Source organism: Spongiivirga citrea (assembly GCF_010671565.1).
GTDB lineage: Bacteria > Bacteroidota > Bacteroidia > Flavobacteriales > Flavobacteriaceae > Spongiivirga > Spongiivirga citrea.
The window spans coordinates 288,356-519,041 of the sequence record NZ_JAABOQ010000004.1; the positions used below are offsets into that span (position 1 = coordinate 288,356).

General features: G+C 36.6%; 171 protein-coding genes and 2 tRNA genes (2 of these 173 cut by a window edge). 57 read left to right on the forward strand and 116 right to left on the reverse strand.

Features of this window, described 5'->3' with window-relative positions; all coding sequences use genetic code 11:
* A protein-coding gene (locus tag GWK10_RS10780) for a DUF1572 family protein (protein WP_164032374.1) crosses the window boundary here: on the forward strand, window positions 1-130 show its end. It extends 422 nt beyond the left edge of the window; the window shows 130 of its 552 coding nt (coding positions 423-552); its start codon lies beyond the left edge, outside the window; its stop codon occupies window positions 128-130.
* A 33-nt stretch (window positions 131-163) separates the two neighbouring features.
* Here the strand turns inward: GWK10_RS10780 and GWK10_RS10785 are convergent, their stop codons facing one another.
* From GWK10_RS10785 to GWK10_RS10835, 11 genes are all read right to left on the reverse strand, one after another.
* Window positions 164-535, reverse strand: a complete 372-nt coding sequence (locus GWK10_RS10785) for a VOC family protein (RefSeq protein WP_164032375.1) — start codon at window positions 533-535, stop codon at window positions 164-166.
* Window positions 536-569: 34 nt separating this feature from the next.
* Window positions 570-896, reverse strand: coding sequence for a hypothetical protein (locus tag GWK10_RS10790; RefSeq protein WP_164032376.1), 327 nt, complete (start codon window positions 894-896; stop codon window positions 570-572).
* 8 nt (window positions 897-904) lie between these two features.
* Entirely contained in the window at window positions 905-1,273 is a 369-nt protein-coding gene (locus GWK10_RS10795) for a DoxX family protein (protein WP_164032377.1), read from the reverse strand.
* 95 nt (window positions 1,274-1,368) lie between these two features.
* Window positions 1,369-2,127 carry a LytR/AlgR family response regulator transcription factor gene (locus tag GWK10_RS10800; protein WP_164032378.1) on the reverse strand — a complete coding sequence of 253 codons (759 nt, stop codon included), beginning with the start codon at window positions 2,125-2,127 and terminating at the stop codon, window positions 1,369-1,371.
* A 70-nt stretch (window positions 2,128-2,197) separates the two neighbouring features.
* Complete coding sequence (locus GWK10_RS10805) at window positions 2,198-3,337, reverse strand: amidohydrolase family protein (RefSeq protein WP_239540745.1); 1,140 nt, start codon at window positions 3,335-3,337, stop codon at window positions 2,198-2,200.
* Between the two features lie 30 nt (window positions 3,338-3,367).
* Complete coding sequence (locus GWK10_RS10810) at window positions 3,368-3,700, reverse strand: 2TM domain-containing protein (protein WP_164032380.1); 333 nt, start codon at window positions 3,698-3,700, stop codon at window positions 3,368-3,370.
* 27 nt (window positions 3,701-3,727) lie between these two features.
* Window positions 3,728-4,036 carry a 2TM domain-containing protein gene (locus GWK10_RS10815; protein ID WP_164032381.1) on the reverse strand — a complete coding sequence of 103 codons (309 nt, stop codon included), beginning with the start codon at window positions 4,034-4,036 and terminating at the stop codon, window positions 3,728-3,730.
* Entirely contained in the window at window positions 4,036-4,407 is a 372-nt protein-coding gene (locus GWK10_RS10820; protein WP_164032382.1) for a 2TM domain-containing protein, read from the reverse strand. Before GWK10_RS10820 ends, GWK10_RS10815 begins: the two co-directional genes overlap by 1 nt.
* A gap of 113 nt (window positions 4,408-4,520) precedes the next feature.
* A complete protein-coding gene (locus tag GWK10_RS10825) occupies window positions 4,521-5,900 on the reverse strand; it encodes a 2TM domain-containing protein (protein ID WP_204263121.1) in 1,380 nt (459 codons plus the stop codon).
* A gap of 2 nt (window positions 5,901-5,902) precedes the next feature.
* Complete coding sequence (locus GWK10_RS10830; RefSeq protein ID WP_164032383.1) at window positions 5,903-6,532, reverse strand: hypothetical protein; 630 nt, start codon at window positions 6,530-6,532, stop codon at window positions 5,903-5,905.
* 125 nt (window positions 6,533-6,657) lie between these two features.
* Window positions 6,658-7,074, reverse strand: coding sequence for a DUF2141 domain-containing protein (locus tag GWK10_RS10835; protein ID WP_164032384.1), 417 nt, complete (start codon window positions 7,072-7,074; stop codon window positions 6,658-6,660).
* 113 nt (window positions 7,075-7,187) lie between these two features.
* Here GWK10_RS10835 and GWK10_RS10840 point away from each other — a divergent pair, with 113 nt between their 5' ends.
* Entirely contained in the window at window positions 7,188-7,688 is a 501-nt protein-coding gene (locus tag GWK10_RS10840; RefSeq protein ID WP_164032385.1) for a GNAT family N-acetyltransferase, read from the forward strand.
* Here GWK10_RS10840 and GWK10_RS10845 read toward each other — a convergent pair.
* Window positions 7,670-9,820 carry a TonB-dependent receptor gene (locus GWK10_RS10845; protein ID WP_164032386.1) on the reverse strand — a complete coding sequence of 717 codons (2,151 nt, stop codon included), beginning with the start codon at window positions 9,818-9,820 and terminating at the stop codon, window positions 7,670-7,672. The genes GWK10_RS10840 and GWK10_RS10845 overlap by 19 nt on opposite strands.
* 194 nt (window positions 9,821-10,014) lie before the next feature.
* On the opposite strand from GWK10_RS10845, the gene GWK10_RS10850 reads away from it, so the two are divergent.
* Window positions 10,015-10,686 carry a lysoplasmalogenase gene (locus GWK10_RS10850; RefSeq protein ID WP_164032387.1) on the forward strand — a complete coding sequence of 224 codons (672 nt, stop codon included), beginning with the start codon at window positions 10,015-10,017 and terminating at the stop codon, window positions 10,684-10,686.
* 107 nt (window positions 10,687-10,793) lie between these two features.
* Window positions 10,794-11,492, forward strand: coding sequence for a lysoplasmalogenase (locus tag GWK10_RS10855; RefSeq protein WP_164032388.1), 699 nt, complete (start codon window positions 10,794-10,796; stop codon window positions 11,490-11,492).
* A gap of 10 nt (window positions 11,493-11,502) precedes the next feature.
* Here GWK10_RS10855 and GWK10_RS10860 read toward each other — a convergent pair whose 3' ends face one another.
* Window positions 11,503-12,786, reverse strand: coding sequence for an NAD(P)/FAD-dependent oxidoreductase (locus tag GWK10_RS10860; protein WP_164032389.1), 1,284 nt, complete (start codon window positions 12,784-12,786; stop codon window positions 11,503-11,505).
* Window positions 12,787-12,920: 134 nt separating this feature from the next.
* Between GWK10_RS10860 and GWK10_RS10865 the strand changes: the two genes are divergently transcribed.
* Together GWK10_RS10865 and GWK10_RS10870 are read left to right on the forward strand one after the other, a co-directional pair.
* Window positions 12,921-13,415, forward strand: a complete 495-nt coding sequence (locus GWK10_RS10865; protein ID WP_164032390.1) for an RNA polymerase sigma factor — start codon at window positions 12,921-12,923, stop codon at window positions 13,413-13,415.
* Between the two features lie 4 nt (window positions 13,416-13,419).
* Entirely contained in the window at window positions 13,420-14,052 is a 633-nt protein-coding gene (locus GWK10_RS10870; protein ID WP_164032391.1) for a paraquat-inducible protein A, read from the forward strand.
* 69 nt (window positions 14,053-14,121) lie between these two features.
* On the opposite strand, the gene GWK10_RS10875 is transcribed toward GWK10_RS10870, so the two are convergent.
* Together GWK10_RS10875 and GWK10_RS10880 are read right to left on the reverse strand one after the other, a co-directional pair.
* Window positions 14,122-14,925 (reverse strand): lysophospholipid acyltransferase family protein, encoded by an 804-nt coding sequence (locus GWK10_RS10875; protein WP_164032392.1) that lies wholly within the window; start codon window positions 14,923-14,925, stop codon window positions 14,122-14,124.
* Between the two features lie 56 nt (window positions 14,926-14,981).
* Window positions 14,982-15,623: an NUDIX hydrolase gene (locus GWK10_RS10880; protein WP_164032393.1), complete on the reverse strand. Its 642-nt coding sequence runs from the start codon at window positions 15,621-15,623 to the stop codon at window positions 14,982-14,984.
* A gap of 3 nt (window positions 15,624-15,626) precedes the next feature.
* On the opposite strand from GWK10_RS10880, the gene GWK10_RS10885 reads away from it, so the two are divergent.
* A complete protein-coding gene (locus GWK10_RS10885; RefSeq protein ID WP_164032394.1) occupies window positions 15,627-16,334 on the forward strand; it encodes a peptidylprolyl isomerase in 708 nt (235 codons plus the stop codon).
* Window positions 16,335-16,432: 98 nt separating this feature from the next.
* Here GWK10_RS10885 and GWK10_RS10890 read toward each other — a convergent pair whose 3' ends face one another.
* Window positions 16,433-16,861: a DUF4293 domain-containing protein gene (locus GWK10_RS10890; RefSeq protein ID WP_164032395.1), complete on the reverse strand. Its 429-nt coding sequence runs from the start codon at window positions 16,859-16,861 to the stop codon at window positions 16,433-16,435.
* A 246-nt stretch (window positions 16,862-17,107) separates the two neighbouring features.
* Between GWK10_RS10890 and rho the strand changes: the two genes are divergently transcribed.
* Together rho and GWK10_RS10900 are read left to right on the forward strand one after the other, a co-directional pair.
* The gene (gene rho / locus GWK10_RS10895) at window positions 17,108-18,775 is read left to right on the forward strand and encodes a transcription termination factor Rho (RefSeq protein WP_164032396.1); all 1,668 of its coding nucleotides are present in this window, start codon (window positions 17,108-17,110) and stop codon (window positions 18,773-18,775) included.
* Window positions 18,776-19,049: 274 nt separating this feature from the next.
* Window positions 19,050-19,826, forward strand: a complete 777-nt coding sequence (locus tag GWK10_RS10900) for a DUF6090 family protein (protein WP_164032397.1) — start codon at window positions 19,050-19,052, stop codon at window positions 19,824-19,826.
* Between the two features lie 65 nt (window positions 19,827-19,891).
* Here the strand turns inward: GWK10_RS10900 and rpsT are convergent, their stop codons facing one another.
* From rpsT to proS, 4 genes are all read right to left on the reverse strand, one after another.
* Window positions 19,892-20,143: a 30S ribosomal protein S20 gene (gene rpsT / locus GWK10_RS10905; protein ID WP_164032398.1), complete on the reverse strand. Its 252-nt coding sequence runs from the start codon at window positions 20,141-20,143 to the stop codon at window positions 19,892-19,894.
* Window positions 20,144-20,207: 64 nt separating this feature from the next.
* Window positions 20,208-20,279, reverse strand: a tRNA-Glu gene (locus GWK10_RS10910).
* 80 nt (window positions 20,280-20,359) lie between these two features.
* Window positions 20,360-20,431: transfer RNA gene (locus GWK10_RS10915), tRNA-Glu, on the reverse strand.
* A 98-nt stretch (window positions 20,432-20,529) separates the two neighbouring features.
* A complete protein-coding gene (gene proS, locus GWK10_RS10920) occupies window positions 20,530-22,008 on the reverse strand; it encodes a proline--tRNA ligase (RefSeq protein WP_164032399.1) in 1,479 nt (492 codons plus the stop codon).
* Window positions 22,009-22,110: 102 nt separating this feature from the next.
* Here proS and GWK10_RS10925 point away from each other — a divergent pair, with 102 nt between their 5' ends.
* A complete protein-coding gene (locus GWK10_RS10925) occupies window positions 22,111-23,304 on the forward strand; it encodes a hypothetical protein (protein WP_164032400.1) in 1,194 nt (397 codons plus the stop codon).
* 31 nt (window positions 23,305-23,335) lie between these two features.
* Window positions 23,336-24,865, forward strand: coding sequence for an OmpP1/FadL family transporter (locus GWK10_RS10930; RefSeq protein WP_164032401.1), 1,530 nt, complete (start codon window positions 23,336-23,338; stop codon window positions 24,863-24,865).
* 16 nt (window positions 24,866-24,881) lie between these two features.
* On the opposite strand, the gene GWK10_RS10935 is transcribed toward GWK10_RS10930, so the two are convergent.
* Window positions 24,882-26,702 carry a T9SS type B sorting domain-containing protein gene (locus tag GWK10_RS10935; RefSeq protein WP_164032402.1) on the reverse strand — a complete coding sequence of 607 codons (1,821 nt, stop codon included), beginning with the start codon at window positions 26,700-26,702 and terminating at the stop codon, window positions 24,882-24,884.
* Between the two features lie 132 nt (window positions 26,703-26,834).
* Here GWK10_RS10935 and folE point away from each other — a divergent pair, with 132 nt between their 5' ends.
* From folE to yidD, 3 genes are all read left to right on the forward strand, one after another.
* On the forward strand, window positions 26,835-27,512 hold the full coding sequence (gene folE / locus GWK10_RS10940) for a GTP cyclohydrolase I FolE (RefSeq protein ID WP_164032403.1): 678 nt from the start codon (window positions 26,835-26,837) through the stop codon (window positions 27,510-27,512).
* 86 nt (window positions 27,513-27,598) lie between these two features.
* Window positions 27,599-29,080 carry a cysteine--tRNA ligase gene (gene cysS / locus GWK10_RS10945; RefSeq protein ID WP_164032404.1) on the forward strand — a complete coding sequence of 494 codons (1,482 nt, stop codon included), beginning with the start codon at window positions 27,599-27,601 and terminating at the stop codon, window positions 29,078-29,080.
* Between the two features lie 25 nt (window positions 29,081-29,105).
* Window positions 29,106-29,348, forward strand: coding sequence for a membrane protein insertion efficiency factor YidD (gene yidD / locus GWK10_RS10950; protein ID WP_164032405.1), 243 nt, complete (start codon window positions 29,106-29,108; stop codon window positions 29,346-29,348).
* A 180-nt stretch (window positions 29,349-29,528) separates the two neighbouring features.
* Here the strand turns inward: yidD and GWK10_RS10955 are convergent, their stop codons facing one another.
* Window positions 29,529-29,969: an Lrp/AsnC family transcriptional regulator gene (locus GWK10_RS10955; protein ID WP_164032406.1), complete on the reverse strand. Its 441-nt coding sequence runs from the start codon at window positions 29,967-29,969 to the stop codon at window positions 29,529-29,531.
* Window positions 29,970-30,082: 113 nt separating this feature from the next.
* On the opposite strand from GWK10_RS10955, the gene GWK10_RS10960 reads away from it, so the two are divergent.
* The gene (locus GWK10_RS10960) at window positions 30,083-30,478 is read left to right on the forward strand and encodes a hypothetical protein (protein ID WP_164032407.1); all 396 of its coding nucleotides are present in this window, start codon (window positions 30,083-30,085) and stop codon (window positions 30,476-30,478) included.
* A gap of 144 nt (window positions 30,479-30,622) precedes the next feature.
* Here GWK10_RS10960 and GWK10_RS10965 read toward each other — a convergent pair whose 3' ends face one another.
* Window positions 30,623-34,072, reverse strand: a complete 3,450-nt coding sequence (locus tag GWK10_RS10965; RefSeq protein WP_164032408.1) for a methylmalonyl-CoA mutase family protein — start codon at window positions 34,070-34,072, stop codon at window positions 30,623-30,625.
* Between the two features lie 143 nt (window positions 34,073-34,215).
* On the opposite strand from GWK10_RS10965, the gene purU reads away from it, so the two are divergent.
* Window positions 34,216-35,070, forward strand: coding sequence for a formyltetrahydrofolate deformylase (gene purU, locus GWK10_RS10970; RefSeq protein WP_164032409.1), 855 nt, complete (start codon window positions 34,216-34,218; stop codon window positions 35,068-35,070).
* On the opposite strand, the gene GWK10_RS10975 is transcribed toward purU, so the two are convergent.
* Entirely contained in the window at window positions 35,071-36,009 is a 939-nt protein-coding gene (locus GWK10_RS10975; RefSeq protein ID WP_164032410.1) for an MBL fold metallo-hydrolase, read from the reverse strand. It abuts the gene before it with no gap.
* Between the two features lie 34 nt (window positions 36,010-36,043).
* On the opposite strand from GWK10_RS10975, the gene GWK10_RS10980 reads away from it, so the two are divergent.
* Window positions 36,044-36,754 carry a DUF4197 domain-containing protein gene (locus GWK10_RS10980; protein WP_164032411.1) on the forward strand — a complete coding sequence of 237 codons (711 nt, stop codon included), beginning with the start codon at window positions 36,044-36,046 and terminating at the stop codon, window positions 36,752-36,754.
* Window positions 36,755-36,758: 4 nt separating this feature from the next.
* Here GWK10_RS10980 and GWK10_RS10985 read toward each other — a convergent pair whose 3' ends face one another.
* Entirely contained in the window at window positions 36,759-36,992 is a 234-nt protein-coding gene (locus GWK10_RS10985) for a DUF3820 family protein (RefSeq protein ID WP_164032412.1), read from the reverse strand.
* A 41-nt stretch (window positions 36,993-37,033) separates the two neighbouring features.
* On the opposite strand from GWK10_RS10985, the gene GWK10_RS10990 reads away from it, so the two are divergent.
* Both GWK10_RS10990 and GWK10_RS10995 read left to right on the forward strand, forming a co-directional pair.
* Window positions 37,034-37,675, forward strand: a complete 642-nt coding sequence (locus tag GWK10_RS10990) for a GDSL-type esterase/lipase family protein (RefSeq protein WP_164032413.1) — start codon at window positions 37,034-37,036, stop codon at window positions 37,673-37,675.
* A 58-nt stretch (window positions 37,676-37,733) separates the two neighbouring features.
* A complete protein-coding gene (locus tag GWK10_RS10995) occupies window positions 37,734-38,318 on the forward strand; it encodes a hypothetical protein (RefSeq protein ID WP_164032414.1) in 585 nt (194 codons plus the stop codon).
* A gap of 30 nt (window positions 38,319-38,348) precedes the next feature.
* Here GWK10_RS10995 and GWK10_RS11000 read toward each other — a convergent pair whose 3' ends face one another.
* From GWK10_RS11000 to GWK10_RS11040, 9 genes are all read right to left on the reverse strand, one after another.
* Window positions 38,349-38,903 carry a DUF922 domain-containing protein gene (locus GWK10_RS11000; protein ID WP_164032415.1) on the reverse strand — a complete coding sequence of 185 codons (555 nt, stop codon included), beginning with the start codon at window positions 38,901-38,903 and terminating at the stop codon, window positions 38,349-38,351.
* A gap of 19 nt (window positions 38,904-38,922) precedes the next feature.
* Window positions 38,923-39,333, reverse strand: coding sequence for an OsmC family protein (locus tag GWK10_RS11005; RefSeq protein WP_164032416.1), 411 nt, complete (start codon window positions 39,331-39,333; stop codon window positions 38,923-38,925).
* Window positions 39,330-41,543 carry a LysM peptidoglycan-binding domain-containing protein gene (locus GWK10_RS11010; protein ID WP_164032417.1) on the reverse strand — a complete coding sequence of 738 codons (2,214 nt, stop codon included), beginning with the start codon at window positions 41,541-41,543 and terminating at the stop codon, window positions 39,330-39,332. The genes GWK10_RS11005 and GWK10_RS11010 overlap by 4 nt, the downstream gene beginning before the upstream one ends.
* 5 nt (window positions 41,544-41,548) lie before the next feature.
* The gene (guaA, locus tag GWK10_RS11015; protein WP_164032418.1) at window positions 41,549-43,081 is read right to left on the reverse strand and encodes a glutamine-hydrolyzing GMP synthase; all 1,533 of its coding nucleotides are present in this window, start codon (window positions 43,079-43,081) and stop codon (window positions 41,549-41,551) included.
* A gap of 207 nt (window positions 43,082-43,288) precedes the next feature.
* The gene (locus GWK10_RS11020) at window positions 43,289-43,927 is read right to left on the reverse strand and encodes a response regulator (protein ID WP_164032419.1); all 639 of its coding nucleotides are present in this window, start codon (window positions 43,925-43,927) and stop codon (window positions 43,289-43,291) included.
* Window positions 43,917-45,794, reverse strand: a complete 1,878-nt coding sequence (locus tag GWK10_RS11025; protein ID WP_164032420.1) for a tetratricopeptide repeat-containing sensor histidine kinase — start codon at window positions 45,792-45,794, stop codon at window positions 43,917-43,919. Before GWK10_RS11025 ends, GWK10_RS11020 begins: the two co-directional genes overlap by 11 nt.
* A 96-nt stretch (window positions 45,795-45,890) precedes the next feature.
* Entirely contained in the window at window positions 45,891-46,568 is a 678-nt protein-coding gene (locus GWK10_RS11030; protein ID WP_164032421.1) for a hypothetical protein, read from the reverse strand.
* Between the two features lie 95 nt (window positions 46,569-46,663).
* On the reverse strand, window positions 46,664-47,398 hold the full coding sequence (locus tag GWK10_RS11035) for a S8 family serine peptidase (RefSeq protein WP_164032422.1): 735 nt from the start codon (window positions 47,396-47,398) through the stop codon (window positions 46,664-46,666).
* A 3-nt stretch (window positions 47,399-47,401) separates the two neighbouring features.
* On the reverse strand, window positions 47,402-48,064 hold the full coding sequence (locus tag GWK10_RS11040; protein ID WP_164032423.1) for a hypothetical protein: 663 nt from the start codon (window positions 48,062-48,064) through the stop codon (window positions 47,402-47,404).
* Between the two features lie 325 nt (window positions 48,065-48,389).
* On the opposite strand from GWK10_RS11040, the gene GWK10_RS11045 reads away from it, so the two are divergent.
* Both GWK10_RS11045 and GWK10_RS11050 read left to right on the forward strand, forming a co-directional pair.
* Window positions 48,390-50,255, forward strand: coding sequence for a transcriptional regulator (locus tag GWK10_RS11045; protein WP_164032424.1), 1,866 nt, complete (start codon window positions 48,390-48,392; stop codon window positions 50,253-50,255).
* Between the two features lie 365 nt (window positions 50,256-50,620).
* Entirely contained in the window at window positions 50,621-52,579 is a 1,959-nt protein-coding gene (locus GWK10_RS11050) for a thiol-activated cytolysin family protein (protein WP_164032425.1), read from the forward strand.
* 63 nt (window positions 52,580-52,642) lie between these two features.
* Here the strand turns inward: GWK10_RS11050 and GWK10_RS11055 are convergent, their stop codons facing one another.
* Window positions 52,643-54,016 carry a pyridoxal phosphate-dependent decarboxylase family protein gene (locus tag GWK10_RS11055; RefSeq protein ID WP_164032426.1) on the reverse strand — a complete coding sequence of 458 codons (1,374 nt, stop codon included), beginning with the start codon at window positions 54,014-54,016 and terminating at the stop codon, window positions 52,643-52,645.
* Between the two features lie 158 nt (window positions 54,017-54,174).
* On the opposite strand from GWK10_RS11055, the gene GWK10_RS11060 reads away from it, so the two are divergent.
* Window positions 54,175-54,720, forward strand: coding sequence for a pyridoxamine 5'-phosphate oxidase family protein (locus GWK10_RS11060; RefSeq protein ID WP_164032427.1), 546 nt, complete (start codon window positions 54,175-54,177; stop codon window positions 54,718-54,720).
* Between the two features lie 19 nt (window positions 54,721-54,739).
* Here the strand turns inward: GWK10_RS11060 and bshC are convergent, their stop codons facing one another.
* A complete protein-coding gene (gene bshC / locus GWK10_RS11065) occupies window positions 54,740-56,341 on the reverse strand; it encodes a bacillithiol biosynthesis cysteine-adding enzyme BshC (RefSeq protein WP_164032428.1) in 1,602 nt (533 codons plus the stop codon).
* 135 nt (window positions 56,342-56,476) lie between these two features.
* On the opposite strand from bshC, the gene GWK10_RS11070 reads away from it, so the two are divergent.
* From GWK10_RS11070 to hemN, 6 genes are all read left to right on the forward strand, one after another.
* Window positions 56,477-58,960 (forward strand): M14 metallopeptidase family protein, encoded by a 2,484-nt coding sequence (locus GWK10_RS11070; protein WP_164032429.1) that lies wholly within the window; start codon window positions 56,477-56,479, stop codon window positions 58,958-58,960.
* A 5-nt stretch (window positions 58,961-58,965) separates the two neighbouring features.
* The gene (locus GWK10_RS11075) at window positions 58,966-59,547 is read left to right on the forward strand and encodes a DUF1287 domain-containing protein (protein WP_164032430.1); all 582 of its coding nucleotides are present in this window, start codon (window positions 58,966-58,968) and stop codon (window positions 59,545-59,547) included.
* 94 nt (window positions 59,548-59,641) lie between these two features.
* A complete protein-coding gene (locus GWK10_RS11080; protein WP_164032431.1) occupies window positions 59,642-62,068 on the forward strand; it encodes a T9SS type B sorting domain-containing protein in 2,427 nt (808 codons plus the stop codon).
* A 146-nt stretch (window positions 62,069-62,214) separates the two neighbouring features.
* Window positions 62,215-64,803, forward strand: coding sequence for a zinc-dependent metalloprotease (locus tag GWK10_RS11085; RefSeq protein WP_164032432.1), 2,589 nt, complete (start codon window positions 62,215-62,217; stop codon window positions 64,801-64,803).
* A 283-nt stretch (window positions 64,804-65,086) separates the two neighbouring features.
* A complete protein-coding gene (locus GWK10_RS11090; RefSeq protein ID WP_164032433.1) occupies window positions 65,087-66,454 on the forward strand; it encodes a polysaccharide lyase family 7 protein in 1,368 nt (455 codons plus the stop codon).
* Between the two features lie 171 nt (window positions 66,455-66,625).
* Window positions 66,626-67,990 (forward strand): oxygen-independent coproporphyrinogen III oxidase, encoded by a 1,365-nt coding sequence (gene hemN, locus GWK10_RS11095; RefSeq protein WP_164032434.1) that lies wholly within the window; start codon window positions 66,626-66,628, stop codon window positions 67,988-67,990.
* A gap of 104 nt (window positions 67,991-68,094) precedes the next feature.
* Here hemN and GWK10_RS11100 read toward each other — a convergent pair whose 3' ends face one another.
* From GWK10_RS11100 to GWK10_RS11185, 18 genes are all read right to left on the reverse strand, one after another.
* On the reverse strand, window positions 68,095-68,514 hold the full coding sequence (locus tag GWK10_RS11100; protein WP_164032435.1) for a CBS domain-containing protein: 420 nt from the start codon (window positions 68,512-68,514) through the stop codon (window positions 68,095-68,097).
* A 96-nt stretch (window positions 68,515-68,610) separates the two neighbouring features.
* Complete coding sequence (locus GWK10_RS11105; protein WP_164032436.1) at window positions 68,611-68,940, reverse strand: HPF/RaiA family ribosome-associated protein; 330 nt, start codon at window positions 68,938-68,940, stop codon at window positions 68,611-68,613.
* A 90-nt stretch (window positions 68,941-69,030) separates the two neighbouring features.
* Window positions 69,031-69,738, reverse strand: coding sequence for a sulfite exporter TauE/SafE family protein (locus GWK10_RS11110; protein ID WP_164032437.1), 708 nt, complete (start codon window positions 69,736-69,738; stop codon window positions 69,031-69,033).
* Window positions 69,738-70,184 carry a FixH family protein gene (locus tag GWK10_RS11115; protein ID WP_164032438.1) on the reverse strand — a complete coding sequence of 149 codons (447 nt, stop codon included), beginning with the start codon at window positions 70,182-70,184 and terminating at the stop codon, window positions 69,738-69,740. Before GWK10_RS11115 ends, GWK10_RS11110 begins: the two co-directional genes overlap by 1 nt.
* 7 nt (window positions 70,185-70,191) lie before the next feature.
* Window positions 70,192-71,613 carry a cytochrome c oxidase accessory protein CcoG gene (gene ccoG, locus GWK10_RS11120; RefSeq protein WP_164032439.1) on the reverse strand — a complete coding sequence of 474 codons (1,422 nt, stop codon included), beginning with the start codon at window positions 71,611-71,613 and terminating at the stop codon, window positions 70,192-70,194.
* Between the two features lie 7 nt (window positions 71,614-71,620).
* A complete protein-coding gene (locus tag GWK10_RS11125) occupies window positions 71,621-72,511 on the reverse strand; it encodes a cbb3-type cytochrome c oxidase N-terminal domain-containing protein (protein WP_164032440.1) in 891 nt (296 codons plus the stop codon).
* Complete coding sequence (locus GWK10_RS11130) at window positions 72,508-72,705, reverse strand: CcoQ/FixQ family Cbb3-type cytochrome c oxidase assembly chaperone (protein WP_164032629.1); 198 nt, start codon at window positions 72,703-72,705, stop codon at window positions 72,508-72,510. Before GWK10_RS11130 ends, GWK10_RS11125 begins: the two co-directional genes overlap by 4 nt.
* 3 nt (window positions 72,706-72,708) lie before the next feature.
* A complete protein-coding gene (gene ccoN / locus GWK10_RS11135; protein WP_164032441.1) occupies window positions 72,709-74,913 on the reverse strand; it encodes a cytochrome-c oxidase, cbb3-type subunit I in 2,205 nt (734 codons plus the stop codon).
* Between the two features lie 12 nt (window positions 74,914-74,925).
* Window positions 74,926-75,129, reverse strand: coding sequence for a cbb3-type cytochrome oxidase assembly protein CcoS (gene ccoS, locus GWK10_RS11140; protein ID WP_164032442.1), 204 nt, complete (start codon window positions 75,127-75,129; stop codon window positions 74,926-74,928).
* A 147-nt stretch (window positions 75,130-75,276) separates the two neighbouring features.
* Window positions 75,277-77,685 (reverse strand): heavy metal translocating P-type ATPase, encoded by a 2,409-nt coding sequence (locus GWK10_RS11145; RefSeq protein WP_164032443.1) that lies wholly within the window; start codon window positions 77,683-77,685, stop codon window positions 75,277-75,279.
* 220 nt (window positions 77,686-77,905) lie between these two features.
* Window positions 77,906-78,736, reverse strand: a complete 831-nt coding sequence (locus GWK10_RS11150) for a universal stress protein (RefSeq protein WP_164032444.1) — start codon at window positions 78,734-78,736, stop codon at window positions 77,906-77,908.
* A gap of 174 nt (window positions 78,737-78,910) precedes the next feature.
* Window positions 78,911-79,654: a sulfite exporter TauE/SafE family protein gene (locus GWK10_RS11155; protein WP_164032445.1), complete on the reverse strand. Its 744-nt coding sequence runs from the start codon at window positions 79,652-79,654 to the stop codon at window positions 78,911-78,913.
* A gap of 108 nt (window positions 79,655-79,762) precedes the next feature.
* Window positions 79,763-81,892 carry a c-type cytochrome domain-containing protein gene (locus GWK10_RS11160; RefSeq protein WP_164032446.1) on the reverse strand — a complete coding sequence of 710 codons (2,130 nt, stop codon included), beginning with the start codon at window positions 81,890-81,892 and terminating at the stop codon, window positions 79,763-79,765.
* Window positions 81,892-82,683, reverse strand: a complete 792-nt coding sequence (locus GWK10_RS11165; protein ID WP_164032447.1) for a chitobiase/beta-hexosaminidase C-terminal domain-containing protein — start codon at window positions 82,681-82,683, stop codon at window positions 81,892-81,894. Before GWK10_RS11165 ends, GWK10_RS11160 begins: the two co-directional genes overlap by 1 nt.
* Window positions 82,680-83,729 (reverse strand): 6-bladed beta-propeller, encoded by a 1,050-nt coding sequence (locus GWK10_RS11170; protein ID WP_164032448.1) that lies wholly within the window; start codon window positions 83,727-83,729, stop codon window positions 82,680-82,682. The genes GWK10_RS11165 and GWK10_RS11170 overlap by 4 nt, the downstream gene beginning before the upstream one ends.
* 3 nt (window positions 83,730-83,732) lie before the next feature.
* Window positions 83,733-85,190, reverse strand: a complete 1,458-nt coding sequence (locus GWK10_RS11175; protein WP_164032449.1) for a DUF1501 domain-containing protein — start codon at window positions 85,188-85,190, stop codon at window positions 83,733-83,735.
* Between the two features lie 3 nt (window positions 85,191-85,193).
* Window positions 85,194-87,542: a PSD1 and planctomycete cytochrome C domain-containing protein gene (locus tag GWK10_RS11180; RefSeq protein ID WP_239540746.1), complete on the reverse strand. Its 2,349-nt coding sequence runs from the start codon at window positions 87,540-87,542 to the stop codon at window positions 85,194-85,196.
* A 132-nt stretch (window positions 87,543-87,674) separates the two neighbouring features.
* A complete protein-coding gene (locus GWK10_RS11185; RefSeq protein WP_164032450.1) occupies window positions 87,675-88,772 on the reverse strand; it encodes an adenylate/guanylate cyclase domain-containing protein in 1,098 nt (365 codons plus the stop codon).
* 58 nt (window positions 88,773-88,830) lie between these two features.
* Between GWK10_RS11185 and GWK10_RS11190 the strand changes: the two genes are divergently transcribed.
* Window positions 88,831-89,010 carry a hypothetical protein gene (locus tag GWK10_RS11190; protein WP_164032451.1) on the forward strand — a complete coding sequence of 60 codons (180 nt, stop codon included), beginning with the start codon at window positions 88,831-88,833 and terminating at the stop codon, window positions 89,008-89,010.
* Window positions 89,007-90,182 (forward strand): glycoside hydrolase family 5 protein, encoded by a 1,176-nt coding sequence (locus GWK10_RS11195; protein WP_164032452.1) that lies wholly within the window; start codon window positions 89,007-89,009, stop codon window positions 90,180-90,182. Before GWK10_RS11190 ends, GWK10_RS11195 begins: the two co-directional genes overlap by 4 nt.
* Window positions 90,183-90,246: 64 nt before the next feature.
* Here GWK10_RS11195 and GWK10_RS11200 read toward each other — a convergent pair whose 3' ends face one another.
* The 4 genes from GWK10_RS11200 to GWK10_RS11215 all read right to left on the reverse strand — a co-directional run bounded on the left by GWK10_RS11200 (window position 90,247) and on the right by GWK10_RS11215 (window position 102,598).
* On the reverse strand, window positions 90,247-93,570 hold the full coding sequence (locus tag GWK10_RS11200) for an FG-GAP-like repeat-containing protein (RefSeq protein ID WP_164032453.1): 3,324 nt from the start codon (window positions 93,568-93,570) through the stop codon (window positions 90,247-90,249).
* Window positions 93,571-93,684: 114 nt separating this feature from the next.
* Window positions 93,685-95,229, reverse strand: a complete 1,545-nt coding sequence (locus GWK10_RS11205; protein WP_164032454.1) for a RagB/SusD family nutrient uptake outer membrane protein — start codon at window positions 95,227-95,229, stop codon at window positions 93,685-93,687.
* Window positions 95,230-95,248: 19 nt separating this feature from the next.
* On the reverse strand, window positions 95,249-98,308 hold the full coding sequence (locus tag GWK10_RS11210; protein WP_164032455.1) for a SusC/RagA family TonB-linked outer membrane protein: 3,060 nt from the start codon (window positions 98,306-98,308) through the stop codon (window positions 95,249-95,251).
* Window positions 98,309-98,551: 243 nt separating this feature from the next.
* A complete protein-coding gene (locus GWK10_RS11215; protein ID WP_164032456.1) occupies window positions 98,552-102,598 on the reverse strand; it encodes a hybrid sensor histidine kinase/response regulator transcription factor in 4,047 nt (1,348 codons plus the stop codon).
* Between the two features lie 247 nt (window positions 102,599-102,845).
* Between GWK10_RS11215 and GWK10_RS11220 the strand changes: the two genes are divergently transcribed.
* The 6 genes from GWK10_RS11220 to GWK10_RS11245 all read left to right on the forward strand — a co-directional run bounded on the left by GWK10_RS11220 (window position 102,846) and on the right by GWK10_RS11245 (window position 111,800).
* Window positions 102,846-103,739, forward strand: coding sequence for a hypothetical protein (locus GWK10_RS11220; protein WP_164032457.1), 894 nt, complete (start codon window positions 102,846-102,848; stop codon window positions 103,737-103,739).
* A gap of 134 nt (window positions 103,740-103,873) precedes the next feature.
* A complete protein-coding gene (locus GWK10_RS11225) occupies window positions 103,874-106,528 on the forward strand; it encodes a glycoside hydrolase family 3 C-terminal domain-containing protein (RefSeq protein ID WP_204263123.1) in 2,655 nt (884 codons plus the stop codon).
* An 80-nt stretch (window positions 106,529-106,608) separates the two neighbouring features.
* Window positions 106,609-108,093 carry a xylulokinase gene (locus GWK10_RS11230; protein ID WP_164032459.1) on the forward strand — a complete coding sequence of 495 codons (1,485 nt, stop codon included), beginning with the start codon at window positions 106,609-106,611 and terminating at the stop codon, window positions 108,091-108,093.
* Between the two features lie 12 nt (window positions 108,094-108,105).
* A complete protein-coding gene (gene xylA, locus GWK10_RS11235; protein ID WP_164032460.1) occupies window positions 108,106-109,416 on the forward strand; it encodes a xylose isomerase in 1,311 nt (436 codons plus the stop codon).
* Window positions 109,417-109,421: 5 nt separating this feature from the next.
* The gene (locus tag GWK10_RS11240) at window positions 109,422-111,089 is read left to right on the forward strand and encodes a sodium:solute symporter (protein ID WP_164032461.1); all 1,668 of its coding nucleotides are present in this window, start codon (window positions 109,422-109,424) and stop codon (window positions 111,087-111,089) included.
* Between the two features lie 273 nt (window positions 111,090-111,362).
* The gene (locus tag GWK10_RS11245) at window positions 111,363-111,800 is read left to right on the forward strand and encodes a hypothetical protein (protein WP_164032462.1); all 438 of its coding nucleotides are present in this window, start codon (window positions 111,363-111,365) and stop codon (window positions 111,798-111,800) included.
* A gap of 73 nt (window positions 111,801-111,873) precedes the next feature.
* Here the strand turns inward: GWK10_RS11245 and GWK10_RS11250 are convergent, their stop codons facing one another.
* The 5 genes from GWK10_RS11250 to GWK10_RS11270 form a co-directional block, all read right to left on the reverse strand.
* A complete protein-coding gene (locus GWK10_RS11250) occupies window positions 111,874-112,296 on the reverse strand; it encodes a DUF5367 family protein (RefSeq protein WP_164032463.1) in 423 nt (140 codons plus the stop codon).
* A gap of 11 nt (window positions 112,297-112,307) precedes the next feature.
* Window positions 112,308-113,153, reverse strand: a complete 846-nt coding sequence (locus GWK10_RS11255) for an NmrA family NAD(P)-binding protein (RefSeq protein WP_164032464.1) — start codon at window positions 113,151-113,153, stop codon at window positions 112,308-112,310.
* 42 nt (window positions 113,154-113,195) lie between these two features.
* Window positions 113,196-113,690 carry an anthrone oxygenase family protein gene (locus GWK10_RS11260; protein WP_164032465.1) on the reverse strand — a complete coding sequence of 165 codons (495 nt, stop codon included), beginning with the start codon at window positions 113,688-113,690 and terminating at the stop codon, window positions 113,196-113,198.
* 2 nt (window positions 113,691-113,692) lie between these two features.
* Complete coding sequence (locus GWK10_RS11265; RefSeq protein ID WP_164032466.1) at window positions 113,693-114,049, reverse strand: hypothetical protein; 357 nt, start codon at window positions 114,047-114,049, stop codon at window positions 113,693-113,695.
* A gap of 105 nt (window positions 114,050-114,154) precedes the next feature.
* Complete coding sequence (locus GWK10_RS11270) at window positions 114,155-115,144, reverse strand: AraC family transcriptional regulator (RefSeq protein ID WP_164032467.1); 990 nt, start codon at window positions 115,142-115,144, stop codon at window positions 114,155-114,157.
* 354 nt (window positions 115,145-115,498) lie between these two features.
* Between GWK10_RS11270 and GWK10_RS11275 the strand changes: the two genes are divergently transcribed.
* Window positions 115,499-116,005 carry an ankyrin repeat domain-containing protein gene (locus GWK10_RS11275; protein ID WP_164032468.1) on the forward strand — a complete coding sequence of 169 codons (507 nt, stop codon included), beginning with the start codon at window positions 115,499-115,501 and terminating at the stop codon, window positions 116,003-116,005.
* A gap of 37 nt (window positions 116,006-116,042) precedes the next feature.
* Here the strand turns inward: GWK10_RS11275 and GWK10_RS11280 are convergent, their stop codons facing one another.
* On the reverse strand, window positions 116,043-116,564 hold the full coding sequence (locus GWK10_RS11280; protein ID WP_164032469.1) for a hypothetical protein: 522 nt from the start codon (window positions 116,562-116,564) through the stop codon (window positions 116,043-116,045).
* 140 nt (window positions 116,565-116,704) lie between these two features.
* Here GWK10_RS11280 and GWK10_RS11285 point away from each other — a divergent pair, with 140 nt between their 5' ends.
* Both GWK10_RS11285 and GWK10_RS11290 read left to right on the forward strand, forming a co-directional pair.
* On the forward strand, window positions 116,705-117,490 hold the full coding sequence (locus tag GWK10_RS11285) for a LytR/AlgR family response regulator transcription factor (RefSeq protein ID WP_164032470.1): 786 nt from the start codon (window positions 116,705-116,707) through the stop codon (window positions 117,488-117,490).
* Between the two features lie 158 nt (window positions 117,491-117,648).
* On the forward strand, window positions 117,649-118,821 hold the full coding sequence (locus GWK10_RS11290; RefSeq protein ID WP_164032471.1) for a lactonase family protein: 1,173 nt from the start codon (window positions 117,649-117,651) through the stop codon (window positions 118,819-118,821).
* Window positions 118,822-118,847: 26 nt separating this feature from the next.
* On the opposite strand, the gene GWK10_RS11295 is transcribed toward GWK10_RS11290, so the two are convergent.
* The 33 genes from GWK10_RS11295 to GWK10_RS11455 all read right to left on the reverse strand — a co-directional run bounded on the left by GWK10_RS11295 (window position 118,848) and on the right by GWK10_RS11455 (window position 173,173).
* A complete protein-coding gene (locus GWK10_RS11295) occupies window positions 118,848-119,867 on the reverse strand; it encodes a Gfo/Idh/MocA family protein (RefSeq protein WP_164032472.1) in 1,020 nt (339 codons plus the stop codon).
* Between the two features lie 3 nt (window positions 119,868-119,870).
* On the reverse strand, window positions 119,871-121,139 hold the full coding sequence (locus tag GWK10_RS11300) for an MFS transporter (RefSeq protein ID WP_164032473.1): 1,269 nt from the start codon (window positions 121,137-121,139) through the stop codon (window positions 119,871-119,873).
* A complete protein-coding gene (locus GWK10_RS11305) occupies window positions 121,136-122,524 on the reverse strand; it encodes a four-carbon acid sugar kinase family protein (RefSeq protein WP_164032474.1) in 1,389 nt (462 codons plus the stop codon). Before GWK10_RS11305 ends, GWK10_RS11300 begins: the two co-directional genes overlap by 4 nt.
* A gap of 5 nt (window positions 122,525-122,529) precedes the next feature.
* The gene (locus GWK10_RS11310; protein ID WP_164032475.1) at window positions 122,530-123,174 is read right to left on the reverse strand and encodes a cyclase family protein; all 645 of its coding nucleotides are present in this window, start codon (window positions 123,172-123,174) and stop codon (window positions 122,530-122,532) included.
* Window positions 123,175-123,180: 6 nt separating this feature from the next.
* Window positions 123,181-124,248 (reverse strand): tartrate dehydrogenase, encoded by a 1,068-nt coding sequence (locus tag GWK10_RS11315; protein ID WP_164032476.1) that lies wholly within the window; start codon window positions 124,246-124,248, stop codon window positions 123,181-123,183.
* 6 nt (window positions 124,249-124,254) lie between these two features.
* Window positions 124,255-125,676: a sulfatase gene (locus GWK10_RS11320; RefSeq protein ID WP_164032477.1), complete on the reverse strand. Its 1,422-nt coding sequence runs from the start codon at window positions 125,674-125,676 to the stop codon at window positions 124,255-124,257.
* Window positions 125,673-128,453: a family 78 glycoside hydrolase catalytic domain gene (locus tag GWK10_RS11325; RefSeq protein WP_317164682.1), complete on the reverse strand. Its 2,781-nt coding sequence runs from the start codon at window positions 128,451-128,453 to the stop codon at window positions 125,673-125,675. The genes GWK10_RS11320 and GWK10_RS11325 overlap by 4 nt, the downstream gene beginning before the upstream one ends.
* Before the next feature lie 31 nt (window positions 128,454-128,484).
* Entirely contained in the window at window positions 128,485-129,207 is a 723-nt protein-coding gene (locus GWK10_RS11330; RefSeq protein WP_164032478.1) for a polysaccharide lyase family 7 protein, read from the reverse strand.
* Window positions 129,208-129,353: 146 nt separating this feature from the next.
* Window positions 129,354-131,267: a hypothetical protein gene (locus tag GWK10_RS11335; RefSeq protein WP_164032479.1), complete on the reverse strand. Its 1,914-nt coding sequence runs from the start codon at window positions 131,265-131,267 to the stop codon at window positions 129,354-129,356.
* A gap of 45 nt (window positions 131,268-131,312) precedes the next feature.
* Window positions 131,313-133,799, reverse strand: coding sequence for a glycoside hydrolase family 2 TIM barrel-domain containing protein (locus GWK10_RS11340; protein WP_164032480.1), 2,487 nt, complete (start codon window positions 133,797-133,799; stop codon window positions 131,313-131,315).
* A 17-nt stretch (window positions 133,800-133,816) separates the two neighbouring features.
* The gene (gene rhaM, locus GWK10_RS11345; RefSeq protein ID WP_164032481.1) at window positions 133,817-134,131 is read right to left on the reverse strand and encodes an L-rhamnose mutarotase; all 315 of its coding nucleotides are present in this window, start codon (window positions 134,129-134,131) and stop codon (window positions 133,817-133,819) included.
* A gap of 39 nt (window positions 134,132-134,170) precedes the next feature.
* The gene (locus GWK10_RS11350; protein ID WP_164032482.1) at window positions 134,171-135,406 is read right to left on the reverse strand and encodes an alginate lyase family protein; all 1,236 of its coding nucleotides are present in this window, start codon (window positions 135,404-135,406) and stop codon (window positions 134,171-134,173) included.
* Between the two features lie 45 nt (window positions 135,407-135,451).
* Window positions 135,452-137,194 carry a sulfatase-like hydrolase/transferase gene (locus GWK10_RS11355; protein WP_164032483.1) on the reverse strand — a complete coding sequence of 581 codons (1,743 nt, stop codon included), beginning with the start codon at window positions 137,192-137,194 and terminating at the stop codon, window positions 135,452-135,454.
* A 190-nt stretch (window positions 137,195-137,384) separates the two neighbouring features.
* Entirely contained in the window at window positions 137,385-140,864 is a 3,480-nt protein-coding gene (locus tag GWK10_RS11360; protein ID WP_164032484.1) for a glycosyl hydrolase, read from the reverse strand.
* A 110-nt stretch (window positions 140,865-140,974) separates the two neighbouring features.
* Window positions 140,975-141,886: a heparin lyase I family protein gene (locus GWK10_RS11365; RefSeq protein WP_164032485.1), complete on the reverse strand. Its 912-nt coding sequence runs from the start codon at window positions 141,884-141,886 to the stop codon at window positions 140,975-140,977.
* A 20-nt stretch (window positions 141,887-141,906) separates the two neighbouring features.
* Window positions 141,907-143,046, reverse strand: coding sequence for a glycoside hydrolase family 88/105 protein (locus tag GWK10_RS11370; protein ID WP_164032486.1), 1,140 nt, complete (start codon window positions 143,044-143,046; stop codon window positions 141,907-141,909).
* Between the two features lie 11 nt (window positions 143,047-143,057).
* Entirely contained in the window at window positions 143,058-145,328 is a 2,271-nt protein-coding gene (locus GWK10_RS11375) for a glycoside hydrolase family 3 N-terminal domain-containing protein (protein WP_164032487.1), read from the reverse strand.
* A 21-nt stretch (window positions 145,329-145,349) separates the two neighbouring features.
* Entirely contained in the window at window positions 145,350-146,744 is a 1,395-nt protein-coding gene (locus tag GWK10_RS11380; RefSeq protein ID WP_164032488.1) for a family 43 glycosylhydrolase, read from the reverse strand.
* 15 nt (window positions 146,745-146,759) lie between these two features.
* Window positions 146,760-147,581: a 3-keto-disaccharide hydrolase gene (locus GWK10_RS11385; RefSeq protein WP_204263124.1), complete on the reverse strand. Its 822-nt coding sequence runs from the start codon at window positions 147,579-147,581 to the stop codon at window positions 146,760-146,762.
* A gap of 10 nt (window positions 147,582-147,591) precedes the next feature.
* A complete protein-coding gene (locus tag GWK10_RS11390) occupies window positions 147,592-148,308 on the reverse strand; it encodes a hypothetical protein (protein WP_164032490.1) in 717 nt (238 codons plus the stop codon).
* A gap of 34 nt (window positions 148,309-148,342) precedes the next feature.
* Window positions 148,343-148,708, reverse strand: a complete 366-nt coding sequence (locus tag GWK10_RS11395; protein ID WP_164032491.1) for a hypothetical protein — start codon at window positions 148,706-148,708, stop codon at window positions 148,343-148,345.
* A gap of 75 nt (window positions 148,709-148,783) precedes the next feature.
* Entirely contained in the window at window positions 148,784-151,345 is a 2,562-nt protein-coding gene (locus GWK10_RS11400) for a heparinase II/III domain-containing protein (RefSeq protein WP_164032492.1), read from the reverse strand.
* Window positions 151,346-151,354: 9 nt separating this feature from the next.
* Complete coding sequence (locus GWK10_RS11405; protein WP_164032493.1) at window positions 151,355-153,211, reverse strand: DUF5060 domain-containing protein; 1,857 nt, start codon at window positions 153,209-153,211, stop codon at window positions 151,355-151,357.
* A gap of 19 nt (window positions 153,212-153,230) precedes the next feature.
* On the reverse strand, window positions 153,231-156,779 hold the full coding sequence (locus tag GWK10_RS11410; protein ID WP_239540748.1) for a sulfatase-like hydrolase/transferase: 3,549 nt from the start codon (window positions 156,777-156,779) through the stop codon (window positions 153,231-153,233).
* Window positions 156,780-156,947: 168 nt separating this feature from the next.
* Window positions 156,948-158,720, reverse strand: a complete 1,773-nt coding sequence (locus GWK10_RS11415) for a RagB/SusD family nutrient uptake outer membrane protein (protein WP_164032494.1) — start codon at window positions 158,718-158,720, stop codon at window positions 156,948-156,950.
* 21 nt (window positions 158,721-158,741) lie between these two features.
* Window positions 158,742-161,897 (reverse strand): SusC/RagA family TonB-linked outer membrane protein, encoded by a 3,156-nt coding sequence (locus GWK10_RS11420; protein ID WP_164032495.1) that lies wholly within the window; start codon window positions 161,895-161,897, stop codon window positions 158,742-158,744.
* Between the two features lie 156 nt (window positions 161,898-162,053).
* On the reverse strand, window positions 162,054-163,499 hold the full coding sequence (locus GWK10_RS11425; protein ID WP_164032496.1) for a sialate O-acetylesterase: 1,446 nt from the start codon (window positions 163,497-163,499) through the stop codon (window positions 162,054-162,056).
* Window positions 163,500-163,504: 5 nt separating this feature from the next.
* Window positions 163,505-164,851: a Gfo/Idh/MocA family protein gene (locus GWK10_RS11430; protein WP_164032497.1), complete on the reverse strand. Its 1,347-nt coding sequence runs from the start codon at window positions 164,849-164,851 to the stop codon at window positions 163,505-163,507.
* A 12-nt stretch (window positions 164,852-164,863) separates the two neighbouring features.
* Window positions 164,864-166,255: a 3-keto-disaccharide hydrolase gene (locus tag GWK10_RS11435; RefSeq protein WP_164032498.1), complete on the reverse strand. Its 1,392-nt coding sequence runs from the start codon at window positions 166,253-166,255 to the stop codon at window positions 164,864-164,866.
* Window positions 166,256-166,406: 151 nt separating this feature from the next.
* Window positions 166,407-167,111 (reverse strand): hypothetical protein, encoded by a 705-nt coding sequence (locus tag GWK10_RS11440; RefSeq protein ID WP_164032499.1) that lies wholly within the window; start codon window positions 167,109-167,111, stop codon window positions 166,407-166,409.
* A gap of 23 nt (window positions 167,112-167,134) precedes the next feature.
* Complete coding sequence (locus tag GWK10_RS11445; protein WP_164032500.1) at window positions 167,135-168,697, reverse strand: RagB/SusD family nutrient uptake outer membrane protein; 1,563 nt, start codon at window positions 168,695-168,697, stop codon at window positions 167,135-167,137.
* Between the two features lie 30 nt (window positions 168,698-168,727).
* A complete protein-coding gene (locus GWK10_RS11450; protein ID WP_164032501.1) occupies window positions 168,728-171,826 on the reverse strand; it encodes a SusC/RagA family TonB-linked outer membrane protein in 3,099 nt (1,032 codons plus the stop codon).
* Between the two features lie 291 nt (window positions 171,827-172,117).
* Window positions 172,118-173,173 carry a GntR family transcriptional regulator gene (locus tag GWK10_RS11455; RefSeq protein WP_317164683.1) on the reverse strand — a complete coding sequence of 352 codons (1,056 nt, stop codon included), beginning with the start codon at window positions 173,171-173,173 and terminating at the stop codon, window positions 172,118-172,120.
* 161 nt (window positions 173,174-173,334) lie between these two features.
* Between GWK10_RS11455 and GWK10_RS11460 the strand changes: the two genes are divergently transcribed.
* The 8 genes from GWK10_RS11460 to GWK10_RS11495 all read left to right on the forward strand — a co-directional run bounded on the left by GWK10_RS11460 (window position 173,335) and on the right by GWK10_RS11495 (window position 185,098).
* A complete protein-coding gene (locus GWK10_RS11460) occupies window positions 173,335-175,431 on the forward strand; it encodes a bifunctional aldolase/short-chain dehydrogenase (protein ID WP_164032502.1) in 2,097 nt (698 codons plus the stop codon).
* Window positions 175,432-175,558: 127 nt separating this feature from the next.
* Complete coding sequence (locus tag GWK10_RS11465; protein WP_164032503.1) at window positions 175,559-176,836, forward strand: sugar isomerase; 1,278 nt, start codon at window positions 175,559-175,561, stop codon at window positions 176,834-176,836.
* Window positions 176,837-176,845: 9 nt separating this feature from the next.
* Entirely contained in the window at window positions 176,846-178,219 is a 1,374-nt protein-coding gene (locus GWK10_RS11470) for an FGGY-family carbohydrate kinase (protein WP_164032504.1), read from the forward strand.
* A 108-nt stretch (window positions 178,220-178,327) separates the two neighbouring features.
* Window positions 178,328-179,479, forward strand: coding sequence for an alpha-hydroxy acid oxidase (locus GWK10_RS11475; protein ID WP_164032505.1), 1,152 nt, complete (start codon window positions 178,328-178,330; stop codon window positions 179,477-179,479).
* A gap of 15 nt (window positions 179,480-179,494) precedes the next feature.
* Entirely contained in the window at window positions 179,495-180,901 is a 1,407-nt protein-coding gene (locus GWK10_RS11480) for a purine-cytosine permease family protein (protein WP_164032506.1), read from the forward strand.
* 140 nt (window positions 180,902-181,041) lie between these two features.
* Window positions 181,042-182,379 carry a Gfo/Idh/MocA family protein gene (locus tag GWK10_RS11485; RefSeq protein WP_164032507.1) on the forward strand — a complete coding sequence of 446 codons (1,338 nt, stop codon included), beginning with the start codon at window positions 181,042-181,044 and terminating at the stop codon, window positions 182,377-182,379.
* A gap of 325 nt (window positions 182,380-182,704) precedes the next feature.
* Window positions 182,705-184,108, forward strand: a complete 1,404-nt coding sequence (uxaC, locus tag GWK10_RS11490; RefSeq protein WP_164032508.1) for a glucuronate isomerase — start codon at window positions 182,705-182,707, stop codon at window positions 184,106-184,108.
* A 15-nt stretch (window positions 184,109-184,123) separates the two neighbouring features.
* Window positions 184,124-185,098 (forward strand): Gfo/Idh/MocA family protein, encoded by a 975-nt coding sequence (locus GWK10_RS11495; protein WP_164032509.1) that lies wholly within the window; start codon window positions 184,124-184,126, stop codon window positions 185,096-185,098.
* An 18-nt stretch (window positions 185,099-185,116) separates the two neighbouring features.
* Here the strand turns inward: GWK10_RS11495 and GWK10_RS11500 are convergent, their stop codons facing one another.
* The 8 genes from GWK10_RS11500 to GWK10_RS11535 are packed head-to-tail and all read right to left on the reverse strand — an operon-like array spanning window position 185,117 to window position 192,784.
* On the reverse strand, window positions 185,117-186,412 hold the full coding sequence (locus GWK10_RS11500; RefSeq protein ID WP_164032510.1) for a TRAP transporter large permease: 1,296 nt from the start codon (window positions 186,410-186,412) through the stop codon (window positions 185,117-185,119).
* Between the two features lie 3 nt (window positions 186,413-186,415).
* Window positions 186,416-186,877 carry a TRAP transporter small permease gene (locus GWK10_RS11505; RefSeq protein ID WP_164032511.1) on the reverse strand — a complete coding sequence of 154 codons (462 nt, stop codon included), beginning with the start codon at window positions 186,875-186,877 and terminating at the stop codon, window positions 186,416-186,418.
* A gap of 21 nt (window positions 186,878-186,898) precedes the next feature.
* Window positions 186,899-187,873 (reverse strand): TRAP transporter substrate-binding protein, encoded by a 975-nt coding sequence (locus GWK10_RS11510; protein WP_164032512.1) that lies wholly within the window; start codon window positions 187,871-187,873, stop codon window positions 186,899-186,901.
* 8 nt (window positions 187,874-187,881) lie between these two features.
* The gene (locus GWK10_RS11515) at window positions 187,882-189,054 is read right to left on the reverse strand and encodes a DUF4861 family protein (protein ID WP_164032513.1); all 1,173 of its coding nucleotides are present in this window, start codon (window positions 189,052-189,054) and stop codon (window positions 187,882-187,884) included.
* Window positions 189,055-189,090: 36 nt separating this feature from the next.
* Window positions 189,091-189,885 carry a gluconate 5-dehydrogenase gene (locus GWK10_RS11520; protein ID WP_164032514.1) on the reverse strand — a complete coding sequence of 265 codons (795 nt, stop codon included), beginning with the start codon at window positions 189,883-189,885 and terminating at the stop codon, window positions 189,091-189,093.
* 5 nt (window positions 189,886-189,890) lie between these two features.
* Window positions 189,891-190,730 carry a 5-dehydro-4-deoxy-D-glucuronate isomerase gene (kduI, locus tag GWK10_RS11525; protein WP_164032515.1) on the reverse strand — a complete coding sequence of 280 codons (840 nt, stop codon included), beginning with the start codon at window positions 190,728-190,730 and terminating at the stop codon, window positions 189,891-189,893.
* Between the two features lie 22 nt (window positions 190,731-190,752).
* Window positions 190,753-191,946, reverse strand: a complete 1,194-nt coding sequence (gene uxuA / locus GWK10_RS11530) for a mannonate dehydratase (protein WP_164032516.1) — start codon at window positions 191,944-191,946, stop codon at window positions 190,753-190,755.
* A gap of 10 nt (window positions 191,947-191,956) precedes the next feature.
* Window positions 191,957-192,784, reverse strand: coding sequence for an SDR family oxidoreductase (locus GWK10_RS11535; RefSeq protein WP_164032517.1), 828 nt, complete (start codon window positions 192,782-192,784; stop codon window positions 191,957-191,959).
* A gap of 284 nt (window positions 192,785-193,068) precedes the next feature.
* On the opposite strand from GWK10_RS11535, the gene GWK10_RS11540 reads away from it, so the two are divergent.
* From GWK10_RS11540 to GWK10_RS11585, 10 genes are all read left to right on the forward strand, one after another.
* Window positions 193,069-193,302: a hypothetical protein gene (locus tag GWK10_RS11540; RefSeq protein ID WP_164032518.1), complete on the forward strand. Its 234-nt coding sequence runs from the start codon at window positions 193,069-193,071 to the stop codon at window positions 193,300-193,302.
* An 88-nt stretch (window positions 193,303-193,390) separates the two neighbouring features.
* Window positions 193,391-197,482 carry a hybrid sensor histidine kinase/response regulator transcription factor gene (locus GWK10_RS11545; protein WP_164032519.1) on the forward strand — a complete coding sequence of 1,364 codons (4,092 nt, stop codon included), beginning with the start codon at window positions 193,391-193,393 and terminating at the stop codon, window positions 197,480-197,482.
* Between the two features lie 214 nt (window positions 197,483-197,696).
* A complete protein-coding gene (locus GWK10_RS11550; protein WP_164032520.1) occupies window positions 197,697-200,711 on the forward strand; it encodes a SusC/RagA family TonB-linked outer membrane protein in 3,015 nt (1,004 codons plus the stop codon).
* Window positions 200,712-200,723: 12 nt separating this feature from the next.
* Window positions 200,724-202,229: a RagB/SusD family nutrient uptake outer membrane protein gene (locus GWK10_RS11555; protein WP_164032521.1), complete on the forward strand. Its 1,506-nt coding sequence runs from the start codon at window positions 200,724-200,726 to the stop codon at window positions 202,227-202,229.
* A gap of 151 nt (window positions 202,230-202,380) precedes the next feature.
* Window positions 202,381-203,598: a glycoside hydrolase family 88 protein gene (locus tag GWK10_RS11560; protein ID WP_164032522.1), complete on the forward strand. Its 1,218-nt coding sequence runs from the start codon at window positions 202,381-202,383 to the stop codon at window positions 203,596-203,598.
* 3 nt (window positions 203,599-203,601) lie between these two features.
* The gene (locus GWK10_RS11565; RefSeq protein WP_164032523.1) at window positions 203,602-206,040 is read left to right on the forward strand and encodes a glycoside hydrolase family 2 protein; all 2,439 of its coding nucleotides are present in this window, start codon (window positions 203,602-203,604) and stop codon (window positions 206,038-206,040) included.
* Entirely contained in the window at window positions 206,033-207,232 is a 1,200-nt protein-coding gene (locus GWK10_RS11570; protein WP_164032524.1) for an alginate lyase family protein, read from the forward strand. Before GWK10_RS11565 ends, GWK10_RS11570 begins: the two co-directional genes overlap by 8 nt.
* A gap of 83 nt (window positions 207,233-207,315) precedes the next feature.
* Window positions 207,316-208,410 carry a formylglycine-generating enzyme family protein gene (locus GWK10_RS11575; protein WP_164032525.1) on the forward strand — a complete coding sequence of 365 codons (1,095 nt, stop codon included), beginning with the start codon at window positions 207,316-207,318 and terminating at the stop codon, window positions 208,408-208,410.
* A gap of 53 nt (window positions 208,411-208,463) precedes the next feature.
* Window positions 208,464-209,846 carry a DUF1800 domain-containing protein gene (locus tag GWK10_RS11580; RefSeq protein ID WP_164032526.1) on the forward strand — a complete coding sequence of 461 codons (1,383 nt, stop codon included), beginning with the start codon at window positions 208,464-208,466 and terminating at the stop codon, window positions 209,844-209,846.
* A gap of 15 nt (window positions 209,847-209,861) precedes the next feature.
* Window positions 209,862-211,028, forward strand: a complete 1,167-nt coding sequence (locus GWK10_RS11585; protein ID WP_164032527.1) for a DUF1501 domain-containing protein — start codon at window positions 209,862-209,864, stop codon at window positions 211,026-211,028.
* A 9-nt stretch (window positions 211,029-211,037) separates the two neighbouring features.
* On the opposite strand, the gene GWK10_RS11590 is transcribed toward GWK10_RS11585, so the two are convergent.
* The 11 genes in view from GWK10_RS11590 to GWK10_RS11640 are tightly spaced (at most 51 nt apart) and all read right to left on the reverse strand, a layout consistent with a single transcriptional unit that may run on beyond the window.
* Complete coding sequence (locus tag GWK10_RS11590; RefSeq protein WP_164032528.1) at window positions 211,038-213,872, reverse strand: sugar-binding domain-containing protein; 2,835 nt, start codon at window positions 213,870-213,872, stop codon at window positions 211,038-211,040.
* On the reverse strand, window positions 213,859-215,391 hold the full coding sequence (locus GWK10_RS11595; RefSeq protein WP_164032529.1) for a sulfatase family protein: 1,533 nt from the start codon (window positions 215,389-215,391) through the stop codon (window positions 213,859-213,861). The genes GWK10_RS11590 and GWK10_RS11595 overlap by 14 nt, the downstream gene beginning before the upstream one ends.
* A 12-nt stretch (window positions 215,392-215,403) precedes the next feature.
* Window positions 215,404-217,284, reverse strand: a complete 1,881-nt coding sequence (locus GWK10_RS11600; protein ID WP_164032530.1) for a sulfatase family protein — start codon at window positions 217,282-217,284, stop codon at window positions 215,404-215,406.
* A gap of 2 nt (window positions 217,285-217,286) precedes the next feature.
* On the reverse strand, window positions 217,287-220,607 hold the full coding sequence (locus GWK10_RS11605; RefSeq protein ID WP_164032531.1) for a DUF5107 domain-containing protein: 3,321 nt from the start codon (window positions 220,605-220,607) through the stop codon (window positions 217,287-217,289).
* A 51-nt stretch (window positions 220,608-220,658) separates the two neighbouring features.
* Window positions 220,659-223,493, reverse strand: a complete 2,835-nt coding sequence (locus GWK10_RS11610) for a sugar-binding domain-containing protein (RefSeq protein WP_164032532.1) — start codon at window positions 223,491-223,493, stop codon at window positions 220,659-220,661.
* Between the two features lie 8 nt (window positions 223,494-223,501).
* Window positions 223,502-224,215, reverse strand: coding sequence for an SGNH/GDSL hydrolase family protein (locus GWK10_RS11615; protein ID WP_164032533.1), 714 nt, complete (start codon window positions 224,213-224,215; stop codon window positions 223,502-223,504).
* A 3-nt stretch (window positions 224,216-224,218) separates the two neighbouring features.
* Complete coding sequence (locus GWK10_RS11620; RefSeq protein WP_164032534.1) at window positions 224,219-225,619, reverse strand: sugar porter family MFS transporter; 1,401 nt, start codon at window positions 225,617-225,619, stop codon at window positions 224,219-224,221.
* A 45-nt stretch (window positions 225,620-225,664) separates the two neighbouring features.
* Window positions 225,665-227,245 (reverse strand): glycoside hydrolase, encoded by a 1,581-nt coding sequence (locus GWK10_RS11625; protein WP_164032535.1) that lies wholly within the window; start codon window positions 227,243-227,245, stop codon window positions 225,665-225,667.
* A 27-nt stretch (window positions 227,246-227,272) separates the two neighbouring features.
* The gene (locus GWK10_RS11630; RefSeq protein ID WP_164032536.1) at window positions 227,273-228,910 is read right to left on the reverse strand and encodes a glycoside hydrolase; all 1,638 of its coding nucleotides are present in this window, start codon (window positions 228,908-228,910) and stop codon (window positions 227,273-227,275) included.
* A 19-nt stretch (window positions 228,911-228,929) separates the two neighbouring features.
* The gene (locus tag GWK10_RS11635) at window positions 228,930-230,513 is read right to left on the reverse strand and encodes a RagB/SusD family nutrient uptake outer membrane protein (RefSeq protein ID WP_164032537.1); all 1,584 of its coding nucleotides are present in this window, start codon (window positions 230,511-230,513) and stop codon (window positions 228,930-228,932) included.
* A 5-nt stretch (window positions 230,514-230,518) separates the two neighbouring features.
* Window positions 230,519-230,686, reverse strand: the 3' portion of a protein-coding gene (locus tag GWK10_RS11640) for a SusC/RagA family TonB-linked outer membrane protein (protein ID WP_164032538.1). It continues 2,853 nt past the right edge of the window; the window shows 168 of its 3,021 coding nt (coding positions 2,854-3,021); its start codon lies beyond the right edge, outside the window; its stop codon occupies window positions 230,519-230,521.

Here is a 230,686-nt window from a genome sequence, read left to right on the forward strand (position 1 = left end):
ATTTATTGGGAAGCAACTTTTAGGCCCAAAATGGGAATCCTTATCAATCCCAAAAGGGCAATCGGAAGCATTTTTTCAGGAGAAAATGGCGCAAGCCAAAGGAAAACGGCATTTTACTGATAATAAATAAACCTACAAGGATCGTTGCTCATAACCTTCCAGGTTAAACGTGCTGATCGATTAAGATTACATTTCCATCTGGATCGGTCATTGTAAAACTAGCTGGACCGCTTGTACCCTCTTCAATATCTTTTGAAACTTCTATTCCTTTCGATTTTAATTCCTTTTGTATATCGCGGGCATCATCAAAGGACTCCAGTTTATTCGCACTTTGATCCCATCCTGGATTAAAAGTCATGATATTTCCTTCAAACATACCTTGAAAAAGTCCGATCAGATGTTCCTCGTTTTTCATTATCAGATAATTCTTTTCAATTTGACCAGCATAAACGGTAAAACCTAGTTTCTCATAAAACTCCTTAGATATATGAATATCCTTAACTGCTAAACTGATGGAAAATGCTCCTAATTTCATAATTATTGGTGTTAGGTTGGTTGTTATTCTATTCTTACTTCGGTTCTAGGCTCATGACATAATCATAACTTTCATTCATATACTTCGCCACAATATCATGATCTTTGAGCATAGCGTCAGGAATAAGTATATAGCCTTTCATAGTAGCGCCATATGATTTATAGAGTGTAGTATTTAACTCCATTAAATATTTTTCTTGCACTTCTTTTGAAAAACGAATTCCGACCTCACCAGCTTTGTTTAGCAGTGTAAACATATAGCCATTGGCAGAGGTATAGATCATCGATTTTCCTTTTCGTTCAAACCGAGGACATTTATCGACTATTGCGTCATATAGTTTCAATTTTTCTTCCCAAGTCATTCCTGAAGTTATTTTTTAGACCCTTTATAAATCCACCACCCTAATGCAATAACAATAAATTGGATAACTAGTCTAATTGTAGCTGCAGTTTTTGAACCAACGGCTGGTGCTTCTTTTGTTAAATCCCAAATATGTATTGGTAAGAAGATCAGCATCAGTATAGCAAAACCTAGTCCTCCCCATTTCTGATACTTTGGAATGATCAGCAAAACACCAACTACCAGTTCGGTAATTGCAGCTAATATATTGGCAACATTTTCCGGTACAAAATCCGGAATCATTGGTGCGTAAAACTCTGGGTTTGCAATGTGGTTATAAGCTCCAAAAAGCAAGAACAGCCCGAAAATTATAGCTATAATCTTTCTAAAAATATTCATGATTGGTTGGTTTAGTATACTTAAATGTATGGAATTTTTAATTTTCCATTCTTAAAACCTTCAGTTAAACCATATCTCGAATCATGCGTAGCTAATTACTCTAACCATAATTTAAAGTCTTTTACTCTTTCTCTAGCTACAATAACTTCTGTCTCCTTATAGCTGTTCAATTTCAATTGTAAGCGACTATTGGTATATGAAATGATGTCCTTAATTGCATTAATGTTAATATAGAATTTTCGACTTATTCGGAAAAAGGTGGCCGGTTCCAGCTCATTTTCCAGGTTTTCAAGACTTGTATCCAGCAGATAGTTTCGGCCATCAACGGTATGGGCGTAGGTCCCTTTATTTTCACTATAAAAGCACTCTATCTCATCGACAGCGATCATTTTTAAATGCTGTCCAATTTTTACAGTAAATCGTTTTTTATAATCACGCTCAACAGGACTTGCGCTAAGTAGCTTTTTGATATCCTCGAAGTTAAGCTTGACATTCTGGTCTTTTGGAGCCTGAGATTTAAACTGCTCTACTGCATGAGAAAGCTCTTCATCATCAATTGGCTTTAAGAGATAATCGACACTATTTAGTTTAAAAGCTTGTAATGCATACTCATCAAAAGCTGTTGTAAAAATAATTGAACTATCCACTTTAACAGCATCAAAAATCTCAAAAGACAAGCCATCGCTGAGTTGAATATCTAAAAAAATCAGATCAGGGTGGGTGTTTTTTTGAAACCAGTCGATCGATTCTTCAACTGAATGTAGCATTTGACTGACATTAACCCCAAGCTTTTCAAGCATTCTGTTTAATCGTCTAGCAGCAGGTTTTTCGTCTTCAATAATAAGTACGTTCATTATTTAAAATTCCAAAATTTAAATTCCAAATTCCAAAAAGACATTTTGAAAATGGAATTGTGGTTAGTTGTTATCGTTTTACTTTTTTACCAGCTTTCCAGATGGTATTGATTTTCTCAATATCTTTTATATTCTTCATCGGATTGCCATCTAACATGATCATATCGGCAATAAAACCTTCTTTTATATAACCTAGTTTATCCATTTCAAACTTATCCGCGGGCAATGACGTCGCTGACCGAAGTGCATCTATATTTGGGATACCGGCCTCAGAGAAAAAGATGATCTCTTTGTATAGGTCCGTTCCCATATTAATTCCCGCATTAGGAGGATCTGTTCCTGCTAAAATGGGTATTCCTGCATCGTATAATCGTTTTACCTCTTCTTTATACCAGGCTAGTTTTTTTAAGGCAACTTCCTCCGTTTTCTTTGCCATTGCCGTTACTGCTTTATAACCAACCAAGATTGTTGGTATTACGAAGAAATCGCCGTTAGCTAATTCTGCGATCTGCCCATCACTCATTTTTTCATCTCTCCAGATATGTACTAGACCATCAGCACCCGACCGAAACACTTTGTAACCGTCTTTCATTTTAGAAACATGAACCACTACTTTCTTATCATGACTTTTTGCTTCTTTTATAATAGCAGCGACCGTTTCATGATTTAAAGTTGCACGCCATGGCTCTACAATAATTTTAATATGATCTACCTTAGCCTTGACGCGATCAGCGACCCATTGCTTTGCATCTTCTGGCTTTTCTAAAGTTGGAACGGGAAAGCCAAATTGCGTACCATGTCCTTCTGGCGCAGTAGCAGCATAACCTGCAACGCGATAACGAGCGTAATTGGTGCTGTGTTTAAAGTTTTTCATCATTTGCTGAAAAGTTTCAGCTCCAGCCATATCAAGAACATTAAGAACACCTGCTTTGGCTGCTTCGTTTAACAGTGCAGGCATCCAGGCATGAACATGTGTATTGGTCATTCCCGGCATTAAAAACTTTCCATCACCATCTATGACTGGTAAATCTGTTTTAATTCGTTTCTTGATCTTGGTGATCATGCCGTTTTCGACCAATACCGAAGTTTTTTTAATAACCTCATCTCCGGTAAAAACAGTAGCGTTTTTTACAACAAAATGATCTTGTGCTTTCAAGAAAGTTACTGTACTTAGCAGAACAAGTACAATAAATATTTTGGTTGGTTTCAATGGTTTAATAGTGATTAACATTAGTTGTTCTTATTCAAATCTTTTAAAGTTCTCAAACTCTTCTTTTTCCTCTTTCATTAACTGGTCTATCTTGCGTTTTTCCCAACTTCTCAAAAAGTTGGTCCCACCTAAACCAAAAACCCATAACCCGTGAACAAGCAATCCAATACCCCAACCAATAGGAGTTGTCAAATAACTCCAACCTGATAAATCCTCATCTGGCACAAATCGATGTTCCACAATATAGTGTGCCACAGCAATAAATATATTGACTAAAACATAGACCACTGCATGGGAATAAAAACCCTTTATATCCTTGACGCGCTTTTCTGCGCGCTCTAATTTTTTATTATAATTATCCATAATACTTTAGTTTATTGAACTCTTTGTTTATTCAACAAAGGTTTCTTTATTCATTAGATCTTTAATTTTTCGATCTTCCCATTTAGACAACTTAAATACATATATGTAATGCATTATTAGGCCAATACCCCAAGCTAGTGGAGCGATCCAGTATCCTATTCCGTAATGATTAAGACCAAAATATCCGTTCGTATCCATCCAATAGTTAACCCCAAGTAATACGGAGTTATTCAATAAATACACCATAAAATGTGTATAAAAACCTTTTATTGCCTTAACTCTTACTAATGTGCGATCAACTTTTTGCTGCGTAAGCCTTTCCTCTATCAACTCCATTATTCCCACCAGTTACGTTCGCTATCCTTTCGCTTTACATCAGTTTCTCTTCTCTTAGAATCGGATTCTTTTTTCCTAGTATCTACATTTTCATCCTCATTCATCAATTCCTTGATTTTGCGCTCTTCCCAGTTTCTACCAAATATCATTTCGGCTCCAAATGTCTTTCCGGCATCAATTGCAACTCCAAGTCCCCAAAATCCTGCTACCCACAAAAACCAAGGGTTTCTAAATTCATTTGTGTAATAATTTATGGCTGCAAAAAACACCATGAATATTAAGTAAGTTCCAAGTTTTCCATAGAACTTTTTCAATTTCGCCACGCGTTCTTTTGCTCGAATATATTTGTTCTCTTCTCCTAAATTTTTCATTGCTATCATCTTAGCTCGTTTTTTGATTACAGTACTAAATTCGCATAATCATAAAACATTTTCAAAGTTAGTTTGACCAATTGTCAGTTTTGAACACCGAATTGTAAGAACGCCTAAAAATCATTGTCATTCATCAATTCTTCTATCTTCTTTCGCTCCCAATTTTTACCTAAAATGGGATTGTAACCAAATGCTTCCATAGCATGTCCAGCAACCCCAATACCCCAACCAAAAATTGGGAAAATCGCCCAGGGAAAACTAGTTGAAATCCAATTCATCCATATAAAAAATGGTACCATAATTAGGTAAATTGCAAAATGAATATAAAATTCCTTAATAGCTTTCACACGCTCCTTAACACGTTGATATTTTTTGTCTTCTAAATATGTTTCTTGTGTTTTCATGACTTTTCGTTGTTTTGTAAGCATAGGAATTGCTACCGCAAATTCTGTTGCTGATTGATTGATTTTTACTTCTCTATCAGTTAGCAGTGCATACCGCTGTCTGATATTTTCTAAGCCAACTCCACTACTCTTTTTTACCACTTGTTTCGGTTGCAGGTTGTTTTGTATGATTAGTACACCTTGCTTTTCAAAAATCTTAATATGGAGTTTTTTTGATGGCGTTACTATATTATGCTTCACAGCATTTTCTAATAATAGTTGTAGCGATAGTGGCACCACTTTGGCTTCTGGATTGCTACTTTTTTCAGGAATATCGATTATGATGCTGTCTTCAAATCGCATTTTTATAAGAGACATATATAAACGCGCGAACTTCAGTTCTTCATCTACTGTTACTAGTTCCTTATTTTTTTGCTCGAGTACATATCTGTATACTTTTGAAAGCGCTGTGGTAAAACGTTCGGCTTGATCTGGGTTTTCATGTATCAAACTTGTCAATACGTTTAAACTATTGAATAAGAAATGAGGATCTAACTGGTTCTTTAAAGCATCAAATTGAGCAGATGCAGTACGCGCAATAATTTTTTGTTCTTTTACCTTTTCGCTTCTTTTTGAATCACGATAAAAAATGAAATAAAATATAATTGTAATCGTAGTCGAAACGATGATAGAAAATAAATATTCATTAAATGATTGTGCCCTTACCGCTTCGATAAAGCTATAATCCAGCCTAATTACATAAAGTGCGATATTAAGTATAAAAATGGTGATCAGAGTCACTACTATTGACAATGGTATCGCTATTGCCAAACGCTTTTTTGTAAAGAGCTCCTTCCCATACCGCTTGATTAATGCTAAAATGACTACCATATTAGCCATGTAAAGCCCAACTGAATATATTTGATTAATGATGAATCGGGAAACTATTTCTTTGTTGTATTCTACTTTGACACCAAAAAAATAACTTATATCTCCTCCCCAATCCCAGCTATAACCATTCATATAATTAATAACCCAATTCAAGGCAAAAACTCCTACACCAATAAAAAAAGCTTTGGAAAAATGTGATCTAAAAGTTTTTAAGGTCATAATTATTTACATGATTTTAGCACTTCTTCTGCTCGGTCTTTACCCCAACTAGGATGCATTGTACTTTCTGCTTTAAAGGTAGCAAAAAGTTCTAGTGAACGTTCCACGTCTTTACAATAAGGTTCGGTCGATTGACCAAAGTATTTAGCCGATCCCATATCCCACTCAGCCTTAGATAAAACAACTCTTGGGTTTTCTGGTGCAAGTTCAAATGCCTTTTTATATAATTCTGCATTCTTCATACTCAATGTCATTCCGTAAGTAGCTCCATCATATGCAATCCATGCAGTATTAATCGTTGCCTTAATAATCAGGATTTCAGGATTGTTAGGCGAGATTAATTCAGCTTCTTCGATATGTTTTTTAGCTCTTTCTAACTGCAGGGTAAGCTTTTCTTTGTCCGTCACACCAAAAGAATATAGAGCGTTGATCATGGCTATGTAATAATGCGGTAACCATTCTTCTGATTCCACTTCAGTAATACGCTCAAACATATTTGATGATTCAAATGGTTTTTGTGCTCCCCAAAGTTCTAAAGCCTTTTTCATTCCTTGTTCATACTTAGACTGTGCATTCGTTTGCGAAATGCTCCCTAAGGCTAAAGCGACTAATAAAATTACTATTCTGGTCATTTTTAATTGATTTTAAAAGGTTAATTGAACACTACAAACTTCGCAAGGATATGTTAGTCGTCACAAAGTGAATTACCGAATTGTAATATCGGCTTACTGAGTTGTTGTTTCTACTAGATTGCTGATTAAAGTTTTATTGGTATTGTAATCGACTCTTTACCCAAAGTGAACTTAGCGTCTTTGTATTTGGGTGGCCCCATAAAGCCTTTCGCCTGGTTAGAACATGCATTATCCTCCTTAGGAATTCCCATAAAATTAGTATCCAGCTTGTTATTATCATTTTCATCATGAAAAATAGAAACCGCATATTCACCATATGGAATATCCTTAAAAATTACCTGACATTTTCCATCCACTGGTTTTGCCATAGTACCTTTATAGGTTTTCTTTAAAAAGCTAGCTTCAGAATCGTATAGGCCGATTAGCACTTTACCCTCATCGGAAGACGCATTGATGACATTCACCTTTATCGATCCTGCTTCTTGTGCATGACCTATTGAAAACGCTATTAATAAGAAACTAATCAGTATTACTTTTTTCATGATCTTGTTTTATTTTGATTTCTTTACTCAAAGATGTTCCTAAAACATAAGTTTTTGTAATCTTGTTTACCGAATTGTAGATTTTAAGATCTGAACTGTTTCAATCTTTATTAATGAAACCCTTTTTCCAAACAAAACGTCTAAGTATTCGTCAATTGACTAAAGATGATTTTATATTGTTTCACAAAATGCAGAGTGATGTCAATGTCATGAAGCATGTTACTGGTTTTGCTTTTTCAAAAGAAGAAAATGAGAAAGACCTTAACAATGTTATTTCTTGCTACAGCAAAAAAGAAAATAACTTCTGGGTTTGGGCGATTGATTTTGAAAATCGTTTTATAGGTACTTGTGCCATTGTAGAAAATGAAAAACAGGAATGGGAAATTGGTTATCGCTTTTTACCCGCTTTTTGGCAAAAAGGCTTTGGCACCGAAGCAGCCAAAGCCCTTATAGAAATTGCATTTACTAAAATGAATATTCAAACACTTGTAGCCTATGCCGATAAGGAAAATGTCGCTACAGTGCGTATACTTGATCGCTTATTCAACTTTGTAAAAGAAGAATGGAACGAAAAAGACCAGTGCATTGATCGTATTTATAAATTATCTAGCTGATTGCTACTTTTATCGGTGCTAATCGTCCAGAAGAAACCAACAAAAAAGAATTGATCTGCATTGGGTCGTCGTGCTTGTCTTTCAAAAACTCCATTCATATTTGGTGTATTAGCATAATCATATCCAAAAACATTTCTTGTTCCTAAAACATTATTGATTGAGAAGTATAATATTTTTTGCTGGCTTATCAAATAGGCCCAATTAATACTAAGACTATTAAAGTTTTTTGTTTTGGCTGCCAAAAACTCATCGGTATTTCGATCAGTATACGTTCTTCCTGTGGCAAATGTATGGCTAAAACCAACCTGCGATCGTAGTTTTTCCACCCACCATTTACCTACTAAAGATATATTATGTTCCGATGAAAAGTTAGGTATTGCTCGCTGCGGATAGTTTCTGTAATCGCGCTCTGTATCTAAATACGAATAGCTTAACCAGTACTCGAAGTTTTTAATTGATTTTCCATCGCGCCAAAACAAATCTAATCCCGTTGCATAACCATCGCCATTATTGTTGAAATTACTAGTAGCAATAGGAAAATCATCATCAAACTTCACCAGATTATCATATTCCTTATGAAATAGTTCTGCCCTTAAAATTCTTCTTTCCTTGCTGTATTGGTAATTCAACAAATAGTGTGTTGCTTTTTCTGCTTCTAAGGTATTGGTGAGCTTTAGATATTCATTTAATGGGTTTTGGTAGAAATCACCATACGCCAATGAAAATTGCGAACTATCTCCGGTTTTATATGCTACTGACAATCTGGGTGACACGTACCACTTATCCTGATCTTGAGCATACTCTGCTCTAATTCCGGGCTTAAAGGCAAAATCATTAGAAATAAATATATCGGCTTCGGCGAAACTACCCCAAAGGTCATTTTCAAATGATGTTGTAAAACTTGCATTAGGATCAGAAAATTTTTCTTTAAAACGAGTAATAAAATACTCCGTACCAAAACTAAGCTTTACTTTACTCGTAAAACCTTTCTTAACCTTCGCCTTAACATGAATGGAATTTTCATCGCCCTTCACCTTAGCTTCATCAATTAAAATATTGGTATTATCATTTGTATAACTTAGCCCCGTTTGTAAGGTCCAATCATTATCAAAAAAGTATTTCAAACTTCCATTCAAATAGGAATTCCTGTTTGTTAATGAGAATCGAAACCCTTCAGGAAAGTTGATATTGTCTTGTAGTAAATCGAAATTAGAATAGTCGGTAGCGGCATATAGTTTTAAAATTCCATTCTCGTATTTCTGACGAAACACCGCTTCTCCCGCAAGCCCTTCATATGGTTTATTCCATGTATCCCTACTTTGTGTTATCGAAATGTAAGGAGCCAAATTGATATAGGAAGCATTGACGCTCACTGAATTATTTTTCCATTTTTTAGTATGCCCTACTCCACCACCAACAGTCATCAAAGAGATATCCGTTTTATCTTGGTCTGGCTCGTCAATAGTATTTAATTGAAGAACTCCTGAAAGCGCCTGACCGAACTCAGCTGAATAACCCCCAGTAGAAAAACTAATTCCTTTAAACAGGAAAGGTGAATATCTACCTCTAGTGGGAATGTTATTTGATGTTGGTGTAAAAGGGGTAAAAACGCGTACCCCATCTATAAATATCTGTGTTTCCTCTGCGCCTCCTCCACGAACAAAAAGCCGACCATCCTCAGCAACCGCAGAGGTGCCAGGTAAGGTTTGTAATGCACCCACGAAGTCACCTAAAGCACTTGCAGTAGTTACGACATCTAAGGGTTTTAAAACAGATACTTTTGAATTATCTCCCGCTTCAAAAGTTCCCGCTGAAAGCGTAACCCCGGTCAGTGTGTTGATAGCCTCTTTGAGCTGTATCTTTACATCAGTTATGGTATTCACTTCAGCAACTAATTCAAAAGTTTCGAATGATATATAAGATATCACAAGCGTCTGCGTACCAACTTCGCTGGTTGTAAAACTAAAAGTTCCATCTTGTATTGTCGAACTACCATCGTAGGTTCCTTTTAAATAAACGTTAGCTCCTTCAATAGGAACCATTCGTTTATCAGTAACGGTACCAGTTATAGTAACTTGGGAAAAAGAAAAACTGGTAACAACCAGTAGCATTAAACTTAAAAATGATTTCATTATGATTATTTTGATTGATGATTCAAAAGTCCATTGAAACCAATCTAAATACCAACTTATATGACCAAACTGTAAAAATTAAGGTCTGAACTGTATAAGTGTACAAGCAACATTTATTTGTGCGATGATATTCTATATTCTCCTATTTTTTTGTTAGTTTTAACTCGACCAATTATCCTTACTAACGCACCTATATGAAGCGAAAATGGTCATTTATAGGGCTATTCTTACTTATTTTGACAGTGGACTTAGTTTTTAAAAACTATGAACACTTAGCTGGCTACCGTATTGTCAGCAAGCCACTAGTAATTATATCATTGTTAGTTTATTACATTTCTAATAGCCGATCTTTAGAGAAAGATGTAAAAAACCCAATACTAGTTGCACTGGTTCTTTTGATCATTGGTGACTTCTGCTTTTTGGCGTTTGAAAATGATATTTTCTTTAACCTTGGTTTTGTGGCTTTCATGGTTGCCAACTTTTTTTATTTCAAAGCCTTTTTAGCCAACACAGATTTTAATTTCAAATTACTTATCCCATTTTGGATATTGTGCGGAGTATATTTTTTTGTGATGCTATCTTACTTGTATCTCAGTATTGACCTGTATTTAATGCCTATGATGATCTTTTTCATTATTATGGTAAGCATGGCCAATGTGGCATTAATGCGGTATAAGATGGTAAACAATAGTAGTTTTTATTTTGTCTTTATAGGCACCCTATTTTATTTATACTCAATAAGTTTGATCGCATTTGACAAATTTGACATGCCTGTTACTTACCAATATACACTAGAAATGGCAAGTTATGGTTTAGGGCATTTGTTAATCGTTTTGGGAATGCTAGAAGAAAAACAAACGAAGTAAACCACTATTTAGTGTTTACAACAACTGTTCATAACCCATAAAGAAAAGTTAATTACAACATCGTTGTTTTTACTATTTTGCCCTCGCAACTAGTAAAACCAGCCGGTATGTCTTGGGATAAAAAATTTACTTTTATCTTCCTTATTATACTCTCTACTGATGTGATTTTCACCAACTTTGAAAATCCGCTTCCATACCGTTTTTTTAGCAAACCATGCGTTATTGGTTCTTTATTGGTTTTTTTCTTTCTCAAAAGTAAATCGTTTAGCAAGGTTGACCGCTATCCCATTTTATTGGCGCTATTTTTTATGCTCTTAGGTGATATAGCATTAATATATATAGATAACTTCTTTGCCTTTACAGCAGGATTTACATTGTTTATGGCCGCCAATATTATGTACTTAATTGCTTTTTATTCTAAAGTAACTTACAATACTCAGGCAATCATTCCGTATTGGGCAGTGGTTATTGGCGTTTGTATAAGCATATTGTTAATCATATACGACGGCGTAGGTATTTTTCTTATTCCAGTATTAATATTTATGGTAATTGCATTTTATATGGTGCAAACTACCTATATACGATATGGTACTACCAGCAAGAGGAGCTATTACCTAGTTTTTATAGGGGCAGTACTTTTTATAATATCGGAGTGTATTATTGCCTTTAGAGTTTTTTATGTATCTGTGCCCTTCGAAAGAACTTTGGTAATGCTTACTTACGGATTAGGCAATTTCTTCATTATTAATGGACTATTATTTGACAATAGCAGACAGCTTTTCTCTCCAACCCAGCATAAAGAATAGAGGAAATTTGCTATCGTGCGCTCTTCTGTTTATAGGGTCTAATAATTAATCTTGCCTCACGATCAAACCGAACGTAGTTATAGACCCAATTGATAAATACAACCATCCTATTTCTAAATCCTATTAAGAAAAATAGGTGCACAAACATCCAAATAAACCATGCAAAGACACCTCCGAAACGCAGTTTTTTCATATCGACAACTGCCTTATTCCGGCCTATTGTCGCCATAGAACCCTTATCCTTGTATTCAAAAGGAATCATTTTTGCCCCCTTTATCATTTTTACCAAATTTTCACCTAGAGCCTTACCTTGTTGAATTGCGACTTGCGCAACCATAGGATGACCATATTTAAAGATTTCGTTTTCCATAAATGCGACATCTCCCACTGCAAAAATATTATCATAGCCTTGTACTTTGCTAAACGAATCGACTTTAATACGGCATGATCTATCTACCAAACATGTTGCATCAATTCCGGGAATATCGGCAGCTTTTACTCCCGCAGCCCAAACCATAGTAGCGGTCTTAAATTCTATATCTGTATTAGTGGTTACTGTGCGACCGTCATAATCGGTTACTCTTGTATTTTTCCAGACATTCACTCCCAATTTTTCAAGAAACATCTCTGCCTTTAGTGAGGCTTTTTCACTCATTGTAGGCAATACTCTATCTCCACTTTGAACTAGGTTAATTTGTACTTGACGTGTATCGAGATCAGGATAGTCTTTTGGCAATATCCCTTTTTTAATCTCGGCTAAAGCACCAGCTAATTCGACCCCTGTAGGACCAGCACCAACAATAACAAAACTCATTAAGGCGTTGCGTTCATTAAGATCATCAGTCAAAAGTGCTTCTTCAAAATTCTCGAGAATAAGACTACGTAAATTAAGGGATTGAGGAACCGTTTTCATTGCCATACTATTGGCTTCTACCTGCTTATTACCAAAAAAATTGGTTTTAGAACCCGTAGCTATTACTAGATGATCATACTTTAGACTTCCTATATTGGTATGAATCAAATTATCTTCAGTTTGGATATGATTCACGCTAGCCAAGCGAAAATAAAAATTGGGAAAGTCCTTTATTACCTTTCTAATCGGGTATGCTATAGAATCAGGCTCTAACCCACCGGTTGAAACTTGATATAATAAAGGTTGAAAAGTATGGTAGTTATGTTTATCGAGTAATACCACTTGTACTTCTTGTTTTGCAAGTTTTTTTGCTAGCGAAATTCCAGCAAATCCGCCGCCAATAATGACAATTCTCGGAAAACTAGTTTGTGGTATATTCATATACAAAGTTCTTTATAGTGTAAAAGTAAAATCGCTTTTTAAATATCATATCATGAACGTTAAAAATAATTTAAAAAAAAGTGTAACGTTGTATAAACAATGACTACTTATAGTTATAACACTAACTAGCCTGCGTGACAAAAGAAGATGAACATAGTTTTGTGAAATTACTGGAGGAAAACCAAAACATTATACATAAGGTTTGCCGTATTTACACAAATAATTACAGTGCGCATAATGATCTTTTTCAAGAGATTACTATACAGCTTTGGAAAGCCTTTCCGAAATTTCGAGGGGATGCGAAGTTTAGTACATGGATGTATCGTGTAGGATTGAACACCGCTATTACCCTATACAGAAAGTCCAAAAAGCGAATCAAAACACAAGAAATTGATACGATTCAATTTAAACTTTCAGCACAGGAATATGACAATACTGAAGAGGAACAACTAAAACTAATGTACCAAGCCATTCATCAATTAAATGATATTGAAAAGGCATTGGTCTTTTTGTATTTAGAAGACAAAAATTATAAAGAAATATCAGATACCATGGGTATCAGTGAGGTTAATGCTCGTGTGAAGATGAACCGAGTCAAAACCAAACTTAAAAAAATACTTAATCCGTAATGCTATGGATGAATTAGAATTACTAAAAAAAGATTGGAATACGCGAACAGATCCGCAAGTTTCTCAAGACGATATTTATAAAATGCTCCATAAAAAATCCTCCTCTAAGGTGAAGTGGATATTTTATATAAGTGTTATCGAGCTATTGATTGGCGTGGTCTCAACAATTTGGTCATTATCACATTCAAATGAGAATTTTATTCTTAATGATGGTAAACATGACTATAGTTGGTTACCAGTTATTTTTGAAAGTGTAGCCTGTTTAATTATTGTCTACTACGCCATTAAATTTTATAAAAATTACAAGAAAATTAGTGTAGATGATGATGCTAAAACATTAATGAAAAACATTATTGTAGCAAGACGGACAGTTAAAAATTATATTACAGTTAGTTTGATTTCCGGAGGGGTATTTGTAATGACTGGTCTATTTTTAGCCTCTTCGGTTTCTCCCATCTTTTTAGAATTATATGAAAACAATAATCATTTAGTTGCATATTTAGTTTTAATCGCTATTATCCTAGTTATCACCACCTTTATAATTGGTGTAATATGGTTGCTATATCAACTAATTTATGGGCTATTATTAAGAAATCTTAATAAGAACTATAAGGAAATAAAAAAGTTAGAGGTTTAAGTGTTGAAAGGCAACCATATTTAGGCAAGGCCTGAAGGTCGGTCTGACTACTGTAAACTGAATACTAAATCAATACTGCCACTTCCGAGTTTTATTCAACTCTTCCTCGGCTTGAATTTCTTCGGTAGGAATTACCTTTAAAAAAGATGGATGCTGTTCAATAGCGTATTCTAGCTTTTCTACGATCTCTTCGATTGTTTCACTTTCGTAATCAATATCCAACGGTGCTTTAATTTCCATTGACTGCAAAATACCCTTTTTCTTTATACGAAGACCTTTCTTATCAAATGATCTTCTAAAGCCATCAATTACAATTGGCACCACTATTGGCTTATATTGTTTGATAATATGAGCTGTACCTTTTCTAATAGGTTTCCATGGTTTCGTGGTTCCTTGTGGAAAAGTGATTACCCAACCATCATTTAAAGCTATACCAACGTTTTCCGTATCCTGAGTATTGACCTCTCGCTTAACATCTTTTCCTTCTGAGCGCCATGTTCTCGATACACTAATAGCACCGGCATAAGCCAATATCTTGGGAAGCAATCCAGACTTCATCGTTTCAAAGGCCGCTACATAATAAATATTCATCTTAGGTTGCCAAATGTACCCTACGTTTTTAATAGAATCTACTCGACCGCTTAAGCTAGCATTGAAAACATGAAACATTGCCACCACATCGGCAAAATATGTTTGATGGTTGGAAACAAAAAGCACTCCATTTTCAGGAAGGTCCTTGAAGATTTCTGAACCTTCTATTTCTAATTTATTAAAACCTCGATAGCGACCATGAGTTAGTACACCGAAGAGTCGGATAACAAATTTTTTAAGGAAAAGTATGTGCCCAAAAGGATTCCTTTTAAATAAGGCCATAAATTACATTTAGGTTTTAGCGAACAGCAAATTTACAAACAAAATTAAGTTTGCCGTCATAAAATTTCTTTTAGCAGTTGTTTGATCTCACTTAACATCATAGCTGTTGCGCCCCAAACCACTTGATCATTTAATAAAAAAGCAGGTACTTTTATTTGTTGAGCGTATGATGTTTCAAGCGTCTTAGTGATTACATTTTCGTCGGATAAAAAATCGGATAATGCAACTTCTAAAATGGCTTCTACCTCGCTTTCTTGCGGTGTGAAAATCGGAGTTTCATTTAAAACTCCAATAAAAGGCAATACTGTAAAATTGCTCGGGGGAATATAAATATTCGAACATTGTTTATATACTTGAATATTATCAGTTGAAATCCCGATTTCTTCCTCCGTTTCTCGCAAAGCGGTATGTTGAAGGTCAATATCTTTATCCTCGACTTTCCCGCCAGGAAACCCCACTTGATTGCTATGCACCCCTTTATAGGTCTTACGTAAGATTAAAATGAAAAAAGTCTCATTGTGCTCGTTTGGATAAAAAAGACACATGACAGCTGCCCTTTTTGGGTTTAAAGATTTTGAAGCAATTGCCTCTAATTCTTCGCGTCTAAGAGCCGGCGCCATTTTAAGCTGCGCTTCTCGACCGGGTAAGTCGAGATTTTTTATTTTTGGGATGGACTTTTTAAAAGAATCAAATTTCATAGCATGCAATACCAGTATCGCCTGACAATAATACTATTATTTTTATTAGCAGCCTGTAGCAATAAAAAGAAAGAAACAACCCCCATAGAAACTCCAGCGACTGAGGTGATCGATACGCTGACAATTGCCGAAGAAAAAACCGAAGTCAAAAAATCGAATGAGCCAATCGTTTCCAAAGAAACTATTATCCCATTTTTACAGCAATTTGAAAGGGAAAATAAAGAACGTGTAGTCCGCGTTACGACAGAATTTGGTTCTTTTGAGATTACGTTGAATAATGACACTCCATATCATAGGGCCAACATGATATTTTTAGCGAAACAAAATTATTATAACGATACGCAGTTCCACAGAGTTGCAAAGGGCTTTGTTATACAAGGAGGAAGTTCTGATAATCCTAAAATTGGTAGAAAACGAAGGGATATTGGTCGTTATGTGCTACCTCCTGAATTTAGAAAAAACCATAAACATCGTAGAGGAGCCGTTTCCATGCCTAGTAGTGAAAATGATAATCCGCATAAACTGTCATCGCCCTTTGAATTTTTTGTGGTTCAAGCTGCCAAAGGTTCACCACACCTGGATGGTAGTCATACAGTATTTGGCTACGTAACAAAGGGGATGAATGTGGTTGATAAAATTGCCAACCAACCCGTCGATAAACAGGAATGGCCATTAAATAATATATTAATGCAAGTGGAGATAGTTAAGTAATAGGTAAACTTTAGCCTTAACCATCTCAAATCTATAAAACAAAAAAGCCCTGACTCTCCAGTCAGGGCTTACGCACTAATACTACTAAGATTATAGGTTTATCGCAGTCGATCAACTGATTTTACGAGATCCTCATCCTTTTTAATTGCCTTATTAGCCAATACTAATAAAACGATAGAAACGATTGGCAAAAAAGACCCAAAAGGAATAAGCTTCTCAATACCTTTCTCAGAAACCGGAGTTTCTCCAGATATGCTTAGTGACCAATACACCAATACCCCTAATAAAGTAACGTTTAATATTATGTTCAATCTGTTTATCACAAATTGGTTTTGTCTCTTTTTAAATGCAAATATGCTAATTAATGCCAATACTGCACTAGCTATAAAAGCGATTAGCATATAAATACTATCAGTCGCAAAAACTTGTTCATTATTAGCATTGGTATACAAAGGCACCCATAAATGGCCTATTCCCATCACTAATAAAACGATTAATAAATATACTGTTTGTATACGCTGTAGCACAAGTTATGCATTTAGGATTGCAAAAATAAATGAATATTTAAAATATGAAACCCATTTTGACCTTAATATTAACTAAAAAAACGGTTGATATCGAACCTAATAATTTTGAATTACCAAATATTGTTGTATCATTGCATGAATAACGCAGCCACGAATGTCTTTAGCTGCGACATCCTATCAATTTTTTGACTCTTCCGTCATAAAATTTCAAATCAAACAATACACATTACACTATTATAATACTACATGTTCGAAATTTCAGAGTTAAAGCAAAAAAAGCTTGCTGAGTTGCAAGAAATTGCAAAAAATCTTAATGTTCCCAAATACCGCACATTAAAAAAACTTGATCTTGTTTATCAAATTCTTGACATACAAGCTGCAAATCCCAGCGAAAAAACAGGTGGTTCTACTGAAAAAGCAGAGCGCCCGAATACTGCAAAACCAAAAAGAAAAAGATTAAACAAACCTGCAGGAGAAAAGACTGAAAAGACTGAACCTGCACAGGTAAGTCTTGACCTCGGTAAAGAATCTAAGGATGCTGCTCCAGTTAAAGAGGAACAAAAAGCACCTCAGGCTGATGCAAAAGCCGCAAAGCCAAGACAAAAAGAAGAGCACTCTTCTAGAGATACTGATTCAAATAAAAATCAGAAAAGAGATCGCAGAGATAATAGAGACAACAGAGATAGCGGAAACAGCCGCCATCAGAATAAAAACCAAAACAAACATCAGAATCAAAAGAATTCCGGTAATGGGCAATCTAAACAAGAACGAAGCCGTTACCGCGATCCTGATTTTGAATTTGACGGAATTATTGAAAGTGAAGGTGTCCTAGACATCATGCAAGATGGTTACGGCTTCTTAAGATCTTCTGATTATAACTACCTATCCTCTCCTGATGATATTTATGTATCACAATCTCAAATTCGTTTGTTCGGATTAAAAACTGGTGATACCGTTTTGGGTAATGTTAGACCTCCTAAAGAAGGAGAAAAATATTTCCCACTTATTAAAGTATCAAAAATTAATGGTCTTGATCCTAATGTAGTACGAGACCGTGTTTCATTTGAGCATTTAACGCCATTATTTCCACAAGAAAAATTCAACTTAGCGGATAGACAAAGTACTATTTCTAGTAGAATTATGGATTTGTTCTCGCCAATTGGTAAAGGACAACGTGGTATGATCGTTTCACAACCAAAAACTGGTAAAACGATGTTACTAAAGGATGTGGCCAATGCTATTGCTGCCAATCATCCAGAGGTCTACCAAATGATATTACTTATTGATGAACGTCCTGAGGAGGTAACTGACATGCAGCGCAATGTTCGTGGTGAAGTAATTGCTTCTACTTTTGATAAGGAAGCACATGAACATGTAAAAATTGCCAATATTGTTTTAGAAAAAGCAAAACGTTTGGTCGAATGTGGTCATGATGTGGTGATTCTTTTAGATTCAATTACACGTTTAGCGAGGGCATATAATACAGTACAACCAGCATCAGGTAAAATATTGAGTGGTGGTGTTGATGCGAATGCACTGCACAAGCCAAAGCGTTTCTTCGGTGCCGCTCGTAATATTGAAGGTGGCGGATCGTTATCGATCATTGCTACCGCACTTACTGAGACAGGTTCTAAAATGGACGAAGTAATCTTCGAAGAATTTAAAGGAACTGGTAATATGGAACTTCAATTAGATCGTAAGATTGCCAATAGAAGAATATTCCCGGCGATTGATCTTACTTCATCAAGTACACGTCGTGATGACTTACTGTTAGACGAAGTTACTATTCAACGTATGTGGATTATGCGTAAATACCTTGCGGATATGAACCCAGTTGAAGCGATGGAATTCATTAACGATCGATTTAGACAAACAAAAAATAACGAAGAGTTTTTATTGACGATGAATCAATAATAGATATTAGATCGCTGCGCTGTTGGATATGAGATATTAGACTTGCGGTTGCGAGATAAATTACGAATAGAATCCCATTTCATATGTTGAAATGGGATTTTTTACTTTTGAGGATTAGCCAAAATCTGTGGACATCGTTTAAAGCACCTTATTAATAGTAGTGCAGTGCATTATAGCTCTTAAAGAATATTTTGATTTAAGCGGTATCTTTATACAAAGAAAAATAACACTCATTAGTGTTAAGTATTAGTTGTAAGCAATTTAGAACCACATTATGAAGTTCTTTCGAACGGTAAGACAAAAGCTAATTTTGGACAATAAAAAAATTCAATACCTGAAGTATGCGTTAGGAGAAATCGTACTGGTTGTAATAGGGATTTTGATCGCAATACAGATAAATAATTGGAATCAGTCGAAAAAAGATACTATTTCTTTGAATGAATATTTGATAAAACTAAAGTCCCATACAAAAGAAGACATAGAACAACTGGAAGAATTAAAAAAAGGAAGAAAACAAATTGCCGACGCCTGTAAAAAAGCACGTAATAGTATCCTGAATAAGACCGAAAATGACAATCTTTTTTTGTTCAAGATAAGTGGCTCTGCTTTTGTTGATTTTTATTTTAAACCCAATTCAGGCGGATATGAATCATTGAAAAATTCAGAGTATTATGGTAAAATAAACAATACCAAACTTGATTCACTTTTGGGTAAATATCACGGCTTAGTGGATATTATTGCAGAAAATGAGAGGAACTATAATCAATATGCAGTTCATCAAGAGAATTATCTCGATACTCAGTTTGATAGGTCTCTTATTTTTGCTTCCGCATTTATGCCATTAGATTCGTTAGCCACAAAAGCTACACCTCAGTCTGAATATGACCAAGCATTCATTGAATATACAGCCAAACCCGCTTACAGAAATGTCATTAGTTTGGCAGCGTGGCAATTCGATACGATAATTAACCAATATAATCAATTAACAGAACTAGGGCATCTCATTATAGCAGAAATAGATGCAACAACTTCCGGCCAAAAGAGAAAATGATAAGAAACAAAAAAAGCCCTTACCGCAATGCAGTAAGAGCTTTGAAATCCTTTAAAGAAAACTTATTAAAGCGCTGCTACGTGCTTTGCTAAGTTCGATTTTAAGTTTGCCGCTTTATTATTGTGAATAATATTACGCTTAGCAAGCTTATCGATCATTGAAACAACTGAAGGAAATAGTGCTTCTGCATCTTTCTTTTCAGTGATTTCACGTAATTTCTTGATCGCGTTACGAGTTGTTTTGTGCTGGTATCTGTTGCGCAAACGTCTCGTTTCGTTACTACGTATTCTTTTTAAAGCTGACTTATGATTTGCCATAATTTATGGTATTACAATACTATTATTTTCTTTTTATTCTTAATTCGCAACCGAATTAAACTCGTAGCCCGTAGGGGAATCGAACCCCTCTTCCCAGGATGAAAACCTGATGTCCTAACCGATAGACGAACGGGCCATTTCTAGTTAGGAGTTATTGAGTTATAAGTTAAGAGTAATACTCAGAACTCTAAACTCAAGACTCTGCACTAGAGTAAGTAGCCCGTAGGGGAATCGAACCCCTCTTCCCAGGATGAAAACCTGATGTCCTAACCGATAGACGAACGGGCCAAAATACCAAATTAGGAATTCCCTATTTCGGTAGGCGGGTGCAAAAATACAACTATTTCCAAAATTCGCAAGTGCTTAAACCACTTTTTTGAAACGAATTAATAGGCCTTTGCAAATAACACTCGTTGTTGTGATGGCTTACCAGTTAATACGCAGCTACCCGTCTCGTTATCAGCATCAAACGGAATACATCGTATGGTAGCTTTTGTACGTTTTTTAATCCGATCTTCTGTTTCTTCAGTTCCATCCCAATGAGCAGATACAAAGCCTCCTTTTTCTTTAATAACCTTTTCAAAATCATCAAACGTATCTACTTTAGTAATATGATTATTTCTAAAGTCTAATGCTCTTTCATGAAGTGTATTTTGAATTTCTACTAAAAGATCTTTTACTTTATTTACTACCTCATCCTTGGCAACAAATTCCTTTGTTAAGGTGTCACGTCTTGCCAACTCTACAGTGCGCTTTTCTAGATCCTTTGGTCCGATACCAATTCGCAATGGTACTCCTTGCAATTCATACTGCGCAAACTTCCAGCCAGGCTTATGGGTATCTCGATTATCAAACTTAACACTAACCCCAACATTTCGAAGGTCGCGCTGAAGCTCTTTCGCAACTTCAGTAATTCGGTTTAATTCCTCTTCACTTTTATATATAGGTACAATAACCACTTGAATAGGTGCTAATTTTGGTGGTAATACTAATCCGTGGTCATCACTATGCGTCATAATAAGCCCACCGATTAGCCGCGTACTCACCCCCCAAGAGGTCGCCCATACGTGATCTAGTTTCCCTTCTTTCGTTGCAAACTTTACATCAAATGCTTTTGCGAAATTCTGACCTAAAAAATGAGATGTTCCAGCTTGCAGCGCCTTACCATCTTGCATTAGTGCTTCAATGGTGTAGGTTTCTTCAGCCCCGGCAAAACGCTCGCTATCTGTTTTCACGCCTTTAATTACCGGCATCGCCATAAACTCTTCTGCAAAAGTCGCATATACTTCTTGCATCTGTGCTGCTTCAGCGATTGCTTCGGCTTTATTAGCATGAGCCGTATGCCCTTCTTGCCACAAAAATTCCGAAGTACGCAAGAATAGACGTGTCCTCATTTCCCAACGCACCACATTTGCCCATTGGTTTACTAAAATAGGTAGATCGCGATAGGATTGAATCCACCCCTTGTAGGTATTCCATATAATAGCCTCGCTCGTTGGACGCACTACCAATTCCTCTTCAAGTTTCGCTTCTGGATCAACCCGAAGCTTACCTTCATTATCAGGATCATTTTGTAATCGATAATGCGTTACAACAGCGCACTCCTTTGCAAAACCCTCGGCATTTTTCTCTTCAGCCTCGAAAAGGCTTTTAGGCACAAATAATGGGAAATAGGCGTTTTGATGCCCTGTCTCCTTAAACATTCTATCCAATTCTGCTTGCATTTTTTCCCAGATAGCAAATCCGTAGGGTTTGATCACCATACATCCGCGAACTGCAGAATTCTCAGCCAAATCGGCTTGAACTACCAATTCATTATACCATTTAGAATAATCTTCGCTTCTTTTCGTTAACTTCTTAGCCATTTTTCGGTAGTTTGGCACAAAATTTGTGTCCTAGTTAAATATAAATTTAGTAGCGCAAAACTAACTAAATTTGTAATGTTCAACAATAAAATCGAAGGAGTTATGAAACGCAACTACATTATGAACACACAAAGTATATATACTGCTCTTACAGTGGCTATGATGCTTCTTTTAGCATCATGTGGATCTTACCAACAATCATCTTATTATGATGATGGTATTTATGTTTCTGCTGACACACAAGCTAGAAAAAGAACAGTACAACAAAATCAACAAGTTGCGCCTCCAAAAGAAAAAACATCGGTATATCAAAACTACTTCGATCGCAAAGCTGATGAGTATGAAATAGCTGCAGCGCAAATGGAACAAGATTCTGTATTTACTGATATCGAATCTTACTCAAGTGTTAACGACCCAGATCAAATTACTGGTGACGGCTTAAGTTATAGTGACAACCAAAATGTAGGTTGGGGTGAAAACCCATCTTCCATCTCAATAAATGTATGGGGTAACAATTGGGGACCTGGCTTTGGCTGGGGAGGTGGATTTAATCGTTTTGGCTTTGGCTGGGGTGGTGGTTTTTACAACCCTTGGAATGTTGGCTGGGGCTGGGGATGGAATGACCCTTGGTTTGGCGGATTTGGCCCTGGATGGGGCTGGGGTAATAGCTGGGCATTTGGCGGGGGCTGGTGGTGTCCTCCTGGTTTTTATGGTGGATATTACGGTGGATTTTATGGAAATCGTTTTGGCTATGGCCGCTTTAATCGATTTGGACGATATAATAATAGCCGCTTAGCATATAACACAGGACGACGGTCGGCTTACACACGCAGAGGAGTTGCGAATTCCGTTAGAAGTAATAGAAGCGGTGTTTCAAGACGTTCTAGTTATAACTCAGCTTCTAGACGTGGTCGTGTGGGTGTAGACAATAGCAGCTCAGTACGAAGAAGAGGCACATCAATTGCTTCAAGACGTTCAGGATATGCGGGCAATCGCTCGTCAGGAACATACAGTCGTTCTAATAGTGGTGTTTCAAGAAGATCATCTGGCATTAGTCGATCATCAGGAAATAGCGCAACAAGAAGAAGTTCATCAACAAGACGAAGCTCAGGTTATTCTCGTAGTTCATCTTCCAGAAGAAGTTCGGGTACACGATCTAGTTCTTCTAGTAGACGTAGTTCAGGATATTCGCGAAGCAGCAGTTCTTCAAGAAGTTCGGCACGCTCAAGCTCTGGACGTAGTTCATCAAGAAGTTCAGGACGCTCAAGCGGCGGACGAAGAGGCGGACGTTCATAATCTCATTTTAAAGATCATTGCTATTTAAAACATGAAAAAGATATTTTTCTCTATCATAGCTACTATTGCTATCAGCACAACCTACGCCCAAACTTCAAGTGATGTTTTGCGGTTTAGTCAAGAAAATTTAAGTGGAACAGCTCGTTTTAGAGCTATGAGCGGGGCTTTTGGAGCCTTAGGCGGTGATTTCTCAGCCACCTCATTAAACCCAGCGAGTGGTGCCGTTTTTGCACACAGCGAGGTTGCGGGAACTTTGGGAAATTCAAGTAAAGTAAATGATGCTACTTACTTTAATTCCTTAAGAAGCACAACAGATAACAACTTTGACATTAGTCAAGCAGGCGCAGTATTTGTTTTTAAAAGCACCGACGATAATCCTTGGAGAAAGTTTAGTGTTGGTGTCAATCTGGACAATACCAATGACTTTAATAATCAGTTTTTTGCAGCAACAAATAATGCTACCTTAGGAATTGATCGTTACTTTAATGAATTAGCTCAAGGAGTTCCTTTAGATCTACTAAACCTTCGGGATAATGAAACGTTATCAGATCTATACCAATTCTTAGGAGATAATGAAGGTGAAGCTGCACAAAAAGCCTTATTAGCCTTTCAAGGCTTTCTAATTGATCCAGTAGATGATAATGATCCAGACAATACTGCCTATAATAGTGCTGCTCTTTACAATAATTTAGATCAGCAATACACTGAAACCACGCGAGGTTATAATAGAAAGTTCAATTTTAATTTCGCTACTCAATACAAGGAAAATCTGTATTTGGGTATAAACCTAAACTCTCATGTATTAGACTATGAAAAGATAAGAAGAGTATCAGAAATCAACTTTGATGAAGCTTCTACTGTTAAGGAAGTAACTTATGAAGACAGCGTTTTTACATCAGGAACAGGATTTTCGTTACAGGTTGGAGCAATTGCAAAAGTAGGACCAAGTTTACGTTTAGGTGCTTCTTATCAAAGCCCTACATGGTATAGACTTCAGGATGAGACAAGAGAACAATTGACTGTTTTTAGAACTGATCCTGCTAATGCTAGTAATGAAATACAAGAAAATTTACGGCCAAGAGTTATTAATCTTTTTGAGCAATATCGTGTTAATACACCAGCAAAATTAACAGGAAGTATTGCTTATGTATTTGATAAGTATGGGTTATTAAGTTTTGATTATGGACGGAAAGATTTTGGTAGCGCATCATTACGCCCAACTTCTGACCCAGCTTTTCAAGCTGAAAATACGGCAATATCTAATCAATTTCAAGTAGTAAACAGCTATCGAATAGGCGGAGAAATTCGCTTAGAAGAATGGAGTATTCGCGGAGGGTATCATTTTGAAGATAGTCCATTTGCAAATGAGGCAATAGCGAGTGATAAAACTGGATTCTCGGCAGGATTAGGCTATCGTTTTGGCGGTACTAGAGTTGATGTTTCTTATGATCGTACCCAGCAAGAATTTGCACAGCAATTATTTCCAATAGGCTTAACAAGTGTAGCAAATGTTGATAATACTATTAGCAACATCAACTTAACAATAAGCTGGAAACTATAACGAATACTAGAAAAGCCTAGCGCTTTAGAGTAAAATGTCCTTTAAACTCTAAAGGAACATTATTACGGATATAACTAACGGTAAACCAGTAGTCAGTAGATGGCAGTGGCTTACCGTTGAAGTTTCCATCCCATCCATTTCCTCCAGGAGCCAATTGTTTAAGTAATTTACCAAATCGGTCATAAATAAAAATAGCATTTATCGGTACTGATGGGTCTGATACTATCGACCAGGTATCATTAAAACCATCACTATTTGGTGTGAAAAACCTGGGGAAATCCACTACTATAACATTCTGCTCGACAATTCCACAACCATTTTTATCATTCACCCTGACGACATACTCTCCTCCTCTTACATTCTCAAAAACATTAGAATCTTGAAAAGCACTCGATCCTAATTGAAACTCATAATCGCCAGGACCTTCTACATTAACAGTTACTGTATTTCCTGCAAAAAAGGTAGCATCAATACTTAATATAGTAGCTATATCAGAAGCTCCAACGTTAATAGATTGAATCGTTGAACAGCCAACAGCATTTTCATTATTAATTACCTCTACTCGATAATCACCAGCAGCCGTGACGGTGATTGTTGGTGTTGTTTCACCTGTAGACCATATGTATTGATAGTTCGGATTGTTATAATCCGTTCCTATTACTGCAGATCCCCCAGTTGCACATAAAAATGGTTCTCCTGGATCGTCTAAAACAGGAACAATTGGTGGTTGATAAGTAATTAAATTAAATGTCGTTTCAGAAAAACAATTCGGATTCGAAGTATTAGCTATACGAGCAGTAATTGTTTCTTGATTCGGCACACTATTCGTTATAAAATTGGGTAATGGACTTGTAAGTGCATTTCCAGCTCCGTCTGTATATGTAACGGTTACATTCGTCTGCCCACCAATTAAGGTCGCATCTACTGCCGACACGTCAAACTGATCGGATATTCCCGGAGCTGCACCTGAAGGGCAAGCAAAAATATCTGCGATCGGATTAGCTATTGGAACCGTTAAGAAAACAACATCTACTGCATCTAAAAATGTAACACCCTCGTCATTCGTTGCACGAATACTATATTCCCCATCACCGGAAGTAATGCCTAGAGTAGCATTGGTTTCAGTCGTTAATAGCTGTGGAGGGATTGCATCGGTAGGGTCCAAATCATAAAACCACTCATAGGTATTTGCATCATCAATGGTAGCGTCTAAAGTAACTGTATTACCCTCACATTCGTTAATTGAATCCGCAAAGAAATCGCGGTCAAATTCACAATTAAAATCCAATGGCGGCGGATCGTTTGTAGGATCACTATCCCCGTCAGTATTAAAAACAATACTGAAATTATCTTGGGTTTCGGTAAATCGGTCTACGACTACAATTAATTCATCCCCTACTTGTACAGGAATAGCACTTAACTGACCATCGCTATTAGCAGCGCCTTCACATTGATCAGTAGCTCCCAAACTTAAGCCTGTTCGATTTGGACCACTCGTTGTCGCTAATGCAAGTGAAAGCCTATCGGCGCTCCCTAGGTTTGCACAATCCTGGTTTACGTAAACCGCAAAATCATAATCCTGTCCAACTGTTGTTGTTTCAATTTGAAAGGTAAAATCTCCTGGAGTATCGATTTTGATAAAGTAAAATACTACGTTCCTATTTACAAGAGACTCGCAAGCTCCTTGAATATTAATAGCTGAAGGTCCAGTTGCGGTATTATTTTGAAGTGTCTGCCCAGAACATATAGGTGTCAGCAAATCGCATATCTGAGCATTTGCAGAGACGATTCCTAACACAAAAACGAAAATAACTAGTAGGCTTTTCAACAAGCTCATAAGCAAACTATTAGCAAAATATACGCTAAAATTTGGGATTTATTTAGCAAAGCTATCATATTGTAATAGATATCTTGTCCCGCAATAAATAACTATCTTTGCAACCAATTATTATTTATTTGTCTAAAAACAATGAAATTAGATAAAGTGCTGGAAGAAATTGAAGCTTTAGGTGATAGCCACGTAGGTACATCATCAGATACCCCATTACGCGAAGATGCATTTGATTTAGAGGATGCTACAAAGATCGAACTTATCCAAAAGGATGTCGCAAGTATTATGCAAACCCTTGGACTAGATATGACTGATGACAGCTTAAGAGGAACACCTAGACGTGTTGCAAAAATGTTCGTAAAAGAGATATTTGGTGGTTTGCATCCCAAAAGAAAACCAAAGGCTTCTACTTTTGAAAATAAATACAAGTATGGCGAAATGCTTGTAGAAAAAAATATTACGGTCTACTCAACCTGTGAGCATCACTTGCTACCCATCGTTGGTCGCGCCCATATTGCCTATATCTCTAATGGTAGTGTTGTAGGTTTATCCAAAATGAATAGGATTGTTGAGTATTACGCCAAACGCCCTCAAGTACAGGAACGCCTTACAATACAAATTGTAAAAGAACTTCAAAAAGTATTAAATACTGATGATGTTGCCTGTATTATCGATGCTAAACATCTTTGTGTTAACTCTCGTGGAGTTAGTCATACAGAAAGTAGCACAGTAACTTCTGAATTCGGAGGTAAGTTTAAACAAAAAGAAGTCCGTAGAGAATTGTTAGACTATATTAAGTTAGAAACACAATTCTAGTTTCAATAGTTCATGAACTTTCATCTATAATCGTAACTCAAATCATTAGATAACTTCGCTTTTAAGAGCACAGTTAAACGTTATTTATGCAATCAACCAAACAAACGATACGTATTTACAATTCTTTAAGTGGAAAAAAAGAGGAATTTAAACCGCTAAACGAGGAACATATTGGTATGTACGTTTGTGGCCCGACGGTATACAGTAACGTGCATCTGGGTAACGTTCGTACGTTTATGTCTTTTGATATGATTTTTAGATATTTCAAACATCTTGGTTATAAAGTAAGATATGTGCGGAATATTACAGATGCGGGTCATTTAGAAAATGATGCAGATGAAGGTGAAGATCGCATTGCAAAAAAAGCGCGTTTAGAGCAAATTGAACCGATGGAAGTGGTTCAAAAGTACACCGTCGATTTTCATAACATTCTCAATAAGTTCAATTTTTTACCTCCTAGTATTGAGCCAACTGCAACAGGACATATCATCGAGCAAATCGAGATTGTAAAAGATATCCTTGATAAAGGATTGGCTTATGAGATTAACGGCTCAGTTTATTTTGATGTAGTTAAGTTCAACGAGACTAATAATTACGGTAAACTAAGTGGTCGCAATATTGAAGATATGATCGCTAATACACGTGAATTAAATGCGCAAAGCGATAAGAAGAATCCACAAGATTTTGCACTTTGGAAAAAAGCAGAGCCAAAGCACATCATGAGATGGCCAAGTCCTTGGGGAGATGGATTTCCTGGATGGCATTTGGAATGTACTGCAATGAGCACCAAATATCTTGGTGAACAATTTGATATTCATGGTGGAGGGATGGATTTAAAATTCCCTCATCACGAATGTGAGATCGCTCAGGCGGAAGCCTCTTATGGGCATACGCCGGTTCGATACTGGATGCATGCCAATATGCTTACCCTTAACGGTAAGAAAATGGCAAAATCAACAGGAAATAATATTCTTCCTACAGAAATTTTTACTGGAGATAATGAACATTTAAGTAAAGCGTTTTCCCCATCTGTAGCACGTTTTTTTATGTTACAGGCTCATTATCGCAGTATATTAGACTTTAGTAATGATGCTATTCTTGCTGCCGAAAAAGGCTATAACCGACTGATGGATGGAATCGGATTAATTTCATTCCTAAAAACAAGTCCGACCTCATCTTTAGACATTACAAAGTGGAAACAGCAGTGCTATGATGCAATGAATGACGATTTTAATACCCCAATCTTAATCGCTCATCTTTTTGAAGGCGTGAAGTATATCAATTTGATTAAAGATGGGAAAGAGAGCATCAGCGAAGCTGATCTTGAAATGCTTTCTACTACTATGACTGAACTTACTTTTGATGTCTTAGGCCTAGAAAATAAATCGGCTTCCTCATCAAGCGGCGAAGATAAATTAGGTGGTGTTGTCGATCTATTAATTCAATTAAGAGCAGAAGCCAGATTGAATAAAGACTTTGCTACTTCTGATAAAATTAGAAATGAACTTACCGAACTAGGCATTGAATTAAAGGACGGCAAGGACGGAACAACCTTTTCTATAAACTAAATCTCAACACTCCGACTTAAATGGTATGCTGAAAAAAATACTGATAGCGCCCTTTGTGTTTTTAGTAAGAGTATATCAAACGGTCATTTCTCCACTTACTCCTGCGACCTGTCGTTACTCACCTACCTGCTCGCATTATACACTAGAGGCACTACAAAAACATGGTTTATTTAAAGGCGGTTGGCTAGCAACTAAACGTATTTTTAGCTGTCATCCCTGGGGTGGTTCGGGTTATGATCCTGTGCCGGAGAAGGGTGATAAGAACTAGAATAGCTTATTTTTAGAAAGTCTCCCCTTGAGGGGAGATTTAGAGGGGTGTTTGTCATAAATAAGACTGTGAGTTTTAACCTTGATTACTATTTTGATTGATATGAACACCTATCCCCGACCCTTCCCTCAAGTGAAGGGAGAGTATCTATAGAACCTCTTTATGGCTCGACCAGACATGTTAATTCTTTTCGATCAATCGATTATCGACAACATGAGATAAAACAATATGTGTTTTTGTTTCCCCATAGGTAATGAGCTTATCAATCAATTCTTCTAAATGAAATTGATCTCTTAACACGACTTCCATCACGATATTCTCATTCCCCGTAATTCGGTAGCAATTAAGGACTTCTTTAAACTCAACCACCTTTGCTAGAAAAGGTTTTAGACGCCCCATAAATGCCTTTAGAGTAATTACCGCTTTTAACTGATGGGCAGTTTTATTATGATCGATATTAGCCGTAAAACCCTTAATAATCCCTTCGTCTTGCATTTTTTTTATCCGTTCAGCAACTGCTGGCGAACTAAGCCCCACTACCCGGCCTATTTGCGCATTGCTTTGTCGGGCATTTTCGTGTAAACACTGAAGGATTTGCCAGTTAAGAGAATCTATTTCCATATTGAAAGTATTTAAAGCAATAATACTTCAAATTTAAAGTATTTTTTCTTTTTGCTTTCAATTTTAAATATAAGTCAACATTATAGCGTGTAACTTTGTAATAATCTAAAGCGATGTCATATCCTATTCCATCATATCTGTCTGATATGCCTTTATACCAAAAGGCAATGGATATTATCGTCTTATCTCGAAGTATTTCGACTTATCTCAATCACGATTTGTGCTATTTAAGTATAGAAGGTAAAGAAGATGAAGACATTTACTTTTCTGGGGATATCGTTCAGCAATCCACATTATTAACTCCAGAAATTATTAGTGCTGAAAGAGAGCGTTACTCAGACAAAAAATACCGTCATATCGAAGCTGTAGATCGTTTAGTCAATAAGCTTTATAAAAATTGTAAGCGGTTAGAAAAGGTGAACAGTAACGGCAAAGATTATCTACCTATTCTTCGAAAAGAACTTAAAAAATTCAGAAAGTTGCAGCATACTTGGATGTTGACACTTTAATAGCATTGTTCATCTGGATAAGCCATTCGATAATCCCAAAATAAAGTTTCGTTAAAACAAGATCTCAATGTTTGTGCCTCGATTTGTATAAGCGATTCGTACAATTTAAAAGCAGCGAAGCCACTTTGAAAATTGGCTGCCTTCTTACATATTCCTCCTATACTGCCCCCCTACTTCAAACAGAGCTTTGGTGATTTGTCCAAGTGAACAGACTTTTGTCGCTTCCATTAATTCTTCAAATATATTTTGATTATGAATAGCGGCTTGCTGTACTTTTTTGAGTGACGCTGATGCTCTATTCGCATATGAGTTATGCAAATTGCCGAGTGTAGTTATCTGATATTCTTTTTCCTCTTCTGTTGCTCGAATGACCTCCGATGGTGTAATAGTTGGTGAACCCTTGCTGCTTAAAAAAGTATTTACACCGATTATTGGAAATTCTCCTGTATGCTTCAATGTTTCATAATACAAGCTTTCTTCTTGGATTTTACTACGCTGATACATCGTTTCCATCGCTCCTAAAACTCCACCTCGTTCAGTAATACGATCAAATTCTAATAAAACGGCTTCTTCAACTAAATCGGTCAACTCTTCTATAATAAACGATCCTTGAATTGGGTTTTCGTTTTTAGCAAGACCCAATTCTTTATTTATAATAAGTTGAATTGCCATTGCGCGGCGCACGGATTCTTCCGTTGGCGTAGTAATCGCCTCATCGTATGCATTTGTATGTAATGAATTACAATTATCGTAAATAGCATATAATGCCTGAAGCGTTGTACGAATATCATTAAAGTCGATTTCCTGTGCATGCAAGCTTCTACCCGAAGTCTGAATGTGATATTTCAACATCTGCGCACGCGGATTTGCACCATATTTATGCTTCATCGCCTTAGCCCAGATCTTACGTGCCACTCGGCCAATAACAGCATATTCAGGATCGATTCCATTACTAAAGAAAAATGATAAATTCGGACCGAATTTATTAATATCCATTCCGCGGCTCAGGTAATACTCTACATAGGTAAAACCATTTGATAAGGTAAAAGCGAGTTGAGAAATCGGATTTGCACCAGCTTCGGCAATGTGATATCCAGAGATAGAAACCGAATAAAAGTTCCTCACATTTTGCTCGATGAAATACTGTTGTACATCACCCATTAATCGCAAGGCAAACTCTGTTGAGAAAATACAGGTATTTTGCGCTTGATCTTCTTTTAAAATATCAGCTTGTACGGTACCTCGAACTTGAGCTAGTGTCTCAGCCTTAATTTTATTATAAACATCAGCTGGTAATACTTGATCTCCTGTTACGCCTAAAAGCATCAATCCGAGACCATCGTTTCCTTCTGGCAGCTCACCTTGATATTTAGGTCTCTCGATTCCTTTTCCCTTATAAATTCCAACTATTTTCTTTTTTACATCCTTCTCTAGTCCATTTTCTTTGATATACTTCTCGCAATTTTGATCAATGGCAGCATTCATAAAGAAGCCTAGTAACATTGGTGCAGGGCCATTTATCGTCATACTTACAGATGTCATAGCATGAGAAAGATCAAATCCTGAATAGAGTTTCTTTGCATCGTCTAAACAACAGATAGAAACACCGGCATTTCCTATTTTTCCATAAATATCCGGACGGTAATCGGGATCATTACCATATAATGTAACCGAATCAAAAGCTGTAGATAATCGTTTTGCTGGCAACCCCAAACTCACATAGTGAAAACGTCGATTTGTACGTTCTGGTCCGCCTTCACCTGCAAACATTCTAGTAGGATCCTCTCCAGTTCTCTTAAAAGGATATAATCCAGAAGCATAAGGAAATTCCCCAGGAACATTTTCTTGCAAACACCATCTTAAAATATCGCCCCATGCTTGATATTTTGGCAATGCTACCTTCGGAATATCAGAATGTGAGAGCGACTTAGTATGCGTTTCAATTTTTATCTCTTTATCTCGAACCTTAAACGAATATATTGGTTGCTTGTATTTATTTACTTTTTCATCCCAATCAAGAATCATCTCCCAGTTATAAGGGTCAAGATTCATTTTTGTTTTATTGAATTGGGCTATAAGAAGGTTTGTGAATTCCTCATCGTCATTCTGAATTTGTTTCAGAATCTCATCTTCATTTAATCCATTTTGTAATAACAATGAACCTTCAACTGCGCTCAGGTTGACATTCGTTAAGGTATCGATAGTTTTATAAATACCATATAATTTTTGAGCCACTTCTACTTGCGTGTCAACGTTTTTGTCGTAGGCTCTGTTGTTTTCAGCTATTTCAGAAAGGTATCTTGTTCTTGCTGGCGGGATGACAAATATCTTTTCGCTCATCTCTTTTGAAATCTCGAAATTCGATTTCAAGACCGCTTCGGTAGATTCATTCACCTTATCCATGATCGCTTTATAAAGCGTATTCATTCCTGGGTCGTTAAATTGCGAAGCAATCGTTCCGTACACCGGAAGATCATCCTGATGCGTATCCCATAAATTATGGTTACGCATATATTGTTTTTTCACATCACGCAATGCGTCCAATGCTCCGCGCTTATCAAACTTATTAATCGCTACCAAATCTGCAAAATCGAGCATATCGATTTTCTCTAACTGAGTAGCGGCACCAAATTCTGGTGTCATCACGTACAACGAAACATCACTATGCTCTAGAATTTCTGTATCACTCTGACCAATACCTGAAGTTTCAAGTATGATCAAGTCATAATTCGCGGCTTTTAAAACTTCGACAGCTTCATTGACATATTTTGACAAGGCGAGATTTGATTGTCGTGTGGCTAACGAACGCATATATACTCTGGGCGAATTAATTGCGTTCATTCGGATACGATCTCCTAACAAAGCACCACCTGTTTTTCTTTTAGAAGGATCAACTGAAACCAATCCGATTGTTTTTTCAGGAAAATCAACTAAAAATCTGCGTACTAATTCATCAACCAAACTTGATTTTCCCGCCCCACCGGTTCCTGTAATTCCTAAAACTGGTGTAACCGATGTTTTGTTTTTATTATGAATGATATCAAGTGAATCTTTAGCAACTTCAGGAAAATTCTCAGCTGCAGATATTACTCGAGCAATAGACTTCGGGTCTTTCTGATCTAAAATATCGACTTCACCATTCAAGCTATCGCCAATAGCATAATCTGACTGCTGCACCAAATCATTAATCATACCTTGCAACCCTAACTCGCGACCATCATCTGGTGAGTAGATTCGTGTAATTCCATAATCCATCAACTCTTTAATCTCTTCAGGAAGAATTACTCCACCACCGCCACCAAAAATCTTGATATGCCCTGCGCCCTTTTCATTGAGCAAATCATACATATACTTAAAATACTCATTATGACCACCTTGGTAAGAAGTCATTGCAATCGCGTTTGCATCCTCTTGTATTGCCGTATTTACAACCTCTTCAACACTGCGGTCGTGACCTAAATGGATTACCTCTACGCCCGTACTTTGAATAATACGACGCATAATATTAATCGCTGCATCATGACCATCAAAAAGCGATGCCGCTGTTACAATTCTTACTTTATGCTTGGGCTGATATGGTGCGATTTGTTCCATTGATAAAATTGAGTCAATTTATGGATGCAAAATTACAGATTTTTCAAGGAATAAGCAGGTTGATTAACAATCCTATAAAACTTTTTTAATCCAGTGAACAACTAGATTTTTCATTTAATTTTAATTCCTTAAGCACGAACTAAATGAATCATATTACACTTCTAATACATTGTAAAGATAGCCCAGGAATTATCGCATCGGTCACTTCATTTATTCATCACTTTAAGGGAAATATCGTATATATCGATCAACATGTAGACCGACAAGAAAATGTGTTTTTCATGAGGTTGGAAGGAGAATTCGATCAAAACTCATTTAGCTACACCAGCTTTAAAACGGATTTTCAAACAATCGTCGCTACTAAGTTTGAAATGCAATGGCAAATACATCCAGCATCAGTTAAACCAAACATGGCTGTTTTTGTTTCTAAATATGATCATTGTTTGTATGATATACTTGGTAGGTATCAAGCTGGAGAATTATCCGTTAATATCCCACTAATCATAAGTAATCACAATGATCTATCTCATATCGCACAAAACTTTGAAATTCCATTTTATCATATCCCAGTGACAAAGGAAACCAAAAATAAAGCGGAAAAGAAACAACTCGAACTTCTAAAATCTCATGATATTGATTTCATTGTTCTGGCGCGTTATATGCAAATAGTTAGCGAGTTGGTCATTAATGAATATACTGACAATATTATCAATATTCATCATTCATTTTTACCTGCATTTGTAGGTGCAAAACCTTATCATGCAGCTTTCGCTAGAGGTGTAAAAATTATCGGTGCGACTAGTCACTATGTTACTGAAGAACTTGATCAAGGGCCAATTATAGAGCAAGATATTACCAGAGTCACTCATAGTCATACAGTGAAGGACTTTTTAGCCAAAGGGCGTGATCTTGAAAAAATCGTACTCTCTAGAGCCATTAAATTACACGCAAACCGCAAAACGATGGTCTATAATAACAAAACCGTCGTTTTCTCATGATCACAATGGTAAATTCATTCCTCGTACAGCAAATTTAAATCCGATTTTTTCAAGCTCTTTGCGTTCTTCTGAATTAGGATCAAGTGCCGGGTTCGAATGATTAAAATGAATAAATATCACTTTTGATTTCACTTCTGGCGATTCATTTTTAAAAAGTGCCGCGGTTTCTTTTATAAAAGGATGAGGCACCTCACTCATTGGTCTTGGTATTTCACCATCCTCAAAAAAGCTAGCATCTATTAATGCATAATCCACCCTCTTTACTTCAGCAACAACATCTTTTTCCCATTTTGACCATTTATCTATGTCTGGGATAAAAAGTGCTGTCTTAGAAGGCCCTTCAATTTTGTAACCGACAGTTTCAGAAAATTCATCACGATGAGGAACTAAAAAAGGAGTCACTTTTAGTTGCTTGGTGACGTTTACAGCGCTATCCTTTCTTAGTTGTTTTAGGCTAACATTGTTTAACGCCACCAACTGAGACCATGGCCCATTTTGCTCTAAAAAAGATCTCATTTTTGGCATTGCATAAACGGGTATGTTTTTTACGCCCATCGCTTCTCTTCCAAAATGCATCAAGCCAGTATAATGACCCATGTGAGCATGAGTTAGGAAAACACCATCTACAATTTTATCTGTCTTTAAATAATTGCTCTCCAATAAATTAAGTTGAAAGGGCATATCTGGAGTAGCCTCAAACAGGAATTTCTTCTTTTCATTTTTATCAATAAGACCTAAAGACACTACATACTTTTTGTTTTCTGAATCTTTCTCTATGGAACTAAATTCGTTAGGGTTATTAATATGAGGGTATCCTCCATCTTGGGCCACTCCCAAAATAGTGATATAGGTTTCATGATCAGTTTCCACCTTATTTACACTAGAGTGATTAGTGCAGCCAAACACAAAAACTACTAAAAGGCAACGTATATAATTCATTATATTTGAATTGAATGACCAAACATACCCAAAAATGAGAAAAATTTTACTTATCCTAGTTATCTTCAGTATTACTTCCTGCGCAGAACTCCAACAAGTTGTGAATTCATTGCCACAAGACGGTGGCGTTTTATCAAATGCCGATATTGGTGCTGGGCTACGACAAGCATTAGATTTTGGCATTGATAAACAAGTTACGAAACTAACACAAGCTGACGGATTTTATAAAAACGAACTCGTGAAAATTTTACTTCCTGAGGAATTACGAAAAGTCGATAAAACGCTAAGAGATATTGGTTTAAATAAATTGGCCGATGAAGGTATAAAAGCCTTAAATCGTGCCGCTGAAGACGCTGTCAAAGAGGCTACACCCATTTTCGTAGATGCTGTAAAAGGAATTACCTTCAATGACGCAAAGAACATTTTGCTAGGCGAAGACAATGCCGCAACGCAGTACTTGGAAACAAGAACAAATGCAGCACTTTATTCAAAGTTTAATCCGGTTATAAAAAAGTCTTTCTCTAAAGTAGGTGCAGATCAAATTTGGACAAATCTTATTACCAAATATAATAGTATGCCCTTGGTTAATGATGTAAATCCAGATTTGACAGATTACGTAACTAACGAAGCTCTAAAAGGTGTTTACACCATGATTGCCGTTGAAGAAAAAGAGATACGAACTAAAGTTGGTAGTCGCACCACAGATTTACTAAGAAAGGTTTTTGTACTTCAGGATGGGAGGTAGTTAATTAGCTTAGAAGCTTACTCTTCAAACTAACCAAAAGTGGTCCCAGTCCATTCGCTTTCATATCATGAACGGACTGCATCATTTCACCCAGTTTCCCTTCAGGAAATCCCTTTTGACGAAACCAAACATAATAGTACTCAGGAATATCAACTAGATACCAATCTTTATATTTGCCAAACGGCATTTTGTATGCAATTAATCTTGCTAGTGCTTCTTTGTCAGGTTTAAACTCCATTTACTACAAAAGTATTGGTAAATTTAAATCAAATTAATGTCATGCGACTCACCTTAACACTATTCATATTGTTCCCATTTTTTATTTTTTCTCAACAGAAAAGACAATTAAAAAAAGAAGTGAAAGAGCTTTCAGTTAAATACATCTCTTATAAAAATAGAGCTGACAATGTTGTGTTTACTGGAAGTAGTAGCATTCGTATGTGGCATTCCTTAAACGACACCTATCCTAGTTCGAACATTCTAAATACCGGATTTGGCGGTTCAGAAATGTCTGATCTGCTAAGACATCGCAATCGATTAATTAAAGATTTTAAACCAACTAAGCTATTTGTTTATGAAGGAGACAATGATATTGCGCGAGGTAAAACTCCCGAAAAGACTTTGAGACATTTTAAGCGATTTATTAAATGGTATAAACGAAGAATGCCCAACACCGAATTGTATATTATCTCGCCCAAACCAAGTATCGCACGTTGGCATTTTAAAGGAGAGTATTTAAAACTAAATAAAGAACTAAAGGCACTTTGCGATGAAGAAGGACTAGCATATATTGATGTTTGGTTGCCGATGATTAACAATGACCGGCCGATACAAGATGTTTTTTTAGATGATGATTTGCATATGAATGAAAAGGGTTATGAGATTTGGAGAACACAAATTGATCCTTATATCGAAAAATGATTATGCTACACAATAAATTCGCATACCTTAACGTATATAAGCAAAACAATTTTTTACCATGAAACTATTTAAACTACTTTTTGCCTCAACCATTTTGCTATTTATTTCTTGTAATTCTGATGACGAAGGTACACCTGGTGAAGTCAATACTGCCGAACTTGTAGGAACTTGGAATTTAACTAGCTTAAATGTCGAAGGAACTACCACAACATCAGTTCAAGGAATTCCATTTACAGTTGATTTCACGTCAACATCAAAAGATGAGATGTATAGCTGTACATTTACTGAGAACCCAAACGAAGTTGCCTGTTCTGGAAGTTATACTACAACCCTTACAGTTAGAGTCGCAGGTCAGGATGCATCATCAGAAGATGTTGAAGTACCTAATTCTAGCTCAACTACAACTTGGGAAATAATGAATGATACTGACTTAATTTTTGGTGAATCAGTTTTTGATTTTGATGAAACAAGCGGTGTTGATATTGCAGATAATGTGGTATTTCAGGAAAATTCTACAACAATTACCTTACTTACTGATACATCCTTAACCTTTGAAGTTGTCTCTAAGGGGTCTTTTACGGCTCAAGAGCAAAATACCGAATTTGATTTTAAAACAACTGTTTCATTCGAGAAAGCGAACTAGAACATATTAACAAAATAAATTACATAGCGACTATCTTAACTGGTAGTCGCTATATTTTTTTAGAAGCATCGCTACTTTTTCTTGCCAAAGCTTTTGCTGATGTTCGTCAATAGAATAGTTAGTCGCTTTATCGTAGTTGGCCTGAAATTCTTGTAATTGTTTTACCACATTAGCATACAAGGTATTCATCTCTTTTTTTATGTTAGGAGTAAATTTGTAAGAAACAATTCGTTTGCGTAATATTCTTGCATGAAGTTCGGCAATATCAAAATGAAGTTGTTCGTGAGCTAATAGGTTCTCATCTGCCAATTTCTTTTTATACCACGATTTTGATGGGATGAAATAGCATTGAACGGTACTATCATACTCCACCTTATTGCCTGTCAAACTTGCAGAAAATCCATGATCAATCCCTGAGGCAGTTACAGCCGCCGGACTTGAATTAACATCAGGCTTGCCCTGAAAATCATCCCATGTTAATCGGTACTTGGCACTCCAGCGAATAGTATTCTCTTCTTGTGCTACTACATTATGAAATGAAAAAAGCATCCCAACAATAAACACTATCGCAAGATATTTTTTCATAATAATACTTTGATATTTATTAATCTTCTTTCCCCCAAACAAAGGTTACCTCCTTTTCAATATCCGGATGTAAACTGTAATGTACTGGACAGGTATTAGCTGTGTTTTCCAAAATTTTTTTCGTTTTATTGTCAAAATCGAATGGCATATTCAACACCACTTCTATCTTGCTTATCCGTCTAGGCTCAGAAGCCATGTGCTTTGTTACTTGTGCGGATGCATGCAGCATATCTAGCTCCATATTCTTAGCTTTAATTCCCATCACAGTTAACATACAACTTGCAAGACCGGTTGCTACTGTATCTGTAGGAGAAAATGCTTCTCCTTTCCCGTTATTATCAATTGGAGCATCCGTTATAAACTCATTATTCGATTTTAAATGAACGCTGGTTGTTCTCAAATCGCCATCATATCGTACTATAGATGTCATCGCACTTCTTTTGTTGAGAATCCGTCATATTTAATAATATAGACTCCTCTATTATAAAAACCTTTATTACCCATACGCTCATAATGAAATTTATTCTCGACATACTCGGTTTCACCAATTAAATAAGAACTAGCTCTTAAGTTCTCATTGTACGCCAAACGTAAAAGAGTATCCATTGTTAGATCATATCCACGTACAGCCCACTTGCTAGGGGTTATATTGTATTGTTTTTTATATTCTTTTTCGAAAGAATTACTACCACCTGATATTCTTATGTTATCGACTGACGGAAAATGAAATGCCAAATTTGCCAAATGCTCATTCGCAACAATGTCTTCATCATAAAACTTTGCCTTTAAGGTTGTAAATAAGGTAATCTTAAATTCTTCTATCACAAAAGCATTTAATAATGACGTAACATTTGCACCAAGCACTTGATTATCGGTTTCTAACAATACCCAATACTCCTTTTCTTGTACTAAAAGTTCTTCTAATGCATCCCGTTTTACAAACTTTCCGCGCTTTTCCTCTTTCTCTTTTTCAGTTTGAGTAAGATCGATACTCATTGCATCAGGAAACTCAAGTAATAGTTGTTGTTTTACAGCTTCGTTTTCTTCATCTGCAATAATCAATAACTCGCGGTCGCCGATATTGTCTTTTATATACTTGACCATTTTAGCACGCAAGACGCTATTAGCCGGAGTTGTTTGAAATACATTATCATATAGCTGTTCGTCTTTACTCCAAATTGGTGACATAATTGGGATATCAAGACTACTTAAGTGTCCTGCAACCTTATTTACGTTGCTCTGTAAAAATGGGCCAATTACGACATCTGTATCGGCGAAGTCTTTTATTAAAAGAATATCGTCAAGTTTCTTGTTTCTAAATTCGACGTCATATACGTCAACATTTGTTGAAAGTCCAAGATCTTTTGCTTCTTCAACAGCCATTAATAAGCCTGAGTAAAAATCAAGAGTATTTGTGATAAGTTCATCATCTTTTATTTTATCACGAGCATCACTTGGGTTGCTTAAATCTACTTGATTCAATTTAAATGGTAACATGACCGCAATAGTCGACGAATGCCCTAATTGAATACTGTCTTTCAAATTAAAACGCTCTGTAAGCAATAGGTCCGTTACATTGAAATCGCCTTCGCTATTTTTCGGAATCTTTAAAATCATTCCTTCCTTTAATCCTCCTAACTTATCTATTTCCGGGTTAAGCAAACGAATAATCTCCTCTTCAATACCTAGTTTTACTTTTAAACGATAAAAACCTTCCGCCTTTTTAACTTCGTAATAATGATAGTCTTCATCTACTTGATCAGTCTCACTAGCAGATTTATTTGGCACAAGAATGAGCTCTCCGTCCTTAAGCATTTCACCCATTTGGGGGTTATACAATGCCAACTCTTCTTGGGTTATTCCAAATTTATATGCTACCCTCCACTTGCCTTCTTGAGGAAGTACGATATACTCCACAAGATCAACATCGCCAAAGGGATTATCCTCTACTTGAATATACTCAGGAATTTGTAATCGATCTCCTCTTTTCAATTCGGCGCCGTATAAAAATCGATTGTATTTTTTAATAGAATCAATTGCAATATTAAAGCGTTGTGATAAGCTAAAAAGTGTTTCTCTCTTTTTCGCTTTATGCTTTTTAAAGCCAACAAGTGAATCTTTAAATTTTGGTTGCATCGAAGACAACAACTGACCACTGGCATTTTTAACCGTATCAGTAGCTACCACAGGAGTATCTGCACCGACAGGTATACTTACTGTTTTAACAGCTTCTTCTTGGTATTTTGGTATTTTGATTATACTCCCTTTTTGCAATTCGCCAGTATATAGCGTTGGATTGTGTTTTTTAATATCCTCGACAGATATCTTAAACTTTTGCGCAATACCAAAAATGGTCTCCTTTCGTCTTACCTTATAATCCGAAAAAGTTACTGTACGCTTCTTTATTTTGTCACCCAAAATAGAATTAGAAGGAATTAAAAGCACCATCGTCGTGTCGATGCCTTCTTTCGCTTTCGGATTCAATTTGATGATATCAAACGGGCTTACTTTATAGGCCCTTGCAATTGTCTCCAATGTTTCATTCGCTTGAACGCGATGTCTTCTGTAAGTCTCGTCTTGTGCATTGGATAATTGAAATCCTAAGAATAGCACAAGGACAAAAGTGAAAACTTTATTCATAAATTTTATTCCCATTCAATAGTTGCTGGCGGCTTTGAGCTAATATCATATACTACTCTATTAACGCCTTTTACCTTATTTATTATTTCGTTCGATATTTTTTGAAGGAACTCATATGGTAAATTCACCCAATCGGCAGTCATACCATCGGTACTTTCTACAGCGCGCAACGCAACGCACTTTTCATATGTACGTTCGTCACCCATCACTCCGACGCTATTAACTGGCAATAACATTGCACCTGCCTGCCAAACAGCATCATACAAACCATGTTCTTTCAGTCCGCTCACAAAAATATGGTCTACTTCTTGTAAAATAGCCACTTTTTCAGCGGTAATATCTCCCAATATACGAATTCCTAGTCCTGGTCCTGGAAATGGATGTCTTCCTAGTAACTCAGCATCAATACCTAAAGATGCACCTACTCGCCTAACCTCATCTTTAAAAAGCATTTTCAAAGGTTCGACAATTTTCAATTTCATATAATCTGGTAATCCACCAACATTGTGGTGACTCTTTATAACTGCCGACGGTCCGCCAGAAGCCGAAACTGATTCAATGCGATCTGGGTAAATGGTACCTTGACCCAACCATTTCGCATCTTCGATTTTATGTGATTCATCATCAAAAACCTCAATAAAGCTTTTTCCGATGATTTTACGCTTTCCTTCAGGATCAGACTCTCCTGCTAAAGCTTTCAAAAAACGTGCCGAAGCATCTACACCTTTAACATTAAGTCCCATTCCTTCGTACTGCTTGAGTACGTTTTTAAACTCGTTTTTACGAAGCAATCCATTATTTACGAAAATACATTGCAGGTGTTTTCCGATAGCTTTGTTCAGTAAAACAGCGGCTACAGTCGAATCTACTCCTCCTGACAATCCGAGGATCACTTTCTCATTTCCAATCTCATCTTTGAGTTCCTGAACTGTAGTTTCTACAAACGCATCTGGTGTCCAATCTTGTTTTAATCCTGCAATTTTTACAAGGAAATTTTCAAGCAATTTTGTTCCATCCTTCGAATGATATACTTCTGGGTGAAATTGAATGGCATAGGTTTCTTCTCCTTCAATTCTGTATGCTGCATTTTCAACATCTGCCGTACTAGCAAGTTGAACAGCATTCGTAGGAAGCTCTTTAATTGTATCAGAATGGCTCATCCACACTTGGCTTCCTGCCTGTATACCTTCAAAGAAAAGCTCGTTATTTTTTATTGACGCTAGATTAGCGCGACCGTACTCTCTCGTATTCGACTCCTCAACACGTCCTCCATTAAAATGCGCTAAGTATTGAGCCCCGTAGCAAACACCCAATAATGGAATTTTACCTTTTATTTTTGATAAATCGGGATGTAGTGTATTTTCACCGCGAACGGAAATCGGAGAGCCCGATAAAATAACTGCTTTAAAAATGGATAAATCTTCTGGAACTTTATCATAAGGCTTAATCTCACTATAAATATTAAGCTCTCGAACTCTTCGGGCAATAAGCTGGGTGTATTGCGAACCGAAGTCTAAAATAAGGACGTTGTCTTGCATGCGCAAAAATAGGATTTAGTTTTAATGTGCGAAAGCTGAAAAGTTGGAAAATGCGGAGTGTTTTTACATACTTTTTAACATACAAACTATGCGACCTGGGTTCAATGGATATTCCCGGAAACTGGTGAAAAATATCTTTAACCCTTTTAAAGTGGTTCTCGATATAATCCCTATAGCTGTAAGGACCAGTCCAACTGCCAATTCATGCTAATCCAACAAATCCAATTCCATCGCGGTCTTAACCAGACCCACACTATTCCGTGCTCCTAACTTACTCATGAGGTTCATCCGATGTGTCTCAACGGTTTTAGCACTCACAAATAGTTTATCCGCGATTTCCTGTGTGGTTAATTCCTCTGATATGGCTTGCAATACTTCCTTTTCCCTGCGAGTTAACTTGGTGAATAGGGTTTTTTCCTTTTTCTGTCCCAAGCTTTGATTTAGTAATTTCTTTTGAATGTCTTTTTGTAAATACTGTTCTCCTGATAAAACCGTTTTAAAGGCTTCCAACAATTCTATCTTATCTGTATTCTTTAGTAAATAGCCGTGCGCTCCGTTTTTCAAAATACGTTTTACAAATGAGGTGTCTTCATAATTGGTAATAGCGATTATCTTTAAGTCTTTACTCGATTTTAATACCGTCTTACATAAATCGATACCATTGATATCGGGCAAATTAATATCCAATAACAGGACATCTGGTGCATCATTTTTTATGCTCTCCAGCGTTTCATTTCCTGTTTGATAGGTAGCGACAACCTCAATTTCTTTCGTATCTGCCAACATGGCGGCAATACCCTTCGCTACCATTACATGATCATCGGTTATTGCTATTTTAGTTATCATCGAGTGTGTTTTTTAATATTTCGATTACATAGGAAGTGCCTTTATCAGTGGAGTCGACATCAATCGTCGCATTTAAATAATCGACACGTGATTGAATATTTTTGAGCCCAATACCTCCACTACTGGTTGCTTCTGTGTCAAAACCCTTACCATCATCTTCGACTGATATTTGAATCATTTCGTTAATGGTGCTTAGCTGTACATTTATCTCGCTTCCCTCGGAATGTTTAATACTGTTGCCTACCAACTCCTGAATGATTCTAAATATATTCAGTTCGCTTTTTTTCGAAACCTCGATCATCTCACCAATATGAAAGAACGAAATATCTATTGGATGTAGGTTATTCATTTTCTCAGTGAATTCGTAAAGCGCTTCAATTAAATTAAAATCTTCTAAAGATGGTGGTATTAAATTATGTGAAATAGCCCGAACCTGCTCACAAGATCGATCGATCATATTCATAGCTTCCTCTATGGTCTTTGAATTAGTATCTAATAATGTAGAAAGTTTGAACTTGATAGCGGATAGATCTCCATTTACTCCATCATGTAATTCCTGAGCAATACGATGTCGTTCTTTTTCCTCTCCTTCAATAAGAGACTCCAAGGTTTTTACTTGATGTTCTCTTTTTAGGGCCAATATCTCTTGGTCTTTTCTTTTTTGTCGTTGTCGAAATGAGAATAAGACTAATAGTATCCCAGCTAAAGCGGATACAGTTATTATACTGAGTATGCTAGTTCTCGATTTACTTTTTTGAAGCGCTAATTGTTGTTCTGCTATTTCTTTATCCTTTCTTTCCGCTTCATATTTAGTTTCAAGCTCATTAATTGCTTTTACCTTTTCAATATTGTAAAGTGAGTCTTTTAAGTTTTTATGTTGTTCATAAAACTTTAATGATTCAGGGGCACCTTTTAGGCTATGTGCCTTGGCCAAATACAATAGTGCTTTAGTTTTAATTTCGGTAGCACCAGATTTTTCCGCCATACTAAGAGCCTTAGTAAGGTTACTTATTGCTACCTCATAATTCTTTAATTGGATATGAGAATTACTTAGATTTAAGAGGAGGTCCGTTTCAAAATATTGATCATTTATTTCTTCGCCTAATTTAAGTGCACTCTCATAAAACGAAATAGCCTCTCTAAAAGATGAAGTATAATAGTAATATTCACCAAAATTTCGTTGACTAAAAAAATTAAGTCTTGGGAAATCGCCAGTTTTTGAAACACTATCCTGTTGCCTAAAATAGCCAAATGCTTTTTCAAATTGTTCTTTATACAAATAAGCTAGGCCCAAATCTCCCAAACTTATTCCCAATAATTCTGGATTTTCGGGGGTGATTTTTTCAATTCCTTGATTCAAATATTCGATTTGCTTATCTGGTTGGTTTAAGCTTCCGAATAAAGATGAGAGATTGATATATGTATTAGCTAGCGCGTTGTTATCTTGAGCTTGTTCCAAAAACTCAATTGATTTCAAATAGTATTCCGGGGCCTTTTCAAGATCCCCTTTAAATTGATATACATTCCCAATATTAATGTAAGTAACACCTTTCCCGCGGACATCTTTAGCTAAATCACTAAGAGGCAGTGCCTTTTCGTAATAATAGATCGCAGAATCGTAGTTAGACATATCGCTATGCACTATACCAGAATACATTGTGGCTTTAAAAGCACCCGTAGGAAAATCGATCTTATTACTTAATTGAAATGCTTTCTTATAAATTGATAAAGCTTTCTTGGGTTCCTTAGCCTCGTATGAATAAGCCTCATCCAATAGTTTTTTTACAACAGTCGAATCTTCTGTATTACTTTGACCATAGATAATAACAGGAATCAAACAACATATGAAAACTAATTTTCGCAACATATTAAAGTCTTAAGCATTTGAGAGAAAGATGTTACAAGAGGGAATAGGCGAAACATCTTATTATTAAAAGTACGAATTTGATTGTTAATGTTTTATTTAATAGTTATTTATCATTGATTTTTCATAACGCTCATTATCAGCTGATATTAAATATTGTTGGTCGTAGCCTTTTATAGGAAACGGCATAAATCCATTCGGAAACTCTTGTAGAACCTCGGGATGTTGACTATAAAAGATCACAAGCAATGTTCCATCTGGTAAGGAGGCTACCTCCCAATATCCAGGAATTTTCTGCTCATCTTTATCGAAACTTCCCATTCCTGGTACGCTAATGCTAATCCAACTTGTAGTAATATGAAGAAATGTTCCATTTTGATAAAACAGTACGTTAGTCGAAGAATTTGCCGATCCGGTGCCTGTCACACCACCAGAAAATTCGTTTTTGCTAGTATAAAAAGATGCGTTTGACAGATACTGTCTAAATGCTTTTGCTTTATCTGAATCGAATTGCATTTGACCGATGTCATCGCCTAAAATTTTTCTAATAGCCTCATGACCTTCGGCCAAATTTTCCGGATAAGGTTTTTGATTTGCTTTCATGTTTTGACTTTTTCTCAGTTTTTTATTTGTTTTGGCTACCGTTAACTCATTAGCAGATTGATTGTGAGTTTTAGAAGCTATTACTTCTTCTTTCTCTTGGGCACCACAGCTCATTATTGTAAAAAGAATAATTACCAATGTTGCTTTTAATGGTGCCGCATTTATGTAGTACATATTTAATGTGTTTGTTTTTGCAAGGTTGGAATACAATAGAGAATATATGTAAGGGTTAAACCTGAGATTAAAATTTCAGGGTATTCCCTGAGAAACTATCCATAGGCAAATCCCTGTTCCTTTGGAATATGATTTAGTCCTTTGGGTGATAATATTATCTCATCTTCTAGGATTCCTAAAATCTGTTCAAAGTTACTTCCTCCCCTGTAGGATAAATTTTCAGTCATTTTTTTAGATAAGTAAGCGCTAAAACGCGCTGTAGCTGTACTACAACTAATTCGAGCTGGTTTTTCAGCGGTGCCACCAAAAATGGAAAAACCCAAGGTTTTGGTAGTTGGCTTGATTGATAGATGATTAGGTATTGTTCCGTCAATAGTAGTTCCTACTATTGGGATCGTATATTTCTCATGAATTAGCGGATTCAAGAAAGGGGAATCGTTTCCTGCAGAAATGCATATAGTAATCCCATTTTCCCTAGCTTTTTTATATACTCTACGCAGTGCATGTGGTAATGATTTTCCCTTTATTACTTCTAGACAAATACAAATGATTGAACATTGATGTTCGATAGCCCGCTCAATATTTTTAGCTAAAAGAGCAAGATTCTTCATGTTAGATTCATACTTGGGATAAAATGGAAAAACCAAAATATCAGCATTTACATTTTCAGATTTGATAACGCGAATCATCTTGTCGGCATGTCTCCTAAATTCAGGAACTCCGAAAAAATCGGAGTCCCATGAATAGGTAATCTGAGGATGATGATGAACCCTTACCTGTTCGTATGTTGAACGAGGGAAGCCATCGATTAATGCGATTTTAGGTTTCATAAATTAACCTCCGCATTTCATTAATTCAATATTGAACACCTGGCCCAAACCTCCGGTCGTAACATTTCCGCCATTTTCAAATTCACCATCGATCTCACAGCCTTGATGTATTCCGTAAAGTAATACGGCTCCTAAAACCGCAAGGCCAGATACCGCTACTATAGTAACACAAACCGCCACAGTAATAGATACCGCCACTACTTCATTGATTACAATACCCCGTCTTAATATTGCGTTATTCATCGGGTTTATAACATTGAATAGTTTCAGTGCATCAGCACCTTGCAATCTTAATGTAAAGGGTTGTCTTGACTTTATATACCCCGTAGCAAGACTATACCAGTTTCTATCTCCAAAAATTACTACAGGCTTAACCGACGGAGCAGTTGCTACCTTTGAATACACCTTTAGCTTGTATCGACATTTGCTAAAAGGTCCGTTTGTCCACATTACATGAATTTCTTGATTCCCTGTGGCGTTGGCCCTAGGTGCTTTAATAACATTAAAGGTTGCCACACCAGAATGACCAGAGGCCGGGGTTATGGTAAAATGAGAAAACTTTTGCCCTGATGGAATTTTGATTTTGATTTTATCGACTCCTGCCCCACTTAAAATGTTAGTGCTATTTCCGTGTGATTTTGTTTTGTTATAAATAATTGTTGCCATTGTATAAAGTTTTAAATGATTAAATAAATATGAATAAGGATGGAGGATTTAATCGAGCTGTAATTCGATCAGAATACTGCCCCTGCATACTTGATGAGTTGAAGGCTGTTTAGCTTTTTCATTGAACTGTTTTATTGATTAATAGCTGGTTGCAAGCTATCTCGATAACAAGAAAAAAGAGTCAGGGTAATACCTGAGATTGAAAATTCAGGGGATTCCCTGATAGAAGCAAAGGCTAGCCGTAAAGAAAATCCGATGAAGCGTGCATGGTATGGGTTAATGCAAGAAAATGGGTATATTTAAGTAAAACCAACCACCAATACTGATGAAACCAAAATCAATTTTAGTCATATTATTGACATCCTTTTTTTGGTGTGTTTCTTATGCACAGGAAACCACAATATTAGATAGCTTAATTACCCAATACACAAGTCAAAAAGACGGAATTGAAAAAGTCGAAACACTAGAAGAAATCTACAAGGAAGTTTTCTTTACAAAGACTCCAAAAGATGCTTTGCCATATGCAAAAGAACAACTAAAAATATCAAGGGAAATTGGGTATAAAATAGGTAATGGCTATGCTTTGCATAACATAGGTAATTATTATAGAAGAACTCATGTTTTCGATTCGGCAAAATTTTATTTCAATAAAGCAAAAAAAATATGGCTAGAAACGAAAAGCAAAGAAGGCCTATTTAAAACACTAAATAGCCTTGCAAAGATTGAACAGCTCTCCGGAAATTTTACATCCGCTATTACCATGTATGATAGTGTTATTCAAATAGCTAAAGAAATGAAAAGCGGTATAAGAATATCTGGAACAAATCGCGAGATAGCCACTATATATATGGATAAAGGTAGTTATGAATTGGGAGTGAAATATATGCTTGATGGGCTTAAAGGTCTCGATTCATTGCCAAAATCATATCCTGACAAAAAAGCCGACATGTTGGTAGGAATGGGAAGGATAGAATCATTAAGAGGTAATGATGAAGCTGCTCTAGAGCCTCTCAATAAAGGATTAGAAATCTTTAAGTCGCGAGAAAACCATTTATGGCAATGTATTACCTATACAGAAATTGGTTATGCCCATTTAAATCTGGGTGATTATGATGAAAGCATTTATAACTTTAATGAAAGTCTAAAAATAGCAATTGATAGAGGTCGTACGGGCTTTGAAGGAATTTGTTATTACAACCTCGGACTTGCTAATAGAAAAAAAGGGAATTTAGACAAAGCAGAAGAGTTTTTGTTAAAATCGGTTTCTATGGGTGGTACTTCTGCCAACAACAATGTTTCAACGTTAAACGAATTTGGAAATTTATATTTTGATCAGAAAAAATATGATAAGGCGATCAATAGTTCCAGCAGAGCTATTTTTATGGCTGATTCGATTGGAAGCCTAGCAGAATTAAAGGACGGATATGAATTACGAGGAAAGGCTTATGAAAAAAAGGGGCTGTTTTTAAAAGCACTCCAAGACAAAAAGAAGTTCATGAAGTTAAACGATTCGCTTTTTAATAAAACCAAATCCAAACAAATTGAAGAATTAAAAACCATCTACGAAACGGAAAAGAAAGAGCAAGAAATAGCCCTCCAAAAAAATGAGATCGCTTTGTTAGAACAAAAGGCAGAAATTGATAACCTTCAAAAAATACTGCTAGGTGGTGGATTAGTCTTGTCTGTTTTGTTATTTGGATTAGGGTTTTATGGTATTCGTCAAAAAATGAAACGAAACAAACTTGAGCGAGAAAAACTCAATGCTGAATTAGCATTTAAAAAGAAAGAACTCACCACACACGCCTTACATTTAGCCAAGAAAAATGAAACTTTAGAAGGCTTAAAGCAGAAAGCGCAGGAGTTGACCTCAACCGAAAATGGTCATGGCTTCAAACAACTAATCCGCAGTATCGATTTCGACCTGCAGGATGATAATAACTGGGAAAATTTCGCTCGATATTTCGAAGAAGTTCATAAAGACTTCAACGGCAATGTAAAGTCAAAATACCCCCAAGTAACTTCAAACGAGTTACGATTACTAGCACTTTTAAAAATGAATCTATCGAGTAAGGAAATTGCCAATATTTTAAATATTTCGCAAGAAGGAATCAAAAAAGCACGTTATCGTCTTCGTAAAAAACTGGAGCTACAAACGGAAGATTCGTTACAGGAATTGGCAATGGCACTTTAAGTAAAATCCAATATTCTAGATTCCAAACAACAGCCATCTTAAATTGAACATTTAGATCTTTTAGACCTTCTAACTTCACTTTTAAAATGACCAAAAACTGTCTGCTGGCTACTGCCAACTGCAGACTAAACCCCTTGTTCACCCTTTGTTTTTCACAATTTTTAAGGTGTCCACCCTTTGTCCACCGTACTTTTTTTGAGTCTCGAAATCAGCGGCTTAGGTTTGCCTTGTCATTAAGTTGACGACACCGTTTTGTGGTCTTGCCCGGCTAAAGTTTGCGCAGACTATTACCGGGTAGGTCACAAAAACGATCGAGTATTAATCAGTTAAAGTAAATCAGTCAAACCACAAAACATTTAGAAATTATGAAAACACAAAGCAAATTTTTCGGAAAACTAATCGCAGTACTTTTCGCACTGTTGATTATTGCATGTAGTAAAGATGAGGACACACCAGTAGATCCGCCAGTTGAACCGCCTGCAGCAGCTACTTTTGCTGAAGTAATTGCCGTAGGTAACGACCCAGAACCCTTCCCGACCTCTAAAACCGTAAGTGAAAGTGACCCTGTACCAGTTGAGAGCGATCCTGATGAAACAGTAACTCGTGATCCAGAAGAAGGTGAAGGTACAGACCCTATTACGGAACGCTTTGTATGTACTACCAAAACTGTAAGTGTAACGGATGGCAATGGTTCTTTTCCTTTGTTCAATCCAAACGCCAATGTCATTTATCCAGGTAGTCTTATTCAAGGTAAAACATTAAAAGACGCTACACCTTCACCCATTGTAGTAAAAAGAGCTGGGGGAACGGTTTCTTATAACTTAAATGATGGAAATCCTGAATCAAGTTTTAATGTTGATGAAGTTAAAAAAAGTAGTATTCAAGATGGTATGAACTTCATCATTGCAAACGCTACTGGTGTAGTACCGGCTAATATGGTGCTTGATATTATTCAAATAGAATCTGAACAACAAATGGCGCTTGAAATGGGATTGGATATTAGCACATTTACCACAAAAGTGTCAGCAGATATGTCCTTTAGCACCGAGAAAACATTTAATAGAACCTTGGTAAAACTTACGCAACAATACTATACGATGTCTTTTGATTTGCCAACTAGTTTAGAAGAAATTTTTGATCCTAGTGTTACACCAGAACAATTGGCAACCTTTGTTCAAGCTGACAATCCTGCGACCTTTATATCAGATGTTACTTACGGACGTATTTTTTATATGCTTATTGAATCTACTTCAAGCAGAAAGGAAATGGAAGCAAAACTAAATGTTGCTTATGGTGCATTTAACAACAAAGTTGCTGGCGAACTTGAAGTTAGTGCAATGGAAGAGTTAAAAGAACTTAAAATAAAAGTGATCGCCTATGGTGGAAACGCTCAGAGCAGTTTCTTAGGTGGTGTTACTAACATAAGCACTATTGCAAGTAAATTGGCCGAAAGCACAGACATAAGAGCTGGATTACCGCTTTCCTATGTTGCCAGAAGTGTTGAACGTCCTGATAAAATTGTAGGAACTAATATATCAACTGAATATGATGTGGTTGAATGTGAACTAAAAGGAGTGTTACCTCCAGGCCTTTACACCGATTTAGTCGATCTTTTTGATGGGGGAATTGGAGCTTTTGGACATGTCAATAATAGTGATGTGCTTGTAGTGAGTAAAGATGGTAAGCAGTATGCATGGTTTAATGGAAATACTCAAAGTGTATTGGGAGATAAAAAGATTTTTGATGTTACCGATCCTAACGGTCCACTTGGTGGAATAGAATTAGAAGATATTGGAGCGATGGTAAAATACAACAACACTAGACTCCAAATTTTTGATCTGGACGGATTCACCTATCAAGAACTTGAAATGGATTTTTCAAAAATAACAGAAAATACGTTACCCTCAGAACCTATCGGAAGTTACAGGGAAAACCCAGCTAGTACTGATGGAAGTAAAATCTTTCTAGTAAACCAGCATTTGATAATTAGTAATGATCGGTTTTTTCTTTCATCTGAAGGTATAGGAGCTGCTGTAAGGATTGGTTCTACCTCTATTGCCCTATTCAGTAAGGATGGGAACAGTTACCAAACATATAATTACGGTACTAGAGTCCTAAGTGGGCTTCTTGATACCAATGGATGGTTTTTTGATTCAGGCAATAGTGAAGGAGTGCAATTTGATAAAGTAGGTGCCTCCGTAAACTTTACTACAGGCAATACCGGGAGATATCTCTTCATTAATGAAACAGGAGATGAAATACAGGAATGGTACTCTAATGCAAGCGATCCTGATTTCTTTGTAGGCCCTTGGGTAATTGACTAAAAAATTAGAGTGTTTGAATTAGCAAAAATGCCACCTCAATTTAAGCAACGAGGTGGCATTTTTCTATTTCATAGTATCTAAAATCAGTTGAATGTCATCCTTTGTAGTATCCGGATTAATAAAACAAAAACGGGCAACAGTTTCAAAATCGTTGCCTTTCTTAAATTTTGTAGGTGTTACCAATGCCAATCCCTCTTTATGGTTTTTATAGGTCCAATTTCTGTAGTCGTCTGGACCCCATCCCTTTCTTCTAAACAAAACACAGGACAAACTTGGTTGGCGCACCAATTCCACATGATCTTTAGTATCAATCATTTCTCCCGCTTGTTTTGCTAACTTTATTCCACATTCTACCGCCCAACTATATTTGTCAGTGCCGTGCATCGCTAATGAGAACCATAACGGTAATCCTCGTACCCTTCTTGTTAGTTGAATTTGATAATCCGCCGGATTGAATCCTCTTGCGCCTTCATCTTTAAAAATTTCCAAGTATGAACCTTCTTGCTTATGCGCTTTCTTAGCCAAATCGGGATTTTTATAAATAATAGCACCACAATCGTAGGGAGAAAACAGCCATTTATGCGGATCAATCGTAATACTATCTGCTTGCTCTATTCCATTAAACAAATGTCTTACTGATGGAGCAGCCAAGGCACCACCACCATAAGCCGCATCTACATGAAACCACACGTTTTCTTTTTTACAAACTTCAGCAATACCTGAAAGATCATCAATAATTCCGGCATTCGTGGTTCCTCCTGTCGCTACAACCGCAAACAAGCGTTCGCGTTGATTCGTAGTTAGATTATCAATGGTTTTTTGTAATTGTTGTCCCGTTAGTTCTTCTTCCGAGGGTATTAATAACACATCCGCATCAATAACACGTGCCATTGCTTTTAAAGAGGAGTGAGCTCCTATAGAGGTAATCATTAGCGCTTTCTTACCAATATGACGCTCGTCCTTGCTACGCCAAAATTCTCTTGCAGTCACCATTGCTGATAAATTCGCCGCTGTGCCGCCACTGGTAAATACTCCAAAAGCGCCTTTTGGCAATCCGGTTAATGATACTAACCATTCCATCGCCTCGTTCTCCGCAAAAATCCCCCCTGCTCCTTCCATCCAATAAGCACCGTGAATACTACTTGCAGATGTAACCAAGTCGAACATAATAGCTGACCTTGTTGGCGATGCAGGAACAAAAGCCAAGTGTCTAGGATGGTCAATTGGCACAGTGGCTTTCATCAGCACATCTTTAAATAAATTAAATGCCTTCTCGCCACCAATCCCATTTTCTGTAATGGTATCACCGACTGACAATTTAAGTTCTTCGGCCGTTTTTGGTCTTCCAAGCTCGGGTGATTTATTTGTAATACGATTAATCGCATATTTCATGACATCTAGTGTCATTTCGACCAATTCTATATCAACATTATGCATTTCTACAGTTTTTTATAAAGGTACTGAGAGGAAAAAGAATGGAAAATAGATTAATCGAAAGATTCTCAATAATTATACTTCTAGTCTCTAAACTGATATTTATCATCTTTAAATGAACAAGTCTTAGCTAAATTGTATTCAGTTATTTAGTTACGCTTATGTCTGATATCATCCTAGCTAAAATACACCACGAGCTTCACGCAGCTCTTGATGACACCGATCATCCTTTTCGTCTTTTTGTTCTAGGAACAATAGCAGAAGATCATACCCCTGTTTTAAGGACTATGAAGGTTAGAGAGGTGAAAAATGATATGCGCATCAGAGTCTATACCGACAGAAGATCGGCCAAAGTATCTCAAATTGAGAATAATGCTTATGTGAGCATGCTTTTTTATCACCCAAGTAGTAAGCTTCAACTAATTTTTAAGGCAACCGCAGTAACAAAAAACGACCCCGTGTTCCTTTCTAAAATATGGAATAATATGCCATTATCTTCTAGACGAGAATATCTTACGAAAAAGAAACCTGGATCTCCTATTCATGACCCCACTGCTGTTGAGTACCTAAACAACACCAACTACTTTACGGTTATTGAATTTATTCCCAAACAAATTGAATATCTTCAACTACAACAACATAATCATACCCGTGTAATTTTTACACAGGATTTGAATGGCTGGGAATCAAAATATGTGGTGGCCTAATCTTCCTTTTTATGATTTACTAAAGCGATAGTATAAGGAATTTTCCAGATAGCGGATCTAATTCTTTTATTAGTTTGGCAATTAGTTTTTCACCATGTTCTAAATACAACTCGCTAAAATTAAGATTTCGCTCTTGCAAGCTTTGACCAGGAAATAGTTGTTCCTGAAGGTCAGTCATTCGCCCAACTTGATCTTTTAACTTCTTTTTTTGAGCCTTTAACAAACGTTTCTCCAAATGATCTAGTCCTTTTAGCTGCTTTACTTCTTGTGCTTTGACAGCACCTTCGAATGATTGATCAGTTAGTTTAGCAACCTCAAACATCGATTCAAAATGGGATTTTAGTAGTGCTCGCTGCTCAGAAAAATCGATCGTTATATTGCTTATCTGCCGAACTTTCCTGTTTATAAAAGAATCTCGTTTTAAGAATAACTCTTCATCATTTATTTCAAGGCTGTCCTGTTTTTTTGCTTGTTTTTCGGTCTTTACTAAAACTGAGTTACGTAAGAGCAACATTGGAAAAGGTACTTTAAAAGCCTCAAACATATCTTTCAGTTCTAGCCAATATGCAAGCTCTCCTCCTCCACCGATATAACATAAATTAGGCAATATAACTTCCTGATAAAGTGGTCTTAAAATAACATTGGGTGAGAACTTTTCGGGATGCGAATTCAATTCACTTAAAATACCTTCTTTACTAAACTTTATCGACTGATCGTTTACAAGGTATTCTCCATCCTGTTCAATAAGGCGTTCTCTTATACCCTTATCTAAATAAAACAAGTTAATCTCACGTGGATTTACCTGTACTTTATAACCACCTTCTAGTTTATTAAAAGCATCAATACTTTTAGAGACCACTTTAAAAGAAGTTTGCTCTAACAATTCTTCCTTTAAATGAGGAATGAATAATCGCTTGAGATCGCTATCATTTCCGTCAATAATCACAAGACCATATTCACCAAAAAGTGTATTGGCTAAATGTCTCGTGGCATCCGTTAAACTATCGTGTTTTAAATAGCTGTCTTCAAATAATTTTCGAAGTTGATCCGCATTCTTGCCTCCGCCTAGCTGAGCGGAATATGCTTCTAAAACCGTATCTAATCCTTTGGTATCGAACTCACCTACTGCACCACCATCTGGGCGATTCCACTGTATTTTTTTCCCTTTAAAATTGAAATAATTGATTTCATCAAAATCATGATCTTCTGTTGCCATCCAATATACCGGAACAAAATTATACTTACGATGTTTTTCTGAAAGTTCTCGACATAAATTAATAGTCGAAATAATCTTGTACAAAAAATATAATGGTCCAGTAAACAAGTTTAGTTGATGACCTGTTGTAATGGTAAATGTATTATTCGATTTTAAAAGATTAATATTTTGTTGTGTACCTTCAGAAATTGAAAACCCTTTATATTGACTTTGAAGTACGTTATGAAGAACAGTTCGCGTTTCAGTTAAAAAATGATCTTGTTTTTCCTTAATCTGATCTAAGAAATTATCAGCATTCGGAAAACGATTGTAAAAAGGTTTTAAAGCTGCTTTTTCTTCAAGATAATCACATATAAGTGATGAGAAATAGCCAGTGGCTTTAAAATCGATACAGTCTGATGGCATGTTGGTAGTTCAATTTTATAGTCGTAAATATACAATTGGTAAAGCACTCAAATCCAAAAAATACGTTAATAAATGCCTATATGCAGTCAATTATTATTTAGCTTTACGTTTTAACTAATCCATTACAATTTCTAGATGAGACGCATTTTATTTGGCTTCCTTTCAGTACTACTATTTTCACTTTCTGCTAATGCTCAACAACTTAAATCGCCAAGCGAGTTTTTGGGATATGAACTTGGCTCAACCTTTACGAGGCATCATCAAGTGGTGGATTATTTTAGGTATGTAGCAGAAACTTTAAATAATGTCAAGCTTGAAGAATATGGAAAGACCAATGAAGGTAGGTTGCTACAAGTAGCTTATGTTTCCTCTCAAAACAATATTGATAATTTAGATAACATTCGTCAAAACAACTTGAAGCAAATTGGCATTCAAGCTGGCGAAGGCACCAACGATATTGCAATTGTATGGTTAAGTTATAATGTGCATGGTAACGAGTCGAGCAGTACGGAAGCGTCGATGAAAACCATTTACGAATTGGTAACTCAAAAACAAGCTTGGTTAGAAAATACCGTGGTTATTATCGATCCATGTATAAACCCTGATGGTCGTGATCGATATGTAAACTGGTTTAAGCAGGTTCGCAGTATGCCATACAACAAATTACAAACGGCTAAAGAACATAATGAGCCATGGCCAGGTGGAAGACCAAATCACTACTTATTTGATTTGAATAGAGATTGGGCTTGGGCAACTCAAGTAGAGAGTCAACAACGTTTAAAAATATACAATAAGTGGATGCCGCATATTCATGTCGATTTTCATGAGCAAGGCATTAATGAACCTTATTATTTTGCTCCCGCAGCTGAACCTTATCACGAAATAATTTCTGACTGGCAACGTGATTTCCAAACACAGATTGGGCGAAATAATGCTAAGTATTTTGATAAAGAGGGATGGTTATATTTTACAGGAGAACGATTCGATTTATTATACCCCAGTTACGGTGATACTTATCCAACCTTTATGGGAGCTATTGGTATGACCTATGAACAAGCAGGTCACGGTCGCGCGGGCTTAGGTATTATGAATGATGAAGGTGATGAACTTACCTTAAAAGATAGATTAACACATCATACCACAACTGGACTATCAACGGTTGAAATTTCTTCTAAAAACGCAGTAAAGCTGAATACAGAGTTTAGAAATTACTTTAATACAAGTGGATTAAAATACAAGAGTTATATACTTCGAGGAGGTGAGGACAAACTTTCCTCCTTAAAAACACTATTAGATCGTCATGAAATTAAATATGGAATGGCTAATAGTACTTCAGTTAAAGGTTTCGACTATCAGAGCAACCGATCTGGCAGTACCAAAACAAGCGGAACTGATCTTGTAGTTAGTACCGATCAGCCAAAAGGTAAAATGGTAAAGGCTCTATTTGAGCCAGAAGCTAAGTTGGTCGATTCGCTAACCTATGATATTACTGCATGGAGTTTACCGTATGCGTATGGTTTACAAAGTTTTGCATCTACAACGCTGGTAGAGGCGACTCCTACGAACAACAAAAAACCAGCAACATTAACCAATGTAGACAAGAGTGCTTATGCTTATTTAGCAAAGTGGAATCATGTAAAAGATGCTGAATTTTTAGGGCAACTTCTTCAAAATAATATTCGTGTCCGGTTTAGCGAAACTCCGTTTACAATAGAAGGTAAAAACTATGATCGCGGAACATTAATTATTGTTCGTGGCGACAATAAAAAGCTCGATAATTTTGATGCATCGGTTGCTGAAGTTGCCGATAAAGTGCAGCGAGAATTGACACCAGTAAAAACTGGATTCGTTGATAGAGGCTCTGATTTTGGTTCGCCAAATGTCAAATTAGTTGGTAAGCAAAAAGTTGCACTAGTGTCTGGCGATGGTACTTCTTCTTTGAGTTTTGGTGCCACACTTCACTTTTTTGAAACACAATTAAAATACCCTGTTACGGTATTAGACACCGATTATTTTGGACGAACAGATTTTGATAATTTCGATGTGATTATTATGCCAGAAGGCTGGTATAGCAGCACACTAAATGAAAGCACTATGAAGAAGTTAAAGGAATGGATTCGTGGTGGTGGTAAGTTAATCGTAATCGGACGCGCCTTAGGAAGCTTTGCAAGCAAAGACGGATTCTCATTGAAAAAATATAAATCTAAAGATGAGGATGATACCAATAAAGAAGCCAACTTAGATTCATACGAAACTCAGGAACGTGAATATATTAAGGAGTTGATCACAGGGAGTATTTATAAAGCAAAGGTCGATAATACGCACCCACTTGGATATGGATATCCAACTTCATATCACACTTTGAAATTAAGTGACAATGCTTACCAATTATTCAAAAAAGGTGGTAATGTGGCTTACTTGCCAAAAGACGCTAAACAAGTTTCTGGTTTTGTTGGCAGCAACGCTGCAAAAAAACAGGGTAATAGCCTTGTATTTGGTCAAGAGCGAATGGGACGCGGTAGTGTGGTTTACTTTGTTGACAATCCACTTTTTAGAGGCTTTTGGGAAAATGGGAAATTATTTGTTTGTAATGCTGTTTTTTTGACTAATAAACGATAGTAAATATGAGATATTTCTTGTTGGCCCTTTTATTGGTTGTTTATTCAAACAATATATTTAGCCAGCAGATTGTACTTCTTAAGCTATCCGATGCAGCCATCGATTTAACCAAAGACAATGTCACTTATGACGGGCGTTACTTTTCTATTTCATATCCAAACGGAGATGTTCCCGCAAACAAAGGTGTTTGTACCGATGTGATTATTCGAGCATATCGAGCTTTAGATATCGATTTACAAGAATTAGTACATAGGGATATGAAGGCTAACTTTCATTTGTATCCAAAAATATGGGGACTTAGCAAAACCGATACTAATATCGACCATAGACGTGTCCCAAACTTGATGGCCTACTTCTCAAGATTTGGGACAGTTAAAAAAATTAGCCAAAACCCTAAAGATTATGTTCCTGGTGCTATTGTTGCCTGGAGATTGAGTAGCGGATTGACACATATTGGCATTGTGGTAAATAGAAAATCTAGCGATGGGAAACGATACCTTATTAGTCATAATATAGGTGCTGGACAACTGCTAGAAGATTGCCTTTTCGACTTTAAGATTATCGGACATTATTCATTCTCAGGTTAATACTAAATCGCGCGAATAACAGTTTTATTATTATAGTATATTAGCCGTCCCTTTTCCATCCTATTTATGGTATTACAAACTTGTTAACCATATAATGCTGTTAATTAAGAGACTTCTTTTTACATTTTTATTTATGGCTATTGCTCACTATGCAGTCGGGCAATCTCCCAACGACTGCGTTAATGCAATTGTGGTATGTGGAAGTGGCACGATTAATTCGAATGCATCTGGTATTGGAACACAAGAATTGGATGGAAATAATACTTGTGGTAGCCGAGAGAATAATAGTTTATGGCTTCGGGTAGATATCATCGCTGACGGAAATTTGGGATTTATTTTAACACCTACTAGTAGTGATATCGTAATTGATTATGACTTTTTTGTTTACGGCCCGAATGCGACTTGTGGCAATTTAGGTCAGGCAATTCGATGTTCTACAACGAATCCCCAAGCGGCTGGACAAGGAGACAATCGAACAGGAATGATCGAGGGTCGCACTGATCCAGATGAAGGCCCAGGAGCAGATGGCGACAGTTTCGTCAACTGGCTCGATGTACAAGCTGGTGAATCCTACTTTATTGTAATAGATCGACCTATAGGCCAAAGTCCGTTTACACTAGAATGGACTGGTTCTGCAACTAATGGTGATGTAAATGAACTCGCAGAACCGCCAAGTATTGAAAGTCCAGGGAATCAAGATATTTGTACGCGCACAAGCCCAGCCTTATTTGATCTTTCAACTCTGGATGCAACCATTCTAGATGGGCAAACAAACCTAGACCTCACCTATCATGAAAGTATTGCCGATGCTACTGAGGGAATCAATCCACTCCCAACAAATTATAGTTTTACTGGAGATAGTCAGCGCATTTATGCACGGGTCCAAGAAACTAGCGGAGACTGTTTTAATACAACAGATTTTCTATTACAAGTAGCAAATCCCCCCATATCACAACCCGATCTTCTTCGTGTATGCGATGATAATCTTGATGCAATTACCACCACAGACCTTTCGCAAGTAAACTCAACAGTATTAGGTTCTTTGTTCGCTACTGATTATACGATAACCTATCATTCAAGTTTGCAAAACGCCGAGGATGACACCGGTCGTCTAGCGACGAATTATACGAATACCAATGCAACTGAAACTATTTTCATTCGCTTACAGGAAAACGGTAATCCGGATTGTTTTTCGACTACTTCTTTTGATATTGAAGTCAATACACCACCAGACATTTTAACTGGAAATACACTCGAACAATGTGATAATGATAATGATGGTATTGGGAATTTTAATCTAAACCAAGCTTACGACCTTGTCGCAGCAAACCCGAATTATACATTAAGTTTTTATGAAAATAACACGGATGCCGGTTTAGAAAGAAATCCAATAGATGCCAGCATGCCTTATCAAAATAATAGTGCTGGTCAAGAAGTATTTGTGTTAGTAACCACTCCAGAAAATTGTAGTCTGGTAACCAGCCTTTTTATTACTGCCGTTGGAGCAAATTTGGGTGACATTACATCAATGGTCAGCTGCGAAGACAATGATGGTATTTTGCTAGACGGAAATGCAAGTTTTGATCTTGGCACAAAGAAAAACGAAGTCCGAACTAATTTCGGGTTGGCAGCCGATATTTCGTTGACGTTTTATGCCTCTCTATCAGATGCAGAATTTGAGCAAAACGCACTTCCCGATTTATTTACAACTCCCCAAACTACAGTCTGGATTCGCGCTGAAGGCGGTATGCAAAACTGCCAAGGTATCGAAGCTGTTGAATTAATCGTTAACGAGCTTCCAGATCCTGTTTTACAAGAGAGTTATCAGGTATGCCTTAATTTTTTGCCCGATGACCGACTATTAGTTAACGGCGGGAACTTTGAAGCATTTGAATGGCGAAGCGCTACGAGCCCGGTAATTTTAGGTACTGAACAGACCTTTGCGATATCAGAAGGTGGCACTTATAGCTTGACAGTATTTGAGACTCAAAACGGAGTACAATGCCAAAAAACAGAGACTTTTCAGGTCAATGAATCCAATATTGCTTCATTTACCAATATAGAGATCAATGATGGTAGCACTAATAATACGGTTATTGTAACTGTATCAGGAGAAGGAATTTATGAATACGCCTTAGATACCCCCAACGGACCATTTCAAGACAGCAATACATTTGATAATATTACTGCTGGTTTTCATGATGTGTATGTTCGAGATAAAAATGGATGCGGTACTATAGATGAAAAAATATCCGTTATCGGATTTCCCAAATTCTTTACTCCAAATGGCGATGGTTTTAATGACACTTGGCAAATGCTTGGGGTAAACGAGCAATTTCAACCCAACAGTACTATTTATATCTTTGACCGTCTAGGAAAGTTATTAAAGCAAATGAGTCCACTTACAGTCGGCTGGGATGGCACTTTTAATGGTCAATTTCTTCCCTCTTCCGATTATTGGTTTTCTGTCACTTTGGAAGACGGTCGCAACCTAAAAGGCCATTTTAGTCTAAAGAGATAGGATCTTCCTATTGAACTTGTTTGTTTTTTAAAGAAAATGTAACACTCCTCAACTTTCAACGTCTTTATACTAGAAGTTTAACCAAAATTTATGATAAAGCTAGCTTGGCTAATTATAGATTTGTTCTAATCAATCTAATTTAAAATATGAAATCGATATCAACTGTATCAAAAATGCTGTTGCTTTCGGCATGCTTGGTGTTTGCAACACCTGATGCACAGGCACAACGCAAAAAGAAAAAGAAAAAAGGACAAACTGAAGCTGCGGCTGCTCCTAAAAAAGACAAGAAAAAGAAAATTGCTGATCTGGTAAAGGCCAGCGAAAAAATCGAAGGGCTTTTCACTATTTACCGTGATACCACAAATGGATCTATCCAATTACTTGTAAAAGAAGATCAACTTGATAAAGAGTTTATCTATTTCAATCAAATAGAAAATGGCGTTCTAGATGCTTTTAGTTTTAGAGGCGCCTATGGCGGTTCTCGCATTTTTAAAGTAAAAAAGTTTTACGACAAAATTGAATTTGAATACCAGAACTACGGCTACCACTTTGATGAGAATAGTGCACTAGCGAAAGCGAAAAAGGCTAATATTAGCGAGGCGCCTTTAGCGAGCTTTAAAATTGAAGCACACGATAAGGAGAGAGGACTTTATTTAATAAAAGCAGGAGACCTTTTTGTTAAGGAAACTCTTTCGCAAGTGAAACCACCTCGTTTTCCAGGAAGTCGCCCAACCGATTTTACCCTTGGTAACCTCGATAAAGGAAAAACTAAGATCAAGAACATTCGCAACTATCCTGAAAATACGGACGTAGCTGTTTCGTATGTATATTCTAAACCCTCTGTATTAAACGGAGGAAGCAATGCAGTAACTGATGGCAGAAACGTGAGAGTAGATGTGTACCACAGTTTTATTGCAGTACCTGAAAATGATTATGAGCCAAGATTTGATGATCCTCGTGTTGGATATTTCATGACGCAAACTAACGATATGACTTCGGTTAGTGCGACAAACTACCGCGACATGATTCACCGATGGAACTTAGTTAAAAAAGACCCGAATGCTGCTGTATCTGAACCGGTAGAGCCTATTACATGGTGGATAGAAAACACAACTCCTGAAGAGTTTAGAGAAACTATTAAAGAAGGTGTTGAACGGTGGAATATTGCTTTTGAAAAAGCCGGCTTTAAAAATGCAATGGTTGTAAAAGTACAACCTGATGACGCTGATTGGGATGCGGGTGATATTCGTTACAATGTATTACGCTGGACTTCTTCGCCTCAACCTCCTTTTGGAGGATATGGACCTAGTTTTGTAAATCCAAAAACTGGGCAGATCATGGGTGCTGATATCATGTTAGAGTTTGTATATCATACCAACCGTGTGCGTGTTGAAAAGTTATTCGACGATATAACTGCACAGGGTAAAAACATGCATTTAGATTGGAGAAACAAGAAAAACCAAACTTATTGCTCTTATGGGCAAATGATGCAGTACAATACGCAATTTGGTCGAGCAGCTTTGGCACTTAATAATGCGGATGCATTAGCAATGGAAGGTCTTAAAAAAGAGGCGATGTTAGAGTTGATTATGCATGAGGTAGGTCATACACTAGGGCTTAATCATAACATGAAAGCGAGTCAATTATTTAGCCCGGCGCAATTAAGCGATCCTGATTTTATTAAAGGAAAAGCCTTAGTCGGATCTGTAATGGATTATACAGCAATTAATGTGACAAATGATCCTGCAAAACAAGGGCACTATTACAGTACCACTGTAGGCCCTTATGATGTTTGGGCTATTCAGTACGGTTATCAGCCTTTTAAGAATGATTCAGAAATGAATACTTTATTAGAACAATCGACAAAGCCTGAACTTATTTTTGGCAATGACGCTGATGATATGCGTGCACCAGGTAAGGCAATTGACCCTAGGGTAAATACCGGTGATCTTTCTAATGATCAGATAACGTACTCAATCGATCGTATCAAACTAGTAAATCGCATGTTTGGTAAACTTAAAGATCGATATACTCAAAAAGGTAAAACATATAATGACTTACGTATTGCACATGCCATTTTAATGGGACAATATGCCCAAGCCGGTAATGTAATGTCGCGTTTTATTGGTGGTGTTTATGTAGATCGTGCTATGGCAGGTCAAGCTGGAGAAACTCGGCCATACACTCCAGTAAGCTATGAAGATCAAAAAAGAGCTATGAAGGCCATAAATACCCATATTTTTGGTAAAAATGCCTTTAATACTCCAAATGAGCTTTATAATTATTTAGCTAGACAACGAAGAGGTTACAACTTCTTCGGTGGACCAGAAGATCCGAAAATTCACGCAACTGTATTACGCTTTCAACGCAATGTGTTAAGACATTTAATGCATCCTAATACGCTACAACGTGTTTCAGATTCAGAATTATATGGAAACAAGTATGACCTTGCAGAATATATGACAGAATTAAATAATGGGATTTTCGCTGCAGATATATATGGTTCAGTCAACTCCTTCCGTCAAAACCTTCAGTTAGAATATACCAATATGTTAGTTGAAGTATTGACCGGAAAATCAAGTGGTCGTTATACCAATGCAACAAAGTCCATGGCTTTGTACAATCTTAAAAAGATTGGTCAAATGGCTTCAAATAACAGTGGTAATGTATCAACTAAGGCACATAAATCACATTTAAAAACTTTGGTTAACAATACCTTAAAAGAAGTGAAATAAAGGTTCTTTTAAACTTAAAATCTAAAAGCCGTTGATAGTTATCAATGGCTTTTTTTATTTTCTAAAATCTCAATTGACAAACCAAAACAAGACTATCAGAATTGATCTTTTCCTAACAATTCAGACCCTAAAATGTGAAATATCTATTAATTTAAATCATTTTTTAATACTATTTAATCATAAGTGAGGTTTTTAATTATATTCGTATTTAAACTGGTTTTCCAATCTGATTAACCAATCTGGAAAACCAATTAGTCTTACTAACATTTTAACCAATTTAATTATGAAACTTTTAAAACACTCCTTCAAAAGTTGTTGGCGCTTACCAACTGCTTTAACTATTGCATTCGTTCTTATTGCACTTCTGTACTCTTGTAGCACTGAAGAAGAAGTAACTAATGAATATGCAACTGAAGAAGTCACAAACTCAAACTTGACTAATTCATTAACAGCCCGAGGAACTGCCCAGTATCCTAACAGTGAAATTTCAGTATCAGCAAATGGTGATGACGGTAATGTCCCAGCAAATACACTGGACGGTAAACTTAGCACCCGTTGGTCATCAAATGGAAGAAGCGGCAAATACATTACGTTCGATCTGGGGAGCCCTCAATTGGTAGATAATATTAAAATTGCATGGTTTAAAGGTGATCAGCGTAAGGCTTATTTTAAAGTTCGTATGGGTAATTCCACATCTTCATTAAGTACTATTTTAGATAAAAAATCTTCGGGTTCTTCAGGTAATACAACACAACTAGAAAACTACGAGTTAAATGACACTACGGCCAGATACGTCCGGATTAGCTGTTTTGGTAACTCTTCAAATAGTTGGAACAGCATTACAGAAGTGCAAATTTTTACCATAAGTGATGGTGGTGATCCTAACCCAAATCCCGATCCCGATCCAGACCCAAACCCATCGGGAGAGTTTGGTTATGACATTTTGGGTCTTCAAAACTGGAAGTTGAATGGCTTAACTGGTCCACCAAATAATACTACTTATGTAGATCAAATACCGAATCTTCCTACTTACGAAGATCCTAACTATTTCTTTGTCGAAGATGATAAAAAATGGGTTACCTTTAAGGCCTATGTTGGAAATGCAACATCCAGTGGTTCAGGCAATCCGAGATGTGAATTGAGGGAGATGACAGGAGATGGCAGTAGTCGTATTTATTGGGATGGTACCACCAGCAAATTGCATCGTATGCGTTGGAGAGTTCGTGTAAACAAACTACCAGAATCGGGCAAGCTGTGTTTTGGTCAAATTCACGATAAAACGGACAAGTTTGATGATGTTATTCGCGTACAGTTTCAAGGACAAGCGTTTCAAACATCAGGAAATGCTAAAATGAAAATTAATGGATACGTTACTGAAGAATTGGGTGACAAGAAAAGTGATGATGTAGGCTCATTCCCGCTAGGGCAGGAAATGTATTTAGAACTTACTTATCAGAATAGTAGAGTCGAATTATGGCTTTTGAATGATAATGGTAGTCGAGAAAGAAGAATTTATAGATCACCTAGCGTTTCGGCAAAAGAGAATTATTTTAAAGCTGGTGCATATTTACAATCAGTGAAAGGAAAGTCTTTTACAAATACTAGTAACTTCGGTTCGGTATCGATCCGGTCGCTCGAAGTTTCACACTAACCAAACTTTATTGTTAGGAAAAAGCACTTAACTCGTAACCTGAGTTGAGTGCTTTGTTTTTTTACCCTCCTTTGATTTAGGAAACAAAAAATAAAAAGGAAATTTTTTCCTGATTTTTGTCATGAAATAAAAAAAGCTTTCCGCCGAAATTTGTCACATATTTCAACTTATATGTGTACAACACTTATCTCAAAGTACAACGTATCGGGGCCCCGTTACACAAGCTATCCAACTGTTCCATATTGGGATAATGATTCCTTTAGACTATGGTCCTGGAAAGAAAAAGTTCAGCAAAGTTTTGAAGAATCAAATTCTAATGAAGGTATTAGTTTATATATACACTCACCGTTTTGCGAAAGCATGTGTACTTTTTGTGGTTGCAATAAGCGAATAACTAAAAATCATGGTTTAGAACTTCCTTATATCGAAACTGTACTTCAAGAATTAGATCTGTACATCGCTTTATTTAATCATAAACCTGTCATAAAGCAATTACATATAGGTGGTGGTACTCCCACATTTTTTTCTGTGGAAAACTTTAGAGTTCTTCTAACAGGAATTTTTACAAGGACAATCAGAGATCAGTATCCTGAATTTAGTTTTGAGGGTCATCCAAATAACACTACCAAAGAGCATTTACAAACGCTTTTTGATTTTGGGTTTGAACGTGTTTGTTACGGAGTTCAAGACTACAATCTCAAGGTCCAAAATGCCATTAATAGAGTACAACCTTATGAAAATGTTCTAAAGGCCACTACTCAAGCTAAAGGCGCTGGTTATACCTCAGTTGGTCATGACATTGTATATGGGCTTCCTTTTCAAACGGAAGATGACATTATAAATACCATTGCCCAAACTATAAGGCTACGCCCAGATAGAATTTCATTTTATAGTTATGCTCACGTTCCATGGATAAAAGGTAATGGACAACGAGGCTTTAGGGATGAAGATCTACCAACTCCTTCTCAAAAAAGGAAGCAGTATGAGATTGGTAAAAAGACATTTAAGGAAGCTGGTTATGTCGAAATAGGAATGGATCACTTTGCCTTAAAAAACGATACGCTTTATTCTGCCCAAGAAAATGGAACCTTACATCGAAATTTCATGGGATATGCCGCCAATAAAACCAAACTCATGCTTGGTCTTGGAGTATCCTCGATAAGTGATAGTTGGTATGGTTTTGCACAGAATGTAAAAAATGTAGACGAATATCAAAAGTTGGTGAAACAGGGAATATTTCCGGTGTATAGAGGTCATATTTTGACTGATGAAGATCTAATAATCAGAAAACACATCTTAAGTTTAATGTGCCAATTTGCAACAACTTTTAGTGCTGATGATCTTGTCATAAATCATATTCCTAGTCTTATAGAAAAACTAAAAGAATTTGAAAAAGATGAGTTAGTGACCATTGATTCTAATACCATTAAAGTCACAAAAAAAGGACGCCCTTTTGTTAGAAATATCTGTATGCTTTTTGACCTAAGATTACAGCGAAAAAAGCCAGAGACACAGCTTTTCTCTATGACAGTATAGTGTAATTTAAGTTTGGGTTTTTAATAGTAGTTGGTAAGGGAAGATTCCAATATAGAACTTCCCTTTTATTTTAATCCATACATATAGACTCTTTTCAAGCTATTTTAAAACTGCTCTAGTAGATAATTTATAAGATCGGTTGTGGTAACAATACCCACTAGTTCATCTTTATCGACTACAGGTAATGCATGAAACTCTTTTTTAGATAAAATTTCAGCAACTTCTTTAATCGTTGTTGTTGAGCTTACACTAGTAAGATTTTTTGCCATTACTTGTTCAATCGTGAACATATTGTAAACTATGGTATCTACTTCTTGTTCATCTTCATCAACAGCATCTGCAAAACTTATTCTTAGCAAATCTGTATAGCTTAACATACCAATTACCTGAGTTCCGCGTACAACGGGAATATGTCGAATGTGATTTTCTTTAAATAATTGTTCTGCTCTTCCTAAAGTATCATTCTTAGTTAAAGTGATGACCTTTGAGGTCATTATATTTGATACGGGTGTTCTTTTTTTCATAATTAAAAATATTAGTGCATTTACAATAGATTCTTAATAAGAAATAACATATGAGAAATATGAAATGATTATTAAGAATTGGTCTAACAGTCTCCTTCAATAGCATAGTATGTTCTTATCGCGTTGAGTAACCATTTTATGCTTAACCCTTTCTAGCTGATGATGTAATTCCGAAATCGTATTCTTAACAGCAATCTCAAAACTTGGCTCGTATGAAGATGAAAAAACTCTCGGTCCTGGCATACTAAGCTCCATATCACAAATGCATTGAGCATCTCCGTTTTTAGCATCTTTTTTAATGCATACTTGGGCTTTAATTAGCCAAGGATATTCTTTAAAAAGTGGTTCTGATTTCTGGTTAATGTATGTGGAAAGAGTTTCGCTGACAGGGAGCTTTACAAATTGAATTTGAATGTTATTTGTCATATTCATCAGATTTATATTTTAAAGGTATCTGAAAAACACCTGAAAAAACATGACCAAAATCAGCGGTTATTACTATAAATTATTTGGTTTTTAATGACATATCATCTGATTGTCAACCTTCTCTACGGCAACTAATTCAGAAGGTGAAATATAAGGTATATCAAGTCCCATACCTCTTAATATAAATAAGATTCCTATTGCCACTACGAAAACCGGAATGGCCCTTTTTAATCGTTGTTTTGTTTTTCCTTTCAAAAAATTACCTAGATAAATAGCAGTCGTCATTAAAGGAATAGTCCCTAAGCCAAAAAATACCATGTAAGCACCACCTTGCAAAGCACCCCCAGATGCTAGCGCTCCGAAAATTGCCACATATACCAACCCACAAGGTAGTAGCCCATTTAAATACCCAATAGTAAAAAATGTTCCGACATTCTTCTTTTTTAAGTTAACACCTATAGCATTTTTTAATTTTCCTACAGTAGTATATATAGGCCTTGAAAAATTAAAACGATTAAATAGTTTTAATGGAACCAAGATTATCACAATCATCAAAATACCAACTACAATAGATAGTTGTTGCTGCACCCCAAAAAGATTCAAGCTTTTACCTAGAAGACCAATAATAATTCCTAGGACCGCATAGGTAAGTACACGGCCAACATGATAACTAATTAATTGTAGGATTCGCCTAGTCCTGTTCTTGCGATCTAAGGGAAGAAGAAATGCAACAGGTCCGCACATTCCCACGCAGTGAAAACTACCTAACAGACCAAGTATGAAAGCGGCATATAGCATTAATACACAATTTGTTTTTTATACAGATATTGGGTTTTTTCATAGTCCCAATCGATGGTAATGTTCCAGCGACCGTCTAACATTCTATTACCAGGTATGAGCAAATTAGAAGATGTTAAATCTAGCGGTAAACTAAAATCTAACTTTTTGTTAGACGGTCTGTAAAGGAACACTGTACCTTTTATTTTTTCAGGATCAAGTTCAGCAGGAAATATAATTTCCCACCCTTTTTCAGTTCGTTTTCCTGTTATTTTTTCTTTTAAATTATTGGTATTGGTCTCGGCATCAATTTCCTCTTGGTAGGCAATTTCCTTTGCATAGTACTCTTCAGTAACCAAATCATGACTATAGTTTTTATCGGTGCTCATCGTAATGACCAAGTACATTATAAAACTCATAAATGCGAGCATTCCCACCACTACACCTTTTCCCCAATTCCATTTCATAATCTAATTATTTATAACTCCTTGGCCCTAAAAAAGCCGTGGTTGTTGTTTCTATTAAATTATCTCCACTGTAAATACCAATTTCAAGTCTATCCTTATCCCCTTTTAGGGCACTTGCATTTAACTCAATAAATAGCGTTCCTTCTGCAAGGCTTTGTCCTTCAATATTAAAATGATCAAGCGATACTAACTTGACAGTTCCTTTATGCGAGAGTAACTTGAAACTAACATCCGAGATATTATCAACGGTTTTATTAACCAATTTGTAGGTATATACATTACTAATAATATTATCCGCCTTTCGTTCATACAATTGTCCTGGTAGACGGAGTATCCTGGCCTCGATATCATTACGTAAAAAAAGCATACCCACTAATACAGCTATAAGAATACCTAAGACCGCGCTATATCCTTTTAATCTAGGTGTAAACTTGAATTTTTCTTTCTTTTCAATATTATCTTCACTCGCATAACGTATCAATCCTTTTGGTAGATTAACACTTTCCATGATATGATCACAAGCATCGATACATGCCGTACAGTTTACACATTCTAGTTGAGTACCATTTCGAATATCAATGCCCGTAGGACATACATTTACACATTGAAAACAATCTATGCAGTCTCCTTTTCCTGTCGCTGTTCGCTCTTCATTTTTTCTAAATTTTGCTCTACCAGCTTCTTTCTCTCCACGTTTATGGTCATATGCAACAACAATAGATTTATTATCTAGCAAAACTCCTTGTAAGCGCCCATAAGGACAGGCAATAATGCAAACCTGTTCTCGAAACCAAGCGAATACAAAATAGAATACCCCCGTAAAAATCAACAATGAAATAAGTGTACTTAAGTGTTTAGCCGGTCCGTCGGTGATATATCGTATTAATTGATCACTACCTATTAAATATGCCAAAAACACATTAGCAATTAAAAACGATATGATAAAAAAGACGGTCCATTTCAAAACTCTTTTTCTAATCTTCTCCTTGTTCCAAGGCATCTTAGACAGTCTTATCTGCTTTCCTCGGTCACCGTCAATCCAATATTCAATTCTGCGAAATACCATTTCCATAAAAATGGTCTGCGGGCAAATCCATCCACAAAAAAGTCGACCAAATGCCACCGTGAACAATATGATAAACACTACCCCAATAATCATCATGATAACAAAAAGATGAAAATCTTGAGGCCAGAAAGGGAAACCGAAAATATTAAAACGTCGTTCTAATACATTGAACATCAAAAACTGGTTTCCTCCTATTTTTATAAATGGTGCAGAAAACAAAAACGCCAATAAGACATAGCTCACATACTTGCGATACTCATACCATTTACCATTTGGCTTTTTAGGAAACACCCATGCCCGCTTGCCTTCTTCGTTAAGCGTACCAATGGTATCTCTAAAATTATCTTGTCCTTGCTCTGCCATTCAATTTTTAGTTGGAAACGTCTGGATCTACCCAGATTTCACCTTCGGCTGCTTTGGGCTCTGCAGGAGTAGTTCCTTGGAACTCAAAAATGTAACTGGCTACTTGTGCCATCTCCGCTGGCTTAAGTGTTGTTTTCCAGGGAATCATTCCTTTACCAGCACGACCCCCTTCAGAGATTGTTCTAAATACATTTTTTATTCCTCCTCCCAAAATCCAATGTTCATCAGTCAAATTGGGTCCAATACCACCTCCACCGTCAGATTTATGACAAGCAACACAGTTTACCTCAAAGATCTTTTTACCCGCACTTAAATCCGAAGCTTCGGTAAGTAGTTCTACCGTATTGACATCGACAAGGTCTTTCGCTGTCTTTTTCCATTCTTCAATGGCTAGATTAGCCTCTGCTACTGCTACTTCATATTCTTCGTCCTGATTGTAATCCTTGTACACCTCAAACCGCACTAAATAAACAACCGCAAAGATTATGGTAATGTAAAAACCATACACCCACCATGGCGGTAATTTATTGTCTAGCTCCTTAATTCCGTCATAGTTATGATCTAGAATAATCTCATGTTCTTCTTCAATTGGCTTTGTACCTAATGATTGTTTGTACTTCTCTTTAATCCATTTAAACTGATTGGCTTCTTTAAGCGCTTGCTTTTCATCATATCTTGCTTTAGCCTCATCACTAAGTGTTGCATACAGTATATTTTTAATAGCTTCCACGCAAGCTTCGCATGCTATATAAAAAAGGATAATGACCGCAAGAACGACCCACATTAAGGGCTTTTCGCTAAACACGGAAACATCTCCTGATGATCCTAAATTGTCAAGTAAAAAATACCCGACAATCGAAAAAATGAATACTCTTAAATAAGATCCTGTAGTTTTCATAATTGATCATCATTTTGCGTTACTGTATCATCTTCTAACGGGATGTTGCTTACCGCTTCTATATGTTTCTTTTTAGCTGTAATTACCCATAAGAATAAGACAGTAAAAAAGATAAAAAATATGGTTAGCGAGATAATGGGATAAATCGATACCCCATCAATATTTTCTAAAGCTCCTTTTACAAATTTCATAATTGCTTATTTATTTGAATTTAACGCAGTATCATCCGCAGTCTTTATTTTTATATCGGTACCTAAACGTTGTAAATAGGCTATTAATGCAACCACTTCTCGATCGCGCATTTGAGTAAACTCTTCGCCATTTTCAGCTGCGTATTTCTTATCTGCTTCATAGGTTTTGGCAAAATCAGGGTCGCTATAAAGGTTTTTCTCAATTTGAGTTCCTTGTTCGCTCATCCATTGTTGTGCGCGTGCTACATCATCTTCGGTATACGGCACACCCAAGGTTATCATAGCTTGCATTTTATCTTCAGTAGCAGACTTATCTAGCTCATTTTGAATTAGCCATTTATAGGATGGCATTATAGAACCTGAAGAAGTCGTTTGTGGATCGTAAAAGTGATTTAAATGCCAATTATCACTATACTTACCTCCTACCCTCAGAAGATCGGGTCCGGTACGCTTACTTCCCCATAAAAATGGATGATCATAAACGTATTCCCCAGCTTTGGAATATTCCCCGTAGCGTTCTACTTCGCTTCTAAAAGGTCGAATCATTTGTGAATGACAGCCGACACAACCCTCACGTATATATAAATCCCTACCTTCTAGTTCAAGAGGTGTATATGGTTTTACACTAGTAATAACCGGTGTATAATCATCTACTATTAACGATGGAATTATTTGCACCATACCACCAATTAGTATAGCAATTGTTGCAAAAATGGTCAATTTCACAGGGCGTCTTTCTAACCATGTATGATATCCCTCTTTTGCGGTACGTTTTTTTATTACTTTTTGAAGTGGAGCTGCTTCCGCAAGCTCATCGGTTACTTTATCTCCAGCCCTAGCAGTCATGATAATATTGTATACACCAATTAATGCACCTACAATAAACATTGTACCACCAATAGCTCGCATCCAGTACATTGGCATAATTTCGCTGACAGTTTCAAGGAAATTACCATAGACTAGAGTTCCATCTGGATTAAATTGTTTCCACATAGATGCTTGTACAAAGCCTGCTACGTACATTGGTAACGCATATAAAATTATACCCAATGTTCCTACCCAAAAATGAACGTTTGCAAGTGGTATAGACCATAATCTGGTTTTAAACAACTTTGGTATTAGCCAGTACACCATACCGAAAGTCAAGAAACCATTCCATGCCAGTGCTCCTACGTGAACGTGAGCAATAATCCAATCGCTAAAGTGGGCTATGGCATTTACATTTTTAAGTGATAGCATAGGTCCTTCAAAAGTTGCCATACCGTAACCGGTAATTGCCACCACCATAAATTTTAAAACGGGATCTGTTCGTACTTTATCCCAAGCACCACGTAGTGTCAATAATCCATTAATCATACCACCCCATGATGGTGCTATTAGCATTACGGAGAAAGCTACCCCTAAATTTTGTGCCCAATCTGGCAAGGCAGAATACAATAAATGGTGAGGTCCAGCCCAGATATAAATAAAGATTAGTGACCAGAAGTGAACAATAGATAAGCGATACGAATACACGGGTCGGTTCGCAGCTTTAGGAACGAAATAATACATCAACCCTAAAAAAGGTGTCGTTAAGAAAAATGCTACTGCATTATGACCATACCACCATTGTACCAACGCATCTTGAACACCCGCATACATTGAGTAACTTTTTAATGCGCTTACCGGGATTTCCATACTATTTACAATATGAAGAACCGCCACGGTAACGAAAGTGCCCAGATAAAACCAGATTGCGACGTATAAATGTCGTTGTCTTCTCTTTAGAATGGTACCTATTAGGTTAGCACCAAATGCAACCCAAACCAAGGCAATTGCAATGTCAAAAGGCCACTCTAGTTCGGCATACTCCTTAGAGGTCGTATAACCCAAAGGAAGCGTAATAGCAGCAGCTACGATAATTGCCTGCCAGCCCCAAAAGTTGAAATTACTAATCCAATCTTTCCACATTCGCGCTTTAAGCAATCGTTGCGTGGAGTAGTATACTCCAGCAAAAATTGCGTTTCCTACGAATGCAAAAATCACAGCATTGGTGTGCAATGGACGTAAACGCCCAAAACTAAGCCATGAAATACCATCAGTTAAGTTTGGAAATAAAAACATGAATGCTAGCAATAAACCAACAGTCATACCTATTATTCCCCAAAACATTGTCGCCACAATAAATTTGCGAACGATCTTGTTGTCATAATAAAATTGCTCTAGTTGCATAGGTCACTTTAGTTAATCGTTTATTATTGTTGATTTTTTAGTTTGCTGATCGCCTTTTTTGGTAGAAGTAGTTTTTACTTCATCTTCAAAAAGCATGCGGACGGAAGGCGTATAGACATCGTCATACTGCCCTTTTTTAACTGATAAAACAAAGGCAGCAAAAAACACTAGCGCAACAATAACACTAATAGCCAATAGCATGTAAATAATACTCATACCTTACCTGAAATATGGCGTAAAACTAGCTTGAATCCCTATGAAAAAAACTGACATTTGTCAGTGTTTAGAAAAATACTTTGAGTAGATTTTCATTTGGACAGTTATAATAGAGTACTGCCCTGATAATTCGACAAAACAAAAAGATTAAAGTAATTTATTTCCTTGATAATGAGATGTCAAGGTGACAAAAATCACAATACTAATAGAACTCAAAGGCATTAAAATTGCAGCCACGATCGGCGTTAAATATCCTGTTACCGCAAAGCCTAGTCCGATTAAGTTGTAGAGCAAAGAAAAGATAAAAGCATACTTAATAATCTGAATGCCTTTTTTTGAAAGTCGCATCATATTCACCAGACTTTTAAAACGCTCAGCATCTAAAATACCATCGCAGGCTGGTGAAAATACATTGATGTTTTCTGAGATTGCAATACCAACATCGCTTTGAGCCAAGGCACCAGAATCGTTTAAACCATCGCCTACCATCATTACGTTTTTATTTTCTTCTTGAAGCGACTTTATAAAATGGAGTTTGTCTTCTGGTTTTTGATCAAATAACAACTGGGTGTTTGGCGGTAAAAGTCTCGATAAGTACTCCTTTTCACCTTCATTATCTCCTGAAAGAATAATAAGTTGGTAATCTTGTGAAAGGGCATTAAACACATCTTCAATCCCCGATCTGTATTCATTAGTCAAGATAAACTTTCCTCGATAAGCATCATCCACACTTATATAAACTGATGTATTCTCTTTTTCCAAAACATCTGTACTACTATTAGATGTGGCCATTACAAAATCATGTGAGCCTATTTTCACTTTTCTATCTTCCCATTTCCCGACAATACCTTTGCCTATCTCCTCTTCAAAATCATCTAAGGTGCAGATATCATTTTCCTTTAAAATCGTATATAAGGTTCTGCTCAATGGGTGATTAGAAGCCTGTAAGGTAGCCTTTAATAATGATGACTCTTTTGTATTTAGACCATCACCCGTATAACTAATAGTACTCTTCTCATTGGTAGTTAAAGTCCCTGTTTTATCAAATACTATGGTATCAATCTGCGCCATTTGTTCAATAACCTCGCTATTTTTTAAATACAGTTTATTTCGACCATAAATGCGCAACAAATTACCCAATGTAAAAGGAGCTGCCAGCGCTATTGCACATGGACAGGCTACTATCAATACAGCAGTAAAAACGTTTAACGCTAAAGAAGGATCGTAAAAAAGCCAAAAAATAGTAGTGACTAAGGCAATACTGAGAATTGTAATAGTAAAATGCTTACTTATCTTATCAGTAAGTGTCTGAAAGGTATTTTGTCGATTGCTATCAAACACTTTGTTAGACCATAATTGTGTGAGGTAACTTTGCTTAACGCTATTAATTACCTCTAGTTCTATGACACTACCTTCCTGTCTTCCTCCTGCAAAAATTTGATCGCCAGATTTTTTAAAAATAGGCACGGCTTCGCCGGTTACAAAGCTATAATCTATATAGGCCGTTCCTTTTGTTAATATGGCATCGACGGGAATGAGCTCTCCATTTCTTATAAGGATACGATCCCCTTTATTAAGCTCGTTGACATGGGTTTGTTCTTCTTTTTTAATAGAAGGATGACCATTGATTTTTGTGCTGCTTAGTTTGGTAACAGCAATAGGAAAATAAGATTTATAATCTCTTTCAAATGAAAGAAAAGAATAAGTTTTCTGTTGAAAAAACTTACCTAACAACAGAAAGAATACCAAACCGGCCATACTGTCGAAAAATCCGGTTCCCCAATCCATATACACTTCGATTGTAGAACGGATGAACAGCACGGCAATTCCTATTGCAATGGGAACATCAATGTTTAAAATTTTTGAGCGAAGACCTTTAAAAGCAGAAATAAAATAGTCTTGGGCGGAATACACAACAACTGGTAGCGCAAAGACGAACATCAGCCACCTAAAGACATGTTTATAACGTTCCAGCCAAAACTCATTAACCTCAAAATACTCAGGAAAGGACAAGAACATAATATTACCAAAGGCAAAACCTGCAACCCCAAGTTTATAAATTAAACTTCGATCGATAGCTGTCTTTTTCTTGTCACTATCTTCTAAAGAAATCATTGGTTCGTAACCAATTCGACAAAGCAATTGTACTAAATTATACAAATTGATTTCTTGGCTATTAAATGTAATGCGTAGTGTTTTTTTTGGGAAATTAACCTGTGTTGTTTTAACAGCTGAGTTCAGCTTGTTCAGATTCTCAAGAATCCAAATACACGAACTACAATGAATTGAAGGAATTGTAAATTGAACTACCTGAATATCCTGTTCATTAAATGACAACAGCTTGTTGGCAATCGCCTCATTTTCTAGAAAATCAAACTTTCCTTCAAATCTTTTGGGAGTTATACCTGGAGTTTGCTCGAGGTCATAGTAAAACGTAAGGTCGTTGTCGTTTAAAATATCAAATACGGTCTTACAACCATGACAACAAAATGTTTTTTGTTGATGATTGATCAAAACTTTATCACAATGATCACCGCAATGGAAACAGACCTCCATAAACTTTTAATTCGCTCTTAATACCTAATGACAAAATTCGGCTTTAGATAAAAGTAATTACATGATAATTATCAGGATCTAATTTAAAATACTCTCTCTACCATATTGCTGTACTGATTAAAATAGTGTCACAAAAACTATGTAATACTTGTAACGAATAGTGGTTTTGTATGTAAACTAGAAGTGAAAGCTGTATTGATATAAATTCTAATTTCCGCAATTATATTTTAAAAGTAAGTACCGGTCTCTCGGCGTGATTTACAATATCTTCACCTATACTCCCTGTGAAAAAATGAGCAAGACCCTTTCGTCCGTGAGTAGGTAAACTAATCATATCGATATCAATTCCGTCGGCGTAATTAAAAACACCACTTTCTACTGTGTAATCGTTATAAATTAAAACGTCATCAGAATTGAAGCGGTCTTCAGGATCTAATTGGTTGACGAACGTATCTATACGTTTACTGATTTCTGATGTATTCATAAATGATTCCGCGGGCAGGTTCACAAATAGAAGTTTGACTTCAATATCGAACAGCTTAAAAAATGCCATTGCCCTTTTAAATACTTCCAAGTTCTCTTCTCTAAAGTCGCAAGCAAAAACAGCATCCTTAATAGTAAAGTCATCTGTGTCTTTTACTACTAATACAGGTACTGATGATCGTCGCACTACCTTCTCGGTGTTCGACCCCACAAACATTTCTGTTAGACCACTACTACCATGAGATCCCATTACAATAAGATCAGCTTCATGTTCTATGACTAGTTCTTCTATAACACCAAAATCTTGATAATTCTTTACGACTTGCTGTATCGATAGTCCCTCTAAATAGGGCTTATTTAAAAACTCTTCAAATTTGCTTTGAGCAAGTTTGACAAAGAACAAACTGTCAATAGTGCCTACATGATCTTTGGTCAAAACAGCATTGCTAATTCCCATCATATGTACAGTAATAATTTCTGCATTATGTTTTCTAGCGATATCGGCAGCCACTTTTAGTGCATTTTCGGCATAAGTCGAAAAATCAACGGGTACGAGAATTTTTTTCATAACGATAAAATTTAGAGTAAACTGATTATTCAATATTCGAAATTACCGTTAATACCCACGAAAAAAGATGATAAAAATCAGTTGAGAGCGCTTTTAATTGGTGAATTTGTTACTAAACTAAAAGAGAAATGAGCCTAAAACAACACTAATTAGAAAAGAGTGCAATACGGACTTTTAGGTAAAAAAGAGCTTTACAGAAGCCAATACAAGCACAAATGCGAGTAAATATCGAAGTCGACTATTGGTCATCTTTTTGCTTCCATAATAACCACCGGCAGCGCCTCCGATTAGGGCTATTACCACCATTAGCAAAGACCATTTATTTAGATCAACACCATTACTAAACTGACCTGCCAAGCCCGCTGCTGAATTAACCCAAATGAATAAGGCTGAAACAGCTGCTGCCTGTTTCATTTTTCCCCAATGAAGTAATAAAATGACAGGACTTAAAATAATACCTCCTCCTATACCAATTAGACCTGAGAAGAATCCGATAATACCACCAATCAATAATCCTTGCCAAAGCTTAACATCCTTTATGGTTTCATTTTCTTTACCAAAAACATTAAGCATTTTCAGGATTGCAAAGATTAACAATACAGCAAGTATTTTCTTGTAGAGGCCCGCATCAATCTCCATAGTACCCCCTAAAAATGCCATAGGGATGGACGAAACAGCAAAGTATAAAAAGAGCTTTTTGTTGAAGTATCCTTGTCTATAATAATGATAAAAGGCTATTCCAGCTACAAACAGATTAAGTAACAATGCTGTCGGTTTCATTGTGTCAGGAGCAAATGAAAATAAGGACATAAGGGCTAAGTAACCACTAGCACCGCCATGACCCACACCAGCATACAAAAATGCCACAACAGGAAGTATTATTAAAAACAGCCAAAACAAGCTGGAATCAGCAGGCATAAAAAGTTACTATTAAAATACTATTCTAAAGTAAGATACCTTTTGATTATAGCCATTGAAAAGTGGCATTTATTTATGGTAAACCTTCATTTAGAAGACCTTTAAATATTACCAGAAATAAATTTCATCGACAAATAGCCAAGATGGATTGCCCGCGCTTGGATGCCAATCAGGTAATTTGCCATAGTTCTCAATTTTTACTTTAAAATACCGTGTCTTCGTATTAGGAATAGCAAGTGTTACTTTTTTGTTTTCGGCATCACCACCCTCACCACTTCTAGAGATTGAAATATCCCCTATTTCTTTGTAAGCACCATTTTTTGTACTTGAAGTGAATACCTTAAACTTTTTCGGATAGAATATCCAACTTCCTGTATCCTCGAGACATTGAAACGAAACATTATTTACCAATTGTATACTCCCTAAATCAATTGTCGCCTCTAGATCATTGCCAAAATAGCCTACCCAACTTCCGTCACTAAAGGTTAAACTTCCTTCGCTTAAATCAAACAACTTTTCTGGATTTGGATAACGTTCATCTGGTGCCTTTTTCATTGTGTAGTCCTCAACCTTATGCAGCACCTTTACATACTGGCATGTTACTACCTTGCTTGGAGACCAATTCTCTTTAAAGGCACGTACCTTAAAAATCGTCGATTTATCTAGTGTCAGCTTTTCTGATATTATTGGATTATTTTTATCCGGTTTAGACCCATCTAAAGTGTAGTGTAGGTCTACATTTTTTAAGTGACTTAATACGGTTAATTGAATTGTGTCTTTGAACAATGTTTGAGTAGGAATGATTTCGGGTTTTTCCAAACTTACATCCCCTACAAAGTCCTCATTAATGCTGTTTTGGATATCTATTTTATAATCTGAAGCAAGGTTAATCGCTGTGGCTCTATCAACCTTGGTATTCCATGCATACACTTTTTTAGGTTGTATTTCGCTTAACAAACTAGTCAGTCCGTCGTTAGAAATGCTCGTATTAAATAGGTTTAAAACCTCTAGTCTACTTAGCTTTTTTAGGTTCTTTAGTGCCTTGTCAGTTATTACAGGACTATTGATTCGCAAGTATTTTAAATTAATGAATTTGTTGAACCCCGCCGTCATTTCATCAGTAAGTTCAGCTGAATGAAAATCTAGTTCAACAATCTGTTTTTTTAAATCGAATAGTGTCTCAATCGTCTCCTTTGATAGGCTTTTTTCAATAAATTTAACATTTAGTGAAGCCATGCCGGGCACAATTTCTGTAACTCTAAAACCAGCTTTACGCACTTCCTCAATGTCACTTTTAGAAGCCTTAGGGATTTCAATTTTGTTGAAAACAAGGTACTTTTCAAGCTTTCGTGATAGTGTATCATTATCTTTTACCCCAGTAACATAATTTTCAAAATTAGCTCCCGTGTTTATCCAATGTTTAACAAGCCAAATTTCATCTTTGGTTAACTGTTCTTTACCCTCAGGAGGCATATGTTCTTCATCAGAAATTGGTAGTAGTAGTCTTGAATATAGTAGGCTCGCCTGTGCGTTGCCAGCAACAACATTAGAACCCTGCTCACCTCCTTTTAAAATAGAAGCCGGAGTTAATAAAGATAATTTCCCTTTTTGCTTGCTCGCATTATGACACTGTACACATTTCTTATCAAATATTTTAGCAACTACATTAGCATACAAACGCAAGCTATCCTTAACCTCAATAGTCTTTTCTGTTTTTGGAGCTCTTGCATACTCAATTAAAAAAGAATCTCCATGCGTTAAAATACTACCATAATGTCCAGCTATGCCTATACCGATAATTGATAAGAACAAAATAGGAAAGAACAGTTTTTTCGAATTAAAGTCAGGCTTTATACTTAAATAGAAAAGCAATGCAATCACGATAGCCGTGCCAATGCCCGTATATAAATGCCAGTCTAAAGTGTTAGATTGATAGCCACCTTCTAATGAAAGAAAATAACCTAAAAAGCAAGTTAGTATTGAAAAAAAGGAAGTGAAACCAAGTAAGTTTCTGATAACAGCTTGCTGATAGTTTTTTTGAAATCTCCCTAATACATCTAGGAAAAAAGTAACCACCAAAGCACCAATAGGTAAATGCAATAATAAGGGGTGAAATCTTCCTAAAAAGAGAACGAAACGAGGAGGTTCATTTTGCTTAATGGCATAGATAGTAAGTAGGCCAAATACAAGTGTCAATCCTATAAATAGTGGTCGGTAAAGCCCTTTTTTATTTCTCATTAATTAAAAATCCATTCATCCATAAATAGCCACGCTTTCAGCCCTTTTCCAGGATGCCATTCAGGAAGTTCTTTTAAATTTTGAACGTGTATTGTTAAATACTGCACTGTTTTTTCAATTGGAATTTCTACATCTGCCAGTGCTAACGTATCTGATTTTAAATTAGGTATTTGGACCCTAATTGAATCAGTTTTGTTCAAGTATACAATAACATTTTCGGGAGGAAAAATCCATGATCCTGTATCAACAAGATAGGCCATTGTAATTTTCTCCAAATGAACTTTTTTCCCAAAATCAATCCGAGCCTTAGCTATGGTATCAAAACCAATCCACTCGGCATCAGTAAAGCTGAGCGATGCTTTTTTATGATCTACCAGCCCCTTAGCTCCCATACCTGGATACTTTATGCTAGCTTTTGTTCGCAATTGTATTGCGATAGTATCCATTCCCTTTTGATATATCTTCACAGTTGTGGTCTCGCTAGGTGTCCACTCGGGATGAAATGCCTTAAAACTATAGGTTCCTGCTTCTGTTATTTGAATCGGATTTTTATAAGACAACGCATTTTCAGTCGGATCTGTTCCATCAAAGGTATATCGCAATTTAACGTCTTCCATTTTGAAATCAGCGGATAGTACTATCGAAGAATCAATAATGGTACTAGTGGTTAAAACCCGTGGTGGTGCTAACTTGATTTGCTGTGTTTGTAAAAATGCAGAAGGCCTTTCCGCCTTTTTATCACAACCGAAAAACAGGCAGACTAGTAATACTATCTTGAGTAATCGCATCATACCCGCGTTAATTTTATGGGATAGGTTTGTCCAGAATTCCACTGGGCAACATACATATTCTCATCATCGTCTATGCAAACATCATGTGGGTGTTGAAATAATCGAACCGTTTGGTATAGCTCTTGTAATTCTCCTTTTTGATAAGCTGGAGCCGTTGCACCAGGACAGGATACCACTTCATTTTTCTCATTCATTATCAATACAAATCCAGAATCAAAGTCACTACTGTTTTTGGAACGCAAAACCGCAAAGTAAATTTCACTTTTATGTATAACGGGACGACAAATTAATGCACCTGGGACATTTATGGTTTCTATAAATTTTCCGTCAAGTGTAAATCGCTTCAATTGGTTTAGTTCTCTAGCCGTAATTAATAACGATGGATTATGGACATCTCGGTTGTCGAAACAAATACCATGAGCATTTAGAAATTGTTCTTCTCCCTCTCCTCTGCCTCCAAATACATTAAGCAACTGTCCTTTGCCATCATAATGTATAATATGCTGCTCTCCATAACCATCGGCAACATAAATATCTCCATTGCTTGAAACTGCAGTTTCCGTTGGCCTAAAGGAGTTTTTAGTAGTGTAAAGTCCGGTTTCCTTTGGGTAATCCATGGTAAGAACAGGCCTACCCTCTATAGTGGTTTTTATAATTTGATTACGTTCAAAATCGCTTATTAACAAAAAGTCCGTCCCATTTTCCTTAACCAATGTTAATCCGTGTGCCCCAGGATATTCAGTACCCCAGGTTTCTAATAACTTGCCAGACTTATCGTAAACAATCACATTATTCTTAATATGATTTGTCAGTAAAATGATGCGTCCTTTCGAGTCTTGTACCATCTCATGACAATCGTTTACTGGAGTTTTTGAAGGATCGAGCATTCCCCAACCCAAATCCACCTTATAGCGATGAGAATTATGCCCAATAATTACATCCTTGTTATTATTGGATGAGAACGCACTGGCATAGAAAGGTCCGGATAATAACCCCAAGGTAGCAAGTGACGATTGTTTTAAAAAAGATCTACGGTTATAACTCATTCTTTAACTCAATAAATCATGAACAACATGTCCTGAAACATCTGTCAACCTAAAGCGTCGCCCTTGGTGTTTGTAGGTGAATTTAGTATGATCTATACCCATAAGGTGCATCATTGTCGCTTGTAAATCGTGAACATGAACAGGGTCTTGGGCAATATTATAACCAAAATCATCTGTTTCTCCATAAGTGAAACCAGGTTTTACGCCTCCACCAGCCATAAACATTGTAAAACATTTTGGGTGATGGTCACGACCATAATTAGTATTAGTTAGTGCACCCTGGCTATAATTAGTTCGCCCGAACTCTCCACCCCAAACTACTAGTGTATCTTCTAAAAGGCCTCGTTGCTTTAAATCTAAAATCAAAGCTGCGGTCGCTTGATCAACATCTTTAGCTTGTTTTTCTATTTGTGATGGTAAGTTATCATGCTGATCCCATCCCATATGATAAAGCTGCACAAAACGTACATCTTTTTCTACCAGTCTTCTAGCCAACAAACAATTTGCAGCATATGTTCCTGGTACTGCGGCATTGGCTCCATACAGTTTGATTATATGGTCTGGTTCATTTTCAATATTCATGGTTTCAGGAACAGAAGTTTGCATTCTATAAGCCATTTCATATTGTGCAATGCGACTATTGATCTCTGGGTCCCCAAACTCAGCTTCTTGCTTTGCATTGAGTTCACTCAAATGATCAAGCATTTTACGACGTTGAGCTCGGCTCATTCCTTCGGGATCTTTTAAATATAATACTGGATCCTTTCCGGACCTAAACTGGACACCTTGATGTAAGGAACTCAAAAACCCATTTCCCCAAAGACGAGAGTATAGCGGTTGAGCTAATGGTTTGCCCGTTCCCCTTGATAACAGTACAGTAAAACTGGGAAGATTATCATTTAAACTTCCCAATCCATAACTCATCCATGAGCCTATTGATGGGCGTCCCGCTTGCTGGGAACCTGTTTGAAAAAAAGTTATTGCCGGATCGTGATTAATCGCTTCGGTATGCATTGATTTAATGAAACATAATTCATCAACAATTTTTGCAGTGTATGGCATCAAATCACTTACCCAAGCTCTAGATTCACCATATTGATTGAACTTGAATTGACTTCCTACTAAAGGGAAAGAATCTTGTTCAGATGTCATTCCGGTTAATCGTTGTCCTTTACGAACCGAATCGGGTAAGTCTTGTCCTCTAAGTTTATCTAGTAGTGGCTTATAATCAAACAATTCTAGCTGAGATGGTCCTCCACTTTGAAATAGATAAATAACTCGCTTTGCTTTAGGCGCAAAATGCGGTAAGTTCATTCCTGCTAATGGAGATCCTGATGCTTCAATGCTCGATGTGAATGGGTCTATCATAGACCCCAAAGCCAAACCACCAATTCCTAAGCCTACTTTCTTCAAAAAATGTCGGCGGTTATTGTTGAGATAATGGTTGGTTATTTCTTCCATGATTTACCCTTTTACAATAGCTTCATCTAAATTAAAAATAAGACTTGCTAGTGAACGATATGCATACAACTTGTCTTGAGGAAATTGCTCCTGAGATGAAACAGCATTACTTACATCAGATTCTTGCTCTTGATAGGCCTCCTTTTGGTCATTCAAAAATAATTTAAGGTTTTCAGTTTCTTCAAGACTGGGTTTACGAGAAGTTATTTTTCTAAAAATTAAACTGATACGTTCCTCTTCAGAAAGTTCTTTATCCATAATTACCCGTTTTGCAAGTGCCATAGACGCCTCCAGTAATTGCGGATCATTCAACATCACCAAGGCCTGAAGTGGTGTACTTGTTTTCTGGCGCTCTACCATACAGAAATCGCGAGATGCAGCATCAAATGTCATCATCGCGGGCGGCGGTACAGTACGTTTCCAAAAAGTATATAAACTGCGTCGATATAGATTTTCGCCTGAATCCATAACATATTGTGAAAGACCGAGGCCCGATGTGGTTTCTGCCCATAGTCCGGGTGGTTGGTATGGTTTAACACTAGGCCCGCCTATTTTTTCAACTAACAATCCACTAACAGCTAAGGCATTGTCCCGAATCATTTCGGCCGTGAGTTTACTTCTAGAACTTCGAGCTAGCCATTTATTATCTGGATCGTTTTCGAGCAATTCTGGAGTTACTTTAGATGTTTGTTGATAGGTACTAGATAACACTATTCGGCGTATCATCTTTTTCGTATCCCATCCTTCTTCCTTGAAAGTGATTGCAAGCCAATCTAGTAATTCAGGATGTGAAGGCAAGGCTCCTTGATTTCCGAAATCGGAACTAGTAGCGACAATTCCAGTACCGAAAAACTGCTGCCAAAGTCTATTTACTGCTACTCTAGCGGTCAATGTATTCTTTTCATCAAAAAGCCATTCAGACAATCCTAATCGATCTTTTCTATATTTCTCAGAAAAAGCCAAAACTGAAGCAGGTGTGCTTGTCTGTACTTCATCGGTAGGAGCATCATAAACGCCCCGCTTTAAAATGTGTGTTTTCCTATTCGGCGCATCATCTCTCATAACCATAGGCTTTACTTCGGCTATAGAATCGGGCATATTAATGAAGGAAAGTACCTGGTCTATCTCTTTCTGCGTGATTTTAAGATTGGGTTCGGGTATTTCTCCATATTCTATGCGCCCTTTTTCATTTACCTTATTAAAAAAGGCATAAAAACTAAAGTATTCCTTTTGAGAAATAGGGTCGTATTTATGATCATGACATTGAGCACACTCCATTGTTAAGCCGAGAAGTGATTTGGAAACTGTATTTGTTCTATCAATTACATATTCATTTCGATACTCCTCATCAATTACTCCTCCTTCTTGTGTTATCTTATGATTGCGATTAAAACCAGTTGCCAAAACTTGTTCTAGAGTGGCATTTGGCAATAGATCTCCAGCCAATTGCCATGTAATAAACTCATCATACGGTATATTTCGGTTAAAAGCACTAATCACCCAATCGCGCCAAGGCCACATCGTGCGTTCAAGATCATCCTGATAACCGTGAGTATCGGAGTAGCGAGCAATGTCTAACCAGCTAGATGCCATATGCTCTCCGTAACGCTTGGAATTAAGCAAACTATCGACCACAACTTCATAAGCATTTGCATTCGCATTATTGACAAACGAATCTATTTCTTCAAGGGTTGGTGGTAAACCGACTAAGTCGAAATATAATCGTCTTATTAGTTTTTCTTTAGTAGCTCTTTCGGAAGGAGTAAGCCCCTGCTGTTCTAATTTCTTAATGATGAAGTTATCTATTGCGTTAGTAGTTAGACTCGAATTTCCAACGCTTGGCACTTCTGATTTTATTGGCGCTACAAATGCCCAATGGTCTTTCCATAAGGCTCCTTGTTCAACCCATTTTGTGAGAATTTCCCTTTCGTATTTATTAAGTGTTAGGTTGGAAGATTCGGGCGGCATTCTTTTTTGAATATCATCATTATTAATTCTATTTACCAAGTGACTTGACAGGGTATCTCCAGGAACAATTGCAAAACGATCTAAATTTTCACCTAAGGCAGCATATGCACCTTCTTTAGTATCTAAACGGAGATTAGCTTCGCGCGTCCCTTCATCTGGCCCGTGACATAAATAACAGCGATCTGATAAAATAGGTTTAACGTGAAAGATATAATCTACTTTTTCGGGTAGGGTTTTTATAGTATTGATCTTTATATCTGAAGAGTTATGTAATGTAGTATAGTTGTCCGTAGAATCATTGGTGACATACTTATAAAGCAATACTAATGCAAGCGGTATAAGAAAATAAGGCAAGAGCCTCAGTACGTTCTTTCTTCTCTTCAAGACATGAATTTTATTTAACCTACAATATAAGATTATTTGCCTTTTCTGCAGAAAGATTTAACAGTGTATACCCAAAGATGAAGTCTTAAAAATGTGATTAGTCATCAGTTTAGATGATAATAGAATTAATTGCTAGGGGTTCTTAAGCAGACTGACTATTTCAACAATGGCCGCCTTTCCTTTTAAGCGGTGTTCACCTAATGCTTTAAATGAGTAATTGTTATCCAACATAATCTTATGGGCAAGTGCTTTAGATAACAATATGTCTTCCTTATAGGTGGAACAGAGACCCAAAATCCTAGCAGTCGTATTCAGTACATCACCTGTAAAAAAAATATCCTTTTTAAGCACACCAATCTCACCAGTAGTAACCTGACCAAAATGTAGTGCTGCTTTGAAATCTGGTTGCATGTTAAACTTTTTTAAGTACATATGTCCTTTCTTATACAGATCCGATTTCATATCAAAAAAACACTGTATACAATTATTATCTCTCAATCCATTTTTTAATGTCCAAGTAATCACAATTTCATCGCCTACATATTGATAGACCTCGCCGTGGTTTTTAACAATCGCATTAGAAAAAGCGCCATAATATGAACGTAAAAACTTAAAATATTCTTCGGTCCCCAATTGCTCGGCAATAGTGGTTGAATCCTTCATATCAACAAACATAAAAATGCGATTTTCAACTACCGGCTTGTGGTACTTTCCTGTAAAAAAATTGAGTAGCACATTTTGCCCAACATTATTACTTATTTCTGAATACAATAAAGAAACAATTAAAGAAAACCCTAACTGTATCATGGCACTTAAATTGGTGACACTAAGGAAAAAGTCAAAATACCTATTCCGTACTTTTTGATCCCAAATTGAAATATCCATCTCAATACTTGCAGCAATAGGATAGGTAATCAAAATAACTATTAAAAAAAAGAAGAAATAAATAAAGAATTTTGAAATGATCTTTGTGGCAAAATTCTTTCTATCGAATAACGGCCTAAGAACTAACACCTCAATACAACCAACTAATAAGCCAATAATTGTGACTCCCGTAAGAGCGAATAACACAACATCTGGCTGTAACTTAATAGCAGAATTTAATGCATTCTTTTGATTACCTAGTGCTAAATGCTCTACTGTTAAGAATAGTGCTCCCAAAATCAACCAAATGACTCCAAAAGGTAGGATTCGTTTAATATTATATTTTGTTTTTGGTGATAGAGCCATATTTTGCAATTAGATGCAATACTTTAAAAGTATAAAAAGTCGACCAATTGAAAAATGCATGGATCGTACTAAAACAGGAACGAGAAGTATCCAAATTTTTCGTGAATATAAAAATCTTAAAATGTTGCATGATGATGAACTTGGAGATACAACATATCTTGCAGCTTTTACATCATATCTAGTGCGCGTTTTAGTGTCAATTGAGTTAACTTTGAAGTTAAAATTGCGAACATCATGAAATATTCCGTATTCCTAATTATTTCCGTATTCCTTATTCTGTCTTGTCGATCAGAATCAGTTAATGTTACTGTCATTCCTTCAGATGACGATTCTGAAGAACAACCTATGGAAGAAAATCCAGATAATGGAAACAATGAAGCAAGTGAGTTTGATAATGGCACCATGCGTGGTCTTTCCTCTAGTGAAATTGTAGCTGAGATGAAAATAGGTTGGAACTTAGGAAATAGCTTGGACGCAGAGGGAGCTACTGAGACCGTTTGGGGCAATCCAGTGACTACGAAGGCGATGATAGACGAAGTAGCACAACGTGGTTTTAATACACTTAGAGTACCCGTAACATGGCGTTTTCATCAAGGTGTAGGACCAAATTATATCATTGAAAAAAGTTGGTTAGATCGCGTAGAAGAAGTAGTTAATTATGCGAGAGCTAATAATATGTACGTTATTATAAATGTTCATCATGATGACACGTGGATAATTCCTACTTACGCCGAAGGTGACGCGGTAAAACCTAGACTTTCTAAATTATGGACGCAGGTTGCAAATAGATTTAAAAATTATAGTGATTATGTCATTTTTGAAACCTTAAATGAACCGCGCTTCGAAAACTCTCCTGAAGAGTGGAGCGGAGGAACTGCAGAAGGAAGGGATATGGTCAATCAATACCATAAAACTAGTCTTGATGCAATTAGAGCAACAGGTGGTAATAATAGTAGTCGAAAAATTATGATTTCTACTTATGCCGCCAGCACCTTGCCTTTAACAATGAATGCCTTAGTTATTCCTAATAATGATGTAAATACTATAGTTTCGCTTCATTCATACTTCCCATTTCCGTTTACATTGGAAGGTACTGATACTACCTGGGGCACTGATGATGATAGAGCTCAGTTAACAGCCGAAATGGATAGAATAAAAGCAAAATTTATTGACAATGGTAGAGCAGTTGTATTGGGCGAATGGAGTTCTGGTAACCAAAATAATTTTGATGACCGCCTAGCACATGCTTCCTTCTACGCAAATGCCGCTGCTGAAAGAGGTATCGCAAGTATTTGGTGGGACAACGGCAATAGTGGTGTTTCTAATGATGGACTAGCCATTTTTGATAGACAAAGCTTAAGCTGGCCATTTGGTGAAATTGCAGACGCAATTGTGGAAGCCTATAAATAACTATTAGTCAATTCAGTTTAGATTACGAAGCCCGAAAACTTGATTCAACAAACAGCAATGTATTTTACAGGTTCATATTGCCTTTAACCGCAATAAACTCTATAAAATCATTGTTGTTTGCTACTAAAATATAGGGCTTTTTATTAATGGAAATTAGTGCTAAATCCTTTACATCACCGTCCATAAAAAGTCCTGTTTCTTGAGCAGGAGATATAGCGAACCTATTATCCTTACTTCCTTTCAAAAAAGTACCATAACCAGCATCGGCTCTTGGTGTTTCCACTTCTGAAGCATAAAGATTTCCTCCGAATATCATATCTTTTATTCCATCGGAATCGAAATCAGCAATTAAAATTTGATTAGTCGGTGCAATTTGCGCTCTTAGCGGTAAATTTTTTCTAACAAACTGGCCATTCTCATTGAAAAAGACCGCGCTTTTAAAGGATGACACCTGATAATGGATGCTATTTTCTAATTTATCTTCATCATAAACATCCAACAATGTAGCTTTAGAGAAGGCATCGTAATTTTCAAATTTCTTTTTAATGTTTGGCATCTGCTGCGAAGAACACTCCCTTCCTCTTACTGGATATTTTTCTCCTTCATTGTAATAACTCAATACAATATCATTGGTTCTATTTCCATCGAAATCGTTTAAATAAACATCAAAGGTTTCATCTCCATTTGCCTTGTATTTATAATTCTCTCCTAGGTTACCAGCAACAAGGTCAATATCTCCATCTTGATCAATATCGTCTGCCTTTAAGCTAAACCACCAACCCGTAGTATCATCTAAGCCGACTTCATTAGTAACTTCTTTAAGTTCTTTCCCATTATTCTTGAATAGTCTAATATTCATCCACTCTCCCGTTATGGCTAAATCTTTCCAACCGTCCTTGTCAAAATCCATCCACTGGGCCGACGTTACCAAGCCAAGTTTGGTAAACTCTGGTGCGGCTTTTTGGGTAACATTTACAAACTTAGGATTACCTGAAGTGCTTACATTTTCTAGTAAATAACTATTTGCAGGATAAGGGTAATTACCTGGAATTAACCTGCTACCAACAAATAAATCCTGATCACCATCTTTATCAAAATCACAAGCATATACCCTACCTCCACTTTCAAAAATTGGTGGTAGTGCATTGGTACTTTTTATAAAATGCCCATTCCCTTGATTTATATAAAGTCTGTCTTGAAGTAATGCTGCTCTTGGTCCAAACTCATTACCCCCACTTACAATGTAAAGATCATAATCACCATCATTGTCGGCATCAAAAATAAGCGATCCTATATCCTCATGCATTCTGTCTTTTAATAGAATACTCAGTTTTTGCTGTTCAAATGAACCATTGGCATTTTGAAAAAACATACCTCCGGGATACTTTGTGGCTGCACCAACATAAAAATCATCAAGACCATCACCATTCAAATCTCCAACCGATATACCTGGCCCAAATCGAGAGGTTTTATGTGGTAAAAGAATTTCATTTTTAAAGTCATCATAAGTATTCTCTTTGTGTTTATAAAGTGCTAAAGTATCCGTTAAACTTTCAAAAAGCCGACCCGCAATGGCCGGTTTACTCATACTTCTTTCTTCGGCATTTTCTATATTGAGTTCTAGTGTACTATTTGCTGCGATCTGTACTAGCTTTTGTTTTTTTTGATTTGGCCAGATTATAATCAGACTATCGACCTCTTCATCTTTACCCAAACCAAAATGTATTTTAGGAGCAACTGATGATTGGAATCCACGACTTAAAGAAACTTCATGAAACTGCTGCTGATTGTTATGAAATAGCTGAATCTTTGCCCCAATCCCATAACTATTTTTTGCTTCACCTTTAAAAGTTAGTGTAAGATGATTATTACGGTTGGCGCTCACGTTTTCAAAAATGGATGCCTCTTTGTCAATATTATTAACAATCAGCTCCAGATCCCCATCATTGTCTAAATCAGCATAAGCTGCTCCGTTAGAGAAACCTACATCCTGTATTCCCCACTCTGCATTATTTTTTGTAAAAGTCAGATCACCATTATTTTTAAATAAATAGTTATCGATGGGCTCTGAGGGAATTCGAAGACTTTTGGCCAATAAACTGTCTTTATGTTTCTTCTCTCCTTTCAAGCTCTCGAAGTAATCCTTATTGTTTATTTCCCTACGAGTACCGTTAGAGACGAACAAATCCTTATACCCATCATTATCAAAATCTGCCAGCAATGGAGCCCAACTCCAATCGGTTGATGAAATTCCTGCTAAACGAGATATATCTTTTAACTTAGGAATACCATTATGCGTGTATCCGGTGTTTATTTGAAGGGTGTTTTGCATATATTGATATTGGAACCCTACCTTTTCAATATTCTCAAACAGCTCAGGATTCATGCTTGCCATATTAGCCTTAGATCGGCGATTCGAAGCAGCATCCATATCCATTTGAATGATATCTAGAAGACCATCATTATTAAAGTCAGCAATGTCAACACCCATACCATAAAAAGACGTGTGGGCGGTGGCATTTTTAATTTCATCTTTAAAAGTGCCATCTTTTTGATTGATATAAAGACAATCGGGTGTTCCAAAATCATTGGACACATAAAGATCGGTCCAACCATCGTTGTTTAAATCAGAAGCCGTGACACTTAACGAAAGGCTGTATAACTTTACACCTGCGTCTTCAGTAATTTTAGTAAACTTTCCTCCATCATTTCTATACAGGTTATCGGTTTCTAGATCAGTGACCCTATCCATCCTCATTTTATAATGATAGCTGTTATATTCAAAGGGGGTAATTGGGTAATTTGCTACATATACATCGAGGTCTCCATCGTTATCGAAATCAAAAAAAGTGGCATCAACGCTATTACCAGCATCATCTAAACCAAAATCTGCCGCCTGATCTACAAACGTATTATTACCTTGATTAATAAAAAGCTGATTTTTTTTATTTCCTGACTGCCCTGCAACCAAACAGTAAATATCTAATAAGCCATCGCCGTTTACATCAGCCATAGAAGTACCGGTATACCATCTTTTATCTCCACCAGCACCAGATTCCAACGTTATATTTTTAAATTTTAAATCCCCTTCATTAAGATAAAGCCTGTTCTCGACCATATTTCCGGTAAAAAAGAGATCAGTGAGTCCGTCATTATTAATGTCTCCAGCAGAAACACCACCACCCATGTAGAGATATGGGTATGTAAAATAGTTTAAAGTGTCATTCTCAACCAACTGGTTTGCAAACGCGATCCCAGTGGCTTCAGGAGTTAGTTTTGCAAAAATCTTATCTACAGTCGTATTAGTTTGATTGCCCTCGCTTTGATCATTAGAATTTTTGCAACTAAACAACATCAACAAAATTGCCAATATTATTACTCTCGACATACATCATTCATTTTTAAACATCGTTCAACTTCTACTCAAAACTCAAATTACGAATAAAACAAATGAGCGAAAAAAATTTTCGCTCATTCGATCCAAACAACACTAATTCAAACCCTAGTATCCAGGATTTTGATCCTCAGCATTTACCTTCGTATTACTATCAATTTCATTTTGAGGTATAGGCATAACCCTATGCACCGAGGGATCATAATTTCTTACTAAACGAAGAGACTCATCTGGATTATTGAAATTTTGATCAGGGAAAATTGAAAGTTCCTGATCGTCTAAATCCCATCGGACCAAATCATCAAATCGCTGTTGCTCTCCGCAGAGCTCAACAAAGCGCTCGTGCACTATAGCACTAAAAATTTGTTCAGAAGAGTTTACCGGATAACCTCTCGCGTCCATTAGAGCCGTACCGTATCGAGGCATGCCCGCTCGATCGCGTATTTGATTCAATAGGTCGATAGCTCCTTGGTTATTTCCTAAATTCATTTCTACCTCAGCTCTCATTAAAACAACATCAGCATATCTCATGATACGAACATTAACGCCGCTATTCTGAGAAACATCCTGATTGTCATATAACTGTGAAAACTTGTACCAAACTGGTCCCCCAACGCAACCCGGGCAAGGAAATTGAAAAGCTCCACCAGGTCCGTAAGTGTTATCACTATCTTGAAGTATCGCTAGATCTAACCTAGGGTCATCATCTTCAAATTCTTCAATTACTTTAGTTGAAGGTCTAGCATTTGCCCAACCTGTATAATCTTGTGAATGAAAAGTTACCTCAGAGGTACCAATACCAGTTTGCGCCCATCGCTCTTGCTCCGTACCAACTTCGCCGTTATATCCCACTTCGAACATAGATTCATCATTATGCTCTCCAGTTTCATTAAAATTATCTTGATATTCCTCTAGAGGCAGCAAACTATGATTAACTACATTATTAAAAGCTTGTTGTGCATCAGCATATTGCTCTCTATGCAAGAAAATTTTACCTAATAGCGCATAAGCAGCTTCTTGAGTGACTCTTCCCGTTTCGGTAATTCCTTTTGGTCTAGTAAGCTGAGTGGATAATTGTAAATCAGCGATCATCTGTTCATAAACCTGATCTGCCGTAGATCTTGGCGCATCTTCCAAAGCGGTCGCAAAGTCCGTTTTTAATGGCACACCACCAAAACGCTTTACTAAATGATAATAATAAAGTGCTCTTAGGTAATATGCTTGGCCCAAAGCATTGTCAACATCATCATTGGTAAAGTCACTACCCGCTACGTTATTTCGCATTCTTTCTTCGTTGCCAATAACAAAATTACAGGCACCAACACCATTAAAGCATGCGGTCCAAAATTGCGCTATATTATCCAAGGTAGCATTAAATTCAAATCGATTATAGGGCGCAAAATTAGGATCACCACTAGAAACCACTTCATCAGACATAGCGTCAGGAAAAACATAACCTGAACGCTGATATACTATTTGAAATTGGTTGTAGCTTGCATTTACCGCTGCCTCAACCTGACTTAATGATTCAAAAAATATTTCAGGATTTAATGCATTGGTGTTTTCAACAGGCACATCATCATCACAGGCTACAAAAAGCAGCACTAAAAGTGATAGAATACTGCTTAAAAAATATTTATTACTTCTTTTCATCTATACAACTTTTAATAGTTTAAAATTCTATTTGAATTCCACTCAAAACCGTAATAGGTCTTGGTTGAGCGCTTCGATCGATTCCTAAACCATCAACCAGTCCTTGCGCGTTATAAAATGGTGCTATCTCAGGGTCCAGACCTGAATAATTGGTAAAGGTTAGTAGATTTTGTCCTTGTACGTAAAATCGTAATTTTTTCACGATACTTTTACCAGATTTGTTTATCAACTTATCTGGAAAAGTATATCCTACAGTAACATTGCGTAATCTAAGATACGAACCATCCTCAATATATCTTGTAGATATTTCATTGTTAATATTAGAACCAAATCTAAATCTCGGTATGTCGGTAATGTCTCCAGGATTCTGCCATCTTCTTAATACCTGAGTTCCGTAATTCAATCCATTATCTAAACCTTCTAAGTAAAATACATTACTGTTAAGTACATCAACTCCCTGTACACCATTAAACAATACATCAAAATCCCAACCTTTATATTCAGCCCTCAGATTAAGAGCGTAGGTGAAATCAGGATTTGGGTTACCAATTACCTGTCTATCTTCTAAACTTATTTGCCCATCACCATTGATATCTAAAAACCTTACATCGCCTGGTTGAACAGGTACTGCTGCCGCACCATTATTTGGTAGTTCGTTGTCAATTTGTTCCTGAGTAGAAAAAACACCGTCAGCAACTAAACCAAAAAAGTGAAATGGTGCTTCGTCAACTGCTAATCTGTTTAATGCTGATGCAAATGGTGGGTTTAATCTAGCTCTTTCGATAGGTTCGCCTGACGCACCTAGGCTTTCTACTATACTCTCAGCCTTTGTAACATTCGCCCATAAATTCCATTTAAAATCACCCTTATAATCGTTATAACCTACTGTAAATTCAAGACCTTTAACATCAACGACCCCTACATTTCTAATAACTGTAGATCCTGTTTGCGAGTTACCAGGAATACCAGAAGACGACGGTAATTCAACTGGAATTAAAAGGTCTTCACTGCGGTTTTTAAAATAGTCAACCCCAAACTGAATTTGATCATACAAAAACGCCATTGTTAACCCATAGTTCTGCTTAATTTGGGTTTCCCAACGTAAATCTGGGTTTGCAGCATTGTTAGGAGTAATACCAGGTGAAGTTTCATCATCAATCGAGACTGGTAGATTTAAACCAAGGGTAGGTAAAAATTGGTTTACTGCGTTACCAGTTCGATTATTACCGGTTTCTCCGTAACTAGCTCTAAGTTTTAAACTATTAATGTCCTCTATTTTGAAAAAAGGTTCATTTGAAATATCCCATCCCAATGCCCCTGAGAAAAACCATTGAGATGCATTTTCTGGTGCAAATCTTGAAGAAGTATCTCGTCGTCCTGACGCACTAATAGAGTAACGATCATCAAATCCGTAGCCAGCTAAGAAAAGTACAGAATTTAAATTCTCTGGCACAGAAAATGAGGTAGCCCTAGCATTTGGAGAAAAAGCTTCTGGAATATTTGAAGACACCTCATTATTATCGGAAATAGAAGCCGACTCGAACCTTATTCTTGTTTGCTCTAAAACCGCAGAAGCGTTTACAGAATGCTTTCCGAATTCGCGATCATAGCTCAACGTATTTGTAAGTATAGTTTGAGATACTGTTTGTCGTGTTTTATCAATGAAATTGATTGGGCTCACAAAACGCTCACCCGCTTCTTCGAACGCTCTTCTTTCATTATCTAGGCGCAGTAAGTTTGCATTTAGCCCAAACTGTGACCTTAAAGAAAGTCCTTTCGCTAAATTTAATTTGGTATATACACTTCCGATTATAGATGAGAATCTGGCTAAGTTATCTTGCGAAGACTGAACTCTAAGCTGATTTCGTGAATCATTTAAATCGCTCGAGTTGGTACCTCCAAAAAGTCCATTTTCAGTAACCACAGATACATAAGGTGCTTGACCTATAATGTTCTGCAAAGGATCACGCCCACCTTCAAATTCTGGAGAAACTGTTTCATTATAACCTAATGATAATGTTTGTCCTATTTCTAACCAGTCTGCTATATTGGCGTCCGTATTTATATTTAAAGTGGTTCTTGAAAAACCAGTATCTACATATACTCCATCTTGTTCTAATCGAGAAAGACTCAAGTTAAATCTAGCTTTTTCACTTCCTCCATTTACACTAGCACTAATATTATATATAGGCGCCTGTTGGAAGTAAGCATCTTGCCAGTCAGTATCTATTCCATTACCATTAAACAAAGGATTAAGATTAACTCTTCCTACTGGAAAGTCTGGCCCACCTGGTTGACCTGCTAATGCATTAATCTCTCGCAAAAATTGAATATACTGTGTCGTGTTCAGAACATCGTACCTCCTGTTAAATTCTTGAATCCCAGTAGATGCCTCTAGCTTGAATGATGCCTTACCTACTCTACCTTTTTTAGTGGTAATCAAAACAACTCCATTTGTGCCTCTTGACCCATAAACAGCAAGAGAAGCAGCATCTTTTAAAATATCAATTTTTTCAACACTTGCTAAATCAACACTATTAATACTATTGGTAAAAACTCCATCTACAACATATAAAGGTGTACCGTCTCCAAATGTATTCACCCCTCGTATTTGCACCAAGGTTTGAGATCCTGGTGAACCACCATTCGTTATAGTAACACCTGCTGCTCTACCTTGTAAGGCCTGACCAATATCAGTAGTAGGAAACTCACTTAGCGATTCAGAACTCACCACAGAAACTGGTGTATTTCTTTGTGTACCGTAGGTTACTATAACGACTTCATCAAGACTAACTAGGTCTTCGACAAGCTCAACATTAATCTCTTCTTGACCAGTGTAGGTTACCTCTTGTGATTTGAAACCTAAATATGAAAAAACAAGGATATCTCTATTCTTTACATTTTTAAGTTTGTATTTACCATCAAAATCGGTTACCACTCCATTATTTGTTCCTTTTACGAATACAGAAGCCCCAGGTAAGGGTCCTTCATTGGCGGTAACGGTTCCGGCCACCTCTTGCCCCATTACTTGACCGCTAACAATCAAGAACAGTATAAACCATAAGTTTTTTAACTTCATTTTTTGAATTAGTTTAGATTCAGTTTTGAATTCAATTCTACTTTTTCAAGCAGGATTTTAAATTATCTATTTAATTGGAAGGACCAAGTTATGCTTACCTGTAGCTTAAGCGCATTATATTTGATGCAATAAATATTTCATTTGTTGCATTTAAAGAATAACAAAGGATGCGGGGCCATCCAGCGAATGAACAGATAGTAAACTTTCTTGCTTTTTGAGCCTGAAAGAAAGGATGTATATGGTTTATTTTACTTGTTTAGGAAGTTCCCCAAATTGCTTTTTGTAACAAACAGTAAAATATGAAGCAGATAAGAAACCTACTTTGTGAGCAACTTCGCTTACATTTAAATTTTTATCATTACTAAAAAGAGTTCTAGACCTTTCGAGGCGAACTCTTCTAATAAACTCTATGGGAGAGAGACCAGTTAAGGATTTTATTTTTCTATATACTTGACTTCGGCTTAAACAGAGATGAGAAGACAACTTTTCGACATTAAGCGAAGGGTTTTCAATATTACTTTGTACAAAATCAACTACTCTTTGGATAAAATCATTATCTAAATCAACATCCTTTTCTTCTTTAGGAATAAAAGAACCATTTACAGCTTGCTGTGATACGCGCTCTTTTTTTACAAGAAGTTGTTTTAAAACTACTTTGAGTTCTTTAGCATCAAAGGGTTTTACCAAATAAGCATCAGCCCCGGCTTCCAAGCCTTTAATTTTGTCTTTCGTAAGCTCCTTAGCGGTAAGCATTACAATGGGAGTTTGGTTTAAGTTAGGGTCCTTGCGCACTTTTTTACTGAACTCCACCCCATCCATTAGCGGCATAATTACATCAGTGATTATAATATCCGGATGATGCTCAATTGTTTTAAACCAGCCTTCTCTACCATCTGACGCAACCATCAATTCGTAGTCTTCCTCTAAGATTGAAATAAGATAGTCCTGTAAATCGGCATTATCTTCAGCAATAAGCAGTTTCTTCTTATGTCGTTTTTTGGATAGAATTTGTTCAACGGTGTAGGTTTCTGATTTGGACTTTAGCTCACCATTAGCTCTTACCATTTTCTCATCCTGCGTCAATTCAAGAATTTGAGAATCTTTAAAAAATTCTTTTCCAAATGGTATTGTTATTTTAAAGATTGATCCTTTTCCCAATTCACTTTCTACCTCAACAAGTCCCTTATGTAGTTCAACAAAACTCTTTACCATTTCCAATCCAACACCAGTACTGCCATAGTATGACTTGTTTAACTCGCTGACTTGGTAAAAACGTTTAAATATTTTCTTATAATCTTTTTGATCGATTCCTGGGCCATTATCCTTAATGCTTATTTCTAAAACAGGTATTTCAGTTTCTTCACTAACCAAGGGTAATATTTTTTTGTTATCAGAAACTATCTTAACGGTAATTCTACCTTGATTTGGCGTAACCTTGAAAGCATTAGACAGTAGGTTAAAGAAAATCTTATCTAAAACCCCACTATCCGCCCATACATGCAAATTTTTGCTCTCATATTTCAAATCCAAGCGGATCGATCTTCGTTTGGACTCTTCATTAAAGAAACTAAGTATTGCTTTTGTGTGCTCAATAACATTAAACTGACTAACTTTTAATTGCAATTTCTTGGATTGTAATTTTCTAAAATCCATTAACTCATTGATCAATCTTGACAGACGCTCTGCATTTTTATGGATTATCTGATGTTTTTGACTAATAGCTTTTGAAAAACTACTGTCGTCTAACTCCATTAGCTCTTTTATTGGATTAATTATTAAAGTAAGTGGGGTTCGAAACTCATGAGAAATATTTGTGAAAAACTGAAGCTTTTGTTGTTGTAATTCAACCTTTTGTTTTCTTCGTTCTCGCTCAAGCTCAAAGGTATTTCTTTCATCAACCTGCTTGCGATATAGATACATTATCGAGAATAACAGCAGGAAAAAACAAACAGTATAAGCCAAGTAAGCCCATACGGTTTTCCACCAGGGAGGCTGTACATTAATTTTTAAAATAACAGGAGTATCATTCCAAATGTTGTCATTGTTTGACGCTTTTAATCTGAATGTATAGTCTCCAGCTGCCAAGTTTGTATAGGTGGCACTATTCTTCGACCCAACGTAATTCCATGTTTCTTCAAAACCTTCTAAAAAGTAAGCATATTGGTTTTTTTCTGGTTTTGTATAACTTATTGCTTCATAATCAATGGTCAAAACGTTCTGGTCATGCTTCAATGTAATTACCTCTCCTTCTCTCGTCACATTTAATGGACTATCCGCATCACCGCGATCAATTTTTTTGTTGAATAATTTTACATCCTTTATGTATGGTTTAGCTAAGTAAGGGTTATAGGCAATATTTTGAGGTTCAATTACATTAACGCCATTTTTGGTACCCAGATAAAGTCTATTATCATTATCCATAATCATAGCCCTATCGATCAAAAAGTTCTCCAACAGGCCATCATAGGTAGTAAAACGCTCTAGGTCATTCGAATCACGATTTATTTTTAAAATACCCTGCTTACTACTCAACCATAATTCGTTCTTAACAGGTTCAAATATGGCATTTACAAATGTTAAATCGTAATTGTCAAGCATCAAGCGTTCGAAACCTTGCTCTTCTCTTTTATATGAAAACAGTCCGCCCCCGTTTGTACCACACCAAACCGTACCATCTTGTGTTTCAAAAATATCAAGTATTCTATTTGAACTTGGATGCCCGCCAAATTTGGAAGAAATTGCATTACTGTGAGCGACTACCGTATAATCACTCTCATTTTTCCTTTCCAGATGATAAAGACCTGATGAAGTACCAACCCAAAGGTGGGCGTTGCTATCGTGATATAGCACCTTAACATCTTTATTCGCAATAGCCGAGTTAGCATATGATTGCCCTTCGGGAACGTTAATCTGCCCGGTAATAGCATCAACATAATAAACACCTTCTAAAAAAGACCCAATCCAAACACGTCCTGTTCCGTCTTCAGTAAAACATCGAATCTTGTCTGTACGTAAAACTCCAGAGGTATTTTGGGTTGTTAGATTTAAAAAATTTTTGCTCCCCTTTTTCAATAAAAAGATGCCATCTCCCCAAGTTGCGACCCAAGTATTACCCTTACTATCTACAAAAACATCTTCAATATAAATACCTTTTCTAAGTCCTTTGTAAGTAGAATTTGATTTACCATATACATTTATAATTTCACCCGTAGTTGAGTCTAGAATATCGAGTCCATTTATTTGAGCTATCCATATTTTTCCATCCACCGTTTTAGAAAATGCCTTAACTGCATTAGTTTGAATGCTATTTTTTACATCATCTCGCTGAATTATGTCAAACTTATTATAATGTCTATCGAAAAAACCGAGCCCATTTTCATAATAGCCTAACCATAATCTATTCTCATTATCAAATAACATAGACCAAACAGAATCGGAGCCAATACTTTGATCATCTAAGGCATTATATCTATAATGTTGGACAATATTGCCATTAATATCCAAAATGATCATTCCTTCGTTTTCTACCGAAACCAATACATGATCCATTCCGCTAACGATTGCCATTACCGCTCCTTGAACAACAGCTAATTTTGAAAAAGATGACTGGGCTTTTCTTAAATCACCTTTAAACAAACCGCTCGTTAAAGTACCTACCCAAAGGTTTTCTTTGTCATCTAAATGCAGTTTGGTAACACGATGGAATACTTCCTCATTCGTTAACGGCATACTTTCTACAACACCTCTTTCATGGTATTGCTCTAGCTTTAAACCCTTGTTAGTTGCTATATATAAGTTTCCTTTAGTTGAAAACTGTAAGTCGAGCACAGTAGATCCCTTTACAAGATGATCTCTTAATACTTTTGCTTTAATATCGACCTCTTTCACACCATCATAGGTACCTACTAAAAACCGGTCTTCATATTGAGCAAAACACAAAATACTGGTATATTGATGTTTTGGGTCTTTGCTAAGTGTATTGCCTAGTCGCGTAAATGAATTCTGCTCATCATTGTAAAAAGACAAACCTGCATCTGTTCCCACCCAAAGCTGTCCTAAATCATCAACAAACAAAGAGCGTATTGAATTGCTGTTAACACTATTCTCATCATTAAGACTATGGCTATAATGAGTATAAGAGAAACCATTATATTTATAAAGTCCTGCCCCATCAGTACCTACCCAAATGAAACCGTCACTATCCATAACCATTGCCGTTATGGGGCGTTGAAATATATTTTCTTGAACGGAATGAAACTCAAGTGATTTAAAATCTACTTGAGAATGCATTTCTATACTATTCAAGAAAAACACCCCTATAAATAGGAGTTTTAGCAACTTTGATAATTTAATTTTACTGCTGACCATTTACCGTTGTAATAAAGGTTCAATAAAGAGCATTTTAGCTGGGGCTAAAATAAGATTTGTCGCATTTTAAGCTTCAAATGTTGCATACGCCTTTTAAAAAGGGCTACAGTCTAACAACAAAAAAAGTAAAAGGCTAAATTGTCACTTCTAAATTAAAATAAATTTGATCATGCGATTAAGTATTCTTGCAATTGTATTATTATGTCTGGTTTCTTGTGACAGAGAGTCACAGTTTGATGCTATTTTACAAGAAGGTTCGGCACCTTCAGAAGTACAAGCTAATATTACGTTTAATAATGAGGAAGCTCCTTTCTCTGTTTCAGTAAATCCTACTGCAAATGGAGCTACTGCTTTCGAAGTTTTTTCAGGACTTCCTGGTGATTCAGGAACCTTAATAGGCTTACAGCAAGAACTTATATTTCTCTATCCTGAGGCCGATGAAAATTTCTTCGTTACAATTAAGGCTATCGCTCCCAATGATAAGATTACCGAATCGCAATTTGAAGTAATACCACCAGCAGACCCTTGTGAGCAAATTGCTACTGCTCCTGCAACCTGGGACAATGGCAATGACCCTGCATTCTTCTTTGGTTTTAATGGTGCGGAACTCCAAGTAGTTGCAAATCCAGATCCTTCCGGGGCAAACCCAGAAGCTTCCAATGTTTTAGAAATAGTCCAAGACGGTGGTGGTAATTTTGATGGTTATGGTATTCAAATGACAGCACCAATCGACTTTAGTGCTGAAGATAAAGTGGTAAGGTTAAATTTCTGGTCAAATGTGGAAGTGCCTGTTAGACTTACTGTACAACAAGATCCCAATAATGAAACCGAAAGAGAAGCGGAAGTGAATTTAATTCACACTGGAAGTGGATGGGAAGAACTTCGTTTCGACTTTTCTACAGCGACTGCTGGGTTTACAGGTAATGCAGATGGAGCTCTAGGTGTTCCTGATTTTTCACCATTTGTTCCAACAGGACAATATATTAGATTTCAAATGTTCATTAGTCCAGGAGATGATGTTGCAGGCACCTTCTATCTAGATAATTTAGGAGTGTGTCCATAATTTTCTAATTTACACTTATTTAACTCGAGGTTTATGTGAAAAGCTTTTCACCTGGGATTGTTTTGCCTAAAATTGCTCTAACAATCTTAATGATATCACGATATTCTGAATTTCTTAATTACTATAAAAAGTCAATGAATTCTATTAAAACCATATTGCTAGCTTGTATTTTAGGTATTGTTTTGGGATGTTCCAATTCTAAATCCGAAAACGGAACAAAGGAAAGGGAAGATCATACTGCCCTTAATTTCGAGCAAAAAGCTAAAGACCTTGTTGCCGCTATGACCTTAGAAGAAAAGGTCTCGCAGATGAATTATGAATCGCCAGCAATTGAGCACCTTAATATCCCAGAGTACAATTGGTGGAACGAATGCCTGCATGGCGTTGGACGTGCTGGAAGAGCAACCGTTTTCCCTCAAGCAATAGGACTAGCCGCTACATTTGATAAAAACCAAATGTCTGAAATATCTGAAATAATTTCAGATGAGGCTCGTGCAAAGCATCACGAGTTCGCTTCTAGAGGTAAAAGAGGTATTTATCAGGGCCTTACCTATTGGACACCAAATATTAATATTTTTCGCGATCCTAGATGGGGCCGGGGTATGGAAACTTATGGTGAAGATCCATATTTAGCAGGTGAATTGGCAGTTCGTTTTATAAAGGGACTACAAGGCGACGATCCTAACTATTTAAAGTTAGTAGCAACTGCAAAACATTTTGCGGTACATAGCGGACCAGAAGTTGATCGTCATAGCTTTAATGCAGAACCAAGTCCGCAAGATTTTCTAAATACATACAGTCCGCATTTCGAGAAAGTAGTGAAAGAAGCAGGCGTGTACTCTATTATGTGTGCATATAATAGTTACCAAGGTGAACCCTGTTGCGGAAATAAAGATTTAAGTAGTCTTTTACGCGATAATTGGGGCTTTGATGGTTATATCGTTTCTGATTGCTGGGCAATTAAAGATTTTTATAATGAAGGAGCGCATGAAATTAGTGGAGATGCCAAAGAAGCTTCGGCTATTGCTGTAAAAGCAGGAACAGATTTAAACTGTGGTGATTCGTATCCTGCTTTAGTGGCGGCAGTACAAGATGGTTTAATTACAGAAGCTGAATTAGATGTTTCTCTTGAACGATTATTCGTTGCTCGATTAAAACTAGGTCTATTTGCACCAGAGGGCGCTGTCAAGTATGAGAATATCCCTTATGATGTCGTTGATTCCGAAAAACATCGACTTGCATCCTTAGTAACAGCACGCAAATCGATGGTGCTGCTAAAAAATCAAAATAACACTCTACCCCTAGATAAAAATAAGATTAAAAAGATCGCAGTAATCGGTTCCAATGCTGATGATTTAGAGGTACTACTAGGCAACTATAATGGATATCCAACTGCACCAGTTACTCCTCTAGAAGGAATCAAACAAAAACTTCCTAATGCAGAGGTTACTTACTCAATAGGAAGTAAGTTGGCTGAAGGACTGCCTGTGTTTGAGGCGATGCCGCAATCGGTATTATTTACAAATGGCTCCCTTAAAACTGAAGGTTTAAAGGCTGAATATTATGACAACATTGCTTTTGAAGGAACTCCAAAGCATACTAGAATTGACAAAACAGTAGATTTTACTTGGAGAACCAATCCCCCATTTGAAGATATGCGTTATGATTCTTATTCAGTGCGATGGACGGGAATTCTTTCGGTAGATAAAACAGGTAATTATGCCTTAGGAGGTGAGGCTTTTTCATCCATGAAGCTATTTTTAGATGATGAACTTCTTATGCAGCGCCAAGATGTGCATCACCCAAAAAAAATATATGAGTACGTAAAACTAGAGGCTGGGAAAAAATATAAAATCCGTTTTGAGTGTGTACAGAATAACACGGAACATGCCATCATGAGATTGCTTTGGGAATCACCCAAAGAGAATTTAGCTAAGGAGGCTATTTCTAATGCTAAAGATGCCGATGTTGTGGTTTTATGTATGGGAATAAGTCCACTTTTAGAAGGAGAAGAAATGAAGGTGAAAGTAGACGGATTCTCTGGTGGTGACCGCGTACACACCAAGCTCCCGAAAACGCAAACCGATTTAATTAAAAAAATAATTGCCTTGGGTAAGCCAACTGTATTAGTATTATTAAATGGTAGTGCACTCTCAATTAATTGGGAAAATGATAATGTTCCAGCAATTATAGAGGCATGGTATCCTGGACAAGCTGGTGGTACCGCTATAGCTGATGTCATTTTTGGAGATTACAACCCAGCTGGAAGATTACCAGTTACCTTTTATAAAGATATTAATGATATTCCTGCATTTAGTGATTATGATATGAAAGGAAAAACATATCGATATTTCAAAGGAGACCCATTGTATGAATTTGGTTATGGACTCAGCTACACTTCATTTAAGTATAGTAATTTACAAGTTCAAGAGGTGATTGAAGCAGGAAATGATGTAAGAGTAACAGTAGATGTTGAAAATGTTGGCGGTCTAGATGGAGAAGAAGTAATACAAATTTATGTTCAAAATCCGAATGCAGATGCCTATAATCCCCATAAAACTTTATCGGGATTTGATAGAGTATCATTTAAATCGGGAGAAAAGAAAACACTCTCATTTAACATCGATAAAGATCAACTAAGTATTGTAAATAACAAGGGTGAAAAAGTTGTACAACCAGGAACATATCAGCTTTCTGTAGGTGGATCACAGCCATCAGAAAACCGTATTAAAAATGGAACTGTCATAACTAAAGAAATAACTATTTCGGGAAGTCCAGTTAAGATATAATTAAATCACTTATTTCAATACCGCTCTTTTTATTACATTTAAAAAGACAAGTTATTTTACAAAAATACAACTGACCAAGTATGTTTTACATAGGTTTTGATATTGGTAGCTCTTCCATAAAAGCTTCTTTGGTTGATGCAAAAACTGCTAAGGCCATCTCTACCATTCAAGAACCCTCAGAAGAGATGCAAATTATAAGCAAGCAAATGCATTGGGCTGAGCAAGATCCAAACTTATGGTGGCAATATGTTTGTAAAGCATCGAAACGTCTTCTAAAGGAAAATAAACTCACATCAAAACAAATAAAAGGCATTGGCATCGCATATCAAATGCATGGTCTAGTAACCGTTGATGATAAAGGTGAAGCAATTCGAAATTCGATAATATGGTGTGATAGCAGAGCTGTCACTATTGGCGAAGCAGCTTTTGAACAAATTGGAGAAACAAATTGCATGCAACATCTGTTAAATTCTCCAGCTAATTTTACTGCCTCAAAATTAGCTTGGGTGAAGGAGAATGAACCGGAACATTATGCTAAAATTCACAAGTTCATGCTTCCTGGTGACTTTATTGCCTATAAATTTTCAGGTGACATAAATACTACTATATCAGGTCTTTCTGAAGGAATTCTTTGGGATTTTAAAAATGAAGAACCTGCTAAATTAGTTTTGGATCATTATGGAATTGAAAGTGCTTTAGTGCCGGAAATTGTTGACACATTTAGTATTCAATCGAGGGTCTCTGAAAAAGGAGCGAGCGAAAGCGGTTTACAAAAAGGAACTCCGATTTTATATAGAGCCGGTGATCAACCGAATAATGCATTATCACTTAACGTTCTAAATCCTGGTGAGGTAGCTGCAACGGGGGGTACATCAGGTGTGCTCTATGCAATTACTGATAATCTCACTAGTACGGAGGGAATAAAACTCAATAATTTCGCTCATGTAAACCATACCACTACAACACCAAGAATCGGTAAATTATTATGTATTAATGGTGCTGGAATCCAGTACAGATGGTTAAAAGATATTTTAAATCTTTCCGAAAACTCATATGAGGGGATGAATTCGCATGCTTCTGAAGTGCCTATTGGTGCTGATGATCTTCAGATAATTCCTTTTGGCAATGGTGCTGAACGAATGTTCGACAGCAAGACCATTGGAACCCATATAAGCAATATCAACCTAAACAAGCACAACCAATCACATATTTTGAGAGCAGCACTTGAAGGAATTGCTTTCGCGTTTGTATATGGCATGGAAATTTTAAAAAACGATAATACTACAATCAATTTAATACGAACAGCTAACGATAATTTGTTTCGATCAGCAATTTTTTCTAATACAGTAGCTACCTTAATTGGTCAGGAAATTGAATTGTACAACACTACTGGTGCCGTAGGTGCAGCGCGTGCGGCCGGAAGGGCAGACAAAGCTTTTGCTGATTTCGGAACCGTGGTTGCAAATAATGATTATCTAAAAAGTTTTGAACCTAATAAAGAACGGACGGCCTATACCGAAGCTTACGAGCGTTGGAAAACAACATTACACAATATTCTAAATTAAGACATCAAGAAAATGACTACGTATTTCAAATCTATCAATACTATTCAATTCGAGGGAAAGGACTCTGATAATCCTTTGGCATTTAAATATTATAATCCTGCACAAGTAGTGGCAGGCAAAACTATGCGAGAGCATTTTAAATTTGCCGTGGCCTATTGGCACTCATTTTGTGGTACTGGTGCTGACCCTTTCGGGCCAGGTACTTTACTACATCAGTGGGATACTTCAGGAGATGCTGTTGAAGCTGCTAAGCAAAAAGCCGATGCCGCTTTTGAGTTCATTTCAAAATTGGGCTTTGACTACTACTGTTTTCATGATTATGATTTGATTAGAGAAGGTTCCTCGTTTACCGAATCGGAGAAGGGCTTACAAACTATTGTCGCTTACTTAAAACAGAAACAGCAAGAAACTGGCATTAAACTATTGTGGGGTACCTCCAATTGTTTTTCCAATCCACGGTATATGAATGGGGCAGCTACAAATCCTGAATTTAATGTGTTAGCCAGAGCTGCAGGTCAAGTAAAGTTAGCGTTAGATGCTACTATTGAATTAGCTGGAGAAAACTATGTTTTTTGGGGTGGCCGCGAGGGTTATATGAGCCTACTGAATACCGATATGAAACGCGAACAGGAACATATGGCTATGTTCCTAACCAAGGCCAGAGATTATGCCAGAGCTCAAGGTTTTACGGGAACGTTTTTCATAGAACCCAAACCTATGGAGCCAATGAAACATCAATATGACTTTGATACTGCAACCTCCATTGCTTTTTTAAAACAATACGGTTTAGACAAAGATTTCAAAATCAATATTGAGGTGAATCATGCTACATTAGCACAACATACATTTCAACACGAACTACAAGTGGCTTCAGATGCAGGAATGTTAGGTAGTATAGATGCTAATAGAGGTGACTATCAAAATGGATGGGATACAGATCAGTTTCCAAATAATATTTATGAAGTTACTGAAGCGATGTTGGTATTTTTAGATGCAGGTGGTTTGCAAGGTGGTGGGATCAATTTTGATGCAAAAATTAGAAGAAACTCTACTGATTTAGAAGATATATTTTTAGCTCATATTGGTGGTGCAGATGTATTTGCTCGCGCACTACTAACTGCAGACAAAATTGTAAGCAACTCTAACTACAAAAAATTAAGGCAGCAACGATATTCCTCATTTGATTCTGGCTCAGGTAAGTCATTTGAAAAAGGGGCGCTTGACTTCAATCAATTATATGATATAGCCAAAGAAAATGGTGAGTTACCTCTAGTAAGTGGTAAGCAAGAGTTGTTTGAGAATATTATCAATCAATACATATAGAGAGTATGGAGTCCGTTTTAGAATTTGGTGATTGGATTGTTTTAGGTATATATTTCTTGGCCCTGGTAGGCGTAGCCGTATGGGTTATTCTACAAAAAAATAAGAATACAGAGGACTACTTTCTTGCAGGACGAAATGTTGGTTGGTTCGTAATTGGAGCTTCAATTTTCGCCTCAAACATTGGATCAGAACACGTAGTTGGACTTGCTGGTACAGGTTTTGAATCAGGAACTCCCATGGCACATTACGAACTACATGCGTGGATTGTTTTACTCTTGGGGTGGTTATTTCTTCCGTTTTATATTCGAAGTGGAGCCTTTACCATGCCCGAATTCCTTGAAAAACGTTTTGACAGCCGATCAAGGTGGTTTTTATCAGTTTTCTCCTTGGTAGGATATGTAATCACCAAAGTATCAGTAACCATCTATGCAGGCGGTATCGTAGTTTCAGAACTTTTGGGCGTTTCATTTTGGGGTGGCGCTATTGGTATCGTTATTTTCACTGGTATTTATACCATTGTAGGCGGAATGAAAGCAGTTATTTATACAGAAACCTTGCAAACAGTTATACTAATTGCTGGGTCGCTAATTATCACATATTTAGGATTGCAGGAAGTTGGCGGATGGAATGTGATGGTCGATACTGTGAAAGAGGTGAGTCCACAACATTTTAATATGTGGCGCCCGATGACCGATCCTGATTTCCCTTGGACCGGTTTGCTTATTGGTGGAACTATTGTAGGAATTTGGTATTGGTGTACCGATCAATATATTGTACAGCGCACACTAGCTGCTAACAATATCAAAATAGGACGTCGGGGAGCTATTTTTGGAGCTTACCTTAAACTATTACCTATTTTCATTTTTCTTATTCCTGGAATTATTGCTTTCGCCTTAACCATTAAAAACCCAGAATTATTTGGTGTTGATAAAGCAGATCGGGCGTTCCCTATGTTGGTAAAAACATTGTTGCCCGTTGGTTTAAAAGGATTAGTTGCAGGAGGATTAATTGCTGCACTAATGAGCTCGTTGGCTTCTGTTTTTAATTCATGCTCTACCATTTTCACTATAGACATTTATAAAAAACTAAAACCGCAAAAAGATGAAAAACAGCTTTTGCGAACAGGTAAAATAGCTACCGCATTTATTGTCGTTTTAGGAATTTTTTGGATTCCGGTCATGGAAAAAATTGGTGGTGGTGTAATGTATCAATACCTTCAAAACGTACAATCCTATATAGCCCCTCCGGTTACAACGGTATTCCTTCTAGGTATTATTTGGAAACGGGTCAATTCTAAAGCCGCAATTACCACCTTATTAGCAGGTTTAGTCTTGCTAGTAGCAAGATTGAGTAGTGAAATTGCGTATCAACCAGAAATATCACATTTTAAAGAAACAGGCGACCAAATAGCATCAGGTTTCGCCTATACTTTTGCTACCATCAACTTCGCGCATATGGCGATTTTTATGTTTATATTTTCAGTTGCTTTGTGTATTGGTGTATCATTAGCTACCAATCCACCAAATTATCAAGCAATTAAAGGACTTTCTTTTGGTACTTTAAGTGTTGAGGACAAAGCATTAGCAAAGAAAAGTTACGATACTATTGACGTAGTTCTTTCAGTTTTACTTGTGGTTATTGTTATTGGCATACTCACTTATTTTACGGGCTAGCAATTATTTAATTAGGTTTTTCTAAAGAAATCATCCAATCATTATTTAAGCGATATACAAAACTTTGAAGTTTTCAGCACTCATTCTAAAAAGTGTTTAACATTAAACCGAATCACGGTCATGCAGTTTTTATTTTTTCTTTTAAATGTAAATGTTGCTTAGTAAGTTTGATAGATTATTTGTGCATGTAAGAATCTAAAATATATGCATGACATGTCTTTTTAGGTGTTATCTTTATGGTTAGGCAACAAGATAAAAAGCCAACTCAACGCAATGAACTATCGTAAATTTATAGCAATTATCTTCTTGATAGTAGCACTTATTTTTGGTGCTGTGTTTTATCTTAACATTGGTGTTCCAGAAAGTATCGAGGGTTATTTCAAAAAATCTTATTATGGTCAATTTGGTCCTCTCTCAATATGTGTCGAGCTTTTAGTTGCCGGTTATTATCTGTTTAAAGCTAACAAGAAAGCTAACTTTACGCTTGCCCTTTTCGGCTTTACTGTCATTTTAGATATTCTTTTCAATCTCACTGGAATACTTACAAGTGGTGTCCCAGTTTATGCAATGGTAGTTTTCTTTTGTTTCGCTGTGGTTTCTTTTTGGATTGCATTCTCAAATAGCTTCAATCTTGGAAAAATAAGTTTTAAAGGAACTATAGCGGCTTTTGTTTTGGGAAATGCAGTGGAGTTTTTTTTCAACTACTTATAACAAAAGAAAATCGAGGATTGTCATTGCAACAACTCCCCGATTCCTGATTAGTTAGATTCTATTTATTACCATTCTATAGATTTGGAGGTTTGGTCATTTTCTTCCAATCTACAGTCCTTTTAAAATGCCAGTACAAGACAACTACACTAACATACTCCAATGCGATCAACCAAAAACCTAAGTCAGTAAAAAAACTTATATAATCGCTTCCCGATGGTATGATTAAAAATGGAACTGTAATTAAAGCATCAAGCATCATGGCCACTAAAAACATCGCAACTCCTAGAATAAAACCATTGGTTTTATGTCCTTTCTGGTAGTATAAATAAGCACCTATACAAGCGCTAGGTATTATAGCTACTGATAGAACCCAATTTGCTTGTAAATCCGGATCCGATAGTATCGGAACAAAATAAGAAGCAACAAATGCCATAACAGCCAGTACCCATGCAATACTTCCTGAAATTACTACACCTTTAATATTGATTTCTTTCATGATTGTATCCTTTAGATTACTTGAACTGTTGTTTGATTCCAAATACCAGTTGTAGCGGCTTTTTGCGCATACTCGCTAAAATCAATTGGTTTTCTTCCCAAGACTTTTTCGATGTCATTAGTGACTTCTGATAGTTCAGGATTTCCTAAAACTTCTGTAAATAAATACTCGATAAGCCATACAAAATCCTCTGGTAAATTCGCTTTACGCATCCCATCACCATATTCCTGTATAGTAATAGGAATAAATGTGATGTTACGGCCGCTTACCTTTGCAATTTCAGTTACCGCATCTTTAAACGTAAGTGTTCTAGGACCTGTAAGCTCGTAAATCTGTCCGTTATGAATATCTTCGGTCAACGCTTTTGTAGCTACTTCGGCAATATCATCTGTATCTACCCAAGGTATCTGAGCTTCGGCTTGTGGTAATGCTACAACACCTTCAAGAATGGGTTCTAACAAGAAATTTTCGCTAAAATTCTGGTTGAACCAGCTAGCACGAACAATTGTATAATCTAATCCAGAATTAATAACTACTTGTTCGCATAATTGCGCTTCACGTTCGCCTTTACCTGAAAGAAGGACCAATTTTTTCACGCTAGCGCTTTTTGCCATTGCAACCAATTGCTCAATAGCATTACGAGCGCCAGGCACCGCTAAGTCCGGTTGATAAGTAATATAAACCTTATCCATTCCTTTCAAGGTATTTGGCCAATTTTCCGGCTCATGCCAGTCAAATGACGGTGAAGCAGACCTTGACCCAATGCGGACATTATGACCAAGCTTTTCAAGCTGATTTACAATTCTTTTTCCAGTTTTTCCGGTTCCTCCGATGACTAAAATGTTTTCTGATCTCATTTTCTGTTCGTTTTTTTGATTAATAAATTTGTAACTGTTTTTTTATTTTGAATTGATAATTCCTATTAGAAGCAATACGAAAGATGTGCAGGATGTTATTGTTCGTATCATATGCCAGCGGTTCCAGGGTTGTTCAAATAGCTCGCGTAAATTGGCTAAATCACCTATCGACGCTGTTTCTAGTATTGTTTTATCAAGAATTTCATTCAACGGCACGTTTTTAAATATGGTGACCAAACCTACTCCTATAAAGAAGAGAATAGCCGCGATCAAAAATGCCCAAAATGTGCTTGGATTCGTATTCCTATGGAGGTAGGCATTTACCATTAGTAAAAAAACAGGACCAAAGAATACGATTAAAAAACTCTTGTTTATGATCGCCCGATTCATCGCCTGAAAGGATTGTAAAAAAGAGAGGTCGTTTAATCTTCCTATGCCAGGTGTTACGGCGTTGGTCCAGGTAAAGCACAATCCCGAGGTAAGCCCCGTAAATAAAATACCCAGTAGTAATACAATAAATTTAAATTTGATTTCCATGACTATATTTTTTTGGTGGATGTAATCCAGGTTAGTAACTCTTGATATTCAAAAGTGGCAAGTTTGATTTTCTTGCCTTTTGGCATTCGCTTCTTTATGAAAACTTGCTTGTAAACATCATCTTCCCATGGGTCCATATTATCAAGAGTAAAAACAGGTCTTTTATTACGCTTACTATGACAGACGTTACATTTGTTTTCAAGAATTTGAAAAGCTTTTTCTTTGGAAGTGTCTATAGTGTAGCTTTTGTAAGAGTGTTTACTTATAAAAGCATACTCCTTTATTGGCTCATGTGAGTCGGTCGATTCAGCTAAAAGCGTTAAAGAAATTTGGACTATCAATTTTACCAGTATTATCATCTTTCAATAGTTTTATTGATTTGATGATACAAAGGTGTAGATCCTTTGGGCTGGATTTTTGACCCTTAAGGACAATGTTTTGACATTTTATGCCAAACGGAGTTTTTAGGTAGTTTTTCTAAACTCAACTGGAGTCTTATCAGTCCATTTTTTGAAAGCTCGATTGAAAGCACTCTGCTCAGAAAAGCCAGTTAAAAATGCTATTTCACCTACACTACGGGAAGTATGCAGCAGTAAATTTTCAGAAACTTTTTGTTGTATGCTTTTCACAAGCTCTCGAAACGAGATATTACTACTAGAAAGCCTTCTAGTGAGCGTCCTGCTGCTCATACCAATATGAGTACTAATTTGTTCAATACCGGGAATACCACTAGGAAGTGCATCCTCAATGAGTCTACTCACATCGGAAACAACTTTATTAGAGTTAACTTCAATTCCTTTGGTTTCCTCTTCAACTCTTTCTACTAAAAAAGCATTTATACTTATATCTGCCTTTGCTGTTTTAGTATCAAAGTCCTCTCTCTTATAAGTAATTGAATTATATGATTGATTGAATAAAACAGGACATTGAAAAGCTGTTTCATAATCATTTAAATCCTTCGGTGCGGAATGCTTAAATGAAACACGTATGGGAGCAATCTTAGTTTCGGTAATACCTTGCATAACAACCACTGTAGCAGAAAAAGTAGCTTCATTAGATAAGCCAACCCCCCGACGATAAGCATCTCTTAATAAAAGCACTTTCGCATATTCTTCGTTTTTCTCAACTTTAAAAACATAGGTATCCGATAACAGTTTGAAGTAGCGTTCACTACGTTCAAATATTTCTCCAGCTTTTGAACAAGTACGCCAAGAAAGTCCTAGCACTCCGTAATCTTCTATTTTCATTTGCTGCCCTACTCGTATTGAAAATCCTGGACCTAAGGTTTGATCTATACTTTCATGAAGTGCAAAAAATTCATTTGCAGGTACAGCTTTAACTTCTGAAAGTGACCCATAAGGGGTCGTAAGCGTTTCAAAATATGCACTATCCATACCCTCATTTATAGCGTGTTCAATTATTTTTCTATATAAATGAGCGGATATGTACTTCATTAAGACATTATTCAATTAATAGTATCTATTTCGATACCTTGTTCCTTCAAAAATATAAACCATAACCGATTAAAACCAACATAAATTTATCATGATATAATATCAGTTTGCAGTAGTTTATAAAGAACTATTTAATAATTGACTGAACATGATTGAAAATTAATACGACTAAAGTCAAGTGGCATTGAGAAAAGATGTCAGGTTCGATGCTAGTTTTAGTAGCAAAGAATTTTATCCAAATACTGACTTTATTCTAAAACTGTTATTACCTTAGAGTCTGATCGGTATAACAATCTAAATCTGCTTTTCAGGTATAAATTGTGATAAGAAGTACAAACCGAAATCAATCAAACTATGGACAGAAAATCATTTATTAAAACAGGAATTGCAGGCGGTTTGGGATTAAGCCTAGCGCCCAGTATAGCCACTGCAATGGAGCAATCTGATAAAGAGCCACTTAAAATTGCAATGGTTAAAGAATTTGTTATTGCGGGGCATTTTAATCTAGATAAGGTTAAGAATATGTTAGAAGACTACCCTAACTTAATTTATAGTCGCTATGATTGGGGTAATGGAGACTTCGAAGAAGCAATTGAAGGTGCTGCTCACAAAGGAAATAAAGAAATAGCCAACTATTTAATTGAAAAAGGTGCTCGCGTCAATCTGTTCGCCCTAACAATGCTTGGGAAGACGACTTTGGTGAAACCAATTTTAGAAGCATACCCAAACCTGATATTTTCAAAAGGAGCACACGGATTAACATTGCTTCATCACGCCGAAATTGGGGGTAAAGAATCTGAAGAACTATTTAATTTTTTACAAACAAAAGGATTGACAAAAAAGCAGATAAAATTAAATTAAGTCCAAGAAAAAGAGGCCCTTTGACAAACCAGTTCCTTTAAGGAATTTGCGATACAGCCCATTTCGTATGTACGTTCATGGTCTCTAAATCTTTGAGTTGTTTTTCAAGCTCTTCTTCCGATAAACCACTTTTTCTCATCATCTCGATCATTTCTTCGCCCCTTGTATATTTTTGTCGCATCACCCCTGTACTACCAATAATTGCAACCCAACCATGTGGCTTATCGTCAACCAAAAACACTGAAGGCGGATTTACAGGGCTTGGACCTTGTTGATATATAGACTGTATTTGAGCGAATACATGCCCATTTAGGGTTGTAATAAAACCTGCATCGGTCCAATGTTGCATTTCTATTATTTCTTCTGATTGGGGGTGCTTAAATTTTAAAACCCAACCTACTCTTATTGGATTGCCGTTTTGGACATATTTTAATAGTTGTTCACGATTTCCCGATATAGCTTTGCCTTCGCTATCTGCCTCATAAATTATTTTATAATTATTTTGACCAACAGAAAATTGGAAACTAGCAATTAGAAGTAATAAGATAATGTTTCGCATGAAAGTAAATTTTTGATCAAACTATAAAATCTTACGGCTACAATTTTCCAAATTCAACCAACGACCTACTTATTTAAACCAACAACATTCTAAAAGCTTCATTAATTTATATATTCGGATTTCAATTACAACAAATGATCTTGAGCAAACTTTCTGAAAAAAAATATGCGATCACATTTTGGATTGCTCTTTGGCTAGCTCAGTCTTTTTTAATGGCTGGTGGTAATGAATTGGAATTCTATTTGATAAAGAACATCGCTATTGTTGGCTTACAATTCCTAGTCGTTCAAGTCAATTTCAAAGTTCTCTTTCCGTTTTTCTTTCTCAAAAAAACATACCTACTTTATATAATGTTGAGTATACTTCTTGTCTACATAGTATTCTCATCATCGTTTATTTTTATCGATTTAATTTTTGAGTTTTATTACCCGAGATTTGACGGTGGTGCCCAAATAGGGCTGATTAGTGATTTTTGGGCAATCTTATCCGGGTCTTCTTTCTATTCATTAGCATTAGTTTGCAGCTTGGTTTATAAACTTTTAAAAACAAATCAAGATAAGGAAGCGACCAATCAAGAGTTACAGAAAAGATTAGAAAACGATGAACATAATAATCCTATCACCATTAAAGAAGGTCATAAAACACACCAACTTTTAGCCAAAGACATTCACTTTATTAAAGGCCTTAAGGAATACGTTGTTTGGCATACTAAAAATGGAAATATTGTTGCCTTACAAACTTTGAATACCATTGAAGCTGAATATAAAGAAATGGGGTTTTTAAGAGTACATAAGTCATATATAGTGAATATGAATCATGTAAGTTCCTTTAAAAGCAATAATTTGAATGTTCAAGGAGAATTAATCCCAATTGGCAGAGTTTTTAAGAAGAATGTGATTGAATTTTTGAGTGACTCGAAATCTTAGTCAATCCCTTTTTCTTTTCGAAGAATATATTAGATAAGATAGAAGGTATCCTTCAAGCCATATAGCACAGGACAGAAATGAATACAAGCTCAACTATTTTTAAAATAATTAACAGGCCGCCTATCATAAGTACTTGTTGAAAAAATATCCAATATTAAATGATAAATAAGTTGAGAGGAAATACTTTGGTTAATCTAGTAATATTTTTAGGAGTTTTAGGAATACTCTTATCATGTAGTCCAAAAAAAGATACAAAGAACTTGTTGTTTATTGGCAGTTATACAAACGGTCAACCTAGTGAAGGACTCTATGTTTATGATTTTGATATTAACTCAGGAAAAACAAAAGAATTATTTGTCTTAGATAGTATTGTAAATCCCTCATTTATTACATTATCACCTGATGGTAAATATTTGTATACCGTTACTAAAAGTCAAATGAAGGTGAATGGAATGATTGCTGCATTCGCAGTTGACTCTGTAAAGGGAGCGCTTCACTTTTTAAATGAAGAAGATGCTGGTGGCAGAAACCCAGTACATCTTGCCATATCAAATGAAGGTAGCTATCTCGTAAATTCTAATTATACAGATCCAAGCATATCAGTATTTAAAATTAAAGATGATGGTAGTTTAAATCCTTATTCGCAATTATTGAAATTTAAGGATAGTAGTATTGTTAGCGGTCGACAGGATAATTCCCACATTCATTCTACTAATTTTTCGTCAGCCAACGACTATTTGTTTGCTCAGGACTTGGGTGCAGACAAGATTCGAGCTTTCAATTTTTTCCCAAACACAACCACAAATCACTTTTTAAAATCAATCGAATCGAACACTGTTACTATGAAACCCGGTAGCGGACCAAGACATTTTACTTTTCATCCTATTAGCAAGTTTGCTTATGGAATTTCAGAGTTAAGCGGTAGAATATCTCAATATAACTACGGCAAAGGGTCTTTAACATTCAAGCGAGATTATCAATCTTATACAAACAAACAAAAACTTTATAGATCTGCAGATATCCATATTTCACCTGATGGCAAGTTTCTTTATGCTTCTAACAGGGCGCCAGATGAGAATTCACTTTCCATTTTTGCAGTAGACATTTTAACTGGTAACTTAAAGCTAGTTGGTCGCGAACCCACGTATGGAGAGCACCCAAGAAATTTTGTGATAGACCCGTCTGGCAACTATATCATTGTAGCCAATCAATTTTCAGATAATGTAGTGTTTTTCAAAAGAGATTTGAAAACGGGAAAACTTACCAAACTACCGAACGAATTGAAAATCAAAAATCCATCTAGCTTAAGAATGAAAAGCTATAATCAATAGCTCACAGATAGTCCAAAAAGTCTGTTTTATGAGATTTGTATTGGTATTTTCTTTTGGTGAGATTCGTAGATCCTGTCTAAGACTATCAGATTACTCAAGTAAGTTGATACTTCTGTTTCGAATGGCACTTTATTGATCAAACAATCAATAAAATGCTTTTGAGTGAAATAAACACAATCACCCGCAAAATTCTGATCTTTAAATTCATAGTCATGCTGTTGTTCTTTCTCTCCCAAAAGCTGCGTGCAAATAATTCCATCTTCATAGAGTCGTATGCTACCTTTACTACCCTCAAATAGTATTGTTCCAAACGTTAAACGCGGATTTTTATTGGTACTTTCATTATAGCGATTAGCATCTAAAAAGCCTACGGCACCATTTTCAAAATCAAATTGTACCCAGCTAAAGTCTTCTCCTTTAATAGCGGTATTTAATCGCTTAAGTCGTGCATATACCTTGGTGATTTTACCAGCATAATAACTAAATAGGTCTATAAAATGAATACCGGTTTCATACATTAATAACTTTTTCATTTCTCTAAAATATGGCTGTCTATCCATATAAGCATTAGGTTGCCAACCGTCGCCCATGCGCATTCTGGAATTTATAGCGTACAACTCACCAATTGTATCTTTTCTCAGCAATTCCTTTATTTCACGATGCCAAGGTTGAAAGCGAAAGTTTTCATGTACCATCATACGTACTGATGACTTCTTAAGCACTTTAAGCATTTTATTGGCTTCCTTTAAACTAGGCGCCAAAGGTTTTTGACAGATGATGTGAACATTGTACTTAATTGCCAACAAAACTAAGTCTAAATGAGTCTCTGGTGGGGTAATGATATCAATGAAATCTGGTTGCTCCTGAATAAGCATTTGCTCTACACTAATATACTTGTGGGGAATTTTATATTGCAATACAGCATTTTTTACTTTCAATTCATCTACATCACATACTGCAGTAATTTCTACTCCCGAAATCCTATTCCAGGCTTCAAGGTGAAATTTACTAAAATAACCTAAACCAATGCAAACCCCTTTCAACATCAACTAGTATTGAGTAAGTTTTTGCTGAGGCTTCATATACAACCAAAAAACAGTCGCTAGAATATTTAATATAGCACCAACCACAAAAAACAAAGTAGTTGAGTCTGTCCATGCTAGTAAGTATGGGAATGTAATAGCAGTAATGAATGCCCCAATATTCCCTGCCATATTCATAGTACCAGAAACTGCACCCGAGTGTTTTTTACCAATATCTACGCAAAATGCCCATGAGGGTGGTAAGGTCATATCAGCCCCAAAGATGGCTATACTTAAAAAAACTATTGCACCGATAGCACTATCCATATAAATACTTCCTAATAGTCCGATTGCAGCTAACAAAAATCCGACAGTAGCTGGTATTTGGCGTGAAATATTCCAATTACCTTTTTTAAAAATTCTATCTATCAACCATCCTGAAAACCAATTACCAAAAGCACCAAACAACAGTGGCACTGCAGTGTACAATCCTGCCTCGACCGTTTCTAAACCATATTCTTTTTTGACATGTGGAAATAGCCAGGTTAACGCAAAGAAAAAAGTGAAATTACTACAGAAATACTGCCCCATTGCAAACCACATATTCTTAGAGTTCAATAGTATCCGCAGTCTTAATACCTCTTTAGTTTTTGTAGATTCTTTATCCTGTCTATTTTCTGTTATATACCGCTTTTCTATATCAGTAATTGCATTGTGATCTTCTGGATTATCCCTAAAAAGAACATACCAAGCTAATGCCCAGACTACGCCAACGATGCCCAATATCACAAAAGTATTTCTCCATCCATATTCTGTAATTAGCCAAGCAATTAGTGGTAGTGAAAACGCCGCACCAAGTCGCGACCCTGAAAAATTAATCCCGGTAACTATACCACGTTCTTTTAGAGGAATCCAACTATAAATAGCCCTGCTCATACCAGGAAAAGCCCCAGCTTCTCCTGCACCAAATAAAAATCGAACAACCAATAAAGATCCATAGCTCCAAACCGCAGCGGTTAATGCCGTAAAGGCTGACCAAATAGTAACGATTAGTGCCAAAATTTTTCTAGGACCGAAACGATCAACTAAAATTCCTGATGGAGTTTGAAAAAAAGCATAGCCCAAAGAAAATGCTGCAAGTACCCAACCCATTTGCTTATCCGAAAGATTTAAGCTACTCGCAATAGGATCTTTTGCCACTGATATACATATTCTATCTACATATAATAATAGTGCCAGCAAAAATGTGCCCAGCACCATAAAATAACGCTTGGGGAAATACTGAGCTCGATTCATTCTAGTTGTTTTATTAATTTATATAAGTCCGATTTATCTCCAACATTTCCTGGAAAGACAATAAAAGGCATTTCAGGGTATTTTGAATCTTTATCTAATTGCCAAACAGGAACTCCTTTTAAAATTTGACCTAAAACCAAAGCCTTTCTTACGCCAAGCGCCTTTACACAGATATCACTAGATGTAATACCGCCCTTGCTAAGTATATATTTAGGCCTTAAGGATAGTAATCTGACTAAAGATATTAGCCCAAGGGAAACCTTATTTAAAATCGCTAAACTTTCTTCTTTAGTATCACCAACATGTACCTTCCTACTGGTAAATAAAACCACATCTTTTTTAGCAGCTAATGCATTATTTATAATTTTTACCAACTTTTTTATGTATGTACTATTTTGATTTCCAGAAAGTATCTCGCTTACTTTCATTTTTATAAAAAGCGCTTTGGAATTGTTATCCTTTAAATGCTTTAGCTGTTCAGTTGTCTTGGGTACATAAGATCCGACGATGACCAACCCACCAGACTTTTGATTTTCATTTAAGATAGATTGTTTCGTCAATAACGGTTTAGGTGTGATTCCCGTAATTGCATTCACGAAAGAAGCAGCAGTACGATATAACAGATTGTCTTCAGAGGTTAAACATGCAATAGCAAACACCTGTAAATCGGCATAAGAAGTAGCATTTACAATAACATGCTTTGCCTCATGCTGTATTAAAATATCTTGAATCTCTTGGGGCTTAGCTTCTCGAAGTGTTTGGACAGAAATACTTAGTACTTCATTCGCTTTTATAGAACCCTCATATTTTTCTTGAATGTATTCTTTTAAGTTTGAATGAGCGTATCCAAAAGTAGTATCACAAGCAAAAGGTGTTTCTGCTACTGGAATAAAGTCATTATCTTCTTTTAGATAATGAATATCATTAAATGTATACCGTCCTCCTTCAAAAAAGCCTGGTATTAATACTTGCTTTGAATTCTTCCAGCCCAAACCATCTAGTAGAGCATCTACCTCATACGGATAATGGCCACGAAGGGTAGAATCACTTCGACTGATTACTACTAACTTTTTTCTGTGCTCTTTTGCAATTTCAGCCAACATAAGTCCTAGTGTTATAGCAAGTTCCTTAGCCTGAGACTGCTGTAAACTTCTAGAGTTGGTTAGGATGAAAAAAACGGGGCTATTGATAACCTCGTATTCGAGGGTAGCGTAACTCCAATCAGTAACTATAGGTACATTGTAAACCGTTTGGGTACCTGTCGGATCATCATCAATGATTACCACAACTCTAGGGGTGGCAGCTAATAAATCTGAAACAACTTCATGATGGTCATCTAATTCGGCGCCTTGTTGTATGGATTCAAGTATCTTTTTATTTAGCATATTCATCATTCTAGGGCCAAAACACGTGCTGGTGCGCCATCACCATCTTTTACTTTAAGTGGTGCGGCTATTAGTGTTATTTTTTCTTTTGACAATTGTTCTAGATTTGTTAATCCTTCAACAATTATCACATTGTTACGCATTAAAATGGTATGGATTTCAGTCACTTCTTCAATGTTGTTCACGTCGGCAATTGAAGGTGACTCAACCCCAATAATGTTTACCCCCTTTTTTCCCATCCAAACTGCTAAGTCAGCACTAATACGTGGTAAATCATTTCTGTAGGCTTCTGTATTTGTTTTTTTACTCCAGCCAGTATGTAGCAAAATACTCTCTCCCTTCTTTATTTTCTGTTCTATGGGTTGCATCTCTTTTACCCCAATCAATGCTTTAGGTTTAAGATGTGTAAGATCTAAGATCCATGCTTCAGATATCAGTCGATTTGCATCAATCTGTTCGATAGTTTGCTTAGTAACTTCAAAATGTATCGGGGCATCCATATGTGTACCACTATGAGAATAGAGATGTAAGGTTGATGCATTCCAGCCGTCTTTTGCAAGATTTTTCGCTGACGTTATAGCTACTCCAGTCATCTCTTCATCAATTAACATGGTTAAATCAACAATCTTTTTTGAGCTAATATCATTCATACCCACCTACCCTTCTGATTCAATAAATGAAATAACACTTGTGGCAACATCCTTAGTTGTTGCAGTACCCCTCAAGTCTTTTGTAAGGTTTCCTTTCGCAGTGGTATGTTCAATTCCTGCTACAATATTTTGGGCAGCTTTTGTTTCACCTAAATGCTCGAGCATAATGGCAGCGGACCATATTTGACCGATGGGGTTAGCAGTATTTTGTCCTGCTATGTCTGGAGCTGAGCCGTGAATAGGTTCAAACATCGAAGGAAATTCTTTCTCAGGATTTATGTTGCCACTACCTCCAAGACCAAGACTTCCCATAATCGCACCTCCTAAATCTGATAGGATATCGCCTATCATATTAGTGGTAACTATCACATCAAAAACCTCTGGTTTTAACACAAAACTTGCAGAGGCATTATCTACATACATTTTATTATACTCAACATCGGGATATTGCGCAGCCACCTCACCCATTACCTGATCCCAAAATCCCAGTGAATAAATAAGTGTATTTGATTTGGTGACGTTTGTTACTTTCTTGTCTCTTTTCCTGGCCAACTTAAAAGCAAAATGTGCAATGCGTTCTACACCTTTACGAGTAACAATACTGGTATCAATTGCCAAACCATTTGGCGTATCCGGATGCATTATTTTTCCATTTTGAACGAACTCACCTTCATTATTTTCACGAATGATAACAAAGTCGATATCTTTTTTCGTTTTATCACGTAACGGACTTTGAATACCCGAAAAAAGTTTTACTGGTCGATAATTTACATATTGCTGAAATTCAGTTCTAACTTTGAAGGTATAGTCTTTTGCGGGTAATGTATCATCTACTTCGGGTAAGCCAACAGCACCAAAATAAATCGCATCAAAACTTTGTAGTGTTTCTAAACCATTTTCTGGCATAAACTCCCCATGTTGTAAATAATAACCCGCTCCCCAGGAGAATTCCTGTGTTTCGATTTCAAAATCATATTTTTTGGCAACCGTTTCCAATACTGATATTCCTGCGGGTACTATTTCATTTCCTATTCCATCACCATTGACTACAGCGATCTTGTATTTTTTACTCATTACATTTCAATTTTTATTTTCCTTTAAGAAATTCTTTCCCCATTTTTCTCGTAATTCTTTTGCTAGCATCGCTATAGTTTGTTGATACTCTTCCTTTTCCGCTAGATTATCAAGTTCTAACGGATCCTTAGCGTGATCGAACAACATACGCTCATAAGCAACACCCTCATTATCTGTCCATTCGGTATAGAACAGATCACCTGTTATGAGTGTAACAGCATCTTTAAACTTTGAAACTGCCCAATCCTTTTTGCTTTCGTTCCCATTAATGACAGGAACAAAACTTTTACCTTCCACGGTTTTCGGAATTTCAATGCCTGTCAGTTCACTTAAGGTTGGATATACGTCAATGTATTCTGTAATAGCGTCTGTTGTTTGACCTTTAGTTCTACCTGGCACCTTGATCATTAACGGTGTACGTAATGCAGTTTCAAAAGTTACGTGCTTGCACCAAAGCTTATGGTCTCCTAAATTCCACCCATGGTCTCCCCACAGGATAACAATAGTATTTTCTTCTAGTTTCAGCCTTTTCAATTCATCTAATACCAAGCCTATCTGAGCGTCAACATAGCTAACAGATGCGTAATACCCATGTATAAGTTCTTTGGCTAAATCTTCAGGAAGGTCTCCTTTTTTGGGGATTCCTTCATATTTGCGCAATTCGCCATAGTTGTGAAATGCCTTTTTGGGTGTTGTTTTTGGCTGTTGGTAACTTTCAGGAAGTTCAATTTTCGATCGATCATATAGATCCCAATACTTTTTAGGAGCACAAAAAGGAAGATGTGGTTTTGTCACTCCCATGGTTAGGAAAAAAGGTTGACTAGAACTTTTAAGCTTTTGTAAGTCATTAACTACTTTTAGAGCTAATTTGCCATCTCTGTATATTGAATCATGAACTTCTGCCGCTTCAATTGGCAAGCCACGTTGGGTATTTCTTCTAATCTCTTGACTTTTTAGTAAAGCATAATTCCATAGTTTATCTGCTTGCCAAATTTCATCCCATGCCTCCGCGTCGTCCGTTTTATGATGATATATTTTACCATTGGAAATAGTTCTGTACCCATTTTGTTTAAGTAGCATTGGAAGTGAAATCGCCGTTGGATGATCCTCATCTTTTTTTGTAAATGCATTTATAAAACGATATCGTGTTGGCCTCGTTCCGGTAAGTAAGCTAGCTCTTGATGCGCCGCAAACCGGAATGTTACAATACGCACGATTAAATACTAAACTTTGTTGAGCCAGTTTATCAAGGTTTGGAGATTTAATATGGTTTGCTCCATAAAAGTTCAGTTCTGGACGTAAATCATCCACGGTAATCATTAATACATTAAGTGGTTTGGATGTTTTTTTGACATAGGTCTCCTCCGATTTCTCTTTACTGGAAGTGAGTACCAATAAAACTAAAAGGATAAAAATTCGCTGCATCATTGAAGTATAGATTTAAATTTATAGGTACCTGGCAACACCTCTAGTTCCATATAGTCATCAACTATTTCTACAATTTTCACAATATCACTACTCACCAATTCGGCCTCATCCATATAAATTTTACTCTGCTGTTTTGAAGGAATACGTACTATTGCAGTTGTGTTGGGAGGAATAGTTACCTCTAAGTTGAATGTACTGCCTTCCAGTTTCCAAATTGATTTTATGATGCCATAAGGTGAATCATAACTACTGGAGGCTGATGTTAAACGATTACCCGGTACCGGTGCAATACGTATCTTCTTATAACCTGCTTCTAATGGCGCAATTCCCGCAATGCGTTCATACATCCATTGACCAATAGCACCGTAAGCATAGTGATTCAGGCTATTCATTCGCTGTTTGTTAAAACCTTCCTTTTTACTGTAGCTATTCCAGCGTTCCCACATTGTAGTTGCTCCTTGATTTATGGAATAAAACCATGAGGGATACGTTTCTTTAAAAAGAATTTCATACATCAATTCATACTCCCCTATATCGTCTAAAACTTTTGACAATAATGGGGTACCTAAAAAGCCTGTTCGTAAGTGGTTGTCAGCCTCTTTTATTTTATCTAATAAATGTGGAATTGCCTTTTCTTCTATTTCAGGTGAGAGCAAATCAAATCCTAAGGCTAGTAAATAAGCTGTTTGTGTTTTTTCGCTATTTTGAATCTCTCCATTTTCATCAAAAAACTCTTTTTCAAAAGCCTTACAAATAGCAACTGATAATGCTTCATATTTAGCTTGCTCTTCTGACTTTCCTAAAACTTTTGCAGTCTGTGCAGTTAACTTAGTGACATATCCAAAATATGCAGTACTGATTAAGTTTTTAGATGTATCCCCTCTTCTGTTATTTTCCTTTTTAGGAAAAGGTTGTAACCAATCACTAAATGAGTTCATATCAGAAATGTATTTGTTAGTTACGCTTTGATGATGGGCTACCCAAGCTTTCATCATTTCAAAATTATCTTTTAGAATAGTGACATTACCAGTTCTATAGTAGACTTCCCAAGGTATAATAACCGCAGCATCGCCCCAGCCAGAACTAACTTTATTATTTTTCAAAGCATCAGGCACAACAAATGGGATCCCTCCATTTTCATATTGTGCCTCAGTTAAACTTTGTAGCCAGCTTGCCCAAAAGGCATGTACATCGGCATTAAATATGGAAGTAGGTACAAAAACTTGTGCATCACCTGTCCACCCTAGACGTTCATCTCTTTGGGGACAATCCGTAGGAATATCAAAAAAGTTTCCGCGTAAACCCCAAACAATATTGCTCTGTAATTGGTTGAGTTTGTTATGTGATGATGTAAAAGTGCCATGTTCTTCAAAATCAGAATACTGTACTACTCCAGTCACCCATTCATTCATAGGTTCTTGTGACATATCAAATCCGCTCAATTCCACATATCGAAAACCGTGAAAAGTAAATTTTGGTGCCCATTCGATCATTCCATCCTTTGAAGCGATATAATAGTCCGTTGATTTTGCTGAACGATAATTGTCCGTATAAAAAGTGCCATCTGGCTGCAACATTTCGGAAAATCGCATCCTCAAAGTATCTCCTTTTTTCATTGGGGCTTTAACTACGGCTACACCGACCATATTTTGTTTTAAATCGAAAATGGCTGCATTCTCAGTCTTTATTATCCCTTTTGAAGGAATCTGCAGCTTTGCTTTAACCGCGGCATGTCTTTTAGGTTCTAATTTTACCTGCTCGTCTATAGTTGATGTTATAACAGTAGACCATTTTTTATCATCAAAATTATTGGTTGTCCAATTTATCATTTCGTAGTTCGCGTCATAGGTTTCTCCATCATAAATTTCCGTAAAACGTATAGGCCCTTTTGTGGTGGCCTTCCAAGTATTATCTGAAATAATGGTTTTCTTACTTCCATCTTTTAAAAACAATTCTAATTGACATAAAACTTTTGGAGAACCTGAGTTTTCCCAAAGTGTTTTATTCCATCCCAATCTACCTGAATGCCATCCAGAAGCCAATTCTATAGCTATCATATTTTCACCCGATACTATCAAATCGGTAACATCGTAGGTTAAGGTTTCAATACGTTTATTATAAGGTGTCCAACCAGGAGGCATAACATCGCCGCTTACATCTTCTCCATTTAAATGAACATCAAAAACACCTTTTGCCGTGATATATAATCTTGCGGAAATAACATCAGAGGTTAACTCGAACTTTTTTCGCAAGTACTGTGGCGTATTAATAATTACTCCATTTGTACCTTTAATACTATCCTTTGCTGTATCTAGTCCAATCCATTTTGCTTTCCAATCGTCATTACTTAATAGCCCCATTTCAAATGTACTCGCTTCACTCCAAGTAGATGATTGATCATTTTGGTCCCAGTAACGCACTTGCCAATATACCTTTTGACCAGAGGTTATTGGTTTCCCTTTATATTCAATGAAGGTAGATTGGCTACTGAGTTCCTTTTCAGTATTCCATAAGTCCGGGTTGTCTGGCAATGACTCTAAGTTGCTCGCTACCACTATTTGATAAGCTGATTGACTTTCAATATTCCTTTCAATGGGTAACTTCCACGAAAAAGTAGGGGTTGCATCGTAAAAACCAATTGGATTAATAAATCCTTCTGAAATGGAAAGTGATTCGGGAGAAGCTATCTTCTTTTCTTGACAGGATATACTAAATAGTAGGCTTACTGAACAAATAATTATATTCTTACAGATACATTTTAAGGTTTTTTTTTGCACGGCTTGTTATATGATAAAGTGGGTTAGGTTTTTAGTTTCGGGTAATATTCGTAACTGTATTACTCAAGTTTTTTTTCATTTTTTCGTTGGAATAGACTCCCCATCTAAAGTGATAAAGAGCATCTACATTATCCATAGTACTTTCTTCACTAACACCGGTAAACTTTAGTTCATTATTAAAATAAACCTCCATATCCCTCCCGTTAGTACGTATTTTAATGGTAAAAGATCGCTGACCATTTGCCCAATCTTCATCAGTTGAAATTCGAACGTTTTCGTTTGATCTAGAGCCAACATGAATGCGCCCGTTTGTTCTTACCTCCACGCGTAATTGGGGTCCACAACAACCCGCAAACAGTTGTGCTATGGTATACGTAATATCTAGTTTATCGCTAGGATGCATTGTAGCTTCTAAAGTGTGCCATGTAGTTCCTTCTTTAAATTTTAATCCTTGTCCAGCTTCTGTACGGGCATGTTTTCGTTCACCAATAAATTCATCACCAGTAAAAAGTTGAAAAACTTGCTTCCCAGGTTCTTCCTGATACCACTTACTTACTTCGTCAAATTCTGAGCGTGGTACATCATCATCAATTACTGTAAAAAGATTAAATGGGTCTGGAATTCCATCCGGAGGTGTAAGAGAAATTTCTACAGGATCTTCTTCACTTTCCAATGCTTCAACCTGTTCTGCATCTGAACAGTTAAAGCAAAAAAACAGCAGAACGAACAAGATGTTAAAGCCAATTTTTTTCATGACCTGGTTCAACTTAAAAAAAATAATCAGTTTAGCCCTTTGGAATAAGGCTTAATTTCTATCAAGTTTACTAATACTCTTAACAAATAGCATCCTGTACCCTCGGGTAAAGCATTCCATATCAAATCATATAGAACCTTGAGCTATTACAGTACTTTAATAGTGCAGCTAATACGCTTTTTGGTTTTTGGGAATTTTATAATAAAAGGAATTGCCTCAACACCGGGAACCATATTAAAAATTCGTTGTCCTTCATTTTTTTTCGAATTAATCGCAGCATTTGCTTCGAGTATTACTTGAGAGTTTGATTTCACTATTCTCACTCTATTAGGACTCTCTTGAATTATAGATTCTCCCGAAGGCGATATAATTGGCAGCACCAATTGATCGCCATTATCACCAGTCAAAGGTCGCCTTGCAGTAATAGTTACTTGACTTTTGTCAAAACTATACGTCAATTGGTAACTGTTTGCGTCCTTTAGTACTTGTTTATCACGATTTGTTAATGCAGTTTTAACTTTAAACTGAATGGTTTCATTATCATCAGTTTGCTCAACTTCTGCCTTTAGATCTTGGATATTTGTATACCAAACCCCATTTACATAACGTTCAATTCTCGGCATTAACGCAAAATCTTCTCCAGGCTGACTTTGTTGATTGTTTTTTTCAACTAATAAGTATTCGGCCATGCTCGCTGTAAATAATGGGCCTGTTTTTTCATGCCAAAGTATAGCTAATGATCCTCCTGTAGCAGCGACGGAGTACTTCTTCTTGAATATTTGATCATATGAAGAAACTGTTGCTCGCCAAGGCCCTCTAGCAATAAGCCATACATCAAGTTCAGGAAAGTGTTTAACGCCATCATTAGTACTTCTTGGAATCGGAATATTACTATCAAGCTTTTTAATAATATCAGGATGATTTAACATAAAAGCAATATTCTTAGCATGCGCAAATGTGTGGTGTATACATGCTGGTATATTATGACTCTCATAATGGAGGCCTCCAGCCAAGAGACCATTTACGGTGCACCTTTTTAAAAGCTGCGTATTTAAAAGCACGGCTTTACCAAATGCTGGATTTCTATCAGCCATTAACACAAATGCAGGTTGACATCCATCTGTTGTTCTACTGCCCCAATATGACCATTTATTCTGTCTTGTTCCCCAGCTATTATCCCATCCACCATCTGGTAGCATAAACTCAAGATGCCCAGCTAGTGATTGGTCTAGTAATTTTAATAACTCTTCATCCTGTTCCAATTTGGCATACTGGACGAGACCGTTTAAAGATTCTTCTACATTGTATCCTAAATCAACCGGTAATAAACCTTTTGCACTTACCTCATCAGCAGGTTTGTCTTCTCCAAAAATTAGCATGTTTGGTTTCGTAAGCCAGTTAGGAATTTCACCTGCCAACTGCCTGCTATGCTCTATATAAGCTGTTTCGTCAAACATCCGCCCTAAAAAATTTAGAGCATACACAGCGGTAAACGCATAGTTAATATGACTATAATCAATAGTAAAATTAGCGTGGATAAATTCCGATGCCTTTCGCAGTCGTTTCTTCCAGGCATCATATAGTTCTTTTGACAATATGTGACCATGGTAGTGTAATGCCTCGCCCAAAGCAAGGGCTCCAAACACAGTTATTCCTCTCCATGATTTTGGATCCGGGATTACGGTCCAGCTGCCATCAGGCATTGACACGTTTTCGGACCATTTCATTACTAGAATAGCGGCATCAAGATACTTCCGTTCTCCAGTTGAATCAGCCATGAATAAAAACGGGTACACCGCATCCATACAACGGCCATGTATTTTTTTACAAGCTTCACAATAAAGCGCTCCGTGAATTGTACTGTCCGAAGGTTCATTAATTTGTGTATCGATCAAAGCATCACACCAGGTTTTTAAAAGATCAAATGATAATGCTTCGAATGCTGTTGTGCCAAGATTATTAGGGGCATTTGCATGTGTTTTATTTTTACAAGCATGTACGGAAAGACCTAAACTAAGACAACCTGTAACAGATAGATATATAAAACTTCTTCTTTGCATAAGTCAAATTAAAATAGCGCTGTTAGGCAACGGTGCACTTAGATTTTAGTTATTTGATGGTAAATTATTATTTGAAATTGAAATCTGTTGAGACTTCAAGCCTTCTGATTTAATATCTACAATAATCTCCCCTTCCTTTTTGGTTGATTGAAGTATCAATAAACATTTACCATTAAAAGCCTTTCTTTGATTTATTTTATTAGAGGACAAGTCTAATGGGTCTCCATTCTCTACTCCAATATTTTTTGCAGGTCCTTTGATATCAAAACTGATCAGGTTATCTGCATACGGAACGAAGTTTCCGTCTTTATCTAAAATATTTATTTCTAGATGGATACAACTGGTTCCTGTCGCCGCAACTTCTTTTTTATCAGAAATCACTTCGATTTTTGCTGGTTTATGAGCGGTTTTATATACTTGCTGAGAGACTATTTTACCATCTGTTCTACCGATCGCCTTTAATTCTCCGGGAGTATATGGTACATCCCATGACAGGTTCATTTTGTTATTAGTTGACTTAACACCTAGAGATTTTCCATTTAGAAATAGCTCTATTTCTTCACTATTAGCGTATACCCAGACAGGAATAATAGTCCCTTCTTTACCCGGCCATGTCCAATGTGGCAACATATGCACCATAGGTTCATCATTCCATTGACTTTTATAAAAATAATATGTATCCTTTGGGAAACCACATAAGTCTACGATCCCAAAACTCCAGAACCTAGAGGGCCATTTCTTAATGGCTTCTCCTAGATAGTCAAATCCCGTCCATCGGAACTCGCCAGCAACATAAGCTAAGCTATCAGTCCTTCTCCAGGAATCCCGGGCTGATATCCTTACACTTGAATTATCATAAGAAGAAGAATAAAATTTAGAAAATTCAGGAAACACTTCTTCTTCAGTCAAATCAGGAACTGCTATTCCTTGCTGAGGACTTCGCATTTCAGTTTTTGTTTTATAAACGCCTCTCGTTTGGAAAGAATGAGGAATTTCAGTAGCTATAAATTTGCGATTTGGGTATTTTATTTTGTCTTTTTCATAGAAAACAGAACCACCTCCGCCGTTGTATCCAGCTACATCTAGCAGATCTGAAAAACCTGTATCATTAGCCAAGTGCATAAAACAACATCCAGCAGTAATGGGACGAGTCGCGTCTAAGTCGCGAACAATTTCTAATAAAGGTTTTAGGCGTTCTGGTCCCTCGGGATAACACTGATCGGGGATTTCATTACCAACACTCCACATAATTATAGAAGTATGATTCCGGTCCCTGAGAATTACATCTTTTAGGTCGCGTTTGGCCCATTTTTTAAAATTTTGATGGTATCCATATTTTACTTTTCCACGATTTTTATAATCTACCCATGGCCAAGAGGCAATCCATTCATCAAATACTTCATCCATTACCATAAATCCCATTTCATCACACATCTGATAAAATTCAGGTGAAAAAGGGTTATGTGCCGTTCGTATAGCATTACAACCCATTTCTTTTAGTATTTCTAATCTTCGGCGTAACACATCATCTGGTACCGCTGCCCCAACAGGTCCTCCATCTTGGTGATTGTTTACACCTTTTATCTTAATGTTTTTATCATTGAGCCAAAAACCCGTTTCCGCATCAAAACGTATACTTCGTATCCCGAACGGAGTGCTATCCATGTCGATCATATCACCCTCCTGAAAAATTTTGTGTACTGCAGTATAAAGAACTGGGGTTTCGGGAGACCATAATTTGGGATTGGGCACCTGTACTTGGTGCTGTATAGAAATAGTATCTGCTGAGGGTATAACATTATCTAATTCTTCTTTCAACACTAATTGATTCTTCTCGTCATAAATATCAATTTGAATGCTTACTAAGTGATCCTCCGCATTCTTATTACCAATTGAAGTTTGAATTCGGATATCAGCGTTTTCTTTTGAAATATTTGAAGAAGTGATATAAGTTCCCCATTGTGTCACAGAAACCTTGTTCTTAATTTCAAGCCAAACATTTCTATAAATGCCGCTTCCAGTATACCATCGAGCATTGGGTTGTTTTGAATTGTCAGCTTTTACCAGAATACTATTATTTCCTGATTTCAGGTATGGTGATAAATCATAAGAAAAACCTACATATCCGTTAGGCCTTTTACCCAGATAGTGATTGTTGATCCATACTTCTGAGTCTTTATAAATTCCATCAAAAGTAATAGAGACCAATTTGTTTTTCCAATCAGGATTGTACTTAAATGATTTTTGATACCATCCAACTCCTCCAGGAAAATATCCTCCGAAATGTCCAGATGGGTTTTCTTTAGATATCGTTCCTTCGATACTCCAATCGTGTGGCAACTGCACTGGTTTCCACTCTGTACTGACTAGTTCATTTTTAGAAACTGAGTCGCTCTCAAACAACTGGAACTGCCAATCACTATTAAAAAGTAATTTTTGTCTGATGAGTTCTTTTTTAGTTGTTTCAGAATTACAACCGATGAACAATATTGTCATCAATAGAAGTGTAATTTTTTTATGGCTATTTTTCATTGACAAGGAGTATAATGTTAGTGTAAGTAGAAAACCTCTTCTAACGGAGTAGATACTGGTGATTGATCTGGGTTCACCTCCATAATGTCTGCCATGTACCTCCACCACTTCTGTACAATCTGATTATTGACCAAATCTTGCGAACCACTATTACCAATCACCTTTTGAAATGCAAAAAGGGTCTCCGTTTCTTTGTCAAAAAAAATAGAATACTCTCGAACGCCAACGGCATTCAACAATTCTTTCAGTTCTGGCCAAATCTCACGATGACGTTTTTGATACTCATCTTTGGTACCTTTTTTCAGTTTCATTTTAAAAGCAAGTCGTTGCATGAATTTTATGATCTGATTTTATTAGTATTTCTAAGCCACCTATTGACATGTGTACAGTAACTCTTGGATAGACTTTGGTTTTATATCACTGACGCTACACAATTCGTTATCATTGAAGATGCTACCTGCTCGATTGAATAATAATTTTAATCGTTTTCTCGCTTTTTGTTCACTGTGTATTTGTTGATAGTTCCAGTTTTTTTCACCAGAAGCATACGGTTTTAAAAATTGATATGCCATTTGAATACCACCACCATTTTCGGCTGTATAGCTCCATAAATCAACACCTAGTTTTTTACCAAAATAGGCCAAGGTCGTGAAGCCACTTAAATTCATAGTGCTGTAAGAAAGTGATTTTGTTCTTTCTAGTTCATGTGGTTGTTTACCATCTGCTTCAATTTGCTTGGCTATTCTTGTGGTTTTGGCAGCTTCCAGCACTTCTTTGGCTTCTTTCTCCTTATCTAAAAATAGCATAATACTAATGACCTGAGCATCATAATAAGTAGCGTGATTATTTTTGGTATTCTTTTCAAAAATGCCATTCTTACTTGTTTGAAGCCACTTTAGATATGCTTCAAACCACTTTCTGAGCTTACTACTTGTTTCCTGATCAAGTTTATTTTCTAATTCTAACAGTTCAATGGCAGTAATAACATTGCTAATACCAGCAAATTCTATGATCCCAATACCCCTGCCATTGTTCCTACCCGGAATTCCTTGTGCATAATTCAGATTGGGGTTCATTTTTGTATTTGTATTGATAAACCATGTTTCAAGCAATTCAATAGTTTTTTTAGCATATTTATTCTTACCCGAAAAATAGTATGCAAACGCTAGCGTACTTGTATTACTAAACATCTTATTTTTAGTTTCTAAATCGGTGCTGCTATCACGCGTCAATGGGTTTATTTCACCATCTCTTCGTATCCAGGGGAGGCCGTCTGCTTTGTCAGGATCGGGCCACCAATAGGGTCCTAAGCTTAGATAGTCGTGCTTGTCACCACTAACCGGTTTTTGTTTCTTGTATACAACGCTAAAAACACCTTCCTGAAGTTTCTTATCTGCTTTTTTCAATAATTTTTTAAGTATCTTTTTATAGGGAACTTCACCTTCCTGCATATTTTGTTTTATCTCTTCTAAACGCTGAAAATCAATATTTGTGAGTCCTCTTTGGCTTTTATTACTTCTGTTTTGCCCAGTTACCGAAACATGTATGAATAGACTGCTTACAATACAAAACACTAGTAAGTGATCTTTAAAATTTCTTCTTTTCATAAATATGTTTTCTATTAAAATATGCCATTTTCTATCTGGCAAACATTATTCTATTTCTGAGGTTGTCATCTCGACGACATCACTCGGTTTAAAACCAATGCGATGTGCCTGCACCACTATTTCGGTATCTTCTTCAACAGCAAATGGTTGCTGATAAATACTCCAACTATCAGGAAATTTCCCCTCTTTTGTTTTTATTTTATAGCCAATCGAAGCTCCATTTGTGGTACAACTTATGATTACTTCCCCGTTTGAAATTGCGATTTTTGGTATAGCCGTACTTGGTTGGCTATCTTTACCTTTCCATAATTGATCTATCAACTGCTTTTCGGTTTTTTTGGGCTCGTCATCAATACTTTTCAACCATCTGTCCATTTCGGCTCTTAATTCTATGAGTTTTTCCCTGTTAGCAGGATTCTCGGCCAAATTCACTAGCTCATGAGGGTCTTTTCCACAATCAAATAATTCTTCAACCGGTTTTTTAGCCCTAAACCATTGCTTTTGAGGCTCATCTAATTTATCTTCCTCTCGTAATTCTAATAATTCTTGCATGGTAGGTATTCTTTCTCGATAACTGACAGGTAAGTAATATCCTTGGTCAGGACGGTAATTTCTAATGTACTTAAACTGTTCATCGCGAACAGCCCGAATAACATCGGTAAATGCATCAAAACGATCCGCAGCGGCATGAATATAGTCCCGGTTATTTTTGGATTTATACTTGCCTAAGAAAGCTTTTCCTTGCAGGTATTCCGGTGGATTAATTCCTATTAGCGATAATAATGTTGGAGCAAAATCAACAAAACTTACTAGCTGTTCATCTTTGGTCCCTGCTCTCATTTTTTTTGGAAACCTAATAATCATTGGTGTATTCAAGCCAGAATCATAAATGAGTCGTTTTTGCCTAGGTAAAGGTCCCCCGTGGTCTCCATAAAAAAAGATGATCGTATTTTCGAGTAAACCATCATCTTCTAACTGTTTTAAAATAGCACCTAGCTGCTTATCCATCGCAGCGATATTGTTATATACTTTCCAAAGATCATGTCGCACAACTTGAGTATTTGGTAAATATGGTGGTATCTTGAATTTTGTTTTTTTAGGCAGATATACTGGAGTTTCTTCTGTCGTCATTTTCCCCGATTTCCACGTGTATGTTCTATCACCGCCTTTGTGATGTCTAGTTTCGACATACTTATGACCATATGGTTCAAAGAGCCCAGACTCATGCGTTTCAGTAAAATTAAAGACTGAAAAAAATGGCTGGCCTTTTTTTCGATTTCGCCAATGCGCATATGGACTACTTTCGTCCCAAGCAGTTCTAGGAGCTTTAAATTGGTAATCTGTCTTATAATTATTGGTGCAGTAATAGCCTTGCATTCGAAGCAATTCACTGATCATTTTTACTTCCGAGGGTGGAATTGCTTCATACGCCGGCAATCCTGTTGTCTCCATATATGAATTAGTTCGCATATGATTTGCTCCAATACTTGAAGGATACATACCAGTTGCAATAGCGGCCCTGCTCGGAGCGCAAACTCCAGAAGTAGAATAAAGATTCGGATACACAACCCCTTCTTGTGCTAAACGACTTAAATTAGGAGTTACTATGGTTGAATCACCAAAGGAAGGAATGTAAGCACCCATATCTTCTGTTACTAACCATAGAATGTTGGGTCTTTCTGGTAAAGAAATAGATATTTCTTTTTCCTTTTTGTTTGATTGACATCCAATAAAGAGGCCTATAGCCAATAAAAAAATTGCTAAAATTCTTCTCTTCAAAATAATCATTCTCTCTTCCAATTTATTATCCCCTAGGCTTTTGTTTTCTTACTAATTACGCACTAATAAGGATCCTTGTACTCTCAAATATGTATTAAATCCTCTCTAATTTTACCAGGTAAGATTTACTTATTCCATCAATACTAATAATGGTCGTAGTAGCCTCAATGAACATAGCGAAATTGTTCTGTTGTTTGTTTCAAAGTTCATTCTCTTGTCTTAGAATCACAGGTCCTATTAAACCTGAAACCTCTAATTTAGTTTCATCCTTTTTAGGTGGATTTGTAGTCCAGGTTTTCTTTTCTGTTTCTGGTCGTGAATTATCAAAAATTAATTGATTGCGCCATGTATTCGTTACTTTTACCTGAATTTGATTCTCACCAACCTTTACTGCATTCGTAATATCAAAAGTAAAAGGAGGTGCCCATTTTACTCCAATTTTTTTATCGTTACACCATAGTTCTGCAATATTTGCAACCTTGCCTAGATCTACAATGGTATTTCTTTCTGTTTCTTCTAAATCAAATGATTTTAAATATGCAATTGTTCCTGAATAATGTTTTACAGCATTATTATCAAATAGTGTAAGGGATTTTAAGTCTGTTATATCTAAAGAGTCTGGTGTATCCCAACCTTTATCAAAATGCAATGTCCAATCAGTTTGAAGCGATATGTCTTTAACGGTTATTTTTTTTGTTTCTATAATCCCATCTTGATGAAAATTATACTCACCGGATTTTGAAGCTATAATTTCGTCTCCTCTAAATGATAGCTTTGGTAAGCCTTTTGTATCATGTATATTAAACCATCCTGTTTCTGAATTTAAAATAATACTGTCGTTATATGTTACTTTGGAAGCGTATGGTTTTTTATCTCCTTTTGAAAGTACTACAATAGTGCTTCCGCTAGGGTCAAAAGACAATACTACATTTGTTCTATCCTTTACTACACTCCAAATTTTGGCTTCTTCTTGCTCTCCATTAAAAGCGTTCCATATTTGAGGATTAACATTTGTTGCTCTAAAGCTTAGGGCAACATCCAATGGTTTATCGTGATTTGAAGCAATAAAGTAGATATGTGCGTCGGTTGTTTCCCTATGTATCCACTTGATATTCAATCCATCAGGAACAATAACATCTTGAGCTATTCGTTCTGCCTTAAGTACTTCATCCAACGATGTTCCCCAATATACTTTGCCTTTACCAACATGCTTCACGCCTTTTATCGTATCATCCCATAAGGTGTTTGCTATGGCATGCAGTGCTTTTAAATCATTTTCATCATCCATTAAACTAGGGGAGTCCACAGGTTTATCACCAACTATTACAGCTCCGGCCATCACCAACTCTTCTAATTTTTTAGCTGTTGACAATACCATGTCTTTGGCATCCCTTAATGTAATGATTCGGTAATCACCAGCATTCTCCACATGAATTTTACCATCTTGTACACTAAGTTTTTCGTGTAAAATTTCGGCGTTCAAATAATCAAAGCGATAGCCTTTGGGGAAGTAATCCAAATCGAATGGTGGACGTTCAAAATGATCGCCATAATAACATAAAACGTCTGCTACGTACTCTCCTTGTTGCAATACGTATTGATTACGCGAGAGATAGTCTGTCCAATCTGACATATATTTCCACCATGTTTGCTCCCTCACCAAAGGAAACCCAATACGACTACCAAAGCTAGAACCGGGAAATACATCGGTTTGTGGAGTATGGGAAAACGTATGAAATACCAAGTGATTAACCCCTTTGGTAAAATTATAATCGATTAAGGATTTTACTGAAAAAGGATGCTCTTTCCATTGTACCCCTATCTGAGTGCAAGCCTCAGCGGCCAACATGGGTTTATTGTACAAATGTGTAGCAGATGCCGCCGAAAAAATGGGCTTTGCATATTCATTTTGATTTGATGGTGGTTGTGGATACCAAAATTCGGTCATGGGAATATCACTTACCCCATAATATCGCATAGGATCGATAGGTAATACTTCGCCTCCCGCCCCCTCGGTATATACTTCTGCACCCATATCATGTGCTACTGTAGCAAAGTGTTTAAAAAAATTATCGATGTAAACTTCATCCATCGTTTGGCGAAGGTCTCTCAAAAACTTGCTAGACACTTCTTCACTTCCAACTATATAGCCCATAGTTGCCGGTAAATACGTTTTCATGCTATAACCCCTGCGTTGTTCGAACTCATTAAACATATCTTCAGAGTTCATTGTCCAGGTAGGGATAAAACTCTCCCAACTATCAATTAACAAGCCATGTAATTTGCCATCGCCAATAGGTCCGCCATCTTTAATCAGCTTGCCAATCATTCCATTTCGCAAGTGGTTTTCAATAGCAATCTTATCTAATTTACTCGATTCCCATCCTGTGGCCTCGGGTACAGCTGGCTTATTGGTTCGTCGCATATTTACATGTCCAAAACGAACAATAGTCCAATTTCCTTCAGGTACATCCCAAGTTAGTTTACCGGTAGTACTTAACTTATTTGTTAAATTGATGATTTCCTCAGGTTTAATAATGGTATTTTCTGAGTAATTGTATTTAATGTTTTTTTCCAGACTACGCATTGCTTTGGCAGACTTAGATTCGTGATTGTGCAATCGGGGTTTTGAGGTTAAACGGATAAATTCCGGCATAATACTGTGGGTACCTTCAAAAGTAAAGACAAATTCATTTGAAGTAGTTTCTTGTAATCCTAAAGTGAGGTGTAACTGCCGATCGCTCCAATTTCCATCAGGGAAATTAATCGTAGTGATATCTGTTAGTTGAGCATTTAAAACAGCTTCTACCCTAATTTTTACATCCACAATAGGGTATTGTTTGTCCATTATAATGTGTCTTATGGGAGGAAATACAATGGAGCGCAATGTAACTGGTTCATCAAATTTTATCTTCACCCAAGTATCATAGTCATTTACTTTTGATATGCCCTGGCTTCTATATTCATCTAAAGATTTAGCGAGCCTTGTTGTTCTATCGGTAACAATGATTTTTGAATTTGGATTGAACATATCCATCCACGGCACAATTGTATTGTTACTTTCAACTTTTGAAGGAGATAGTATGTCTAAATCATCACCATCTGGTGTTGGAAATGCTAAAACTTGTACATCTTTATAATCATAATCAGGTGTATGATATAATGAATCAAGTTGAAGAACGTTTTCAAACTTTGTATTTCCGGATACCCTATATACAGATTCTACAATTTCCCGTTGCGCTTCTGCTGCAGGTACCCAAGGCCCGCCTGTCATAGACCAGCCCGGGCAATTTTGCATCGTGAATTTTAAACCTAAACGTTGACATTCATCAGCAGCATGACGTATCATATCTTCCCATTCCGGTGATAAAATTTTAATAGAATCAACCTTAGGATAAGCCCCTCCTGCTTTATTGAACAAGTGTATCCCTTGTAAACCAGCTCTCTTAATGGCTTCTAAATCTAAAGTTAAACCCTCTTTACTAATATTATTTCCGATAAGATGAAACCAGGTTTCCGGCCTATATTGAATTCGCGGCAACTTGAAGTTTTGACTTAGTTCTTCAAAAGTAGGAGTATCATCTTCTTCAATACTCGTCGTGTTTTCGTTAAAAGGTTGACAACTAAGGTAAACAAGGCATGAAAATAAAAAGAAAAGTGGTAAACATTTAGATTTCATTTTACTACATTATTTATCACTTAAAGATAAACAACACGCTACTAGAACTATCCTGTTTTGTCCTGCTACATTCATAGTAATTGCAGATAATTAAAAAATCAAATAAGTCTTTATAATTTTAATTTTACTAATTCATAATTAGTAGCTACACGCATTTCGTCAAAATCTGTAATAATTTCAAAGTCGCAGGCATTTTCATTGTATGATCCCCACTTAGGGTAGACTTCTTTGCCATCATTTGTTCTGTGATAGGCTCTTTTACCATCATCACTTAATGAAACCTGATAGTCTTGAAAATTTGAGTTGGATAATGTTTGTTTTTCATCATTGAACCAAAACTCAATGTAACCTTTTGGATGATTGTTTGCAGTATCAAAATCACGATCTACTTTCACTTTAAAAACTAAACTTACCCAAGTATTTTGTGGGACATTTTTTTTCCAAATAATTGTTTTCCTTTTATTTATTGAGCCTGGGCGATTGAAGTTTGGCTCTGCTGGCCCATACGCATTTATAGTTAACTCATTACCGTCATATCCAATGTTAAAAGGATAATGTTGTTTATTAGAATCTATATCTATTCCTTGATCTGTCTTCCATTGAAATACCGTAATACCTTTATCCAAATTTGGAGAATATTGAATCCTCCACCTCCAGGCAATAAAATATTCTTTACCATTTTCTGGTATAAAACCGTTCATTCGGGCGAACTCTGCTCTCTTTCTAGAAGTTGGTTTTTTAATACTCCAATATTTCCCATATTGAATATCAGTTGGTGTAGTCACAAGAGGTGGTTTTTCAGGATCATCAACACATCTATCTCCGGTCGGATTACTGTTGCCATCAGGATCTAACCTTCTAAATACGTCTCTAACATCTTTATCAGGATCACCAAACCACAGAATTTTATCTTCAATTACTGTGTTATTATCTATTAAAATTGGAGCTTTCGTAACACTATCATTATTTGAACATCCAAATAAAAATAAGACAAACAAGTATATAAAGGTATTATATAACATAGTTAATCTCTTTAATTATTCTATTGATTATCAAGTTTCAATATTTCGCTTCCGGCCATCAAAAAAGCGCCAGTACCAAAATTTTGCCAGCTATCAAACGAAGCTGGTTCTGGAGAGGCTCCAATATTCTGCACCCATCCAACGCGACCATCTTCATGCTGACAATCTGCCAAAGCATTCCACGCTTTTTTTAAAGCAGGCGTGTACTTCGCTTTATCCAACAATCCATTATTGACGCCCCAAGCGAGTGCGAATGTATAAAAACCACTACCGCTTACTTCTCCATGATCATAAGATTCCGGGCTTAACAAACTAGTTCTCCACAAACCATCTTCAGGTTGAATACTCAAAATTTTAGCCGCCATTTCCTTGTATAAATTTTCATAGAAGCTCCGGTGTTTATAGTCGTTGGGCATATCTTCTAATAGCAATGCTAAGCCCGCAAGTACCCATCCATTGCCTCGAGACCAAAATATTTTCTTCCCATTAGGTTCTTTCATGTCTTTTTTCGATCCAGTCCAAACAAAACGCATATCGCGGGCAAATAAATGCTCTTCTTTATCATACAACTGATTGTATGTTTCTATATAAAACTTATGCATATCGTCTACATACTTTGGCTGTTTTGTATGTTTTGCATACAAGTTGATTACCGGTGGTGCCATAAATAAAGCATCACACCACCACCACAAAATGGTTTTTCCCATCGCACTTTTATCTTTACCTTCTTTCCAAGCATCAGGCTCATATAAATGAGCGTCAATAAACTTTTTAGTTGGCTCTAAATCCACAAAATTTCTTCTTCGGTCAGTCATATCGATGTATAAATAGCTATATGAAATAGCAACATCATCCGCATGATGCAATCTTTTAAACGTTTGCCAATTGTTCCAATAGCCTTGATTCTTTAAGGCTGCCATATACATCATAGCCTTCGTGGCTTTGTGAGCGCGGGCCACCCCAACATAATAGGCTCCGTTGGTCCAGTCTGTTGGCGCTAAGGCCATTATTGGATGGGCTTCCTGCCATTCCAACGCCTTGATCATTGATTCTTCAATGCTTTGATTATATATTGGATTTTGAGCCGTTGAGCAATTAATAAAAAAAGCACTTGACAGTATAGCCAATACTATTAATCTTATATTTTTTAAATGTTTCATTTTAAGTCTCTTTAATTATTTAGTCTAAATGTACCTGAAAGTCCTTGGATTGACGAGCTTCCTACCATTACGGTGTAGTCACCCTCCTCTAAAACTTTGGTCATCTCTTTTCCTGTGAATTCAAGCATCTTAGGAGTAACACTAAAAGATACTGTTTTGGTTTCCCCTGGATCAAGTGCTATTTTTTTAAAGCCCTTTAATTCTTTATTCGGAGGAGAAACCGACCTGATTTCATCTTTTATGTATAATTGAACAATCTCTTTTGCTTTTACACTACCAGTATTAGTGATCGATACACTAACTGAGATTTCTGTTTCTGGTGTTAGTTCGGCATTGGATATTGATAAATCTGAATACTCAAAAGTTGTATAGCTTAATCCGAATCCAAATGGATATAGAGGACCTTCTTCTAAAAAGAGGTACCCCTTTTTGTAGTTGATTTCTTTTTGACTGTAATGAAACGGAAATTGTCCGATAGATCTTGGTACTGTTACTGGCAATTTACCTGAAGGAGAAACTTCTCCAAAGATAATTTTAGCGGTTGATTCGTCACCAAACTCACTTAGATCCCAGATATCCAAAATAGCATCGGCTTGTTGAGCTATTGTATTAATTGAAAGGGTACGACGATGTTTTAATACCACTATAACAGGCTTACCGAGGGCTTTTATTTTTGTTACCAACTCATTTTGCTGACCCACAGGCTCTATAGTCGCACGATCGCCTAGTGCGTTATTAAAATACGCTTCTTTAGCGGTATGCTCATCACCACCTAAATACAATACCACTAGATCTGATTGCCTAGCAATGTTTATCATTTTACTAATAGCCGTTGGATTTTTCTCTAACAAACTTGGAACACCCTTTTTCTCATCGGTCAAGCTAAATCCTTTTGCTGCCATAAAAGTAATATTAGATCCCGCAACAGATTCAAAAGCTGTCTTTGTGTGTTCGCTTAAAAGTGGTCCCAACAAAGCTATTTTTGTTGGCTTATTTTTATTTAGAGGTAGGATTTGATTATCATTTTTAAGCAAAATAATTGATTCGAGATCAGCTTCTTTAGCCAAAGCTAGAGAAGATTCTGCTCGCACACCTTTGTTAACTTTATCTAAGTCGATATAGGGATTATCAAACAATCCTAAGATGTATTTTGTGCGCAAGACGCGCCGTACCGCCTGATCGATCAATTTTTCAATCTCCGGATTCTCTTCTACCATTTTAGGGAGTAGTGCGTATGAATCTTCTGCATACAAATCGACATCAATACCTGCCTCTAATCCCATTAGGGCAGCCGCTTCAGGAGATTCAGCGACTTTCATAAAGTAAAATAGTCGCGCGATGTCATTCGAATCTGAGACCAAATAACCATCAAAGCCCCACTCATCGCGTAAAACACTCGTTAACAAATCCGGATTTCCATGACTGGCAATACCATTCAAGTCGCCATGTGACGCCATAATTCCTAAGGTTCTAGCATCTTTAACAGCAGCTTCAAAAGGAGGGTAGATTTCATCAATCAAAGTACGTGGAGAAATCTCGACTGCCGCAAAATTTCGACCTCCAAGTACTTGCCCGTAGCCAGCAAAATGCTTTGCAACAGCCCCGATATGAGTACCAGCACCAAGCCCCTCATAATCACCTTGTACCCCTTTAATAGCATTAGTTACCATTTGAGTAGTGAGATAGGTATCTTCACCAAAGGCTTCACTCATTCTGCCAAATCGTGGATCCCGAACAATATCTGCTTCTGGAGAATGGCACATATGCATGCCGCGCAGTCGGGCTTCCTTGCCAACCACATCCCAAATACGATTTACAAGATCTGTATTAAAAGAGGCAGCTGATGTTAAGGGCCTTCCAAATTTCGTACAGCCTTCTGCATCTACACCATTATAGGATTCGGTTACGAATAGCGCAGGAATTCCCCAGCGGTTATTATCGATAATGTACTTTTGTAATTCATTATTTAATTTGGCCGCAGCCAGTGGACTTATATGCTCTCCCGGATTTTTAATCCCTGCAATTCCTAACTTCAACTTTTCCTTTACACGGTCAGAAAGCAGTAAACTTCCATTTTCATCTGATTTTACTCCAATAGTGGCATGAAAAATTCTCATTTGAGCAACCTTTTCTTCAATAGACATTTTTGATAAAAGCTCATTTACCTTGTCATCAATTTTAGTAGATTGATCGGCACCGTCAATGGTTAACTCACCTTCACTTTCACATGAAAGAAAAATGGCAATGATTGCTATTAAGACAAATTTTGAAAATTGTTTCATTTAATAGTAGTTTGGATTTATTTAATATTCAAATACAAAATAATCGAGATATAAAGCACCTGTTCCCAGGGGGGTTAAGGAAAAGTAAATGTCTTCTTTTGAGTTCATTTTGGGTAATGACATAGATAACTGCTTCTTGCCATTGTCATCATTTTCAATACTGAATTGCTTAATAGCTATTGGCTTGGCATTCTTATTCCCAGTTCGCACCTCTATTTTAAACAGCCCTTTTTCCTTATTAATAAAGGAAAATCTTATTTTTTTTGCTTTTTCTAGACCTTCAATATTTGGGAAACAAAGATTTCCAATAGCTCCATCCGTGCGCACCACAAACTGATTTTCATTGATTTCCTTTTTTACAATTGCACTTGCTTTAAAGTAATCTTCTGCTTCAATTTTACCTTGATGGGCTTCATAGCGCCCTACTCCTATCCCATCAATACGGATTGGTGCTATTTCGCCATTTTCTTTATAGTGTACATAGCTTATAAATGCATCTCTGAAATAACGATTCCCTGTTTGACTGATATCACAATAGGTAAAATACCACTGGTTGTTCCAAGTGAAAAAATTACCATGTCGACCTTGTAAAAACCCATTTGGCCAGGTAGGTTTTTCGTAACCGGGAGCAAAACTTGTTTCCTTTATAACAGTATCTACATAATTATACGGTCCGTACAAACTGTCGGACATTGCATAAAAACATCCCCATGATAGATAGTACTTGCCCTTATATTTGTGCAGAGATGGTTTATCATCAGTTGGCTTCTCTTTATTCTTCCCGTCCTGGTTATATGGCCCTCTTGGATTGGTAATTACGATCCTCTTTGGTTCTTCAGCGAGGCTTATCATGTCTTCATTTAAACGGGCTATATAATAATCCCAAACACCAAAAATGATGTAATGCTCATCATTTTCTTCGTAAATGGACATGTCATACTCGTGTGTTGGGGTCAGTTCAGATGATAAAAGCGGCTTTCCTAAAGGATCCTTCCAAGGACCAGTCGGGCTATTACCCACAACAACACCGGTTTGTCTGTTTCTTTCGGAAAAATACCAATAATACTTACCATTCTTAAACCCCACATCAGTAGCCCAACAATCTGCAAATGGCTTTCCTATGTAGGTATCTTCTGGTTTTAAAACACTTTTTAAGCTCCAATTTACTAAGTCGGGAGATGACCATACCCACCAGTCTTCCATGATAAACTTGGTGTTATTTGGTGATTTGTCATGCGAAGCATAAACATAAGCAGTATCGTTAAAAATATGTATATGAGGATCGTTTAAGCCTTGGTTTGGAACAATAGGGTTTTGAGAATTTACTACCTGAAATGCCAAAAACAATGGGATCACAAATACGAACCATCTTTGATTAAAAGAACTATTAGGATAAAGTGCTAAAAATTGTTTCATTCTTATGCTTTACTGCTATTTTAGAAAGTGTTGAATTGGTATTTCTTCTGTTAGTTCCTTAATTTCAATATTTCGATAGAATATTTCAGCTGTTTCTGATTGAAAACCTAAAATACCTTCACCATGAGTTAATTCGGTACCTATATTAACAATCTCACCATTCAATTTATGTATAGCATAGCGATCCCCCATTACAATTACCTCACAATCATTCCATTGATTATTCAGAGCATTAAACCTTGCTGTCGCCAATGCTCTATGTTCAGATTTCTTAGGAGGTTGTACGGTTCCACCATCTCTAATTGGTAAATAGGCACCATTTTCATCTGCAGTCCATTTTATGCGGACATGAGTTGCCCAAAAATCTCCTGTATGATTTTGGTTTTTGGTATGATCATATCTAATTTGATACTCTAATCCCCTAGGCCAAATTTTATCATCATAAACATGATAATACAAACCAGCGTCGTATTGAAACTGATCAAAATTATTTGCGATTTTTGTTCCCCATTTATATTGAAACCTCAAGATAAACTTGTCGAACTTCTTTTTGGTGTAAAACAAACCATGTGTACCATTCTCGCCAGAATTAAGATCAAGACTATCTGGTGTATCTTTAAAAACATGAATGATACCATTCTCAATTGCATAAACCCTTTTTGCCATTTCCGGATCGTTATTTCGAAGTTTATGATACCAACCGTCCCAGTTTTCACCATTAAACAGAGAAACAAAGCCTTCGTTATTCGTAGCTAATTTCTTTTGGGGTTTACATGAAGCTAATAATAAAAATACTAGTAGTATGAACAAACTTCTAACCAAACTATCTATTCCCATATTGCCTAATTTATTCACAATCAAATACACTTAAAGGGTTAGATAGCTCTGTCGGGTCTGAAACTTCAGTTTTAAACAGTATGAAGCGATCAAGGGCATGAAAGGAGGATCGTGCTGAAACTTCCATATTATAAACCCCGGGACTATCAAAACGAACAAATATGTTATGCGGATCATTATCGCTTGTTGCTGATCTCCATAACCATACATTGGCATTATTCATATAAACTTTGAACCAGCCATCAGCTCCAGCACCTTCGGGAAGAGGTGTCTTTCCTGATCCTTTAGGGTATACTATACTGCCATCATCTTTCTCAGCATAAAAATCAGCTGCCGTGGGAAAACGTAACCAACTATCATTAAAATCAGTATTACTTGTTCCTTGGGCAATTTTTGAGCGCCAAATAAATTGATAAGTACCTGTTGTACTAATTTTAATAGGATAGATCAATTTGGCATTACCAGGAGCGTTGAAATAGTCATTACCTGTCCAAACCAGATAGCGGTCCCCTGAGGAGCCTGCAATTACGTTGGTAGACTGCCAACCATTTTTAGAAATTATACTTTCAAACTCAACGTTTACAAATCCGTCTTTTTCTTGATAAATATTTTGTGTACAATTATTCTCCGATTCTTCTTCCTCTAAACTGCTATTTTCATTGTCGCCCTTACAAGCAACAAACACCATTAAATATAGAAATGCAAAATACATAGTTAAACGTTTCATTTTACTCATTGCTTTAAAAGTATTAATAACGATTTCATTCATATAAGGTTTCGGAGGTAATCGCTTTAGAAAATTGAATGCTTACAAGGCCTATAAGTCCGGATGATATTAATGGGTCTTCTTTCTTGTAAAAAGGCTCGGTAGTAAAAGCGGTACGCTTACCTGCTGGTCGAGGTTCATTATTCGTATACCAGGAAGGCATCGTCAAGTTCTTAGCGCTAGGCGGACCTAACTTATATCCACCATTATTTGAGTCAAATGCGATTACTAAAATGACACAGATATATTGCAGTATTTTTTTAAAACTCGCGGCCATGGTAACGATAACATATTTTTCCTCGCTAAAGATATAATTTGAAGGAGCTACATCTATCCCGTCCTGTCCTGCGCAATTACGCAAATCGAAAACTCTCTGGGCAATTCTGAAGCTCTAACTTCATATGAAATGAATCCTTTTTTTAGAAGCACTATGTTATTATTCTGAATCAATATCCACTTTAGTATTCTGAGTAGCATTCATTTTATACTTGGGTAGTGAAAAGTCAATGAATGCCTTTATTGATTTACTGTCTGAGGCCATAACTTTCAATTTTTTGTAAGTAAGTAGATAACCTTCTCCGATATAGACATCTTGCAATTTGTTTGCTGTATCTATTGTGATAATGGCAAAATGACCTTGAAACGAAAATCCATATTCCTTATTGACATACTGCTCATCATCATTTTGTATGACACAAAACTGTGTTATGTCTTTACCATTAATACGACTTGAAACCTTAAAACCCTTGAAAACCCCATCTTGCTCTAATTCCTTAACAGATTGAACTCCAGCGGCAGCATCTTTTTCGAAAGTAGGTTCGTAAACCACCGCAAAAGGGTTGCTCCAGGCTTCTCCTTGCTGCCTGATCACCAATGTTGGTGTCAACTTATTACCATATGGTTTCGGAGCTTCATAGGTTTTAGGAGCCATTACTTTTGTATATTCCCTATCATCATTTCCAACAATAAAAAGATTCATAGAACCCTCCTTCTTTTTTATTCCTTTAATTTTAAATTGGACCTTTACATCCTTCTTGTAGGGCTCAGAAGTTTGAACATTCTTAAAGAAGTGCCAACCTGGATTTCTATACGACCTATTCTGTTTCCATTCAATGTTGGTATTAGCTTGATACCGCTCTTTATCAACCTTTAGTTTTAAATCTTTATTGAGAAAAACTAGTTGATCACCAATATTGTGATATAGATAGTCATGAAATTCATTTGGCAAAGACGATTTTGAACGAAAAACATCAAGGTAGTATCCAGTCGTTTCAGAAGTTTTAACGATAGCCATGGTTCTTTCTTGGGTTGCCTCTGCTTTCTCACCTCTATCATCGGTAAAGCGTGTTGTCGTAAACGAATGCCATGGAGATCTTGCCTCTTGCATAGGATGCGGTTCCATTGCCAAAAGTTTTGTTGAATTCATTCCTAAATTGACCCAACCTCCTTCTCCTTGACTAGCTCCATTAACGATAACCGTGTTGTGGGCAGCGAAAATACGGGAGTAATTTTCATGGATATCCTTTCGATAAGAACCTCGACCATTGTCAACCCCTAGAACCTCACCTAGCCCATACAATTCCATATCCATCCCGCTAGCATGGCCATGGACCATATGGCCTCCACCAACAAAACACATGAGAGCATGTTTGGGATTTTTAGCAGTACCTAAGTTGCGCTGTAAAAATACACCGGCATGTGTAAACTCATCTGTTCTGGGCAATTCGACATGTTCGTAAGCATATTTCGGAATGGAATTTAACCACAATAATCGCGTCGGCTCCCAATACGGCTGGGCCGATGTAGTACGTTTACCAAGATGAGAAGGGTCGTATGAACCCGTGCTGATCGCTTCATTTAGCAGTGCCCCGAACTTTTCAGTCAATTTAGAAACACTATCCTGGACACCCAATGCGTAGGCCATTTCATAAGCACTATACGGTGTTTTAAACGTTCTTTTACCATCGCCAAAACGTATGATTTCTCCATTAGGATAGCGGACACTTTTCCATCGATCCAACGAAAACGGAATTTTATAATAGCGCGATCCAAGTCTTAAACCAGCGTCATACTTATTTAATAGGATCATGAGTCGTGTCGTATAATTGGCTACGCCATTTGAATATTGTGAGGTTTCCGGAAATACATCTCCATCCTTTTTATACTTTATGGCAACATCGGGTAAGGCATCTTGTTTATCACTGCTTTCGTACAAATAGAAATTTAAAAGCTTCTTACGCTCTTCTAAATCGTCTACTGCCAGTGCATTTCCCACCAGACTAAAGGATTCTAAAACGGGCCAATTCGACCCACGGTGACCGTGTTCAATAGCTAGTCTAGCGTATGTTTTGAATAGTTCCTGGGCTTTTTCTTTCGAAAAATTGACCTTTGTTTTCTTCCCGAGATCATAGGCTTTTTTACCGATGTCAATATAGGACGCCACAAAATCATAAATGATAGGCATTTGTGCTCCAATCACTCTGGCTTCTCGTAAATGATCATTCGGATACACCCAACCACCATTACCGGTATTATCGGAAGGTTTCAGTTGACTAATCCCTTCTACAAAGGCATGTAATATATCTAAAGCACATTGTGCATATTTTTCATCTTCGGTTAAAAAATATAGCACCCCACAATCAACTCCGATCTGAAGGGTCTTCTTCAACGCAAATCGTTCTTCAGCATTTTGATCGTTAAACCTAACAAACTGTTTAAGAGGCGGGGTCTGTCCTTTACGTTGCTTATCCCAGTCGAAAGGTATTTTTTTTAAAAATTGTTCTGGCGATTCACTGTATTGTGCGAGGTCATGATCCGTTCTTTCTTTAAACGATTTATAAAAAGTAGTGGCCCACGCTTGCGATTTTATTTTATGTAAGATCTCAGCTTTATCATGTTGATCAACCCAAATAAAAGGACGTTGCATTTTTTGTGCATACATACCTATGCTCATCACGAAGCATATACTGTATATTAAAATGTTGAACCTTCGAATCATAAACGATTTTTATTCGGCACGTTGTACTAAGATCGCCCAATCTTTGTCTACTGCCGACGGTGGACTCCCCAAAGCCACCATACCAGTCGCTTTTACTGATGTTATCGACCCTTCAAGAAGATCTCCACCATTTCTGGGATCAAACCATCTTATAGTAAAACTTTCATCTGAATTCCCCAGATTCAATTCGATCTTATCTGCTTCCGCTTCAGTGTAAATAGCATAAACCTCGCCTTCTTTTGCAAGGCAATACGAAATTTCATCGGCGGTTAAGCTATTGTTGGGTTCCATTTGCCAAAACGGAATGTGCAGATTAAAAAACTGCAAAGTGTATCTGTTCTGATCCCAAAACAAGTCCCGGCTTCTAAAATCCTGACAGGTCAAATCAGAGTTTGGACTCGCATATCCGAAATACCATTCAACGCCATAGCCGCCAGCCATTAGTGTACCCCACATGGCTCTGCCACGAGCAAAGTTATGTTCAGGATCTTCATCATCGGGTAGAAGCGCAATTTTGGCCTTTCCTGGCTCATCAACAGCCAAGGCCCATTTCTTACCAGTAGCATTCGATTTCTTGCGCCACTTCAGTACTCTTGGATATACATCTCTAAATTCTTCATCACTTAGTTGTAAAGAGGCACCTGTTAGTGGCGACTGGTCGCCAATTAACTCTGCGTAACGATCATCCTTATTCGGAAAGGTATGAATGACTAAGTGACTGTTATAGGCATCTAAATCCGCGACATACCTAGCTGCTTTTTTAACCTCATCGATCGGCTGATTGTTTTCTTCTCCCAGATTCCAATTCATGGCCAAATGATGGCCAAATCGAGCAATCAGCTCTCTGTAATATAATTTACTCTCAATACCGAAGACGCCATTATCCATTAAATGATCTGTCTCAGTTTCGTGTGTTTTAAAATGCAAAAACATACCTTTTGTTTCGGCAAATTCAAAAATACGTTCCCATTGCTCTAATTTTGAAACATCGAACCGTGTTTTATGAAACATGGTTTCCCAAGCTTCCTTATTTTTTTTTATGCTGGCATACGCCTCATATTCTTTTACTGGCACTTTTAATAGATGTGGAAAAATATTCCGATCATCTCCATCAACATTGAAGGTTAAAAATGAAAATACGTTAAGTCCTTCACTCGCCAAATAATTGATCGCCCCCAACAAATTTTTACCTTTTGTTTCTTGCCAAACAAATGGTGCAGCACTTTCATCATAGTCTCTAGCATGGGGCTCCCATGCTTTTTGGAAATCTAGTGCATTTGTAGAGACGTCAATATCAGTAAATGCCAATAAGTTTTCTGGTGCATCAACACCTAGTTTGATAAAATATTGCTGGGTTTCAGCGAACTTTAAGTACGATTCTCCAACATATTGTAACCGACCTTTAGCGCGATTGTCAATACCAGTTTTATCAGATTCGGTTATGGTAAAGCTCCCCGTCTGACTATCCATAAAACCAGCACTAGAGGCATCACTTAAGCTCTCTGCTATCGCAATATTTTCGCCTTTTTTAAATGATGTTGTATAGGTCCATTCGCCAACCGCATCGGGTGTAAAACGTACTTGCCATATATGACCGCTATCACTACTAGTTTCGGCAGCATTACCATCGGTAGCATAGAATCCAGGAATAAGGTATTCATTTCCGTTGTTTTTAAAAGTCACGTCGAGGCGATAATTTAGAAAGGGATTCTCTTCAGCCATTTCACTTGTTTCCGGTCCTTCAAAGTTTAAGGTAACTCTGTGCCATTTTTTAAGTTCGCCTTCAATCTTAACCTCTTTTTGTTGTGAAGAACACGAAAAAAGGATTAGAGCTACGAATGAAATCAATTGAAATTGTAATTTCATAGGGTTAAATTTTGATTCTTTAGAAAGAGTTTATTTTCAACTGAATAGTATGCTTACCAGGTGAGAGTCTAATAGATTCGAAAGCCGAAGGCACTTTTTTGCCATTGTGTATTAAATCTTTCCCCTCAAGATTATTAAGAGAGAACTCGGCTACCATATTACCAGGCACTTCTAGCTCATAAGTCTGTAACCTTGCATTGTTATATGTATATATACCTTTTATAGTTCCTCTTACGGTCGGCACTTCAATTGAGCTTGATTTTAATTTACTCATCTGCGGTTTGATTGTAGCGACGCCGAAACCAGGAGTTTTGGGTTTTATACCCCATAAGCCTCTTGGTATTGCATTTGCAGGTACAGCACCCCATGCGTGATTCCAATCTAAATTATTCTTATACTTCAAGGCCCAAGCTTCTAATGTAATGGTAGAACCAATACGTATCATATTGTACCAACTCCGATCACTTGTATCTGTAAATAACTGTAAAGCATAATCTTCCTCACCAGCATTGTATAAACCATCCATCAAAAATTGAGACCCATAGACACTACATGCCATACCTCTTGATTTCACAAATTGAACAACAGATTCAATATGTTCATCAGGAACTAAACCAAATGCCAATGGCATCATGTTAGCATGTAAAGAGGCATGGTCAGTTCCAATACCATCAACATAAATACCACGCTTTTTATCAAACATCTGTTCGTTTACCGCTTTTTTAGCCTTTGCCGCTCTCAATTCAAAATCCAATACTTCTTGTGTTTTTCCTAAAATTTTAGCGAATTCTGCCATAATCTTCATGTTCTCATAGAAAAACGCGTTGATAACAGTGCTGTAAGGTTTAAAAACAAAACCATCCCGCTCTCCTTTGTTATTAGGATCCCCGCCCCAACCAGCAGAAGGCCAGTCAACAATATCTGTTAAGGGTTTATGATAACCTGGCTTAAAACCAAGCTTATACATAAACGCTTCATCAACTTTTGTCGAGGTAATTAAGCCGTCTTCATTTGATAATTCATACAGTGTCTTATACTTTAAAGGTTCGTAATAGCGTTCGACAAGCTCGGTATTACCAGTGTACATATAATCTGCATGCAATAACAAAGCAACATGCTGTTGCCATTCGGTGGGCCATGTTGGGTGTTCCATAAAATACTCTATGGTACGTCGCCCAATAGCGTATTCTCTATCGGTTGTATAGTGACTTAACTGATTTAAATACGCATCAGCTTCATAAGGAATTCGCTCTCTATCACCATCAACATACAGCCCATTAAATGTGGTGGCTTTGATGGAGTATTTACATAAATCCCAAACTTGATTTAGAATATCATTATCACTTTTAAAGCTACTGGCTTCATCATCCCAGTATGTTCTATGGCGTAATTGTTCAAAATCTTCCGCATTTAATTCTTCTTGCATCCCTTCAACTTCGGCATACCTAAAAGGCATTAATACGGGAAATCCATCGGGTAACGGAATCGCCTTATTTGGGAGGGTGTTTCTCTTATCAGGTTTGATCTGAAGTTGATATTTTGTTTTGCCCGGCGTTACCTGAACTTTTATTTCTTGATACCGAATATGACTTTTCTTAAATGGTGTTCTATTAATATTTTCACCCTCTAACTGTTCCCCTATGCGGAAAGTTAAGGTATGTGCTTTTTTCGCTTTATATGAAAAGTCAATGGTAGCAAACGCAGCTTTTCCGAAATCAATGAAATAAAAATCCCCTCGTTTTTCAAATTTCTCTGGTTTAACTCTATCAACAACAAATTTATTTTCTGTGGATATGATATAACTATCACTTTTACCTGTAATGAATTTTTGTGCTTCGGAATAATCAACCAATCTATTAGCCTCATCCCATATGCGCACTTTCCAAAAGTATGTTTTTCCTATTTCTAGCGGAGTACCTGCATACTCTATGTTTGTGGATGACAATGCGCCTACACGACCACTATCCCAAACATCCCCATTGTTCGCTTCTATTATTGATTTATTAGATGCAACTAGTATCTGATAAGCCGATTGAAATTCAGATTCTATAGGTACGGTCCACCCAAATTCTGGTTTTAAATCGAATATCTCAACATCTTCACTTGGTTCTCTAATAAGTTCAACCGTTAGATCGGTTGGTGCCGCTCTATATTTATTGCTGTTTTGCTTTATTAGTTCATCAAGCTTTTTCCGGAGTTTAGCTGCTGTTTTTTTATGTTTTTTCTTTCCTATTAAATTATTTACCTCCTGCGGATCTTTCTTTAAATTATAGAGCTCTTCAATTGTTTTATCATTTACATATCTGAAATACTTCCAGTCTTTAGTGCGTACACCTTCACTTGGCGGAATTTCACTAAAATCCCATATATGCTCAATTAAAATAGTATCTCTACCAATTGAATTTGACTCTTTATTTACAATTGGTAGCAAGCTTTTACCTTGCCAAGATTCTGGAGCTTCTATGCCTGCAAGATCAACGATAGTATGTGGCACATCAATATTTAATGCCATATCCTCTATATCTTGGTGTTTATTTACCCTCGGATCAAAAATGATTAAAGGAACACGTATAGAATTATCATACATTAACCATTTACCCGCCATTTGACGTTCTCCCAGAAAATATCCGTTATCACCCATAAGTATGATAACCGTATTTTTATCTAGTCCGTTTTCCTTTAGCTTATTGCGAATTTTAGCAATCTCTAGATCGATACCAGCTATCATTCGGTAATAGCCTTTTACACTATGCTGATATTTTTTTGGAGTATCATAACGCCAAGTCCATCGCAATCTATTAAAGCCGTCTCTTACGATTTTCGGTTGTGCCTCAAAATATTTATCATCGCCTAGCGCAGGACCAGGGATATTCGTTTCCGCTAATAAATCGTTGGTAGTGTTTTGCCAAAAGTATTGATCCTTAGCACCATCGTGCGCATGAGGGGCGCTAAAGCTTAACGATAAACAAAACGGCTCATCATCTGATGAATTATCTATAAAATCTAATGCTTTTTGACCTGTATATCTTGTTAAGTGTACAGTATCCTTACCTAGAGTTTTATAATAGTAACCCCTTTTATCTTTGTATTTGTTATTTCTGTCATACGATTCATATTCATCAAATTGTTTATCTAAATCGTTATATCGAACACCATATTTGCCGTAAAATCCACTCTTATAGCCATTTTCTTTTAATAATCTGGGGTAGCTATTTACCATATATTCTTCACGGACATTTCCAGTTTTAAAATTAAAGTTATGGGCTCTTTCGGTAAGTCCTGTCAAAATACTTGCTCTACTTGCAGCACAAATAGGTGTCGTAACTATTGCATTTTTAAAATATGTCCCCTCTTTAGCCAACTTATCCATTTCGGGGGTGGTAACCAATTCATTTCCTATGTAACCTATAGCATCGAAACGCTGATCATCAGTTAAAATAAAAATTATGTTGGGCTTTTTCTTCGCTGATTTTGTAACCCTTTGCGCAATTGAAGAAAATGGCATTCCACAAAACAGGGCCATTGCGACCAAAACTTTTATTTGATGGAAAAATGTATAATTGATCATAAAGCAATTTAAGAGTATTCTAGAAAAATCATATCTATTCAAACCTAATAGTATGCTGTTGTATTTCCATCCTGTGCTATCCTGAAAGTTTTAGAAGAAAAATAAAACCCTTTACATCTGGTCAGGATATAAAGGGTTTTATCGGAATTCTAAAACTACTTTAACTTCTTACCACCCTGGATTTTGTCCAAGGTTTGGATTTTGAGATAGAGAACTTGTCGGTAATGGCCATAAGTACATCTTGTCTTCAAATTTAGGTTCAAAGGGAGTACCAGTGCGAACATCAATGTACGGAACACCATCAACTGACATAGTTTGGATGTTAGCACCGGGATACCTTGCTTCTGCTGCTGCATCAAAGCGCATTCCTAATGTAGGTGCTGCCAAATATCGTCCTTGTTTCCAACGACGAAGATCGTTGTATCTATGACCTTCTAAAAACAACTCAACACGTCGTTCCCTTCTAATCTCTACAATTAATGCAGAAACACCATCATCAGCATGTGCTGGATCCATTGGTGGATTAATATCCAATCCAGGCATACCTACTCGATCTCGTAACAAATTGATACTAATGTCCAAATCTCCCTGATTTATAGTTCCCAATTCAGCTTTGGCTTCCGCAAAGTTTAAGTAAACTTCACCTAAACGCAAACAAGGTGGAGACACTGTATGCTGGTTACGAGGCGATAATTCATCAACAGCATTCCAATGCTTTACTACATGATAGCCTGTGTTTGATCTATTTCTGCCTCCTGCCATTCCATTCAACCTGGGATAGGTGTTAGCTGGGTCGTTAGCATAATTTAATAGTTCTTGATCTTCTGGCGCTAGAACACACTGACGTAATCTCAAATCTCTATTTACAAAAACATCTTCAATTTGGGCATCACCAGCATAATTAGTCGATAGTGAAATTGGAAGACCATCATCACATAAAAAGTCATCTACAAAACTCTTTGTAGCACCACCATTGTAGTTCCAAAACAAACGTGAAGCAAAATGACCATTTGTTAGAGCTTCGTATTTTCTCCAGTAAATTACTTCTGGATTTCCAGCTTGTGTAGTTGATGAGGACGCATAACGATAATCACCCATTGGGTTTCCAGTAGTATACAATGAGAAACCACCTGTGTTCATCAATTCTGTTGAGGCATCAACGCTTTCTTGTAACCAAGTATCTGCTCCTGAGAGGCCATGATATTTTCGCCAGGTTCCTTCAAATAAGCAAACTCTGGACTTTACGGCCAAGGCGACCCACTTATCTACACGACCAGGATCTTGACCATCATTAGGAGGTCCCCATTCAGCGGGTAAATTGGCAATAGCATAATCTAAATCCTCTAGGGCTTTTCCCATGACGAAATCTCTATCGTCTCTTGCACCATTTAATTCTGGCGAATCAGTAGCTAAAACCTTATCTATCCATTGCATGTCTCCAAACTTAGATACCTTTTCGGCATAAAACCAGCCTCTAAATAATCGAGCCTCTCCTTTATATTGATTAAGAACATCTTCATCTATGGCAACTCGGTCATAGTTTTCTAAACCAAAATTAATAGCTCTTACAAGCTCCCATCCTTTTGGATCATAACCAAAAGCTCTTGCAGAATTTTGTACATTAAAATTACCCGTACTTACTGTAATCAAGTCTACCGCTCTTGGGTGTGTAGCACCTAAATTGTCGCTCATTTCGTCCATCCACCATAATCCATCGCGAAAATTTACACCAGGCCCAACACCTAACCCCATTAGAATCGGAATTCTTCTATCGTCTTTAACGAGTTCATACAAATTATTATTGTAGTTTATGATGTCGTTTTCATTGTTCCAAAATGTTTCATTACTTACTTCATCAAGCGGTATGCGCTCTAGAAATTCATCATTACAACTAAACATTAAAAATGCCGTTACCAAAATTATATATTTAAATATTTTCATGACTTTTTAAATTAAAGTTATTTAAAGATTAAGTAATAGCCCTACACTATATGTTCTTAAAAGTGGGTAGTCTATAGAGTCGTCAAAAACATATTCTGGGTCTAATGGATGTCTAATATTTGAGTACTCCCATAAATTTTGCCCAGCAACATATACTCGCATGGTAGAAAAACCAATTTTTTCAGAAATTTTTTGTGGAATATCATAACTGATATTCAAATTTTTCAAACGTACATAACTGGCATCTTGCAAGAATCGTGTTTGTGACACATTATTTTGTGCACCACCAGTCGATGCGGCAGGAAAGTAAGCATCTCTATTATCTGGTCTCCATGTATCTGTTAACCAAGCTTTATCACCATAATAGGCTCGCCATGGGAAAAACCATGTCCAGTTAGCATTTGAAGGGTAGTAATCTCTTTTACCCACTCCCTGAAACAGCACAGAAAGAGAAAACCCTTTGTATCTTAAATTGGTATTAATTCCGTAGGTATATCTTGGTGTGGTATTACCAATTCTGACTAGATCACCACGATCTTCTAATCTATTTTCACCATTATCTATAACACCATCTCCATTTAAATCGGCAAATTCTATATCGCCAGTGGTCCATCCATTTCCTATATCATCCTGTCTTTCATCAAAAGCAGCAATCTCTGTTGGATCATCACTCTGAAAAATACCGACTGTTTGATATCCCCAAATCTCACCGATGTCTTGCCCCACATAAAATTCATCTAAGGAGCCCGTAGGGTTTTCATATTTGGTAATTTTACTACTATTGTCTGCTACGTTTACATTTACCGAATAGCTAAAATCTTCACCAATTTTATCTCTATAAGTTACAGACGCTTCCCATCCTTTTGTTCTTAAGTCAGCACCGTTTTGTAATGGTTCGTTAGCACCAATAACTTCAGGAAGATCTACACGCAACAACATGTCTTTAGTATCTCTTGTATACACATCAAAAGTCATGTCTAATTTATTTTGAAACAAACTAATATCTAGACCTAGGTTTTTACTTACAACGGTTTCCCATGTAAGATCTGGACTTACAAGGCCAGGAGGACTAACGGTAGGAATTTCTCCTGAATTCAGTACATAATTTGAATTATTAATTGCCAAAGATGGGATATAAGGGTAGAAATTACTGCCTAAAAGTTGATTTCCTAATTCACTAAAAGAAGCTCTTATTTTCAAGTTAGATAACCAATCTTTGGTACTGGACATCCATTCTTCTTTAGAAATAATCCAACCCGCTGATGCGGAAGGAAATAAGCCAAAACGATCTTCTTTAGGGAATCTAGAGGTACCATCATACCGCACAGTAGATTCAATTAAATACTTTTCTTTATAAATATAGTTGAATCTAGAAAATCCGCCGCGCAAAGTGGCTTGAGATCTTCCACCTCCATTATTACGTATACCAGTTGCTGCATTTATATCAAAAAGACCAGGGGTCAAACCTGTTGCTGAAGCAGAAATACGAGTGTTAAAATCCCACTCTTGGTTAAAACCGGCCATCAATTTAAAATAATGCTTTTCAGAGATTGTTTTTTCATATTCAGCATATGCATTAAACACATAGTACTGATTAAAATCTCTAAACACATTAATATCATCATCACCAACACTTCTAACAGGCTGAGGATCTTCGAGGTCTAAACTTACCACTTCATAAAATGGTCTATACCTTTCAAATTGTCTATTTAACGCATTATATGAGAAATCACTTCTAATTTTAAGGCCTTCTAAAGGGGTAATTGTAATTCCACCCTTCAACCATAAATCTTGCACTAAGTTTGTTTCTCTACCGCCATTTTCTAACTGCTCATAAATAGGAAAAGCATGGTCCCAGCTTCTACCTTCAAATTGCTCAAAACCTGGAATTAAAGGTACAATGTAAGGTCTTATAGGTTCAATTCGTATCAATGTATTTATATCAACACCTGCAGGCTTATCAGAATTTTCAAAGTTGGTCGAAACCTGCGAATCAAAAGAAATAATATCATTTATTTTATAATCAACTTTTCCTAAGAAGTTATACCGTTTAAAATTATCGTTAGCCGGGTTGTTCCAGAAACCATCAGTATTAAAAAATCCAACAGATGTGTAGTAATTCACTTTATCAGAACCGCCAGATACACTTAAATCAACTTTTTGTCGAGGTGAAGTAGAGTTCATCAACGTTTCAGATAATCTTGGATATCCATAATTTCGGAAGTTACCATTCACTACCTCAAATTCTGGGTTATTGATGGGATCTGACCAAAACAAACGCAAACCCTCTAAATAAGCATCATCGTATCTTGCATTACCTCCAGCACGAAGTTGTGCTCGATTACGCTCTAATGCATAAACGTAACCATCATCAATGGGATCTACATTAAAAATAGGTCGATTCCAAGAGAGTAAGGTATTTAATTGTACGTTTATCCCTTGTTTACCTTTTTTGGTGGTTACTAAAATTACCCCAAAAGCGGCACGTGCACCGTAAATAGCAGCTGCGGCACCATCTTTTAGAACAGTCAACGTCTCGATGTCTTCAGGATTAATTCTATTCAAATCTTGAGGCACACCATCTACCAAGATTAAAGGGGCACCTCCGTTAATAGATTCAAAACCTCTAATATTAAAAGTAGGTCCTTCTGTAGGGTCTCCACTGGTAACAGTAACATTAAGATTCGGTATCAAACCTTGTAAGCCCTCACCAACATTAGCAATTGGTCTGTTTTGTATTTCTTCACTTGTTACAATGTCTAAAGCACCTGTTAAGTTAATTTTCTTTTGTGTACCGTAACCAACTATCACAACTTCATCTAAAGCAGCTGCGTCCTCTTCTAGCACTACATCGATTGTAGTTCTATTATCTACTTTAATCTCCTGTGTAATATAACCAAGGAAAGAAAAAATCAATGTTTGTTCTCCCGAAATCAGCGTAATTGAATAATTACCGTCAAAGTCTGTGACGACTCCATTATTGGTCCCTTTCTGGATCACATTAGCACTTGGCAGGCTAGAGCCGTCTGTTGATTTTACGACACCAGTTACGGTAGTCGTTTGTGCCGAAATTTTAGTAGTAGCTCCGCACATAAATAAGACTAGAAGCAAAAAGCTTGTAATTTTACAATGGCAAAATTGAAAGCCACCAATTTTCTTTTTTTTAAATGTTGACATAATTCTCAGGTTGGTTAGGTTTATACTCTTAAATAGTGTTGAATAACAATTCCTCAACAGAACCAAGTTATTAAACAACAAACCGTTACGCATCCTGTGCTATCCTGAAAACAAATAGTTTGAATCGTTTCTTAAACTGTAGTAATTAAAATGATGCTATTCTTCCCAAGAATCCGTTCGGAAAGGAGATACGGGCAAACCTGCAATATTAAAAAGATTGCCTTCAAAACAACTGCTAAACAGATAACGAACCGCTACTGGCTTTTTTACTTCTGCTGAGTAAACGGTTAACGTCCTATCTTTATTGATTGTGACTTTGGCTGGATAAAATCTTTTGTTTTTACCCGCAATCGTAAATCCGACAATTTCTTCACCAAAACTACTTAGGCCTGATGACTTATCAGCAGTACTTTTATCGAAGAAAATTCTAATAGAATTGGCTTCAACTTTCATTGATTTATACAACGGATTGACATATTGTATACCTTGAACATCGTATTGCTTAGCCAATGCCCAATACGCAAGTCTATCTGCTATTTCTTTTTTTCTCGCAGGGTGAATATCAAGGCAATCTCCTACATCACTCGTTACCACCATTCCTGTATAATCGACACTTTTTGCAACATTTAATTGTGCTTCACGAATTAAGGCCGCATTAATATCTGGGGTTTTACGAAGTGTGTAATCGTAGGGAGCTATTTGAACAAAATAAAATGGTAGCTCGGGAATTTTCCATTGTTCGCGCCATGAACTGATTAGCTTTTTCATCATTAGTTCATACGGTTTTGGATTAGTGCGATTCGTTTCGCCCTGATACCATAATATTCCCTTGATTTTATAATTTGTCAATGGATGTATCATCGCATTGTATAAAAAGCTTGGCAACTTTTGTTTGTTGAAATCCTCCGGTAAAGTATCGATCATTTTTACATGACTAAATTGAGAAACCACTTCTTTTGGCATCCATGGTTCTATTCGAGTACCGCCCCAAGCAGCCTCAATGATACCAACAGGAACTTTTATTTGATCAAATATTTTCTTGCCGAAGAGATATCCTACAGCACTAAAACCTTCTACCGATTTTGGCGAAGCCACTTCCCAACTACCAACAATATCTTCAAGAGGAGTTACACTAGCATTTCTTTCAGAGTTTAAAAGACGAATGTGGGGATTATTTGAATTTAAAATAATTTCGTTAGAACCTATTGTTGGACTGTTGCTTCTTCCACCAACCGCCATCTCCATATTTGATTGCCCTGAACAAAGCCAAACTTCACCAACTAGAAGATCTTTTAACTTGATGGTAGTACTACCCTTTATACTGATCGAATGAGAGGTGAATGACCCAACTGGTGTTTTGATAGTGACATTCCAATAACCTTTAGCATTGGTTTTAGTTACAGCTGCATAGCCCCAACTAGTCTCTAATTCAATAGCTTTGTTAGGTAAGTCGTAACCATAAAAAGGCATAGTTTCCTGCTGCTGTAGGACCATTAAGTCGCTAAAAAAGGAAGGGATCTTTAATTGTGAGTAACCAACGTAGCTGCCTAAAAAAAATAGAATAAAAGCTAAAAAATTAGTACATCGTTGATATAACCTCATCCTTATTAATTTAGTTTTGGTTCCCAGCCGGGCTGATAGGCTCTTGACCAAAGTCTCATTGCTTCACGGTCAAAAATTCTTCCTGAAACTTCATCAACCTCAAATGATTTATCTATGCGGTATGCAATATTTGCATAATGTGTTAACATTTGGGAAATTGCACCTTCATCAATTGGAGAATTTAATTTTTGCTTACCTCTAATTGTTTCGAAAAAGTTTACTGAGTGCATAGTGGTGAGACCACCACCTCCGCCTAAAGCCACTCCACCTTCTTTTTCTTTTGATTTACTATCTCTGATAAGCTTTCCTTTAAGGTCGTACAAAGCATAACCTTGTCTGTCAACAAATACAGAGCCCTTAGATCCATATATTATTGTGCCTCTTCCCTTTCCGTACTTATCATGTCTATTACGACTACTACCATCCCACTGAATGATACGATTATCTGCGAAAGTATAGGTAGCTTCCATGGTGTCATACATTTCCCAGCCGTCATCCTTATATTGTCGCTTTCCGGCAATTACCATCACATGTTCGGGATACTTGACCTGTAGTGCCCAACGTGCAATATCCAACTCGTGAGTTGCATTATTACCCATTTCGGCCGTACCAAAATCCCAACCATACCAATGCCAATTATAATTCCATGTGTCATGAGTATATTCCTTTCGTGGAGATGGCCCTTGAAAAAGATCCCAATCTAGCCCTTCTGGTGGCGCAGCTTTGACAGGATTGACTACTCTGCCCCTACCATTTACGTAGAATGCAATCGCCTTATAAACATCGCCGATGGCTCCATTATGAATATCTTTCATAATCTGATTTGTTTCTACTGAGGAGCGCTGTTGATTTCCCATTTGAACAACTTTATTGTACCTTTTTTGGAAAGCAACTACAGTTTCATTTTCCTGCGGATTATGACTACATGGTTTTTCTAAATATACATGCTTACCTGCCTGCATAGCCATGCAAGCTCCGGGAGTATGCCAATGATCTGGTGTTGCCATAAAAACAGCGTCGACCTTTTTGTCATCTAGGATATTTCGAATATCATTTTCTAGGCGTGGCTTATAACTAGCTTTTTCTGCAAATTTTGCTGCCCCTTTTTCACGTTGACTTTTTAGTACGTCACATAAATACAAAAGCTTAACATTACTCTTTTTATCCACAATGGGGTCAATAAATCCTGGATAGCGTCGTCCTAAGCCTTGAATAGCTAGATTAATACGATCGTTGGAACCAATAATATTTCTATAGCTTGATGCAGACATAGCGGTTAAACTATTTGCAAGACCAATTCCTACTGTTGCCGTAGCTGTTTTTTGTATAAATTTTCTTCTACTTGTTTTCATGGTATTACTACTTTAATTTAAGGACTTAATCTTAATATTCTTAAAAGAAACGAGATCTCCATGATCCTGAAGTAAGATATTTCCTTTATCTAACTCGCCGAAATTTGGCCATTTAGCATATTTACTTTCAGACACCAATTTCAAATAATCCTCGCTTTTGCGCTCATACTCCAGAACTTTCATTCCATTAAGCCAGTGTTCAACATGATTATTTTTAGAAACTATCCGTGCACTATTCCATTCTCCAATTGGCATTACTGGCTTTTTAACATCAGCTTGGATTAGATCATAAAGAGAGGCAATGGTCCGACTACCTTTATGATTGCCTAATTTAGCGTCCGGATGTTTTTTATCATCAAGAATCTGATATTCCAAACCTATTGAAGAGCCTTCGCCCTTATTAATATCAGTATCTACATAATATTTAATACCACTGTTAGCGCCTTCGGTAATTTTAAAATCAACCTTTAACTCAAAATCACTAAATTTTTCAGTTGTTACGATATCTCCTCCAGCGGTGGACTCACCTCCTCCAGAAGCGAGAACTGTCAACTCTCCATTTTCAATATTCCAACCTTTTTCCGGAAATGAATCTAGTTTAGCGCCTCGCCAACCTTGCGTTGTTTTACCATCCCACAATAATTGCCATCCTTTGTTTTGCTCATCGGGTGTGAGTTTATTTTTAGTAATAAAGGGTTTTATGGGCGATTTTGTACTGTATTGCATCATTACTGCACTATCGGTAAGTATTTTTATATTCTTCCATTGCACTATTTTACCCGCATCTTTAGGATCTCTTATACTATGTACTTGTAAGCCAATAAAACCACTAGCTGTTTTTTCATCAATAAGGAAAGATGCCGGTACGCTATTTATCCAAGTCTTAATAGTATCACCTATAGCTTCTACACGATACGTATTCCATTCGTTTTGTTTGAACGCCGATTGCGCCTCTAGATTATTATCCAATGGGTAAAGCCATTTTCTTCTTCCTTCATCATAAATTCCTCCACTCCATGACCTTTTTGAAGGATCAATCTCTACCTGATAGCCGTGTACTCGTCCGTTTTGATAATGGGCCAAACTGTTACTTCGTATCTGAACCCCAGAATTCATACTACTATCAACCTTAAAATCAAGTTCTAATATAAAATCGCTGTAATGCTTGTTAGTTGTTAGGAAGGTATTTGGTGAGTTTGCAACGGTAGTCCCCGTTATTATTCCATTATTCAACTCATAGGTTGCGTTTCCTCCTTTGGCTGTCCAAGCTTCAAGGTTTTCCGTATCACTTAAATAGGTCCATGGCACTTCATCTTTTGGCTTGCTACAACTTATAAAGCAAAGTAGAACAAATCCGAAAAGAATATTTAAAAAATAGTAATTGTGTGTTTTAGATGTTTTCATTATCTGATCAAATTTCTTGGAATTTATTGTGTTTAAGGTTTAATTATCAATAGAATATACAATAAAAAACCCTTCACTTTGTAATTAGTATGGTGAAGGGTTTTATCGTTAAATACAATAGCCATAAAACTGACACTTGCTTTTTTATTTATTATCCACCAGTATTTGGAGCTGGATATGGGCTATTTCGAACAGGATCGTTAATAGAATGTCCTATTCCATTTAAAACTACATAATTGTAATTTCTGATGCGTTCATTTTGTGAAGTGGCCGTAGAAGGCAGTGGAGCTGGAGACCGATTAATATCAACTCTATATCGTTCATCTCGTCTCATTACTATAAGACCATCTTCTCCTGGTATTAAGGTTTGAAATGTGTAATTCACTCCATATTCAGAAAGTGTTAGCTGATCTACAAATTCAGTAATGATATGATAATTGAGTATTGTTCTTAGTACATCTAAATCTGCTCTTGCCATTACTTGTGCAGGCGTTTCATTTTCACCGACTTCATCGTCACCGGTAATTAAATCGATAACATCCCCTCCACCAGTAAATGCGTTATTATTTAAAAATAAATAAGTCCTATTTGCGCTCATATCGTCGTAAACATCAATCATCCCAGCAGCTTCAACGGCAGCTGCCATGTAATTATAAAGCTCTCCATTTAACTCTCCCTCATCATTTAGTTGCTGGTTTTGCTGTAGAAACTCCCATGCCGTCATATCTGAAAAAGGATCCTCAAAACTTACCTCTGGATTAAAAGTAAAATTATCTTGTAGATCTAAATCGCAACCCAAAAAGGAAAATGCAATAAAGAGCAGAACATATGCTTTAATTGTCTTTATTTTTTTCATTGTTTTTGTTTTATGAGTATTAATTAGTAACCAGGTGTTTGATCTAACAATGGGTTTTCACTTAAATGTTGGTCAAAGATTGGTAATAACAGTCGTTGTTCCGTCAATGGCGTTCCGCCTGGAATTGTATCTAAGATTGGATTTAAAACTTGGATTGCCTTATTAGTACGACGCAAATCCCACCATCGTTTACCTTCACCTAAAAGTTCTAACTGTCGCTCATCAAGAATAAAGTTTTCTCGTTCATCCTCATTTGCACCAAATTCTACCGCTGTAACAGGAGGAAGTTGTCTAGCAGTTCGTATCTCATTCACAAGTTCTAATGCCCTTGCGTCATTTCCTAAACGGTTTTCAACCTCAGCTAATAATAATATCATACCTGAGTAACGAAATAATACAATATCACTGTCATCTAAATCCTGACTATAGTTTGCTTTGTTGTATTTTGCTAATCGCGCCTCACCAATTTCAATACTTCCAATACCTCCAGCACCTCCTTCCCGAGAAAAGAAATAGCGCCAATCACCGTATAATGGTTCTAGATCACCCCCATCGATACTTACATTAAGAGCCGGATCGGTATCAGGATATTTGGTAACCCATCCAAGCGAATCTATAGGAAACTTTTCTATCCATTTATTTTCGAGAACAGGTGATAAATAATAAGATGGTAAACCTGCAAAGTACAGTGCAAAAATTCCAGATCTGTTAGCTCGAGTCTGACCGGGGTTATCCCGTGGTTCATTAATATCAAATCTAATTGATAGTATTAACTCAGGTCCTGATTGTACTTTATTTGGACCTCCCCCATCTCCTGTATCATTTAAAAATAGATCTTGCCATGCGAAGGGAGTTGTGACGAGACTAAATTCATTGCTGTCAATTAATTTTTCTAAAGCGATTTTAGCATTTGCATCTTCACCAATCCAAGCATATACTTCAGCTTGAAACGCCCAAATACTAGTAAGAGTAAAGCGATAGGGATCTGCAAAATTCTCCATGTTATCCTCAGCTGCCAACATATCTGGAATGATGACCTCATTCAAAATAGTATTTGCCGCAGTTCTTGGTTTTTGCGTTTCTTGATTCACATTTTCAATAGGTTCCAAGAATAATGGTACATCGCCCCATGTGCGAATTGCCTGAAAATATGCATACGCCCTTATTGCATATGCTTCGGCGAGCAAACTTGTGTCAAAACCTTCTATTTGCGGAATAAATTTAATTGCCAAATTAGCTCTGTTAATCATGGAATAAAAATCATTCCATCGTAAAACGTTGCCATTTCCAGAAGTGACAGAATTAAATACTACTTCTAAATTATCAGCATTTGCCGATTCTGAACCCTGTGTATAACTATCTGTAGCCCTTAATTCACCCCAAAAGTAATGTTTCAACCTAAATGTAGGCTGCATCCCATCATAAATTGCAATTACACCTGAATTGGCGTCTGCATTATTCTGCCAAAAGTTGTCTGGAGCAATCTCACTAATAGGCTGCTCATCTATAAAATCATCGCAAGAAACTGTAAAAAGGAGTACCACGATAACCGTTAAAAAATGGATACGGGTTTTTATATTTTTCATTGTATTCATTATTTTAAATTTTACTGCTTATTAAAATTGAAGATTAACTCCTAAAATTACTTCACGTTCGTTAGGATAGCGAAGTTGGTCCAAACCTGGCTGTAACGGATTTCCCCTCGAACCAAGTTCAGGGTTATAACCAGGATAATTTGTCCATGTCAAGAAATTATTCAACGACATATTAAACGATAAACGCTTTGCCCAACCAACCTTATCAATAATTCTTTTAGGAAGGTTATAATTAAATCGTACGAATCTTAGTTTGATATAACTTCCATCAGTCACGAAAAAGCTATTTGGTCGTTCTCGATTCTGCGGCACTCGATTTAACCTAGGATATACTGTAATATCTCCTGGATTTAACCATGCGTTTAAAATACGGTCAGAGCCCGGTGTTTCGTTACTCGAATTTAAATCATTACGCTGTTCATCATATCTTCTATAAATATCGTTTCCAAAACTGTACTCCAATAAAAAACTTAAGCTAAGGTCCTTGTAGGTAAAATCATTGCTAAAACCTCCAAAAGTGGTAGGAAGTCCATTTCCTAATATCTGTCGATCGTCGACTGTAATATCGAAATCGTTATCAATATCATCCCAATAAATATCACCACCTTCTAACGTTCGGCCGGCATTTCTCAATTGATTGACATCACCAGTATATTCTGAACCGTTAAGGGTATAATTCACGAAAGTTCCAGCAGCATCGAAATTTGGTGTTAGTTGTACTCCTTCTGGAGTAAATGCGTTAGACTCGTTATACGGAAAAATTCCCAAGTTTTTAAAGCCATAGATATTTCCAATTGGCTGTCCTTCTTCTATAAAATACTGACCAGATTCAAAAGGTGTATTTTCAAAAAGCTCAGTCACTTCGTTCTCTTGGAAACTAATATTAAAACTACTATTCCAGCTAAAGTCTGCCGTTTTCAAAATAGTACCTCCTAAACTAATATCAATACCTCTATTTTCGAGACTTCCTACGTTACGTCTTACCGAAGCAAAACCAGATTCCTCGGGTAACGGTACATTCGCTAATAGATCTGTAGTAGTTTTCGTCCAAAAATCTAAATTAAGTCGAAGACGGTTTTTGAACATTCCTAAATCCAAACCTAGGTTTAGAGATTCTGTCTCTTCCCACTTAATTGATGAGTTTCCTAAGCGTGACGGCGCAATACCGCTCACCCCATTGTAGGTTGCTCCTGGCACATAAGTACTAGTAAAATCATAATCCCCAATATCATCATTTCCTGTTACACCATAACTCGCGCGAATTAATAAGTTGTTAACCGTTTGAGAGTCCGATAAAAAAGACTCATTACTTATATTCCATCCAACAGTAGCTGATGGAAAAACCCCATATCTAGTATCAATACCAAATCGTGATGAACCATCGCGTCTTATAGTTGCTCCTATTAAATAGCGGTTGTCAAAATCATAACTAAAGCCACCAAATAAGGAGAAAAGCGCACTTGTTCTATCTTCTGTGTTGTTTGTTCCTGTTGTAACCGCAAGAGTTTCTGGATCTACATTATTAAAGGTAGGAATAAGTTCGGTTACAAAATTTGTGCTTAATCTTAAGCCTTCAAACCAAAATTTCTGAGTCTGCATTCCTGCAAAAGCTCCAAAAGTATGCTTACCCCAAACGTTATCATAGTTAAAGAAGTTTTCCTGCTGTACATCATATTCAAGTCGATCACGATAAGCTCCTGTTGCTACTTGGTTTCGAGGGTTATTAACCAATATAGGGTTGAATTCATTAAACCTTCTATATCTTAGGTTTATACCTAACGTAGATCTAATTGTCAAATTAGGTATAAACTCGTATTGTATATAATTAAAATTTTGGGCTCTATAGCTGCGAGTTCTAATAGTTCTTAGCTCAGCTTCGGCAACCGGGTTTTGTCGACCTGCAATTTCAGGTGTGAAACTACCGTTAGGCTCAAAAACTGGAAAATAAGCTATACGCTCTACCAATTGCTGAAAAACTTGGTTTTCGTTTAAACCATTTTGCTCTTCGAAGGAAACATTCAGATTTGTACCTATTTTTAATTTGTCATTAGGGGTAAAATCAATTTTAAAACGACTATTAATTCTTTTAAAATCACTATTAATTACAACACCTTGCTCATCTAAAAAACCTACATTCCAATAAGCTCTTGCCTTTTCGCCACCCCCACTCACTGCAACATTTACCTGGTTTCTTACCGATGCTCTGGTAATCAAGTCCTGCAAATCGAATGAATTTCTAAGCAACAGGTTCAATGAGTCTCTTTGATTTCCCGTAAGAGCATCATTTGGTCCTCGCCTTAGGTCTTCATATAAAATTCGTTCTCTAGTATTAGCTACAGGTATAGAACCAATTAAAGATGTTATTCCTGTCAGTGCATTTACCTGAACATCTAAGTCACCTGCACGTCCTGATTTTGTTGTGATAAGCACAACCCCATTGGCTCCTCGAGAACCATAAATTGCAGCGGTCGCACCATCTTTTAAAACCTCTAATGAGGCTATATCATTGGGATCTATATTATCAATGTTATCCAATTGCTGACCATCTACAACATACAATGGACTGTTATCACCTCCACCAAAAGTAGATGTACCCCGAACTCTGACATCAAAGCCAGCACCAGGACCACCATTCGTTTGAATTTGCACACCCGATAAACGACCTTGGATACCATCAAATGCCGAAGTAGGAGCTGCCTGTGTAATGTTTTCGGATTTCACAGTTCCTACTGCTCCTAGAACTTTTTCACGCTGAACAGCAGCATACCCAATAATTACTACTTCATCTAAGTTTTCGGCATCTTCTTCTAAAGATACATTGATTACGTCTTGAGCATTTATTGCAACTTCTTTTGATTTAAAGCCTATATAAGAAAAAACTAGAATTTCCTGTCCAGGAATTAGTTTAATCGCATAGTTACCATCAAAGTCTGCGGCAACACCATTTTTAGTTCCTTTTTGTAACACATTTACGCTGGGTAACGGGACGCCATTTGCATCTGTAACTGCACCCGTAATCGTTCTTTGAGCCAACACGTCTGAAAAAGAAAAGCTGCAAAGGATAAACGCAAATACCGCAAATTTTGAAAAACATAGCCGTTTTTTGAATTTTTGTTTCATCGTTAGTTTCGGTTTTAACTTAAAAAATGCCTTTTGAAAAGGTCGTAAATGGAGCGTTTTACGACAATTATTAAATCAATTTTGAAATCGATTTAGAGCAATTTTAAGAACTTGAAACTAATTCAGCATCCTGTACTGTACTGTGGGCTATTTTATGATATTTTTAAAAAAAATATTAAAAAAATAGAATAATATCATTTTTTATTATGCAGCATGAAGAAGAATTTAAATTTAGACCTATTCTTTAAAAGAATACCAGTTTTTCGTGATTAAGATCACATAATGAACAACTTACATCGAGAACCGATCTATAAATCTAAAATCATTTTTAACTGTCTTATTGCACCTATTTGAAATCATATTTGCGGCCTCTTGTCCCATTTTTTGAAAATTTGTGCTCATAACTGTAATTCCCAACAATTCTTTTAAAGGTGTATCGTTATAGGAAATTACTCCTAAATCTTCACCAAGTTTAAAATCGTGATCTCTACTTTGCTTAACTAAATTAACAAGATCCGCTTCTTCTATAATTATGTACAAATCCTTTAATTGAAGTTCCATCCCCTCGTAAATTGTATCAAGCAATTCATAATCAAGGTCATGTTGAATACAAAAACGCTTAAAACCAGTTACAATCCCCTTAGGATAAGGGTAAACTGCTTTATCTGGATACACCAGTATTATTTTCTTATACTTTTTCACCTTTTCTACTCCTGCATTCAGAGCACTACAAATATCCTCTGTGAAATCTTGATAAATTCTTCCTGCATCATCAGGTAGTATTTTTAAATTTCTGTCAACAATGATTAATTGTTTACTCGGGATTGAATGAATAAGTTTTAGAATCTCATCAGTACATCCCATATGCTGCGATGCTTCACTTTTAAAATGTGGCATTATAACATAGTAGTCGTACCTGCCAAGCTTATTGGTTAAGATATCTTGGAAAACTGATGGTTCACAGTGATATATAAAAAGATCTACCCTGGCATTAGTACCTAGTGTATTTACAAAAGAGTTAAAAATCCTCATTTTGTAAGAACTAGCCTTATTTATAAGAAAGAGAACTCTAGATTCTACTAGTAAATCAGTTTTAGTAATGTAATACCCCTTACCTCTAACGGACTCTATTATTTTTTGTTTTTTAAGAATAGTATATGCCTTCTCCACGGTGTCTCTTGATAACAGACACTCTTCACTAACTTCATTGATAGAAGGAATTCTATCACCCATTGATAAACTACGATCTTTAACCTTATTGATTATTGAATCAATTATCTGCTTATATTTAGGAATCCTTGAATCATGATCAATATTGATATGTGTAATTTCTTTAGAAGTTCTCACAATGTTTTGTTTAGGCATTCTCTTATTCAAAAACTAAAGTATTGATAATTTATCAAACTTAACGACTAGAGCAAACTCAATCTCCCCAACAGCATAGTACAGGATGCTTTGTAAATTGCATGATGATAAATTCGTCTTAACTAAAATTAAATAACTAACTAATGACGACAACATTCAAATATGTCGATTATCTATGGGATAAGCATAAAGCTGATTCGTTAAAAGATGATCAAGTCGCTTTGTTTTTATATAGATCAAATATTCTTGGCGCCGATCTGAGGATTACCAATTATGGTGGTGGTAATACAAGTTGTAAAACTATAGAAAAAGATCCTTTAACTAATAATAATGTAGAAGTTATGTGGGTTAAAGGATCTGGAGGAGATATCGGTACACTCAACCGGTCTGGAATTTCAGGTCTATATACTGATAAACTGAGAGCGCTAAAAAATGTCTACGGCGGTTTGACCGATGAAGATCGTATGGTTGGCTTATTTAACCATTGTATTTATGACTTAAATAGCAAAGCCCCTTCAATAGATACACCTTTGCATGGTTTATTACCATTCCCACATATAGATCACCTTCATCCAGATGCTTTAATAGCTGTAGCAGCAGCAGCAGATAGTGAACAAGCAACAAAGGAAATTTGGGGTAATACTATGGGATGGGTTCCTTGGCAGCGACCAGGTTTTGACCTCGGTTTACAACTAGAAAAATGTTTAGAAAATAATCCAGGAATTCGGGGTATTGTATTGGGCAGCCATGGTCTTTTCACATGGGGAACAACCTCTTATGAATGCTACATGAACAGTTTAGAAGTTATTGAAATGGCTTCTGAATATATTTCAAAGAAAATTGAAGAAAAAGGAAGTGTTTTTGGTGGTCAAAAAGTAGAAAGCTTAGTTAGGGAAGAGCGGCTTGAAAAAGCGGCATCGTTAATGCCACTATTACGTGGACTTGCTTCTTCTGAAAACGCCATGATTGGTCATTTTACCGATGCACCAGAAGTACTAGAATTTATAAATAGTAACGACCTAGAGCGTCTAGCTCCTATGGGTACTTCCTGTCCAGATCACTTTCTTAGAACAAAAATACAACCACTAGTACTATCTTTAAGCCCTAATGCCAATAGCTCTGATACTAAGCACTTACTTTCCGTATTAAATCCAGCTTTTGAAGAATACCGGCAAGCATACAAGGAATATTATGAAACATGCAAGCGTTCTTATAGTCCCGCAATGCGAGATCCAAATCCAGTCATTATAATATATCCAGGTGTTGGAATGTTCAGTTTCGCAAAGAATAAACAGACTGCACGTGTTGCAAGCGAATTTTATATTAATGCGATTAACGTTATGCGAGGTGCTGAGGCAATCTCCTCATACACATCCTTACCCAGACAGGAGGCTTTTGATATTGAATACTGGCTTTTAGAAGAAGCCAAGTTAAAACGCATGCCTAAAGAAAAACCATTATCAAGGAAAATAGCCTTGGTTACAGGTGCTGGCGGGGGTATAGGAAAAGCAATAGCCGATAAATTAATTGCAGAAGGTGCAAATGTAATACTAGCAGACATTGCAGAAGAAAGACTAAAAGAAGCAACAAAAGAGTATTCTAGTGATCTAGCAACTTATGGTGTTTGCGATGTTACCAACGCAAAAGCAATAGATGAATTATTGAAAAAATCCTGTTTAGACTTTGGTGGGATAGATATAGTGGTACATAGTGCTGGACTAGCAATTTCTAAACCCATTGCGGATACTACTGATAATGATTGGGATTTGTTACAGAATGTGCTTGTAAAAGGACAATTTGATCTAGCCAAAAATGCAGTTCAAATTATGCGGAAGCAAAACATGGGCGGAGATATTATTAGCATTGCTAGTAAGAATGGCTTGGTTTCTGGGCCTAATAATGTCGGTTATGGCACTGCTAAGGCAGCTCAACAGCATATGGTTCGATTACTAGCTGCTGAACTGGGTCCAGAACAGATACGTGTAAATACCGTAAACCCAGATGGCGTCATAGTTGGCAGTAAAATATGGGAAGGTGATTGGGCTAAAGGAAGAGCAGATGCTTATGGTATAAGCGTAGAAGAATTACCAGCCCATTACGCAAAAAGAAACCTATTGAATCAAATTATTTATCCAGAAGATATTGCCAATGGTGTTTTTGCACTACTTGGAATTCTCAATAAAACAACAGGAAATATAATAAATGTTGATGGCGGAATGCCAAATGCATTTGTACGATAGAGTGTTTGAATTAGTTTTATGAAACTTTCATAGATTGGGCACATCAATTTGTGAAAGTTTCTTTGTGTGATTAAAGTGATAATCGTTTTTAACACATATCTTTTACGTAAAAATAAGCTAAAACTTCATGAAATTAGACCATAATCATATCGAAACAATTAATAAAAAAGAACTATCCCAGCATCAAGCAGATTTTGATTTTTTAGCCAATCGCTTAGAACAAAAAGGAAATCATATTAATGGTTTAATAGAAAAGCTGTGTGCATTTCAGGTCGCAATACCAAGTTGGGCACTAGGAGCTGGAGGAACAAGATTTGGTAGGTTTAGTACAAAAGGAGAGCCGTCAACTTTAGAACAAAAAATTGAAGACGTGGGACTAATTCACAGTCTTACCAAAACAGCAGGAGCAATTTCCTTGCATATTCCTTGGGATGTACCTAAAGACTATAAGGCTATTAAAGAATTAGCAGATTCACATGATCTGATTTTTGATGCGGTAAACTCAAATACATTTCAAGACCAAAAAAACAGTCCGTTTAGTTATAAGTTCGGTTCTCTTTGTAATACGGATCAAAAGGTAAGAGAACAAGCAATACAACACAACATGGATGTTATTGCTATTGGAGATAAATTAGGCTCTAAAAGCTTAACAGTTTGGTTAGCCGATGGCGCTAGTTTTCCTGGACAACATAATTTTCAAGCTGCTCTAACAAATACTCAGTATAGCCTACAAAGTATCTATAAAAGTATGCCACAGGACTGGAAACTATTTATTGAATACAAGCCTTATGAACCTAATTTTTACAGTACAGTTATTCAAGATTGGGGAACATCATTAATGCTCGCAAATGAATGTGGAGAAAGAGCTTATACTTTAGTTGATCTCGGTCATCATTTACCGAATACCAATATTGAACAAATTGTTTCAACTTTAATGTTGAAAGGGAAATTAGGTGGCTTTCATTTTAACGACAGTAAGTATGGTGATGATGACCTCACTGTTGGCAGTATAAAACCATATTCATTATTCTTAATTTTCAACGAATTGGTATATGGAATGGAGAACAACCCTCAAAATCCTTACCCCGCCTGGATGATTGACGCTAGCCATAACATAAAAGATCCTTTAGAAGACATTATACAATCACTAGAAGCCATTCAAGAGGCGTATGCAAAAGCTTTACTCATTGATCAAAATAAATTACGTGAAGCGCAATTGAATTATGATGTCACACTCTGTCAGGAAATAATTCAAGATGCCTTTCGTACAGATGTTAGACCCTTAATAGCTGCTGCGAAAATTCGTTCTGGAGGCGCAATAAACCCGATTAAAGCATATCGAGAACTAGGCCTGAGATCAAAATTAATTGCAAAAAGAGGTAACAGCGTGGCATCAGGTCTTTAATAAATAAGCATGCAAAAAAAGGTCACTGCGGTATTTGATATTGGTAAAACAAATAAGAAATTTTTCTTGTTCGATAAGGACTTTAGAGAGGTTTACAGAGAATACGCACGCTTTGATGAAATTAAAGATGAAGATGGTCATCCCACAGAAGATTTAGATTCTTTGAAAACCTGGCTTAAAAATGTATTTGACAAAATAATTAATACCCCAGAGTTTGATGTTAAAGCGATTAACTTTTCGACATACGGGGCTAGCCTAGTGCACATAGATCAAGAAGGTAACACTTTAACACCCCTATATAACTATACAAAAACACTTCCTCAAGATGTAGTTGATTCTTTTTATACCAAGTATGGTCCAGAACTTGATTTTGCCGTTAAAACTGGCTCATCAAATGCAGGTATGTTGAACTCGGGTATGCAACTATATTGGTTAAAAACCACAAAGCCTGATATTTTTAAGAAAATTAAATATTCACTGCACTTACCGCAATATATCAGCTATATTTTTACAGGTATACCAGTAAGCGAACATACCAGTATAGGTTGTCATACAGCTCTTTGGGATTATTCGAAAAAAGACTATCACCAATGGGTTTACGAAGAAGAAATTCATAAAAAACTGGCCCCAATAGTTTCTTCTGAAACCAGTTTAAATATGAATTACAATGGTAAGCGCATCAAAATTGGTGTTGGTATACATGATAGTTCTTCTGCTCTACTTCCATACATACGAAGTATTCGCAAAAAATTTGTTCTGGTCTCCACAGGAACATGGAGCGTTAGTTTAAATCCGTTTTGCGATAAGATGCTAAGTAAGGACGAAGTGCTAAGCGATTGCATCAATTATATGCGAATTAACGGTAAACCCGTTAAGTCATCTCGCTTGTTTTTAGGGAATGAATACAAGTTGCAGGTAGCTTTCCTTGTAAAGAAATATAAAGTCGCTAAAAACTATCATAAACAAGTAAAGTTTGATCGAAGTATTTTTGATCGTATCGAACAATCATTTTCTTTTCTATTTAGCTGGGAAAGTATTTCCGCAGAAAACTCACCAAATGAAACCAAGCTTTCTTATAAAAGCTTTGAGGAAGCCTATCATCATTTAATGATTGAACTGGTCAAACTTCAACTTAAAAGCATTGAAACTGCCATAGGAAATGATAAAATTGAACGGTTATATATAGACGGAGGATTTAGCGATAATGAACTGTTTATAAAACTACTAAGTCATCAACTAAGGAATATGAAACTGCGAACGACGACGGCGTCTACAGGATCAGCACTAGGTGCAGCTATTGCAATTTCAGATAGTAAGTTGAATTCTAAGTTTTTAAAAACAAATTATGCATTGAAAAAGCACACACCGTTTATCATTAATTAACAGTCGTTAAGGATGTATATGATTTTAACTAAACAACATCAATTAAAAAAAGTTTTGGTTTTCAACAATACCTAAACCTAATTATATTTTTTGCATAAACTCAACAATATGGCATTATCCTACAACACGAAGTATCCAGCCATCGAAGACTTACGAAATAGAGCTAAGAAACGAATTCCAAAATTTGCGTTTGAGTACCTTGACGGTGGTTGTAATGAAGATATCAATTTAAATAGAAATACTGAGGAGCTAAGGGAGGTGCAATTAAAACCTGAGTACTTAAAAAGTTTTAAAGGTTGTTCAATGAAAACCAATTTATTTGGTATTGAATACGATGCCCCCTTTGGAATTGCGCCAGTTGGATTACAAGGGCTAATGTGGCCCAACTCACCCGAAATATTGGCAAAAGCCGCATTTAAACATAATATTCCATTTATACTAAGCACCGTTAGTACAAGCAGCATAGAACGTGTTAGCGAGCTAACAGAGGGAAAAGCATGGTTTCAACTATATCATCCGAGTGAAAATTCACTTCGTGATGATATCATTAAACGAGCTAGTCAGGCTGAATGCCCAGTCTTAGTAATTTTATGTGATGTACCAACATTTGGCTATAGACCTAGAGATATTAGAAACGGACTTGCTATGCCTCCAAAAATGACGATATCGAATATTCTGCAAGTCTTAGGAAAACCGCTTTGGGCGCTAAATACATTAAAACACGGTCAGCCGAATTTTGAAACTTTAAAGCCCTATATGCCCAAAGGGCTAGATTTAAAGCAACTAGGAAAATTCATGGATCAAACTTTTTCTGGTAGACTTAATGAGGAGAAAATAAAACCAATCCGCGATATGTGGAAAGGGAAACTAGTTCTAAAAGGAGTAGCATCAGAAGCTGACACAGAGGAGGCTATAAGATTAGGCTTGGATGGAATTATAGTTTCCAACCATGGTGGACGACAGTTAGACGCCGGAGAAGCAACTATAAAGCCATTAAAAACAATTGCTGAATCTTATGGAGACAAAATAGAGGTGATGATGGATAGTGGTTTACGATCAGGGCCTGATGTTGCAAGAGCTATGGCAAGTGGTGCTAAGTTTACTTTTATGGGTCGTACGTTTATGTATGGGGCTGCTGCACTAGGAAATAAAGGAGGAGATCATACCATAGCTATTTTAAAAACACAACTACAACAAGTAATGGAACAACTTTGTTGTGAAAAAGTGACCGATTTCCCTAACCATTTAATAAACAACTAAATACTAATAATCGTAATGAGTCAGTATAATATAGATGAAGATATCGAAGAAATTACCGGTGGTGAATTTGAGCGTACCACCGTTCCTAAATCAAAATTAAAAGGATGGAAAAGTTTTTTAGGCATGTATGCAGGAGAGCATGCCGCGGGTACCGAATTTATGATAGGCCCCCTTTTTTTAACTGCTGGTGTAAGTGCCTTTGATTTAATCATTGGTCTCTTATTAGGCAATTTGTTAGCTGTCTTAAGTTGGCGCTTTCTAACCGCTGAAATCGCAGTTAAGAATCGGCTAACACTCTATTATCAATTAGAAAAAATTTGTGGTAAAAAGTTAGTCATTGGCTATAATTTGGCCAACGGTATTCTCTTTTGTTTCCTTGCTGGTGCCATGATCACCGTCTCAGCCACTGCCGTCGGAATCCCCTTTAATATGGAAATGCCTAAACTTACAGATACCACACCAAATGGATTGACTTGGATAATTATCGTTATCATTATTGGAGTCGTAATTTCACTAGTGGCTTCTAAGGGTTATAACACCGTCTCGAAAGCAGCTAATTGGATGTCTCCAGTTATTGTATTGGCCTTCATAGCCTGTGGTATTGTGGCTTTAAATCAATTAGGTGTAAAAAATTTCGATGATTTTTGGAATATTTGGGGAGAAGGTGCAGAGCCATTTCCAGGTCAAATAAAGTACACTTTTTGGCACGTAGTAATTTGGTCTTGGTTCGCAAATGCTGCTATGCACGTAGGGATGTCAGACTTATCAGTTTTTCGATTTGCGAAAAAAGCAAGTTCAGGGTGGACAACCGCTGCAGGAATGTATATAGGGCATTATATGGCCTGGATTGCTGCGGCCCTATTATATGCAGTGTATTTAAGATCTCCTGAAGCACAAGGGCTTTTAAGTAATGGAGAAGCCCCGCCAGTGGCACCAGGACCCCTAGCGCATAACGCTATTGGTATATTTGGAATTATCGCGGTAGTGTTGGCGGGTTGGACAACTGCAAATCCTACTATTTACAGAGCAGGGTTGGCGTTTCAAGCCATTATACCAAAAGTTTCTACTTTTTGGGTCACTATCATTGCTGGTAGCGTTGCAACCATTGCTGGCTTATTTCCTGCATTTGCAATGAAATTACTAGGATTCGTAGCACTCTATGGTTTTATACTCGCGCCTGTAGGAGCAATAATTGTTTTTGAACACTTTTTTCATAAACAAAGTGGAATTATTAAAAACTACGCCAAAGTCAGCAATACCTCTTTCAATAAATCAGTATTATTAGCCTGGGCAATGAGTTTTGGTATTTTTTATTTTATATCCGTCAAGTTTGACGTCTTTTTGTCATTTGTCACACTACCCGCTTGGTTACTTTGTGGGGTACTATTTCTGTTATTCAGTAAATTATTTCAAAAGAATTAAAACACTTTTAAAGGTCAACTTTTAAGGTAGATTAAGCTTTTTTAGCTAATGAAATTATATGTAAATTATCGGGATACCACAGGATAGAAAACTATGGTACGTTCGCTAATATTGTGAAACACCACTAAACCAAACACTTAATGGAAAAGTCAAAAAAAACTACCAACTCCGATGAATCAAAAAATATTGGTATTCAAGGACATTCCAGAAGAAAATTTTTACAAAACACAACAATTGCCCTGGCAGGTATTAGTTTGGTGCCTAGGCACGTATTAGGGCGTGGATTTTTAGCACCAAGTGACAAAATAAATTTAGGCATTATCGGACTGGGTAAACAGGGTAATATACTAGCAAATAAATTTATAAGTAATACTAATAGTCAGATTGTTGCTGGTAGTGATGTTTGGCTATCTAAAGGAGTCTTTTTTAAGAACAATGTTGAACAGTTATATGCTAAAAAGAGAAATGTTTCTAGTTACAGTGCTATCACCAATTATTTAAACTACCAAGAATTGATAGATCGTGAAGATATTGATGCAGTCATTGTAGCGACACCTGATCATTGGCATGCTAAGCAATCAATAGACGCAATGAATGCGGACAAAGATGTCTTTTGCGAAAAACCACTAACCAATACAATTGCTGATGGGCGTGATATGTTAAGAGCTGCAAAACGAAATAAAAGTATTGTTCAAGTAGGAAGTATGCAACGCTCATGGAAACGCTTTCAAACCGCGCAAAAAATTGTAAGTTCAGGGAAATTAGGTGAGATAAAAAAAGTATTAGTCAATGTTGGTGGTCCCGCTAGGGCTTTTGATCTACCTGCCCAAACCACTCCAAAAGGTATTGATTGGAATTTATGGTGTGGACCAGCTCGTTTGGTCACTTACCATGAAAGGATTGCACCAGAAATTGTTGATTTTTATCCAGACTGGCGCCTTTTTAAAGAATTTGGAGGAGGTAAACTAACAGATTGGGGAGCACATATGTTTGACGTTGCTCAATGGTGTTTAGGAATGGATCACTCTGGCCCCACTACATTCATTCCACCAACTGAAAAAGATGCTTCTCGCGGGCTGAAAATGATCTATGAAAACGGAATTGAACTATTTCATGAAGATTTTGGAAGAGGTAATGCTGTCCGTTTTATTGGTACCGAAGGTACGCTTGATGTAAGTCGTGGCTTTTTGGAGTCTACTCCAGCCTCAATAGTCCTATCTATGCCTGGTGCAGACAAAGAAAATGCATTTAAAGACCAAGGCAACCACTATCAAAATTGGTTAACCTGTATTAAAACTAGAGAAAAACCCATTAGTAGTATAGAAACGGGACATAAAACTGCTACCCTATGTAATGCGGCTAATATAGCATATGAGCTTAAACGTCCTCTGCAATGGAATCCCGATAAAGAAAAATTTAAAGGAGACCGAGAAGCTAACAAATTAAGAAAAGTGCGAAAAAGAAAATATCTAAACTAGTTATAAATCGCCATCAAAATGTACTATATCATACCTCAAAACGGATCATTTTATCTTGACTAATAACTACTTTAGATAAGGAAATATTTCAAAATAGAATCCAATAGTATTTCTTTAAAGTCAAATAATAAAAAAACAATAATGTGTTGGGGGATCATGCTACGATTATCTCCCCTTGACTTTCTAAGATTTTTGCAAACTACTAGTTTCTATGTATTTTATCGATTGCTTAAATATTCGGAAGACAATTACAACAGTTAAAAAAACACCGTCAGTGGTGCGCTTAAGTTGATCAAAAAACTTCGTAGTTAACAACAATATTAGGATGAAGACATTTATCACCAATGATTTTTTATTACAAAATGATTTTGCAAAAACGCTATACCATGATTATGCTAAAGAACTACCAATAATAGATTATCATAATCATTTACCTCCAAAGGAAATTGCTAAGAATCACGTATTTGAAAACATAAGTCAAGTATGGCTTGCAGGTGATCATTACAAGTGGCGGGCAATGAGGGCATTTGGGGTTAGCGAGAAATATATCACTGGAAACGCATCAGATAAGGAAAAATTCTTAAAATGGGCAGCTGTTGTGCCCAATACACTTCGTAATCCACTTTATCATTGGACACATCTTGAGTTACAAAGATATTTTGGTCTTAATCATTTATTGAATTCAGACAATGCTGAGGAAATTTATGAAAAAACCTCATCAGTCTTACAAGAGTCTTCCCACCATACATTAGGGTTACTTCAACAACAAAATGTTGAAGTTGTTTGTACAACAGATGACCCAATAGATAGTCTTGAACACCACTTTTTAGTTCAAGAAAAAAAAACGACCCCAAAAACACTTCCAACCTTTAGGCCAGATAAAGCGTATGCAGTTGAGGACTCCAAAACATACATTTTGTATATAGAAAAACTTGCTTCGGCAAGTGAAATTGTAATTGACAGCTACCAAGATCTTATAAGCGCCCTAAAAAACAGGATAGATTTCTTTCATGATGCAGGTGGTCGTCTTGCCGATCATGGGTTGGAAAGGCTGTATAGTTTTAGTGAAAATGCCTTTGATAGTGAAATTCTTTTTAAGAAGCTACTAAACGGTAAACAATTAACTGAAAAAGAAGTGCAGTTTTACAAAATAAACACGCTATTGCATCTTGGTAGGTATTACCATGAAAAAAAATGGGTGATGCAATTTCATCTTGGAGCGATCAGAAATAATAATAAACGATTGTTATCGACTTTAGGTCCTGACACAGGGTTTGACTCGATTGGTGATTTTTCGCAAGCAAGGGGATTGAGTGACTTTTTAAACCATTTGGATAGTTCAGATCAACTAACAAAAACCATTGTGTACAACCTAAATCCAGCTGACAATGAAATCTTTGCTGCAATGGCAGGAAATTTTAATGATGGCACAATTAAAGGAAAAGTTCAATATGGAGCGGCTTGGTGGTTTCTAGATCAAAAAGATGGCATTGAAAAGCAACTAGACACCCTGTCTAACATTGGCCTTTTAAGTTGCTTTGTAGGCATGTTAACCGATTCTCGTAGTTTCCTTTCCTTTCCTAGACATGAATATTTTAGGCGTATTTTATGTAATTCCATTGGAAAAGATGTCGAAAACGGAGAACTTCCTAAGGATGAAAAACTATTGGGTAAATTAGTAAGCAATGTCTGTTATTACAATGCAAAAGAATATTTCGATTTCACGTAATTAGAAAAAAATGTCATGCATGAAGTAAGATGGGGAATTATCGGATGTGGTGATGTCACAGAAGTTAAAAGTGGTCCTGCCTTTAATTTAATCCCAAAGTCGACGCTTGTAGCAGTAATGCGCAGAAATAAAAGCAAGGCACAAGATTATGCTATAAGACATAAGGTTTCCCAGTGGTATGATTCGGTCGATGCTCTTCTGGAGAATGACACTATTAATTCAATTTATATAGCAACTCCTCCCTCTTCGCATATTGAATATGCATTAAGAGCATTGAAAGCCGACAAAAATGTTTACTTAGAAAAACCTATGGCTTTAAACGCTAAAGAAGCTGAAACTATCTGCGAAGCTGTCAACAACAGTTCTGGTAAGTTAAGCGTTGCTCATTACCGCCGCAAACTGCCCGCTTTTGTGAAGGTGAAAGAATTACTAAAACAGAATGTAATTGGGAAAGTGCTTGTTGCCGACATCCAAATATTGCAGCCTATTAAATCAACAATTATTGCCAATACTGTCGATAATTGGAGGTTAAATCCGCAGATTTCAGGAGGTGGCTATTTCCATGATCTGGCTCCACATCAAATTGATCTAATGTATCATTATTTTGGCCCTTTCGATAAAATTGAAGCATTTTCCATAACAGAAAATGGCCAAGATTTGGTTGAAAGCATTGTTAATGGTATCATCAACTTTAAAAATGGAATACAATTCAGGGGCATCTGGAATTTTGTCGCCACAGAAAAAGATAAAAAAGATGAATGCATAATCTATGGTACCAAGGGTAGTATACGTTTTTATTTCTATGGAGAAGAAGTGCATCTTTTAAGCGAAAAATCTGATCAAATTTTTCGTTTTAAAAACCCAAAACACATTCAACAGCCAATGATTGAAGCTGTTGTGAATTATTTCTTAGGAAAAGAAAAAAATCCTTGCTCTGCACAAGAAGGCTTGTTAGTCATGCAAGGCATCGATCAATTATGTGGTCGCTAGAACAGTTGGAACACTTTCCTAGAACCCGAATAGTCTAGGTAACCATAAGCTTAAACTTGGAAAATAGGTAACCAAAAACAAAGCAAAAATCATTGCGACAAATAAAGGCAGTAAAGGTTTTACCACCTTTTCTATTGATGTCTTAGCAATACCAACACCAACGAAAAGCACCGACCCAACTGGTGGTGTACAGAGTCCTATACATAAATTAAGTACCATTATAATCCCAAAATGAACCGGATCTAGTCCTAGCTCAGTAACTACAGGTAAAAAAATTGGTGTGAATATTAGTACAGCTGGAGTCATGTCCATGAATATGCCAACAAACAAAAGAATCAGGTTAATAATTAAAAGAATAACAATAGGGTTGTCACTTAAAGCCAAAAGTCCGGCACTTATTTCCTGAGGTATGTTTTCATAGCTCAATGCCCATGACATGCTCATTGAAGCACCTATCAATAGCATTACAATCGCCGTAGTACCAGAAGAATCTAAGAGGATTTGAGGCATTTTAGGCAGCGTTATTTCTTTGTAAAAAAGACCTAATAAAAAGCTGTACAGTACTGCTATAGCCGATGCTTCTGTCGCAGTAAAAATACCTGTAACTATACCACCTATCACAACAACTAGCATAAAAAGACTGGGCAAGGCATCAACAAAAGTCTTAAATACCTCTCTAAAACTACTGCGCTTACCCGTTTTATACCCTTTTTTCTTTGCCCATACTGATGCAACGATCATAAGAAATAGTCCAGTAAGAATCCCTGGGATATAACCCGCCAAGAATAAAGCCGCTATAGAAGCACCACCACTGGCCAATGAGTATACAATTAAAACATTACTAGGCGGAATTACCAAGCCTGTTGTTGCTGCGGTAATATTCACTGCTGCTCCAAACTCTTTAGAATAACCTTCTTTTTCCATTTCAGGTCCTAAAATGCTACCCATTGCAGAAGCAGCGGCCATAGCAGAACCTGCAATTGCACCCATTAACATGGCTGAAATAACATTGATTAAGGCTAAACCACCTGGAAGTGCTCCTACCAATGTTTTGGCAAAAGCTATGAGTCTATGGGCTATACCACCTTTGTTCATGAGTTCTCCAGAAAGAATAAATAAGGGTATTGCCAAGAGGGCAAAACTGTCTAATCCCGTTCCTATTCGTTGTGAAACTGTTGTAGCTGCAGGCAAAATAGGAATACTAACCAGAAGTGTTAATAGCGATGAAATAGCAATACTCCAAGCAACTGGTGTACCAATTGCAAGAAGACATACAAAGCTAAGTACTAATATGAGTATAGGTACATATTCCATGGTCTATTCTTTTTTTAAGATGTCTGAAGTTTTGTAAAAGATGATGAGAATGCCGCTTATTGGAATGACCAAATAAACTAGCGCTAGTGGTACTTGAAGTGCTGGTGAATTTTGACCCAAAACATAGGTAATATAAACTAATCTTGAACCCCCAATTACCATAGCGACCAAACAGAAAAGTATTATTAATACTCTAACGACTAACATTAAACGTTTTTGAGTCGGTTGTTTAAAGCGTCTAGGCAATACATCGATAGCCACATGCATATTTCGTCCAGAAACATATGCTGCACCCAAAATACCTATCCATATCATTAAATAACGAGCCAACTCATCGGTAAAAGAACTGGGAGAGCCTAAAATGAACCTACTAGCGACCTGCCAAAGTACATTTATGACCATTACTGTCATAATAATGACCAAAAAATTGACAAGAATCTTATCAATGGTTTTTCTTAATTGCATGTGATTAGTTTTGGGTTAGGTTTATTGTATAGACTGGATTTCTTGTATCAACTTGTAGAATGATTCATCTTTTTTATACTTATCAAATGAATCTTTAATCTTATCAGAAAAAAGTGTCTTATCCGGACGAATAATTTGAACTCCCGCTTTCTCTACAGCTTTTAATGCTTCGTTTTCCGCTTTTATCCACAGCTCACGTTGGTATACTACAGAAGTTGCAACAGCTTCCTTTAACCAGCCTTGTTCTTCTTGAGATAATTTTTCCCAAAGATGAGTGCCAGCTAACAATACGTCGGGTAAAATGGTATGTTCATTAAGTGTATAGTACTTGCAAACTTCGTAGTGTCTGGACAGGTAGAAACTCGGAGGATTATTTTCAGCCCCGTCGACAACACCCTGTTGTAAGGAGGTATACAGTTCACCCCACGAAATAGGAGTTGGTGAACCGCCAAGACCGCGAACCATATCCATTGCGGTCACACTTTCCATTACTCTTATTTTTAGACCGGCCAAATCTTCAGGAGTTTTAACCGGCTTTTTAGTATAAAAACTTCTACTACCGGCATCGTAGTAACCCAGTCCTTTAAGCCAATATTTTTCTCCTTCATTAAGTAACTGTTGTCCGATAGGTCCATCAAGAACTTTAAAAGAGTGTTGGCGATCACGGAATAAAAAAGGTAAGCCCAAAACTTTCATTTTGGGTGCGAAATTTTCCAAAACCCCCACAGAAACCTTTGTCATATCAAGACTGCCAATCTGTAATAATTCTAAGCATTGACGTTCTGTTCCTAATTGCTGACTCGGATAAATCTCGAGCTTTAACTTACCAGCAGAAAGACGATCTAAATCTTCACCCATTTTTACCATGGCCTTATGAACCGAATGACTTACATCTAAACCATGACCCAAGCGCAATGTTTTAGCACCTTCAGTTTGTGAACAAGAATTAAGAATACTTGAAAGGAAAACTAATACTATTAGGTTCTTAAATTTCATGATGCTTTTTAATTATTGATGGTTACAATCAAAGGGTTTTTTAGACATTCTGAGAACTGATTTAAATAAGCCTCCCATTCTTCTTTATTATTAAACTGACCACTTTTTCTCCATCCAAAACCGGCATAATAGGTTATGCTGTTATCATTTAAGCGTAAGTGCGCATATAAATTACTTTGATCCTTTTGATCTGTGATATACTTGTCAAAGCCAATTAAACAGGAATCGCCTTTAACAACAAATCCCTGTCCCAAAGCTGAATCGTCAAAGGATTCCCAATAACTCATCCACCCAGCCTTTTCATTTGTAGTAATTGCGCCATCCTTTTTATGTAGTGTTATCCCCACTGATAAGGTATCTGCGCCTTTCATATTTACAGTATGTCGACTTAAATTTTGACCATAATCTAAAGAAATATGTTTTGTTTCAGTTAGCTGTAGCTCGCCTGCATTCCAAGTACCGTACTCCAAAATAAAACTTGTACGAATAGGACCATTTGTTATTGTTTTGTAGGAAACAAAATTCTTTGAAATAAAATAGACTGTATCCACTTTCACAGCTGTTCCTCCTACTCCGCGACTAACACCGACGTGAAAATTATCCAGCCCCTCTCCAGTGTCTTCATGGTAGGTACCTGCGCCAGAAGTATACTTTTCATACCATTTATTAATTATGGGATACTCAACTCGCTTTAACCATGCATCCATACCACTTGATAATGTTCCTCCTGGCACGCCTTCTTCTTTCATTTTCTGGGCTGTAGGCCCATATGTTCTGAATGCAACACGATTATTTTCCCAAGCGTAATCATCAGTGCGTTCTGGAACAAAACGAGAATAACACCTAATATTAGTCGAGTCTATTTCTGCTTTAGTGGTGGGAATTATCGTATATACTTTTTGGCTTTTAGCCGATACTGATGGTTGAAATAACAAAACATCAGTTTTTCCATCTTCGTCTTTATCAATATGCTGTGTTATTTGTTCCGCACCTGTTTGATCATCAATCACCTTATAGAAACTAGATGACAATGAACTCAATTGACTGTTCGTCAATTCGATTGTCTCAAATGCTCTATCTATAGCCAACTCGTTTTTTACAACAATAGATAGTTCTTTGGGAGCTTTTTCTTTACATGAAAAACAGATAGCCAATACGACAATTAGTACACAATATTTCATAAAATCATCTAGACTTTAAATAGTTTAATAGTTGCTTTAAAGCTCATTTGAAGGTTTACCTATTGTAGCGAGAATACCACCGTCAACATACAGAATATGACCATTCACAAAATCACTTGCTTTTGATGATAAAAAAATAGCCGCCCCAGCCAGATCATCAGGATCTCCCCACTTTGCAGCTGGTGTTCTACCTACAATGAATTCATTAAAAGGATGTCCATCGACACGTATTGGTGCGGTTTGAGAAGTGGCAAAATAACCCGGACCAATCCCATTTACTTGTATGTTGAATCGTGCCCATTCCGTAGCCATATTCTTAGTAAGCATCACTAAACCTCCTTTTGCAGCCGCATAAGCACCAACAGTATTGCGGCCTAGCTCACTCATCATTGAGCAAATATTAATTATCTTACCCGATCGTCTTGTCATCATTCCTTTAACCACATGCTTTGATACAATAAAAGGACTTACGAGATCAACATCAATTATCTGCTTAAAATCATCCACTTCCATATCTACAAGTGGTGTTCGTTTTATGATACCTGCATTATTGATCAAAATATCAACAGGACCTATTTCGTCCTCAATGGTCTTGATATTGTGTATGACCTCATCCTCATTCGCTACATTAAACTTGTAGCCAATGGCCTTAATTCCTAAGCTCTCATACTCTTTAACAGCATGATCAATTTTTTCTTGTGATGAGTTACCATTAACTACAATTGTTGCTCCTGCAGCACCCAATCCTTTTGCCATAGCCATACCCAGACCATGTGTACTACCAGTCACTAATGCTATTTTGCCCTTTATATCGAATAAGTTTGTTGACATTCGTTCTATCTTAAATCTGTAATTTTAGCAACATCCATATCACCATAATCCAAGTTCTCACCAGCCATTCCCCATATAAACGTGTAGTTTGATGTTCCCGAACCTGAATGAATAGACCATGGTGGAGATATTACCGCCTGATGATTGTGCATCCATATATGCCTAGTTTCTTGTGGTTGTCCCATAAAATGACATACTGCTTGATCTTCTGGTACATCTAAATAGAAGTAGATTTCCATTCGTCGATCGTGAACATGAGCGGGCATGGTATTCCAAACACTTCCTGTTTTAAGCTCAGTCATTCCCATTTGTAATTGGCATGTTGTAACAATTCCACCAATAATCATTTGGCTTACCGTTCTATGATTTGCAGTTTCTAAGGTTCCCAACTCAATTTTATTCGCTTCAGCAAGACTCGTCTTTTTGGTAGGATAGGTTTTATGAGCCGGTGCAGAATTCATATAGAACTTTGCAGGATTTTGAGCATCATCACTTTTAAATACAACATCTTTTGCACCTTTCCCGATATACAAGGCATCTTTATGGTTCATTTTATATGTTTCACCATCTACTGTAATACTGCCTGCTTCTCCTACATTAATAATTCCCAACTCTCGTCTTTCTAGAAAAAACTCCGCTTTTAGAGGGTCAATGGTTTCTAATCGTAAATCTGAAGTTGGTACAGCTCCACCAGCCATATAACGATCATAGTGTGTATATACGAATTTGATCTTTCCGTTTTGCATTAAATCGGGGATCAAGAATTCATCTCTTAACTGATTAGTGTCGTATTGTTTTACTGCTTGCGGACTTGATGCATATCGCGTTTCAAAAGTAGTTGACATATTCGTTGTTTCTTATTTTATGTTATTGTTGTAATGATCGTCTAATTCCTAATTCTAACCCTCTTAATTCAGCCAAGCCTCTTAATCTTCCAATTCCTGAATAACCTGGGTTTGTTTTTTTATTTAAGTCATCGAGCATTTTATGACCGTGGTCTGGTCTAAAAGGCATACGAAGATCCTTACGACCTGATGCTGACCTAGCTTGTTGTTCATTTACTAAAGCCTTCATTACGGCATACATATCTACATCGCCATCTAAATGATCTGCTTCATGAAAATTCCCCTCATTATCTCTTTTGGTGCTCCTTAAATGAATAAAGTGTATGCGATGCCCCAAACGTTCTACCATGCCTGCCAAGTCATTGTCAGCTCTTACACCGAAAGAACCTGTGCAAAATGTTAGCCCATTATTTGGACTGTCCACTGCATTGTAAATATCAACGATATCCTGTTCAGTACTTACTACCCGCGGCAGTCCAAGAATAGGATAAGGTGGATCGTCTGGATGAATACACATTAATACACTTGCTTTTTCAGCTGCCGGTATTATTTCTGATAGAAACAAAAACAGATGTTTTTTTAGTTCTTGAGGTCCAATATTGCGATATGTATCTAATATTTTATTGAACTCATCCAAAGTGTATCCTTCTTCAGCCCCTGGAAGTCCTGCGATAATATTATTAACTAATTGCTTGTGATCATCGGAAGAGGTTGTATCAAAGTACGCTTTAGCTTTCCTTTTCTGTTCGTCACTATAATCATTCTCAGCACCTTTTCGTTTTAATAAGAAAAGTTCAAAAGCAGCAAAAGCTGATGCTTCAAAACGCAATGCTGTTGATTTGTCATCAACATAAAAGTCTAAATTGGTTCGTGTCCAATCTAGAACAGGCATAAAATTGTAACAAACTATGTCTATACCGCATTCACCTAAATTCAAAAGCGTTTGCTTATAGTTTTCTATATAAAGTTCAAAATCTCCAGATCTTGTTTTAATATGCTCGTGAATCGGAACACTTTCAACTACAGACCATGACAACCCTACTTTTTCAATTTCAGATTTTCGTTTTTTTATTTCCTCCACAGGCCAAACTTGACCATTAGAGATATGATGCAAGGCACTCACTACACCTGTAGCTCCTGACTGCTTTACATCTAATAGAGAGACTGGGTCATTGGGCCCATACCATCTCCATGTTTGTTCTAATCGTAACTTCATTATCTACTAATTATACGCCACTATATGCAGCGAAGCCTCCGTCTATTGGAACCACAACTCCTGTAACAAATTTTGACCCATCTCCACACAACCATAAAGTTGTGCCGATTAGATCTTCTGGTTCTCCAAAACGCCCCATTGGCGTTTGTTCTATTATTTGATTACCTCGTTGTGTCAAACTCCCATCATCTGTAGTTAATAGGCTTCTATTTTGATCTGTTAAGAAAAAGCCAGGTGCCAGAGCATTAACACGAACGCCTACTTTTGAGAAGTGTACCGCCAACCACTGAGTAAAGTTAGATACAGCCGCCTTCGCCGCACTATAAGCTGGTATTTTAGTCAGTGGTGTAAATGCGTTCATCGAAGAAATGTTAATTATACTACAACCTTCTCTACCGATCATATCTTTTGCAAATACTTGTGTTGGCAATAGTGTACCAATAAAGTTAAGATTAAAAACAAATTGAATTCCGTTTACATCAAGATCAAAGAAAGTCTTGAATTCGTCATTTTTATTTATCAAATCTTCGGCTACTAGAAAAGGATTACTTGTAGTTCCCAAAGGATGATTACCCCCCGCCCCATTAATCAAAATATCGCATGCCCCAAATGCCTTGTCAACTTGTTGCTTTGCTCGTTGAAGTGATTTTATCTCTAAAACATTTGCCTGAACACCAATAGCATTCCCTCCGTTTTGGTTAATACCTTTAGCGACTTTCTCTGCAGCTTCTTCTCTAAGATCCAATACCGCTACTTTGTATCCATTTTTGGCCAATGCATGGGCCAAAGTGCTACATAATACTCCACCGGCTCCCGTTAATACAACTGTTTTGCTCATCTTTTATTAATACAACTTTTCATTACTACAATTTTTTAAAAGTACTGTTTGACTGAATTTATAGTATCCTGCCCTATCAGGTTTAAACGGATACCAAAATGATTTATTAGATCAATTCAGTTTTAAAAAAACTTGCCAAATAAACTTCTTTTTTAAACTTATGACAAAGAATTCATTTGCACCTCATTTTTGTAATCAATTTCCGCTAACTGTACAATAATGTACCTGATTTTGTACGATGACGATCCATAGACTTTCTATATTTACTTATCAATACCATTCAAATGATTTCAGAAGTAAAGGCTAAGCAAATATCTATTCTAATTGCATTATTCAGTATTAACATAATACACCCACAGACACTTCCAAAAATACTTATGGATAAAAAGGTAATCACAAAAAATTACTTACCAGATTTCAGTTATGCTAGTTACCACAATGGTGAAAAACAACTTCCACTTAGGATGATTCCTTCGTTGTACAACTACCAATTAAAAAATAGAATGCCCTCAAAATAACTCCTGAAATATTTTATAAAAAGTAAAAAAAACCATTAATTTAACAGATTTCCTTATCCTACCTGTTAAACTATACTATAATCCTTAGATGAGTCGTACTCACTATTTTTTTCTATTATTTCTACTTATAGCTTCGCACGCCTATGGCCAGAACAAGAGCTATAAGTTTAGAAGTATTACCTCAAATGACGGATTATCTCAAAGTTCTGTAATTCAAATTCACCAAGATAGATTAGGAAGAATATGGCTTGCAACCAGAGATGGACTAAATCTCTATGATGGAAGTAGTTTTAAAATTTTTAGAAATGATCCTACCGACTCTTTATCTATAAGTAATGACGATATTCTTTCAATAAAAGAGGATTCCCAAGGTAAAATTTGGATCGGAACCTATAACGGATTGAATCGCTACGATCCGGTTACTAAAACCTTTAAACGTTTCTTTCATGGTGACAAAAACTCTAACCTAAAGGATAATACAATTTGGGCGTTAGAAGAAATTGGTGAGGAGATTTGGATTGGAACATCAAAAGGTCTATTTGTTTACAATACAAATAATAACTCTTTCATTAATAGTACAAGTAGTCAAAAACACCTTAAAGACAGCTATATTTTAAGCATACTCAAAACTAAAAATAATACTATTTGGGTAGGTACATCCAAAGGCCTCTATAAGTTAAATTCCCGGACTGATAATCTTTTAAACTTCGATCTAATTGCCAATTCAAACGTAAAAGGAACAGAGTTATATATTCAAGACTTAGCAGAAAGTAACAATGGCACTATTTGGATAGGAACTAAAAATCTTGGTTTGTTTAAACTTGATAGAAAGCTGCAAAAGCTTGAGCTTCTTAATGAACAAAACGAATACAAAGATCTACACACAGATGTTAGAGCTCTAGATTTTGATGAGAATAATGATCTATGGATTGGAACATATGAAGGTGTTAAAATTCTTGACTCAAAAGGGCGCCTAAAATGTATATCGAGCAGTACCAATGAAAATTTAAGTAAAGTAAAATCCATTTTTACAGATAAAAAAGGTTCTGTCTGGATAGGAAAGTATTATGGTGGTGTTTCCATATGGGACGATACAAACATCAACTTCACAAATTTTGACAATGATTTTAAAGAAGGCCTTTTAAGTTACAAAGTGGTAGGTTCTATAGTTGCCGATAGAAGGAGTAATATATACCTGGGTACTGAGGGAGGCGGTATTACAATACTCGATCCTAGTTTCCAAAATATTAGCTACATCAATAAAACCAATACACCAAAAGTGCCAAGTGATAATATAAAGTCTCTTTTTATAAATAATGATCAATTGTGGATTGGCTCCTTTAATGCTGGAGTCGTTGTCTATGATATCAAAGACAATAAGGTCCTAACCAATTTACTTCCTGAGAAGTTAGAACGCATATTAAAACAATCTGGTGTTTACGCTATAAAGAAAGATTATTTAAATAATATGTGGTTTGGCACATTTGGAAGCGGACTAATTCATTACAACATAAAAACCAATACTTTTCGCCAATTCACTAACAATTCTGATGACCCATTAACACTTTCAAATAATCGGATAAGATCCCTTCTTATAGACTCTGAAGAGCGAATATGGATAGGTACTCAAAAAGGACTTAATTCCTTTAAATTGGAGGATATTCAGGATAATAATGTTCTTTTCAATCATTATTTCTACAGCAATATAGGAGCCTCGGGAGTTGATATTTTGACCATTTTTGAAGATGATGATCATACAATCTGGGTAGGCACAAAGGCCAAGGGTTTGTACAAATTTAATAATGGCCTTTTCGAAAAAGTAATTATAAAAAAAGGTGACTTACAGATTAACTCCATACACTCAATTCTTCAGGATAACAAAAAAAACCTATGGTTAGGATCAAATCAAGGAATAGTAAAATATAATCCTAAAACTAAAAATGTTAAAATATATGATCAAAAAGACGGATTGTCAAGTAGTGAGTTTAACGATAATTCGTGCCTAAAACTCAATGCTAATCGCCTGTATTTTGGTGGGCCATCGGGGCTTTCATTCTTTGATCCAGAAAACATAATAATAAATGATTATGCGCCACGGGTAATTTTAACTGATCTCAAAATCATGAACCAATCAGTTAAGGTAAAAGATGAAACAAAGATTTTAAAAAAAAGTATTTCGCTTACAGATAAAATAACCCTGTCATATAATAAAGCAAACTTTACCCTTGCTTTTGCAACTCCTAACTTCATCAATGCATCAAACAACCAGTACGATTATCGTATGTTGGGTTTAGATGACCAATGGGTTAATACCACGAACACAGAAGCTTCATATACCATTCAGAAACCAGGCACCTATTTTTTTGAAGTAAAAGGCGCAAATAATGATGGGGTTTGGAATAAGAATGTTGTTCGACTCGAAATTGAAGTCCTCCCTGCTCCATGGAGAAGCTGGTGGGCATTCACAATTTATGCACTACTTATTGGTTTAGCGTTGTTTTTCTTAATTCGTTTTTTAAAGTCAAAAGCTAAATTGAAGCATGAATTAGAGTTAGAGCATATAGAAAATCTAAGAAATGAGCAGACAAATAAAGCAAAACTTCAATTCTTCACTAATATTTCGCATGAATTCCGAACACCTTTGACCTTAATTTTGGGTCCAATACAACAGTTGCTAGAAGATTATAAGGGTGGTAACAAAACATACAAAAAGCTCTTGGTTATTGAAAATAGCGCTACCCATTTACTACAACTTATTAATAGGTTGATGGATTTTAGAAAGCTAGAAAATAACCAGCTAAACTTAAGAGCTGCGGAAGGAAATATTGTCAAATTTTTAAAAGAAATATACCTTTCATTCACGGAGTATGCCAAATCAGGTAACTACACCTATAATTTTACCACTACAGATCAGGAAATTCTAGTTTACTATGACAGAGCCAAATTGGAGCGTGTTTTTTACAATTTGATTTCTAATGCTTTTAAATACACCCCAAAAGGTGGCACTATAACAATTAACGTCGTTAAGAATAATGATCACTTAGAAGTGGAAGTGCAAGATTCTGGTGTTGGCATATCAGAGAAATACTTGGACAAGATTTTTGATCGATTTTTTGAAATACCAGGTAATGACAAACTTCATGAAGAATATAACAAAGGTACGGGTATTGGCTTGTCAATAGTTAGAAATATTGTTAACCTCCATCATGGAACAATTGATGTAAAAAATCAATCACAAAGAGGTACTGTTTTTGCCTTAAAACTTCCATTAGGTAAATTGCATTTATCCCAAGGGGAAATTTTGCAAGACTTCAAGATTAGTGACGATATTAGCCAATATGAATCTCAATTAGAGAACTATAATTTAACCGCAGCAAATAGACTTGATCACCTAATAGTTGAAAAAGACAAACAGACTATTTTGATTGTTGAGGACAACAAACCTCTGAGATCATTTCTCAAAGATTTTTTAAATCAGGACTACAATGTAATTGAGGCCGAAAATGGTAAGATTGGACTAAAAAAAGCGCTTAAGCATGTCCCAGATCTAATTGTTAGCGATATCATTATGCCAGAAATGGTTGGTACAGATCTCTGTACCGAGATAAAACAAAATCTCAAAACAAGTCACATACCAGTTGTCTTGTTAACATCGAGGTCATCATTGGTATATAAATTTGAAGGACTTGAAAGTGGGGCTGATGAATATATAAGCAAACCTTTTAACTTGAAAGAATTTAAGTTAAGAGTGCAAAACTTATTACAATCAACATCCAGATTAAAAAAGAAATTTTCTAATGAAAATTATTTGAAGCCAAGCGATATAACAGTATCATCTATTGATGAACAATTATTAAAAAAAGCTTTTCAAATAGTTGAAAATAATATTTCTAACGAACAGTTTGATATTCCTTACTTCTGTACTGAGTTAGGCATTAGTCGAACCCTTCTTTTTACTAAAATAAAAGCATGGACCAATTTCACCCCCAACGAATTCATCCATGAATTAAGAATGAAACGTGCAGCACAGTTATTAGAACAAAATAAAATTAATATCTCTCAAGTAAGCTACAAAGTAGGTTTCAAAAACCCTAAGTACTTTAGCAAGTGTTTTCAGAAAAAATTTGGTGAAACTCCGTCAGATTACCAAAACAAGTTTTCTGAAAACCAAATTCTCTAATTATCAAAAATCATCTATTTACACGGAATTTTTATGATTTCTGGATGATTGTATACCCTTTTTTGAATTTTTGATATAGTCCGTCTACTTACATTTGGAATAGTGAAAACGAATAATACTAAAACTGTAATTATCGAAATACTTTTAGTGATTTGTATAATCATCTTAAGTCTTGTAATTATTCATTTTAGTTGACAAACTAAACAATTATCAAATGATAAAAAACAAATTTAAACCAGTTAGAATATGTATTACTCTATTCTTGCTTTTTTTTGGTCTTATACTGCATGCACAGCAGAAGACCATTACAGGAAAAATAACAACCAAAGATGATGGTTTTGGACTTCCAGGTGTAAATGTTGTTCTTAAAGGAACAACAATTGGGGTTTCCTCAGATTTTGATGGAAACTACAGTATTCAAGTGGAGGGAGACAACCCAATTCTTGTATTTAGTTATATTGGCTTTAAGACACAAGAAATTAATGTAGGCTCAAATACCATTATTAATGTACAACTAGAAGATGATGCAGCAAATCTAGATGAAGTTGTGGTCATCGGTTACGGTACTACAAAAAAATCAGATATAACAGGATCAGTATCCTCGGTAAAATCAGAAGAGCTTTCTGCATTCCCTGTTTTAAGTACCGAACAAGCACTGCAGGGTCGTGCTGCAGGTGTTGCTGTACAATCTAACAACGGTGGTGAGCCAGGTGCACCAATTAATATTCGTATTAGAGGTAACACTTCTATTGGTGCAAGTAGTGCCGCTTTAGTTGTTGTCGATGGTTTTATTGGTGGTTCAATACCTCAACCTAATGATGTAGCTTCTATAGAAGTATTAAAAGATGCTTCTGCAACCGCAATATATGGTTCAAGAGGTGCCAACGGTGTCATTCTTGTTACAACCAAAAAAGGGACTAAAGGTAAAATGCAAATAGAATTAAATTCTTCTTATGCGATACAAAATATAACCGAAACCTTAGATTTATTAAATGCAAACCAGTTTGCCAACTACCGTCAACAAATTAACCCAGCTTATACACAAGGCCCTGTTGATACAGATTGGCAAGATTTAATTTATAGAACTGGTAGTGTTTCGAATCACCAGCTTTCATTTTCGGGAGGATCTGATAAAATAAATTATTACGTTTCTGGAAATTACTTTAAGCAAGATGGAATTGTAATCAATTCTGATTTTGAACGTTTTTCTTTCCTAGGTAATATTGACATTCAAGCAACTGATAGGTTGAAGTTAGGTTTTAATTCATTTGCGAATCGCGGGAATAAAAACGGAGTACAAAGTCAGGCTAGTAGTGGTGGTAGCGGTGGCGGAGATGTAATATCTACTGCTTATCGATTCGCTCCAGATCAACCAATACAAGACGCTAATGGAGTAAATACTACAAATCCAGTAGGTGATGAATTTGACAATCCAGTCGCTATCGCTCGTGAAAGTGTAGACGATACGACAACTGACGACTATCGCGCTAACTTTTATGCTGACTACGAATTAATTGATGGTTTATCATTTAAAACAACCTTTGGCTTTAGTACTGTGAATCGCACCAGAGGGCGGTTTTTACCAAGTACCCTTATCGGTCAGGCAAGTGGTCAAGGCGGTATCGCGAGTATTGAATCATTGAAAGGAACCGATATACTTTCTGAAAACTATCTTACCTATAATAAAGATTTTGACAAACATAGTCTTACCGCATTATTGGGTTATTCATATCAAAAAACACGAAGGGAGCGTTATAGTGCAGAATCTCAAAACTTTATTAGTAATAGTGTATCGTACTTTAATCTAGCTGCTGGATCAAATGTCCAAACACCAGTATCTAATTTAACCGAAAGTGAGATCGTATCACAGTTCGCACGTGTTAATTATGAATATGATGATCGTTATTTACTAACTCTTACTGCTAGACGTGATGGTGCTTCTAATTTTGCGAAAAATAACAAATACGCATTTTTCCCATCAGGTGCTATTGGTTGGAATATTTCAAATGAGGAGTTTTTGAGTGAAAGTAATACAATATCAAACCTTAAACTACGTGCTAGTTACGGTGTAACTGGTAACCCTTCAATTAATCCATATCAGTCATTAGCGAGTTTAGATGCAATTTATGCTGCTGTCGGTGATCAAACAGTAAACGCAGTAGTGCCACAGCAACTTGCCAATCCAGACCTAAAGTGGGAGTCTTCTTATCAAACTAATATAGGGGTCGACTTTGGATTTTTTGATAATCGTTTAACAACTACTTTAGACTATTATAATATTGATACTAAAGATCTTATTCTTGGTGACTCTGGAGCACCAGAATACATTGGTTTTTCGAGATTAGAATCACTAAGAAATGTAGGCGAAATAAATAATAAAGGATTTGAGATAACTATCAGTTCTTTAAACGTAGCAAATGACAACTTTACATGGTCAACAGACTTAAACTGGGCTACCAATAAAGTAGAAGTAGTTAAATTGATTAATGGTGAAGATATTTTCTTAGACTCTGCTCCAGGTTCATTTTTACAAGATCAAACACATATATTACGTGAAGGCGAAGCTGTGGGTGTTTTTTGGGGATATGAATATCAAGGAGTCTATCAGGGTGGTGCTGTACCAGCTGGCCAAGGTACATATGAAGGTGCCGAAGCGGGTGATGAGTTATTTACCGATCTTGATGGTGATGGTATAATTACAGGTGATGATCGCAAAATAATAGGTGACCCTAATCAGGATTGGACTTTTGGACTTAACAATACCTTCACTTATAAGAATTTTGACCTTAATATATTCTTTCAAGGCGCAATAGGTGGAGATATTTTTAGTTACACTTTTCTGGAACTGGCTTCTGGTGAATCAAATGCTACAACCGAGGTTTTAAACGCTTGGACGCCTGCTAATACAAACACAAATGTTCCATCGGCAAAAGTACGTGAAAAACGAATAAATTCACGTTTTGTGTATGACGGAAGTTATGTAAGGCTTAAAAACCTTGCGTTAGGATACAATTTACCCACAGATGTGATAGGCAAATTTGGACTACAAGGACTTCGAGTTTCATTAAGTGGTCAAAATTTATTGACGTTCACTGATTTTCCTGGTACTGACCCAGAGGCTAGTTATCAAAGTCAAGGCAATCAAAATAACAATGTTAATCTTGGTTTTGATTATGGTAGCTACCCCAATATCAGGTCTTACACATTATCACTTAATTTAAAATTTTAATTTAAAGTCATTATGAAAAATCTCGCATATTTAAGCCTGTTATTATTGTTCTTTACAGGTTGTTCTGATTTAGAAGAAGTACCCGAAGGGCAGCTCGCTCCAGATGGCTTTTTCCAGTCACCACAAGACGTACAAACCGTTATTAATGGTGCAATAGGTAGTATGGCAACCGAGGCCTATTGGGGGCGTAAGTTATCATTACCAATTATGTTGCGAAGCGATATGGTATCTATTGGAGATCAAGGAACTCCTGGAAGAAGACAGGACGTAAATAATTTTACAATGGCCGATGATAATGGTATGGTAACGGCCTTGTGGCCTAGAGCGTACTTAGTCATTGGAGCAACAAACGAAGCCATTTTGGCTGCAGAGGGCTTAGATTTTCCTGCCGAACAAGTTAATCCTATCAAGGCACAGGCACATTTTTTTCGGGCATACACTTATTATCATTTAGTACGTTTATTTGGTGATATTCCTTATTTAGACAGGCCAGTTGATAACATTGCAGAAGCGCGAACTATTTCTAAGACTTCGGCTGTAGATGTTTACCAAAACATTATTAGTGACTTGTTAGAAGCGAAGTCAAATTTACCAGATGTCCAACCTACAAGGGCACTGCCCTCTAAGGCCACTGCGGCTGCTTTTCTCGCCTCAGTATATTTAACAATTGGTGATTTTTCTAATGCATACGCTGAGGCAAAGTTCGTAATTGATAACGAAGGTACTTTTGAGCTTGAACTTACACCAGATTTTCAGGATTTATTCAATGCCGATGTGCAAGGATCACTTAAAGAACCATTATTAAACTTAGACTTTAATGGCTTTAGTGATGGAAATACAGGTAGAGATTATACACCCGCTTTAACCGGAATTCGAGCAAACGAAAAAGGAAATATTGGCGGAGGATGGTCCGTTGCTGTACCAACAATCGAAGTATACAATACTTGGGACGGAAGAGATTACAGAAAAGCTGTAAGCTTAGATACCACCGGTATTTTTGATGGAATTGTTGAGCCGTTCTCAAAATTTCCTGATTTTGATTCAAGAAATATTCAAAGCGCCTACATCGCAAAATATACTCGTTTTCCTGGTCAGACTTCAGCTGGCAATGGTCGTGGTTCTAGTTTAAACTATGCCCTAATGCGCTATGCAGAAGTTTTACTAATTGCTGCCGAAGCTCTAAATGAAACTAGTCCAGGATCGGCAGAAGCTGCGGGTTATGTTAATAGAGTTAGAGCCCGCGCTCGAAACGGAGGCGCTTTCCCAGAGGATGTCGTTGCAGGGCTGTCGCAAGATGAGTTTAGAGATTTGATAATTGAAGAACGCAAATGGGAACTAGCTTTTGAATTTAAGCGTTGGTATGATATTAAGAGACGTCAACTTGGTAATGAAGTTTTTGGCCCTACTGGTCTTGAACCCCAACCAAATTTTGATCCAGCAAGGGATTACTTGTTTCCATTACCCAATGATGAACTAGAACGAAATCCCAATTTATTACCTAATAATTCAGGATACTAAGAAGAGAGAGTTTTTTATAGATTATTTGAGTTTAAAGGCGTGTATTCTTTTAAATAATATACGCCTTTTTTAGCTCCATCATACTTCAAATTTAGGCAGCACAGTTCAGGATACATTACACTGCTGCAAATACTAATTTCACTTTTGCCACATGATAAAGTCTAATTATCGCATACAGTCATCTAAAATAATTCAGTTCATTTTTTGTGTCTTGACCATTTATCTATTTATTTCTTGCAACGGTAAGAACAAAAGTTATGAGGAAAACAATGATCAGCCCTTAACGATTGACTCTCTTTTAGCACTTAGATATCAACAATTTTTAAAATATCAAGTTGATTCCACAGCCTTCCCTAGAAGCTATAATCCTAAAAACAAAACAATAAAAAAAGTTCCCTCCAGTAATTGGACCAGTGGCTTTTATGCAGGAGCGCTTTGGCAAATATTCGAATTAACAGGGGAAGAAACATTCAAAAAAAAAGCAGAAGAATGGACCGCTTTTATCGAAAAAGAAAAGTTTAATGATAGAACCCACGATATGGGTTTTAAAGTATTTTGCAGTTTCGGAAACGGTCTAAAACACAATAATGATAACGATTACAAGGATATAATAGTTAAAAGTGCCCAAACACTTAGTACGCGATTTGATGAAAAAATCGGGAGTATTCGCTCATGGGACTTTGGTAAAGAGAAATGGCAATTTCCTGTTATAATTGATAATATGATGAATCTTGAACTTCTATTTGAAGCAACAAAAATTTCAAAAGATAGTTCTTTCCACAAATTAGCGGTTATACACGCGAATACCACATTAAAAAATCATTTCAGACCAGACCATAGTACATGGCATGTATTAGATTATGATACTATTTCTGGAGATGTCCGAATGAGAGTAACTCACCAAGGTATTAATGATGATTCAGCATGGGCAAGAGGACAGGCATGGGCTATCAATGGTTTTACAATGGCATATAGGTATACAAGAGATCCTAAGTACCTTGAACAGGCAAAGGCAACAGCCAATTTTTTTATAAATCATAAAAATTTACCTGAAGACGGTATCCCATATTGGGATTTTGATGATCCCGCAATACCAAATTCTCCAAGAGACGTTTCAGCAGCTGCCATAACAGCCTCAGCCCTTGTAGAACTTTATGAATACACCCAAGATCAAACTTATTTAAACTACAGCAAAAAAGTGCTTAATAGCTTAAGATCTACCAATTATATTTTACCAAAAGAAATGAAAATACCCTTTATCCTAGATCATAGCTCGGGGGACTATTCACAGAAATCAGAAATGGACGAACCAATAATATATGGTGATTATTACTTTTTGCAAACGGCTTTAAGACTAAAAGATTTATAACTAATGATATCTAGAAACATTCCTATAAAATTCACAGCGTTAATTATAGTTAGTCTGCTCCTACTAAGCTGCAATTCAGCAACTAATCAAAAAGGTGGTCAAAGAAGCAGAACTAACATCAACGAAAACTGGTTGTATTTGGAGAATAATACTACAAATTTAAGCGCTGCTTTAGAAAAGGATTACTGGGTTGATATAAGTTTACCACATACCTGGAATGCACTTGATGCAACCGACACAGAAGCCGGTTATAGACGAAGCGCGAGCTGGTATAAAAAGGACTTAAACATCCCCTCTATTAACACTGATCAACTATATCAGTTGTACTTTGAAGGTGTAAATATTACTAGTGAAATTTATGTAAATGGAAAAAAGGTTGGAGGTCATACTGGCGGATATATAGGTTTTAGTATCGATATTACCAACCAAGTAAAAAATGGTGATAATGAAATATTAGTTCGCGTTGATAATGGTTATAACCCAGAAGTAATCCCATCACAAAAAAGTGACTTCTTCATTTTTGGAGGAATCACAAGAGATGTGTGGCTCTTAACCATACCTAAAACAAATTTAAACAATCTAAAAATCACTACTCCAACGGTATCTGAAGATAGCGCATCGCTGAAGGCGACTGTTGCAATAACAAATTCTACCAATGATAACAACAGTCTTGAAGTAAAAGCAGTACTTTCTGATAATAAAGGTAATGTAGTATCACAAAATAGTTTTACAGTATCCAATGGAATAGCAGAAATTGACTTTCCTAATATAAAGAACCCTAAACTCTGGGATACAAAAACTCCAAACCTTTACACCCTATCGGTATCACTACAAAATAAGGAAACAGTTATTGACGAAATTTCTGATCGTGTAGGTTTTAGATGGTTTGAGTTTAAAGATTATGGTGCTTTTTATTTAAACGGTAAACGTTTATTATTAAGAGGAACTCACAGACACGAAGAGCATGCTGGTGTTGGAGCAGCAATGAGCAACAGTCAACACCGTAAGGATATAGAACTTATCAAGGAAATGGGAGCAAATTTTGTGCGATTAGCTCATTATCCTCAGGATCCTGAAATTTATAAGGCTTGTGATGAACTTGGGCTATTGGTTTGGGATGAGTTACCGTGGTGTCGCGGGGGCATTGGCAATGAAACTTGGAAGACTAATACCAAAACGATGTTAAAAGAGATTATAACCCAAAATTATAATCATCCTAGTATTATTCTATGGTCTTTGGGTAATGAAATTTATTGGTTGCCTGATTTTGAAAACGGAGATGATCGAGAAAAAATAAATACCTATTTGCGGGAATTAAATTCAATTGCTCACCAATTAGACCCGACTCGAAAAACGGCAATAAGAAAATATTATGAAGGTGCTGATATTGTTGATGTCTTTTCTCCTTCTATTTGGTCAGGCTGGTATTCAGGTAGTTATAAAAGTTATCAGAAAGCAATCGATTTATACAAAAAGCAATACCCTCATTTTATACATACTGAATATGGTGGTTCTAGCCATGTAGGGCGCCATACCGAAAACCCTATAACAGGTGAAGGACTTATAAAAGCAGATGGTTGGGAAGAAGCTATCGTACAAACCAAAGTTGCCAACATTGCTCAAATTGGTGATTGGAGTGAAAATTACATTGTAGATTTATTTGATTGGCATTTAAGAATAACAGAAAATGATTCGTCCTTTGTTGGTAATGCGCAATGGGCATTTAAAGACTTTGGTACTCCACTTCGACCAGAAAACGATATACCGTATGTAAATCAAAAAGGATTGGTTGATCGTAATGGCGACCCCAAAGATGCTTTTTATGTTTTTAAGAGTTATTGGAGCGAAGAGCCTTTTGCATATATAGAATCTCATACGTGGACAGAACGACAAGGACCAAAAGAACTAGCCCGAGATATTAGTGTTTATAGTAACTGCCCAGATGTTGAATTAGCCTTAAACGGAAAAAGTATCGGTACCAAACAACGAGATACTAAAAAATTTCCCGCGGCAGGTTTAAACTGGACACTTAACTTTAAAGAAGGTAAAAATACCTTAATTGCCATTGGTACTGATCGCAATGGTAAAAAGGTAAATGACACATTAGAAATTAACTACCGTTTTATTAAAAATGATAAAGCTAGGGAACTCATCCTTTCATCTTCAAAATTAAGTAACGGAAATATTCTTGTTACCGCCACAGCTATTGACGGTAATGGGCTACGTTGCTTGGATTATGAAAACAAAGTTTATTTTCAATGTTTGACCGGCGGGAAAACCTTGAGAAGTCAAGGTACTCCAACTGGCAGTGAAGTAATCGCTATGGCTAATGGAAAAGCAGCAATTGAAATCATACCCGAACAAGATGCTAAAGAAATCGAAGTAACTGTATTAAATCAAAGTTTTAAAGGAACGTTTTTAACAATAAAACTTGATGACTAATTTCAAAATAAATAATGTCTCCAAAAACCAATATTTCTTTGTAATTACTATTGCCTTTTTTCTTTTAAATCAATGTAAAGATTCTAACAAGAAAACACATTTCAATCTTATAAAAATTGAAAAAGAACGTGTATTAGCACTTGCCAAAAAGTATACTAATTTGCAACCAATTACTGTCACAGACAGTATTTGTGAACGAAGTGCCGGGGGCATACATGACTTTTACTCAGAGGGTGATTACTGGTGGCCTGATCCTGAAAATCCTAAGGCTCCGTACATAAGGAAAGATGGAGTAACCAACCCTAATAATTTTACTGCACACCGTGAAGCGATGATTCGATTCAGTCAAATTTCGGGTGCGCTGGCTTCTGCTTATATTATAACGAAAAATGAAGAGTATGTTAGACTATTACTCCCTCATTTAAAAGCGTGGTTTATAGATGAAGCAACATATATGAATCCGAACCTACTCTATGGACAGGCAATTTCAGGGAGAGTTACTGGCAGAGGAATAGGCATTATAGATACGATCCATTTAATGGAAGTGGCTAAAGCAATTATGGCAATAGAAAATTCTAGTGTTGTTGCCGAAAATGACCTTGTAAAAATGAAGGAATGGTTTGCGACTTATTTAAAATGGATTACAACTCATGAATATGGGATCAAAGAGCGAGATAACGGAAATAATCACAGTGTATGCTGGGCACTTCAGGCTGCCGTTTTTGCTGATCTAACTGACAATGAAGATGTGCTAAATAACTGTAGAACCATGTATAAAGAAGTACTCTTACCCCAACAAATGGCCTCTAATGGTTCATTTCCGAAAGAACTAGAAAGAACAAAACCTTATGGTTATTCTTTGTTTGTTTTAGATGCAATGACGGCAATTTGCCAAGTTGCCTCAACCCAATCTGATAATCTTTTTGAATTCACTACATCTGATAAGAAAAACATAAGCCTGGGAGTATCATTTCTATATCCCTTTATAAGCGATAAAAGTAAATGGCCTTATCAAAAAGATGTTATGTATTGGAATGAATGGCCAGTTAGACATCCTTCACTACTATTTACTGGCTTGTACTTTGACAATAATTCATATTTATCTCAATGGGAGTCACTTCCTTCTAATTTTGATAATAAAGAGGTTATCAGAAATATGCCTATTCGTTTTCCACTACTATGGGTTAACTAAAAGGTGAACATTCATATTATCAATGTGTTAAATTGGAATTAAACTATAATTCTTGTTCAATTAAATTTATATTTTAACATATAATGTTTAGAACTATTAAATATTTAATTGCGGCCATTACCATCGGAATGATTCTTAATTGTAAGGAGGTAAGTCCTTCTAATTCAATTTCAATGGGGCCTGCCAATGAAACTTCAGAAAAAATCAATACACCCGCTGGAATGGTGTGGATACCTGGTGCCGTATATGAGCGCGGAGCATCAACTACTGACAAAACAGCGCGACCTGACGAGAAACCCCGTCATAAAGTAGCGGTTGATGGTTTTTTTATGGATATCACAGAAGTAACTAATAAACAGTTCAAAAAATTTGTTGAAGCAACAGATTATGTAACCGTAGCTGAAAGAAAAATCGATTGGGAGGAAATAAAGAAACAGTTGCCAGTTGGGATAGAAAAGCCTCATGATTCTTTATTACAACCCGGTTCACTTTCTTTTAAATGCAATGCAAAAGAAATTTCTGATCTCACCAATTATTCGCAATGGTGGCAATGGCAGTTAGGTGTTAATTGGAAACATCCGTATGGTAAAGGCAGTTCAATTAAAGAGATGGATAACTATCCCGTAGTACATATTGCTTATGAAGATGCTTTAGCTTATTGTAAATGGGCCAATAGAAGACTCCCTACTGAAGCTGAGTGGGAACTTGCGGCGAGAGCAGGACAAGATAATTTGGTGTATACATGGGGCAATGATCCTAAACTTTTAAATACAATGGCCAATACGTGGCAAGGTATTTTTCCAACATTAAATACTAAAAGAGATGGATATGAAAAAGTTGCTCCTGTAAAATCTTTCAAACCAAATGCATACGGAATATATGATATGACGGGTAACGTTTGGGAGTTTACTCAAGATTGGTACGACTATAATTATTATACGAAATTGGCTCAAGAAATAGAGGTAAAAAACAACCCTCGAGGACCAAATAAATCATATAATCCAGTGAATCCTTATGCAGAAGAAAAAACGATACGGGGTGGATCGTTCTTATGTCATGACACATATTGCTCAAGCTATAGAGTTTCCGCTCGAATGGCGACGAGCATTGATACTGGAGCGGAACATTTAGGTTTTAGGACAGTCGCCACTCCAGATATGATTGGTAACTCAAAATAAAGAATAAACCTATTTCGTTTTATATAGTCTAACTAGTATTAAAAACGCTACTTATGGATACTACCGTTTTATGGTCTCTTCGCCTAGGATACTCCTCAAGACAATCAAAGCAAATAAAAAAGCTTGGTATTAATGCCTTTTTAAAAAAATCCTTTCGGACGAAAATCGATAGGCAAGAGCCATCGTTTTTAGATGATTTTCCTGAAACTTTAAAGGAAATACGTGAACTTCGAAAAGCATATAGAAACGCATCAGCTGACAAAAAAAAAGAGTTTCGGCAAAAATATCAAAATAGCATACCATTGAAAATTTGGTGGGTTGACAAAATGCGCAACAGCCCCTACCCACTCCGGGAAAAAATGGTTTGTTTTTGGCACAATCATTTTGTTGTAACTAGCAAAAAAGTAAAAAATACACGTTGGATATACCAGCACCATATGACGCTGCAAGAAAATGCTTTTGGTAATTATAAAGAGCTTACTAAAAAAATGGTCAAAAGCAATGCGATGGTACAATACCTTGATAATACCGATAACAAAAAAGGCAGAATTAACGAAAACCTAAGTCGAGAATTATTGGAGTTATTCACCTTAGGAATAGGTAATTATAGCGAAAACGATATTAAAAATGGAGCTAAAGCCCTAGCAGGATTAGGTCTAGGCGATGCATCCGCCAAATACAGAAAAAAACAGGAATCAAACGAAGTGATTAGTTATTTAGGTAGAACAGGAAACTTCAAGGCTGATGATATTGTAGACATAATTTTTGAACAAAAAAATACTCCTTACTTAATTACAAAAAAGATTTTAAAATGGTTTATTTATGATAATCCAGATGATGAGCTCATACGATACTACGGGGACTATCTAAGAGAACAGAATTATGAACTAAAACCTTTTCTAACAAAGATCTTTACCGAGGAGTATGAAAAAAATACTGCAGGTAGTAAGATTAAAGACCCATTAATTTATGCGTTGCAACTAGTGCATGAACTCTCATTGGATAAATTAGAATCAAAGGCGATTGTTAGTTTTTTAAAACAACAGAGTATGGACCTTTATGATCAGCCCAATGTCAAAGGTTGGGATGGAGGAAATTCATGGCTGACATCACAGACTTATTTACAACGTCACAGGGTTGCAGACTTGTTCTGTAGAGGATTCAATATTAACAAAAGAGGAATTGTCGTTGCCAGAAAAAAAATGAAACAGACTACTTATGAACCCACAATAGCGATTGATAAAAATCTTAAGACCAATAAGGATGTGATAAAAATGTTTAGCGAAAGGTTAGTATTTCAAACAAATGACTCTACTATGGATGATATGCAAGCTTTATTAAAATACGATTTTGATCCAAAAAGTAAAGGAGCTAAAAATGCCATACTTCGTTTATTTAATTACATAATCAAAATGCCAGAATTTCAGTTAGTTTAATAAAAATCTCCTATTATGAAAAGAAGAACTTTCTTATCGATTACAGGAACATTTACGGGTGGTGCACTTGTCTTGCCTGAATTTTTATATGCTTTCGCAAGACAAAAACAAAAAGCATCAGAAAATCACTGTTTGGTATTTGTACAATTGAATGGAGGTAACGATGGTTTAAATACGTATATACCATTTTCTGATCCTATCTATTATGACCTTAGGCCCAAAATTGGAATTAAACAAGATCAAGTAATTGCTAAGAATCAGGGTATGGGTCTACATCCTGACTTGAAGGGACTAGGAGATATTCAACAAAATGGCGACTTGACAATAATTCAAAATGTAGGATACCCAAATCCCAATAGGTCACATTTTAGGAGTCAAGAAATCTGGCAAACAGCATCTGAAGCGGACCAATACTTAACTAATGGTTGGTTAGGACGCTTTCTTGATTTACAATGTAAAGATCATACTCCTACCGCGGGAATTAACATTGATGCAATAGATAATTTGGCATTTAAGGGAGAAGTACCTAATACAATTACAGTTAAAAATCCAAATAGTTTTAAAGTCCGTGGGAACACAGCTAAAGAATCTAAATTAGATGATAACCCACAACTAGATTTTGTAATGAAAATTGCACAATCTGTAACAGAAGGTTCTGAAAGTATTCAGGAAGCTTTAGGTAGATCAAAAGAAGAGCTCACCTATCCTAAATCCAAACTGGCGAATCATTTAAAATGGATTGGCAGATTAATAAAAGGTAACCTCAACTCAAAAGTTTATTATACATCGTTAGGAGGCTTTGATACCCATGATAATCAAATACCATTGCATAAACGACGTCTTACCGAATTAGACAGTGCGATTAGTAGTTTTTACAAAGACATGAAACAGGCTAATTTGATGCAAGACACAACAATTGTGGTCTTTTCTGAATTTGGTAGACGAGTCAAAGATAATGGTAGCGGAACTGATCATGGTACTGCTGCCCCAATGTTTATTATAAGTGGTAATTCTAACGGACAGATTATTGGTAAAAATCCAGATCTACAAAATTTAAGTAATGGAGATTTAGTATATGATATTGACTTTAGAAGTGTATACGCAAGATTATTAAAAAACCGTATGAATTTTGACCCCAAATTAATTGGTATTAACAATAAGTCGCTTGAAAGCTTATTTTAAAAGCTCACTTTAATCATAAATATCTTTTGTAGAAAAATTATTTTGACTTTTATTCAAACGCACACTTTCTAAAGAATCGATATTAAGTGATTTTGATGGTACAAAATTATCACTTTCCATATAGTTTAATAGACTGTGTCTTAATTGCCTAGCCACGGGCCTATTCTTTAAGTCTGACAATAAGTCAATAGAAGAAAAAACAAGTTTGCCCTCGCCTACTTTAGCTTCAAATAAATTTGATAAACTTCGATTTGTTACAAAATTATCTATTACTCGCACGATAGGATCTACATTCAATGAATCAATACTAACGGATTTTGAATTGATACAAAGATTCCACCACTGCCAGTCGGTATGGGTACTAGTTGGAAATTTTGCTAAGGCTGGGTGTTTGTCATCCATCAATAAACCCATAGTAGAAGGTTGGTTAGGAAAATGTACCGGACTCCAAAACACAGGCACAAAACGACCTTCTATTCCTTCAAGAGATATTGGTTTGGGATTCAGCAAAACCTTCCGCCCTTGCCCTAGTGCAACGGTCGCTTCGTCTATGGAGGCAGTAACCAAAACCTCTTTAGAACTTATAGACACCTCTTCTGGATATACCCAAATGGACCAACTATTTTCATAAGCAGAGTCTTTTAAAGAAACCGTTACTATCCAGTGTTGAGCATTATCGGTCTGAATAGGAATGTCGATTATACCTAAATCTTGATTATTGCCTATTGTTAAATTGACATTACTTAATGTTCCTTTTTTAATCGTATTCCCTACAGCATCCTTAATTGTCCAATCTAGAGTTTGGGCTTGCATTTCTTTAAAAAAATTCGCTACCTCAACTGATGCGCTAAATCGTTCTCCTGACTCGTATACTGCTTTTTCGAAACGAATAAGTGGTACAACCTCACTATTGAACTTTCGAAACTCCTCTGCAGAAATTATCCCTTTAGACTCCCAAAAGGCATTCAGAAGACCCACTAATGCTGTGCCTTGACCGGGAAAATCCTGCAATTGTAATAATTGAAAGCCATCAAAACTGGGAGTTTTTAAAGCACGTTCTATTTCTTCTTTATACAATAAGGCCGCTAATTTTCCAGATGCGTTTGTAAAATCATTGGCAAAATTTAGCAGTCCCTTATTTTTCAGATCGTCACGTATTGCAATAAAATTCAAAGGTTGTAAAACGCCAGTATATTTCGAAATTTCGGACATATCGGGATACACTGCATACTGTCCTATTTCATGAGAAATTAGTGGGATTTCAACATGCCCGCTATTCTTTGAATAATCTGTATTAAAATGGGGGGCTTTGTTATTGAAAATACCTTGACCACGTATCCAACCTTTATCAGTCCATTGTGCTATAAAATATTCGTCCTCGGGTTCTGGACGCTGGCCAGCCGGCTTTTGGAACGAAAACGCAGTTGTTGCATATAAATGGCGATTATCTTTTTCTTTTAACTCAGCCGTTATTTGGTTCAATAGTGTAATATCCCCTTGCAACTCATTACCCAATGCCATCAGGATAAAAGATGGATGGTTACCATAATCCCTTAATAATTTATCCGCTTCTCTTCTTAAAAATTCCGTGGTTTTTTTATCCTCTCCCACGCGAAGGCTCCAATGGGCAAGTTCTACCTGAAAATAAAAACCTGCCTCATCGGCTGCTTCAAAGGCAGCTCTTGGGGGGCACCAGGAGTGAAAGCGTAAATGGTTCAACCCATAAGCTTTTGCCTGATGTATTAGTTTTGCCCAACCTTCTTTTTCCATAGGCGGATGACCGGTTAGTGGAAAAATAGAACATTCCAGATTTCCTCTTAAAAAAATGCGTTTACCATTTAAGGTAAGGTCTCCATTTTGTTGAGCAATTTCTTTATAACCAAAAGAGGTCTTTAAAGTATCTATACCTGAAATAATCCTTACCTCGTAAATATTGGGATTGAACTCATCCCAATATTTCAATTCCTGAGGGCGTTCGATTTGAAAGCTGATTACGTTTGCTTCCTTTTCTATATTTCCAATAGGTTCGGCATACAATTTTTCTCCCTTAGCATCCACTAGCTCAAAAACCATCTCGGTTTCACTAATCTTTTCTTGCTCATAGGTAATTTGTAGTGCATTATTCTTCAAGTCTGGATATACCTGAAGATTAAAGGGAGCATTTTTTCCATCAGCTTCTAACGTAATGTCTCCCAAGATACCATTCCATTTTATCTGAGTATGATTGGTGTAACCATGAGCCATATCTTGATTGATTGGATCGGGGTACTTGTTTCCAGGCACATTAATCAACGGATATTTGTTACTATTATCTATACGGATGGTTAGCAGATGTTTGCCGGGCGAGAGTGCCTCGGTTAGATCGTATTCGTGGCTTCCAATCAGGCTTTCAGCTTTTCCTATTTCTTTTCCGTCCACAAAAACAGTGGACTCCCATATAACCCGCTCTATTGTTAGGCCAATTTTCTTGCCCTTCCAATTGCTTGGTATTTCTATTTCTTTTTGATACCACGCCTTCCCTATATATTGGTATTTACGCGTTAAATTAGATAGCACATAATTGTTTAGTTCGGGTTTTAGAGTATTTGGTTTCCCTATTTCGGCATCATCCAACGTGCCAGGTAAATTGATAGGCAAACCTTGAAAACTATCATTGGCCCAATTTTCAGTTTCTCCTATACTCAATGAATCTAATTTCACTTGCCATTCACCTTCCAATGAAATGGTGTTTTCTTGTTTAGGACCACATCCAGAGCTGAGTAAAATCAGTACAATAAAAAAAAGGATGAGGTGCCAAGATTCTATTGTCTTTTTGGAATGATTTAGTGCTCTATTTTGACTCATTTGGTTCAAGTATGTTATTAAGTAGCCTCTGCATTTTATTTACCATGTCAGGATGTTCTGAAGCAATATTTTTACTTTCCGAAGGATCTGTTTTCAAATTAAAAAGTTGAGGCTCGATGCTGAAGCCTGGGTCAACAAATTTTCTTGTGATCCATGGAGGAATTTTATTGCTCTTTTTAGGCATTATATATTTGAAATCATTCATTCGTAGTCCAAACGCATAGGCTTCTTCTAACAATATTTCTCTACCCTTTGTCTTTTTACCCAACCAGGCCTTCAGATGTTCCTCGCTATCAACTGCATCCTCTTTTTTAAGTTTCTGACCTACTAACTTGGCTAAAGACGCATATAAATCCACTTGAGAGAGCAGTGCGTGACTGGTACCCGGACGTATCGCTTTTGGCCAAGAAATAATTGTTGGCATCCGTGTTCCAGCCTCGTAAATAGAATACTTGGAACCTCGATACACTCCTCCAGGTTTATGTTCTCCAACAAGTTCACGTGCATAGTCCAAATAACCATCATCCAGTATGGGGCCATTATCACTGGTAAAGATGATCATGGTGTTATTCACAAGGTTCAACTTTTCCAACTTCTCTATTATTTGTCCAACGCACCAGTCCATTTGCGCGATGACATCGCCTCGCGGTCCCATAATGCTAGCTTCCACAAATTTGATATTTGCAATTCTAGGCTGATGAATATCATGTAGCGAGAAAAAGAGGAAAAAAGGATTCTTTTTGTTGATATCAACAAAGCTATTGGCCTTTTTTGTAAGTACAAAAGGAATTTCCTCATCGATCCAAAGTGCGCTTTTACCGCCTTTCATGTAACCTATACGGCTTATACCATTTGTAATACTTCCTAGATGTTGGCCATCGGTGTGTTGTTTTAATAATTCAGGATGTTCTGTACCGATAGGATAACCGTCTAAACGTGTTGTGTAGCTTACCGCTATAGAGTCATTTAAATCTAGCCCTACAACCTTTTGATTTTCCAAGTATACGGTTGGTACACGATCTCCTGTAGCTGGAATCAAAAAACTATAATCAAAACCTACTTCTTTTGGACCTGGGCTTACCGTGCCATTCCAATTAGCTTTACCATTTCCAAGTCCCAAATGCCATTTGCCAACAACCCCAGTAGTATAGCCCGCATCTTTTAGCATATCTGGCAAGGTTCGCATCTCTGTGTCTATAATAAGAGGGGCATCACCATTTATAATATGAGCTTTATTTCTAAAGGCATACTGACCAGTTAGCAGGGAATAACGTGATGGTGTGCATGTAGCCGCTGTGGCATGGGCATCGGTAAAATTGATGCCTTTGATTGCTAATTTATCAATATTTGGGGTTTTGACCCCAATAGCTCCGTTCACACCGATATCTCCATACCCTAAATCATCAACATAAATCAGTACGATATTGGGTTTTTCTTTTCCAATTTTGATTTCTTGTGCGAAAACTAAAAATGCGTTCAAAACGAAAAACGATAGTAGTAAATTTGTTACTGGAAACATTGATTTTTCATTTTAATAATTAGTAACTCCCGTGATATGCAAGAAATCCTTACAAGCGTCTTTCACAAATCTTTTGTGAGTGGTTAGTGCATTTACAAATTGTACAGTTTCAATAAAAGGCTCCTTATAATCAACATAAAGTAAATTATTGATGGTCATCAATACCAAATGGGAATCTTTGCTTTTACAATACGCTATAAGTTTCTTTTTGGCAATTACATCATTGTACTTTTGAAATAATATTGTCGCCATATTAATACTTACTGGCTCGTAGTCATCCTCCAAAAAATTTATAAGCTGAGTTTGATATTTGTCAAGTAGACCCTTTTCCTGCGACATTAATCCCATACTTGCCCAATACCGGACAATCTTATTTTTACTACTTAACAGTTCAATTTGTTTCTGGATTACACTTTCTCCTTTTTTACCTGATATTGACGCAGCTGAATAAATCTGTTTAAAGGGATATTCAGCTCCCATTCTATACTCATAAGGTGTGGTGTTTTTTGATATTTTCTCAATTTCATACTCTGGAAGAAAATGGATATCATGCGATTTTATAAGTTTTTCATCCAGTTGGGTGCGCATAGTCTTTAGAATTTTTCTAGTACCCTTACTATCAATTAGATTATTTGTTTCCCAAATATCTTCTTCAATATTAAAAAGGACCTCGGGAGAACGTGGAGAAAAGAGTTTCCGCTGTAAGGGATTAAGAAGATCATTTTGCAAATCATCTCTCATTTGTTGTGTAATCTCTGCTATTTCTACATAATTCAGATAGCGCATTTCTGGTACAAAAGGCATATAATTTCGAGAATACATGTAGGTGCCATCTGTAATACTTCGTACTAAATCATTACCATTATCTGCCCGATCAGATGAAAGTATTACATAATCTGTTGGTGTATTTCTTTTATTTCCCATTAAAATACGTCCGTTCATATAATCAGGTACTCTTCCACCGACTAAACTTACCATTGAAGGGGCAAGGTCTTCAAAGGTTATAAGTTCATCCGAAACTACACCCCCTGTCCCCCAAGGGGATAGATGTTTAAATTTTTCTGGAAACCATATGATAAATGGCACTCTATATCCTAGGTTTATCCCGTTTGTCTTACCCCTTGGAATACCCTCGCCATGATCAGCATAAAATATGATAATGGTATTTTGCCTTAAATTGTCCTTTTCTAATCTTTGAAGAAGTTTTCCTATGCGTAAATCTGTTAATTTTATAGAATTGTATACGCGGGCAAATTGTTTTCTCATTTGGGGAGAATCTCTATAAAAAGGAGGCATCGTAAACGCATCCTCAGCAATTTGATTTTCTTTGGGTAAGTGTTCTAAAACGTGCTTCAAATACCACTCATAACTATTAGTCATGGTCCTTGATTGATGCGACTCTGCAAAATTAAAAACAGCAAAAAAGGGTTCGCTCCCTTTACGCCCCCACCATCCAGCTCTATTTGAGCTTTCATGCCAAGTTTCTTGTGTAAATTCTTTGACATTGGCCACATTGTAATCTGTCTTGCGGTTATTAGTTACATAATATCCTTGTTTTTTCATGTAATAAGGAAAACCATGAATATAATCAGGTATAGGAAAAGCACTTCTGTGATGTCCCGTACCCATCTCGTAGGTGCGAGCACCAGTAATAATTGCACTTCTACTGGGAGAACATACCGTTCCTGTCGAAAAAGCATTAGTAAAGCGCACACCCTCTTTTGAAAGTTGATCAATGACTGGAGTACGCGCTTCGGTATTACCATAAGCACCTATGAATTGTGGAGAAGTATCCTCTATAGTTATCCATAATATATTAGGTCGTTCCTGTCCTAAAACACTATTTGTAACTATAAAAAAAAGCGCTATTATTAACTTGTAATTGCAGTCCATGCTTAAATGCTTAAATAATTATTTTCCCATTGCTGAGCCATTTTAAAATGGAGATGTGCAGATAAATGATATAAATCTTTATCGAGTACATTTTTAAAAGCTGTAATTGCTTTGTCAAAGTTTTCCATTCCTAATTCGCCCAATCCTATTAAATACTGACAATGAATATGATTTCTAACATTTAAATCTTCTTCCCATATCAACAAGTCTGGCAATGAAATGGCGAAATAATCTAATTTAACTTCATCATTAAGGTGCTTTTTACCATAATCAATTAGGTTTTTAAAACGAACTTTTGCCTCTTCATTTCTACCTAGTTTTATTAAGGCCAAACCTTGATAAAAGATTTTGTCCGGCTGCTGATCGTTATAGAACATTGCCGGACTTGGATCGCTTAATCCTTCCGATGCCTTTTTCCAATATTCCTCAGCTTTCTCAGTATTCTCCAATTTTTCATATGTACAGCCCAACCAATAAAAAATATCGTTTTCCTGTGCTCCAAAAAGTTTTCCCTCACCTAGATTATGAGGATAAATTTGAGCAGCTTCCAAATGTTTGATTGCACCATCAAAATCATTTGCCTGTAAATATTCTTTGGCTAGCTCAACATTTATAGTAATATGTTGAAAGGGCGCCTTACCCTCACCCCCTTCCCAAGGATGAAATTGTCTTTTTTTCAAAAGTTCCAAAGCTTTTTCATACTCACCCTTGAAACTTAATAGTGTAATACGTTCTGAGTAGAGATCGTCGCGCGATTCCCTTTGCGAAGGATTCGCCTCTAGCAATTTTAATCGTTTGTCTACCGAAACATTAACTTTTTTGTACAACTGATCAAGTTCCATCAAAAGTCTTGCATTATTTGAATCAAGCTCAAAAGCCTTTTCCAAATATTCTCTCGCTAATTCCTTTTTATTGGATTTGTTGTAGTAGAAGAGAGCGAGATTCCTATAACAGATGGCATTTATCCCATCATTCGCTAAAGAAGTTTCCCAACATTCTCGAGCATTATCATACTGTCTTGCAGCATACCAAAAATTACCTAGATAATAGGAAGCCTTGGAATCAGAAGGATTCATGCCAACGGCACTTTGTAATACAACAACTTCTTCTAACTTATTGGGGAAACAATAATCTGATGGCATTCGTTGTGCCTTCTGGTATTGGTTTTTAGCTTCCTCATTATTTTGGGCTTGTTCATGATACCAACCCAAAAAATAATGGGCCATAGGGTATACTTCTTTTTTACCTTCGGTATATACTTCCATCAAACTAATGGAGTCATTATAGAATCCAGCTTGTGCATAATCCAATGAAAACTCAATGTAGTTGTGTACGTTATCGCGAAGAAGTTTTTTAAAAGCAATTAACGATGCATCATTTTTATTGATGATATACTCTTCAAAAAGAACACCGAAGTTAAATTTATCTATTGCAAGGGAATCAGATATCCAATTCTGGGCTTCTTCTAAGCGTCCCATTTTGCGAAGGATCATCACCTTTAAGTGCCTCGCTTTATGGTTGTGCCAATTTTTGAGAAGTGCCTTATCCACTAGCTCCAGTGCTTTGTCTATATTTCCTTTTGCACAATCCAATTGCGCCAGATTAAAATAACCCGCATCCTGCCAGGCTGCATTCCAACAAGCTTTAAAAAAAGCAGCATAGGCTTTCTCGTTCTCACCCAAGAATCTATGTGCAAGGCCTTTATTAAAGTATGCCTCACCATCATAGGGATTGGGATTATGCTGGGTAAGGGTCTCGATTGCAGCTTCGAAATAGAAAAGTGCCTTTTTGAATTGCGCCTTTTTCAAATACCAAAGTCCCATGGCATTATTACAGCGCACATCTTTAGCCTCTCGGGAAAGTCCTTCCAAATAATATGCCGTCGGGTCATAGGTAGCATGTCTATATTGTTCCAAATGTAACCCGCGCATGTAAAGCTGCTCAACAGTTTCAATATCTTTTGGTTTTTTTGCTGCTTTAGCTGGTTCCGGAATTTCTTGATGATCATAATTTTCCAAAGACCATGAAACCAACATATTTCCGTCTCTGTCTTCCACTGTAACCGTAAGACCTTCCTGAGTTGCGTCACCAATAGAAATTACTTTTTCAAACCCTATTTGAGGACTCAAATCAATATTTTCTTCAAGGTAGATCTTATTCTTATCAGAAAATGTAACAAGACTTTCAGGATAATTTGATGTAACATATACTTTTATGGTTGCTTGATGTTGGTCAACCTCTAAATTCACTAAGGCTTCTTTCGTCGCATTTTTTACAACACCTACATTATAATAAGGCATAAAATACTGTTTGAAGCTCTTTTCCTCATAAGGATGCATCCAAGAAAAATCGGGCTGATTATCAGTATAAACACCGCACATTAACTCAATATAAGGGCCATCTTCGTCAGTAAGGTTCCTGTCCCATGCCTTACCAAAATCGCCGTTACCCCATGTCCATTGTTTTTTCCCTGGAGATACATTATGATCGGCTACATGCAATAATCCGCCTTTTGTATCATTTTCATAACCACCTACAAAATCGTATTTAGAAGTTATGGCCATGTATGATGTTGGTACTGGAATATTCTTATATCTTGAGATATCGGTACCTGGTGAATAATCTACCTTGTAGTATTCTCCTTTTGCAATAGGAAATTCAGAAACATCACGTTTTCCATGATCAAAAACAGCATTTACATCAGGAGGAAAAACAGATTGATAATGATCATTTACGGCAACAGCTGGATTAGCCCACCACAGAAAAGTCTGTGGATGTGGAGTACGATTATATAACTGCGCCTTGATTTCTAAATATGCTTTATCAGGGTATAAGGTAAAACCTGCCATACCCTTTGTGCGGAACATACGCTCCAACTCGCTAACCCAGATGGTCTTGCTGCCATCAGAATTTTCTTCGATATACGAATCTACAGCATTGTAAGTGCTTGGTCTATGATGTTGTGGCCAATTAAATTCAATTCCTCCAGAAATCCATGGCCCTGTAAGTCCTACTAAAGCAGGCTTAATCACCTGATTATAATACACGAAGTGCCGCTCACGGATTTTATCATAGGCCATTTGAATACGCCCTCCCAATGCAGGAAGTACCATTATTTTAATATAATCGTTCTCGATAAATATTGCATCCCATTCCTTATCTATCTTCTCGTCACTAATGTGCTCGACTACGGGATGCGGATAGACTGAGCCACTACTGGCTTGATAAACCCTTTTTTCCAAGAAAACCGGATATTTTTCCGCTTCCCCTATTTCGTAGGTCGGGATGGTTACTTTCTCTCTCCAAGCTTTTACTGCACTCATAGGTTGTTTACTTATTCTATTTGACGTAATAAGGTCAAATCACTTCGTACTCTATTTTTTTACAAACAAATTTTTGATTTCGCCCTCTTTGAGGCTAATATTCGGGTTAAATAGATCACTTGCCATATACTTGACAAGGCTGTAACGTAATTGTCTTGCTTCTGGACGATTTTTTAGACTAGAATGCAAATCGACACCTGAAACTAATAATTTACCCTTGCCTACCTGGACCTCAAAGATTAAGGCGGTTCTTCGGTTTTGAAACCAATCGTCAACGATACGAACAATGGGTTTTAAGTCAGCGCTAAATTCATCAAGAACAATAGCGTTGGAATGACTCATAGCATCCCACCACTGCCAGTTGCTATGGTATTCCGTAGGAAACTCATTTAGAGCAGGATGTTCAGGATTACATAGAATGCCCATGGTATGTGGTTTTTGTCCCTTGGTCCAAGAGGTATTCCAAAAAATGCTTGAGAATCCTACGCCTATATCACCTCCTTTTTCTGGTTTAACGTCTCCTTTTGAAACATTCAATAACACTTTACCTCCATTATTTAAATATGCTAAGGTGGATGCATTAAGTTTATCCACCACGCGAACTTCACTTTCTTTTGCAATGGTTTCCTTCTTTAAAGGATATACCCAAACGTCCCAAGTATTCGTTTTATCAGATATGGTTACTGCTAAAGTTAGTTTTTGAGCCTTTTCAATATCATTTAGATCTACATCTATTTCCCCTAGTTGGGTACCGTTTCCAATCGGGATATTTTTCTTTTTAAAACTTCCTTTAGAAAAAGTATCTCCTTCTCCATTAGTCAATTTCCAAGTCGTCTTAGTTTGTTTTAAGGATTTGGAATCAAAATGTGCTACTTCTACTTGAGCTTTTAAGGTTTCGTTGTTCAAAAAGATACGTTTCTTAAGACGAACCAATGGTACGGTTACGTCATTGAATTTTCGAAATTCCTTAGAAGTAACATAACCTTTTTCATCCCAAAATGCATCTAAAACACCTACTAACGCAGTCCCTTGTCCGGGAAAATCATGTAGATCTAACAATTGAAATCCAGCCATATCCTTGGTGCGCAACGCGGCTTCGATGTCTGCCTTATAACAAAGTACTTGTAGTTTTCCCGATGCCAAAAGAAGGCTATCAGCTAGATGACCCAAATGGTTTTCTTCTAAAGATTCTTTGAAAATCTCGAAATTTTTAGGTTTCAATACCCCAGTATATTTGGACATTTCTTTAAAATTCGGGAAAACGCACCACTGACCCATTTCATGGCTCACATAAGGCATTGGTGTTTTCTGTATCAGTGCTGTATAATCAAACTCCGTCTGTGGCGGTCTTGCATTGATTATACTGTTTAACCCCTGTGCCCAACCTTGTATTCTCGGTCCTTTGTGATTGTAGAAATCAATATTATCAAGCAAAGGCCAACCTGCACCGCTTGTGTAAAGTCGACGATTATCTAACTGTTTCATATAGTCTACAAACTTACTCAGATATTGATTTTGGTTTTTCCCCGAAGGCTCGTTGCCGTATGCCATCATTACAAAGGAAGGGTGATTACCATAATTATTGATGATACTCTCGGCTTCTTTGTAAATCCATTCATCTATGGGTTCTCCATCGCCAATTTTGGTCCATGCCGAGGCTTCAACTTGTAGGTAAACTCCCAGTTCATCGGCAGCCTGAAACGCAGCTTCGGGTGGACACCAAGAATGAAAACGCATATGGTTTAACCCATAGCTTTGAATTACTTTTAGAATATGTTTCCAGGATGCAGCATCGGTAGCGGGATAACCTGTAAGAGGAAAGATGGAACATTCTAAGGTTCCTCTTAAAAACACCGGTCTTCCGTTGATAGAAAAATGCTTTCCTTCAACGGTAAAATCACGCATCCCAAAAACAATTTCTTTTTTACTCGTGTTTTGGCCTGTTTCCAGTTCCAGACTTAATGTGTAAAGATTAGGTGAAAATTCATCCCAGAGCATAGGGGATTCCCCCATAGGGTAAATCATTTCAAAACTACCATCAGTAGCGATCGCTATTTCCTTGGTCAAGGACTGTATGGATTCCTTATTTTTATTGGATGTGGCCTTTGTAGTGAGCTGAACGGTTTTTGGTAGCTCACCAGATGTTTTCAGCATTCCTTTGACTTTCAATTCTTTATTTGTTACATCTGGATATAGTTGTATAGTTCCGAGTGCAATTTTAGAAATCGTCATTAGTTTAATGTCCCCAACAATACCATTCCAGTTCGTTTGGGTGTTATCCGAAATGCTATGGGCATCCTTTCCGACATTGATGTCTTTTATGCGATTATCTATTCGAATGGTCAGCGTATGTTCACCAGGAGTAAGAATTTGCGTCAGCTTATATTCATGAGGAGTCGCCAGCGTATTCTGCATACCTACTTTTTGATCATTGACCCATAGGGTAGTTTCCCAATGCGGGCGTTCAAGAAATAGAAAAATCTGCTTTTCTTTCCAATTTTCGGGAATTGTCACTGTTTTTTTATACCATGCTGGACCATAATATGTTTTTTTTGGACTCAGCCAAAACGGAATCTTTATATTACCTTTTTCTCTATACTTAGTCGCTTTTGAGCTTTTATACCACAAGCTATCATTCCACATATTGCCCGTCCATTTGGTGCTTACTGAAATCTCATTTCCCTTGCCGTTTTCGGCCATTGATCCTGGCAGTTGAATGGAATCGTTTAAGGGGTTCATGAACCATTTTTTACGAACTCCTTGGTCGAGCGAATCGATCTGAAAAGACCAGCCTCCAGAAAGGTCAATTTCTTTCGTCTCCTGTTTTTCACAGGAAATAAAAAAAACTGATAGAACAGCGACTATATGTAAATATTTAAGCTTCATTTTGCTATTTACTCATTCTTGGAGTTGAAAAATTCATAAATGGCATTTGCCACAACCTGGTGTCCCATTCTATTAATATGATTGTTCTGCGCCATATACAGATTTAAATCTTCTGTTTTCGCAATCTCCCTGAACAATGAATAACTATCTACTAGTCCAACATTATAGACATCTGCAAGTTTGCGAATTTGTTGACTGTGCTTTTCCAAAGGAGTTTCATTCGATTGAATATCCTCTCTTAAATCTGGAGTCGGTGTCATAAGGATCACTTTTGTTCCGTAAGCCAGCGCCTCTTCAATCATTTTTTCCCAGGCCGTTGCCGAGCGCTCTAAACCTATGCTGCGATCATTTAGTGCATAATCAATAAAGAGCACATCGGGCTTATGGTTAAGAACTTCCGTTTGGAAACGTTGCGCTCCCTGCTCCGATTGTTCTCCTCCAATAGAAGTTGTAATCGCGTTGACGACTGCATACTTATTATCTATCTTAATTCTTTTTAGACTTAGAAAAGGATAAGAACCAAAGGCGTCTACTACTCCCTTCGTCAAATAACCCGATGGCACCGAATGACCATGAAAAACAAGATTGATTGTCCTGTTCTTGGGCCATTTTTTATGCAATTCAAGCTTAACGGAATCCAAATACGTAGATTTTGACTTTTCTTGGGCACAAGACCAACTAAAAGCCAATGAAATAAGTATTGCCAAAACCCAATTCTTCATTACTTACTTGTTTTTTGTCAGTTCCAATTCAATTTCTTCAAGACTTTTTCCTTTAGTCTCAGGTAGTTTCCGTTTGATAAACATATAACCTAAAACACAGATCAAACTATATATCCAAAAAGTGCCATATGCTCCTAAAGCCTCATTTAATAATGGAAACGTAAACGTGAGTACAAATGAAGCGATCCATAATGACAGTGTGGCGATAGACATAGCCACACCGCGTAGTCTATTAGGGAAAATCTCAGATAGAACCACCCATGTAATCGGTGCTAATGACATGGCGTATATGGCAATAGCAGTAATAACCAAGACAAGTACTGGCCAACCGTTAAACTCAAAGTAATAGGCTCCACCTAAAAGAGCATAAATTAAAGCAAGTCCAATTGAACCAAACAGCATCAATTTTCGGCGGCCCCAGCTGTCTACTGTTCTCATAGCCACTAAGGTAAATATCAAATTAACACTACCAGTAATAATGATATTGAATAACATATCGCCAACAGAATATCCAGCAGCAGCGAAGATTTCCTCCGCATAGTTAAAAATGATATTGATGCCACACCATTGTTGAAAGATAGCCAATATAACCCCTATGATTAAAACAGGAAGAACCTTAACACCCCCTAATTCGGATATCGTGATTTTTCCGTTATTATCATTTTCAAGGGTACGTTCTATGTTTGTCACTTCTTCATTAGCAAAGGTCGCGCCCCCAATTTTTTCAAGCACCTTAAAGGCTTTTTTCTCATCGCCCACTTTGGCTAAGAACCTTGGACTTTTGGGAACGAGAAACATTAGAACAAAAAATAGTCCCGCTGGAATCAATTCCGCCCAAAACATCCAACGCCATCCGCTAAGACCGTTCCAAGAATTTGCTATTGCTTGGGGAGTGGTTCCTTCACTTATTGGTTCTGCAATAACCCAGTTGGCAATTTGCGCTGCCAAAATGCCAATAACAATTGTAAGCTGATTAATTGCTACGAACTGGCCACGGTATTTTGCTGGTGCAATTTCTGCAATATACATTGGCGACAATGTCGAGGCCAATCCTATACCCAGGCCACCAACTAAGCGATAGATAATAAAAGGTGTAAAGTTTTCTGCAAAGCCAGTGCCGAAGGCCGACACTATAAATAAGGATGCTGCCAGAATCAAAGGTATTTTTCGGCCCAATCTATCTGCTATTGCTCCAGAGAGTACCGCACCAAAAATACATCCAATCAGGGCACTGCTCACAGCCCAACCCTGTAATGTAGTCTGTCCTGTGATATTAAAATATAGTTCGTAAAAGGGTTTAGCTCCACCGATAACAACCCAATCATAGCCAAATAAAAACCCGCCCATGGCAGAAACCAACGCTAAAAATAAAAGATACTTGAAATTAAAATTGGTGTTTTTCATTATGGGCCTTGTTCTACAGTTTATTAAAGATAATTTGATTTTGTACTAATTTGCACTAACCCCTACCAATGTGGAAACAGATCTTGGCTCAAGTATAATTTCGTTATTTAATATCGTTGTCTTTTCTAAACTTTTATTTTTTGAAGTTACGAACATGGTCTTAAAATCAATCGAAGAGCCATCCAGCTTAATCTTCGTCGCTTCGGTGCTATAATTTATCGCAACAGTCACAATTTTAGAAGTTTTCTCATCTAAATATGCGGATATCATCACGTTTTCATATTGCTTTCTAAGGGATAAATTTGAATTTAGAGATACGCCAATTCGTTTCATCCCTGGGCGTACGAATTTAGAATAGTTACCCAAGGCCCACAGCAATTTTGAGTCATGAAATTCGCCATCGTATTTTAAAAGTTCCCTATCATACATTTTATTCGTAATTCCAGTATCCAAATAAATAAGTCCATCTTTAAAATCAGCATTGGTAAGGGCCGTCCACCATTGCCATGATTTGGCGTTGGCCAATGTAAGATCTGCATGTATTACACGTGCTACGTAAAGAGCGGTATCCATCCCTAGATCTCTTTTTCTTCCACCTCCAATATCATCTGTATTTTCAAGTATGCAAAACTCACTCTGCCAATAGCCTACATCATGACTATTTAATTCAGCATTGAGTTTTTGTCTAATGGAAATCAAACTATCCACAGGCCAAGTTGTAAAATAACTGTGTCCCGAGATGGTATTTTCCACCGTCGGTTTATTTTTAAGAGAGTTGTCAGAATTACCGTCAAAAAAGTATTCGATCTGATTACCGCGCCGTGGTTTCTTAAAATCTGAATAAAGCCATCGGAGATCCGCTGCCTCAGCCAAAACTATTTTTGTAGCGAGCCTCTTATTTTTAATTTCATCATCGAGCAAATTTGAAAGCCTATGGATATTATCATTAGTGGCCGATGTGCCTTCCTGAGTTTTCTTTTCCCAGTCCCATTGTGGCTCATTAATAGGACTTAAATAATTGAAGTAAATACCTTGCTGCTTGAAATGATTCACCACCTCTACCAAAAATGCGGCGTATTCCTGATATTTATTTTCTTTTAGATTTAGTAGGCCATTATTCACTTCTCCATATCCTTTTCCATTTAAAGTCCAATGTACAGGAGCAGATATTGAAAAGGCCAAAAAACGCTCAACTCCGTGCTCTTTTGCTTTTTTAAGGAACCACTGTTGACCTTCTTGTTTTGACCAATCATAATTCCCATTACTATCTATGAAAGATTCGGCTCTTCTCCATTCATTTTTAATGTCTGAAGCTGCCCCTTGTTCGGTTGTACCAGCACCAATATAAAACCTCCATATAGATAGCCCTATGCCTTTTGGATTACCATCGGCATCATCTTCCTGACTGAATAAAAGCGTTGCAATTTTGTCTTTTTTAGTTTTAGACCAGTTAGCGCCTACATATTGGCACCTCCAGGCATCTGATGCTCCAAAGCCATCAATCTGTTGAAAGGTATTTGAATGATTAATAACGACTTTTAGTGGTTGCGAAAATGTATCGCAACTCACTAAAAGCGTTAAAATCAAACTAACTCTATTCAGTAAATGAAGTAAACCTTTCTTCAATGAAATTCAAATTATAATTTCGGTGGATTATTTTAATTTCCCCGTGAGCGTAACGATTGATTTTGCCGGAATATTTATATTGTCATACGTCGCGGTTGATTTCTTCAAATTGCTAGACTGCGAGGTTGTATATATGTCAAAGAAATTTCCTTCAATCTCAAATACTTCACCATAGCCTTCAAAATCTATTTTTCTGCTTTCCTCTAAGTTATTAATGACGACCAAAACAACTTCTTTGGATGTTGAGTTCGTATAACCTGAAATCATAAAATTCTCCACAGAAGCATTGTCATCAGTAAAATCTGGATCTATTACTTCAAAACGCACCATTCCTGGTCTTACAAAACGACTAAAATTTCCAAGAGCCCAAAGGTTTTTTACATCGTAGAAGGTGCCGTCAGTATGTGAAGGGCCATTACTATTTGGTTCATATAATATAAGGTTGAACCTAAAAGGATGATCACCGAAAGTAGACTGATTTAAGGCCGTCCAAAAGCTCCATCCAGTCGCATTACCAAAAACTAAATCTGTATGAATTATTCGGCTTAGCCAAAGAGCATAATCTATTTCTTCTAAATTAGGAATACCTTGTCCCTGCTGATAAGCTGTTCCAAGAAGACTATATTCCGTTTGCCAGTAGTCCAATCCTCCACCAGTACTTTCTATTTTTGAACGGAGTGATTTTCTTTGGGTGAGGGACTGATTTGTTGTGCTATTACTAAAATAACTATGTCCTGCTATGTGATTAGAAATATTACTTAAATCACCTACATAATTCGACCCAGATGAATTAAAAAATTCATCTATTTGATTCGTAGTGTTCTGATTACCCTCGTATAAATAGGTTAGTTGACCAGCTTCGGGAATCATAATTTTCGCATTGACACCTTTTTCGGTGAATTTTGCATCCATGATTTTTGTAACGGCCGCTACTTCTGAGTTTAATGCTTGGGTACCCGATTGTGATGCTTGACCAATTTCAAATGACCACTCATATTGCGTTTCGTTAAATGCGCAAACAGTTTCGAAATTATACCCTTGATTTTCATAATTTTTTACCACATCGGCCAAAAATGTTGCATAATCATCATAGTTTTCTTCTGGACAATTAAATCCATTTACTCCACTAGTTCGAAAAGTATAACCATTTTTGGTCATAAAATAAGGAGGGGTCGTTGCCCAAGCGGTAAATTTAGATACTCCGTATTCCCTGGCCTTTGATAGAAACCATTGCTCTCCCGCTTGCTTTGTAAAATCATAAACTCCTTGGTCGTCCAGAAAACATTCTGTTTCTCTAAACCACGAATTTGGTGTAAATCCACTATTCGCCTGATCCGCCGCACCATCACCAATAATTGTCCTCCATAATGAAAGACCTATTCCTTCGGGATTACCTTGGGAATCTGTCTCAGAACTGAAAAGAAGTTTGGCTATAGGTTCTTTAGAGACATCTGGCCATTTACCTACCCATTGATCCTGGAAACCACCTGAAGCACCAAAATGATCTATCGTTTGAAACCTATTTTCAAAATTTAGTGTAATTCCACTTGCTTCTGGATCAAATCTAGGATCGTTTGGATCTGTGAATTTATCTTTTTCACAACTCCATGTCATCAACAATAGAAGTAAGTAAAAGATTATAGAAACTATTTTGTTATTGTACATGTTTAAAAATCTAATATGATTAGTATCCTGGATTTTGGGTTATATTTCCTTGAGACAATTGTATTTCAGCCGGTGGAATTGGCCATAACAGATGTACGTTTATATCAAATAAGATTCCTTTATCTTGAGCCTCTCCCAAATTAGTTGTCTCAAAAGGATCGGTACTTTCTTCTGTATTGTACTTCACAAAAGAACCATTCTCCCCCATGATAGTAGCCAACCTGGAAATACCGTTTACCTTTTGTCTTCTTAAATCAAAAAGTCTATGCTGCTCCAATGCCAATTCTAACCTTCTTTCTTTCCAGATGGCATCGCGCAATGCAGTACCTGTTAATGACATATTGGTATCCAACTCAACCCTATCGCGAATCAGTTTTAATGAAGATTTAGCAGTGTTTTCGTCGTTGCTGAAATACGCGGCTTCTGCATGCATAAGCAAAACATCAGCATATCTTAAATGGATATACGAAAGGGGGTGCTGTCCCCTTTGGTAAGGTTCGGGGCGTTTAGCTAGAGGGATGTAATACTTTCTATTAGTACGTCCTGATTTGTTTTCGCTAGGTTCGCCATCAAATTCGGTTACATCAGGGTCTCCATACACTGGATCACCATGCTTAATGATCGTCGAACGCAGCCTAATACTATCTCCTTCACTTAAAAAGGCATTTTCAAGATGACTCGTTGGTACACCCCAGCCCCAGCCCTGATCGCCACGACTACCATTGGTAGTAGAAAGTTGCCCTCCAATATCTGTAAATTGTGGGTCGTTAATATATTGAATTTCAAATATAGACTCTACACCATGTGGATTATCAACACTATATATATTCTCAAATTCAGGTTCTAGAGTATATTCACCAGATTGTACGACATTCAAAGCCATAGCCTGTGCCTCTGCCCAGCGTTCTCTTGTTAAAAATACTTTTGCTAGTAATGTTTGTGCAGCTCCTTTGGTCGCTCTTCCAAGATCGGAAGCAGCGTATTCACTTCTTAAAGGCAATACACTTATGGCTTTAGTCAAGTCTTCTTCTATTAGAGCGTACACTTCATCTACTGAAGCTCTTGTTTTATCACGAATCTCTGGCTCCAGCAGCTCATTATAGGTAGTCACTATGGGTACCCCGCCAAAGCTGCGTACCAGATCGAAATAGAAAAATGCTCTTAAAAAAGATGCCTCTGCTATTAAGCGATTTTTTAATTCATCATCTATATCAACATTGGGGATACGTTCCAGTGAGATATTTGCCCTTGTTATACCGATATAGTGGTTTTCCCAAAATAGATTAAAATAGGTAGAACCTGCAAAGACATTATATGCCGCTATACCTGTTATGTCAGGTCTTGGCTGTATAGTATTTCCTGACCATTGATCATCTGTTGCCATTTCGTTGATCTGACGCGGAAAATTAGCTTGAAACCAACTTTCACCATTAACTTTGTTATAAATACCGTTTACAAAAAGAACCGCATTCTCTGGTGTTGAAAAGAAATCATCTAATTGCTGTCTACCTCTTAGGGGTTGATCTAAAAATTCTTCTTTGCTACAATTGACATTCATGCCTACCGTGCAAATAATTACAATAAATAAAAAAGTCTTTTTCATAGTTTCTAAAGTGATAAATTAAGCCCGAGCAAATATGTTTTGGCTACGGGATTACGAGCGTAATCCACACCAAAATCATTTATTATATTCCCACTATTTGCTGCCACTTCAGGATCAAAACCGGAGTAATTAGTAAATGTCAAAAGGTTTTGACCTGATATATATAACCTGCA

Coding starts and splice junctions, on each gene's coding strand:
- GWK10_RS11620 (WP_164032534.1), bottom strand. CDS start 225,619: ATGAAAAACACCAATTTTAATTTCAAGTATCTTTTATTTTTAGCGTTG.
- GWK10_RS11245 (WP_164032462.1), top strand. CDS start 111,363: ATGAACTATCGTAAATTTATAGCAATTATCTTCTTGATAGTAGCACTT.
- GWK10_RS10785 (WP_164032375.1), bottom strand. CDS start 535: ATGAAATTAGGAGCATTTTCCATCAGTTTAGCAGTTAAGGATATTCAT.
- GWK10_RS11150 (WP_164032444.1), bottom strand. CDS start 78,736: ATGAAAAAAATTCTCGTACCCGTTGATTTTTCGACTTATGCCGAAAAT.
- GWK10_RS10845 (WP_164032386.1), bottom strand. CDS start 9,820: ATGAAATCATTTTTAAGTTTAATGCTACTGGTTGTTACCAGTTTTTCT.
- GWK10_RS11380 (WP_164032488.1), bottom strand. CDS start 146,744: ATGAAACAATTTTTAGCACTTTATCCTAATAGTTCTTTTAATCAAAGA.
- GWK10_RS10900 (WP_164032397.1), top strand. CDS start 19,050: ATGAAGTTCTTTCGAACGGTAAGACAAAAGCTAATTTTGGACAATAAA.
- GWK10_RS11155 (WP_164032445.1), bottom strand. CDS start 79,654: ATGCCTGCTGATTCCAGCTTGTTTTGGCTGTTTTTAATAATACTTCCT.
- GWK10_RS11160 (WP_164032446.1), bottom strand. CDS start 81,892: ATGAGAAATAAAAAAGGGCTTTACCGACCACTATTTATAGGATTGACA.
- GWK10_RS10930 (WP_164032401.1), top strand. CDS start 23,336: ATGAAAAAGATATTTTTCTCTATCATAGCTACTATTGCTATCAGCACA.
- GWK10_RS11230 (WP_164032459.1), top strand. CDS start 106,609: ATGTTTTACATAGGTTTTGATATTGGTAGCTCTTCCATAAAAGCTTCT.
- GWK10_RS10875 (WP_164032392.1), bottom strand. CDS start 14,925: ATGGCCTTATTTAAAAGGAATCCTTTTGGGCACATACTTTTCCTTAAA.
- GWK10_RS11060 (WP_164032427.1), top strand. CDS start 54,175: ATGTCTGATATCATCCTAGCTAAAATACACCACGAGCTTCACGCAGCT.
- GWK10_RS11240 (WP_164032461.1), top strand. CDS start 109,422: ATGGAGTCCGTTTTAGAATTTGGTGATTGGATTGTTTTAGGTATATAT.
- proS (WP_164032399.1), bottom strand. CDS start 22,008: ATGGCTAAGAAGTTAACGAAAAGAAGCGAAGATTATTCTAAATGGTAT.
- GWK10_RS11415 (WP_164032494.1), bottom strand. CDS start 158,720: ATGAAAATATTTAAATATATAATTTTGGTAACGGCATTTTTAATGTTT.
- GWK10_RS10880 (WP_164032393.1), bottom strand. CDS start 15,623: ATGAAATTTGATTCTTTTAAAAAGTCCATCCCAAAAATAAAAAATCTC.
- GWK10_RS11420 (WP_164032495.1), bottom strand. CDS start 161,897: ATGTCAACATTTAAAAAAAAGAAAATTGGTGGCTTTCAATTTTGCCAT.
- GWK10_RS11040 (WP_164032423.1), bottom strand. CDS start 48,064: ATGGCAACAATTATTTATAACAAAACAAAATCACACGGAAATAGCACT.
- yidD (WP_164032405.1), top strand. CDS start 29,106: ATGCTGAAAAAAATACTGATAGCGCCCTTTGTGTTTTTAGTAAGAGTA.
- GWK10_RS11115 (WP_164032438.1), bottom strand. CDS start 70,184: ATGAAATGGAATTGGGGAAAAGGTGTAGTGGTGGGAATGCTCGCATTT.
- GWK10_RS11580 (WP_164032526.1), top strand. CDS start 208,464: ATGGATACTACCGTTTTATGGTCTCTTCGCCTAGGATACTCCTCAAGA.
- GWK10_RS11300 (WP_164032473.1), bottom strand. CDS start 121,139: ATGAATCGAGCTCAGTATTTCCCCAAGCGTTATTTTATGGTGCTGGGC.
- GWK10_RS11600 (WP_164032530.1), bottom strand. CDS start 217,284: ATGGACTGCAATTACAAGTTAATAATAGCGCTTTTTTTTATAGTTACA.
- GWK10_RS10965 (WP_164032408.1), bottom strand. CDS start 34,072: ATGGAACAAATCGCACCATATCAGCCCAAGCATAAAGTAAGAATTGTA.
- GWK10_RS11295 (WP_164032472.1), bottom strand. CDS start 119,867: ATGTTGAAAGGGGTTTGCATTGGTTTAGGTTATTTTAGTAAATTTCAC.
- GWK10_RS11185 (WP_164032450.1), bottom strand. CDS start 88,772: ATGGCTCTATCACCAAAAACAAAATATAATATTAAACGAATCCTACCT.
- GWK10_RS10980 (WP_164032411.1), top strand. CDS start 36,044: ATGAGAAAAATTTTACTTATCCTAGTTATCTTCAGTATTACTTCCTGC.
- GWK10_RS11200 (WP_164032453.1), bottom strand. CDS start 93,570: ATGTCGAGAGTAATAATATTGGCAATTTTGTTGATGTTGTTTAGTTGC.
- GWK10_RS10825 (WP_204263121.1), bottom strand. CDS start 5,900: ATGACCTTAAAAACTTTTAGATCACATTTTTCCAAAGCTTTTTTTATT.
- GWK10_RS11205 (WP_164032454.1), bottom strand. CDS start 95,229: ATGAAAAGAAGTAATAAATATTTTTTAAGCAGTATTCTATCACTTTTA.
- GWK10_RS11400 (WP_164032492.1), bottom strand. CDS start 151,345: ATGATTCGAAGGTTCAACATTTTAATATACAGTATATGCTTCGTGATG.
- GWK10_RS11450 (WP_164032501.1), bottom strand. CDS start 171,826: ATGAAACAAAAATTCAAAAAACGGCTATGTTTTTCAAAATTTGCGGTA.
- GWK10_RS11270 (WP_164032467.1), bottom strand. CDS start 115,144: ATGAAGTACATATCCGCTCATTTATATAGAAAAATAATTGAACACGCT.
- GWK10_RS11510 (WP_164032512.1), bottom strand. CDS start 187,873: ATGAAATTTAAGAACCTAATAGTATTAGTTTTCCTTTCAAGTATTCTT.
- GWK10_RS10925 (WP_164032400.1), top strand. CDS start 22,111: ATGAAACGCAACTACATTATGAACACACAAAGTATATATACTGCTCTT.
- GWK10_RS11550 (WP_164032520.1), top strand. CDS start 197,697: ATGATAAAAAACAAATTTAAACCAGTTAGAATATGTATTACTCTATTC.
- GWK10_RS11460 (WP_164032502.1), top strand. CDS start 173,335: ATGACGACAACATTCAAATATGTCGATTATCTATGGGATAAGCATAAA.
- GWK10_RS11430 (WP_164032497.1), bottom strand. CDS start 164,851: ATGAAAACAAGTAGAAGAAAATTTATACAAAAAACAGCTACGGCAACA.
- GWK10_RS11570 (WP_164032524.1), top strand. CDS start 206,033: ATGACTAATTTCAAAATAAATAATGTCTCCAAAAACCAATATTTCTTT.
- GWK10_RS11255 (WP_164032464.1), bottom strand. CDS start 113,153: ATGAGATCAGAAAACATTTTAGTCATCGGAGGAACCGGAAAAACTGGA.
- GWK10_RS10840 (WP_164032385.1), top strand. CDS start 7,188: ATGAAACCCTTTTTCCAAACAAAACGTCTAAGTATTCGTCAATTGACT.
- GWK10_RS11085 (WP_164032432.1), top strand. CDS start 62,215: ATGAAATCGATATCAACTGTATCAAAAATGCTGTTGCTTTCGGCATGC.
- GWK10_RS11370 (WP_164032486.1), bottom strand. CDS start 143,046: ATGAAACATTTAAAAAATATAAGATTAATAGTATTGGCTATACTGTCA.
- hemN (WP_164032434.1), top strand. CDS start 66,626: ATGTGTACAACACTTATCTCAAAGTACAACGTATCGGGGCCCCGTTAC.
- GWK10_RS10815 (WP_164032381.1), bottom strand. CDS start 4,036: ATGGAGTTGATAGAGGAAAGGCTTACGCAGCAAAAAGTTGATCGCACA.
- GWK10_RS10985 (WP_164032412.1), bottom strand. CDS start 36,992: ATGGAGTTTAAACCTGACAAAGAAGCACTAGCAAGATTAATTGCATAC.
- uxuA (WP_164032516.1), bottom strand. CDS start 191,946: ATGAAGTTACGATTAGAACAAACATGGAGATGGTATGGGCCCAATGAC.
- GWK10_RS10860 (WP_164032389.1), bottom strand. CDS start 12,786: ATGAATATACCACAAACTAGTTTTCCGAGAATTGTCATTATTGGCGGC.
- GWK10_RS11535 (WP_164032517.1), bottom strand. CDS start 192,784: ATGAGCAAAACAGTTGTATTAACGGGAGCCGGTGGAGTATTATGTAGC.
- GWK10_RS11335 (WP_164032479.1), bottom strand. CDS start 131,267: ATGCAAAGAAGAAGTTTTATATATCTATCTGTTACAGGTTGTCTTAGT.
- GWK10_RS11375 (WP_164032487.1), bottom strand. CDS start 145,328: ATGAAACAATTTTCAAAATTTGTCTTAATAGCAATCATTGCCATTTTT.
- GWK10_RS11100 (WP_164032435.1), bottom strand. CDS start 68,514: ATGAAAAAAAGAACACCCGTATCAAATATAATGACCTCAAAGGTCATC.
- GWK10_RS11145 (WP_164032443.1), bottom strand. CDS start 77,685: ATGGAGGTCTGTTTCCATTGCGGTGATCATTGTGATAAAGTTTTGATC.
- GWK10_RS11220 (WP_164032457.1), top strand. CDS start 102,846: ATGCGATTAAGTATTCTTGCAATTGTATTATTATGTCTGGTTTCTTGT.
- GWK10_RS11265 (WP_164032466.1), bottom strand. CDS start 114,049: ATGATAATACTGGTAAAATTGATAGTCCAAATTTCTTTAACGCTTTTA.
- GWK10_RS11250 (WP_164032463.1), bottom strand. CDS start 112,296: ATGAAAGAAATCAATATTAAAGGTGTAGTAATTTCAGGAAGTATTGCA.
- GWK10_RS11310 (WP_164032475.1), bottom strand. CDS start 123,174: ATGAATGATATTAGCTCAAAAAAGATTGTTGATTTAACCATGTTAATT.
- GWK10_RS10810 (WP_164032380.1), bottom strand. CDS start 3,700: ATGGATAATTATAATAAAAAATTAGAGCGCGCAGAAAAGCGCGTCAAG.
- GWK10_RS11055 (WP_164032426.1), bottom strand. CDS start 54,016: ATGCATAATGTTGATATAGAATTGGTCGAAATGACACTAGATGTCATG.
- GWK10_RS11590 (WP_164032528.1), bottom strand. CDS start 213,872: ATGAGTCAAAATAGAGCACTAAATCATTCCAAAAAGACAATAGAATCT.
- GWK10_RS11555 (WP_164032521.1), top strand. CDS start 200,724: ATGAAAAATCTCGCATATTTAAGCCTGTTATTATTGTTCTTTACAGGT.
- GWK10_RS11050 (WP_164032425.1), top strand. CDS start 50,621: ATGAAAACACAAAGCAAATTTTTCGGAAAACTAATCGCAGTACTTTTC.
- GWK10_RS10935 (WP_164032402.1), bottom strand. CDS start 26,702: ATGAGCTTGTTGAAAAGCCTACTAGTTATTTTCGTTTTTGTGTTAGGA.
- GWK10_RS11215 (WP_164032456.1), bottom strand. CDS start 102,598: ATGCATTCTCAAGTAGATTTTAAATCACTTGAGTTTCATTCCGTTCAA.
- folE (WP_164032403.1), top strand. CDS start 26,835: ATGAAATTAGATAAAGTGCTGGAAGAAATTGAAGCTTTAGGTGATAGC.
- GWK10_RS11540 (WP_164032518.1), top strand. CDS start 193,069: ATGATTTCAGAAGTAAAGGCTAAGCAAATATCTATTCTAATTGCATTA.
- GWK10_RS11515 (WP_164032513.1), bottom strand. CDS start 189,054: ATGAAATATTGTGTACTAATTGTCGTATTGGCTATCTGTTTTTCATGT.
- GWK10_RS11355 (WP_164032483.1), bottom strand. CDS start 137,194: ATGATTATTTTGAAGAGAAGAATTTTAGCAATTTTTTTATTGGCTATA.
- GWK10_RS11340 (WP_164032480.1), bottom strand. CDS start 133,799: ATGAAAAATAGCCATAAAAAAATTACACTTCTATTGATGACAATATTG.
- GWK10_RS10995 (WP_164032414.1), top strand. CDS start 37,734: ATGAAACTATTTAAACTACTTTTTGCCTCAACCATTTTGCTATTTATT.
- GWK10_RS10990 (WP_164032413.1), top strand. CDS start 37,034: ATGCGACTCACCTTAACACTATTCATATTGTTCCCATTTTTTATTTTT.
- uxaC (WP_164032508.1), top strand. CDS start 182,705: ATGAAGACATTTATCACCAATGATTTTTTATTACAAAATGATTTTGCA.
- rhaM (WP_164032481.1), bottom strand. CDS start 134,131: ATGCAACGACTTGCTTTTAAAATGAAACTGAAAAAAGGTACCAAAGAT.
- purU (WP_164032409.1), top strand. CDS start 34,216: ATGAATCATATTACACTTCTAATACATTGTAAAGATAGCCCAGGAATT.
- GWK10_RS11075 (WP_164032430.1), top strand. CDS start 58,966: ATGAGATATTTCTTGTTGGCCCTTTTATTGGTTGTTTATTCAAACAAT.
- GWK10_RS11470 (WP_164032504.1), top strand. CDS start 176,846: ATGCAAAAAAAGGTCACTGCGGTATTTGATATTGGTAAAACAAATAAG.
- GWK10_RS11360 (WP_164032484.1), bottom strand. CDS start 140,864: ATGAAATCTAAATGTTTACCACTTTTCTTTTTATTTTCATGCCTTGTT.
- GWK10_RS11225 (WP_204263123.1), top strand. CDS start 103,874: ATGAATTCTATTAAAACCATATTGCTAGCTTGTATTTTAGGTATTGTT.
- GWK10_RS11025 (WP_164032420.1), bottom strand. CDS start 45,794: ATGTTGCGAAAATTAGTTTTCATATGTTGTTTGATTCCTGTTATTATC.
- GWK10_RS11290 (WP_164032471.1), top strand. CDS start 117,649: ATGATAAATAAGTTGAGAGGAAATACTTTGGTTAATCTAGTAATATTT.
- guaA (WP_164032418.1), bottom strand. CDS start 43,081: ATGCAAGACAACGTCCTTATTTTAGACTTCGGTTCGCAATACACCCAG.
- GWK10_RS11195 (WP_164032452.1), top strand. CDS start 89,007: ATGAAATATTCCGTATTCCTAATTATTTCCGTATTCCTTATTCTGTCT.
- GWK10_RS11080 (WP_164032431.1), top strand. CDS start 59,642: ATGCTGTTAATTAAGAGACTTCTTTTTACATTTTTATTTATGGCTATT.
- GWK10_RS11475 (WP_164032505.1), top strand. CDS start 178,328: ATGGCATTATCCTACAACACGAAGTATCCAGCCATCGAAGACTTACGA.
- GWK10_RS11410 (WP_239540748.1), bottom strand. CDS start 156,779: ATGATCAATTATACATTTTTCCATCAAATAAAAGTTTTGGTCGCAATG.
- GWK10_RS10955 (WP_164032406.1), bottom strand. CDS start 29,969: ATGGAAATAGATTCTCTTAACTGGCAAATCCTTCAGTGTTTACACGAA.
- GWK10_RS11105 (WP_164032436.1), bottom strand. CDS start 68,940: ATGACAAATAACATTCAAATTCAATTTGTAAAGCTCCCTGTCAGCGAA.
- GWK10_RS11465 (WP_164032503.1), top strand. CDS start 175,559: ATGAAATTAGACCATAATCATATCGAAACAATTAATAAAAAAGAACTA.
- GWK10_RS11000 (WP_164032415.1), bottom strand. CDS start 38,903: ATGAAAAAATATCTTGCGATAGTGTTTATTGTTGGGATGCTTTTTTCA.
- GWK10_RS10795 (WP_164032377.1), bottom strand. CDS start 1,273: ATGAATATTTTTAGAAAGATTATAGCTATAATTTTCGGGCTGTTCTTG.
- GWK10_RS11125 (WP_164032440.1), bottom strand. CDS start 72,511: ATGAAAACTACAGGATCTTATTTAAGAGTATTCATTTTTTCGATTGTC.
- GWK10_RS11010 (WP_164032417.1), bottom strand. CDS start 41,543: ATGAATAAAGTTTTCACTTTTGTCCTTGTGCTATTCTTAGGATTTCAA.
- GWK10_RS11365 (WP_164032485.1), bottom strand. CDS start 141,886: ATGTTATATAATACCTTTATATACTTGTTTGTCTTATTTTTATTTGGA.
- GWK10_RS11330 (WP_164032478.1), bottom strand. CDS start 129,207: ATGAAAAAAATTGGCTTTAACATCTTGTTCGTTCTGCTGTTTTTTTGC.
- GWK10_RS11575 (WP_164032525.1), top strand. CDS start 207,316: ATGTTTAGAACTATTAAATATTTAATTGCGGCCATTACCATCGGAATG.
- GWK10_RS11070 (WP_164032429.1), top strand. CDS start 56,477: ATGAGACGCATTTTATTTGGCTTCCTTTCAGTACTACTATTTTCACTT.
- kduI (WP_164032515.1), bottom strand. CDS start 190,730: ATGTCAACTACTTTTGAAACGCGATATGCATCAAGTCCGCAAGCAGTA.
- GWK10_RS11615 (WP_164032533.1), bottom strand. CDS start 224,215: ATGAAGAATTGGGTTTTGGCAATACTTATTTCATTGGCTTTTAGTTGG.
- GWK10_RS11260 (WP_164032465.1), bottom strand. CDS start 113,690: ATGGAAATCAAATTTAAATTTATTGTATTACTACTGGGTATTTTATTT.
- GWK10_RS11350 (WP_164032482.1), bottom strand. CDS start 135,406: ATGAAAAGAAGAAATTTTAAAGATCACTTACTAGTGTTTTGTATTGTA.
- GWK10_RS11305 (WP_164032474.1), bottom strand. CDS start 122,524: ATGCTAAATAAAAAGATACTTGAATCCATACAACAAGGCGCCGAATTA.
- GWK10_RS11565 (WP_164032523.1), top strand. CDS start 203,602: ATGATATCTAGAAACATTCCTATAAAATTCACAGCGTTAATTATAGTT.
- GWK10_RS11175 (WP_164032449.1), bottom strand. CDS start 85,190: ATGGAAGAAATAACCAACCATTATCTCAACAATAACCGCCGACATTTT.
- GWK10_RS11435 (WP_164032498.1), bottom strand. CDS start 166,255: ATGAAAACATCTAAAACACACAATTACTATTTTTTAAATATTCTTTTC.
- rho (WP_164032396.1), top strand. CDS start 17,108: ATGTTCGAAATTTCAGAGTTAAAGCAAAAAAAGCTTGCTGAGTTGCAA.
- GWK10_RS11505 (WP_164032511.1), bottom strand. CDS start 186,877: ATGCAATTAAGAAAAACCATTGATAAGATTCTTGTCAATTTTTTGGTC.
- GWK10_RS11035 (WP_164032422.1), bottom strand. CDS start 47,398: ATGAAACCTAAAATCGCATTAATCGATGGCTTCCCTCGTTCAACATAC.
- GWK10_RS11585 (WP_164032527.1), top strand. CDS start 209,862: ATGAAAAGAAGAACTTTCTTATCGATTACAGGAACATTTACGGGTGGT.
- GWK10_RS11545 (WP_164032519.1), top strand. CDS start 193,391: ATGAGTCGTACTCACTATTTTTTTCTATTATTTCTACTTATAGCTTCG.
- GWK10_RS11605 (WP_164032531.1), bottom strand. CDS start 220,607: ATGAGTGCAGTAAAAGCTTGGAGAGAGAAAGTAACCATCCCGACCTAC.
- GWK10_RS11495 (WP_164032509.1), top strand. CDS start 184,124: ATGCATGAAGTAAGATGGGGAATTATCGGATGTGGTGATGTCACAGAA.
- GWK10_RS11090 (WP_164032433.1), top strand. CDS start 65,087: ATGAAACTTTTAAAACACTCCTTCAAAAGTTGTTGGCGCTTACCAACT.
- GWK10_RS11560 (WP_164032522.1), top strand. CDS start 202,381: ATGATAAAGTCTAATTATCGCATACAGTCATCTAAAATAATTCAGTTC.
- GWK10_RS10960 (WP_164032407.1), top strand. CDS start 30,083: ATGTCATATCCTATTCCATCATATCTGTCTGATATGCCTTTATACCAA.
- GWK10_RS10830 (WP_164032383.1), bottom strand. CDS start 6,532: ATGACCAGAATAGTAATTTTATTAGTCGCTTTAGCCTTAGGGAGCATT.
- GWK10_RS11635 (WP_164032537.1), bottom strand. CDS start 230,513: ATGAAAAAGACTTTTTTATTTATTGTAATTATTTGCACGGTAGGCATG.
- GWK10_RS11500 (WP_164032510.1), bottom strand. CDS start 186,412: ATGGAATATGTACCTATACTCATATTAGTACTTAGCTTTGTATGTCTT.
- GWK10_RS11385 (WP_204263124.1), bottom strand. CDS start 147,581: ATGGGAATAGATAGTTTGGTTAGAAGTTTGTTCATACTACTAGTATTT.
- GWK10_RS11610 (WP_164032532.1), bottom strand. CDS start 223,493: ATGAAGCTTAAATATTTACATATAGTCGCTGTTCTATCAGTTTTTTTT.
- GWK10_RS10975 (WP_164032410.1), bottom strand. CDS start 36,009: ATGAATTATATACGTTGCCTTTTAGTAGTTTTTGTGTTTGGCTGCACT.
- GWK10_RS11315 (WP_164032476.1), bottom strand. CDS start 124,248: ATGAGTAAAAAATACAAGATCGCTGTAGTCAATGGTGATGGAATAGGA.
- GWK10_RS10835 (WP_164032384.1), bottom strand. CDS start 7,074: ATGAAAAAAGTAATACTGATTAGTTTCTTATTAATAGCGTTTTCAATA.
- GWK10_RS11425 (WP_164032496.1), bottom strand. CDS start 163,499: ATGAGGTTATATCAACGATGTACTAATTTTTTAGCTTTTATTCTATTT.
- xylA (WP_164032460.1), top strand. CDS start 108,106: ATGACTACGTATTTCAAATCTATCAATACTATTCAATTCGAGGGAAAG.
- GWK10_RS11275 (WP_164032468.1), top strand. CDS start 115,499: ATGGACAGAAAATCATTTATTAAAACAGGAATTGCAGGCGGTTTGGGA.
- rpsT (WP_164032398.1), bottom strand. CDS start 20,143: ATGGCAAATCATAAGTCAGCTTTAAAAAGAATACGTAGTAACGAAACG.
- GWK10_RS11165 (WP_164032447.1), bottom strand. CDS start 82,683: ATGATGCGATTACTCAAGATAGTATTACTAGTCTGCCTGTTTTTCGGT.
- cysS (WP_164032404.1), top strand. CDS start 27,599: ATGCAATCAACCAAACAAACGATACGTATTTACAATTCTTTAAGTGGA.
- GWK10_RS11020 (WP_164032419.1), bottom strand. CDS start 43,927: ATGATAACTAAAATAGCAATAACCGATGATCATGTAATGGTAGCGAAG.
- bshC (WP_164032428.1), bottom strand. CDS start 56,341: ATGCCATCAGACTGTATCGATTTTAAAGCCACTGGCTATTTCTCATCA.
- ccoS (WP_164032442.1), bottom strand. CDS start 75,129: ATGAGTATTATTTACATGCTATTGGCTATTAGTGTTATTGTTGCGCTA.
- GWK10_RS11110 (WP_164032437.1), bottom strand. CDS start 69,738: ATGCTATATGCCGCTTTCATACTTGGTCTGTTAGGTAGTTTTCACTGC.
- GWK10_RS11045 (WP_164032424.1), top strand. CDS start 48,390: ATGAAACCAAAATCAATTTTAGTCATATTATTGACATCCTTTTTTTGG.
- GWK10_RS11445 (WP_164032500.1), bottom strand. CDS start 168,697: ATGAAAAATATAAAAACCCGTATCCATTTTTTAACGGTTATCGTGGTA.
- GWK10_RS10850 (WP_164032387.1), top strand. CDS start 10,015: ATGAAGCGAAAATGGTCATTTATAGGGCTATTCTTACTTATTTTGACA.
- GWK10_RS11595 (WP_164032529.1), bottom strand. CDS start 215,391: ATGTTTCCAGTAACAAATTTACTACTATCGTTTTTCGTTTTGAACGCA.
- GWK10_RS11210 (WP_164032455.1), bottom strand. CDS start 98,308: ATGAAGTTAAAAAACTTATGGTTTATACTGTTCTTGATTGTTAGCGGT.
- GWK10_RS10820 (WP_164032382.1), bottom strand. CDS start 4,407: ATGAAAAATTTAGGAGAAGAGAACAAATATATTCGAGCAAAAGAACGC.
- GWK10_RS11280 (WP_164032469.1), bottom strand. CDS start 116,564: ATGCGAAACATTATCTTATTACTTCTAATTGCTAGTTTCCAATTTTCT.
- GWK10_RS10870 (WP_164032391.1), top strand. CDS start 13,420: ATGGATGAATTAGAATTACTAAAAAAAGATTGGAATACGCGAACAGAT.
- GWK10_RS11520 (WP_164032514.1), bottom strand. CDS start 189,885: ATGTCAACAAACTTATTCGATATAAAGGGCAAAATAGCATTAGTGACT.
- GWK10_RS11630 (WP_164032536.1), bottom strand. CDS start 228,910: ATGTACAATAACAAAATAGTTTCTATAATCTTTTACTTACTTCTATTG.
- GWK10_RS11005 (WP_164032416.1), bottom strand. CDS start 39,333: ATGACATCTATAGTACGATATGATGGCGATTTGAGAACAACCAGCGTT.
- GWK10_RS11170 (WP_164032448.1), bottom strand. CDS start 83,729: ATGAGTTATAACCGTAGATCTTTTTTAAAACAATCGTCACTTGCTACC.
- GWK10_RS10885 (WP_164032394.1), top strand. CDS start 15,627: ATGCAATACCAGTATCGCCTGACAATAATACTATTATTTTTATTAGCA.
- ccoN (WP_164032441.1), bottom strand. CDS start 74,913: ATGCAACTAGAGCAATTTTATTATGACAACAAGATCGTTCGCAAATTT.
- GWK10_RS11485 (WP_164032507.1), top strand. CDS start 181,042: ATGGAAAAGTCAAAAAAAACTACCAACTCCGATGAATCAAAAAATATT.
- ccoG (WP_164032439.1), bottom strand. CDS start 71,613: ATGGCAGAGCAAGGACAAGATAATTTTAGAGATACCATTGGTACGCTT.
- GWK10_RS10855 (WP_164032388.1), top strand. CDS start 10,794: ATGTCTTGGGATAAAAAATTTACTTTTATCTTCCTTATTATACTCTCT.
- GWK10_RS11030 (WP_164032421.1), bottom strand. CDS start 46,568: ATGTACTACATAAATGCGGCACCATTAAAAGCAACATTGGTAATTATT.
- GWK10_RS11440 (WP_164032499.1), bottom strand. CDS start 167,111: ATGAAAAAAATAAAGACAATTAAAGCATATGTTCTGCTCTTTATTGCA.
- GWK10_RS11390 (WP_164032490.1), bottom strand. CDS start 148,308: ATGAAACGTTTAACTATGTATTTTGCATTTCTATATTTAATGGTGTTT.
- GWK10_RS10790 (WP_164032376.1), bottom strand. CDS start 896: ATGACTTGGGAAGAAAAATTGAAACTATATGACGCAATAGTCGATAAA.
- GWK10_RS11405 (WP_164032493.1), bottom strand. CDS start 153,211: ATGAAATTACAATTTCAATTGATTTCATTCGTAGCTCTAATCCTTTTT.
- GWK10_RS11190 (WP_164032451.1), top strand. CDS start 88,831: ATGGATCGTACTAAAACAGGAACGAGAAGTATCCAAATTTTTCGTGAA.
- GWK10_RS11320 (WP_164032477.1), bottom strand. CDS start 125,676: ATGATGCAGCGAATTTTTATCCTTTTAGTTTTATTGGTACTCACTTCC.
- GWK10_RS11480 (WP_164032506.1), top strand. CDS start 179,495: ATGAGTCAGTATAATATAGATGAAGATATCGAAGAAATTACCGGTGGT.
- GWK10_RS10800 (WP_164032378.1), bottom strand. CDS start 2,127: ATGAACGTACTTATTATTGAAGACGAAAAACCTGCTGCTAGACGATTA.